The 180,628-nt window shown below is 37.8% G+C and carries 172 protein-coding genes (1 of these 172 running past the window's edge); 59 read left to right on the top strand and 113 right to left on the bottom strand.

The window, feature by feature from the left end:
* Positions 1 to 165: 165 nt before the first annotated feature.
* The gene (locus EHQ31_RS07930) at positions 166 to 1,080 is read right to left on the bottom strand and encodes an alpha/beta hydrolase (protein WP_135574618.1); all 915 of its coding nucleotides are present in this window, start codon (positions 1,078 to 1,080) and stop codon (positions 166 to 168) included.
* 127 nt (positions 1,081 to 1,207) lie between these two features.
* Here EHQ31_RS07930 and EHQ31_RS07925 point away from each other — a divergent pair, with 127 nt between their 5' ends.
* Together EHQ31_RS07925 and EHQ31_RS07920 are read left to right on the top strand one after the other, a co-directional pair.
* Positions 1,208 to 1,825: a CsgG/HfaB family protein gene (locus EHQ31_RS07925; RefSeq protein ID WP_244247312.1), complete on the top strand. Its 618-nt coding sequence runs from the start codon at positions 1,208 to 1,210 to the stop codon at positions 1,823 to 1,825.
* 23 nt (positions 1,826 to 1,848) lie between these two features.
* Positions 1,849 to 2,322: a Dps family protein gene (locus tag EHQ31_RS07920; RefSeq protein ID WP_208652744.1), complete on the top strand. Its 474-nt coding sequence runs from the start codon at positions 1,849 to 1,851 to the stop codon at positions 2,320 to 2,322.
* Positions 2,323 to 2,468: 146 nt separating this feature from the next.
* Here EHQ31_RS07920 and EHQ31_RS07915 read toward each other — a convergent pair whose 3' ends face one another.
* The 14 genes from EHQ31_RS07915 to asd all read right to left on the bottom strand — a co-directional run bounded on the left by EHQ31_RS07915 (position 2,469) and on the right by asd (position 18,436).
* On the bottom strand, positions 2,469 to 3,263 hold the full coding sequence (locus EHQ31_RS07915) for an alpha/beta fold hydrolase (protein ID WP_135574621.1): 795 nt from the start codon (positions 3,261 to 3,263) through the stop codon (positions 2,469 to 2,471).
* 34 nt (positions 3,264 to 3,297) lie between these two features.
* Positions 3,298 to 4,458, bottom strand: a complete 1,161-nt coding sequence (locus EHQ31_RS07910; RefSeq protein ID WP_135574623.1) for an SH3 domain-containing protein — start codon at positions 4,456 to 4,458, stop codon at positions 3,298 to 3,300.
* A gap of 1 nt (position 4,459) precedes the next feature.
* The gene (locus EHQ31_RS07905; protein WP_135574625.1) at positions 4,460 to 5,677 is read right to left on the bottom strand and encodes a pyridoxal phosphate-dependent aminotransferase; all 1,218 of its coding nucleotides are present in this window, start codon (positions 5,675 to 5,677) and stop codon (positions 4,460 to 4,462) included.
* An 8-nt stretch (positions 5,678 to 5,685) separates the two neighbouring features.
* Positions 5,686 to 7,383 (bottom strand): DNA repair helicase XPB, encoded by a 1,698-nt coding sequence (locus EHQ31_RS07900; RefSeq protein WP_135574627.1) that lies wholly within the window; start codon positions 7,381 to 7,383, stop codon positions 5,686 to 5,688.
* Positions 7,384 to 7,716: 333 nt separating this feature from the next.
* Positions 7,717 to 8,688 carry a tRNA dihydrouridine(20/20a) synthase DusA gene (dusA, locus tag EHQ31_RS07895; protein ID WP_135574629.1) on the bottom strand — a complete coding sequence of 324 codons (972 nt, stop codon included), beginning with the start codon at positions 8,686 to 8,688 and terminating at the stop codon, positions 7,717 to 7,719.
* A gap of 9 nt (positions 8,689 to 8,697) precedes the next feature.
* Positions 8,698 to 10,812 (bottom strand): flagellar biosynthesis protein FlhA, encoded by a 2,115-nt coding sequence (locus EHQ31_RS07890; RefSeq protein ID WP_135574631.1) that lies wholly within the window; start codon positions 10,810 to 10,812, stop codon positions 8,698 to 8,700.
* A gap of 4 nt (positions 10,813 to 10,816) precedes the next feature.
* Positions 10,817 to 12,067, bottom strand: coding sequence for an EscU/YscU/HrcU family type III secretion system export apparatus switch protein (locus EHQ31_RS07885; RefSeq protein WP_244247310.1), 1,251 nt, complete (start codon positions 12,065 to 12,067; stop codon positions 10,817 to 10,819).
* Positions 12,064 to 12,846 carry a flagellar biosynthetic protein FliR gene (fliR, locus tag EHQ31_RS07880; protein ID WP_135574633.1) on the bottom strand — a complete coding sequence of 261 codons (783 nt, stop codon included), beginning with the start codon at positions 12,844 to 12,846 and terminating at the stop codon, positions 12,064 to 12,066. The genes EHQ31_RS07885 and fliR overlap by 4 nt, the downstream gene beginning before the upstream one ends.
* 1 nt (position 12,847) lies before the next feature.
* A complete protein-coding gene (gene fliQ, locus EHQ31_RS07875) occupies positions 12,848 to 13,111 on the bottom strand; it encodes a flagellar biosynthesis protein FliQ (RefSeq protein ID WP_002974890.1) in 264 nt (87 codons plus the stop codon).
* Positions 13,108 to 13,917, bottom strand: a complete 810-nt coding sequence (fliP, locus tag EHQ31_RS07870) for a flagellar type III secretion system pore protein FliP (protein WP_135574635.1) — start codon at positions 13,915 to 13,917, stop codon at positions 13,108 to 13,110. Before fliP ends, fliQ begins: the two co-directional genes overlap by 4 nt.
* Complete coding sequence (locus EHQ31_RS07865; RefSeq protein ID WP_135575058.1) at positions 13,914 to 14,657, bottom strand: FliO/MopB family protein; 744 nt, start codon at positions 14,655 to 14,657, stop codon at positions 13,914 to 13,916. The genes fliP and EHQ31_RS07865 overlap by 4 nt, the downstream gene beginning before the upstream one ends.
* Before the next feature lie 41 nt (positions 14,658 to 14,698).
* Positions 14,699 to 15,769 carry a flagellar motor switch protein FliN gene (fliN, locus tag EHQ31_RS07860; protein ID WP_135574637.1) on the bottom strand — a complete coding sequence of 357 codons (1,071 nt, stop codon included), beginning with the start codon at positions 15,767 to 15,769 and terminating at the stop codon, positions 14,699 to 14,701.
* A 94-nt stretch (positions 15,770 to 15,863) separates the two neighbouring features.
* Positions 15,864 to 16,187 (bottom strand): DUF971 domain-containing protein, encoded by a 324-nt coding sequence (locus EHQ31_RS07855; protein ID WP_135574639.1) that lies wholly within the window; start codon positions 16,185 to 16,187, stop codon positions 15,864 to 15,866.
* Positions 16,188 to 16,189: 2 nt separating this feature from the next.
* Positions 16,190 to 18,436 carry an archaetidylserine decarboxylase gene (gene asd / locus EHQ31_RS07850; RefSeq protein ID WP_135574641.1) on the bottom strand — a complete coding sequence of 749 codons (2,247 nt, stop codon included), beginning with the start codon at positions 18,434 to 18,436 and terminating at the stop codon, positions 16,190 to 16,192.
* Between the two features lie 35 nt (positions 18,437 to 18,471).
* Between asd and EHQ31_RS07845 the strand changes: the two genes are divergently transcribed.
* The 4 genes from EHQ31_RS07845 to EHQ31_RS07830 are packed head-to-tail and all read left to right on the top strand — an operon-like array spanning position 18,472 to position 20,342.
* Positions 18,472 to 19,299, top strand: coding sequence for an LIC_11366 family protein (locus EHQ31_RS07845; RefSeq protein ID WP_135574643.1), 828 nt, complete (start codon positions 18,472 to 18,474; stop codon positions 19,297 to 19,299).
* A 39-nt stretch (positions 19,300 to 19,338) separates the two neighbouring features.
* The gene (locus EHQ31_RS07840) at positions 19,339 to 19,578 is read left to right on the top strand and encodes a hypothetical protein (protein WP_135574644.1); all 240 of its coding nucleotides are present in this window, start codon (positions 19,339 to 19,341) and stop codon (positions 19,576 to 19,578) included.
* Positions 19,575 to 19,922 (top strand): arsenate reductase family protein, encoded by a 348-nt coding sequence (locus EHQ31_RS07835; RefSeq protein WP_135574645.1) that lies wholly within the window; start codon positions 19,575 to 19,577, stop codon positions 19,920 to 19,922. The genes EHQ31_RS07840 and EHQ31_RS07835 overlap by 4 nt, the downstream gene beginning before the upstream one ends.
* Positions 19,923 to 20,342 (top strand): SRPBCC family protein, encoded by a 420-nt coding sequence (locus EHQ31_RS07830; RefSeq protein WP_135574646.1) that lies wholly within the window; start codon positions 19,923 to 19,925, stop codon positions 20,340 to 20,342. It abuts the gene before it with no gap.
* A 2-nt stretch (positions 20,343 to 20,344) separates the two neighbouring features.
* Here the strand turns inward: EHQ31_RS07830 and lpxD are convergent, their stop codons facing one another.
* A complete protein-coding gene (gene lpxD, locus EHQ31_RS07825; protein ID WP_135574648.1) occupies positions 20,345 to 21,364 on the bottom strand; it encodes a UDP-3-O-(3-hydroxymyristoyl)glucosamine N-acyltransferase in 1,020 nt (339 codons plus the stop codon).
* A 102-nt stretch (positions 21,365 to 21,466) separates the two neighbouring features.
* Between lpxD and EHQ31_RS07820 the strand changes: the two genes are divergently transcribed.
* Positions 21,467 to 21,943, top strand: a complete 477-nt coding sequence (locus tag EHQ31_RS07820) for an OmpA family protein (protein ID WP_135574650.1) — start codon at positions 21,467 to 21,469, stop codon at positions 21,941 to 21,943.
* On the opposite strand, the gene EHQ31_RS07815 is transcribed toward EHQ31_RS07820, so the two are convergent.
* From EHQ31_RS07815 to EHQ31_RS07795, 5 genes are read right to left on the bottom strand one after another with little or no spacing between them, the layout of a single operon-like run.
* Complete coding sequence (locus EHQ31_RS07815; RefSeq protein WP_135574652.1) at positions 21,940 to 22,536, bottom strand: TIGR04282 family arsenosugar biosynthesis glycosyltransferase; 597 nt, start codon at positions 22,534 to 22,536, stop codon at positions 21,940 to 21,942. The genes EHQ31_RS07820 and EHQ31_RS07815 overlap by 4 nt on opposite strands.
* On the bottom strand, positions 22,496 to 23,779 hold the full coding sequence (locus tag EHQ31_RS07810; protein ID WP_135574654.1) for an MptA/MptB family glycosyltransferase: 1,284 nt from the start codon (positions 23,777 to 23,779) through the stop codon (positions 22,496 to 22,498). Before EHQ31_RS07810 ends, EHQ31_RS07815 begins: the two co-directional genes overlap by 41 nt.
* Entirely contained in the window at positions 23,763 to 24,497 is a 735-nt protein-coding gene (locus EHQ31_RS07805) for a glycosyltransferase family 2 protein (RefSeq protein WP_244247308.1), read from the bottom strand. Before EHQ31_RS07805 ends, EHQ31_RS07810 begins: the two co-directional genes overlap by 17 nt.
* Positions 24,475 to 25,791: a multiheme c-type cytochrome gene (locus tag EHQ31_RS07800; RefSeq protein WP_135574656.1), complete on the bottom strand. Its 1,317-nt coding sequence runs from the start codon at positions 25,789 to 25,791 to the stop codon at positions 24,475 to 24,477. The genes EHQ31_RS07805 and EHQ31_RS07800 overlap by 23 nt, the downstream gene beginning before the upstream one ends.
* Positions 25,788 to 26,705, bottom strand: coding sequence for a sulfurtransferase (locus tag EHQ31_RS07795; protein ID WP_135574658.1), 918 nt, complete (start codon positions 26,703 to 26,705; stop codon positions 25,788 to 25,790). Before EHQ31_RS07795 ends, EHQ31_RS07800 begins: the two co-directional genes overlap by 4 nt.
* 138 nt (positions 26,706 to 26,843) lie before the next feature.
* On the opposite strand from EHQ31_RS07795, the gene EHQ31_RS07790 reads away from it, so the two are divergent.
* The 8 genes from EHQ31_RS07790 to EHQ31_RS07755 all read left to right on the top strand — a co-directional run bounded on the left by EHQ31_RS07790 (position 26,844) and on the right by EHQ31_RS07755 (position 34,933).
* A complete protein-coding gene (locus tag EHQ31_RS07790; RefSeq protein WP_135574661.1) occupies positions 26,844 to 27,320 on the top strand; it encodes a DUF4395 domain-containing protein in 477 nt (158 codons plus the stop codon).
* A gap of 206 nt (positions 27,321 to 27,526) precedes the next feature.
* Positions 27,527 to 28,651: a hypothetical protein gene (locus tag EHQ31_RS07785; RefSeq protein WP_244247307.1), complete on the top strand. Its 1,125-nt coding sequence runs from the start codon at positions 27,527 to 27,529 to the stop codon at positions 28,649 to 28,651.
* Positions 28,635 to 29,246 carry a helix-turn-helix domain-containing protein gene (locus EHQ31_RS07780; RefSeq protein ID WP_135574665.1) on the top strand — a complete coding sequence of 204 codons (612 nt, stop codon included), beginning with the start codon at positions 28,635 to 28,637 and terminating at the stop codon, positions 29,244 to 29,246. Before EHQ31_RS07785 ends, EHQ31_RS07780 begins: the two co-directional genes overlap by 17 nt.
* A 216-nt stretch (positions 29,247 to 29,462) precedes the next feature.
* Positions 29,463 to 30,839 (top strand): rhodanese, encoded by a 1,377-nt coding sequence (locus EHQ31_RS07775; protein WP_135574667.1) that lies wholly within the window; start codon positions 29,463 to 29,465, stop codon positions 30,837 to 30,839.
* A gap of 80 nt (positions 30,840 to 30,919) precedes the next feature.
* Positions 30,920 to 31,279 carry a hypothetical protein gene (locus EHQ31_RS07770; protein WP_135574669.1) on the top strand — a complete coding sequence of 120 codons (360 nt, stop codon included), beginning with the start codon at positions 30,920 to 30,922 and terminating at the stop codon, positions 31,277 to 31,279.
* 3 nt (positions 31,280 to 31,282) lie between these two features.
* On the top strand, positions 31,283 to 32,239 hold the full coding sequence (locus EHQ31_RS07765) for a hypothetical protein (RefSeq protein ID WP_135574671.1): 957 nt from the start codon (positions 31,283 to 31,285) through the stop codon (positions 32,237 to 32,239).
* A 9-nt stretch (positions 32,240 to 32,248) separates the two neighbouring features.
* On the top strand, positions 32,249 to 33,694 hold the full coding sequence (locus EHQ31_RS07760; RefSeq protein ID WP_135574673.1) for a rhodanese-like domain-containing protein: 1,446 nt from the start codon (positions 32,249 to 32,251) through the stop codon (positions 33,692 to 33,694).
* Positions 33,695 to 33,718: 24 nt separating this feature from the next.
* Positions 33,719 to 34,933: a multiheme c-type cytochrome gene (locus EHQ31_RS07755; RefSeq protein ID WP_244247306.1), complete on the top strand. Its 1,215-nt coding sequence runs from the start codon at positions 33,719 to 33,721 to the stop codon at positions 34,931 to 34,933.
* Here EHQ31_RS07755 and EHQ31_RS07750 read toward each other — a convergent pair.
* From EHQ31_RS07750 to EHQ31_RS07700, 11 genes are all read right to left on the bottom strand, one after another.
* Positions 34,893 to 36,065, bottom strand: a complete 1,173-nt coding sequence (locus EHQ31_RS07750; RefSeq protein WP_135574675.1) for a trans-sulfuration enzyme family protein — start codon at positions 36,063 to 36,065, stop codon at positions 34,893 to 34,895. The genes EHQ31_RS07755 and EHQ31_RS07750 overlap by 41 nt on opposite strands.
* Positions 36,066 to 36,161: 96 nt before the next feature.
* On the bottom strand, positions 36,162 to 36,830 hold the full coding sequence (locus EHQ31_RS07745) for an ABC transporter ATP-binding protein (RefSeq protein WP_135574677.1): 669 nt from the start codon (positions 36,828 to 36,830) through the stop codon (positions 36,162 to 36,164).
* Positions 36,831 to 38,084 (bottom strand): ABC transporter permease, encoded by a 1,254-nt coding sequence (locus EHQ31_RS07740; protein ID WP_135574679.1) that lies wholly within the window; start codon positions 38,082 to 38,084, stop codon positions 36,831 to 36,833. It abuts the gene before it with no gap.
* Between the two features lies 1 nt (position 38,085).
* A complete protein-coding gene (locus EHQ31_RS07735) occupies positions 38,086 to 38,856 on the bottom strand; it encodes an efflux RND transporter periplasmic adaptor subunit (protein ID WP_135574681.1) in 771 nt (256 codons plus the stop codon).
* A gap of 55 nt (positions 38,857 to 38,911) precedes the next feature.
* The gene (gene mtaB / locus EHQ31_RS07730; RefSeq protein WP_135574683.1) at positions 38,912 to 40,201 is read right to left on the bottom strand and encodes a tRNA (N(6)-L-threonylcarbamoyladenosine(37)-C(2))-methylthiotransferase MtaB; all 1,290 of its coding nucleotides are present in this window, start codon (positions 40,199 to 40,201) and stop codon (positions 38,912 to 38,914) included.
* Positions 40,198 to 40,977: a tetratricopeptide repeat protein gene (locus tag EHQ31_RS07725; RefSeq protein WP_135574685.1), complete on the bottom strand. Its 780-nt coding sequence runs from the start codon at positions 40,975 to 40,977 to the stop codon at positions 40,198 to 40,200. The genes mtaB and EHQ31_RS07725 overlap by 4 nt, the downstream gene beginning before the upstream one ends.
* Entirely contained in the window at positions 40,974 to 41,408 is a 435-nt protein-coding gene (locus EHQ31_RS07720; protein WP_135574687.1) for a hypothetical protein, read from the bottom strand. Before EHQ31_RS07720 ends, EHQ31_RS07725 begins: the two co-directional genes overlap by 4 nt.
* 26 nt (positions 41,409 to 41,434) lie before the next feature.
* Positions 41,435 to 43,987 carry an ATP-dependent Clp protease ATP-binding subunit gene (locus tag EHQ31_RS07715; protein ID WP_135574689.1) on the bottom strand — a complete coding sequence of 851 codons (2,553 nt, stop codon included), beginning with the start codon at positions 43,985 to 43,987 and terminating at the stop codon, positions 41,435 to 41,437.
* Positions 43,988 to 44,047: 60 nt separating this feature from the next.
* Positions 44,048 to 44,824: an ATP--guanido phosphotransferase gene (locus tag EHQ31_RS07710; protein WP_135574691.1), complete on the bottom strand. Its 777-nt coding sequence runs from the start codon at positions 44,822 to 44,824 to the stop codon at positions 44,048 to 44,050.
* Position 44,825: 1 nt separating this feature from the next.
* Positions 44,826 to 45,521 (bottom strand): ABC transporter ATP-binding protein, encoded by a 696-nt coding sequence (locus EHQ31_RS07705; RefSeq protein ID WP_135574693.1) that lies wholly within the window; start codon positions 45,519 to 45,521, stop codon positions 44,826 to 44,828.
* Positions 45,514 to 46,866, bottom strand: coding sequence for an ABC transporter permease (locus EHQ31_RS07700; protein ID WP_208652743.1), 1,353 nt, complete (start codon positions 46,864 to 46,866; stop codon positions 45,514 to 45,516). Before EHQ31_RS07700 ends, EHQ31_RS07705 begins: the two co-directional genes overlap by 8 nt.
* 60 nt (positions 46,867 to 46,926) lie before the next feature.
* Between EHQ31_RS07700 and EHQ31_RS07695 the strand changes: the two genes are divergently transcribed.
* Both EHQ31_RS07695 and EHQ31_RS07690 read left to right on the top strand, forming a co-directional pair.
* Entirely contained in the window at positions 46,927 to 47,913 is a 987-nt protein-coding gene (locus EHQ31_RS07695) for a hypothetical protein (protein WP_135574695.1), read from the top strand.
* A gap of 5 nt (positions 47,914 to 47,918) precedes the next feature.
* A complete protein-coding gene (locus EHQ31_RS07690; RefSeq protein WP_135574697.1) occupies positions 47,919 to 48,938 on the top strand; it encodes an LIC_10230 family protein in 1,020 nt (339 codons plus the stop codon).
* Between the two features lie 13 nt (positions 48,939 to 48,951).
* Here the strand turns inward: EHQ31_RS07690 and EHQ31_RS07685 are convergent, their stop codons facing one another.
* From EHQ31_RS07685 to acpP, 6 genes are read right to left on the bottom strand one after another with little or no spacing between them, the layout of a single operon-like run.
* Positions 48,952 to 49,692: a toxin-antitoxin system YwqK family antitoxin gene (locus EHQ31_RS07685; protein ID WP_135575062.1), complete on the bottom strand. Its 741-nt coding sequence runs from the start codon at positions 49,690 to 49,692 to the stop codon at positions 48,952 to 48,954.
* Positions 49,667 to 50,563 (bottom strand): mechanosensitive ion channel family protein, encoded by an 897-nt coding sequence (locus EHQ31_RS07680; RefSeq protein WP_135574699.1) that lies wholly within the window; start codon positions 50,561 to 50,563, stop codon positions 49,667 to 49,669. Before EHQ31_RS07680 ends, EHQ31_RS07685 begins: the two co-directional genes overlap by 26 nt.
* 1 nt (position 50,564) lies before the next feature.
* Entirely contained in the window at positions 50,565 to 51,656 is a 1,092-nt protein-coding gene (gene aroB / locus EHQ31_RS07675; RefSeq protein WP_135574701.1) for a 3-dehydroquinate synthase, read from the bottom strand.
* Positions 51,653 to 52,117: an NUDIX domain-containing protein gene (locus EHQ31_RS07670; protein WP_135574702.1), complete on the bottom strand. Its 465-nt coding sequence runs from the start codon at positions 52,115 to 52,117 to the stop codon at positions 51,653 to 51,655. The genes aroB and EHQ31_RS07670 overlap by 4 nt, the downstream gene beginning before the upstream one ends.
* A complete protein-coding gene (gene rnc, locus EHQ31_RS07665) occupies positions 52,114 to 52,842 on the bottom strand; it encodes a ribonuclease III (protein ID WP_135574704.1) in 729 nt (242 codons plus the stop codon). The genes EHQ31_RS07670 and rnc overlap by 4 nt, the downstream gene beginning before the upstream one ends.
* A 53-nt stretch (positions 52,843 to 52,895) precedes the next feature.
* On the bottom strand, positions 52,896 to 53,129 hold the full coding sequence (gene acpP / locus EHQ31_RS07660) for an acyl carrier protein (RefSeq protein ID WP_002974954.1): 234 nt from the start codon (positions 53,127 to 53,129) through the stop codon (positions 52,896 to 52,898).
* Between the two features lie 379 nt (positions 53,130 to 53,508).
* Here acpP and EHQ31_RS07655 point away from each other — a divergent pair, with 379 nt between their 5' ends.
* The 3 genes from EHQ31_RS07655 to EHQ31_RS07645 all read left to right on the top strand — a co-directional run bounded on the left by EHQ31_RS07655 (position 53,509) and on the right by EHQ31_RS07645 (position 58,206).
* Positions 53,509 to 55,065 (top strand): sulfurtransferase, encoded by a 1,557-nt coding sequence (locus EHQ31_RS07655; protein WP_135574706.1) that lies wholly within the window; start codon positions 53,509 to 53,511, stop codon positions 55,063 to 55,065.
* A 110-nt stretch (positions 55,066 to 55,175) separates the two neighbouring features.
* Positions 55,176 to 57,080, top strand: a complete 1,905-nt coding sequence (locus tag EHQ31_RS07650; protein WP_135574708.1) for a DUF1538 domain-containing protein — start codon at positions 55,176 to 55,178, stop codon at positions 57,078 to 57,080.
* A gap of 1 nt (position 57,081) precedes the next feature.
* Positions 57,082 to 58,206 carry a P-II family nitrogen regulator gene (locus EHQ31_RS07645; protein ID WP_135574710.1) on the top strand — a complete coding sequence of 375 codons (1,125 nt, stop codon included), beginning with the start codon at positions 57,082 to 57,084 and terminating at the stop codon, positions 58,204 to 58,206.
* Positions 58,207 to 58,331: 125 nt separating this feature from the next.
* Here EHQ31_RS07645 and fabG read toward each other — a convergent pair whose 3' ends face one another.
* From fabG to cmk, 7 genes are all read right to left on the bottom strand, one after another.
* Positions 58,332 to 59,093: a 3-oxoacyl-ACP reductase FabG gene (gene fabG / locus EHQ31_RS07640; protein WP_002974939.1), complete on the bottom strand. Its 762-nt coding sequence runs from the start codon at positions 59,091 to 59,093 to the stop codon at positions 58,332 to 58,334.
* A gap of 79 nt (positions 59,094 to 59,172) precedes the next feature.
* Positions 59,173 to 60,195: a phosphate acyltransferase PlsX gene (gene plsX / locus EHQ31_RS07635; RefSeq protein WP_135574712.1), complete on the bottom strand. Its 1,023-nt coding sequence runs from the start codon at positions 60,193 to 60,195 to the stop codon at positions 59,173 to 59,175.
* A 5-nt stretch (positions 60,196 to 60,200) separates the two neighbouring features.
* Positions 60,201 to 60,401 (bottom strand): 50S ribosomal protein L32, encoded by a 201-nt coding sequence (gene rpmF / locus EHQ31_RS07630; protein WP_015679024.1) that lies wholly within the window; start codon positions 60,399 to 60,401, stop codon positions 60,201 to 60,203.
* A gap of 67 nt (positions 60,402 to 60,468) precedes the next feature.
* Entirely contained in the window at positions 60,469 to 61,083 is a 615-nt protein-coding gene (gene hisG / locus EHQ31_RS07625; protein ID WP_135574714.1) for an ATP phosphoribosyltransferase, read from the bottom strand.
* 3 nt (positions 61,084 to 61,086) lie between these two features.
* Positions 61,087 to 61,833 carry a tetratricopeptide repeat protein gene (locus EHQ31_RS07620; RefSeq protein ID WP_135574716.1) on the bottom strand — a complete coding sequence of 249 codons (747 nt, stop codon included), beginning with the start codon at positions 61,831 to 61,833 and terminating at the stop codon, positions 61,087 to 61,089.
* A 4-nt stretch (positions 61,834 to 61,837) separates the two neighbouring features.
* A complete protein-coding gene (locus EHQ31_RS07615) occupies positions 61,838 to 63,541 on the bottom strand; it encodes a 30S ribosomal protein S1 (protein ID WP_135574718.1) in 1,704 nt (567 codons plus the stop codon).
* A 24-nt stretch (positions 63,542 to 63,565) separates the two neighbouring features.
* Entirely contained in the window at positions 63,566 to 64,318 is a 753-nt protein-coding gene (gene cmk / locus EHQ31_RS07610) for a (d)CMP kinase (RefSeq protein WP_135574720.1), read from the bottom strand.
* A 144-nt stretch (positions 64,319 to 64,462) separates the two neighbouring features.
* Between cmk and EHQ31_RS07605 the strand changes: the two genes are divergently transcribed.
* Entirely contained in the window at positions 64,463 to 65,995 is a 1,533-nt protein-coding gene (locus EHQ31_RS07605) for a histidine kinase dimerization/phosphoacceptor domain -containing protein (RefSeq protein ID WP_135574722.1), read from the top strand.
* Here the strand turns inward: EHQ31_RS07605 and EHQ31_RS07600 are convergent.
* The 3 genes from EHQ31_RS07600 to EHQ31_RS07590 all read right to left on the bottom strand — a co-directional run bounded on the left by EHQ31_RS07600 (position 65,976) and on the right by EHQ31_RS07590 (position 69,365).
* On the bottom strand, positions 65,976 to 67,574 hold the full coding sequence (locus EHQ31_RS07600; protein WP_135574724.1) for a hypothetical protein: 1,599 nt from the start codon (positions 67,572 to 67,574) through the stop codon (positions 65,976 to 65,978). The two genes, EHQ31_RS07605 and EHQ31_RS07600, sit on opposite strands and share 20 nt — an antisense overlap.
* A gap of 107 nt (positions 67,575 to 67,681) precedes the next feature.
* The gene (locus tag EHQ31_RS07595) at positions 67,682 to 68,107 is read right to left on the bottom strand and encodes a hypothetical protein (RefSeq protein WP_135574726.1); all 426 of its coding nucleotides are present in this window, start codon (positions 68,105 to 68,107) and stop codon (positions 67,682 to 67,684) included.
* A gap of 124 nt (positions 68,108 to 68,231) precedes the next feature.
* Complete coding sequence (locus EHQ31_RS07590) at positions 68,232 to 69,365, bottom strand: helix-turn-helix domain-containing protein (protein ID WP_135574728.1); 1,134 nt, start codon at positions 69,363 to 69,365, stop codon at positions 68,232 to 68,234.
* 256 nt (positions 69,366 to 69,621) lie between these two features.
* On the opposite strand from EHQ31_RS07590, the gene EHQ31_RS07585 reads away from it, so the two are divergent.
* Positions 69,622 to 70,275, top strand: coding sequence for a slr1658 superfamily regulator (locus tag EHQ31_RS07585; RefSeq protein ID WP_135574730.1), 654 nt, complete (start codon positions 69,622 to 69,624; stop codon positions 70,273 to 70,275).
* Between the two features lie 41 nt (positions 70,276 to 70,316).
* Here EHQ31_RS07585 and aroA read toward each other — a convergent pair whose 3' ends face one another.
* Positions 70,317 to 71,603, bottom strand: a complete 1,287-nt coding sequence (aroA, locus tag EHQ31_RS07580) for a 3-phosphoshikimate 1-carboxyvinyltransferase (protein ID WP_135574732.1) — start codon at positions 71,601 to 71,603, stop codon at positions 70,317 to 70,319.
* Positions 71,604 to 71,691: 88 nt separating this feature from the next.
* On the opposite strand from aroA, the gene EHQ31_RS07575 reads away from it, so the two are divergent.
* Together EHQ31_RS07575 and EHQ31_RS07570 are read left to right on the top strand one after the other, a co-directional pair.
* Positions 71,692 to 74,229, top strand: coding sequence for a cyclic nucleotide-binding domain-containing protein (locus EHQ31_RS07575; protein WP_135574734.1), 2,538 nt, complete (start codon positions 71,692 to 71,694; stop codon positions 74,227 to 74,229).
* Positions 74,230 to 74,267: 38 nt separating this feature from the next.
* Complete coding sequence (locus EHQ31_RS07570; RefSeq protein WP_135574736.1) at positions 74,268 to 75,170, top strand: NAD(P)/FAD-dependent oxidoreductase; 903 nt, start codon at positions 74,268 to 74,270, stop codon at positions 75,168 to 75,170.
* Here EHQ31_RS07570 and EHQ31_RS07565 read toward each other — a convergent pair whose 3' ends face one another.
* Positions 75,171 to 75,857, bottom strand: coding sequence for a hypothetical protein (locus EHQ31_RS07565; protein ID WP_135574738.1), 687 nt, complete (start codon positions 75,855 to 75,857; stop codon positions 75,171 to 75,173).
* Positions 75,858 to 75,940: 83 nt separating this feature from the next.
* On the opposite strand from EHQ31_RS07565, the gene EHQ31_RS07560 reads away from it, so the two are divergent.
* On the top strand, positions 75,941 to 76,345 hold the full coding sequence (locus EHQ31_RS07560) for a hypothetical protein (protein ID WP_135574740.1): 405 nt from the start codon (positions 75,941 to 75,943) through the stop codon (positions 76,343 to 76,345).
* Positions 76,346 to 76,350: 5 nt separating this feature from the next.
* Positions 76,351 to 76,842 carry a hypothetical protein gene (locus EHQ31_RS07555; RefSeq protein ID WP_135574743.1) on the top strand — a complete coding sequence of 164 codons (492 nt, stop codon included), beginning with the start codon at positions 76,351 to 76,353 and terminating at the stop codon, positions 76,840 to 76,842.
* On the opposite strand, the gene EHQ31_RS07550 is transcribed toward EHQ31_RS07555, so the two are convergent.
* The 16 genes from EHQ31_RS07550 to EHQ31_RS07475 form a co-directional block, all read right to left on the bottom strand.
* Positions 76,839 to 77,324 (bottom strand): tetratricopeptide repeat protein, encoded by a 486-nt coding sequence (locus EHQ31_RS07550; protein WP_135574745.1) that lies wholly within the window; start codon positions 77,322 to 77,324, stop codon positions 76,839 to 76,841. The genes EHQ31_RS07555 and EHQ31_RS07550 overlap by 4 nt on opposite strands.
* A 62-nt stretch (positions 77,325 to 77,386) precedes the next feature.
* Positions 77,387 to 79,276 carry a 1-deoxy-D-xylulose-5-phosphate synthase gene (gene dxs / locus EHQ31_RS07545; protein ID WP_135574747.1) on the bottom strand — a complete coding sequence of 630 codons (1,890 nt, stop codon included), beginning with the start codon at positions 79,274 to 79,276 and terminating at the stop codon, positions 77,387 to 77,389.
* 7 nt (positions 79,277 to 79,283) lie between these two features.
* Positions 79,284 to 81,611: an adenylate/guanylate cyclase domain-containing protein gene (locus EHQ31_RS07540; protein ID WP_135574749.1), complete on the bottom strand. Its 2,328-nt coding sequence runs from the start codon at positions 81,609 to 81,611 to the stop codon at positions 79,284 to 79,286.
* Between the two features lie 90 nt (positions 81,612 to 81,701).
* Entirely contained in the window at positions 81,702 to 82,502 is an 801-nt protein-coding gene (gene trpA, locus EHQ31_RS07535; protein ID WP_135574751.1) for a tryptophan synthase subunit alpha, read from the bottom strand.
* On the bottom strand, positions 82,503 to 83,690 hold the full coding sequence (gene trpB, locus EHQ31_RS07530; RefSeq protein ID WP_135574753.1) for a tryptophan synthase subunit beta: 1,188 nt from the start codon (positions 83,688 to 83,690) through the stop codon (positions 82,503 to 82,505). It lies immediately after the preceding gene.
* A gap of 193 nt (positions 83,691 to 83,883) precedes the next feature.
* On the bottom strand, positions 83,884 to 85,644 hold the full coding sequence (locus EHQ31_RS07525; RefSeq protein WP_135574756.1) for a proline--tRNA ligase: 1,761 nt from the start codon (positions 85,642 to 85,644) through the stop codon (positions 83,884 to 83,886).
* 44 nt (positions 85,645 to 85,688) lie between these two features.
* Positions 85,689 to 87,395, bottom strand: a complete 1,707-nt coding sequence (locus EHQ31_RS07520) for a site-2 protease family protein (RefSeq protein WP_135574758.1) — start codon at positions 87,393 to 87,395, stop codon at positions 85,689 to 85,691.
* On the bottom strand, positions 87,392 to 88,552 hold the full coding sequence (dxr, locus tag EHQ31_RS07515; protein ID WP_135574760.1) for a 1-deoxy-D-xylulose-5-phosphate reductoisomerase: 1,161 nt from the start codon (positions 88,550 to 88,552) through the stop codon (positions 87,392 to 87,394). The genes EHQ31_RS07520 and dxr overlap by 4 nt, the downstream gene beginning before the upstream one ends.
* 30 nt (positions 88,553 to 88,582) lie before the next feature.
* Positions 88,583 to 89,494, bottom strand: coding sequence for a phosphatidate cytidylyltransferase (locus EHQ31_RS07510; protein ID WP_135574762.1), 912 nt, complete (start codon positions 89,492 to 89,494; stop codon positions 88,583 to 88,585).
* Positions 89,491 to 90,204, bottom strand: coding sequence for an isoprenyl transferase (locus EHQ31_RS07505; RefSeq protein WP_135574764.1), 714 nt, complete (start codon positions 90,202 to 90,204; stop codon positions 89,491 to 89,493). Before EHQ31_RS07505 ends, EHQ31_RS07510 begins: the two co-directional genes overlap by 4 nt.
* 6 nt (positions 90,205 to 90,210) lie before the next feature.
* Entirely contained in the window at positions 90,211 to 90,762 is a 552-nt protein-coding gene (gene frr, locus EHQ31_RS07500) for a ribosome recycling factor (protein ID WP_135574765.1), read from the bottom strand.
* Positions 90,752 to 91,498 (bottom strand): UMP kinase, encoded by a 747-nt coding sequence (pyrH, locus tag EHQ31_RS07495; protein ID WP_135574766.1) that lies wholly within the window; start codon positions 91,496 to 91,498, stop codon positions 90,752 to 90,754. Before pyrH ends, frr begins: the two co-directional genes overlap by 11 nt.
* On the bottom strand, positions 91,488 to 92,084 hold the full coding sequence (gene tsf / locus EHQ31_RS07490; protein ID WP_004787415.1) for a translation elongation factor Ts: 597 nt from the start codon (positions 92,082 to 92,084) through the stop codon (positions 91,488 to 91,490). Before tsf ends, pyrH begins: the two co-directional genes overlap by 11 nt.
* Positions 92,084 to 93,004, bottom strand: coding sequence for a 30S ribosomal protein S2 (rpsB, locus tag EHQ31_RS07485; RefSeq protein WP_135574767.1), 921 nt, complete (start codon positions 93,002 to 93,004; stop codon positions 92,084 to 92,086). The genes tsf and rpsB overlap by 1 nt, the downstream gene beginning before the upstream one ends.
* A 2-nt stretch (positions 93,005 to 93,006) precedes the next feature.
* A complete protein-coding gene (locus EHQ31_RS07480) occupies positions 93,007 to 93,240 on the bottom strand; it encodes a hypothetical protein (RefSeq protein WP_135574768.1) in 234 nt (77 codons plus the stop codon).
* 591 nt (positions 93,241 to 93,831) lie between these two features.
* A complete protein-coding gene (locus tag EHQ31_RS07475) occupies positions 93,832 to 94,431 on the bottom strand; it encodes a TPM domain-containing protein (RefSeq protein WP_135574769.1) in 600 nt (199 codons plus the stop codon).
* A gap of 280 nt (positions 94,432 to 94,711) precedes the next feature.
* Here EHQ31_RS07475 and EHQ31_RS07470 point away from each other — a divergent pair, with 280 nt between their 5' ends.
* The 9 genes from EHQ31_RS07470 (at position 94,712) to EHQ31_RS07430 (ending at position 105,115) form a co-directional block, all read left to right on the top strand.
* Entirely contained in the window at positions 94,712 to 95,194 is a 483-nt protein-coding gene (locus EHQ31_RS07470) for a DUF6790 family protein (protein ID WP_135574770.1), read from the top strand.
* 138 nt (positions 95,195 to 95,332) lie between these two features.
* Entirely contained in the window at positions 95,333 to 95,674 is a 342-nt protein-coding gene (locus EHQ31_RS07465; RefSeq protein WP_135574771.1) for a hypothetical protein, read from the top strand.
* A complete protein-coding gene (locus EHQ31_RS07460; protein ID WP_135574772.1) occupies positions 95,656 to 96,720 on the top strand; it encodes a hypothetical protein in 1,065 nt (354 codons plus the stop codon). The genes EHQ31_RS07465 and EHQ31_RS07460 overlap by 19 nt, the downstream gene beginning before the upstream one ends.
* 212 nt (positions 96,721 to 96,932) lie before the next feature.
* On the top strand, positions 96,933 to 99,119 hold the full coding sequence (locus tag EHQ31_RS07455; protein WP_135574773.1) for a bifunctional alpha,alpha-trehalose-phosphate synthase (UDP-forming)/trehalose-phosphatase: 2,187 nt from the start codon (positions 96,933 to 96,935) through the stop codon (positions 99,117 to 99,119).
* Complete coding sequence (locus tag EHQ31_RS07450) at positions 99,106 to 100,884, top strand: glycoside hydrolase family 15 protein (RefSeq protein WP_135574774.1); 1,779 nt, start codon at positions 99,106 to 99,108, stop codon at positions 100,882 to 100,884. The genes EHQ31_RS07455 and EHQ31_RS07450 overlap by 14 nt, the downstream gene beginning before the upstream one ends.
* Positions 100,885 to 101,040: 156 nt before the next feature.
* The gene (locus EHQ31_RS07445) at positions 101,041 to 102,555 is read left to right on the top strand and encodes an LA_3751/LA_3752 family putative glycosyltransferase (RefSeq protein ID WP_135574775.1); all 1,515 of its coding nucleotides are present in this window, start codon (positions 101,041 to 101,043) and stop codon (positions 102,553 to 102,555) included.
* 272 nt (positions 102,556 to 102,827) lie between these two features.
* Positions 102,828 to 103,667: a hypothetical protein gene (locus tag EHQ31_RS07440; RefSeq protein ID WP_135574776.1), complete on the top strand. Its 840-nt coding sequence runs from the start codon at positions 102,828 to 102,830 to the stop codon at positions 103,665 to 103,667.
* A 133-nt stretch (positions 103,668 to 103,800) separates the two neighbouring features.
* Entirely contained in the window at positions 103,801 to 104,193 is a 393-nt protein-coding gene (locus EHQ31_RS07435; RefSeq protein WP_135574777.1) for a VOC family protein, read from the top strand.
* 100 nt (positions 104,194 to 104,293) lie between these two features.
* Entirely contained in the window at positions 104,294 to 105,115 is an 822-nt protein-coding gene (locus EHQ31_RS07430) for an AraC family transcriptional regulator (protein WP_135574778.1), read from the top strand.
* A gap of 58 nt (positions 105,116 to 105,173) precedes the next feature.
* Here the strand turns inward: EHQ31_RS07430 and EHQ31_RS07425 are convergent, their stop codons facing one another.
* Positions 105,174 to 105,644: a nuclear transport factor 2 family protein gene (locus EHQ31_RS07425; RefSeq protein ID WP_135574779.1), complete on the bottom strand. Its 471-nt coding sequence runs from the start codon at positions 105,642 to 105,644 to the stop codon at positions 105,174 to 105,176.
* Positions 105,645 to 105,762: 118 nt separating this feature from the next.
* Here EHQ31_RS07425 and EHQ31_RS07420 point away from each other — a divergent pair, with 118 nt between their 5' ends.
* The 4 genes from EHQ31_RS07420 (at position 105,763) to EHQ31_RS07405 (ending at position 110,410) form a co-directional block, all read left to right on the top strand.
* Positions 105,763 to 106,347 carry a TetR/AcrR family transcriptional regulator gene (locus EHQ31_RS07420; protein ID WP_244247305.1) on the top strand — a complete coding sequence of 195 codons (585 nt, stop codon included), beginning with the start codon at positions 105,763 to 105,765 and terminating at the stop codon, positions 106,345 to 106,347.
* A gap of 126 nt (positions 106,348 to 106,473) precedes the next feature.
* Positions 106,474 to 107,316 carry an SGNH/GDSL hydrolase family protein gene (locus tag EHQ31_RS07415; protein WP_135574781.1) on the top strand — a complete coding sequence of 281 codons (843 nt, stop codon included), beginning with the start codon at positions 106,474 to 106,476 and terminating at the stop codon, positions 107,314 to 107,316.
* 204 nt (positions 107,317 to 107,520) lie between these two features.
* Positions 107,521 to 109,101 carry a methyl-accepting chemotaxis protein gene (locus EHQ31_RS07410; RefSeq protein ID WP_135574782.1) on the top strand — a complete coding sequence of 527 codons (1,581 nt, stop codon included), beginning with the start codon at positions 107,521 to 107,523 and terminating at the stop codon, positions 109,099 to 109,101.
* A gap of 115 nt (positions 109,102 to 109,216) precedes the next feature.
* The gene (locus tag EHQ31_RS07405) at positions 109,217 to 110,410 is read left to right on the top strand and encodes a diguanylate cyclase (protein ID WP_135574783.1); all 1,194 of its coding nucleotides are present in this window, start codon (positions 109,217 to 109,219) and stop codon (positions 110,408 to 110,410) included.
* Positions 110,411 to 110,420: 10 nt separating this feature from the next.
* Here EHQ31_RS07405 and EHQ31_RS07400 read toward each other — a convergent pair whose 3' ends face one another.
* On the bottom strand, positions 110,421 to 110,774 hold the full coding sequence (locus EHQ31_RS07400) for a rhodanese-like domain-containing protein (RefSeq protein WP_135574784.1): 354 nt from the start codon (positions 110,772 to 110,774) through the stop codon (positions 110,421 to 110,423).
* A 120-nt stretch (positions 110,775 to 110,894) separates the two neighbouring features.
* Here EHQ31_RS07400 and EHQ31_RS07395 point away from each other — a divergent pair, with 120 nt between their 5' ends.
* The 4 genes from EHQ31_RS07395 (at position 110,895) to msrA (ending at position 113,306) form a co-directional block, all read left to right on the top strand.
* Positions 110,895 to 111,608: an MBL fold metallo-hydrolase gene (locus EHQ31_RS07395; RefSeq protein WP_135574785.1), complete on the top strand. Its 714-nt coding sequence runs from the start codon at positions 110,895 to 110,897 to the stop codon at positions 111,606 to 111,608.
* A complete protein-coding gene (locus EHQ31_RS07390; protein ID WP_135574786.1) occupies positions 111,605 to 111,970 on the top strand; it encodes a TSUP family transporter in 366 nt (121 codons plus the stop codon). Before EHQ31_RS07395 ends, EHQ31_RS07390 begins: the two co-directional genes overlap by 4 nt.
* A 253-nt stretch (positions 111,971 to 112,223) precedes the next feature.
* On the top strand, positions 112,224 to 112,550 hold the full coding sequence (locus EHQ31_RS18925) for a hypothetical protein (protein ID WP_244247304.1): 327 nt from the start codon (positions 112,224 to 112,226) through the stop codon (positions 112,548 to 112,550).
* 51 nt (positions 112,551 to 112,601) lie between these two features.
* A complete protein-coding gene (gene msrA, locus EHQ31_RS07380; RefSeq protein WP_135574788.1) occupies positions 112,602 to 113,306 on the top strand; it encodes a peptide-methionine (S)-S-oxide reductase MsrA in 705 nt (234 codons plus the stop codon).
* A gap of 10 nt (positions 113,307 to 113,316) precedes the next feature.
* On the opposite strand, the gene EHQ31_RS07375 is transcribed toward msrA, so the two are convergent.
* Together EHQ31_RS07375 and EHQ31_RS07370 are read right to left on the bottom strand one after the other, a co-directional pair.
* Entirely contained in the window at positions 113,317 to 114,837 is a 1,521-nt protein-coding gene (locus EHQ31_RS07375; RefSeq protein ID WP_135574789.1) for an HDOD domain-containing protein, read from the bottom strand.
* Between the two features lie 197 nt (positions 114,838 to 115,034).
* A complete protein-coding gene (locus tag EHQ31_RS07370; protein WP_135574790.1) occupies positions 115,035 to 115,661 on the bottom strand; it encodes a trimeric intracellular cation channel family protein in 627 nt (208 codons plus the stop codon).
* An 89-nt stretch (positions 115,662 to 115,750) separates the two neighbouring features.
* Between EHQ31_RS07370 and EHQ31_RS07365 the strand changes: the two genes are divergently transcribed.
* Positions 115,751 to 118,831: a hypothetical protein gene (locus EHQ31_RS07365; RefSeq protein ID WP_135574791.1), complete on the top strand. Its 3,081-nt coding sequence runs from the start codon at positions 115,751 to 115,753 to the stop codon at positions 118,829 to 118,831.
* Between the two features lie 68 nt (positions 118,832 to 118,899).
* Here the strand turns inward: EHQ31_RS07365 and EHQ31_RS07360 are convergent, their stop codons facing one another.
* The 17 genes from EHQ31_RS07360 to EHQ31_RS07280 form a co-directional block, all read right to left on the bottom strand.
* Complete coding sequence (locus EHQ31_RS07360; protein WP_135574792.1) at positions 118,900 to 119,940, bottom strand: SMP-30/gluconolactonase/LRE family protein; 1,041 nt, start codon at positions 119,938 to 119,940, stop codon at positions 118,900 to 118,902.
* Positions 119,937 to 120,815, bottom strand: a complete 879-nt coding sequence (locus tag EHQ31_RS07355; RefSeq protein WP_135574793.1) for an acetyltransferase — start codon at positions 120,813 to 120,815, stop codon at positions 119,937 to 119,939. Before EHQ31_RS07355 ends, EHQ31_RS07360 begins: the two co-directional genes overlap by 4 nt.
* A gap of 13 nt (positions 120,816 to 120,828) precedes the next feature.
* Positions 120,829 to 122,061: a PP2C family protein-serine/threonine phosphatase gene (locus tag EHQ31_RS07350; RefSeq protein WP_135574794.1), complete on the bottom strand. Its 1,233-nt coding sequence runs from the start codon at positions 122,059 to 122,061 to the stop codon at positions 120,829 to 120,831.
* Positions 122,062 to 122,071: 10 nt separating this feature from the next.
* Positions 122,072 to 122,437 (bottom strand): cupin domain-containing protein, encoded by a 366-nt coding sequence (locus EHQ31_RS07345; protein WP_135574795.1) that lies wholly within the window; start codon positions 122,435 to 122,437, stop codon positions 122,072 to 122,074.
* 3 nt (positions 122,438 to 122,440) lie between these two features.
* Positions 122,441 to 123,298, bottom strand: a complete 858-nt coding sequence (locus EHQ31_RS07340) for an SDR family oxidoreductase (RefSeq protein WP_135574796.1) — start codon at positions 123,296 to 123,298, stop codon at positions 122,441 to 122,443.
* Complete coding sequence (locus EHQ31_RS07335) at positions 123,295 to 125,076, bottom strand: sensor histidine kinase (protein ID WP_135574797.1); 1,782 nt, start codon at positions 125,074 to 125,076, stop codon at positions 123,295 to 123,297. The genes EHQ31_RS07340 and EHQ31_RS07335 overlap by 4 nt, the downstream gene beginning before the upstream one ends.
* A gap of 1 nt (position 125,077) precedes the next feature.
* Positions 125,078 to 125,446 (bottom strand): bactofilin family protein, encoded by a 369-nt coding sequence (locus tag EHQ31_RS07330; protein WP_002978190.1) that lies wholly within the window; start codon positions 125,444 to 125,446, stop codon positions 125,078 to 125,080.
* 5 nt (positions 125,447 to 125,451) lie between these two features.
* Positions 125,452 to 125,676 carry a hypothetical protein gene (locus tag EHQ31_RS07325; RefSeq protein ID WP_135574798.1) on the bottom strand — a complete coding sequence of 75 codons (225 nt, stop codon included), beginning with the start codon at positions 125,674 to 125,676 and terminating at the stop codon, positions 125,452 to 125,454.
* Positions 125,673 to 126,056, bottom strand: coding sequence for a holo-ACP synthase (gene acpS, locus EHQ31_RS07320; RefSeq protein ID WP_135574799.1), 384 nt, complete (start codon positions 126,054 to 126,056; stop codon positions 125,673 to 125,675). Before acpS ends, EHQ31_RS07325 begins: the two co-directional genes overlap by 4 nt.
* A gap of 8 nt (positions 126,057 to 126,064) precedes the next feature.
* Positions 126,065 to 131,779: a protein kinase domain-containing protein gene (locus EHQ31_RS07315; RefSeq protein ID WP_135574800.1), complete on the bottom strand. Its 5,715-nt coding sequence runs from the start codon at positions 131,777 to 131,779 to the stop codon at positions 126,065 to 126,067.
* Between the two features lie 8 nt (positions 131,780 to 131,787).
* A complete protein-coding gene (locus tag EHQ31_RS07310; RefSeq protein WP_135574801.1) occupies positions 131,788 to 132,552 on the bottom strand; it encodes an SDR family NAD(P)-dependent oxidoreductase in 765 nt (254 codons plus the stop codon).
* On the bottom strand, positions 132,549 to 133,808 hold the full coding sequence (locus tag EHQ31_RS07305) for an AfsA-related hotdog domain-containing protein (protein ID WP_135574802.1): 1,260 nt from the start codon (positions 133,806 to 133,808) through the stop codon (positions 132,549 to 132,551). The genes EHQ31_RS07310 and EHQ31_RS07305 overlap by 4 nt, the downstream gene beginning before the upstream one ends.
* A 103-nt stretch (positions 133,809 to 133,911) precedes the next feature.
* Positions 133,912 to 134,343, bottom strand: coding sequence for a universal stress protein (locus EHQ31_RS07300; RefSeq protein WP_135574803.1), 432 nt, complete (start codon positions 134,341 to 134,343; stop codon positions 133,912 to 133,914).
* 134 nt (positions 134,344 to 134,477) lie between these two features.
* Positions 134,478 to 135,281, bottom strand: coding sequence for an ABC transporter permease (locus EHQ31_RS07295; protein ID WP_135574804.1), 804 nt, complete (start codon positions 135,279 to 135,281; stop codon positions 134,478 to 134,480).
* Positions 135,271 to 136,188, bottom strand: a complete 918-nt coding sequence (locus tag EHQ31_RS07290) for an ABC transporter permease (protein WP_135574805.1) — start codon at positions 136,186 to 136,188, stop codon at positions 135,271 to 135,273. Before EHQ31_RS07290 ends, EHQ31_RS07295 begins: the two co-directional genes overlap by 11 nt.
* Positions 136,189 to 136,198: 10 nt before the next feature.
* Positions 136,199 to 137,224 carry an ABC transporter ATP-binding protein gene (locus EHQ31_RS07285; protein ID WP_135575063.1) on the bottom strand — a complete coding sequence of 342 codons (1,026 nt, stop codon included), beginning with the start codon at positions 137,222 to 137,224 and terminating at the stop codon, positions 136,199 to 136,201.
* 34 nt (positions 137,225 to 137,258) lie between these two features.
* Positions 137,259 to 138,428 (bottom strand): ABC transporter substrate-binding protein, encoded by a 1,170-nt coding sequence (locus EHQ31_RS07280; protein ID WP_135574806.1) that lies wholly within the window; start codon positions 138,426 to 138,428, stop codon positions 137,259 to 137,261.
* Between the two features lie 138 nt (positions 138,429 to 138,566).
* Here EHQ31_RS07280 and EHQ31_RS07275 point away from each other — a divergent pair, with 138 nt between their 5' ends.
* The 4 genes from EHQ31_RS07275 to EHQ31_RS07260 are packed head-to-tail and all read left to right on the top strand — an operon-like array spanning position 138,567 to position 144,112.
* Positions 138,567 to 140,024: an NAD-dependent succinate-semialdehyde dehydrogenase gene (locus EHQ31_RS07275; protein ID WP_135574807.1), complete on the top strand. Its 1,458-nt coding sequence runs from the start codon at positions 138,567 to 138,569 to the stop codon at positions 140,022 to 140,024.
* Positions 140,021 to 141,310 (top strand): 4-aminobutyrate--2-oxoglutarate transaminase, encoded by a 1,290-nt coding sequence (gene gabT, locus EHQ31_RS07270; RefSeq protein WP_135574808.1) that lies wholly within the window; start codon positions 140,021 to 140,023, stop codon positions 141,308 to 141,310. Before EHQ31_RS07275 ends, gabT begins: the two co-directional genes overlap by 4 nt.
* Positions 141,311 to 141,317: 7 nt before the next feature.
* Positions 141,318 to 142,763, top strand: coding sequence for a gamma-aminobutyraldehyde dehydrogenase (locus EHQ31_RS07265; RefSeq protein WP_135574809.1), 1,446 nt, complete (start codon positions 141,318 to 141,320; stop codon positions 142,761 to 142,763).
* A gap of 41 nt (positions 142,764 to 142,804) precedes the next feature.
* Entirely contained in the window at positions 142,805 to 144,112 is a 1,308-nt protein-coding gene (locus EHQ31_RS07260) for a DUF389 domain-containing protein (protein WP_135574810.1), read from the top strand.
* Here the strand turns inward: EHQ31_RS07260 and EHQ31_RS07255 are convergent.
* Complete coding sequence (locus EHQ31_RS07255; protein WP_135574811.1) at positions 144,104 to 144,751, bottom strand: LIC_11490 family protein; 648 nt, start codon at positions 144,749 to 144,751, stop codon at positions 144,104 to 144,106. The two genes, EHQ31_RS07260 and EHQ31_RS07255, sit on opposite strands and share 9 nt — an antisense overlap.
* Positions 144,752 to 144,836: 85 nt before the next feature.
* Here EHQ31_RS07255 and EHQ31_RS07250 point away from each other — a divergent pair, with 85 nt between their 5' ends.
* Together EHQ31_RS07250 and EHQ31_RS07245 are read left to right on the top strand one after the other, a co-directional pair.
* The gene (locus tag EHQ31_RS07250) at positions 144,837 to 146,078 is read left to right on the top strand and encodes a hypothetical protein (RefSeq protein WP_135574812.1); all 1,242 of its coding nucleotides are present in this window, start codon (positions 144,837 to 144,839) and stop codon (positions 146,076 to 146,078) included.
* Positions 146,079 to 146,543 (top strand): chemotaxis protein CheX, encoded by a 465-nt coding sequence (locus EHQ31_RS07245; protein WP_135574813.1) that lies wholly within the window; start codon positions 146,079 to 146,081, stop codon positions 146,541 to 146,543.
* A gap of 10 nt (positions 146,544 to 146,553) precedes the next feature.
* On the opposite strand, the gene EHQ31_RS07240 is transcribed toward EHQ31_RS07245, so the two are convergent.
* Genes EHQ31_RS07240 through EHQ31_RS07230 form a run of 3 tightly spaced genes read right to left on the bottom strand, consistent with a single transcriptional unit; the run spans position 146,554 to position 150,134 of the window.
* Positions 146,554 to 147,528 carry a tetratricopeptide repeat protein gene (locus tag EHQ31_RS07240; RefSeq protein ID WP_420844109.1) on the bottom strand — a complete coding sequence of 325 codons (975 nt, stop codon included), beginning with the start codon at positions 147,526 to 147,528 and terminating at the stop codon, positions 146,554 to 146,556.
* An 11-nt stretch (positions 147,529 to 147,539) separates the two neighbouring features.
* On the bottom strand, positions 147,540 to 148,274 hold the full coding sequence (locus EHQ31_RS07235; RefSeq protein ID WP_135574815.1) for an LIC_11485 family protein: 735 nt from the start codon (positions 148,272 to 148,274) through the stop codon (positions 147,540 to 147,542).
* A gap of 3 nt (positions 148,275 to 148,277) precedes the next feature.
* Positions 148,278 to 150,134 (bottom strand): OmpA family protein, encoded by a 1,857-nt coding sequence (locus EHQ31_RS07230; RefSeq protein ID WP_135574816.1) that lies wholly within the window; start codon positions 150,132 to 150,134, stop codon positions 148,278 to 148,280.
* A 50-nt stretch (positions 150,135 to 150,184) separates the two neighbouring features.
* On the opposite strand from EHQ31_RS07230, the gene EHQ31_RS07225 reads away from it, so the two are divergent.
* On the top strand, positions 150,185 to 151,825 hold the full coding sequence (locus EHQ31_RS07225) for an ATP-binding cassette domain-containing protein (protein WP_135574817.1): 1,641 nt from the start codon (positions 150,185 to 150,187) through the stop codon (positions 151,823 to 151,825).
* A 246-nt stretch (positions 151,826 to 152,071) separates the two neighbouring features.
* Here EHQ31_RS07225 and rdgB read toward each other — a convergent pair whose 3' ends face one another.
* Genes rdgB through ompL47 form a run of 4 tightly spaced genes read right to left on the bottom strand, consistent with a single transcriptional unit; the run spans position 152,072 to position 154,822 of the window.
* Positions 152,072 to 152,668: an RdgB/HAM1 family non-canonical purine NTP pyrophosphatase gene (rdgB, locus tag EHQ31_RS07220; RefSeq protein ID WP_135574819.1), complete on the bottom strand. Its 597-nt coding sequence runs from the start codon at positions 152,666 to 152,668 to the stop codon at positions 152,072 to 152,074.
* Positions 152,665 to 153,015 (bottom strand): STAS domain-containing protein, encoded by a 351-nt coding sequence (locus tag EHQ31_RS07215; protein WP_135574821.1) that lies wholly within the window; start codon positions 153,013 to 153,015, stop codon positions 152,665 to 152,667. The genes rdgB and EHQ31_RS07215 overlap by 4 nt, the downstream gene beginning before the upstream one ends.
* Before the next feature lie 5 nt (positions 153,016 to 153,020).
* Positions 153,021 to 153,698 (bottom strand): ComF family protein, encoded by a 678-nt coding sequence (locus EHQ31_RS07210; RefSeq protein ID WP_135574823.1) that lies wholly within the window; start codon positions 153,696 to 153,698, stop codon positions 153,021 to 153,023.
* Between the two features lie 50 nt (positions 153,699 to 153,748).
* Entirely contained in the window at positions 153,749 to 154,822 is a 1,074-nt protein-coding gene (gene ompL47 / locus EHQ31_RS07205; protein WP_135574825.1) for a multi-beta-barrel domain surface protein OmpL47, read from the bottom strand.
* A 64-nt stretch (positions 154,823 to 154,886) separates the two neighbouring features.
* Between ompL47 and EHQ31_RS07200 the strand changes: the two genes are divergently transcribed.
* Positions 154,887 to 155,528: a flagellar assembly protein FlaA gene (locus EHQ31_RS07200; protein WP_135574827.1), complete on the top strand. Its 642-nt coding sequence runs from the start codon at positions 154,887 to 154,889 to the stop codon at positions 155,526 to 155,528.
* Positions 155,529 to 155,611: 83 nt separating this feature from the next.
* Entirely contained in the window at positions 155,612 to 156,061 is a 450-nt protein-coding gene (locus EHQ31_RS07195; protein WP_231292532.1) for a hypothetical protein, read from the top strand.
* Between the two features lie 91 nt (positions 156,062 to 156,152).
* Here EHQ31_RS07195 and EHQ31_RS07190 read toward each other — a convergent pair whose 3' ends face one another.
* The 5 genes from EHQ31_RS07190 to EHQ31_RS07170 form a co-directional block, all read right to left on the bottom strand.
* A complete protein-coding gene (locus tag EHQ31_RS07190; RefSeq protein WP_135574829.1) occupies positions 156,153 to 157,694 on the bottom strand; it encodes a hypothetical protein in 1,542 nt (513 codons plus the stop codon).
* The gene (lnt, locus tag EHQ31_RS07185) at positions 157,675 to 159,438 is read right to left on the bottom strand and encodes an apolipoprotein N-acyltransferase (protein WP_135574831.1); all 1,764 of its coding nucleotides are present in this window, start codon (positions 159,436 to 159,438) and stop codon (positions 157,675 to 157,677) included. Before lnt ends, EHQ31_RS07190 begins: the two co-directional genes overlap by 20 nt.
* 24 nt (positions 159,439 to 159,462) lie before the next feature.
* On the bottom strand, positions 159,463 to 160,500 hold the full coding sequence (locus EHQ31_RS07180) for a PIN/TRAM domain-containing protein (protein WP_135574833.1): 1,038 nt from the start codon (positions 160,498 to 160,500) through the stop codon (positions 159,463 to 159,465).
* Between the two features lie 39 nt (positions 160,501 to 160,539).
* Positions 160,540 to 161,121: a CarD family transcriptional regulator gene (locus EHQ31_RS07175; RefSeq protein ID WP_135574835.1), complete on the bottom strand. Its 582-nt coding sequence runs from the start codon at positions 161,119 to 161,121 to the stop codon at positions 160,540 to 160,542.
* 83 nt (positions 161,122 to 161,204) lie between these two features.
* Positions 161,205 to 161,810: a hypothetical protein gene (locus tag EHQ31_RS07170; RefSeq protein ID WP_135574837.1), complete on the bottom strand. Its 606-nt coding sequence runs from the start codon at positions 161,808 to 161,810 to the stop codon at positions 161,205 to 161,207.
* Positions 161,811 to 162,050: 240 nt separating this feature from the next.
* Here EHQ31_RS07170 and EHQ31_RS07165 point away from each other — a divergent pair, with 240 nt between their 5' ends.
* On the top strand, positions 162,051 to 162,584 hold the full coding sequence (locus tag EHQ31_RS07165) for a class I SAM-dependent methyltransferase (protein WP_135574839.1): 534 nt from the start codon (positions 162,051 to 162,053) through the stop codon (positions 162,582 to 162,584).
* A gap of 101 nt (positions 162,585 to 162,685) precedes the next feature.
* Here the strand turns inward: EHQ31_RS07165 and EHQ31_RS07160 are convergent, their stop codons facing one another.
* The gene (locus EHQ31_RS07160; protein WP_244247301.1) at positions 162,686 to 163,324 is read right to left on the bottom strand and encodes a LamG domain-containing protein; all 639 of its coding nucleotides are present in this window, start codon (positions 163,322 to 163,324) and stop codon (positions 162,686 to 162,688) included.
* Between the two features lie 362 nt (positions 163,325 to 163,686).
* On the opposite strand from EHQ31_RS07160, the gene EHQ31_RS07155 reads away from it, so the two are divergent.
* A complete protein-coding gene (locus EHQ31_RS07155) occupies positions 163,687 to 165,261 on the top strand; it encodes a 7TM diverse intracellular signaling domain-containing protein (RefSeq protein WP_276403114.1) in 1,575 nt (524 codons plus the stop codon).
* Between the two features lie 4 nt (positions 165,262 to 165,265).
* Here the strand turns inward: EHQ31_RS07155 and EHQ31_RS07150 are convergent, their stop codons facing one another.
* From EHQ31_RS07150 to EHQ31_RS07125, 6 genes are all read right to left on the bottom strand, one after another.
* The gene (locus EHQ31_RS07150; RefSeq protein WP_135574843.1) at positions 165,266 to 167,218 is read right to left on the bottom strand and encodes a PP2C family protein-serine/threonine phosphatase; all 1,953 of its coding nucleotides are present in this window, start codon (positions 167,216 to 167,218) and stop codon (positions 165,266 to 165,268) included.
* Positions 167,219 to 167,286: 68 nt separating this feature from the next.
* Positions 167,287 to 167,883 carry a cytochrome C oxidase subunit IV family protein gene (locus EHQ31_RS07145; protein WP_135574845.1) on the bottom strand — a complete coding sequence of 199 codons (597 nt, stop codon included), beginning with the start codon at positions 167,881 to 167,883 and terminating at the stop codon, positions 167,287 to 167,289.
* Positions 167,884 to 167,896: 13 nt separating this feature from the next.
* Positions 167,897 to 168,670 carry a cytochrome c oxidase subunit 3 family protein gene (locus tag EHQ31_RS07140; protein ID WP_135574847.1) on the bottom strand — a complete coding sequence of 258 codons (774 nt, stop codon included), beginning with the start codon at positions 168,668 to 168,670 and terminating at the stop codon, positions 167,897 to 167,899.
* Positions 168,657 to 170,270 (bottom strand): cytochrome c oxidase subunit I, encoded by a 1,614-nt coding sequence (locus EHQ31_RS07135; protein WP_135574849.1) that lies wholly within the window; start codon positions 170,268 to 170,270, stop codon positions 168,657 to 168,659. The genes EHQ31_RS07140 and EHQ31_RS07135 overlap by 14 nt, the downstream gene beginning before the upstream one ends.
* Before the next feature lie 9 nt (positions 170,271 to 170,279).
* Complete coding sequence (gene coxB / locus EHQ31_RS07130) at positions 170,280 to 171,242, bottom strand: cytochrome c oxidase subunit II (RefSeq protein ID WP_135574851.1); 963 nt, start codon at positions 171,240 to 171,242, stop codon at positions 170,280 to 170,282.
* A complete protein-coding gene (locus tag EHQ31_RS07125; protein ID WP_135574853.1) occupies positions 171,243 to 172,076 on the bottom strand; it encodes an SCO family protein in 834 nt (277 codons plus the stop codon). It lies immediately after the preceding gene.
* Between the two features lie 295 nt (positions 172,077 to 172,371).
* Between EHQ31_RS07125 and EHQ31_RS07120 the strand changes: the two genes are divergently transcribed.
* Genes EHQ31_RS07120 through EHQ31_RS07105 form a run of 4 tightly spaced genes read left to right on the top strand, consistent with a single transcriptional unit; the run spans position 172,372 to position 175,741 of the window.
* Complete coding sequence (locus tag EHQ31_RS07120; RefSeq protein ID WP_135574855.1) at positions 172,372 to 173,253, top strand: COX15/CtaA family protein; 882 nt, start codon at positions 172,372 to 172,374, stop codon at positions 173,251 to 173,253.
* Positions 173,253 to 174,107 carry a heme o synthase gene (locus EHQ31_RS07115; RefSeq protein ID WP_135574857.1) on the top strand — a complete coding sequence of 285 codons (855 nt, stop codon included), beginning with the start codon at positions 173,253 to 173,255 and terminating at the stop codon, positions 174,105 to 174,107. Before EHQ31_RS07120 ends, EHQ31_RS07115 begins: the two co-directional genes overlap by 1 nt.
* Before the next feature lie 45 nt (positions 174,108 to 174,152).
* Positions 174,153 to 174,818 carry a TPM domain-containing protein gene (locus EHQ31_RS07110; protein ID WP_208652741.1) on the top strand — a complete coding sequence of 222 codons (666 nt, stop codon included), beginning with the start codon at positions 174,153 to 174,155 and terminating at the stop codon, positions 174,816 to 174,818.
* A complete protein-coding gene (locus EHQ31_RS07105; RefSeq protein WP_135574861.1) occupies positions 174,818 to 175,741 on the top strand; it encodes a TPM domain-containing protein in 924 nt (307 codons plus the stop codon). Before EHQ31_RS07110 ends, EHQ31_RS07105 begins: the two co-directional genes overlap by 1 nt.
* 72 nt (positions 175,742 to 175,813) lie before the next feature.
* Here EHQ31_RS07105 and EHQ31_RS07100 read toward each other — a convergent pair whose 3' ends face one another.
* The 6 genes from EHQ31_RS07100 to EHQ31_RS07075 form a co-directional block, all read right to left on the bottom strand.
* The gene (locus tag EHQ31_RS07100) at positions 175,814 to 177,892 is read right to left on the bottom strand and encodes a SpoIIE family protein phosphatase (RefSeq protein WP_135574863.1); all 2,079 of its coding nucleotides are present in this window, start codon (positions 177,890 to 177,892) and stop codon (positions 175,814 to 175,816) included.
* A 22-nt stretch (positions 177,893 to 177,914) separates the two neighbouring features.
* Positions 177,915 to 179,195 (bottom strand): citrate/2-methylcitrate synthase, encoded by a 1,281-nt coding sequence (locus EHQ31_RS07095; protein ID WP_135574865.1) that lies wholly within the window; start codon positions 179,193 to 179,195, stop codon positions 177,915 to 177,917.
* Positions 179,196 to 179,251: 56 nt separating this feature from the next.
* Positions 179,252 to 179,602, bottom strand: coding sequence for an STAS domain-containing protein (locus EHQ31_RS07090; protein WP_135575065.1), 351 nt, complete (start codon positions 179,600 to 179,602; stop codon positions 179,252 to 179,254).
* Positions 179,603 to 179,644: 42 nt separating this feature from the next.
* A complete protein-coding gene (locus EHQ31_RS07085; protein WP_135574867.1) occupies positions 179,645 to 179,866 on the bottom strand; it encodes a hypothetical protein in 222 nt (73 codons plus the stop codon).
* Between the two features lie 51 nt (positions 179,867 to 179,917).
* Positions 179,918 to 180,322, bottom strand: coding sequence for a c-type cytochrome (locus EHQ31_RS07080; RefSeq protein WP_002978325.1), 405 nt, complete (start codon positions 180,320 to 180,322; stop codon positions 179,918 to 179,920).
* Between the two features lie 63 nt (positions 180,323 to 180,385).
* Positions 180,386 to 180,628: the 3' end of a TIGR01777 family oxidoreductase gene (locus tag EHQ31_RS07075; RefSeq protein ID WP_135574869.1), read on the bottom strand. Its footprint extends 672 nt past the window's final position; 243 of the gene's 915 nt are visible here — the last part of the coding sequence; its start codon lies off the right edge, out of view; it ends in the stop codon at positions 180,386 to 180,388.

Raw genomic sequence — 180,628 nt, 5'->3', positions numbered from 1 at the left:
CCACCCTACAATCAGGGCGGGGTGATTGTACCCACAAATCAATCAAACAAACACTCTATTCAAAATTCTTTCTTCCAAAACTCTCAAGTTATTTCCCTAATTGATGCAAAAACTTAGGGAACCTATCAATAATTTCTTATAGGGAAAAAACGCAGAAGAAAAGAATCACCTGGGGAAAAAAGTTTTTTCTTTTAAAAATAAATTCACAATCGATTCGTATTCATTATATCGAGTATCTATCGACTTACAATGACGGGCACCCCAATCGGAAATAAAAAGTTGTTTGCGACTCGATTTTAAATTTTGGAAAATCTCTTCCGAATGAGAGACTGGTGTTATTTCATCTTCTTTGGAATGTATGATAAGAACTGGTACTGAAATAGATTTAGCTGCTTTTTTCGGGGACACTTCATCCACAAGAAAATCTGCTCTGAGCTCTGCCACAGAAAGCGCAATGGGAGAAAGAAATAAAACCAAAGGAGAATATAAGTCGACCGCCCGTTTTTCCACAATGGAACGCATATCCATATAAGGAGAATCTGCAATGACAAAGGCAAAATCACTGCGCCCTTCTGCATATTGTAATGCAGTCGCAGCCCCAAAAGAGGCACCAAAAATGCCTATATCTTCTTCCGGTACAGTGCTAATTTCCGAAAAAAACTCAATGGCCCGTTCCAAATCTTGTTTTTCGTAAAATCCGTACGTTCCGTATTCTCCTGCACTTTCTCCGTGGTGGCGTGCATCATAGGTAAACAAACTACATCCTCGTTTCCAAAATAGAGGGGTGTATTTAAGAACTCCATACCGAGTCCTCCCATGACCATGTAGCAAAACCACACCACATTTTTTCTTTTTAGGATTTTTAAAATACCAACCGCGAAGTCGCAAACTTCCGTTTTGGAAACGAACCGATTCAGGTTCAGGAAGCCCAAAATCGGCAAAAGAATTAATCTTTAATTTCGTCTTATCTTCCTGTAAATCGGAGATGGGAAAGGAGATAATAGAAGATGAAAAATAATACCCTGCGCCTAGCAAAAAAAAGGTGAGAGTTATAATCAATATACTAAAAATCTTTTTCATCAAAGGGCCTAGTTGGAAAAATCTAGGAAAGACCACAATAGGAAAAGCGAATTTTCCAAAATGCCAGGTTTTGATGAGAAAAAGAATTGCCGTCTTACGTTCCATCCATCATTTCTTAAGGAAATCTATGAAACTATATATAATGTGTTTTTCCATCCTCCTTACCTTTTCCTTAGTCAACTGTCGCACTATGGATGCTGCCATCCAATATCCAGACACGGGAAAAACTGACCTGGGCATCACTAAGGTTGCTGTTTTACTTTTCGACATTGAGGATGCAAAATGGGGAGACGAATTTACCGACGCAGTATCCTTACAAATTGCCAAACTCCTACCCATTAAAGTCATAGAAAGAGAACAATTGTCGAAAGTTGTAAACGAACAAAGTTTTTCCAAAACAGGGATTATAGATACACAAACAGCCGTTCGCCTAGGAAAAGTTTTAGGGGTAGATGCCCTAATTTTCGGAAGAGGATCAGCTCTCAAAAAATACGATGAAAAAGGAAAACTCATTCCTAACTTAGTGGATACTGTATCTTTAAAAATCGTACATATTGAATCTGGACATGTGATTGTCAATGCACGTAAAAAACCGGGAGCAGACTGGACTTTCGGACGTGTTTTACAATACAGTTTGGGGCTTGGACTGATTTGGAGTCGCGAAGACATTTTACTCATTACAAGCGAATATGATTTTGTAGCAGAAAGTTTAGTAGAACGTATTGTTTCCGAACTAAAAAAATAATTTATCATAAATCAAAAGGACAAATGATGAAAATTAATATTGGAATCCCCGAAGAAGAAAGAAGTGCGATCTCAGAGTCTTTAAAAAAACTCTTGGCAGATACTTACACCCTGTACCAAAAAACCCATAGTTACCATTGGAATGTAACGGGACCCATGTTCCAAACTTTACATATTTTGTTTATGACCCAATACACAGAACTATGGAATGCGATCGATCCAATTGCGGAAAGAATTCGATCACTTGGATACTATGCGCCGATGGGTGGTTGGGAATTTGCAAAATACTCAAGCATCGCAGAGGACAAAGAAGTCCCAAAAGCACAAGAAATGATCAAACATTTAGTTGAAGGAAATGAAGCGGTCATTCGCACTGCACGCGCTGCCTATGCACCTGCTGAAAAAGGAAATGACCAAGCAACCTTAGACCTACTCACTCAGCGTTTAGACATTCATGAAAAAACTGCTTGGATGTTACGATCTTTACTCGAAGATTAATTTTTTTGAAACAGTAGTCAAATTCCGGCTACTGTTTCTATCGTTTCCATCCTTTCGCTTTCCGAAACAAAATATCCAAGTAATCGAATTCATTAAAGATAGAATAAAAAACATCTGACCAATGATTCGTTAAACGAAACATTAAATCAGGAAATCGAAGACAATTCTCGATCTAATAATTCTAAATATTTGGCCTGGTGTGTGAAGTGAATATAATGCCCGCCACCCGCTATTGTGATTTTCTGATTGTTTTTAAAAAATTGGTCCATCACCTGAAAATCACTATCTCTAATATACTCAGAACTTCCACCCAACAAAAACAAAGTTGGAGTCATTGATGTTGTATCAAAAGTAAACACATCTTCAAACACTCGTCGAGCATGGTTAAGGCCATTTACATTCAATTTCCAACCATACTTGCCGTTTTCATTTCGTTCCAAACTCATTTGCAAAAACTGCCTAATAAAGGTATCTGATACATACTTCGCCATTTCAGAATCAATTTCTGTTCGCGAAGAATATCCATCTAAGGCAAAGGACATAGATTGGATTTCATTGTCGTAAGCAAACGGATAAGATCTTGGAGCGATATCTTGGATGATTAGTTTTTTTAGGATTCCAGGATGGGTTAAATCAAAATACATGGCCACTAGTCCACCCATAGAGTGACCCAATAGAACCGGATTTTGGATTTTATGATCAAAAATAAATTCTTCCAAATCTTCTGACATCAATCGGATGGAATGTTCTTCGGCATGGGGAGAGTCCCCGTGATTTCTTTGGTCAACCGCATAAACTGACCCAAAATTTGATAAAAACTTCGCAACCGTCACCCAATTTTTTGAAGATCCGAATAACCCATGTAAGATGATAATATCACCGATTGACTTCCGATTTGGATCAGAATTTTGGAATGGATACAGTTTATGACTTAATTTCAAAGAAACTTCTCCGCTGTATTAAATAAGTTAATTGTTAACGGAAACATTCTTTTTTTAAGATTTGCAAATGAGGTAGGATTTGTTTTTTCTCTCTAGGTCCAATCTCGGAAGCATATCGAATCATCTGATTAATTTCAGACTTAATTCCCTCACTGACTGGCGCAAAACAAGGAATAGAATCTGGGTCCTTTGTCATCGATTGTAAATTGTTTACTAAGTCTTTTGTGTATAAATTAATGTAATTGCCTGTAGGAAACAAATAGATATAACGCAGTTTTCCTTTCCTCATTTCTTCTAAACGACATTTTAAATCTGTCCCGCATTCCAGAACAGGTATACTTTCCGTCGCCAGATAACCGGCATAATCCGAATGTTTTGTTTTTGGGTAAGCTTCTAGTAGTTTCCAAAAATAATTGGAATCCACATAGTATTTTCCATAGGAATAATCGTATAACAATTTTGTCTGATGACGTTTTAAGAATTCAAGAGTTCCAGGATCATTGTCCGGTTTTATCCCCTTTTCATTCATTAAATCTATTGTTTTTTTAAGAAAAAAACCAGCTTTCGCTCGAATGAAGATAAAATCATCTCCTGTAAATTTCCCTGTCGCGGAGATAGAAAAAATAGTATCAGTAATTTCCCCTTTTGCAGCAAAATCTATGTTCTTGGATAAAATCATTCGTTCTGCTTCAAATAATAAAGTGGATAAATATTGTTTAGGTGGAACTGAACGGACTACAGATCGTTTGATAAAACCAGAAAGACCATCTTCTAATTTTACAGGGATCCAATCTTCTTTTGGACTTTCAAGAGATTCCCTGTCAAAGGAAACTGGCTCTCCAAATTTTAGTTTACGCAAAACATCACTTTTTTGATCAGCAAACAAATGTAAGTTGAGACCAATGACTGGAATTACAATTTCTGAATGTAAATCTCGTTTTACTAGTTCAGAGGGTTTTGTTTGTTTTGTTTTTTCCTGGAATGTGGGTTCTGCTAGAATCGAACCTACCAAAAAGAAAAGAAAAACTGAAAAAAAATTCAAAATCTTAATTTGTTTGAGGAAAATAAATTTTGTTCTCAAAAGGGAAAAAGCAGATTTTGAAATATGAAAAATCAAAACCCGTCCTAAAATAAAAAATGAATTAAATAACTCTGTTCCTCTACAATTTTTTTTGAGTAAAGGAACAGAGGCCATTTTACTTTTGTAAGTCCTCTACCATTTGTTTGATGCGAGCCACACCTTTTTCAATATCTTTATCACCTAACGCATAAGACAAACGAATGGCTTTGTCATCTCCGAAGGCAATGCCCGGCACTGCTGCCACATTGTATTTATCAAGGAGCACATCACAAAATAGTTTTGAGTAAGAAGATTCTTTTTTCTCAAGCAACAGTTTTTTGAACCCAGGAGTTTCATACACACCATTGATATAAGGGAACGCATAAAACGCACCTTCTGGCATCCGGCATTCCACACCTGGAATTTCACGTAAAAGTCCAACAATAAGTTTACGACGTTTATCAAAAGCCTTTAACATTTCTGCCACGGGTGTTTGGTCTCCTGTGAGCGCTGCCTCAGCCGCTGCTTGGGAAATGGAAGAAGCATTACTTGTGGATTGGCCTTGCATAGTATCCATGTTTTTTACAATCTCTGGATTCCCTGCTCCGTATCCAATCCTCCAACCAGTCATGGAATATGCTTTGGATACGCCATTAATCACAAAGGTTTTTTCCTTCATCTTTGCTGAAATCATGGCTGGATTTACAAATTCCAATCCATCATAAATGATTTTTTCGTAGATATCATCCGAAACCGTAATGATCTCTTTTGGTTCTAGTACCCTTACGAGTGCTTCCACATCCGAACGAGTGTAAGCTGCTCCTGTAGGGTTAGATGGAGAATTAAAAATAAAAACTTTTGTTTTTGGAGTGATGGCTTTTTCTAATTGGTCTGCTGTGATTTTAAATCCACTAGAAATATCTGTGGATACAATCACAGGAGTTCCTTCTGCCAAACGAACAATATCCGCATAACTGACCCAATACGGTGCAGGGATAATTACTTCGTCACCAGGATTTAAAGTTGCCATAAAAAAATTGTAGAGAACTTGTTTTCCACCTGTTCCCACAATGATTTGGTTCTTTTCGTACTTTAAACCATTTTCGGTTTCAAATTTACGAATGATGGCCTCTTTTAAGGAAACAGTTCCACTCACGGGAGTGTATTTTGTTTTCCCTTGGTCCATTGCTTTTTTAGCAGCTTCTTTGATATGTGTTGGAGTATCAAAGTCAGGTTCCCCTGCTCCAAATCCAACCACATCAAGTCCACTCGCTTTCAACTGATTGGCTTTTGCAGTGATCGCGAGAGTGGGAGAAGGTTCTACGACATCAAGTCGTTTTGCTACAAGTTTCATTTTGTCCTCTATTTAGTGAGTGATTCCTCTGGAACAGTTTCTTTGAACTGATCCAAAGTATAAATTTCATATTCATACCCTTGTTCGGTGAGGAAGAGTTGTCGGTTTTGTCCGAATCTTTCTTCGTTGGTATCACGCGAAATCAACGAGTAAAAAATCGCTGTATTGTCTTGGGATTTTGGACGAAGGATACGCCCCAAACGCTGCGCCTCTTCCTGTCTTGAACCAAACGTTCCTGAAACTTGGATGGCAATGTTGGCATCTGGTAAGTCGATAGAAAAGTTTGCCACCTTAGAAACCACAAGTTGTTTGATTTGTCCCGTACGGAAGGCTTGGTAAAGCTCTTGTCTTTCAGGAAGAGGAGTTTTTCCAGTAATCAAAGGGATTTTGAAAGTATTGGATATCTCTTCTAGTTGATTGATGTATTGTCCAATCACCAAAATGTTGTTAGTGGAGTGTTTTTTCAAGATATAACTAATCGCCCGAAGTTTTTCAGGGTTTTCTGATGCCAAACGGAACTTTTCACGGTCATCCGCCACTGAGTATTTCATACGAAGATCATCTTCCATAGGAACACGAATCTCCACACAATTGGCTTCTGCAATCCAAGACTTGGCTTCCAGTTCTTTCCAAGGTACATCATATTTTTTAGGTCCAATGAGGGAGAACACGTCTTCTTCTAGTCCATCTTCACGAACAAGAGTTGCCGTTAAACCTAACCTACGTTTGGCCTGAAGTTCTGAAGTCATTCGGAAAACAGGAGCAGGAAGTAAGTGAACCTCATCATACACAATGAGTCCCCAGTTGTTGGCACTAAAGATATGAAAGTGAGTAAAGTCCCCACCTTTTTTCTTTCTGTGAGTTAAGATATTATAAGTGGCAATGGTGATGGGTTTAATTTCTTTGAGTTCCCCAGAATACTCTCCAATGTCTGACTCAGGAATATCGGTTTTATCTACAATTTCATTTCTCCACTGGCGAATGGACAAAGTGTTCGTGACTAGAATGAGAGTTTCTGCTCCCACAATTTGCATAACCCCCATACCCACTATGGTTTTTCCCGCACCACAAGGAAGGACCACAACACCAGATCCTCCTTCGTTACGGCCGCCTGCATGAAATGCTTCGACTGAAGCTCTTTGGTAATCACGCATTCCAAACTTAATCCCACCTTTTGTCGTAGGACGTAAGTTAAACGGATATTTATTTCCTTCATCGTAACCCGCAAGGTCTTCCACTGGAAAACCAATTTTGATTAACGCTTGTTTGATGTGGCCACGGTATTCTTTTTTAATTCGAATTTTATCACCTTCCATTCCATCCACAAAGGGTTGAACGGCTCGGTTGTTTGCAATTTCTGTGATGAATCCTTTTTCATTGGAAATAATATATAATTCCCCAGATTCTTCCTTCACTAATTTCACTTTTCCATAACGAGAGATTTGTTCTCTCACTTCGTTCATCACGTTTTTTGGAACAGAATAACGAGCAAACTTAGTTAAACCTTCGATGATCTCTTCTGCAGTCATTTTAATCGAAGCCGCATTCCACAAAGAAAGTGGAGAGATGCGATAGGTATGCATATATTCAGGGCTTTTTTCGAGCTCAGCAAATTTGGCAATGAGGTCCCGACAGGCTTCAAATTCTGGGTTATCCACCTCAAGAAGCATTGTTTTATCACTTTGTACGGTGAGTGGCTTGGTCATGGTATTCCCTCTCAATTTAACCAGGCTGGGAAGAGAAACTGCCCTGTCAACTCATTTGATTTTAATAGATTTTCGATGAGTTTTCACGGCGTTTTTTGGCAAAATTCCAATTTTTCCGAACAAAGTGGATGAGTAGACCGTCTAATCTAGGTTATCCTATACCTTTCTAATTTAAATAATTGGATTGACTTCTTATGGTTTTTTTAGTGCGTTCCCCAATTTGTCCTATAAAACAATTTTGTGTATCAGGGGTCAGGCTCCTCCGGGGTGCGCTTACGCTCCAGTCAGCTTCTCGTCGTTAGACGATTCGCTGACCTTACGCCCTCCAGATCCTTAACGCTTTAAATAATCCTCTAAAATAGATTCATTGGCACTTGTAATATGCATTCGGTCGGTGAGAAATTTCCGAAATTCTCTGGCACCTTTCTCTCCATAATAAAGCCCTAATATATGCCTAAGGATATGATGCGCTTTTCCTTCTTTTTTGAGAACAGAACGAATATAGGGAATGAGCTCACGAAGTATTTCTTCTCTCGAATGAGTTTTTTCCTCGGAGCCATAATACAATGGGTCTACATCATGAAATAAAAATGGATTATCATAGGCAGCCCGCCCAATCATCACTCCATCTACTTTTGTTAGATGGTCAGAAATTTCTGCATGTGTTTTGATTCCCCCATTGATCGTGATGGTTAAACCAGGAAAATCTTTTTTTAATTGGTATACGTCTTGATAACGGAGAGGTGGAACCGTTCTATTTTCCTTGGGAGACAATCCTTCTAAAATCGCAATCCTTGCATGAACGATGATATGATCCACTCCGGCTTCCTTAATTTTAGAAACAAAATGGAATAAATCTTCATAACTTTCTTTTCCATTCACACCAATACGGTGTTTAACGGTGACAGGAACTTTTACTTTAGATTTGCAGGCCGCCACCATCTCCGCCACAAGGTTTGGTTCTTTCATAAGGCAAGCACCAAAACTTCCACTTTGCACCCGATCCGACGGGCAACCTACGTTGAGATTAATTTCGTCATATCCATAATCTTCCCCAATTTTGGCACATTCAGCAAGTGCCAAAGGAGAATCTCCGCCTAATTGTAAGGCAATGGGATGTTCCTCTTTTGAAAAATCGAGATATCGATGGTTGTCTTTTCCACGAAGGATGGCACCTGTTGTCACCATCTCCGTATAGAGTAACGCGTGTTTGGAGATAATCCGCATAAAAAAGCGGAAATGCCTGTCGGTCCAGTCCATCATCGGAGCAACAGAAATGCGGTACGATGGAACTGAACTTGTCAAAAAAATCTCCTATGCTTCTTGTGGGTGTTCCTCTCTGGAAGGAAGGCTTAGAACCGAGGCAATTTCTGTCGGAACCCCTCTATGAATTTCTTCAGAAGCAATTACTGCAAAGTTCCTGGGGGGTAGTTCCTTTGTCAAAAAGAATGCAAAGGCTTGTCTCAAGTACCTAGAAACGACAAAGATGAGGAAACGATTTTCATCCAAAGCCTTTTGTAATTCATTATAAACCGATTCCAAAATCCTCACACGGATGTCATGTGGAAGGATGATGAGTTTACTTCCATCCGTTTCATCTAGTGTGATACTTTTGTTCATACGATCAATAATTCTTGGATCAATGGTGACTACATGTAACTTTCCATCAGGTGAAAGGAAATCATTAATGATTTGGCGTGACAAAGCTTGCCTTACATGTTCAGCCAAATCAAATGGATTGTTTGTGCGTGGCAAATGATTGGCAATAGCATCCATAATTTTTGGAAGGTTCTTAATCGATAAACCTTCTGCCAAAAGATTTTGTAAAGTCTGTTGGATGATCCCAAGTCTTCCTTGTTTGTCATAATCCAATTCACCCACAAGAGTAGGATGAGTTTGACGTAAATGTTCGAGGAGTGCCTTCACTTCTTCTCTTCCAAGAAGTTGTGATGCATAATTGGAAATCAGCTCTTTTAAGTGAGTGATGATGACAGTGGAAGGATCCACCACCGAATAACCTTTATTCTCCACTTCAATTTTATCATTGGGATCAATCCAAGTGGCTTTTAAACCAAACGCAGGTTCGGTGAATGGTTCTCCAATGATGGCATCTAAATTCCGAGCGGTATTGTTCATTGCCATCAAACGATCTGCTTTTACAGCTGACTGTCCAACAACCACTCCATTGATACGAATGCTATAGTTATCGTGAGGAATTTCTAAATTGTCAATGATCCGAATCGCAGGGATCACAAGACCAAAATCAATCGCGAATTTTTTACGTGTGTTGGCAATTTGTTCGAGTAAATGTCCTCCAGAAGAAGAATCAACTAACGGAAGTAAGTCGCGACCCAGCTCCACCTGTATAGCTTCCACAGAAATTTCTTTAATATAGTTTTCTGGTTTTTTCTCTTGGACTTTTTCTTGCGAAACTGTTTCGATTTTTTTAATTTCTTCTTTGGCCACTTGTTCGATGGAATATCCTAAATAACCAATGGCTCCTGCTAAAAAGAGAAGTGAAAAAAATGGAAGTCCAGGGATGAGACTGGCTAAACCAAGAGCTCCTGCCACTACATACAATGTTTTGGCATTCCCAAAAAGTTGGTCTTTGATCTCCACGGTTAGTTTTTTTTCGGAACTAGAACGTGTGACAATGATACCAGTTGCAGTTGTAGAAAGTAGACCTGGAATTTGCGAAACAAGACCATCCCCAATGGTAAACTTTCCATAAGTTTCAATCGATGCTAAAAAAGATTCCCCTCGAATGGTCGAACCAATGAGAATCCCACCAATCAAGTTGATGGCGGTAATGATAAGCCCTGCTCTCACATCCCCTTGTACGAACTTGGAAGCTCCATCCATAGCCCCATAAAAATCTACTTCTCTTTGAACTTTTTTTCTTTTTACCTTAGCTTCTGCTTCGGTAATCGCACCACTATTGAGTTCCATATCGATGGACATTTGTTTTTGCGGTAATCCATCGAGTGTAAATCTTGCGGCCACTTCCGAGATCCTTGTCGCACCTTTGGTGATGACTAACACCTGTACGATGGTTAGGATGATAAAGATGATTAGACCAACTACATACTTCCCAAGTCCCGATTCTCCACCCACCACAAAGGTTCCAAAAGCTTCGATCACACTGGAATTCATCGCTGGGCCTTTCGATAAAATTTGTCTAGTTGTGGATACGTTTAACGCCAACCGAAAGAGAGTGGTGATGAGTAGTAAACTTGGAAATATCGAAAACTCACTCGGTTCTGTGACCGATAAAGCTGTCATAAGTATAAGTAACCCAAGGCCAATACTTACAACAATCAGGATATCCAAAACAAATCCTGGCAGAGGGACTATCAACATCCCAAGGATCATTAAGGTACCGACACCTAAAATAAGATCAGATTGTTTGAGTATATCTCTAAAGTTCATACAGTTATGCCATTCCTACTTTTTTTTTGAACTTCTCAAGGGTGATGAGGATTTGCACTACCGCTTGGAAAAACTCTTGAGGGATTTCTTCTCCCACTTCTACTTGTGCATATAAAAGACGTGCTTGTTTGGGACTTTCAACGATCGGAACATCATTTTCACGAGCTATCCTTCGTATTTCTAGTGCTAGGCGGTTTTCCCCTTTTGCAATCACACGAGGCGCTGAATCCCTTCCCATTTCATAAGAAAGAGCAACTGAATAATGAGTTGGATTAGTGATGACTACATCTGCTTTAGGAACTTCCCGTAACATATTCCCTTGCATCATGTCACGTGCGAGTTGCATCCTACGATTTTTCATCACAGGGTCACCAGAATCTTCTTTCATCTCACGTTTTGCTTCCGAAGGAGTTTGTTTGAGAGATTCTTCAAATTCAGACTTTTGAAAAAAGAAATCAGCAACGGCAATTCCCAAAAGCAAAAGCCCAGCCGCCATCATGATTTTAAATCCTGAATAAGTGATGAGGGAAATTGCTTGCATCATTCCCATATTTCCTGTCAAAAGGACTTTTAGGAAATCACCAGAAATTAAAATGTAACTGATTACACCAATTAACACCACTTTTGCGAGAGATTTCACTAAATTAAATAAAGTTTGGCGGTTTGGCAAAACCCGTTTAAAGTTAGGGGTGATTCGATCCAACCGAAATGACAATGCTCGCGGGGAAAACATAAATCCCACCTGCACCACATTTCCAACGATGGCAAAAACTACAGTGATGGCAAGGACAGGCCAAAGCAGATTAAAAAAATCCCTAGAAACACCAGAAAGAATGACCCGAAACTCTTCTGCACCGAATCGGTCCAGTTTCATTCCCATAGGAAGGTATTTTTTAATAAAAATAGCCGTATTTCGTATAAATGTATCACCCAATATAAAAAGGACCATTGTCCCACCTAATAACACCAAGGTGGATGCAACTTCGTTGGATTTAGGAACATTTCCTTTTTCCTTTTCTTCCCGCCTACGGCGTTCACTCGGCGGCTCTGTTCGACCTTCGTCTGCCGCAGCAAAAAGTTGGAGATCGATTTCATAATAACCGGAGGAAAATATAGCGGGTCCTGGCAAAACTTCCGTTTGCAGAATAGGAAAAAACCCAGATAAAAAAACACGTATCCCACCAAACAATGATTTGATCCAAATTATAATTTCAATGTTGTCCCATCCGAATTCAAATTTTATCCATTCTTTCATAAGTTGGGCCACTCCCGGATGAGTAAACTTGCCTTATCCATAGATATCTGGATTCCCTGAACCATTTGCGTAGCAATAAAAGTGAGAGTGGCAATGAGAGTGAGTGTTCCAATAAAAACTTTCAAAGGGAATGACATGGACATAACATTCATTTGTTGTGCGGCCTTTCCCATTAGTCCTTCCGCAAGGGAAACCAAAAATAGAATCCCCATCACAGGTAGTGCTATTTTAAAGGCGACAACAAACATAGCACCAATGGCCTCTTCCATCAAACGATAAAGACCTGCATTTACTTTTCCCGTAAAAGAGATGATTCGAATTTTTTCAAAGGAATAAGCTAGTGTTTCAATGAGAAACCGGTGTGCCCCAATCACAAGAAAGAGAGCCGTTGCCATTAAGTTTTTCATAGTTCCAATGGCGGGAAGTGAGTTCTGAGTGACAGGATCCAAAATCTCCGTATAACCAAATCCTATTTGGTTATTAAAAAATTCACCCGCCATTTGAAAGGCAGCAAACACAAGTGAAACTAGAAAACCAATAAATACACCTACCAAAATCTCTGTGATAATTAGGATACCGTAGTTGATCATATGCCCAGGAACAGAAGGCATATAGGTCGCCACCACAGGATATACAATGAGGGAAACCATAAAGGAAAAGATCATTCTTAGTGAAAAATTGATTGATTCCGAAGAAAAAAAAGGCGCAACAAGGAATAGTCCGAGCAGGCGAACTAAAACCAAAAGAAATGATTGAAAATGTAAAACGAATGCTTCCATATCATATCTTTTCAATCATAAAAAAAATTTCACGGGTATAGTCTGTCATGACTCGCACCATCCATGCGGAGAAAAAAACAATCACCGCAAAAATAGAAACCAGTTTGGGGACAAAAGCAATAGTAGGTTCTTGGATAGAAGTTGTAGTTTGTAATATTCCAACAATGAGTCCCACCACCAATGCCGTGATCAGAATAGGACTGGAAATTTTTAGTGTTACAATGAACGCTTCTCTAAGTAAGTTTACTACATCAACTTCTGTCATTTATAACTCCTTACTAGTTCCAAAACAAGTAAGTTCCATCCATCGATCAGGATAAAGAGGATGAGTTTCAAAGGAAGTGATATCATTACAGGGGGTAACATCATAAACCCCATTGCAAGAAGGGCTGACGCCACAATGAGATCGATCACGATAAAGGGAATGAAGATATAAATACCAATGATAAATGCTTTTTTGATTTCACTTAACATGAAGGCTGGAACCAAAACATAAGAAGGAACATCCTCAAAGGATTTGACATTTTGTACTTTCCCAATTTTCAAAAACAAAGCAACATCTTTGGTTCCATCTTTTCCAAGTTGCCTAATCATAAATTGACGCAAATGTTTCATGGATCCTTCCATCATCGCCGTTTGGTCAATTTTTCCATTTAGGTACGGTTGGAGGGCTTCATCATTCACCTTACCAATAGTAGGTGCCATGATAAAAAAAGTAACAAAAAGAGCAAGGCCCATCATCACCTGGTTTGGTGGTAAGTTTTGTAAAGAGAGAGCCCTTCTCACAAAATCAAATACAATCACTACTTTTGTAAACGAAGTGACACTCATCACTATCGCTGGTGCCAAGGACAGGATGGTCACAAGAAAAAGGATCATCAGAGACAAACTTGTCTCTTTTGGACCTTTCGCCTCATTTACGTTAAATGATAAATTCGGGATAGGGATCCTTGTCCCCTTATCTTGGGCCAGAAGGCCCGTAAACCCACCAGCGGTGATAAGGAACAATACCCCAATGAGAAAAATAATAGATTTATGTCTCTTTAAGAAGGAAAAAAAACGAGATTTCATGTTTCCCCTCCTTCTAACAATTCACGGTGTTTGCGAAGTCGTTCCAAACCTTCTTTGGCCTTTCTTTGGATCTCAAGAGCCCCGTCGGATTCCAAACTTTCCATTTTGGAAGGATTGATCCGAATTTTCCTTTGTGCTTTCGATTGTAAACTTTCCAGGACCGTTTCCAAAAAATTAGGAACGTAAGGATCTGCTTCCTCTTTCATTTTTTGGATTTGTGATTTTTCATCGGGAGCAGTTACTTCCGTGAGTAAACTGACGGAACCATCAGCAACACCGAGCACAAGTGTACGACCACCTACTTCGATGATCTGAACTGATTGTGTGGCCGAAAGTGGCAAACTGGACAAAACCTTCATAAACCCTTTTACTGGGTACTTTGCTGATTTTGTTTTTTGCATTTGTAAGATGAGAAAATATCCAGCACCAACAAGAATACTTAAAACAATTAAAATCTTCAGTAGTATCCAAGTTGCAGAAGGAGAATCATCAGTATTATCTGCATATCTTTCTTGTATAAGATTTGTTTCTTCCGAAACCTTTGTTTCTGAACCAGGATCCGTTTTACTGGAGTTAGAGGATCCTTCAAACTTTGGACCAGAATTAGGATTACCAACATCAGTAGGTTTGGATTTTGTCTCTCCCAATTCCTGACGAAGGATTTGGTCTAGTTCCTTTGTTTCTGTTGATTGAGAAATTACAGGAGATGTTAATAAAACAAGAAACAAACAAAAGTACATAACTTGCCCCTTTTGTTTTAACATTCTCTTAGTGAATCCAATCATTTTTCGCCTTTGAGTCGATCGGTAGGACTTACGATATCAGTAACGCGAACCCCGAAGTTTTCATCGATAACCACAACTTCACCTTTGGCGATGAGTTTGCCGTTCACAAGTAAATCCACTGGCTCACCAGCTAACTTATCTAGTTCGATGATGGAACCTTCACCCAAACCTAAAATGTCTTTGATGTACATTTTAGTTCTTCCGAGTTCCACAGTGAGTGCCATCTGCACATCCATAAGGAGGTTGAGGTTCGTTTGGCCTGGACCACCACCCGCTGTCGCAAGAGAAGGAAAATTAACACCTTTGATTCCAACAGAAGATTGTCCACCACCCATACCCATGTTAGGTTGCATGTTGACGTTCATTCCACCGGACTGTTGTTGTTGTTTTTGACCACCACCCTTTTGAATATCCAAAATGGAATTGGCCATAGACAATGAGATAACATAATAAACTTTAAAGGAACCAACTCCATCAATATTTAAACTGAGAGAGGTTTTCACCAAATTGTTGTCATCTGGTAGTTGTAAATCACGACCAGAATTCACAAGGGCAATTTCTGGCGGGCTACCTGACATGGTGCCACCAAGTTTCATTCCGATTTGTGCCGTTACCGTCCCCAAAATAGGAGATAACGAATCTTTTAAGGTTTGGAGTTGTGCATTATCAAGTTGACCGGGAGGAGTCATTCCTCCCATCATCACACCTGCAATCTTTGCTGCATTCTCTTGTGCCATAATGAGACAAGCACGTCCCGCCAAACTTCCGCTAATTGTTGAATACAAACTTACGGATTTGGTTCCGAGTTCCTTTTGAATATCGGTAGAGGAGCTCGATTCGGTGGCAGGGTTCATAAAACGAGTGTTTTTTGCCAAGATCGTGCCAAGTGTGTTCCCCGCCACCTGGAATGCAGAGCCGATCACATCAGAAATAATGTCGCGGTCAATTGGAGATAGGTTGTCCGATGACGAACTTGCGGCGCCACTTAAGGAAGAGAGGTCGAATGTATCATCCGCACCTTGTAGTAATGCGTCTATCTCGTCTTGTGAGAGTGAACCTTCACCCATACCCTTATATCTCCGGAAAACTTAGGATAATGAGACATAATATGAATCTTTTTGTCACTCAGTTTTTTCCTGAATTGACAAAAAGTAAGCGAGTTTAGTCGAATGCGCTCGCTATTCCGTCCGAATAGGCTCGGAGATTGTCATAAGAATAAATGCCGGTGTTATGGTAATCACTCCAAACGATGGAAATGGCATACCTACCCACTTTGGTCCAAGAAAGGAGTTTGATGGATTGGATATGACCAGTGGCATCCCCTACTTTTCCGCCATGTCCCCCGCGACAAGTGGCACAGGGGCATTTTTTTCTAAGATCCAAAAGCGAATATTTCGAACCGTGACCATCTTTCCACTCGATATAAAGAGAATCGTCATCGAAAGAAATTTCTTTCGGTATCGTGGCAAACTGTGAATTCGACATTTTTAAGATTTCACCGGTAGTTTCGTTGTTTTAGAACGGAAATTCCCAACGGTAGTCCCGTATTGGATTTTGTCACCGAGAGTTATGTTTGTCAAGTCGATGGTGTCATTTTCGAAAACAAGAATGACAGTAGAACCCATTTCGAAACGTCCTAGTTCAGACCCTTTGTCGATCATGATCGAAACATCTTTGTAGTGATGTTCCTTCGCAAAACGAATCCAGTTGTTTGTGACAATTTTATTGTCGTAAGTCACACGGATCTTTCCTACGTTAGACGCTCCCACCTTAATGACAGCAATTTTACCATATTCGGTTTGTAAGAAGGTGATTAGTCTTTCGTTTTTTGGAAAAAGTCCCCGTATATTGAGAACTGCCAAATCGTTTACCGGAAAAAGTTTTCCCGGTTCGTAGTAGTATCCGAGGATTTGTCCCGCAAATGGACTATGAATGCGGTGGTAATCTTGCGGAGACAAATAAAAGGTAATGTATTTTCCGTTAGTAAAATATGGATAATATTTTTCAGAACCTAACAATTCTTTTACGGAATAATCAATCCCTTTTGCCTGAATGATAGTGGATTGGTTAATATTTCCAAAACTTGTGATTTTAGAATCTGTAGGAGATACAACTGCATTAGGAGCCGAGTCAATGATCCTTGCTTCGGCACGAAGTGCTCTTGTAAAAAACTGATTTAAGGATGCATATTCTTTAATTTCGAGTTCAGCTTCGCTTAAATTGATTTTATATGCCTTAGCAAATGCCTTTAAGATGGGGATCATCATAAACCGTGGCATCTTAAACATAGAAAAATAACCAAAAATTTTGGAGATCAGGTTTTTTGGAAGTAAGGTCAAAAACAAAAGATAAATGTCTTTGAAAATTTCATACCTGGCTCCCGATTCGGAAAGGTATTTTTTGAGTTCAAAATTGGCAGATTTACCAAGTAACATAAGGGAAACAAGGAGTGGAACACTGGTAATCACAGCAGCAATATAACCCCAATGCATCACAAACGTTAGAACATCTACTCCATACTTTACATAAAGATAAGAAAAACCTAAAGTAGATCCAATGAACAACATTCTAAAAAAGTTGGAAAACTTTTCGCCGAATACATAAAATGCATTTTGTTCACCGCTATAAAACCAACCGGCAAGGCTTAAAATTCCAAAACAAACAAAAGAAATAAAAAACAAAATGGCAGATAAAGAATCTTTTTGTTCTAAAATTCTATCAGGAAAAGAAAGAATGGTATCTAAATTGACTGCACCATACGAATACAAAACAAATCCGACAAGGGTAGCCATAATAAAACCTTCAAAAAAGGAAGCTAGCATACTCACTAATCCTTGTTTTGCGGCGTAATCAGTCCGTACCACACCTGCGATGCCAGAAGATTTTCCAACGGCAGTTTCTGTAGATAAAAAGAAAGTACTAAGCGAAACAGATAGGGCACGCAAAATGCCGAACGCACCACCACCTTGTAAGGCTTTGATTGAAAATGCTTCTTTGGTTACGTCCGAAAGGAATCCAAAAAAGGAAGTCATTCCATTTGAAAAAAGTGTTACATATCCAAAAATAAAAAGGAAAATTCCAATAGGAGCAAGAATGGAAGCAGCTCGGCCAACTCGCCTAACACCACCGATCACAATAAATAATAAAATGACTGAAATAGAAATGGGGCCAGAAAGACCCGAAAGACTCAAACCCTCTTTTGTGATATAAGTAAGTCCCACAAAAGGAAAAATCCCTCCAAACAAAAGTACGGTAACCATACTCGCCAAGGAAAATGCCACAGCGAGCCACTTCGCCCTAAGTGCCTTTTCAATAAAATACATAGGACCGGAAAGATAACGACCACTAGGTAGTTGGTTTCGAAACTTTACAGCCAAGGTGGAAGAAACAAACCGAATAGGCATCACAAGAAGGCTCATCACCCAAATCCAAAAAAGAACACCAATTCCACCATAGGCGATGGCAAGGGCTGTCCCTATGACCGATCCGGCCAATAATGAAGAGCCAATTCCAGCAAAGAAAGCTTGCGAATGAACCAACTGGCCCTTGGAACCTTTAAAGTCCATATTTCCGGTAAGGATCTTGAGTGCGAGAAAGAGAAAACGAATTTGTGGAAATCCCAACCGAAAACTCAAATAAATTGAGGCGACAAGGATAAGATAAAAATAAGGGCTGAGAATGTCTGATCCTAAAATCAGATTAAACTTAGATCCGTTTTGAAAGAGTGTTTCCATATTGGTTCTTCCTCACGAAATTGGATGAAATTGTTATGTCAAGATGTATTGTGATCCTTTCGTTTCTGGTTTTTATGATTTCTTCTATTGCCGTTGGCAACTTGGCTTCTGAACCTTCCGGTATGGAAGTCGGATTACGTTACGGTGGTGGCGAAAGAATTCCTGGAAGATTCGATGGAGACCTAAAACAGTTTTCTTCTACGATCAGTCCGTTAACTGCCTCCGATGTAGCCTTAGGTGGCGGCAGATCTACTAATTTATACGAAGGATTTTTTAGATTCCTATTAGACTCAAGATCCCGAATCGGATTTGTGATTGGAAGAAATGACTGGCAGATTCTTCAACTAACTGAAGTTACAAGCGACTATTATTATACAAAACTTAGTTCGGAAATCTATTCCTACCATATTTTGGGAATGTATTACTTTAACATTCCTGTATTTCGCAATTGGGAATGGGAAAGTGGACTCGGTGGCGGATTTACTTCTGCTGACTGGAATGTACGTGGATTTTCGGTTGGAGGTGGTTTACCGCCAGACTCCCAATACTTTAACCAAAGAGGAAGACTACGAGGAAGTGGACTAACCTACAGAGCAGAGACAGCCATCAATCATCGGTTATACGAAAATACTTTTTTTCAAATAGGGTTAGGATACCACTATATAGCAATTGATAAGTTCAGTGGGAATTATAATGGGGAAACTTCCAGTTTCTATATCCGAGCCGACGGTAAGGTAGGAGTATTGGATGATACAAGAGTCATTGATGCCACTGTGAGCACTGCACAAACTTTTCGAAGATTGGATATGAATTCGGGATCATGGGTTCTCTATTTTTCAGTCTTCCAAAGGTTTTTGGATTGACTGTCTCTTAGGAAGAGTATCATTCTTTTAGAAAATTACATGAAATCCTCTAAAATCATTACCATTGGTATTAAAGAATTGGCTCACCAAAAAGTCATCCTTGCCGCTTGGTATAATTTTTTAAAAGAAAACTTCGATGCAAAGAAATTGTCTGCTGAAGAATTCACTTTATACCTACAAGCACATGTGATGTATGATTTGGACAAGGATCAAGTTGAGTTGATGTTGTCTGGAACAGAATCTCTTTTAGAAGATTTCAAAAAGTCTATTTTTGGATGAACCTCCAAATCTTCGGAACCAAAAAATGCAAAGAATCGAAGAAGGCGCAGTTGTTCTTCCAAGAACGTCGCGTACCTTTTCAATTCATTAACCTCCAAGAAAAAGAAATGAGCAAAGGTGAGCTTAGGTCTATTTTAGGAAGTGTTAGTTTGGATGATTTGATTGATACAGAATCTAAAGTCTACGAAGACAAAAATCTAAAGTACATGTTATACGACAAAGAGGAAGCTCTTCTCACAAACCCCCTCTTATTCAAAACACCAATCGTCCGTGATGGAAAACGTGCGACCATTGGATTTGTTCCTGATATTTGGAAACAGTGGATTTCAGAATCCAAAAAATAAATGATACAAACCACCATTGAAACGGTAATCCGAAAACCGGTGCCAGAAGTATTTGCATATATTCGGAATATGGAAAATCAAACTTTGTATAACTCGAGTATCACCGCTTCGGAAGTGGTTCCAGACAACCCTAATCAATTTAAAATCCAAATTGATTTAGGAATTTTTAAACTTACAGAATTTTATACATTAGAAGAAATTCAAGAAAACCACTTGATTGTCGCTAGTTGCCATTCCATTTCTATGTTATTTACTGATCGATATGAATTTAAGGATTCCAATGGGAACTGCCACCTAACTATCACAGATCGGATGGAATTAAAAGGCCTTTTTAAATTGAGTGAAGGCCTTGTGAAAATGAACTTAAAATCTCAAATGATGGAAAACTTAAATTCTTTAAAAAGAATTTTGGAATCTTAAAATTAAGACTCCTGTTTCTTTCGTTTTGAATGCTCTTTAGCTAATTCTGGTAATATTGGAAGCGAACTGTGAATTCTATGCATTTCCAAAGCAGGTCTTGCTGGAATACCAAAATAAGCTGTTTTCTCCTTGGAATCTTCTGTTAATCCAGAAAGCCCCATTAGAATAGATCCTTTTTTCATTGTTAGGTGTTCTGCCACAGCTGATTGACCCGCAAGAAAACAACCATCTTCAATGGTAACGGAACCTGCAAGTACAGTGGCTCCTGCAATATAAACATAATTTCCAACTCGACAATTGTGCCCCACATGGACATGATCATCGAATTTAGTAAAATTTCCAATGGTCGTAGACTCAAGGGCCGCCCTGTCTACCGTACAATGGGCTCCCATTTCCACTTCATCACCAATGATTACATTTCCAATTTGCGGAACCTTATACCTTACACCAGAGTAATCATAAAATCCAAATCCATCGGCACCAATCACTGTGTTTGAGTGGATCAAATTTCGTTTTCCTAACTTACAGTTATAATAAACAACAACTCCAGATTTAAGTACAGTTTCATCACCAATTTCAACATTGGACTCCAATACCACGTTCGGAAAAATCACAGCACGATCACCAATCACAACATTTTCTTGGATCACAGCAAAATCCATAATTGTTACATCTTTCCCAAGTTTGGCTGTAGGATGTATACTTGCTTTTTCTGAAACGTAAGCATTATAACTTGGCTTTTTTTCAAATAATGAAACTACTTGAATGAATTTTACTTTGGAGCCTTCTTCTGGGATAATGATGGCATGGGGAAACTGAGACGCCAACGAATCAATTGTAAGCGCTATTTTGACATCCGATGCTTTCTTATGTTTGGCTAAGTATTTTTTGGAAGCAACATAATATATACTATTAGGATCTACAGGAGTATGGTGCTCCAAATCTTTGATTCCATTGATCTCTAAATCACCAGAGCCGGTGAAACTTGCACCAAGTTGTTCAGCCAAATCTTTTAATTTCATTTATACACCTTACTCTTGAAAAATAATTGGAAGGGACATATTTCAATCATATTTTTAAAATCTATCATGCGGAAACTTTTTAAACCATCCGATGATTAGACTATGTTCTACCTAAATCTGAACAAAGTCCTCCGTTTGCTTTTGTTAACTTACACTGTTCAATATTTTCTATTCACACAAGGACTTGTAGGACAAGAAGGTGTGGTTTTCGAAAATCCTTATAAAAAAACTGAACCTGCTTTCGATGACAAATCCCTAACTTTGTATTTCTCTAAAAAGTCTTCCAAAATTGAAAAGGCCGATTTGATTCGTTTACAAAGTTTTGCGGATTTTCTGAACAAAAACAGAAATTATGAAGTTTATATCCAAGCACATGCCAATGAAGGAAAAAATGCAAAGGAAGACGTATTAGTCAGTGAAAAACGATCATTAGAGGTTGAACGTTTTTTTCTTATTCATTTTGTGGAGCCAAATCAAATTAGAAGATTATTTTACGGAAATTCAAAATTATCCAACAAAACAAAAGAACACCAAACATTGAATCGGCGAGTGGATATTAAAATCCAACAAATTCCTTAAATATCAGATTTCCATATTTTCAAATCATCTATATCATCTATATCAGACAATTCTTCTAAAAGAGTAACTGTTCTTTTGTTTTTCCTTATTGATTCGATGGTCAAAGATAATACATTCTCTGTACTCCAGGGGATGGAATGAAAAACAAACGGAAAAAATTCTTTCATTCCAAGTAAATAATAACCACCATCAAGGGCTGGCCCCAACACAAAATCGAAATAATCTAATTCTGAATAAGCAGCTTCTAGTATATCTTTTGTTAAGTAAGGGCAATCGGTACCTATGATGACTATTTTTTTGGCACCGAGCTTAGATTCATTTTGGAATGCCTTTTCCATTTTGAATCCAAGATCCCCTATTTCTTGTATTTTATTCTCGTATCCAAACTCAAACTCATTTTGGGAATGACACGTTAGTGTATCCCAATATACAACCTTCTCTGCATCAATAACAGAAGTTACTTTTTTTGTGATAGTGAGTAATTCAAAGTATATCTTTAGAGTTTTGTCTTCCCCAATCGTAGTTGCTAACCGGGTTTTAACCTTTCCTAACTTAGGTTGTTTTGCAAAAATAATTAATTTGTTTTTTCCCATAATAACCTAATACCAAAATGGAAATCATCCAGTGAATGTGCACAAAATCATTCCAAACATATAATCCATAAGATAAAAAACTTAAAAAAGAAATATTTGTTACGAACAGTTCCATTTTTTCCTTTCCTACCATTAAAAAAATCCAGGGGATCCAATACCAAGGATGAATGACTGGTGAAAATAAAAGGAATAAAGAATAAATGAAAAGCAAACGATTTTCAAAGTTTAGTTGTGAAACGAAATCCTTTTTAAGACAGAAAATAAAAATGCAACTAAGAATACTGAAAGAAAAAATACCCGAAAGATATTCTACATTAAATGAATATAAAATATAATAGAAAAAAGGTTCAACCATTCCTGCAAAGCGAAAGGAATGAAAAAAAAGCCCAATCCCAGAAGACCCTTGCGAACCTAAATCGGAAAAAACTGTTACTTTCCATAATAAAAGAGAAAGACAAGATACGATAACTAATTTAGGCCAATAACTGCGATTCCATCGAAATCCCAAAATTAAGAGAAAAGTATTGATTTTCAACTGCGTTAAAAAAAAGAATGATAAAATCTTTTGAGTTACTGAACCAGATAGCAAAAGTAATAAGCACCCTGTTACTAATAAAACTTCAGGATGCATTTGCGATATTCCTTCTAAAATCACAATCGGATTTCCAAAATACAACCAATAAGATTTAAAACTTGCTAATGGATATAATTTTCTAATAAGAATCAAATTCACCATATCAACTAACAAAATTAAAATTTGAACCCCTAGAAAACTACTTCCTAAATAAGAACCAACCAAAGTTCCCAACGAAAAAAAATATTGAACTAACAATGGATAAACGGAATAATAATTTGGACTATTCATTTTTGATAAAAGTGTCTCCAATTCTAAAGGAGAACAATGAATGAACTTGATGACTTCTGCGGGAGTATATAAATAAGGAGAAAAACCCTCCAAAAAAATTTTTGCATCAAACAAATATCGATAAATGTCATCACTCCAAACTGCCGGAGAACCAAGAGCCGCTACACGTAAAAAAAAAGCGTAACCGAAATACCAGTAAAAACGATTTTCAAACAACGAAAGGGATGCTGATAAAAAATAAAAATATAATGGCAAAACAGTGGATACAACAAGGATGATGCTAAAATCGTTTCGACTACCCCAATGAGTAGAAACAAATAAAACAAATGGGTATAAAATGCCCAGGAGTAGTTTTGTTAAATTACTTCGAATGGACACGAAATAGAATTAACCGAAAAAAAGTGTATAAAATTTTTATGCCTACTCGGATTGACATGGATAAGGTTCCTGATATTTTCGAAACACCTGCAAACCGTTTTCGATAATTGACTGAAATTTCACGAATGGCAAGTCCAAATTGTAAAGCCTTTACATGCATTTCAATATTCCAACCCCAAGTAGGATCCTCCATCTGCAACCGTAAAATAGAAGAATAACGTATAATTCGGAGTGGCCCCATATCGGTAAATTTACGGCGAAAAAAAATACGAATTAAAAAACAAGTCAAAGCATTCCCAAATATTTGGATCGGAGACAAAGCACCTTTTTCTACCTCACCTAAAGTTCTTGAACCAATCACCAAATCATCATCATTCTCTTGAATGACATGAATTAATTTCTGGATATCGGATGGATCATCAGAACCATCGGCATCACAGAATAAAATATAATCAGGAGATAAACCGGAGTTTTTGATCCAATCTAAAGCCAACAAACAGGCGTTTCCGTAACCAATTTCAGGGCAATTTAGACACAAAAGTCCCATTCGTTTTACAATGTTAGCAGTTTGGTCTTTTGAGGCATTATTAACAATGATAAAATTAGGTTTTTGCAAACCTGATCCAGCTAGAATTCCAGATAACGCACGTTCTATGCCTTCTTCTTCATCACGTGCAGGTATGATACAAAAAACATTATTCACCTTTTCTATTGACATTCCTTTTGAATAATTCTTCTAGCGGAGTGTCTTTCCTAGATTTAGTTTTCAACTGATACTTTGTTTCAATCACTAAAGAACTATGAGGGTATAAATCTTTTATTTTATCTACATTAGCTTTGTACTTCGAAGGAACATATCCGGAAGATTGTATCATAAAATCAGAAGTATTATTTTTCAATCGGACATGAACTGCCTGAAATTGAAACGTTTCAATTGGTAAGTTTGGTAATTCTATTTTCCATTCAAAACTTTTACCATAAGGAATTCGGTTATCACTTACCTTTTTAGCAGCAGGAGACCAAACCCATTCTTGACCAATGGTGGTTTCTTCTTTATAAATAATTTTTCCCAATGGATCGATCCCCACAAGGATCAAACGGTAAAACCTTTCCGGATCTCCTGTAGTGACATGATGCGAAGCATTGGAATTTCTAAGTAAAACTTCAATTCTGTTGTTTTCTACTTTTAAATCAGAAAGAACGATGCCCGGTTTGTAACCCAATCTTATTTGGTCTTGATACAAATCAAAGGTTTTGGGAACACCACCTCCAATGAATCCATGTTTATGGGAGGTCCTTATAGGTTTATTTAGAGAAGGTTTTACGAATGACCGACGAACTTCTGGTTGGTGGCAGGAAGAACAGGATTCATTTGATTTTGTAGCAATTAACTCAGTGCCTGTTTGAAAAGAACAAATTAGCGATTCATTTAAGGAATAGGTTTCGTTATGACAATCGTAACAACGATTTAACAACTGTTTTCTATCAATTTTTACCGGATGAGGAGGAGTCGTTCCACCCGTTCCCCCTATCACAAAACTTTCCTTAAAATTGGAATCTACACGTACGTGACAGGTAGCACATGTGACTCCCTCCGCTTGCATTTCAATATTAAAATTTGGATTAGGAATTTCCACCGGACGAAGATAATCTCCATTTTGTAAGCCGGTGATGATCGTTTCCCTTTGGTTTTGAACGGGGATATGACAATTCAAACAAATCCATTTAGGTGAACTTGGTTTTGCCAATTCTGATTGAAACTGAATGTCGGATAGCGCATTTGCATGTGTCGACCGTTTCCATTCTTCATAAATTTCAGTATGACAACCACCGCAGTTTTTTGCAGTTGGTGCCCCAACACCTTTTAGATTGGGGAGATTTTCAATAGGTTTTGCCCAAATTTTACTAGGGAACACCTGTTCAATGGGAACAATTCTTTGGTTTAAATAAAGATATATACTGGTCCCCAATCCTATGAACAGAAACAAAAAAATGAAAATAGTGCGTTTCAATGATTAGTTTCCAATGGAAGTTTCGGATCGTAGGACCATTCCCACATAGAACCCGCATAATTATAAGCATTATATCCATAAGTACGAAGAATTCCTACAACAAAAGCAGAGCGAACACCTCCAGTACAGTAAGCAACGATTGGTTTATCTTTTTGAATGCCAATTTGTTTCAAATAACGATCAACTTCAGATTTAGATTTTATATTTCCTTTATTATCAAACAACTCTTGATAAAAAAAGGATTTAGCGCCCGGGATATGCCCTCCCCTGGTTTCTCCATATGGAGTTGCTCCAGAAAATTCTCTAGGTTCCCTAGTATCAAGGATTTGGTACTTTTTCGTTTGTAATCCTTGCAAAATATCTTCCTTTAAAACTGCAGAGGATTGAATATTTTTATTTTGAAATTTATATAACTCGGATTCCTTATTTTTTTTACTGTCTGATATTCTCTGAATTTCTTTTTCATAAGCAGGGTATCCCCCTTCAACCCAAAAGGATTGATTAAACCCAGCTTCACGTAAACTCCAAACAATACGACCTTCTTCTCCCCAACCTGCGATTCCATCACCTAACACTAATATGTAATCGCTTTCCTGAATGCCTAAATCATTAATTTTTTTACGTACTAACTTTAATTCCAAAAGTTCTCCCTTGTGTGGTTGATCACTTCGAGATAGGTCTTCCCAAGATATGACCTTAGAACTAGGAACTTTGTTTTTGATGCGATGAAGGTAAGATCTCGTATCAAGGATCGTATATTTAGGAGTTTGGAGAGCCAATTCTGCCGATAAAAACCAAGGGGATTCCCCTTTGCTGGGGGTGGAACCTTGTGGACCTGCGCTCAGTTGGAGCCAATACGCCCATAAAAGAGAAATAACAAATAGATAAATCCCATAACCGCGCCAGATTTTCATAGAGAATCCTCTCATTTTTTACAAACCTTCTCTTTTAAGACGAATTTCCGTCAATAAAATAAACATTTCATCCAAGAAAGCGAATTTTCCTTGCTAATTACGATTCTATTCGTACTTTGGAAGTAAATGGAGGCCATTATGAAAATAGGTTATTATCCAGATGTGGTCAATGAAAATGTCACGAGGATCGTCGCCTCTTCCGTGGTATTTTTTGGCGTTCTTGCCATTTTATTTCCTAATGCTTATGTATTAGGATTCCTTGTGTTTGGATTTGCGTTAAGGCTCAGTTACGGACCTAAGTTTGAACCTTTCGCATTTTTTACATCGCGATACCTCGTACCTTGGCTCGGAATATCTTTTGTTAGCGCTGCAGGACCTCCCAAACGATTTGCGCAATTGATTGGATTCTTATTTAGTGTTAGTGCCATTGTATTCTTTGTGTTAGGACATACTCTTGTTTACCAGATCACACTTGCCACATTAGTCTTTTTTGCATCCTTAGAATCTTTTTTGGGTTGGTGTGCAGGTTGTTTTGCATTTGGTTTGCTAATGAAACTAGGAGTGATTCCAGAAGAAATTTGTGAACGTTGTAACAATCTCAACTTCAATAAATAGATTGTTTTAAGACTTTGCCTCAATGGATTTTATTCATATGTTTTTTAGTGGTTACCATTCTTTTTTTATGGATGGTAACCTTTCCAAAAGATTTCTTTAAAAAATATTACAAACATATTCTTATTCTCGGATTTTTTTTACGGATACTATCTATCTTTCTTCCACCTCTCTGGGAAGACGATTGGTCAAGATATTTATGGGAAGGAATGTTAATTCGAAATGGTATGTCACCGTATGAAATATCACCATTAGATTTTTTTCAAAGTCCAAATTTAACTGGTACAGAAATCGAAATATTATCGCAGATCAACCATCCAGATTGGACAACTATTTATAGTCCTTTTGTTTTATTCTATTTTTCCTTATTTTCATTAGGATTTTCTGGAATTTTATTAAAATTAACCTACCTTGTTCTTGAAACTTTTTGTTTTCTTTATTTTTCGAAAGGTAAGTTCAACAAGTCTCGTTTATCATATTGGATCTTTCCTGTTTTTATTAAAGAAATTTATATAAACTTTCACTTCGAAATATTAATAATTTCATTACTATGGATTTTCTTTAATTTAGTCAGAGAGAAAAAACTGATTGGAGCCAGCTTTGTTTTAGGTTTAGTGATTCATATTAAAATATTTTCCATCATCTTTCTTATCTCTTTATGCCAACCTATAAATTATAAAAAATGGAATTCTAGTTGGGTGAAATGGATGCTTTGCCTTCTATCCGGACTTGGCGGTTATTTAATGTTTTATCTTGTTTATTATTTTATTTTTCCATCTACAATTGACTTTGGAATTTATAATTTATTTAAATTTGGTGGAAATTTCAAATTTAATCAATTTTACGAACCATTGTGGAAGTTATTTGGAATTATTGACTTAAAAACGTTTCCTTTTTTAGTACAACTAACAACCATTAATATATATGTTTGGATTTCACTTGCAAAAAAAAATCGTCACCGAATTTTTCTTTCTCATGCATCAAAATTAGATTTATATTTTTTATACGGATATTTTTTCCTAACCTTATCACCAGTTTATAATCCTTGGTATTTTCTAGTATTGATTCCACTTCTAGTAATTTCGAAATCAGAGAATGTAACACCTTGGGTTCTAATTTCACTACCACAGTTATCCTATTTTACCAAAGCACGTCTGGGTACAACATTTACCTATTTTTATGAAATTCCTGAAACCATCCTCCTTTTGGAGGTTGGTATTTCCTTAATCTGCCTCCTATTGCAGTTCAGACAAATATTCATTTTACTTTACAAAATATCCAATATATCAAACATATCCCCAAAGGGAAGTATTGGGTATGGAAACAGAAATTGAAAGTTTTTCGGTCACAACAGAAAACGAAAGAAATGTAGATGAAGTTTTAACAGTTGTTCTTGGAGAAACCTTAAAAAGAAGACGACTTGAACTCGGATTATCTATGGAAAAGCTCTCGCAAATTTCTACTGTTAGCCGAGGCATGCTTGGTTTAATCGAATCAGGTAAAACTACTCCGAGTATAGGAATTCTCTGGAAGTTATCTAAATCACTGCGAATCCCTATTGGTGAAATGATTCCTGATTTGTTTGCTCAATCCCCTCGTTTTATAGGTGCCAATGAAGGTAAACGTTGGATTTCACCTAAAAATACTGCCGAATCTAGAGTTTTTTATCAGGAGGAAAGAGATAAACTAAGTATTGTAGAATGGAAAATAATTAGTGGTAAAGTTTCACAATTCTCTCATTTACCATCCGCCTTTGATATCAAAATCTATCAAATCATTGGAAACACTAGAATCAAATTAAAAACGAAAGACCTTGTTTTAGGACCAGCAGATAGTGCCTTTTTTCCTATTGCGGAATTAGAATTTGTTGAAAATGATTCTATAGAGGAATCAAAATTCCTTTGGATTTCCTCGAAAAAAACCAGATAGAGGATTTTACGATTTATAGCCTGGTCTTTTTACTTGCAACACAATGGACTGCGCATCCAGGCAATATACTATACGCTATATAAGATTTTAAATTCATTATATTAGATTTCAGGTTTTTAATTTCCCTCCCCTAAATAAGTCTGTCCTTACCATGTTTTTTGTCTCTGGTGCAACCCCTACAGAGAAAGAACGGGAATTCAATCTAAGGATTAAAAAATGAAAACCAATCTATTTTTCAAATTGATTGCGCTGATTACCGCGGGGTTCATCGGAGCCTGCGGTGGCACAAAAAAGAATAAGGATATCGAAAACTTACTGTTAGTTGCACTGGCCCTCTCGCCGGGAATTAAAGTCAATACTGCAGTTGATTTAGCAAAAGAATCGAACGAAAATTACAACCTCAATGAATACGGACTTATTACTCCTTCCACTTTAGGAAAATGGGTGAACAACTGGTCGGGAACAAAACCAGCAGAGATCAACGGAAAACTTGTGATCTTACAAAATGGAGTTAATCCAAGAGGAACAGGAGGAACAGGTACACAGGCAGGAAAAGAATACATCGGCGGAAATGGAAACGATGTGGTTGTGTATTCCTTCAATTTTGCAAGTGGTGCAAACGCCAATGATGGCGGAGACGGTTTTAGTCAAAAAAGAAACAATGGACTAGCGGATACAATATCTATCATTGCAGACGGTGCTCATATTGATAAGATCTTAAATCAATATGGAATTGATCCAGCCAATGACTTAATTGTCTTAGTTTCTACTGCCGATGCAGCAAGTCATGTACAAGGAACATTAAGAGCGTTTTACTCTTTTCGTTATTGGGGATTTGATCATAAAAATCTAGCCTTTCTTAATGGGACACTCCCAAGGCTCATTGACACCGAAGGAAATTTTGTTCCCTTTAGTACTACAACAAATACACCTCCAGGATATAACAATCGCTACAGTGTAAAAAGTTTGAGAGTAGACAATACAATTTTAATGCTTCCATTAGAAGATGTAATTAAAGCGGTAAAAGCACCTAATAATGTAACTATTGCTGGCCTTACTTCTAGTGTCTTTGTTTCTGATGCAAGATCTTCCGCAAGTGCAGCCGAATACAATGGAACCATTAAAAGTACTCAATCAGAAACTTCAGGAAAGTATGTAGGTTTTGAAGGTAGGATTAAAGGTGCCAAAGATGTTCCTTGGACTGGACTTTTGGATACAGAACACAGATTTAAATCAAAAGCAGATTTAAAAGCTTACTTTGACGCAAGAGGTTATCAATCAGGCCAAACAGCGATCCAACTTTGCCGAACAAACAATAGGTCACAGGTAACTGGATTCTCTTATATTGCCATCTTAGGTTACCCTTCAACATACTATGATGGTAGTTGGATTGAATGGGGAAGTTTAACTGGTGCGGGACCTGCTCCTAAGTTACCTTCCGACTCTCCTTTTAGAACTGACGTACCTGAACTTTCTGAAGTGATTACTTACAATGTTGCTGGCGATGTTGATAATAATTTACCAACAAACCTAAATATTTCAGCAACAACGACAAGAAAAATCATTGAAGATGACAAAGCTTACAAACGTTAAAAAGCATCAAACAAAGAGGAATGTAAATCATTCCTCTTTTGCTTTTAATAAATAAAAATCGTAATAACAGGGAAATTTAAATGAAAAATTTAATTATAATATTAATCATTAATCTATTATTAATTACAAATGTTTATGCATCTGGTGGTATTGGAGGTGGGGGAATTGCAAACATACCACAAGGCCAAGACAGGGAAAAATACCACTTAGGGAAAGCAGTTTATAATCAAGATATTACATTAGAAAAGCAAACAAACATTAAGCAACTAGACCAAGAAGAACGATTGGAATACTTGCAAGGGAGTTTACCGAATACAGAAAAAAGAAGAGTTAATCTCCCGGAATTAGCAGGCAAACTCACTGAGGAACAAATACTAGCTCTCGAATACTTTGTTCAAATAAGATTTAACGTAAAACTACCAGAGAAAAAGAAGGAATAAATTATGAAATCTTTCTTAAACTTCTCAAAGTATCTAATTTTTATTTTTATCATTGTTACTCCAAGTATTTATGCACAACAGGCATGGGCACCTTATGAAAGACAACTATGGGTCCGCCCGGTTTTCATACACTCTGAGTATGATGGTGCTTTCCTTGCTGGTCAAAAAGCAAAATACGATGATAACGTCCGTTTGTCGGTTGCAAACCTAGCGTTAGAATACGGGATAACCGATAGGCTTACTGCCGATTTAACCTTTGGATTTGGTAAATTAGGTCGCCATAAAATTTTTAATCGATATTTAGGATTACAACAAACGCCAGAAGTTCCAGATAAATACGGATTTATGGATACAAGGTTTGGAATTCGCTATAAAATTTTAGACGAATTTGATTCAAAATACCGGTGGATGCCAACCATTTCACTCCGTGTTGGTGGAATCAAACGTGGTGATTATGACCGGAATCCACAGTCCCTTGGCGATGGTGCCAGTGGTGGAGAAGTAAATCTTTACTTAGCAAAAGATTTTGGTGTTTGGGGACTTGGATCTTTAGGGGAATTTTCTTATCGAAAAAGAGAGAATCTCGTTCCCGATGATATTCTCTATTACGGAGCAATATACAAACGGTTTTTCGAATCTTTGTTTATAACCGTAGGTATGCGTGGTCAAGTCGGCCAAGGTGGATATGCATATGCAGATCCAAGACAACAACCTCCATTAAACATAGTTCGTTACCCACAACCATCTTTTTATGGAATTAATCCATATGATGTATACGTACAAAATGAACGGCCGGCATGGGGTAGAAAAGAAAGTTTTCATAATGCAGAAGTAGGTTTTAGTTATTCGGATAGTTTCGGAAATTTCTATACCCTCTTCTATTCAGAAACCATTGCAGGATATAACACAGCTAAATTAAAAACAGTAGGATTTGCCGTAACACTTCCTTACAATCTTTGAGGTACCAGAATGAAACTAAAATACTTAACAATTCTTTTTATACTTTTCACTCAAATGATTTGCTGTAAAGGTTTACCGGAATATTTATTCCTTCCGCAGAGCTTAAAAATTGATTTAACGCCATTTTTATTTCGTGTTTACACTCCGGCAGAATTGGCAACTTTATCGAATGCCGATTATAATCTTAATGAAAGTGGGTTAATCACTGCCAGTAAGTTTGCACGGTTCTTATCAAATTGGAATAATAATCGGCCTTCTGGTGTCTCTGGAAACTTGGTTGTCTTTCAAATACAAACCACAGGCGCAAGTGGACGGTATGTTTTTTTTGATGGCAAACAGGCATTCTCCTATCCAGTTTCTAACTTATCGGAATTGCTTACGGATGTCAGAGACGATGGAGTTTTAGGTATTGATGGCGTAGTTCCAAAAGGCAAAAAAATATCCGATTTTTTTTCTATCTACGGCATTGATCCAGCATTAGATTATATTGTCTTTGCTAGTGATACATCCTCTTTGACGAACCTATCATCAGCAACATTCGCATACTACTCTTTGTTATACTGGGGTTTCCCGAAAGAAAGGTTAGCAGTTTTAAATGGTTCGATTGCTGATTTAACAACAGCGGGCAGTTTATTTACAACTCCTTCTTACACTTATGCAAATAGTAATCGTGCAGGAAATATAAAAAATCTTTTTCGTGACCACACAGTTTTACAACTTACGATCGGAGATTTAATACATGCAATCAAAGGCGGAAATACCAATTTTGAAGATGTTGACCCAATCCCAGTGGAAGGTTTTCAAATCATTGATGGCAGACCAAATGCATCTTTTACTGGGACGATCAATTCAACAGCTTCGGGATCCAAGTATACAAACTGTACTACAAAAACAAATTCTACATTTGTTTCAAATACATGCGTTGTTACTTATGAAGGACGAATTAAATCCTCCTCGAATTTAGTTCCGACAGATTTGTATGATGGAACGACTTTCCAGTTTCGATCGTTTAACCAATTGCAAAGTTATTTAAATAACACTGGTTATTCAGCAAATAAACAAATTTATATTTACGGCGAAGATGCAACAAAAGGTTCACTCGTTTGGTTTGTTGTACATCAAATTCTAGGTAAACCAACAAGAATGTATGAAGGTGGGTGGAAACAATTTGGGGCCCTTGGACTAAGATCACCATCATCAGGTTCGAGTCCCAGTGCCATTTCGCAACCTGCTTCCTATTGGCGTACCGATCTTACATCTTTAACAGAAAGTAATAACCCTAACGCAGATGCGAATGTTCCCAATTATCAACTGGATGTTGCTAGACAGTTTGTAAAAAATTCCAATAAAATTAGAGTTGAAGACAAATCATTTTTACGCGGAACCACAGCATCTGGATCGTCAGGTGGCGGCGGAGCTCCTTCCGGTGGAGGAGGAAATGCTTGCGGGGGATGATAATTACTTAATTTGTATTTACGTATGAATTTTCCATCCATTCAACTTACGGTTATCTTAGTTTTTATGACAAACTTCGTAAGTTGTTTGGATTCAAACTTCTTAGACTCACATTGGAAATATCCCATCGAAGTCCAAGGTATACCACCAAAACATTTCACAGTATTAGAAAAAAACCTAGAACCTAATGCTTGTCAGACTTGTCATAACAAGCAGTTTCAAAATTGGAAAGAAAGTTTGCACTCAAAATCTATCAGCAAAGGATTTTTATGGCAGAAGGAAATTTTATCTTCTAAGGAATACCAGTCTTGTTTCCAGTGCCACTCTCCTTTACCAGAAACTAAATCAGAGCTTTCTACAGAATTCGAAACTAAAGAAATTCTTAATTCAAAACACCAAAATTTTCCCAATGGGATTTCAAACCCTTCGATTCTTTGTGCGTCCTGCCACATTCGAAATCAAATACGATTTGGTCCTCCACCAAGAACTAATGCAAAAGAAAAATCATATATAAACAATTTACCACATAACGGGTACATTGCTAAAGAAGAATTTGAATCTTCTGCATTTTGTAAATCTTGTCACGAAAGTAAACCAAATGGAAAGAGACTCAATGGCAAAAAACTAATGGAAGTTTATACGGAATGGGAAAATAGTCCATTTGCGAAACAGGGAATTCAGTGCCAAAACTGTCATATGTCTGAGAGAGAACATTCCTGGAAAGGTATCCACGATAAAACTTTTGTACAAAAATCTTTATTACCTACTTGGAAAATTACAGAAAAAAATGGCACTTTTCATATACAAGCAGAACTTAAATCAATAGGTGTGGGACACCGATTTCCGACTTATATCATCCCGAAAGTTTACTTACGTTTTTACGCAATTCTTAATCATAAATCAAAACCAGTCCTTCTTGAAGAGTCGGTTATTGGTAGAATTGTGAATACGAATTTAACAGAAGAATATTTAGATACAAGAATCAAACCCCAAATGTCGCACCAAGTAAGTATTGGTTACGATCCAAAAGAAAAAAAGGTACTTAAATTTTTATGGGAAATCGAAGTGGATCCTGATGAACAATACGTACGACAATTTGAAGAACAACGATTGGAAAATGATAAGAAACTGAATCCAGAGTCAAAAAAAATGTTACAAGAGTCCCTTCTTGAAAAAAAGAACTCTCGTTATCTATTGTTTACTTTGAATTGGCAAGTGCCTGTTTTACTTCCGCAATGATATCGTCTATATGTTCTAACCCAACCGAAACTCGTATCAGTCCCGGTAAAATTCCCACAGTTAACCTTTCTGCTTCCGAAAGTTTAGAATGAGTGGTAGAAGTAGGATGAGTGACAGTGGTTCGAGTATCACCTAAATTGGCAGTGAGAGAAAACCATTTCAATGAATCCAAAAATTTTCTTGCTCTTTCTACTCCACCTTTGATGACAAAAGATACAATTCCACCTCCAGATTTCATTTGTTTTTTGGCTATCGCATAACCAGGATCATTTGGTAAAAAAGGATATCTAACTAAATCTACATCAGGGGATTGTTCCAAAAATTCAGCCAATTTCATTGCGTTTTCTGAATGTCTATCCATACGTACAGCCAAGGTTTCTAAACTTTTCGATATGATCCAAGCATTCATTGGAGATAAAGATGGTCCCGTATTTCGGGCCATATAACGAATCGGCTGTATGTATTCTTTTTTCCCTAAAATGACACCTGCAATCACACGGCCTTGGCCATCCAAATATTTAGTTGCAGAATGAATCACAACATCGGCTCCGAATTCTGCAGGTCTTTGGATATACGGGGAACAAAAACAATTATCAACTATAAGTATGGCTTTTTTCTTTTTACATAAGGCAGCTACCCATTCTAAATCTACTATATCTAGACCTGGATTCGATGGAGTTTCTATATATACGATTTTGGTATTTTCTTGAAATGCCTCTTCCCATAACTCTGGTTTGTTGATATCAACGTATGTAGTTGTGACTCCAAACCTAGGAAGTATATTCGCAAATATTTGATGTGTGGATCCAAAAATTGCACGAGCTGAAACGATATGATCTCCAGACTGAACAAGTCCAAACACGGAAGTAAAAACAGCAGACATCCCAGAAGCAGTCGCAATTCCATCTTCTGTATGTTCTAAAGAACAAAGTTTATCTATGAGCTCTGTCGTATTGGGATTAGAGAATCTAGTGTATTGGTTGCCCGTAACTTCTTCTGCAAAAAGTGCCCTTGCATGTTCCGCATCATCAAAAACAAAACTTGAAGTTAAAAATAAAGGAGTGGAATGTTCTTTTTCTCCAGTTCGTTTGGTTTGGATGCGGATGGCGTCAGTTTCAAAGTGTTCAAACATATCTTATGCCAAGGTCGGTTAAGAACTCTCGAATTCATTAATTTTTTTGGAAAAAATCTGCTATAAAATCGGTTTTATGATAATATAACAGAATTTTTAGGAAATTTCTGCAATTTTTCCGTCAACCATATGGACCCTACGACTCGCTAAACTCGCATAATCTGGATCATGAGTTACAAAAAGAATGGTAGTTCCATCCTCTTTGTTGATTCGCTTAAAAATCTCCATCACCTTATCGCCGTTAACTGTATCTAAATTGCCAGTCGGTTCGTCGGCAAAAAGAAATTTTGGCTTTTGAACTAAAGCACGCGCAATCGCAACCCTTTGCCCTTCTCCACCAGACATTTGGCTCGGAAACTTATCTTTACAATGTAATACAGAAAAACTTTCCATCAAATGCAAAGCATAGTCTTCAGTGAGTTTATGCGATCCAGTTTTTCTCGCCGGCATAGTTATATTTTCTAGTCCCGTAAGCTCAGGAAGTAAGTAGTGGAATTGAAAGACAAATCCTATCGATTGATTTCGTAAGGCATGAATTTCTTTGCTTCCCATTCCAGAAAGGGAACTTCCATTCAGTTTGACTTCACCACTTGTTGGATTGTCCAAACCACTTACAATATAGAGTAACGTTGATTTACCGGAACCCGACTTTCCAGTGAGGGCAACAAAATCACCAATATCAATATCTAACGAAACATCTTTTAATACTTCTTGCGGTGGTTCTCCGAAGGATTTAAAAATATGTTTGGCATCTATTCCAATCATTTATGTTGCCCCTCGGATAATATCGACAGGTGAAAGACGGCTTGCCATACGTGCAGGTATATAACTCGCAATGGATGCACTGATAACGGCGATACAAAACCCTTTTACATATATCATCCAGTCCCAAGAAATCATCATCGTTTTCATTAAAGCTTTGGAATTTTGTTTTGGATCACCAATGGGAATTCCATCTATATAATAACATCCAAATATTCCCACAACGATTCCAATGACAGCTCCAAGTGTACCTAAAAACAAGCCTTGGAAAATAAAAAGTTGGATTGTATCTTTTTCGTCGAACCCAATGGAACGAAGGATGGCCACTTCCTTTTTCTTTTGGTTCACAACCATATTTAGAATATTATATATTCCGAATGCTACGACAAGAATGATTGTAAAAGTGGTAGAGTTTCTAACAATATCCTGTGTTTTAAAGACTTGAAGAATACTTGCATTTACTTCGTCCCAACTTTCCACTTTATCTTTACTAAAATACCGAAATTCAGCGGCAATTGCAGCAGCAGATCGAATATCATTAATTTTTACAATAATTTGAGAGATTTCTCCACTAGATTTTGTTACACTTTGTACAGTAGACAATGCAGAATATACGGTGACTTCATCAACCAAACGATTTCCAGTACTCAAAATACCAACCACCTTTATAGGGATTAAATCAGAACCTGGAATATATACGGAAATGGTATCACCAATTTTTGCACCAAGTTTATTCAAAACACCTTCACCCATAATGGCAAGCGAAGTCCCTCTAGATAAATCGGAAATTTTTCCTTCTACAATGTAATCACTTATATTAGTTACTTTAGGTTGGATCGTCGGATCAACTCCAACAAACCTAGCTGGAGCCGTTGCTTTCCCATTTACAAAAATAACTTCTTTGGTAAGCTGCGGTGCAAAAGAAATGACTCGGTGATCATTGGATAACTTATCCATCCAACCTAGAACATTCGTTAACCGGGAATTGTCGGTTCTGCCGGAAGGTGGCGACAACCAACGCACTACTTTTCCTTGAAAAAAAACTTCTTCAAATGTTCTTTCCGTTATCAGTTCATCTTTAGGCGAAATTTTGATCTGTCCGTCAGTGTTCACCAATTGGTCAGTTATGACAGCTTGAAAACCCAACATAATTCCCGAGAAAACAATATAACCTGCAGTACCAAGTACGATTCCGATCAATGTAAGAATGGATTGTTGTGGTCTTGAAAGGATCTGTCTTATCGCAAGAAACAACATATCAGTTTTTAACCAATACTTCGTCGCCTTCTTTCAGATCACCTTGGACTAACTCTCCATATTCTGAATTGATGGCTCCAATACGAATTTCAATTTTTTCACGTTTGCCATCACGATACCTAATAATTTTTCCTCGGTCAACGGCAACTAACGGAACTAAGATTACGTTTTCTTTGGAAGAAACTTCGATAGCCACATCGGTAGTCATATCCGGTAAAATTCCTTGCGGAAGTTCATTTGGTTCGATCCTAACCAAAAATTGTCCGTTCGATGGATATATCCGTTCGACCTTTCCTTTATAAACATTTCCTCGTATGGATTCAAAACTAAGTTGAGCAAGTTGACCTGGTTTGACACGTAACGCAGATTCTTGGTCTAAAGAAACGGAAATATAAACTTCTTTTAAATTTTGGATCTCTAAAAGAGGCAGGCCTGGCATTGCTGTTTCATTTTTTGCAACATTTAACTTGGTTAAGGTGCCATTAAATGGAGATCGGAAAGTAATTCCTGAATCGTTTACAAGTAGAGCTTGGTCCTTTGTAACGGTTTGGCCCTCTTCTACAAAAATTTCTCGAACCGAAGCTGCAATTCCAAATTTTAAACTAAAACTTTCGACTGGTTTTACAGTGCCAAGAGCATATACTGCTTCGACCAAAGACCCTCTTTCAATTCCTAATCGGTTAGATTGAGAATTCCGAAAAAACCAAACAGAAGAAAGGATTAGAACGATTACAAAGATAAATCCAGGAATATATAGTTTTTTACGATCCATGTTGACCTAATTGTAACTAATTGATTGTTTTTGGGAATTCTTTTTCTAATAGAAATTATAGGGACAGTCCAAAAACAAACTCACCTTCTTTATCTTTAGCAGGTTTGTACTCTACGCACCTAACATCTACAAATTGTCCAGTTTGTAAGGTATCAAATCGGAAAGAATCAGCAAGTTTACCTTTCAGATAATTATCTGTTACAAACCGTCCATCACTTTCAAGAATGGCCTCATAGGTTTTACCAATGACCGATTCAGAATATTTTTTGTGCAATTCAGAACTGAGAGCCATCAAATTTAATACTCTGCGTTTTTTTTCATCACCTGGAATCGGATCGCCAAAGGATTCAGCAGTTGTGCCCTTTCGAACAGAATAAGGGAATACATGTAATTTTGCAAAACCAAGCTCAATTAACAATTGTTTTGTTTCATTAAATTCAACTTCTGTTTCCGAAGGAAATCCCACAATGACATCAGTTCCAAGAAATAAACCAGGCAGTTTCTCTTTTGCTAGTTCAATCCTTGTTCGAAATGCATCTGGATGATATGTTCGCCGCATATCTTTTAAAATTTTTCGGCTACCACTTTGAATAGGAATATGTAAAAATTTACAAAATCTGGGGTGTTTCATTAAATCCAGTAACCCGGATCCTACATCTGGCGGCTCTATGGAAGAAAGACGAATACGAGAATATTCTAAGATTTTTAAAATATCTTCTAAAAGATTTAAAAAACCTTTTTCACCATTTTCTAATCGATACCATCCTAAATTAACGCCAGTTAACTGAATTTCCCCAACTCCATTGTCTTGAAGGTATCTAACTTGATCTAAAATGTCGTTATAATTTCTACTGACTCCAAGACCACGTGCAGCTGGGATTTTACAATAGGAACATTTTCTGTTACAACCATCTTGTATTTTTAAATACGCTCGAGTATGGCCTTCCGGCAGTACGTCCGAATAGGAAAATCGATCCAGTTCTTTAGTTGGATATACTTCTTTTCCTTCAAAGTCTTCTAAAATTTTATAAGGTAGAGAACTTTTTTCGGTATTACCGAATACACCAAACACACCAGGAATATTAAGTAAAACTTCTTTGTCAGTTTCTGCATAACAACCTGTCACATAAACCTTTGCACCAGGGTTTGTGCGTATGGCATTTCGAATGATGTTCCTGTTTTTTACATCAGCTTTATTAGTAACAGTACAAGTATTCACAACAATGTACTGCGCCTTTTCCTCGGCTTCTGCTAAAGAAAATCCTTTGTCTTTGAGAACTGAATACATACCATCGGTTTCAAAAAAGTTCAACCGACAGCCAAGTGTATGAAACTTTATTTTCACAAATCGCTAAGTGCAACAATCCGTTTTGAATTTTCTTTGATTGTATTACTTTCTCCATTTAAATCAGAAGCTTTTTGGATACATTCCTTTGCCTCCGTCAAATAGGTGTTTGCTTGAGATTTTTTACCCAATTTTTTATTGGTTTTGTATAATGATTCTTGGACGAGAGCCAGGTTATTCCAAATTTCAGCAGAATTTTGGTTTAAAGAAGATGCCCATCTTAAACTAACATCCGCTTTATCATAATTTTTTAAATTATAATAGATTTTTCCCTCTAACTCTAACATTCGGAAGTCATTGGGACTACCTGCTTTTGCTTTTTCAATTTGAGAAAGTGCAGTTTTGGAAGCACCTTTTTCGGATAGTGCCAGTGCATAAAAGTATCTTACTTCAGGATTTTGCGGATACAATGGGATAGTTTTTTCGGCAAGTTCAATGGCCGGTTTCCATTTTTTGTTGCGAGTTAAGATTGCAAGACTTGCTAACAAAAGATCTTCATCGTCAGGTTTACGTTTTCTTGCTTCTAAGATATTTTTATAAGAATTTTCAAAGTCGTTCAACTTATCATAGTTAAATGCAAGTAAAGCATAGAATTCATAGGAAGATTTACCATCAGTAAGTAAACTCTTTACAAGCTCTATTGACTTGTTATAGTTTTTTACTTTGTATTCATCTACAGCTTGAAAGTAAGCCGAACCAACTTGTTCTTTTTCTTGGGAATGGAGGGAGGTTACAAGAAAACAAGTAACGGCTAAAGTATAAATCAAATGTTTCATAAAAGGTCCGACGGAACAGTAATGGAATTCAAATTAACCGAATCAATCCTGGAATGGTAGGGTTCGATGGGGTCCAGGTATAGGAAAACACTGCCCCCCTTGGAAAGCAAGTAATGTTCAATATGTTCTTCCGTGATGATCTCTGCATCTTCTGTATATAAAATAGGATTTTCACCAGGCCCCAAATGAAGATGGAATTCTTGATGGGTGAGAAAATCGGAGAGATTGAGATAACCAGATCCGAAATACAATCCCGATTGGAAGTAGTATTTATAGAAAACTTTCACTTCGGGGAGAATTAAATTGGGGCGAATATAACCAAGTTCAATCCGCTCGATGGTCCCAACGGTTCGAATTTTTCGGAGTTGGAACCAAATCTTGCGGATAAAGAAATAAGAAAACAGGAAGACGAGGGGAATGAGGATAGCCATTTCCGTTCGCCTGCCCGAAAGGCTCTCTAAACGAGAGCCAAATCTTTTTCCTCTGTGCTTGGCGAAGAACCGTCGTCTTTTTTCGGAGCTTCCTTGTAATCAGACCAAGGAGTTTCCGAATACACGAGTTTTCCTTCCACAAAGTCTACCTGAATCTTCGTTGGGTTATCATAAACGCCTTTCAAAGACTGCACAGCCATATAATCTTCCAATTCTCTTTGGAACACACGTCGGAGTGGACGGGCTCCATAGTTTTGGTCGTATCCAATGGTTGCAAAATGTTCTTTGGCAGAAAGAGAAAGATCTACAAGCACCTTCTTTTCAGTCAAACGTTTGTTAAAGTCTTTTAACATGATATCCACAATGCTTACAATCTCTTCTTTTTTGAGAGGAGCAAAGTAAACCACCTCATCCACACGGTTGAGGAATTCTGGGTTAAAATGTTTTTTCAACTGTTCACGAGCTTGTTCTGCTTTGTAAGTTTCTCTTTCTTCTGCGAAGTCTTCAAAACCCAATCGCCCACCTTTCGAAATTTCTTTCGCAGCGATGTTCGAAGTCATGATGATGATGGTATCGCGGAAGTTTACCTTACGACCTTTGGTGTCAGTTAAATTCCCTTCTTCCATAATTTGGAGTAAGATATTAAAAAGGTCATGGTGTGCCTTTTCGATTTCGTCGAGTAAAACCAAACTATATGGCTTTCTTCTCACAAATTCAGTGAGTTGGCCGCCATCATCATATCCTACGTAACCCGGAGGAGCTCCAATCAGACGGGATACTGCATGAGGTTCCATATATTCCGACATATCGATGCGGAGCATATTGTCTTCCGATCCAAACAGTTGTTCTGCGAGAGCTTTTGCAAGTTCTGTTTTTCCTACACCTGTTGGTCCAAGGAAAATAAACGATCCGGTAGGGCGTTTTTCACTTTTGAGACCTGTGCGTGAACGTCTGACAGCACGAGCTACTTTTTCAATGGCATCGGTTTGTCCAACAATACGACCTTTGATGTCTTCTTCCAAATTGAGAAGTTTTGTATTTTCGGACTCTTCCATTTTTTTCAATGGAATTCCTGTCCAAAGACTCACAACAGAAAGTATATCTTCTTCTTCAATAGAAACAGCATAACCTTCCATTCGTTCTTGCCACTGTTTGGTTTTTTCTTCCAATTGGCCTTTTTTACGATTCACTTCATCGCGAACTGCGGCTGCTTTTTCATACTCTTGGCTACGAACCAAATCTTCTTTTTTAACGGAAAGAGCTTTGATTTCTTCTTCAATCTCTTTGATTTCGTTCGGACGTTGGCAATTAGCAAGACGAGCTTTTGCACCAGCCTCATCAATGATATCAATTGCTTTGTCTGGCAAAAAGCGATCGTTGATATAACGGTGAGATAACTTAACCGCTTGTTCAATGGCTTTTTCTGTATAACGAACCTTATGATGAGCTTCATATGCTTTTTTCAAACCATCTAAGATAAGAACTGCATCATCAACGGAAGGTTCAAGAACCTTCACCATTTGAAATCTTCTTTCCAGAGCAGAATCTTTTTCGATGTATTTACGGTATTCGTTATTCGTTGTCGCACCAATACATTGTAATTCCCCACGAGCGAGTGCAGGTTTTAGAATGTTTGCCGCATCCACAGCCCCTTCGGCAGCCCCTGCTCCAATGAGAGTGTGTAACTCATCGATAAAGATGATGATGTTTTGCGAAGTAACGATTTCTTTCATGATTTTTTTCAATCGTTCTTCAAACTCACCTCGGTATTTGGTTCCTGCAATGAGACTTGCCAAATCAAGAGATAACACTCGTTTATCGAAAAGTAAATCGGGAACTAACTTGTCGATCACAGCTTGGGCAAGACCTTCAACGATGGCCGTTTTACCCACACCTGATTCTCCCACAAGAACTGGATTGTTTTTTGTTTTACGAGAGAGGATTTGAATGACTCTTTCGATTTCTTTGGAGCGACCAATCACAGGATCTAGTTTTTTCTCGCGTGCGAGTTGGGTTAGGTCCCGTGCAAACTCATCCAAAATAGGAGTTTTACTTTTTTCCTGTCTTGGTGCTGCAGTTTGTGTTTGGCCTTGTGGACCGGATTGTGTTCCTGTAGTTCCTGCTCCCACCGCACCAGAGGGTGGAGCTCCCAAAAGTCGTAAAATCTCAGATTTAATGACGTTATAATTTACGCTGAACGATGATAACGATCCACCCGCAATATTATTGTTATCGCGAAGTAGTGCCAAAAGAATGTGCTCAGTTCCCACATAGTTATGTTTGAGGCGTTTTGCTTCCTCTTTAGAAACTTCGATCATTTTTTGGTATTTGTCTTGTCCTTGGCTTACATCCAATAACAAGGCACCGGAACCCTCACGAGTTCTCTTTTCGACTTCTTTACGGAGTTCGTTCAAATTGATGTTTAGATTCGTAAGAATCTTAATCGCGACAGAGTCCTCCTCCCGGAGAAGCCCAAGTAGAATGTGTTCAGGACCGATAAAATCGGAACCCAAACGTTTAGCCTCATCTTGGGCGATTTCGTTGATGACTCTCTTTGCTCTTTTGGTGAATTCCAACATGCCGCACCCTGCCTTTGTTAATTAGACGAACGTCCTCGTTCCCATCATGACCGTACCGGTTTAAAGGGAGCCTCGTAAACCAAGAATTTTGTAAAGCTGACGTTTTTGGACCGCACGAGCGTTCTTCCACGAGATTTTTACGACAAGACCCGGGTTTTCTCCGATCTTCCTAAAACTATGATCGGAGGAAGGAGCAAATTCTATACCAAATTCGGTGAGAGTTTGCAAAATTGAAAAAAACCTGGGACTGATTCCCGGATCCAATTCCACAAGGACTGAGTCCCGCCTTCCCAGGCCTAAATTGGTAGGGCAAGAGGAAATAAACCCTATCTTGGGAAATACCGCCCAATTGGTTTTTTGCAGTAAAAAACGAAAGATTTGATTTTTGGTCTTTTTTTCAAGCGGTGATTCTTGGGGGATTCGGTGTGAAACCGAAACCATTTTTTCCCAACGAATATGATCTTCGGAACCTAAATAAAAACCCATTTTTACTTCACAGTTTTCACCCGGGTTTGACTGGTACAATTCGGAAGGATATAGCCAAAAATCCATTCCATTCTCAGCTAACAACTGCTTGGATTTTGTAAATATGGAATCGTAAAATGGAAAAAGATTTGATTTTAGGTTTCTTGTGATGCGAGTTCGAAAAGATAATAAATTGATAAACTTAGAATTTTCTTTTACAAAACTCTCTAAACCTTCCATTACATTTTTGGGGATGATTTTGGGTTTTTGAAGGATAGGATATTTAAAAACTTGTATACAGTGAACACAACCAAATTTGCCGCTTTTACGAAACTGAATTTCTTTGGTTCCGCAAAAACGACAAAAGTTCATTCTAAGTAACGGGAGTTAGCTGTCCCGACACAATTCGATTTCGTTTGTGTGCCATAGAGGCAAGTTCCAAGTCATGAGTGACAAGAATCAAAGAAAATTTAAATTCATTCTGCAGTTCTTTAATGAGATCCATCAAATGACGTGAGTTATCACGATCCAAGTTTCCTGTTGGTTCATCAGCCAAAATAAGTTGTCTTCTACCCACAAGAGCCCTTGCCACACCAACTCTAGCACTTTCTCCCCCAGAAAGTTGCGAGGGAAAACTTTCTGTTCTTTCCCCAAGCCCTACTTTCCTTAAAATTTCAGTAGCTTGTTGTTTAGCCAAACCTGGATTCATTCTTGCAATGAGAAGTGGCATCATTACATTTTCCAAGGCAGTAAAGTCAGGCAACAAAAGATGTTGTTGGAAGATAAAGGAAATTTTTTCTGCACGAAAACTTTCCCTTTGTTTTTCATTTAAGTTTTTTAAGGAAACACCACAAACTTCCACCTCACCGTCGTCAAACGAATCCATAGCACCTAGAATATTCAAAAGTGTAGATTTACCAACACCGGAAGCACCTTCTACAGAAACGATTTCTCCTGGCATCACTTCAAAATCTAAGCCAGAGATGATATGGTATTTTTTGTCCACAACCTGATAGTATTTTTCTAACTTGCGAACCGAAACAGTTGGTTTTACATTCATATTAGTCATTTCGTATTGTATCCACAGGATTTAGATTGGCCGCCATACGTGCCGGAAAATAACCAGCAAGCCCAGAGAGGATGGTTGCTGCCGTTGTGACCATAAAGATAAAGGAAATATCAATATCTACTGGGATATGATCGAAGTAATAAATATCTTTTGGTACAAGTTCCACAGGATCCCAATCTCCAGGATTTAGTAAACCACCGATCCCATTAATGATTTCAGAAATGATATTGATGATGACTTCTAACTTGGTAGCAATAAAGATTCCAGTCATCCCACCTACAAGCGATGACAATATTCCCACGATCATTGCATTCAATGTAAAAATCAAAAGGATATCATTGGAGGCAAGTCCAAGTGCTTTTAAGGTTCCTATGGATCTACGTTTCGCACGAATGAGTGAGTGAACTGTTGCCACCATTCCCAGTGCCGCAAGAACTATGAAAAGAAACACAATGATGGAGATGATTGTTTTTTCAAGTCTAAGTGCCGCTAAAAAGTTTTCCTGTTCTTCGGCAATGGTTCTTACTGACCAGGAAGTTTCATCTTGGATTTTCTGATTCCAATTATCTTCGTTTAACCTGGATAAGATTCTTTGTTTAGTGACTTTTAAATCATCAAGAGAACGAACCTTAATGGCAACTTGATTGACAGCCCCTTTCATTTTAAAAAATTCTTGGGCTTGTGGGAGAGACAAAAATACAAATTTTGAATCGTAATTATAATATCCCGTTTTAAAAAGTCCCACCAAACGAAAAGTTTGTACGTTGACTTGGACCCCACGTTCTACAGTAAACCTTCCACCAGGTACTGCCATCGTAATTTCACGACCCAGTCCATATCCATAAATGGCACTCATTTCCTTTCCTACCACTACCAACTTTTTGGTATTGATGGATTGGATTTCGTCTCGGTCATATTGTAAGATTCTTGGAAAATTTGGTAACCCGTTCTCCACTAATTTTTCAACCGAATCCACGGGGACCGCTCGAATCATAATGGGGTTAAAGTTATTATTACTTTGAATGAGTCCATGACTCGTTATGTTTCCTTCCACAGAAACAAACGATTCAGCCAGTTTCGGATCTGACTTTAGATGAGCGATGACCTTTTCATAATCATAAATGGCCCCTGACCCATAAGAGTTCTCAATTGTAATATGAGGCCCGCCTTGCCAGAGAGATTCTTTTACTTGTTTTTGGAATCCGTTGAAAATGGAGAGGACAACGACAAGAAGCCCCACTCCGACTGCCATAACAATGAACGACAGCCTGGATTTGATAGAGAGGAATCCTAGTACTCTGGACCCTCGGATGTAACGGATTGTGATTAAAGAGACAATTCCCATGATGACCTAATCTTTTTGACAGCTTTCTTCTAAAGATGGATACTGTCAAAAAAGAACCTTATGCCTGAGACACCAAACTATTATTCTGTCAAAGTAAACCTTCGAGACGAAGCCAATATGGTCTATACCATGATTGCTGCTGTCATTGACCCGGTTGAAACCAAATCGGTGAAGTTTGAGGGAGTCTCGTGTACAAGCCCACTATCCCTTTTGCCTGTTCGGTCTACATTCCAGGACTTTTATAACCGTACGCAACGGGTGATCTACAAAGGGGAACAACAGAAAAACATCACCAAATCGCTTCAGGAACTCATAAAAACCAAATTTGGGTCAGAAAGTTTCTTGGAAGAGATTCTTCACTATATGGATCACAACCTAACGGATCGATTGGACTTTGTTTTTAGCGAAATTCACAAAAGGACCTCAGGAAACTCTGAACCAAAAGTGGAAATTCATTTCGAACTCATTGATCCAAGTGAAATTACAAAAACCACGGTGGATGAGGAAGAAATTGCAAAAAAAGAAGCACCTCCTCCAACACCGGTCCCGCAAGCCTCTGGATTTTTGATCCCTGCTGACAAACAAATTGTTCAATTCAAATTCCAACTTTCCCCGGTCAACGGTGTTCCTCTTGTGGAACTCAAAGCAGGAGACAATGTTTACATTCGTTTGGTGCCAGGAGATGGAATCACTGATTCCATTATTAATACTTTGGAACTAAAAGAAGAATCTGGCGCCATTAAACAGATCCCAGCCAAAATCGTAAACATATCGAATAACAAGAATTTTTCGGAAGTAGTCATCAAAATCAACGAACAAATTTATGGTAAAATCATCGAAGAGGAAAACTCTGTAAAAATCAAAACAACCGATAGCCAACAAGGTGCTGCCAACATTATGAATTCTGTTGCTTCACCAACTGTTGCCGTTTCAAAAGCAAAACAAAACCCAACACTTTCTGCAGATGAAAGTTTTCATTTGTGGCCCTATATAATCATGTTAGTTGTTCTTGCCATTGGTATGATGACTATCTTTGTAATTTTATAATCTCTATGGAAAAATTTAAAAAAAACCTCCCAATCGTTACACCTATATTCATTGCACTCATAATCATTCATTCTCTATTTGTTGATTATTCGTTCCAATTTCCTGATTTTATATCTTCTGACGCTTCTGAACAGACAGTCGAGTCAATGAGACCAAAAGTGATTTCTGAAAATGGTGTATTAAATCGAATTTCTTATTTAGAAACATTTTTAGTCGATTTAGAATCTAGAGAACTTCCTGTAGATACAGAACAAGAAGAAACTAAAGACAATATCAAAAGAGTTCTTGTAGGCCAAAAGTTACTGCTTGGATTCTATTTGTTTTATCTGTTATTAACCTTTTCCACAGCAGTTTCATATGGTTTCCGGGTTTGGTTTCATAAATCATTAACTAATGTTTTTTATCCAGTTTCCTTTATTGTTTTAGCTCCAAAAGTTTTTTTCCAACTCAACTTAATGTTACAAAAGGAAGTATTATCTTACTTCTATTTTGCCTTTCTGGTTTTCACTTATATATTGAGCATTATCTCTTACCGTTTGATTCTAAAAAACAAAGAACTGGCTGAAGGATTTCAATCACTACAATTTTCCTCTTCCTTAGAAGAAGAGGGAAGATCACCAAGCAATACAAAAACAGGTTCGATCTTTGCACCCGTGTTTCATGTTGCCATTATCATTTTAATTGGAATTTTGATAGGGAACTTAATTTACATCCCACTATTTCTCTTACAAAAACATTATGTAACTGAATTTAGTTATTTTATTTTCTTTTTGCTCGGGCTGTTATCTTTGTTTTATATCTTCAATTACAAAAAAGTAGGTGGAGAACCAAACAATAACAATTGGAAAGACCTAGCGGTTAGTTTTGCTTATTTACAATTTAGATTTTTAAGGAATAGCTTTTTTGCAGCGTTTAGCACTGTGTTAATTGTCCTGTTTGTAACATTTTTATTTAGTTTGTTACTATTTAATATAGACCTAATTCAAAACCACTTAGGTCTTTTTGGCAAAGCTACAGAATTTTAAAATCTTTGAGTGCCTATTGGCACTCAGGTTCTTTACCTTTTTTCACCAAACACCAAACATCACCATTCGGATAATAAGTTGTGCGTGAAATGAGTTCGCCTGTAGCAGAATAATTTTCCGAAGCTTCTTTGGCTCCTGTAGGATAATAATAAAACCATTCTCCAACTTTCTTATCATTATCATAACTGCCTTTTTCTTCCACTTTGGTATCAGGATAATAACGCACCCAGTCCCCAGTGCGGAGTCCGCCGTCAAAAAACCCTTTTTCGTTCAACCTACCGCTGTGAAAATATCTTTGAAAAGATCCTGTTTCATTTCCAAGTTCCGCCGTTTGGATCCAAAGTTGTTTTTTGCGATTCCCTGCTTTGTAGTTTTGTTCAATATAGAGTTTACCATCGGAAAAATAAAACTTCCATAGGCCATCTCGGTCTCCATTAGAAAATTTTCCTTCCATAATGGTAATTCCCGTCAGGTAGTTTAATTTTTTGCTATAACCGTCTGGTAACCCAAGGGAGTTCACAGGAAACTCAGCAATTAAGTTTCCATTTTCAAACCACTCTCGGTTGATACCATCGCTCGTATAACTATAGTAATTTGTTTTTTTATTATAAACTGCTTCTTTAGGAATTGATTTTGGTTTTGTATTACCACCTTTGCAGGGGCCAAAAACAATTCCGGATAAAAATACTAATAAAAGTAAGGATACAAAGATCCAAATGGAATTATCTTTAATGGGAGTGGATGTAGATGTCATTTTCATTTTTGAACTTTGTAAGAATTTCTTTGGAGATAAGGATTCGATTGAGACGTTTGGACCTAATAGGTGTTAAATATCTTAAACACATTAAAATAGTTCCTTCTGGTTCTAAGGAAGTATACACAATGGGAGTTGTTTTGCCAAGTCTCACAAGATAGTTTTTTGACATCTCGCGAATTTTTGACTCTACCAATTCAGGGGCCAAAACCAATTCTTCATGAAGGATTTGAGAACAAATTTTTTCAGCTTTTTCCCAATTGGAGTTTAATTCCAAATACACCTTAAACTCATCCCAAACAAAATCCATAGTTTCTGAAACGATAAAAAACCGGTGTAGTACAATGTTATAATTAGGGAAATGAATGAGCCTATTTGTGGACTGTTCAAACCTTGGATCTGATGCAATTTCAAGTAATGTGAATTTAAAAAAACCTATATTAACCACATCACCTTTGATGTTGTCGATTTCAATTCGGTCCCCCACCTTAAATCCGTTAGAGCCCATAATCATAAACCAACCCACCATATTGAGCCAAACTTCTTTCAGTGAAATCACAATCCCCGCACCGGCTAGACCAAGGACGGTAGGAAGAAGTGATAAACTGGAAAAAATTAAAGGTAAGTAGGCGATTCCAAAAACCAAAAGGAAACCCATTCGAGCCACTTTCCGGCGATTGTATTCGTGTACGGCATCAGGTGCAGGTTTGATTCTCTCAACGAGAATCATCGTGATCTTATATGAAAATATGGCAAAAACCACCATATAAGCAAAAAGGATCATGGTTTCTGCAACGTCACGATTGGAATTTCGTAACAGAGTTAATGGATTCAAATCCAAATAGAATTCTTTAAGACTTCCTCCGCCCATTCTATAACTTTCCTTTCTGACGTTTTAGAATTTCCAAAATTTTCTTTCGTTCTACAGATACTCCAAATTTTGGTTTCCCGAAATCTTCCAATAGAACAAATTTTAAAGAAGAACCTTCCTTTTTTTTATCATGTTCCATATGTTTTAGAATTTCTTCAGGTTTTTCTTCCAAACGAGTTGGTAACTTCAACCGTTTCATCAAAGCAATTGCTTTTTGGAAATTTGATTCAGAAAAACCGACTAATTCACAAGACAATAGTAAAGCAGTCACAAGCCCAACGGCAACTGCTTCTCCATGTGAATATTTTTTGTATTGGGTTAAGGATTCAATCGCATGTCCCGTTGTATGGCCTAAGTTTAAAACCGCACGTAAACCAGATTCTTTTTCATCTTGTGCAACAATTCCAGATTTAACCCGAACCGACTCTTCGATCGCATAACGAAGGATTGCTGAATTTGCAGAATAATCGACCCGTTCCGATTCAGCTATTTTATTTAAAAATTCACCACCGTCAAGAAACGCGTGTTTTGCGATTTCCGCAAGCCCGCAACTCCATTCCTTTTCTGGTAAAGTAGATAAAGTAAAAAGAGGAGCAAAAACAAATTCTGGTTGGTAAAAGGCACCTACCATGTTTTTTCCTGAATCTACATTGACAGCGACTTTTCCTCCCACAGAGGAATCCACACATGCCAGAAGTGTAGTAGGAACTTGAACAAAACGTACTCCTCTTTGGTAGGTGGCAGCAATAAATCCAGCGAAGTCACCCACCACCCCACCACCGAAGGCGATCACAACCGATTTTCTATCGGCGTCAGTTTCAATGAGTTGGTTGTAAACTTTTTTTACCCGGTCAATGTGTTTGTTCTTTTCGCCCGATTTTAAATAAATAAAAGAAAAAGGAACGTTTAGGGAATTTAGTTCTTTAGTAATATATTTTTCGTAAATCCCAGCAATTTCGCGACTGGTTAGAACATAAATCTTTGAAACTTTGGGAAGGGAATTTAATTTTTCGGACAGACCTTGGAAGTCTTCGTGTAATTCAATTGGGTAACGAAACCCCTGCCCAATAATTTCACATTCAGATAACTTCATGGTTCATTCACCCACGGGCTAGAAATATATCTAGGTTTATTTGTACTTTTAGCTCGGAAGTAATGTTTAATATCAGGGCGAATGTCCATAGACAAAATTTCTTTCGTTGTAAAGTAACCGAATCCAGAAATTGCTTTTTCTTTTGGATTCAAAATAGGTAACAAATCTTTTACCTTGGTTAAAAAAACAATTTGGATCAAGTGGCGTTTTTTATTTGGATCGATAGATTCGTTTAAAAATAAAAAATCCATTTGGCTCACTTCCAGAGACAACTCTTCGTTTAGTTCTCGTTTGAGAGCTTCTTCTCCCGACTCACCAAATTCAATTCCACCTCCAGGCAGAAGCCAATAACCTGATTGTTTTTTTTGCTGTTGTACAAGCAAAATCTTTCCCTTTGGATCTTGGATGAGGGCTGCAACACGAACTCTCATCGATTTGGATTTTAATAAAAAATCGATCATAGTATTTTTAAATAACGTAAGGCTGCCTTTGCAGCCATCTGTTCGGCACGGCGTTTGTTTTTTCCTTCCCCAGTGGTTCGGAAATGATTTTCACAGGCCACAGAGACTAAAAACTCTTTGTCGTGGTCAGGACCCTCTTCTTTCATAACAGAATATTCAGGTAATTTTTTCCATTTCTTTTGGCAAAATTCCTGTAAAATGGTTTTGTAATCTTTTGTCTCTTCGGCATTTTCGACTCCCTTTTCCATCACTTGAAAATGAGGTGTGAGGAACTTTCGGCAACTCACAAGGCCTTGGTCCAAATATAGTGCACCCAGAAAGGCCTCAAAACAATCTGCTTGGAGGTTTGTATTCGATTCGCCTTTTTCTCTTTCCCCTCTTCCGAGTAATAAAAATTCAGGAAACCGGTAAGTCCTAGCTAACTTTGCAATGGCAGGTGCCGAAACCATTTTACTTTTTAATTTGGCTAATTTGCCCTCTTTTCCTTTGGGGAGGGATTGGTATAAAAATTCGGCAGCAAGGATCCCGAGGACAGAGTCTCCTAAAAATTCCAATCTTTCGTTATCAGCAAGATAACGATCAGAGTCCTCATTTGCAAACGATCTATGAACAAATGCTAGGTGGAGGAGGGAAAGGTCCTTAAACTGTGTTTTTGTAAGAGATTGAAGTTCTTTGAGAGAGGAAATTCTTTCGGGGGGAAGTTTGATACGTATCGAGTCAGACAAGGTACAAAGATCCGGGTTCCTCTATTCGGGGAACCCGGTTTTTGGATTGGGAATTACCCCTTAAGTTTATCGATGAATTTAATTACATCGCCTACGGTTTGGATTTTTTCTGCGTCTTCATCAGAAATCTCCACACCAAACTCTTCTTCAAGAGCCATAACTAGTTCAACTGTATCAAGAGAGTCAGCACCAAGATCATTGATGAAGTGAGCTTCAGGTGTAACTTCTGATTCATCAACACCAAGTTGTTCTACGATGATTGACTTAATTTTTTCGAAATCTGCCATTTTATATCCTCCAGGCCACTGTTAATCAGTGGGGCAAGTGTTAAATCGTTTTCCGCTAGGTATATATGTACGCCTAGCGTTTTTTTAAAATGAAATTGTCGGAATTTTTGGCAAGTCTAAATAGATTATTTTCCTCTTGAAACCTTTGACATCATTCTAACATCACCTAACTCAAATTAATCTGATTTGAAATCGTTCGAATTGCTGAGAAATAAGTGGCAAACACACTGGCATCCGGCCAATTTCCAAAATCCTAGTCCTAATTCCAAGGCTTTGATCCATTTTAACAGATTTATATTCTGTTATAACGAATTCACCTTCCCTTTCCCGCTAGGACCTAAGAAATCAACCGCAAGAAAAAAAAATAAAGGAGAACTCCATGATTCAAAAATGGACCCAAACACTGACTGCTTTCCTCCTACTTTCCTTCTCGGTTTCTTGTGTCGAAAAGAAAGAAGACAAAAACACTTTATTGGCTGCTTTACTTTATTTGGCCGCCAACCAAATCAAAGTCAACACGGCATCCGATTTGGTGAACGAATCTGCCGATGATTATAACCAAAACAATTGGGGACTCATCACAGGCTCTACCTTAAACCGATTTGTATCAGATTGGCCAGCAAACAAACCGAATCATATTACGGGAAACCTCATCGTATTACAAACAGATCGAGCGAACAAAGCAAATGGCGGATCTGAGGTTTGGAACCCCTATGTGAAATCTGATGTTTCCAAAGGGGTGTACGTTTATGCTCTCAATGACTACAAACCATCCGGTTTGCCAAGTGGTGGGTTTCGTTTCAATCAAACCAGAGATTCTGGACTATTCTCCAATTCAGTGCGTTACCAAGCAAATGGTGAATTTGTAGATGATTGGCTGAACACTTATGGAATTAATCCTACAAAAGATTTAATCGTATTTGCCGTTGGAACAGGAAACTCTACTAACAATAGTGAAGATGCCATTGCCGATTCGGCACCAGCAGCAGCTTCGGCAGCGGGTGGAGTGCAAGACATCACTCGTGGGGTATATTGGCTAAGGTATTGGGGAGTTGATATAAAACACCTTGCAATCTTAAATGGAAACTTACGAAGTAATTTCTCACAAATTTACCCATCACAAACAAGTTCCTCTAAAAGTACACTTCCCGGAAAAGGAAATTTTACGGTCAAAAGCATTCGAGTGGATAATACCATTATTACCTCTGGTTTAGAGGATATTTATGAGATTGCAAAAAACAATCTGGAAGCACAAATTCCAGGTCTTACCACCAAACAATTTTTAATCGATGCAAGACCAACTGCACAATGGGATGGGTCAGCTGCAGGAAGACTTGATGATGATTCTGGCACTACCACCGCAGGGTCAAATCCAAATGGTAATCGAACAGCAATCACCACATCTTACCTACATTCTGGTGCACCGGATGCTGCAGGAAAGAAATATATCCCTTTTGAGGGACGTATCAAAGGATCTACCACTTTTCCTTGGTTAGCCTTGTTTGAGGGATTCACTGACACGGGAGCTTTATCCACTTCAGCTGCGGATGCTTTTGCTATCGGTTATCGATACAAATCAAAGGCGGCTTTGAAAACGATTTTTGCAAACAAAGGTTATACTACCGGTTCTACCGTTGTCAGCCAATGCCGAACTAATTTTGAAGCACAAGTAAATGGATTTGCTGCGCTGAATATTCTCGGATATCCAAGCACTTATTATGATGGATCTTTAGTGGAATGGACAGCCCTTGTTGCGGGACATGGAACTTCTTCTGTCAACCAAGTCCCAAGTGATTTTAAATGGAGAACAGACACTTCTTCCGTTTCAACAAATCTCTGGTATAACGCCTCAACTATCATTGTTCGTCCCGCTATCAATCTTACAGCAACAACCACAAAAAAATTCATTCAAGAAGATAAGGCTTATAAGTACTAATCTCTTTCCCAGTTTGCACGTTTCGTCTCCTGGCATTCCTTGCCGGGAGACATTCTTTTTGCATTTTAAAATCCCTTTGCAAAATTGTTTTTGTCTGACAGTTTGTAATAATGGCAAGGAATGAAAAAGAAGAATCCATTCATATAGGATTCAAAGAAGCGATTACGCTTATACTTCCCTACTTTCGAAAAAAACTTTGGGAGCAAACCAAAGCCGTCATCTGGATAGTCCTGTATCTTGCACTCTTTCAATTATTTATTTTGCGAATCCCCATCAAAGAGGCAGGTCTCATTACATTAGGCATCTCTGCAGTAATCCTAGGTTTGGCCTTCTTTTTGGAAGGACTGTTTTTGGGCCTCATGCCCTTAGGTGAGGCATTGGGACTTCGCCTTCCACAAAAATTAGGTATCCTAAGTATTATCCTTTTCTCTATATTGATGGGAGTTGGTGCCACATTAGCAGAGCCAGCAATCGCCATCCTTCGCGCCTGTGGGAGTAAGGTCGCTCCTTGGGATGCTCCTTTACTTTATTTTTTATTAAATGAAGGCTCCCACTACCTCTACTTATCTATAGCTATTGGAGTTGGAGTGTCTGTTGTCTTTGGGATGTTAAGATTTTTATTTGGATTTTCTTTAATGCGAATCCTTGTGCCCACCATAGTTATTCTGTTAGGTGTAAGTATTTATGCATACTTTGATGAAAATTTAAAATTTATATCTGGCCTTGCATGGGATTCGGGAGCTGTGACCACAGGACCGGTTACTGTCCCGTTAGTTGTTGCTCTAGGAATTGGAATATCCAAGGTAGCAGAAAAAAATGACCAAAGTAGTGCTTATGGAGTCGTGACCCTTGCTTCTCTTTTCCCCATCCTCTCTGTGTTTTTAGTAGGAATGTATTTTTCTGGAAAACTACCTAAACCCATGTCGGAAGAAGTGTTTTTTAAACAAGGAATCAAATTAGAAGAAGCAAAACTTCTACTTGGAGACTCATATAAAGTCTCTTCTACAAAAGAAGTATTGTTACCTAAAAAAATCAATCCACCTGAATTATTCAAAAAGGCAAAAGAAAATATCTTTGAAGCTTTCGAATTAGCAATCCGAGCCATTTTACCTTTATCGATTTTTTTAATTTTATTTTTAGGATTAATTCTAAAAGAAAAAATATCATACCCCGAAGAAGTATTTTTGGGAATAGGATTTTCTATCATTGGCCTTAGCATTTTTAACTTTGGAATCATCTTCGGATTAAATAAACTCGGTGACCAAGTAGGAGGAAAACTTCCTTCGACGTTTCGTTCCATTGAACTGATCGACTCCACAAAATTTATTCCAAACTTTAACCCGAAATCTGTTTTGAAAGCTGTCAACGAAGACGGAAAAGAAGAAAAGTTCTTTTATCTCAAAGAAAGAAAATCCTATACAAGTATCCCATACCATGAAGAAAACTGGAATCAAAAAAATAAAATTTATGAATATGTTCCGATCCACGGACCTATTTTTGGAAAAGAAGACAATTTATTAGGTTACTTAGTTGTTCTTGTATTTGCTTTCTTTTTGGGATATAGCGCAACACTCGCTGAACCTGCATTATCTGCTTTAGGAAATACAGTAGAAGAAACAACTGTTGGTACATTTCGAAAATCTCTCTTAATCCAATCTGTGGCGGTTGGGGTGGGATTAGGAACTCTCCTTGGTATGTTAAAAATTTTATTAGAAATCCCTTTGGTTTGGATTGTTGTTCCCATTTATCTTTTACTTCTCGTTTTAAATACATTTAGCAAATCTGAATTTATTGATATAGCTTGGGATAGCGCCGGAGTAACCACAGGACCCATTACTGTTCCACTGATCATCGCAATGGGACTTGGAATTGGCAACCAAATGGGCACTGTTGACGGATTTGGGATTTTAGCCGCTGCATCAGCATTTCCCATCTTATCTGTTTTGATTATGGGTATGATTGTTGAGAATTCCCGTAAACTTTCGTTACGTGATTCAGAATTAAAAGAGAAATAGAATGCATTTCAGACAAAAAGCGATTAGAATCACGGCAATCGTACATAGAGATTTAACTGACCTTGTTGTTTCCGCATTAAAACGAAATAACATCCACTATTTCCATATGGAACCAGGAAGGTATCCAGTCCTGGCCAAACGAGGCTGGCTTCTTTTTGATTTTTATCAAAATCATTCTATCATAGATACACCTGTTACCATCTTTGAAGTTTCCTGTGAAGCAGCTGCTGAAAACATTTTACTTTCTCTTTTCCGCGATGCTGCAGAATTAAATATTCCGGGACATGGAAGTGTTTATTCAGAAGCTATTGAATTCCATAGTCCCGTCCCTACGGATTACATTGTCACAACGGAGAAAAAAACAAAAACCATTGGCTTTTCAGGACTCACTGGCATTTTTTGCATTTTACCGCGCGGTTCAGCAGAACCCATTGCTCGTTTGATTCTACAAAATGGCGTGGCAGTACCTACCATAAGTTATGGAACAGGGACGGGTTTACGGGATCAATTAGGTCTTTTAAGAATCACAATTCCTAAAGAAAAAGAAATTTTAAAATTAGTTGTCCACTCATCCGATGCAGAACATGCGATGGACTTTATTATCGAGGTGGGAAGATTGGATTTACCAGGTAGAGGATTTATTTTTGAATTCCCAATTGGTCACGGTTTACTGAATACTAAAGTCAGTTTGGAAGGACCCAAACAAGCAGCTAGTATGGACCAAATCATTTCCGCCTTAGATCAGTTATATGGAAATATGGAATGGCGAAAAAAATCAAATCAATTTAGACAATCGGCACGTCACAGAAATTATTTTGAAGGGGTAAATGTGGTTATCAACTGTAAAGAGGAATCTATTGAATCCACCCTTGCGAATCTGCGAAAAGTAGGAGTTTCTAGTTCCACAATCTCTCTCAATAAATTAGTTCATTCCCAAAATGAAAAAAAAGCATTTACACCTGCAAGAGAAGCAGCCAATATTCTGATCCCGAAGAAAAATTTAACAGAAGTAATCAGCTTATTGGAAGAAACAGGATTTTTCGGAGAAGAAACAGAAGGGATCGCCTACACGATGGAAATTCCAAGAGCTTTCTCTTACCAATCGAAACTTGGCAAAAAAAAATAAAAATCCCCTCATCTCGAAATTCGAAATCAGGGGATTCGTTATCATAATTTGATAGTAATTAAAAACTAAGGCCAGTCTTCAAACTCATCGGAATGAAAACTGACAAAGGTTTTGTGAGCTAAATCTTAGTGTCCGCCACCTGGTAAAAATCCACCACCATTGATATCGAGGATATGTCCTGTGATAAAGGAAGATGCATCAGATGCTAAAAATGCGATTCCGTTTGCGATGTCTTCTGGAAGACCTGCTCGTTTGAGTGGAATTGCTTGTACCATACCGTGTCTGATGTTTTCTGGGATTGCTTCTGTCATTTCTGTTGCAATGAAACCTGGAGCGATTGCGTTACAACGAACCTTTCTAGAAGCCATTTCAAGAGCTACAGCTTTTGTAAAACCAATCACACCAGCTTTGGATGCTGAATAGTTTGTTTGTCCAATGTTTCCGTTTTCACCAGAGATAGAAGAAAGGTTGATGATAGATCCACCATTTTCTTGTTTCATCATGACTTTGATGGCAGCTTGTGTACAAAGATAAGTACCAGTTAGGTTCACTGCAATGACTGCATCCCACTGCTCTTTTTTCATTCTCATAAGGAGTGTATCACGAGTGATCCCTGCATTGTTGACTAGGATATCGACGGTTCCAAATTCTTTTTTTGCTGAATCGATTAATTTTTGTGCATCTTCTTCAACAGAAACGTTTGCTACAACCGCGATTGCTTTGTAACCTTTGGATTTTAATTCTTCTGCTGTTGCATTCGTTGCTTCTGGATTCATATCCGCTACAACGATATTGGCTCCAAGAGAAGCAAGTTTCAAACAAGTTGCTTTTCCTATTCCTCTTGCCCCACCAGTTACGATGGCTGTTTTTCCTGATAAACTAATCATTTGTTTTTTTCCTCTTCTTTTCTAATTCCTAAAAACTTTTTTCTAAACTAAATCTATTCAAATGAATCCGCTGAAGAAATTAAACTGAATCACTAAGTATAGTTTTGTATTCGCCGAGTCTTTCGCGAATCCTTTCGTTGATACCGTGTTTGGCGCATTCTGAAATCACTCTCACTGCATTTTTAACAGCTAATGCATTGGAAGATCCGTGCCCTATCATACAAATCCCTTCCACACCGAGTAGTAGAGCACCGCCGTATTCTGCGTAGTCTAAACGTTTTTTCACAGCGTTAAAAGTTGATTTTAAAAGTAAGGCGCCTGTCTTTGCAAGACTCGATTGCCTTATGGAACTCTTTAGAACATTAAATATAGATTTTGCAAGGCCTTCTGTGGCTTTAAGAACAATGTTCCCAATAAAACCATCACAAACTACAACATCCACTTCACGGCCACCACCGTATAAATCGCGGCCCTCTACGTTTCCTACAAAGTTAAACGGGATTTTTTTTAATAGATCAAAGGTTTTGACAGAAACAGTATTTCCCTTTTTGTCCTCTTCCCCATTGGAGAGGATTCCTACTTTAGGATTTTGAATTCCAAATAGTTCACGGGAATAAATTTCTCCCATTACTGCAAACTGTGCTAAATATTCAGGTTTACAATCTACATTGGCACCCGCATCTAACAAAAGCACAGGTGGTCCTTCTTCTCTTGGAATATGCGCAGCAATTGGAGGCCGCAGAACACCCGGTAGTCGACCAAGATGTAATAATGCGGCGGCCATAGTAGCACCTGTGTTTCCCGGAGAAAACACACCGATACATTCTTTATCTGCCACTAAACGAACTGCTTTGACTACGGAAGAATCCTCCATAGCGCGGACTGCTATCGAAGGAGAATCATTCATACCGATGATCTCAGTAGAATGAATGACACGGACTTTCTCTGTGTCATAATCAAATTTTAACAGGATATCAAGTAACTCTTGTTCGTCGCCGACGAGACAGACAGACAGTCCGAATTCTCGAACTGCCAGTACCGCGCCCTCGACGATACCTTCAGGGCCGTAATCTCCGCTCATCGCGTCCACGGCGACCCACATAACGGTTAGTTATCTTCGGTCGTTTTTTTAACTTTTTGAGCGACTACGAGTTTTCCCTTATAAAAACCGCAATAAGGGCAAACACGGTGGGACAGGACAAATGAACCACAATTGGAACACGGGTTTAAGTTAGGTTTGCCAATCGCGTGATGGGCTCTTTTCGTTCTAACTTTCGATTTTGATTTACGTCTCTTTGGGACTGCCATGGCTATCCTCTATGGAATTATAACTGGTTTTTACTATGTTTTGGAAAACCAATGTGAAAACAATATTTTAATTTTCTAGGCTCTCGATAAGAGACCGTAATTCGGTGTGTTTGTGATAAAAAGAGGAACGATTGCATACAAAACGGGCTGTACTATACAAAATTGACTCAAATTCCTTGAGACCATTGGCTTTTAAGGTCCCACCAGTGGAAACTAAGTCTACAATGCAGTCTGAAAGTCCCACAATGGGAGCAAGTTCAATCGATCCATAGAGTTTGATAATCTCGCAGGAAATCCCTTTGGAAAAAAAATATTCACGGGTAAGGTTCGGGTATTTGGTGGCCACTCGCACTTTGGAGCGTTTTGCAAAGAGATCAAAGTCAGGAAAAGAAGCAAGAGAGAGCCTACAAGCCCCTAATTTCAAATCCACAGGCGCAATGAGATCAAATCCCCCTTCCTTTAGGATGTCCCAACCTACGATTCCGGCATCAGCGGCAGCTTCTTCCACATAAGTGCAAACGTCTTGGGATCTGACAAATAAAAGGCGGAGGCGTTTGTCTTCAGAGACGAAGGTGAGTTCTTTGGAACCCTCGGATGGTAGTGTTTTTAACCATCCTTTGGATAACAAAAGAAGAGCAGTTTCTTCGGCAAGCCTACCTTTCGGGAGAGCCAAAGTTAACATAAATTAATTTTTCCCGAGTTTAAGGAGTAAATAACTAGAGAGGAGTTTTACATCTTCCCCAGACTCCGCTCCGTCAAGTTTGACTGCTTTTTCAAGATACGCTTTGGCAGCCGCCTTATCACTGTTAAGGTAGGACAAACGACCAGCTTGGTAATAAGACCAAGCCTTAAATCCATTAAGTTCTCTCGCAGGTTCGATGACAGCTGCTGCAATCTTATAATTTTCTAAAGACTTCGTGTTGTTTTTTTCTTTTTCACGGTAATTACCCGCAATATAAAAATAGAGAGCTTTGATTTCTTTAGGTGTATCAATTTTTTTTGCAGCATCTTCGAGATATCCAGCAGCTTTGCCAAATTCCCCTTTTTCCGCATAAAGTTTAGAAAGATCCTTCCAAACACGAAGTTCCATTTTACCTGTACTTTGGTTTTGTAAAAAAGTTTCTAAACTTTGGATTTGAACATCAAGACCAGCTTTCGATTTCTGTTGAGTGAGTTTCAAATCCTCAAGCGTTACCGTTTCTTTTTCAAAAAGATAAGCACGGTATTCGAAAAATCCAATCACACAAGCTAACACAACAATGGCGGATGTAAGACCTATAAAAACAGACTTACGATTACGCGCCAAAAAGTGTGTGAACTTTAAAAAAATGAGTTCTGCTTTAGAACCTTCAAAATCAGCGAACTCATCCTTTTGGATGAGTTCTGCTTGTTTTTTATGTTCGATTTGGTTTTTTTTATGAAACTTATCCATGGACCTATCGGTTTTGGTTTAAATTCATAAATGAACCGATGGATTCACGTGAAGGTTGGTTGTCTTCCTTCATGTATTTCGCCATCTCTTCACGTTCTACTGCTTTATCAAAGTCTTTGATAGAGAGAGAAATCTTTTTGTTGTTAGGTTCGATTTTGACAACTACTGTGCGAACGGAATCGCCCACTTTGTAAAGATCTTCTAACTTGATGTTACGACCATCTGGAATTTCAGAGATGTGAACTAGGCCTTCGTAACCTGGTTCTACTTCTACGAAAACACCAAAACTAACAATCGACTTCACACGACCTTCTACAAGTGTACCCGGTGGGTATTTTTTGCGAAGAGCTTCGTATGGATGTTCAGAAAGTTGTTTGAGTCCACAGCTGATTCGTTGTGCATCTAAGTTGACATCTAGGATTTTGTATTGAACCGATTGACCTTTTTTAAGGAGGTTTAATGGATTCTTTTCTTTTTCATCCCAAGTGATGTCAGAGATATGAATGAGTCCTTCGATTCCACTTTCTACTTCAACGAAAGCACCATATTTAGTGATTCCAGTGATTTTACCTTCGAGTACGTTTCCGGCACGAACGTTAGCAGAGAGAGCTTCCCAAGGGTTAGGAAGGAGTTGTTTGAGTCCGAGAGACAATCGTCTAGCTTCGAAATCAATGTCTAAAATTTCTGAGTCAACTTCTTGGCCTTTTTTCAAAACATCTTTTGGATGTGGTGGTTTTTTTGCCCAAGAAAGTTCTGTAGTATGAATGAGGCCTTCGAGACCTTCTTTGAGTTCTACGAAAGCACCGAAGTTGGTAAGAGAAGTTACGATTCCGCGAACCACCATTCCTTTTTCGAGTTCTTTCTTTGCCCAAATCCAAGGATCTTCGTAAAGTTGTTTGATGCCTAAAGAGAGTTTATTATTTTCTTTATCTACTTCCAAAACAACGACTTCTACTTCGGCACCGATGTTGAAGTATTGTTTGAAAGGAGCAAATTTTTTATAAGAAATATCGTTTTGGCGGAGAAGTCCTACCACTTCGTAAACAGAAAGGAAAACACCAAAATTGGCAATTTTCACAACCTTACCGTTCACTTTGTCCCCAACCTTTACTTTGCCGAGGAGTTCTTCCCACTTCTCTCCGTTGATTTCGTCTAGGAGAGTTTTACGAGAAACCACACCGGTTCTTGTTTTTTCATTGAGTTCAATGATTTTGAATGAAAACTCTTTTCCACCTTCAGTGGATTCTTTAAACCTGACACCTACATGAGAGGCAGGAAGGAAAAGTTGAATGCCTTCGCTTTCCACTAGGTATCCTTTGTTTTTCACTTCTCCGACAATTTTACCGGAAAGAGGATAACCGTTTTGGCTTGCATCTTTGATGGTTTCCCAACCAACTCTTTGGTCCGCTTCTTTTTTGGAGAGGACACAGTATCCGTCGACCCGCTTTTTAATGATCGCACTGACTTTCTCACCGCGTTTTGGCGTTTCAGAGAAGTCTTCACGAGAAACACGAGCTTCCAATTTTTCTCCGATATCAAGGAAAACAGTATCACCAATGACATCAACGACAGTCCCTTCGATGAGGGTACCTTTACCTGCGGAGTTTTCTTGTTCTTGTGCTTGTGACTGCGATTCCCACTTCTCTAATAATTCGCCGAAGGAAGAAGTGGTCTCATTTTTGGGGGAGGATGGGTTGGTTGAATTCAATGGTTACTTACCGGGATACAAAACTTAGATTTGCCCAGAGGACGAAACCTTGGACAGGATAGTATTTAGGACAGTTTCCGTGTCGAGGGTGCTCGTGTCAATCAGGATTGCGTCGGAAGCCTGCTTCAGGGGTGCCACAGTACGGGTGGTGTCACTTTCGTCCCGGGCCACAATTTCGTCTTTTATGTGGTTTAGGTCGGCTTTGAAACCCTTTGCAACTAATTCTTCGTATCGGCGTTTGGCCCGCACTTCCACAGAGGCAGTCAGAAAAAATTTAAATTTGGATTTGGGAAATACTTCTGTGCCGATATCACGACCATCCATGACCAATTTATGGTTTTTTGCAAATTCTCGGATATGGCGGTTTAAAATTTCTCGGAAGGCCCTTCGGGGGGCAATGTAACGGATCTTTTTGGTGATCTCCGGATCGCGGATTTCGCGACTTATGTCCCTATCTCCCAGAAACATTAAATTTTCACCTGCCGACGAAAGTTCACAATGTACGGGAATTTTTGCTACTGAATATCCGAATTCTGCTTCGTCTCTATCCAGAAGGCTTGCGTCTGCCAATTTCTCTGTATAAAATGGAAACTTAGACTCATCCTCTTTTGTTTCTAAAAACTTTTCCCATATAGCAAGAGTTAGTGCTCGGTAATAAGCCCCAGAATCTAAGTAGAGATACCCAATTTTTTGGGCGATCATACGAGCAAGTGTACTTTTTCCAGAGCCGGCTGGCCCATCAATGGCAATGACTTTTTCTATATTGGAGAGACTCATAGTTTTAATTTCTAAAACTAGAACAGGATTTGATTTCGTCCAGAGGAATTCTTAAAGAAAAGAAAGACTAACTTGTGGTAAGCGATTTTACCTTGACATGTTTATTTTTCCCACCGAGGATCAGTGACACTTGGTGGCATATCAGTGAAGTTAAGAAATCGCAATCTGGATCCAGAACGAATTGCCGACTTCGAATGTTTCCGGAGCGGAATATTAGAACTCATTGTAAAAAATTCACCTCTTAATGAGGTTCTGAACGAAATTGTCCTTGGGATTGAGACACTGAATCCAACAATGATTTGTACCGTTGTCCTCATTGAGAATTCCAAAATCAAAATTGGAGCTGCCCCTTCTCTTCCTAAAATTTACAACGATGCCATCGAAGGAGTCCAGATTGGACCCGAAACAGGTTCCTGTGGAACAGCAGCATACACTGGCAAACGTGTGATTGTAGAAAATATTGAGACAAGTCCATTATGGAAAAACTACAAGGAAATTGCACTTCGTGTAGGTCTTCTTTCCTGTTGGTCAGAACCAATCAAGTCTCATACCAATGAAATCATTGGAACTTTTGCCATATACCACCATGAAATTGCAAGCCCGAGTGAGTTTGATATCTTTATCATTTCGGAAACAGCAGATTTAGTTAGCATAGCCATAGAAAAATCTATAGTCTCAACGAAACTAACGGAAAGCGAAAGAAGGTTTCGTGATTTTTTTGAAAAGAACTCTTCTGTGATGCTCATCATTGAACCAAATACTGGAGAGATTATCGATGCTAACCAAACAGCCGTTCAATTTTATGGATACCCACATGAAATACTAATTAAGATGAAAATTACAGATATCAATATGCTTCCCGAAGAAGAAGTCAAACAAGAACGGATGCGAGCACTCTCTGAAGAAAGAAGTTATTTTTCCTTTCCTCATAAATTGGCAAACGAAGAAATCAAACAAGTGGAAGTGTATTCCACTCCTATCGAAACAAGTAATAGACATCTATTGTTTTCAATCATCCATGATGTGACAGAAAGAAAAATCGCTGAAGAAAAAGTAAAATCTCTTCTTTCTGAAAAAGAAATGATATTACGAGAAGTACATCATAGGATTAAAAACAATATGACTATTTTGTTCAATCTCTTGGACTTACAGGCGAAAGCACAAGAGAACGAACATATTTCAAACTCTCTTAAAGATGCCACTAGCCGCATCAAAACCATGTCCCTACTCTATGATAAATTGTATTCCGGAAAAGCTGTACACGAATTGCGTTTAGATGAATACCTAATTCCTTTATCTCAAGAAATTATTTCGTTATTTCCTTATCAGGTAAAATTAGAAACAGATGTAATTAGCATACAACTTACTTCCGAACAATTACAGGCAGTTGGTATCATTACAAACGAACTTCTCACAAACAGTCTCAAATATGCAAGAGATCCATCAAAAGAATTGGAAATTCAAATTAAAGTTTGGAAAGAAGAAGATAATTACCATTTATTCATCAAGGATAATGGAAAAGGATTTGATACTCAAATGAGTAATTCAGAAAACCTTGGGTTTGGTTTGACTTTAGTTAATATGTTAACTACACAACTTTCCGGCAAACTTAAATTTCAAGGGAATGCCGGAGCAGAATACAATATAGTATTTCCAATTAATAGGACCCGCCATTAAAAGGCGAAAAACTATAACGAAAACGTTTTTTAGAATTTCCTAAATAAGCAAATTCCATTCGTATATTTTCAATGCGGTTGGTATCGGTAGTACTATCAAAATATAACCTTACTTCTTTCTCCATAGTTTTCCTATAAAAATAGTTTTCCTTTACATATTGATACATCTGAAGATACAAAGTTTGATCCTCTAATGATAACTTTGGGTTTGGTTTTTCTGCACTTTGGCTTGCAAACTTTAATTTTCCATTGATAAACCGTAGGTTTGATTGTAATAGATAATTGATGGGATTTGACTGTTCAATTTGAATTACCAAAGGAATTTTCACCTGATTACAATTCCAATAAAATCTAAGAGTAGGTTCTTCTAATTTGACATCTTTCCAATAGAATTCTAATTCGTTTTTTATACCACAAAACTCACTGGACTTCTCGTCAGAGTTTGGAACTATAACCGATGTTTTGGGAAAATAAGAAAAAACTATTTTTTTTCTACTAAAATTTGAATAAACTCCGTGGGGAATCCAAAGGGAATCCTCAACTTTTTGTACCATATCCGTTGCGACTTGTTCCCCATTTCTTTTTTTTAGTTCTTTATATAATGAAGTCGAAAGAGTATTTATAAATTCAGGAAAAAAACGATCTCCAGCATTTGTTTTTTCTATCGCTTGAAATATAGTAACATCCGCAAGATCTGTCCCTACGATTTGCCTGTATGACCACAACAAAGTAGGAATAAAAGCGAAGTCCTTTTTAAAATCTGATTCTATGGAAGAATCATAAATACCAATTTCCCTGTCCAAACGAAATGTTGAAACTAGGAGTTGGCGTTTAACCGCTTCACATGTTTTATGTGTATATAAGACTGGATGGTCTAAAAAGGAGGCAGCATAATAATCTGATATTCCTTCGGCTAGGGAACGGCCAATGGCATTATTACCTAAATATTTCCCGGTGATTAAATGTGTGTATTCATGATAGATCGCATCTGGACAAGCTGCCGTATCTATTATACGTTCAAAGGCAAATGTGCTGAGTACTGGAATATCCCATTTCGGAGCAAACCACAATTCACTTTGCCAATTACCATTAAATTCTGATGGGGGAATGGTTAATGCCGTATTTTTAAGAGAAACTTTGGAATCAATATATTCTGTAGGCGAATAAGCATAAGGTGCATTAACCCTTACTACAACTCTTGGATAAAATTCAGTAATTTTATCTTTTGATCCAGAGTTGAGTGTTATTGTTTTCCATCTAGCTTCGATTTTTTGAAGTTGGTATCCAAGAGTAAGGTATTTTAGATTTCCTTCTAATTGACTCATTGGCATAGGCGTTTCTTCCAAACCAGAATGGATAGAAAAGTGATCCAATATATAATTTGTTTTTGATTTGAGGTTTAGTTCTTCTATCGATACATTTTTATGAACGAACTGTTTACGCCCATTATCCCAATCCAAAACTTGATTTTCTTTTTTGGTTTCTGAGTATAGGCTTAGGCTGGAAGTGAAAACAAAAACAGAAAACAAAGTGTAGATTTTTATCTTCCAATTACCTGTGCCACATTTCTTATTCTTCATTTTGTTATACTCTATTTATTGGATTTTTTATAAAAGGACCTTGTTTCTTCTCTTTTGATATTAAGAAGAAAACAAAGTCATAAATTTTTTATTGGTTACTGTTAGAACTATAAGCCAAGTCCGACAGAATCATACATTCCGCCAGTAACAACATTACTGAGTCCACCTGCGTGAATGACCAAACCAACAACTGCAACAACTGTCACAGATGCTAAAACATTTTCCAAAACTCGAAAGTTTGTTCCATGTAAATAGTTTCCAGTAGATTGTTTCAATTGAATGGAAGAAGCAATTCTATCTAAGTCTTGGTCGAGTGTTCCTGCGAATTCAGCATTTTTAATTTCTCTGCTGATTCGTGCAAACTCATGCGGAGTAATATGAGCTTTTAAATACGCATGTGCTTCTTTGTTTGTCATTCCATTGTTAACCAATACTTTTGCTGCTTCCTTCACGCTCATTTGGTTAGCTGGTGCTGCAAATGCTGCTTGAGTGGCAAACACGATAGCGAGTAGTAAACTGATTTTCTTTTTCATGGGATTGTCCTTTAAATCAAATTTGTTCTTAGCGGAATTTCTTGGAACTCCCCTCTCAAACTTGAATCCATCCTACTACAAAAAAGAAACCAGATCGTCTGGATCGATCGAATTGGATTGAAAACTACGACCGAATGGATCGAACTGGATGTTTTTTCAGTATTTTTTCTCTATATTCTCTGGGAGTGGTACCTGTTTCTTTTTTGAAAGCTTCGTTGAAGGTAGATTTGGATCCAAATCCCACATCATAGGCAATGGCAAGAAGAGAGCGATCCGGTTCTTTTTCAATTTTTTCCTTAGCTTCATTCACTCGGAAATAATTTGTGTATTGGTAAAAGCTTTGTTTGATTTCCGTATTTAAAAATTCGGAGAGTTGGTGGGAACTTAAATCGATTCTTTCTGCTAATTCACGAAGACTTAGTTTTTCTTCACGGTAGATTTTTTCTTTCTCAAACAAATCTTGCAGTTTGTTTCGGATTTGATTATGATCCAATTTGGATATCTGTGAAATCTTTGCCTTTTTTTCATCTTCGACAATTTTTCGAACTTCCAAAAAGAAATCGGGGTAACTTTGTCTTAGCACATATAAAAAACATAAAAAGATTCCGATGGCAATTCCGGTCAGTTGATGTGCCGTTTGGCCTCCCCTGGCCAAAGTGATGAGTCCGTGAATGGACAATGCCATACAAAATCCAACAATGGTGATTCCTATTCTTAAAGTGTAATTTTTACGAAAGGTACTCCAGCGAATTTGTTTGGATATCCTTCTGAATATTCGGAGCAAACACAAAATATATATCAGGATGGTTGGCAAAACCAACAATAAAGGCCGATTTAAAAAGGGATTTAATCCAAGGGATTGGCTTTCTAAATAACTAGTTTTGTTCCAAAAATTCCAAAAAACAATCAAAACAAATAAAAATACCAATGGCACAATTCGGTAAGAAAAACGTCGAAATGATCGGATTTTACCTTCCATAATCGTAAGAAAGTATTCATCAAGTAGAACACCGAGGCAGGAAACAATCGGCAAATCAGTTAAAAATAATGGGTAAAGCCATTTGATTTTACCGGATGAAATTAAATAAAAGTTAAATAATATGTAACTGGTTCCAAGGAAAATAATTCCTAAAAGAATTTGTTTTCTATTTTTATGATAACTAAAGAATTCTCCGATTGCGTATAAAAACCCAAGTAATGCGGCAAATAGCAGGAAAAAATTTAAGTATTCGTTGTAAAATGGTAAAGGGGAATTCATAGAGTCACCGAATTAAAAACCAAAAGTATGGTTTGATAGTTACAATTAGACGAGAAGTAGAAACGATCAATCATAACTGTATATTGATTCCCAAAGAAATAGAAATATTTTTCCAGATTAATTAACACAAGTTGGTAAAACTTCGAACACATTTTGTCCGATTCGATCGAAACCTATTTTTTTAAAGGTAAGAATGGATCTAATCAGACGACTAAATTTATGATTTAAGATATCCTTAATTCATAAGAGGTGCCCAATGTCTTTTGTTACTTTAACTTCCACAAAACAAACTAATCCTATCAAAGCGGAACATTCCCAAAACTATATTCAAATGAAAAATGAAAAACCAGTTACAACGGAAAACAAAAGTTTACTACTGGAACAAAAGATTTTTTTCCATAGTCAATTATCCATAGCGGTGTCTGCGGCAGATATGAATTTCTATTGGAAAAGATGCGACGTATTATCTAATTTTATATCTCAGTTTTACTTCCACTCTTATGAAGCAAAGAAGTTAGATAAAAATGCGATCTCCACAATTATCAATGAACTTGTGGAAAACGCAGCAAAATATTCTGACAAAGAAAATAGTACTGTTTACATTGAAATCAAAGACCTTGGAACCGATTTACGTTTAGAGGTTAAAAATCATGTGACCCCTTGGATGAAAGCGATCTTTGAAAATAAAATACAAACTATTAAAGACGGAGATATTAACCAGTTATATTTTGATGCTTTAGAATCACGAAACAATGGAAGTGGATCTGAAGGAATGGGTTTACTTATATTATTGAAAGATTACCAATTGAAACTTGCTTATGAATTTAATGAAACAGAAGAACATGGTTTTGATCTGACCATTCGAGTTCACATCCCAGTTGAAAGTAACCAAAAGGATTTGGCATTATAAATCCTTTTGGTTATTCAATAAAGCAAAGAGTTTGGTTTTTGCTAAAAGGTTTTTAAGATATCGAAAAATCCAGGAAAACTGGTGTCTACCCAACTGGTATCGTCGAACTTTAGTTCGACGCCAGTTAGCTTTGAAAGTATGGCAAAACTCATTGCAATCCTGTGGTCCATAAAAGTTTCAATTGCAGCGGGATTGATTTCCTTTACTTCCCCAAATTCGTATCCATCTTTGGATTCATTTACTGTGACTCCAAGTCGCTCTAGATTGGAAACCATCGACAAGATTCGATCAGATTCTTTGGCACGAAGTTCTTCCGCATGAGAGATTCGAAATCCCCCTTCTGAAAATAAACCCGCGATGGTAAGGATAGGAATTTCATCGATGATGGATGGAATTAAATCTTCTGTAATCACAGACCTCTTTAGTTTTGAAGGATAAACGAGTAAATCCCCTATCTCTTCACCGCATTCTTGTCGTTTTGCGGTCACTTCAATTTTGCCACCCATATTTTTTAAAACCGTGATCACTCCGACACGAGAAGGATTGAGACCAATGTTACGAATGAGGAGAGGTTCACTCCCACCCGCACAAAGTCCAAAAACTATATAAAAGGCAGCACTGGAAATATCACCAGGGATCACAAACTTTGTCCCTTCAAAATGATAGGGTGGTTCTACCGTAAAGTGAATCGGAGAATGGTGTTTGATATTTCCGCCGAGAAATCGAATCATATTTTCTGTATGGTCGCGGGAAACTTCTGGTTCTTTATAATCAATCGAAATCTCTGAAGCAAGAGCCGCCAGAACCAATGCACTTTTGATTTGTGCCGAAGCAATGGGGCTTGTGTAAGAATAAGTTTTTAGTTGTTTGCCAGTCACACGAAGAGGAGCCCGATCATTTCCTTCCACGGAGACAATGTCCGCTCCCATTTCGCGCAGTGGATTCATGATCCTTGCCATAGGCCGTTTGCAGAGTGAAGCATCTCCCGTGAGTGTGGCAGAAATCCCAGGAAGTCCAGCAAGGAGTCCCGCTGATAATCGAATCCCAGTACCTGCATTGCCAAAATCTAGAACCTCTACCGGGGATTTTAAGTTTTGTTTCCCTGGGCTTTGTACGGAATAACTTCCTTTCCCAATTGACTCCACCGAAAGCCCTAAATTGGCAAAACAATTTAAGGTATGAAGGGGATCTTCTCCTTCTAAAAAACCATGAATTTCCGATTTTCCTTGGGAGAGTGCACTAAAGAGTACGGACCTATGGGAGATGGACTTATCTCCAGGGACATAAATTTCTTTTTTCGCACTTAATTTGATTTGGGGCTTCAACATGTTGTATTTTTCTAAAAAGTATTTTGCAATTTGGCGCTTCTTTAGTAGGTTTTGACGGAAACCCAAGTTTCGCAAAACGAACAAACAAATGCCTCTAGATACCAGTAAAAATAACCAAAAGATCCCAGTCAATCCAGGTGAAGTCCTTTTCATCGGAGGCAAAGCCTCAACTTCCATGAACATCTTACATGAAGGTTCGGTTCGAGTAGAAACCACACTCGGGGACACAAGTATAGTTCTTTATAGTTTAGAAGGGGCAAACCTAACACCAGGTATCTTTGCTCTTTTAGAAGGAACACCCTACCCTTATACCATTCGTGCCAAAACTTCTTGTGTTGTTTCCACTTATGTGATGAACCAGGCCAATGCGAAAAAAACTCTCATTTCCAAAGTATCTGTGGGAGTGATGGCAGTTCGTACTTTACTCAAAGAAATTGGTGAACTTTATAAACGAGTCCTTTCTATCAAAGGCCTTTCAGCCAAGTTCGAACAGACAATGGACAACTTGGGTGCTGTATATTATATCTTAAATCCATCTATATTTTCTGACGTAAGCCCCGGTGCACTCATTACTCGTGATGAAAACATCATTGACCCTGTGATGAAACTCATCCGAAACAACTTAGCTGGATTCCAAGAACATGGGGGAATTTTACCGGATAAACCCACTGTCCACTTTTTGGAAGAAGATCATGGCGAATTTTTTGAACGTGATTATAGCGAATCTATCGAATGGAACGATGCAGAGTTTCATTTCATTCGAAAAATTCTCTCGGTAAATCCTAAAATTTCACAAGCTTTATTCGAAGCTGACCCAAGTCTTTTACAAAGTGCTGCAGAAAGTTACGTAAAAACCTACCGCGAATTATTCGAAATTTTAAACAAAGAAACAAGCGAACTCTCAGAGATGATGAACACAATGTTTGTAGGAGACAACGCTCTTGTTGAAAAATTCAATTTAACTTTGGATCTTTTTAATACAGGGTATTCAACCATACCATCGACTACATTATTACCAATCACAGAATGGGCTCTAAAAAAATCCAAATCCTTGTTAGATGAATACAAACAGATATTTGGATCCTCGTATGCGTCCCTTGGAAATAACCTAGACAAACTAGAAACCAAACAATCAGAACTAACAAACAAATATGGTCACGAACTTTCAGCACAAAAAAGTAAGGCTGAGGCTGCTTCCCAAGGAAGTGAAACCATCCATGCAGGAATTGATACACAAGCTCTCAAAGTTGAACTTCTTAACTCAGCAAGCCAAATATTAAACTATTCGCAGGCAGACCCAGAAGCGGTAAAAGAATTTTCGACTCTGATGGTAAAACTCAAATCCTTCAAAAACCCATTGGATCCCGAACCAGACAATCGTAAAATCAGAAGGACCATTTCAAAAACGTATTGGGACGTTTATAAAAAATCTTTCTCAAAATGGTTACAAGCAGGGAAACAAGCACCAAAGGCCGTTGAACTTATGTTACGGTATGGTTATTTTGACGAAAGCCTTCTCGATGAAGGTCATATCGTAGAACTTGTTGGAAGGTTGTACCAAGGGGGAGGAAATCCAAGTGCTCCCATCCATTATGGAACTGATTGGTTAGAAAAAATCTATTCCAGAGAAGTGCCTACTTCTGTGGATGAACTTGGACAAACATTTTTCGAAAAACTCAAAATGGATCTCAAAGATTCTGGAATCAAATCAGAAAAAGACATACCTCCTGATTATGATACAGGCGAAGCAAGACTTGGGTCAGAGATCTCTTCTATGTATGAACCAAACGTGCGTTTGACGTCTGGTAATATTGCTAGCCACTTCCCTATCCTTACTAAATACCATATTACAATTCCATTAGAGAAATGTTTTGTATCCAAAGAAGATGTGGAAAAAGCTCTCCAATATATTTTGGGGGTGGATTACACTGCCTTCAACCGGGAAGTGATTTATCGAAACGAAGAAATAGGAATCAAAAACGAATTTGTCCAAAGGTCGATCATACCTGATTTTATCTTAGTTCCTTCCATTGGACCAAAGATTATGATGTGGCAGGATCTTTCCGTTTTCCGAGGAGCTGGTTCCAAAGAATCACGAGGTCGAATTTGTATTCCTCATTTTGTTACGGGAGATTTAAAAACATTTATGTTGGAAGCTATTGCCGCTTTCCGTTGGGAACTTTGTAAAAATATACTTGGTCCTGATTGGAATAACGTAGGGATCCCTTCCATAACGGCAGATTACACAGATTATGTGCAGTTTTATAAAAAGAGTAAAGACCTCTCTCCAGAACTCAAAGAAAAAATTTCTTCTGAATTCAAACGGTTCCGAACCGACAGGGATAAATTTGCTTATGACTATTCCATGTGGATTCGCTATGAAGCCGAAGGTGTGCAGAGGGTCAACCGAGTGGTGCGTTCCATCTTCTATCGCCATATCCCGTTCCACAAAAATATTAGAGAGAAAGTGAGTTCCCAACCTGCATATGCGGAACTTCACAACAGGTTCAAAAACATTCGAACTCGCCAACACAAAGAATTCGAAAACAAATACAAAAAATATATGGATGCCAGCGGGAACCTTCCCAAAGAACTCTATGAGAATTTAACTTTTTACGAAGTTTAATCCTTGCCAATTTCCATAGATGCAACATAATTGCATCTATGGAATCCATTCAAAAAGTCGAAGTAACCATCATTGGGGGAAGTTTTTCTGGACTCTCCGCCGCACTTTCCCTTGCCCGTTCCCTTCGCAAAATCATTGTTATTGATGCAGAAAGGCCGTGTAACAAAACGACACCCGCCTCTCATAACTTTATCACTCACGATGGTGAATCTCCTGGTCTAATTCGTTCAAAAGCTTTAGAAGATTTAAAAGATTATCCAAATTTTAAACTGGAGTTAGGTGAAGTAGTTTCTGTCCAAAAACAAGGTTCGGGATTTTTGGTAAAAGGAAATGGATTTCAAGAAATCCAAACTGATAAAATTATTTTTGCAACTGGACTAAAGGATATTTTACCAGAGATTCCTGGATTTGCCGAGTCATGGGGAAAATCGGTAATCCATTGCCCGTATTGTCATGGTTATGAATTTGTGGGAAACAAAACAGGACTATGGATGAATGAAACAGGTATATATGAACATTCTAAATTTCTAAAACATTGGTCAAAAGAACTGACAGTTTATACGAATGGCCCAATCCAATTTCCAAAAGAAGAACAAGGCCAATTAGAAAAAGAAGGGATTTCGATTGTTACGGAAATTGTAAAGGCACTGGTTCATGTCGAAGGCCAAATTTCTGCCATCCAACTGCAAACTGGACAGGCAATTCCGATCGAAGCACTGTATACAAGATTACCTATGGTACAACATTCTAAGTTACCAGAAGAACTCGGTTGCAAACTACTTCCCAGTGGCCATTTAGAAGTTTCCAATTTTTATGAAACCAATGTCCCTGGTGTGTATGCTGTGGGCGATATGGCTTCCATGTTTCGTTCAGTGGCACATGCGGTCCACTCTGGAAACATTGCAGGCGCCATGCTCAACCGTGCGATGATTTTGTCTTAACTACACTTCTTCTACGAAATAAGGTCTTGTGTATTCTCTGACAATCTCGACTACAAAGCGACCCCAGGATTTGGGGTCTTCTTGGGAAATATTGACCTGTTTGATTTTTGGGAAATAAGCAGTAGGTTTAAAAACCGAATGAGTAAGTTCCAAAGCCCTGAGGTAGTTGTCCAATCGTTTTACTTTTACAAAATTGATGATTTCGTTTTGGATTTTTTCTTTGGGAAGATATCCCACAATGATCATTCGGGGAAATAGGTTTTTTTTCAAAAGACCAATAAAGTCCTCAAAACTATCGACTCGGTCGATAAAACCTTCGTAAGCACCACCACCTAAGTTCATAATTTGTGTCACAATGTCCATCGAGAAGGAAACCCCTTCCATTGTAGACATATCAGAGATAATCACAAGTCCCTCGTCTGGTTGAAAGACTTTGAACATGTCCACACCTTTAAAATGGCGGCGGAGGAGTTTTGCGGCGGAAACATCAATTTCCTGGGCCTTAGCAAGTAGCACCTTCCCTTGGGGGTCAAGGATGGGATCTCGCGTGATGAGGTACCGTTTTTTCACGGCATTTTGGTTCATGACTCGAAAGGCCTTTACTTTTTCCTCGATTTCATCTAAGGTTGAGTAACCAATCTTAAGTACATTTTCCCGTTTGCGTTTCCCGATGTCTGTTTCTTCCATGAAAGCTTGGTGCCTAAATCTTTGTATTGCTTATCCTATGGTAATTCTAGCAATGTATAGCATATTTTTGTCTAAGGAATAGAATGCGGTTCAATTTTTCCCTATTTCCCCTACTCTTATTCGTAATTGGATGTACCACAGTAGATTTTATCCCAGAACCAGACTACAGGCCAAATGATTCCCGTTATAAGGTGAAGTCCTGGGAAGAAGTGGAAATCTTGCGGGAACGACCCAAACGACTCTTTAAAATCGTAGGAGAAGTGGTGGTTCGAAATACAGAAGATCTCACTTGGGAAGATTATGAGCCAAGGGTCAAAAAGGATCTGTTTCGTCGTAAGGTCGACGGAGTATGGATGACAGAAAAAAATCAAAATACAGTCGATTCGGTAACTGTAGAAACAATGGACCAAAAAGGCCGTTCTACAAACTCTTACTTACAAAAATCTAACCTTCCTTTTTGGAAGGGTTACGCCTATAGGTATAAATAAAATATATGCCAAGAATTTTTGATTCTGAAATTTATATTTCTCCAGCCGATGAGTGGATCTTCCGTGGAAACAAAATCGACAAAGAGGAAATTTTACAATACTTTCGCAACAATCTTCATGGTAACGAAAAGGGAGTGTATATTGAAAATCGATTTGGAGAACTCTCGGAACATGGATACGTTCGAATCGATGGATTTCCATGTCATGTTTTGCAAGTAGAATTAACCGATTCCGGTATGGTTTTCCAAACGGATGATGGAAGGAGTTATCCTTTTGGTGAATTTGAAATTTATGAAACCAGTGATGGTGGTCTTTTAGGACTTAGGTCTTTAGAAGAAAAAATCAAATACCGATTTACTTGGAATGCCGCCAGAGAACTTGCCGATCACTTAGAAGAGGAAGATGGAATTACCTATTTAGAATGGAAAGAAGTCAAAATGGAAATTCCAAAATATACGGGAGAAGTTTTGGTTCCTCTCCCGACAGACTATACTTAGTTAGACGGAGCTTCCTCGTCGGATTTTAATTCTCTCCACAGGTCGTTTGCTTCTGAAAAATCTTTTTTTAAGCACAATGCTTTATGAAGGTATTGTAAGGATCTTTCCGGTCTATTCCATAACTTGTACAATGTAGCGAGGTTAAAATAAGAAATATGAGGGGCATCATTACGTTCACAACGAACGGATTTTTTTAACCAATAAACTGCTTCTTTATCGTTCCCCATACGTAACAAAAGAACGCCAATTTCATTACATGGATTGCCGTATTCGTGGTTTAAACTAACAGCTTTGTAATAAGAAGCCAGAGCATCACTCCATTGGCCAAGTGCGTTTTGGACCAAACCTAAATAAAAATAGGCTTCTTCGGATTCTTCCAATTCCAAACTGGAACGAAGGTGGAATTCAGCTCGGTCAAGGTCACCGACTTTGAAATGGTCTTTTGCTAAATCTAAGGAAAGTTGGAAAGAACTAGAAGACAATGAGATCCTCGCGCATTTTCTTTCATTTTCGGATGAGTTAAAAATCTCCTTGAAAACAAATTTTATTTTTTCAAAGACAGAACCAATTCTTCTGAAATCTGAGATGCAGTGAGACGGTAATGGTCCAAAATCTGATTTCTTTCCCCGTGGTGGATAGGTTCTGGTGGCAAAGCAAAGGTTTTTAAGAATTTACCAAGTAAGTCTGATGGAATTTCATTCAATAGAAAACCAGATGCACCTGCATGAATATAACTTTCATCCAAAATCACAAACCTTTTGTTTTTTTGAATTTGTCCGTGAACCAGATCCTTGTCATAAGGACGTAACCAAAAAAGATCCACAACGGAAACCGAGATTCCTTTTTGTTTTAAAATTTCTGCTACTGACTTCGCAATGGGTAACATAAACCCAATGGATAAAATTAGCAATTCTTCTCCCTCTAGAACTAACCGGGCTTTTGCCTTAGTAATCGAAAACGGAGTTTCAAACTTTAACTCACGTAAGTCGCCATTATCTTTAGGGAACCGAATGGCAATGGGATGTTCTGTATAATCCTTCATAAAATGAAGGCTATCGATAATATCTTGCGCCGAACTGGGTACAATGATATCCATATTGGGAAGTCCCGCCAAATACCCAAGATCAGATAGACCTTGGTGGGTTTCGCCGTCTGGACCCACAATCCCTGCCCGATCGATCACAAACCGAACGGGTAAATTCATAAGGGAAACATCTTCCACAAGTTGGTCCATTGCTCGTGTGAGGAAGGTGGAATAAATACACATAAAGGGAATGGCACCACCGCTCGTCATAGCACCTGCAAAAGCAACGGAATGTTGTTCTGCAATTCCTACGTCAAAGGTATGTTCAGGATAAACCTCTTGGTATTCGCGAAGTCCTGATCCTTCTATCATTGCTGGGGTAATGACTGCGATTCGTTTGTCTTTCTCTGTTAAATCGGTAAGTGTTTTTCCAACGATTTTAGAAAGCCCAATTTTATTTGAGTCAGAAGTTGCCATCTTCCCCGACTCTTTGTTAAACGGTGTGACACCGTGGTATTTGATAGGATCAGCTTCGGCTGGTTTATAACCTTTTCCTTTTTGTGTTAGTACATGCAAAAGGATGGGGCCTTGGATTTTGGAAAGGTTTTGTAACATTTGAACCACACGGTTCACGTCATGTCCATCAATGGGTCCAAAATAGGTAAAACCCAAATCTTCAAAAAGGCCACCGGGACGCATCATAAAATGTTTAAAGGATGTTTCCATATTATGGGCAAGCGCCTGTAAGGCGGGACCGATAAGCGGAATCCATTTTAAAAAACTATAAAATGCCGTTTTACCTCTGTTATATACCTGAGAGGAAATGATCCGATTGAGATAATTGGAAATCGAACCTACGTTTTTGGAAATCGACATATAGTTGTCATTCAAAATGACTAACATATTTGGTTTGATATGACCACCGTGGTTCATGGCTTCAAGTGCCATACCTGTAGCGATGGATGCGTCCCCAATCACGGCAGCTACTTTATAATCTTTTCCTAGTAAATCACGGGCACAAGCCTCACCAAGGGCTTGGGAAATGGAAGTTCCTGCATGTCCCGTATTGTACAAATCGTATGCTGATTCTTCTCGTTTGGGAAATCCAGAAAGGCCTTGCCACTTACGAACTGTGGGCAGCTCTTTTTTTCGACCTGTGAGAATTTTATGAGGATAAGTTTGGTGGCCTACGTCCCAGATGATTTTGTCAGTGGGGGTTTGGAAAACATAATGTAAGGCAACGGTGAGCTCCACAACGCCTAGGTTACTGGCGAAGTGCCCTCCCACATCAGAGAGGGTGTCGATGATGTATTCCCGAAGGTCATGGCAAACCTTCGGGAGATCCTCTTCGTTTATCTTTCTAAGATCTTCCGGAAATTGGATTTTGTCGAGATAGGGATATGATGGCATGTAAACTTCATGTTGCCGCCTTTTGGAGAGGCCGCTTCATTTTCTCCATATCTTCTGGGTTTGTGATTCCAAGCAATTCGTAAATCCGAACAGGTTGGGTTTTTCCTTTTACTCGCACTAAATCCAGCTCCCGAGCGACCACTCTGTCTTTCACTTTTTCGTAAGTGTATTCAGAAATGATCACATTTGTGGTGTACATTTTATTGGATCCTTCTAATCGGGATCCAAGGTTGATGGTATCACCCATACAAGTATATTCCATCCTGTGGGATGATCCCATGTTTCCCACAACGGCTGGACCGGAGTTGAGACCACAACCAATATCGATCACGGGAACATTTCGTTCTGCCCATTTTTGTTGTAGGACTTTTAGATAATCTAACTGAGCAAGAGCAGCCACACAAGCATAGTAAGCATGGTCTTCCAAAGGAACTGGTGCTCCCCAAAAAGCCATGATCGCATCACCCATATACTTATCAATGGTTCCTTTGTATTCAATGATGATGTCTGTCATGGCTGACAAATATTCGTTCAGTAATTTCACCAAATCTTCTGGTCCCAACTGTTCTGAGATGGTTGTAAACCCACGAACGTCGGAGAAAAAAATTGTAATTTCTCGTTTGGATCCACCAAGTGCCAAATTGTCTGGGTGTTTGAGGAGTTCATCCACAACATCTTTAGAGACGAATTTGGAGAAAGTTTGACGAATGTATTTTACGTTTTCTTCTTCTGTTAAGATCCTAAATCCAATGATGGCAACAAATACTACAATCTGTTCGATGGTTACTGATGGAAGGACAGTAATGAGGTTGAAGGTTTGGAAAATATAAAGGGCAGCGACTACATAAAGTAATAGCTGAGTTAACATAATCGCAAAACCAATATGTGTTTTTACCCTTGGTTGTAAAAATCCAATCATCACACCAAGACCAACGTAAATTAGGAAAATTCCCCAGTTAGGTACTGTTGATAAAAAGTCTTGGTTTAGGATGGTATTGATTGCATGAGCGTGGTGTTCAATTCCAGACATATCACCAAACGGAGATAAGTGGGAGTCTTTCGAAGCCCCACGACCTGTTGCGTAATACATCGCCACAAGAAAGATTTTATTATTAATTTGGTTGGCTTCGAGAAGTTCCGCATCCCAATCGTTTGTGACTTCGAAAATTTCATTTTGTTTGAAGGAATAACGTCCACCTACGAAGTTGATTTCCATTTGTCCTTCCCAATCAATCGGAATCACAACTTCTCTTTTTTCGTTCGGAACTTGCATCACATCCCTTTCTTCAAACTTACGTTCTTTGATATTGAACTCACGAATGATTTTTTTAGGGATGTTGGACAATTTTACATAATGTCCCATTTTGACTTCCACATCTCTTTGTACATCAATCCCATAGTATTTACATACAATGAGTAAGTCGATAGAAGGGAAATATTCTGTTTCTCTGTCTCTACCAGAATTATAAACTTTCACAACGAGTGGCATCTTTCGATTCAAACCAGATTCGTCTTTTTTTACGTTCGCAAATCCAAGTCCAGCTGACAATTCGCTAATGGGTTCAATGGGAGGTTGTGGAAATTTAACCCAAGAAATCCCTGCATCGTTTTCATCGATTACATTTTTTAACTGAAACTTTCTAAGGATATCAATTCGTTTTTCCAAATTGAGAACTGCTTCTTTTGATTCCGCACTGACTTCCATAGGGTAGTCAAAGAGCACATTCCGGTTCTTTTGAAGAGCCGCTGCCATCTCTTCTGTTTGTCCAGGTTTGTAATCTACGAAGAAAATATCGAACATGAGAATGTTATTCGATTCTTTGAAGGTTTCTATGATGTCAGCGTAATAACTCCAAGGTAAAGGCCAAGTTCCCTGTAATTTTTCTAGTGATTCGGTTGTGATACCAATGATATTGATATCCTTACGAGCCTTAGCTGGTGGTTGGAATTGAATGTATTCGATACGACCTGTGTCACCTTCACTTTCAGTTTTAGTGTTGGAGCCACGTAAAAACTGGAACCTTGTGGAAACAGAGTTTTCTTCCAAATCTTTGAGTGGTTGAAAAGTGTTTACCAAAGTATACATAAAAATGGCGATCACATAGGATAACCAAATAGCGCCTGACTTCTGTTTGTCTTTGGAAACCTTTTCAATGGTTTTATATACAAAATAAGAAGAAGTAAGAAGGGTGAGTAAACCGCCAATGAGGAAGGAAAATTCGTATTCCCACCCTGTCATGACGACAGAAATGATCACACCAAGTGATCCTAGTGCGGCAACGGTAACACTGAGATAGTCCAAAATCGAAAGCGATTTTGATTCTTTGTCGGACATAGAGCCTCTTTATTCGTTTGGGAATTTCCGACCATTTTCCCGGAATTTTTAAAGAGACTCAAATGTTTTTGGAGGATATTGGAAAAAAATTTAGGAAATGGATGCCCTAATCTTAGAAATGTATTCCGCCAAAGCCGAAACCGCTTTTGTACGGTCTGACCCGTTTTCTTCAATGATCCTTTGGATCGCAGAACCAATAATAATCCCGTCCGCATACAGTGAAATTTGGTTGGATTGTTCTGGAGTGGAAATTCCAAATCCAGCACAAATTGGCAATTGGATGGTATCTTTCAAAAACTTAATTCTTTCTTTTAAATCGACCGAAAACTCCCTTCTTTCTCCCGTCACTCCAAAAGAAGTGACGTAGTAAATGAAACCAGAAGATGTTTTGGAAAGTGCTTGGATCCTCTTTTTTTCAGATGCAGGAGTCACTAAGTGAATGAGATCCATCTCCCGAACTTTTAACTCACGAAATAAAATTTCGCTCTCTTCTGTATCAAAAGGTAAATCAGGAATCACAAGTCCGACAATTCCTGATTCCTTGGCATGGTCCAAAAACTTCGAAATCCCACAATGGTAAATGGGGTTGAAGTAAGTGAGATACACAAGAGGAGTCTCAGGTTTGTGGTCATGAATGGCTTTTGTGACTCGGAAGATTTCCTCAAAAGAAAAGGTATTTTTTAAAGAACGAGCCACTGCTCTTTGGATAACGGGTCCATCCGCAACCGGATCAGAAAAAGGAATCCCGAGTTCCAAAATATCAGCACCATTGTCTAAAATGGTTTTTCCAAATTCGATAGAGTCGTTATAATTCGGATCTCCTAAGGTAAAATAAGGAATAAAGGCTGATTTAAAACGATTACTCTCAAATAAAGTTTTTATTTTACTCATTTACTTTCTTTCACCTAATAGCCGCAAAACTTCCGTTACATCTTTATCACCACGACCCGAAAGACAAATGATGAGATCCTTTTTCTTTCCTAGATCCTTTGCCACATCCCGCGCCACATGAAATGCATGAGCCGTCTCGAGCGCAGGAATGATTCCTTCCACGCGGGTGACTTCTAAAAAGGAATCTAATGCTTGTTCGTCTGTTACCATTCGGTAATCCACTCTTCCTATTTGGGACAAGTGTGCGTGTTCTGGTCCAACTCCCGGATAATCAAGTCCTGCTGAAACAGAATGTGCTGGTACAATTTGACCAAACTCATCTTGGATGATTAAGGTTTTTGTACCATGTAAAAATCCAGTTTTCCCATAGGTGAGAGTTGCTGAATGTTCGCCTGGTTTTGGACCAAGTCCACCAGCTTCCGCACCATAAATGGCAACCTGTTTGTCTTTTAGAAAGGCATGGAACATTCCTATGGAATTTGATCCTCCACCCACACAAGCAACGATGGCATTAGGAAGTTTTTTATTTCGTTTTTTAAACTCTGCTCTTGCCTCAGTTCCAATAAAAGATTGGAAGTCACGAACAATGGTTGGGAAAGGATGTGGTCCAATTGCGGATCCTACAATGTAATGAGTTGTGGATACATTAAGGGCCCAGTCCCTCATAGCTTCACTGGTAGCTTCTTTAAGAGTTGCTTCACCCGCAGTGACAGGGAGAATTTTAGCACCTAACATCTCAATCTTTTTAGCATTGAGATTTTGTCTTTCCACATCGACTGCACCCATGTAAACGATGGTTTCCATTCCAAACATTGCACCCACAGTAGCAGTCGCAAGGCCATGTTGTCCTGCTCCCGTTTCAGCAATGATTCTTTTTTTCCCCATAAAACGAGCGATAAGCGCCTGTCCTATGGCATTATTAATTTTATGTGCACCAGTATGATTTAAATCTTCGCGTTTGAGCCAGATACGAGCACCTCCCCAAAGTTTGGTGAGACGTTCTGCATAAGTCAGAGGACTAGGTCTTCCGACGTAGTTCTTTAAATAGTATTCGAGTTCTTTTTTGAACTTTTTACTTTTCTTTAACTTTTGATAGGTGGATTCAAGTTCGTCTAATGCTTCCGTTAGAATCTCCGGAGAGTAACGGCCGCCGAATTCACCAAAATATCCAGGTAGGTTTTTGCCCATATATCCCAAGATAAGGGAATGGGGGAATATGAAAACTGCTTCTTTTGTGGGGGGTGGGGGTTTTTGGGTACAATCTCCCCGCCCTGATTTAAGGGTGGGGAACTAGACCCGCCACCCAATGGCTTCCTTTTATCACATCACCCAAATTCCGACTATCCCTTCCTCTGATTCTAAAGAAAAAATCAAAAGAAGTTCATGTTCCCGCACGTTCTACTTCTACTTGGAGGGCAGTTTGTAATGTTTTGATTTGGTTTTGCAACCTAGCTACCAAGTCTTCATTGGTTGTGAAACTGATGGTTTCTTCGGCCATTGATTTTCGGTCAAGGATCGTGATTTCTCCCTTTTCCAAAAATCCTTTACCTAATGTCAATCGGATGGGAAAACCTATGAGTTCCGAATCTTTGAACTTAAAACCAGGGCCCAGGTCGCGGTCATCCCAAAGCACTTCAATTCCTGCCGCCACAAGTGCTTTGTAGATGGAATCAATTTTTGCAATGTCGTCAGGATTTTTAGCAATACTCACCAAACAGACAGTAAATGGTGCAATGGAGACTGGCCAAAAAATCCCTTTATCGTCATTACATTGTTCGATGACAGTTGCCATACACCGGTTCACACCAATCCCATAACAACCCATTGTCGTAGTGGTGGCTTTCCCCTTATCATTGAGAACTGTAATATCGAAGGCCTTGGAATACTTTTGGCCTAATTTAAAAATATGACCCACTTCAATTCCTTTTTCTGCGGTTAGTCCTGTTCCGCAATTTGGGCAAGGGTCACCTACTTTGGCTTGGGACACATCGATTTTAGTTACTTCCTCTTCTTTAAAAAAGTTAACTAACTTAACTCCTGCTATATGGTAATCCACTTCGTTTGCACCGGATATATATCCAAAATTCCAATCGATCAGTGAATCAACGAAAACTTTGAGTGTCTCTGATTTTGGAAACCCAGGACCAATAAACCCAGGAACTAGACCAAGTTTCTCCATTTCCACAGGACCCATAGGTCTCAGTTCATTACAAGCCAAATGGTTTTTTAATTTGTTTTCGTTGAGTTCGCGGTCTCCTTCTAAAAAGACTAAGACGTAGGTTCCATCTGCCCATAGAGCCACTGCTTTTAATAAATTTTCTTCTTTGGTTTTCAGAAACTCAGCCACTTCGGCAATTGATTTTTTAGAAGGTGTATGGATCTTATCACTTCCAACAAACGCTTGTTTCACTGCCTTTTCATTATGTAGCACAGGAGTTTTTTCAATATTTCCAGAATATTGGCAAGAAGGACAAATCGTAAGTGTTTCTTCTCCAATCGGAGAGACCACCATAAATTCTTCAGAAGCAGAACCACCCATATTTCCTGAATCCGCTTGCACAGGGATTGTAGAAAGTCCCATCCCCGCAAAAATCCTACGGTAAGTTTTACGCATCGTTTGGTAAGTTTTATCTAATGACTCATCATCCAAGTGGAAGGAATAAGCATCCTTCATGGTAAATTCACGAGAACGAATCACTCCAAACCTAGGACGAATTTCATCTCGAAACTTAGTATGGATTTGATAGACATTGATAGGAAGATCTTTGTAAGAACGAACCATTGGTTTCACGAGCACACAAAAAGATTCTTCATGAGTGGGACCAAGACAACTTTCATTGTCATGTCGATCTTTCAAACGAAACATCTCTTTCCCCATTTTATCCCAACGACCAGACTCTTTCCAAATTTCACTAGGTGTTAAAATGGGAAGTTGGAATTCCAAGGCACCAGCTCTGTCCATTTCCGAACGAACAATGCCTTCAATTTTTTTCAAAATTCTGAGCCCAAGTGGCAAATAGGAATACAAACCTGCGGCAGACTTACGAATGAGGCCCGCCCTTGTCATCAGTTTATGAGAGGCAACCACCGCATCTTGCGGATCTTCTTTTGCCGTAGGTATCAAATAGGAACTAGCTTTCATCGATCTTTTCTCTTTTATTTATCTACAATTCAAATTATCAAAAATTAAAAAATACGCATCACATCATTAAACGAAACATAAAGCCCAAGCCCAATGAGAAAGAAAAATCCCAATCGAAATATTGCTTCGATGGCTTTTCTTGGGAGTGGTCTACCAGTAATGGCTTCATACGCATAGAGTACAATATGTCCGCCGTCCGCCATAGGAATGGGTAATAAATTCATAACCATAAGGGCGAGTGAAATTTTCGCAACAAAGTCAAGGTAAGTCACCCAACCATATTCTAGACTAATTCCTGCAATTTGTACAATCCCAATGGGTCCAGAAAGATTTTCTTTTGGCGAAAGTAATCCTGAAAACAACATTCCTATTCCTTTTAAGGTAGTGGATACGTTTTCATAAACTTTATCGGATGCACCAACTAATGATGAGTATACGGTTGATTCTTTCTGTAACTTTTCTGCTTCAAACTTCATAGAAGCACGAAAACCAAGAAGACCTATGGGTTTCAAATTGGCATCGGCAGAATATTTCATATTCCCAATCCAAATATCTTTTCTGCCAGAGGATTGTTTTAAGTATTCGCTGAGTGCCTCTGCTTTTTCAAAGGTTTTGCCTTCAATTTTTATATTCGAAAGTCGATTCTCAATTTCTGCATCGTAACTATCCAAACGGAAATAGGGAATCCCGAGTTCAGGAAACTTTGGATGTCTAATGTCCCAAAACTCAAATACATTGGCACCTAACACGGGGATTTGGATTGTTACAGTTTCTGTAGCCCAAGGAGTGAGGAGTGGATAGGTTTTTCTTTCCACAACTACAGGAATGGTTTTCCCTTGGTGTTTTCCTAGTTCTGTTTGTAACTCAGGGACAGTATGAACATCGACACCTGCCACTTGCAAAATCATATCCCCATCTTTTAGAAAAGATAGAGCACGCCTACGAAGGGATTTTTCGCGTTCTTGGATCTCTCTCAGTTTTAAAAGTTCTTCTGGAATTTCGTCTTTTCGTTCTTCAATTTTTTCCTGAAAGTAAACAGATGATTTATCTTCACGATCGATTACGTTTGCCATAAAATGGCTGAGTTGTTCCCCATAGGTAAAAGTGGCCACCACTCGTCTTTCTCCAAATGGCATCACTCCAATAGTAGGATGTCCACCGGCAGAATATAAATTAGGTACAATTTGTACGGTCTTTACTTCTTCTTCGCGTTTATAAGTAACTTCAATTGGATCACCCGTAGTCAAACTTACATTGGTAAAAATATCTTCAAAACTTTCTGTTTTTTTCCCATTGATGGAAACTATTTGATCCCCAGTGCGAAGACCAGCGGTGTAAGCAGGGCTCGAAACCTTGTTTGCATCTTCGATAAAAATTCGATTGGAAGAAGGACTATCTCCTGATAATTCCAATATAAATAACAAAACAAAACCTAACACTAGATTAGCGAAAGGACCACCTAGAACAGGAATCATCCTGCGAAGTGGTGGAGTCGAAAGTAAATCCCCTTGTCGTGGTTTTTTATTTTTAGAATAATCATCCCCACGAAAAAGTACATACCCTCCAATCGGAATGGCCGTGATTTGGTAGATGGTTTTCCCAATTCTTTTTTTCCAAATCCCTTTTCCATAACCTAACGAAAATATCCGAGCTTCCACTCCGACTAACTTTCCACATAAGAGGTGCCCCAACTCATGGATAAAAATAGAAACCGCTAACATGAATACGGCCCCGAATATCATTATGATCATATAGTCACTCCCCCTCTCATAAATTCATTTTGTATATAATTGCGAGATTCTCTATCTTTTTCTAAATACCCTTCCAAATCATCAGGAAAGGAATTGGGAATTTTATTTAAGGCCGATTCGATTAACTTTGGAATGGCGGTAAAAGAAATTTTTTCTTCTAAAAATAATGCAACTGCTTCTTCATTAGCTGCGTTAAATACACAAGGAGCCGTACCGCCCGCCCTGCCCGCTTGGAATGCTAAACGAAGACCCGGATAACGACTGATATCAGGTGGAAAAAATTCCAAGGTTTTCCAAGTCGCTGGTTTCCTTTCCATTAACATCTTTGGTGTTGGTGTTGGATAAAACAAGGAATGGGCAATGGGATAAATCATATCGGGGTGGCTTGTGTATTGTAAACAAGCACCGTCCATCGTTTCAATGATCCCGTGAGTCAGAGATTGTGGATGAATCACCACTTCAATTTCGTCATAGGAAAATCCAAATAAATAATGAGCTTCGATGACTTCGAGGCCCTTGTTGATAAGTCCTGCTGAATCCACAGTGATTTTTGGCCCCATCGACCAAGTGGGATGATTTAATGCCTGTTTTACGGATACATGTTCCAATTCTTCGATAGGAAGGGTGCGAAAACTTCCTCCCGATGCCGTGAGTGTGATGGCTCGAATATTAGATCTCTTTTCTCTTTCTATCAATTGAAAGAGTGCATTGTGTTCGGAATCCACAGGAACCATCAAGGTATTGTGTTTTGCCACCAAACGATTGATCAGTGGCCCAAAAGTAACTAGTGTTTCCTTATTGGCAATGGCAATTTTTTTTCCCGCTTCAATGGCGGCAATGGTAGGTTTTACCCCTCTTGCACCCACAACAGCAGTCACAACTACTGAAACAGATGGCAAGCGAACCAAATCAGATAATGAATCTTCCCCGTAGAGAATAGTCGTGGATTTGTATTTGGATCCGAGGCTACCTTTTAACTTTGCATCGGTGATAGAAATCACTTCTGGAGAAAATTCGTCCATCAGTGATTTTGCCAAATCTAAATTGGAATGAACCGAAAAACTACGTAAAGAAAAGGAATCTCTAAATTGGCGGAGTACCTTCGCTGTCGAAGAGCCAACAGAACCAGAAATTCCTAATACGGATACTCCAACCATCTAACTCTTAGACCGATCCAGATCTGAGAATCAGACCGCGTAACCGAGAATTCCCTTAAATAGGAAATAATAATAAATCACAGGAACTGTAAATAAAAGTGCATCGGCCAAATCCAAAACCCCGCCGTGACCAGGAATCAAACTTCCGGAATCTTTGATTTTGGCATCTCGTTTCATTGCAGACTCAGCCAAATCACCCATCACGGAAATGATAGAAACGACAAAGGCAACAATAATGGATTCAATCACTCCAATCGGTAACTTCACGCCACTAAAATGTTCCCAAGTAAAATTGAGAATTTGGACACCGAGTACAGCAGTGATATTTCCTGTGACATAGCCTTCCCAAGTTTTTTTAGGAGAGATCTTGAGGCCCGCAGGATGTTTTCCAAACCAACGACCGCCAAAATAAGCACCGGCATCACTCATAAAAGTAATCACAGATACAAGAAAGATATAATAAGCACCAAAAGGAAAAGCAAGTAAGAGTAAAAAATGCCCGATGGGAATTGCTAAATAGATTGGCCCAAGAATGGTGGCACTTGCAGAAAACAAAGCACCATCTAACGGGCGTTTTAGAATTTGCAAAATCCAAACAGTGAGAGATAGAGCTATGAGTAAAAACGGAATCGGATGGAATCCTTCTCGAAGGATCTTAGACAATTCTAAAACAAAAGCAGGAGGAGTGACTTGAAACTGAAGGCCTAAAAACTGAATGTAGTATACAGTAAAAATCAAAAGGGAAAAGATAAGGCCAGTTCCAAAAAAAGGTTTGGAATCTTCTCTTCTGCAAAATGCATACAATTCTTTTAAACCCAAGTAGATGGTAATACAACCAAAGGCATAAAATTCCAAATAGTAAAAGGAACTATGGAAAATCATAAACACATATACAAAAGTGAGTACGATTGCAGATAGAATACGGAGTGTTGTCTCACTCATAACAAACCACCAAATTTACGTTTTCGGGAATCAAAAAAAAGAAGGGCTTCCTCCAAAGAGGTTCTTCCAAAGTCCGGCCAAAGTGTATTTGTAAAATACATTTCAGCATAAGCACTCTGCCACAAAAGAAAATTGGATATCCTTTGTTCTCCCGCAGTTCTGATCAATAAATCTACCGGCGGCAAAGGGAATGTATACAAATATTTTTCAAATTCTTTGGGACCAATCGGTTTGTCCAAAGTCTCTTTTTTGGACTTACGCACAGCCATGATCCTTGAAAAATTGCTGAGGATTTCTTCATGGCCACCATAGTTCAAACAAAAGTTGGCAGTCAGTTTTTTGTTCTTTTTTGTGACTGCCATTGCATGATCTATCTTTGATAAAACTGTTTTGGAAAGTTTGTTCCTTGCCCCACTGTGGTGGATGCGAATTCCTTTTTGATGGATAGTATCGAGGCGAGTTTCAATAAACTCAACTAACAAACCAAAGATGGCCTGGATTTCCGTGATGGGGCGTTTCCAATTTTCTGTAGAAAATGCATAAAGGGAAACTGCGGGGATTTTGTATTCCAAGGCCACATCCAAAAGGCGATCAATTGCGTTTGCCCCTTCTCTATGGCCTTCGGTTCTTTTTTTCCCTTGGCTTTCGGCCCACCTTCCATTTCCGTCCATAATGACAGCAATGTGAGCAGGGATTGAATTCAACTTCATAGGAAATTAAAGAGTGGTGATCTCTTTTTCTTTTTCCTTTTCTAAATCTCCCAATTTAGCAATATAAGAATCCGTAATTTTTTGGATTTTATCTTGGTGGCCTTTGAGTTCATCTTGGGACATTTCTGCCTGGTGTTTTTTTAATTCATCATTGGCATCACGGCGAATATTACGAATGGCAACTTTTTTTTCTTCGGCCTTTTGTTTGACCACTTTTGCCAATTCTTTTCGTCTTTCCCCTGTTAGCTCCGGAATATTAATACGAATGCTTGTTCCATCATTGTTAGGTGTGAGCCCAAGACTTGCAGCAAAAATTGCTTTTTCAATGTCTTTCAACATTCCTTTTTCAAAAGGAGTGATGAGAATCATACGAGGTTCTGGACAAGCAATTTTACCCAACTGGTTTAAAGGAGTGAGTGTCCCGTAATAGTCCACTCTTACATCTTCGACCATCATCGGACTTGCTTTTCCCGTACGAATTGTACCGAAGTCTTTTTTCAAAGCTTCAACAGTTTTGTCCATTTTGGACTGCATAGATTTTATAATTTCATCTACCATCTAAAATCACTTCCTCTGAATTGGAGATCAGCGTACCAATTGGCTCTCCATCGATTAATTTTCTTAAATTTCCTGCTTTAAAAATATCAAACACGATGATGGGCATATTATTGTCCATACAGAGACTAAGGGCAGTTGAATCCATTACCTTTAATCGGTGTTTGATGGATTCCATAAAAGATACTTCTAAGTAACGTTTTGCACTTGGATCTTTTTTTGGATCTGCAGTGTACACTCCGTCCACTTTTGTGGCTTTCAGGATGACTTCACATCCCACTTCTACCGCACGAAGGGAAGCAGTAGTGTCCGTTGTAAAATACGGATTCCCTGTCCCACCGGCAAATATAATCACACGATTTTTTTCTAAATGGCGAACGGCACGTCTACGGATATAAGGTTCTGCCACCGATTTCATTTCAATCGCGGATAGAACTCGAGTAAACATCCCTTGTTTTTCGCAAGCATCTTGTAAGGCGAGACCATTCATGATGGTACCAAGCATACCCATATAATCGGCAGTGGCACGGTCCATTCCAGACTTTGCTAAGGTTTCGCCGCGGATCATATTTCCACCGCCCACAACCACAGCAACTTCCAGACCTAAGTCATGAACTTCTTTGATTTGTCCGGCAAGTGAGAATGTTTTGTTGGTATCAATACCAAGTTCACCCTCACCGGCGAGTGCCTCGCCGGAGATTTTAATTAGGATACGTTTGAAACGAGGACTAGTTCCCACCTACTTGGAACCTCGAGAACCTACCAACAGTAATGTTCTCTCCAAACTTCGCAATGGCTTCTTGAAGAAGGTCATTGATGGTTTTGGAGTTGTCGCGAATCGATTTTTGGTGGATGAGACAAATCTCTTCGAAGTATTTTTTCATTTTACCAGGAAGGATTTTTTCGATTTGGTCTGCTTTTTTGCCTTCTTTTTCAAGAAGTGCTTTTTGCACACTCATCTCATTGTCAATTTCTGACTGAGGAATGGATTCCTCGTTCACATAAAGTGGGTTCATCGCAGTGATTTGCAAAGCAATCTCTTTTCCAAGAGCTTCAAACGCTTCATTGTTTGCCACGAAGTCAGTTTCACAATTGAGTTCTACAAGAACTCCTGTTTTTCCTGTTCCGTGAATGTAAGCGATGACTTTACCTTCACCAGTTTCGCGACCAGCACGTTTCGCTGCTTTCGCTAAACCTTTTTCTCGGAGATATGTAACTGCTTTTTCAATATCGCCACCCTTTTCTTCGAGGGCTTTTTTGCAGTCCATCATCCCCGCGCCAGTACGTTCGCGGAGATCTTTAATTTGTTCGGAGCTAACTGCCATTACTCTTTACCTTCTGCATCTGGTTTCACTTCTGCCGGAGCCTCAGTTGTTGCTGTGGCTGCCGCAGCTTCTGCTGCTTTTTTAGCAGCTTCCGCATCCACAGGGATGTCTTTTGCCACTGGAGGAAGTTCATCGTCCATAATGAATTTTCCAGACTCATCATACTCACCTTGGTATTCAAGAGCAAGTTGTTCTGCGTCCATATCTTCAGCAAAATTAGTTTGGATGACTTCTCCACCTGTTCCTTCGAGTACCGCATTTGCCATAGTATCGAGGAATAAAGAAATCGCACGGATCGCATCATCGTTACCTGGAATTGGGTAATCGATTGGCTCTGGATCACAGTTAGTATCAATCACAGCAAACACTTTCAAACCAAGTTTTTTTGCTTCACTGACTGCAATTTCTTCTTTTTTAGGATCGATTACAAAAAGAATTTCTGGCACAACTGCCATATCTTTAATTCCACCAAGTGTTTGGCGGAGTTTCTCTAACTCACGTTTCAGTGAAAGAGCTTCTTTTTTAGTTCTAGCTTCTTGTTCGAAGGAATTGTTCTCTTCCATTTGCTCTAGTCTTTTCAAACGAGCAATTGACTTTTTCACTGTGTTCCAGTTAGTAAGAAGACCACCTAACCAACGGTTAGAAACATAATACATGTTACATGCTTGTGCTGCTCTTTCGATAGCGCCACGAGCTTGTTTTTTAGTTCCCACAAAAAGAACTTTCTTACCTTGACCGGTAAGTTTTTTCAAAGCATCATAAGCTTCTTTTGTTTTTTGAACTGTTTTTTGAAGGTCAATGATGTGAATTCCATTACGAGCCGTATAAACATAAGGACTCATTTTTGGATTCCAACGACGTGTTTGGTGACCGAAGTGTACGCCTGCTTCTAGCAGACTCTTCATTGAAATTACTGACATAGTTACCCCTTTTTTAGTGCGAGATATCCAGACGCTACAAGACCAACGATACTTGCAGGGGTTAGCTGGAACTCGACTTTAATTATGTAAAGCTCAAGTGATACTGGTGATTCAAACAAATACCGAGAGAGGTAGTTCGTACCAAGAAGTCGGTCAAGGACCACTCCTGCCACAGCTCCCGCCATCAGTCCCAAAAAAAGCACGAGAAGTAAGTTCCCGATTTGGGTTTTGTTCATCCAAAAGCACCTTTATCAAGCTTCCCTGTCAGAATTTGGAATTTAGGCAGATTGTCAAGGGGAAAGGAATCGAAGGGTTTGGAAAAGGATTTCCCCATCGGAATTCCAAGGATGGTTTTTCGGGAATGACCAACATACTTAGGAAAATTCCTTTTTTATGGGGGCGCCTCCGGTCTTAACGAAAGGAAAGGAATCCATCCAAAAATGGACCGGGCCTCATCCGGGGTCCGCTTACGCTCCCGTCTTCCGGGCCTTTCGGCCCTACAGACCAAGCCCTACTGGTCCCTGGCGCAAGGAGATGAATTCATTCGAATCCTTTGGATTTACTCAAATTTGAATTTCCTAAAAGCTGGGTCTGTATTGCTCGATTTACAAAGATGATCGTAAAGAAAATCAAACCTTTCTATTTAATATTTAACAATTGATATGTTTCAGGATCCAAACTGACTAACCTTACCAACATTGTGGCCCTTTTACTCTTTTCTAATTTTCTCATATTCTTTAGATACTGATTTTCAAAAACCAAAACGTTTCTGTTTTTCACTTTCACTTTTGCAAAAAAATCTGTCCTAAAGTTGATAGAAAAAGGTTCTAAGGTTTTTTTTTTTTTGAAATATATTCACCTTGGAATTCGAATACTTTGTTTAAATCATTAGATGAAATTCTTTCGATATTATTTCTTTCGATAGTCCAAGAAACAGAATTTGCTTTATCAAACAGTCTTTCGATGGCAATATTGATTGCATTTTCAAGTTCAGCCTGACGCAAATAAACTACCATTTCTTTGATAATGTGCGCAGCTATATCGTCGGGAACAACCAACTCAATTCCTGTTCCAGTGGTGATTCGAAGTTTCCGATCCTCCGTTGCCAGTAAAACTAAAATCCCATTATTCAAATCCCCACCAATCTTATATTGGTCAAAGGCCGCCACTGAAAAATCTTCGATGGTATGAGGAACTGTGGAATGAACCACCAAAACTCTTATGTCAATATTTAAGTTTTGTTTTAAATTTTTCAAATATTCATTTTTATCTTTGATATAACTTGGATCTAAAGTAGATGTCTTATCTGAAAAAAATATAGTGTCGCCTTCTACTGTCTTTTTTTCGCAAAAAACAAAAACGATAACACAAAAAACATAAATAATAAATTTGATTTTTTGACCCATATCTGCTACTTCATAATGCATTGAATTGTCGCGCTCTTACTTTCCCACCAAATGGCGTTTCCATAAGTAAAGAATGTGAAGGCGAACTGAATAAAACTACATTGAGCAGAATTTAATTTGATCATACATTTCAAAAGCCCTACATTTCAATATGATTGAAGTAAAAAAATGGTAAAAACAGATTCATAGCTCTCTTCATCAAAGATCATTAATTGCTAACATCATTTTCTATTTTACACCTAACCAAGGCAATATAAAATCTAACTTAGTTTGCAAAATCTGTCACCACAGTAGGAGATTTATGGGATACGTAATTTATATAGCAGTGGTTATGTTCCTCGCACCACTTTGTTGTGTTCTAGGAGAAATTTATTTTCGTTCTGGAGTATCAAAAACTTTCGATATCACCTGGAAATGGCTAATTTTCTGGGCCATTGGAATCAGACTTTTCAGTGCAGGAATCAGCCAAGTATCAAATCCAACGTTTACAGCCGGAATTTTACAATTACCTGAATCGGCTCATATCATTATCAGAGAGCTTGGATTTGCAAATTTACTGATGGGAGGGCTCGCCGTTCTGTCGTTAGTTTTTCCTTCCTTGCGAATCGCAGCAACAATGGGAGGACTTTATTTAGGAGCCGCCGGAATCCTCCATATCATTCGTGGACTGGATCATGTAAATTTTAAGGAAGCCACTGCTTTGATCTCTGATATATGGGCATTTATCATTGTATTAGGTTTTTACTTGTATAATTTCATTCCTTACCTTAGAGAAAAAACTTAGATTAAGTGCTGATATACAAAACAAAAATCAAACTCTGTAATAGCAGAACAAAACAATTGTTATTTTTTAATGGAACTGAATCAATACAATAAAAAAGGATTGATTCAGTCAGAAAGTAAACATAGATTCAGATATAAAATGAAATGGAATACCATCTTATTTCTGTTATGCTTTCATAACTGCATATTCGGCCCTAGTTTTCATGGATTCGGGAATATAAGTTCTGCAGGTCACCGAAACCGAGTCTACTATGATGAAAAAACAGGAAACTTTGAAACGATTGCCAATTTCAGAGGGAACATTGTCAAACTAGGTACAGTTGTTCCAGAACAAACAAAAAATTTAGATCCCAAACTAAAGAAAAAAAGAATCTGCGAAACAACAGATACAGATTTAGTTAAAATTTTTGATTTAATTGATGAGAATACAATTGTATCAGTTTACGAATCTTCTGGATTTATATGCATCGAATATTATTAATCCTGTTTATTTGTTTTTCTGTCGGCTGTACAAACCACAGATCCTATAGGCAAATCACTTTTGAGAAAAAAGATTACCATACAAACAAACGCCTACCATTCATTGGAACTACTTGTTCCCCTGGACTCCTTTTCCCAAACGACCAGCTTAATCATTACTCACTGATCCAAATTTGGGAAGATGGAGAATTTAGAATTTCCAACTTATCGAGAGAACCATTTGATGCAATTGAAGATTTAAGAATTTACCATTCACCTGACTACATCTGGATGTTTTTATTTATACCATTTTTTAGCAAGTATGATTGTAACCAATACCACATCACAGGATATCTTCTCTATCTTGATGAAACATCAAAACAAAAGTTAAATACCAAAATCCAAATAGAGAAAACAAAAAAGATACCAGACCTTCCAATGATGGTAGTTAGAGAATACCTTTTGATGGATTCAGACACTCTTTCACAAAAAAAAGATAAACAAAGAGAAATAGAAAGTTTGACCAAAGCAAAAAATCGCAGAGAAACTTTTCAACTTCCTAAAATTTGGGATCCAAAACCCAAATCAGAAATTGTTAATTTGACTAACGAAAAACTGATCGATTACTGTTTAGAATTTCCTTATGAATGTGTGACAGATTCCAATTACTTGGTCGAAATTCGAAATAGAAACCAAAAGAGTCTAAAAGAGAATCCTAACACTTCCAATTTTTCCCCTTCTCTTTCATCTAAAATACAAAACACCTCCAATCAAATTTATTTCGGATGTTACTGTCGAAAAAATCCAGACCTATCCATTTACAGTAATTGTCCCATTGATCAATTTGGTTTGGATTCAATTTGTAAAAATAAAAACGATTGTTTAGAAAAAACAGGTGATGAAAATAAACAACTTTGTCACAAAAAGTTCAAAGAAGATTTATCCAATCTTATGAAAATAAAAGAGTCAAAAGACACAATCCACAAAGAAAAAGATAATTTCGACAGAATGATTTTTTATACAAAAAAATTATGGGCCCTTGAGATTTTAAAGGAACTAAACGAATGAACGTAAAAGAACACTATGCAAATCATTTGGGTAATTTTTTATATATGGATGATTGGAGATTAAAAAAATGAACATTTGAACTACAAAACAGTCTAAATAGTTTATACAACTCGATTCAACAATACAACATTAATATATAATAACATACCAACTGTTGTAACTTTTTCATATAAATCCCTTGCAATGATCTTTCTATATGTTTTCATAGTAGCATGAGACTGATCCTTGTATCAAACAGGTTGCCAGTCCAGTGGGATGGTACTCCCAATGTGGGTGGTCTTGCAACCGGACTTTCCAGCTTTCTTTCACACTGGAAATCATTAGGGAATGAAGTGGTTTGGGTGGGCTGGCCAGGAAAGTCCATTCCCGAAAAAGAACAAAAGTCATACGCTAAAAAAATGAGGGAAGAACATGGGACCATTCCTGTTTTCTTAAAACAAAAATTAGCTGACTCTTTTTACAATGGATTTTGTAACAAAACTCTTTGGCCCCTATTTCATTATTTTACAGCTCATTGCGAATATTCAGACACTACCTTCGATTCATACGAAGAAGCAAACATTGAATTTGCAAAAACTGTAGAAGCTATTTACGAACCTGGGGACTGGGTATGGGTTCATGATTATCATTTATTTTTACTTCCAGGAATATTAAGAAATTTATTCCCAAACATAACACTTTCTTTTTTCCTACACATCCCCTTCCCAACATTTGAAATTTTTCGATTGTTGCCAGAACGGTTTCGGACAAAAATTCTTACTGGAGTTTTAGGTGCCGATCTCATCGGATTTCATACCCAAAGTTATACCCAATATTTTCTTAGATCTTTATTAAGATGTTTGGGAATAGAAAATGAACGTGGAATCATTTATTACAAAAATCACCTAACAAAAACTGGTGCCTACCCAATGGGCATCAACGTTGAAAACTTTATCAAATATTCAAATTCAAAAGAATGTGATACCATCGCAAATGAAATCAACAAAAACCATAAAAATCTGAAACAAATCCTATCAGTCGATCGACTCGATTATACAAAAGGAGTATTACAAAGATTAAACGCATTTGAACTTTTTTTAAAAAAGAATCCTAACTGGCTAAAAAAATGTAAATTTGTTCTAGTTTTAGTACCTTCGAGAACGGACGTTTCCTCATACCAATCGATGAAAAAAGCCATCGACGAAAAGGTAGGAGCCATCAATGGATCCTTTGGCACATTAGATTGGACTCCCATTTTATACCAATACAAAGGTTTCCCTTTCGAAGAATTAGTCCCTTTATACAAAAACACACATGTTATGTTAGTTACTCCTTTCCGCGATGGAATGAATCTAGTCGCCAAAGAATTTTTGGTTTCGCAAAACGGTGGTATGTTGGTTCTAAGTGAGATGGCCGGGGCTTCCGCTGAACTTCCAGAAGCAATCTTAGTAAATCCCAATGACCTTAACGGAATGGCAAATGCAATTCGAGAAGCCATTGAAATGGAAGAAAAAGAAATCCACCTACGAAACCAAATTATGATCAATCGTTTATCTGAAAATTCAGTAATGGAATGGGCGAAAAAGATTTTTACTGATACCGAAGAACACGCAAAGAAAAATTTAACCTTCCAGACAAAATCAATTTCACCATCTTCGCACCTTCTTCTACCAATCAACAATCATCCAATTTTTATTATATTTGATTACGATGGGACCCTTGTTCCTTTCGAATCCCTACCACACTTAGCCGTTCCTAAAAAAGAATTATTGGAATCTCTCGAAACTTTACTAAAAATACCGACCATCTCGCTTGCCATCATCAGCGGAAGAGATAGAAAATTTTTAGAAACACATTTCCAAAGCCTGCCAATTCACCTAGTAGCAGAACATGGAGCATGGCATAGGGCACCTTATGGAGAAAAGTGGAATTCTCTTTTTACTTCCAATTTAGATTGGAAAGAACAAATCAAAAGCCATTTAGATGAATTTACAAAAAGAGTTCCTGGATCCTTCACTGAAGAAAAGGAATTCTCTCTTGTATGGCATTTCCGAAATGCAGATCCCGATATAGGTTTAAATGCAGCAAGAGAAATGTTAGATGAGTTATCTCAAATATCTTCCAATACGGGTTTCTTTGTCCAAAGAGGTAACAAAATCATTGAGGTCCGTGAATACGGAACTGGCAAAGGAAAAGCCGCAAAACAAATCTTACCAAATGCAGAGTTAAACGTTTTTGTTTTTGGTGATGACACAACCGATGAAGATATGTTCCGCGAGTTACCCGACTCAGCAATTTCGGTGAAAATTGGAAAATCAGAAACCATTGCCAAATACAGATTCAATCAACCATCAGAAGTTCAGATCTGGATTCACAATTTAATTTCTCACTTAACAAGGAATACGAATGAAAAATCATAAATACAATTCTGGAATTATCGGTAACGGAAGTTATATCGCTCATATTAACACAAAAGCGGAAATAGTTTGGCTCTGCTGGCCGAACTTTGATAGTTCTCCCATATTTGGTTCCTTATTGGACAAAAATTGCGGATATTTTTCGATACTTCCTGATTCGAATATCATTTCTACCTCACAAGTTTATTTGGAAAATACGAATATTTTAAGAACCGAAATTGTCACAGAAACTGGATCGTTTGCCGTCCTCGACTTTGCGCCTAGATATTATCAAAATGGCATCCTTCACAGCAAAAGAAATTTATACAGAAAAATCATTCCGCTTACGGGCGATGTAAAAGTAAAATTCCAATTAAACTTAACATACAGCTATGGGAAAGAAAATTTAAAACCAAGAGTTAATTCGGAGGGAATCTTATACCAAACAAATGATTTTCAAGTACATCTCACATCCAATGTATCTCTCAATCAAATTTTAAAAGAAAACTATTTTTTATTAAACCAAAACATCTACTTAGCATTATTTGAATCAATTCCCACAGATATTTTGTTAGGTGATTTTATTGAATCAGAATTCAATAAAACAAAATACTACTGGCAAAATTGGGTAAAACATTGTTCCATTCCTATTTTTGCACAAAAACAACAAATTCGTTCAGCTCTTTGTTTAAAACTTCATCAATTCCAAGAAACGGGAGCGATCATTGCCTCCTCCACTACCAGTTTACCGGAAGCACCCTTTGCTGGCCGAAATTGGGATTACCGTTTTTGTTGGTTACGTGATGGATTTTATACATTATTAGCTCTCACTAACTTAGGTCAGTTTGAAGAATTAGAAATGTATTCTCAATACATTAGCAATTTAACACCTACAGCGGAAGGAAGATACCAACCACTATACAGTATTTTTGGAGAAAACCTATTAGAAGAACAAATTTTAGAATTGGAAGGTTATTTGGGAAATAAACCAGTAAGAATTGGAAATTCGGCTTATACACATAAACAAAATGATGCCTATGGTCAAATTTTATTGTCACTCTTACCTTTATACATAGACGAGCGTATTCCAGAAAAAAATAGATTTCATAATTTAGGATTAGTAAAAAATATTTTAGAGCAAATTGAATTAACAATGGAGGAACCTGACGCAGGACTTTGGGAATTTCGAAATTTTTCGCAAAAACATTGTTATACGTATTTATTTCATTGGATTGGAGCAAAAGCCGCTAAAGAAATCTCTTTAAAATCAGGGAGACCTGATCTAATTGAAAAATCTGAAATCCTATTGGAACAGGCTGCGACAAATATAGAAAAATGTTACGACAAAGAACTCGGTTGTTACACGCAAGCCCAAGGGAGAAAAGATTTAGATGCCAGTTTATTACAACTCATAACCCTCGGATATTTAGATCCAAAATCAGAAAAGGCAAAATCTCATATCGCAGCCATTGAAAAAACCTTAAAAACTGAAAACGGTTTTATGTACAGATACCTTCACCAAGATGACTTTGGCAAACCAGAAACAACATTTTTAGTTTGTACTTTTTGGTATATAGAAGCTCTAGCATGTATGAGCAGACTAGAGGAAGCTATACAACTTTTTGATTTTGTTTGTGAACATGCAAATCATGTTGGGCTCTTTAGTGAAGATATTGAATCAAAATCGGGAAACCAATGGGGAAATTTCCCCCAGACCTATAGCCATGTAGGATTAGTGAACGCAGCAAGGAAAATTTCACAGAAAAAATCTGAAACTTTGTTTTGGTAATCAATCTTTGACTTCCTATCTATTTTCGGAATAAATGGATATCGCAAAATGGACAATTGTTTCAACAAAGCTTAACTTTCTAACAAGAAATCCCTTTTTCATCCTGAGTCTTTTTTTCTATTTGCCAACCTAACAAACACTCGAAATAAAAGTAAAATGCTAAAAAGACCTGGAAATACGTTTATCGTCACAATAGCAATTTCTTTACTATTACTTCTCATCCAATTTTTGATCCGAGTCGATAGTTATTTTCTTTCGGATCCTTTGGTAAAAATGATCCAAACCATATCTCTTTGGAAACAAGGATGGGCAACCGAAAGCATTCTTTATCCCGCAAAAGAAATGGACCCGGATTTTCTTTTAAGTCCACTCAACGAAGGATTCGTTTTTTTAAATAATAATAGGTTGATTGGGCAATATCCGATCGCACTTACCTTCCTCTATTCCTTGTTTGGATTTTTACCTTTTTCCATTCTACCCTATTTCAATATTATATTCTTGTTCATTTTTTTAAGACTACTTGTAAAAAATTCAATTCAAATTCCGACCCTCATTCTTGTATCCCTAGGAACAGTCGTTTTTCCCCTGTTAATCGACTTTTCCGAAAATGGTCCATTTATCCTACTTACAGGTTATGGATATATTTTTTTAATGAAGGCATTTTTAACTGATAAAAAACAAGATTGGATATTAGGAAATTTATTTTTAGGAATTTCTTTATGGTTTCGACTAGAAGGTGTCTTATTTTTTATATCGATACAAATTTCAATTGGTTTCATTCAAGTTTTTATAAAAAAAGAATCGATTTTACAAAACCTAAACCCAGTTCGGTTTCTATTATTTGCAGTTATCTTATCTTTATTCCTGCTTTGGAACACATATAGTTATTCACATCCATTAGGTACAAGACATCTTACAAATTTTGGGAACTTTGATAGAACCATTTTTGATCAAATAAAAATTTTCCTATCAATGGTTTTTACCTATCCTAGACCTAATGGTTGGTCATTAGGTTTTTTTCTACAAAGCCCTATTTTTATTTATAGTATCCTAAAACTTAGTAAAGTTCAAATAATAAAAGACAAAACTCTTTTGTTCCACCTTCTTATCGTTATATTTTACTTTCTCATTGCCGGACTAACATCACCTAACGATGGAATCACGCTAACAGGAAGGTATTTAGTAGTTACCATATTTCCGCTTACCTTTATTCTCAACGACCAAATGAATGAGTTAAAGAAAAACAAATGGATTCTGTATCCAATTTATACATGGATGTTTTTATTTTCCTTTCTGGTCATTGCGATTTTTTATTTTTCAAGTATTGAACTTAAAAAGTTACGTACAGAATTAAAAACTTTCAACTCAAGTTTATTTGTTACAACAAACGAGTTACTTTCAGGTGGATTTGGATTAGAACTCATCGATAAAAAAGTAATTTGTATTCGGAGAGATGATTTATTAGATTATTTTTCCACAAACCTTAACAAAACATCTCCCAAAGAATTTACGATTTTAACCATTGGAAAAGAAACCAACACCAATAAAGAGGAAAGAAATCGATTTGCCTCCTTAATCGTTAGTTCAGAACAATTAGGATACAATTGTTCCAAAGAAGAACATACTGCACGAATTTTAGGAAGAACCTGTATTAGAACCAACCAGAAGTGATACTATATAAACTCATTCCTCACAAGTTTGAGTTTTTTCATTAAAAATAGGATTCTTTTTCTTAAACTTCGTAGGTTGTGATCGATTTTTTTTAGAAAACTTTCCGAAAGTAAAATCTTCTTTTGGATAATTCCAAACTCAACTTTAGATTCCCATAAAGATTGATCATTGCGGCAACCTGTAAATAAATGAAAATATACAAAACTAAAACAAATAAAATTGCAAAAAATTGAATTGAAATCATTTGTTTGATTCTATATTTTCGGTGCACCATGCAGAACTTTCTACTCAGTTTACTCCCTTGGACAAAAAGGGAATGGTCAGATTTTTTGGCAGACTTATCTCCCCTACTTGGTTTATTTATTTTTGCCTCCGAACCTAGAAACATTATGATCGCTCTTTATCCTGAACTGTATTTTGTTTTTGGGTATGGAATGCTTAGGTTGATCACTACGGCATTGTACGCGGCAATCCAACAAAGTAAAGAAATGGGTTTGCAAGATTTGAACATCCCAGAACCAATCATTGGAAAAATATTTTATTTTATCTTTGTACCATTCTTTGCTGCGATCCTAATCAGTGCATTGATCTGCATTATAATGTTACTAGTTGGTTTTAATTTTTTCTTCTATATGATGATTGAATTATTTCTCAGTGTAGCAACGACAGGTGGATTAGAAGTTAACTTTATTTTTTTAAACATCTACAATTCTCTCGAACCAAAAGAACAATATTATATTTTGGGAATCTTTTTATTTACTCTCTATCGATATCTGCCAAAAGTTTTTGAATTTTTCAAAACTAAACCATATAAAAATTATAAAGACTCTTGGGCTTGGATTGCTTTAGGTACTCCGGAAATTCCTAAACACAATCAATTCCAACGAATGACAAATGCCTTTAGAACTATGGTTGGTAAAGAAAACAATCCATCCGATATTTGGGAATATACTCCTGCATTTTACATTGGATTTTTATTTTTTTACTTTGGTGTTCTTATTTTAATGATCAAATTTCCACTTTTTGGCCCCATCATCACACTTGTGATCAAAGCCTTTGTAGAAATGTATTTTTTTCGACTCCACAAAGAAGCGCAAGGGATCGCAGCGTAAATCCTTTGCTAAGCAAAGATTGGAGCGTAGAGCCCGGTCGCACTGGTGCGATGCGCCCTAAAAAAATAGCAAAAACGGACAGATAAACCCACCCTATCGCCTTTATACTTTAGTTAATACTAAAGGAGAAAACATGGCATTCCAACAAATTCAAACGGGTATAATTACTGAAAAAATTAATGAAACAAAAACTTTTTATGAAAAATGGTTAGGGTTACAAATAAAATTCGAATCCGATTGGATTGTATTGTTATCTTTACCTAACAAACCAGAAGTAGAGTTAGCAATTATGAAACCTAACCAAAAGCAGGTGAGAAAATCATATTTCCAAAATTCTTATCAAGGAAAAGGAGTTTGGTTTATTTTCGAATCGACAGATGTAAAAAGGGAATTTGAAACCATGAAACAAAACAAGGCACCAATCGATCTTCCACTGACTACAGAGGAATGGGGAGATATTCATTTTACTTTAGTGGATCCCAATGGAATTGGAATTGATATTGTGCAGGAACGAAGTTCACCTTAAAATAGAGAAGACAAATTTAGGAACCTTTCTTACCTTTCTTTTATTTAGAAAGGTTCCCCACTTGCCGAAGAAACCCAACCTCTATCCTGTTTGGAACAAAATGGAAAGCCAACTCGAGGATACAATTGGTCTAAACCAAATTGCTTTTTTTACAGGTTATAGCGATTGGCATTTCCATCGTTTGTTTAAATCCATACAAGGTGAAAATGTAAAACAATACATACGCAGATTACGGTTGGAAAAAGCTGCTTATGAATTGAAAATAACTAATTTTCCCATTTTAGAAATTGCCATCGAGGCCGGTTTTTCCTCTCACGAATCTTTTTCAAAGGCCTTCAAACGTGTGATTGGTTCCACACCTTCCGAGTTTCGCAATCAATTCCAAAAGAAAAAAAATTCTTCCAATAAAAACTACCAAAAGATTCCCGAGGGAATCAGCAAATTTGGATTTCAAATCAAAACTATTGAAGCATTTAACATTGTTTATGTGCGTCATATAGGAAGTTATGAAGAACTACCAGGGCCACTTCCAAAAAGTAAAGAAGTAATATCCATTCAATCTTTAATGAAACATTGGGATTTATTAAATTCGAATCATAAATGGATTGGAATTAGCCAAGATGATCCAGACATTTCACCCCAAGGAAAAATTCGATTTGATATTGGAATCACAGTCGGTTCTTTACGTAAACCACTTCCTGAAGGATTCGGAATCCAAACGATACCTCAAGGAAAGTATTTACAAATTCGCTACCAAGGTTGTTATCAAAACTTACCCCAAATTTACCATTGGATATTGAATGAGTATGTGAAAACTACACCTTTAGTATTAAAAAACCAACCACCTTGGGAATGTTATTTGAACCCACTAGAAATTCGAGAAAATAAACGCATTACAGATATCTACATTCCCATTCGCTAATGGATTCGGAAGTTCCCAAAGTTGGTTAAAACCAATAGTTTACCAAAAGAAGAGTTTTCTATTTTTTAGATGCTGCCACAAAAGATGCACTATCCTCATAAAAATGGTAAGAAAGTATTTTACCATCTTTGATTTGTGCTTTCAGGGCCCATTCACTTTCAAAGGGTTTGCCTGTTTGTTTCAAAATATGCAAAAAACTTCCACTCGCGAACACCCATTCCTTTTTACCTACGATTTGGTCTACTTGGAATTTTTTGGTGTCTAATTGACTTCCCATGTTTTTCAAAAATTCCTCTGCTCCCGTTATCCCTGTATAGGTTCCATATAACTGGTTTTCAGATCGATTTTCATTGCGAACGGCTGTAATCGTAGTTTGAGGGTGGAATAAGTTTAATACACCTGCAGCATTTCCTTTCCCAAATTCATTAAAAAAAGTTTCCAAAACTTTTTCACCAGAAGGAGAGGCGGATTTTGCAAAAAATCCCACGCTTCCAAACAACAAAGTAACTAACACTAAAATCGGTTTCATGTAATTCTCCTTTAATATCGATACCAATAGTATCGATATTCGATACCATCCGTATCGAAATAAAGTTGACAGTCAAGGTTTTTTTGAATTATTTTGATGAATGGCTATAAAAAAGAAAATGGCACAAAAATCGGCAGGTCGTCCCAGGTCAGAAGATTTAGAACCTTTGGTCTTAAAAACTACTTATGAAATGTTAGCTAAAAGAGGTTACCACGGTTTTTCTATTGATGATATCGTATTAGAAACGGGAGTCGCCAAAACCACAATTTACAGACGTTGGCCAAACAAAGCACATTTAGCGATGAGCACGGTGACTCATTTGATCTCACCTTATTTGGAATTTCCAAAAGATGTTCCTTTCGAAAAAGCCCTACTCGACCAAATGGAGGCTCTCTCCGGTGTGTTCACAGGAAAATTTGGAAGGGTAATATCTTCTTTAATTGGCGCAGGGCAACAAGATTCGGAACTAGCAGATTCCATTTTGGCAAACTATTTACTTCCGAGAAGAGATGCTGCTAAACAATTTTTTTTTCACGCAATGGAAACAAAACAAATAAAACCACTTACTGATACGGAAGTGAATACATGTATGGATATTTTATATGGAACTTTATACTTTCGATTGTTACTCAAACATGAAAAACCGCAATTTTTAGATCTTAGGCCTTGGTTAGAAAGGTTTTTAAAAACTTTGAAGAAATAAAAAACAAAGTTTTCAGTTGGTCAGTGAAAAAATTTGAAGCAAGTATTCTCTGGAATTACGAGTTTTTTTATTTTAGAATTTAAATTTTGCTTTTTCCATTTTTGATCCTTGGTATGTTCATTGGACATGAAACACTTATCAAAACTATGGGTCTTAATTTTTTTTGTATTTGAGTCCTGCGTCATTTTCCAAGCCACTCGAGTGCCATCGAACAACCTAAAGGCGACAATCACTAAAACCTCTGCCAAAACCCCGAAAATTGTTTTTTTGGGAGACAGCATCACTCATGGTCGGGTTAGTTATGATTATGTAGACTCTATCGCCAAACACCCATCCCTAAACAATACTTTAGTTATCAATGAAGGCATTAACGGCCGCCTGACTTTGCAAATAATAGAACAATTAAATGATCTAAAAGAACTTAATCCCGATATTGTATTCCTCCTTATAGGCACGAATGATTTAATGGCATCACTATCTGCAGATGAATACAAACGTTATGAAAGTCTTTGGAATTTAAAGGAACCTGTTACGGAAGAAAGTTTTAGTAATCACTTAAGAACTATCATTAAGACAATAAAAACAGATACAAAAGCAAAAATAATCGTTTTTTCTCTGCCAGTATTAGGTGAAGACCCAAACTCCATCCCATTTCAAAAATCCAAAAGGTTTGCAGAACTCACCAAAAACATTGTGAACCAAGAAAAAGCAATTTACAAACCATTACATGAAACTCTTTCCAAAGGTTTTGAGGAAACAAAACTCAAAGATCGAAAACCATACATCCAAAGTACTTGGGGAATGTATTGGGCAATTTTAAAATACTACTCAACCACTGCTTCTTGGAATGACATAGGTGACTCCAATGGATATTATTATCTAACCGATGCGATTCACTTAAACGAACGTGGAGGAAAAATATTAGAAGGTATGGCTTTGGAAGAAATTATTTCTAAAGAACCTAGATAGATTCAAATTGATACTCAATCTCTTTGTAATGGAAACGGACAATTCGCTTTAAAACGAAGCAATCATTATAGGTATCTACAGATCCAATAGAAATATAGATTTTTAATCGTCAGAGAAGGTATACATTACGTAACAGTATAACTGACAGGTAGTCGATTAGAACATCGGATCGGAAAAATGGTTACCTTATGAGGAGACTAGGAAATGTCCGCAGAAACAAACGAAATTTATCAATTTGAAAGAAACCTATTTCGAAAAGGAATATCACTCATTGTGTACACAAAGTACGGACTGAGTGCTGTATTCCTTTTAGGAGTCGCCGCCAATTATGCCACAAAAAGTTTTATTCCTAACTTCATTGGTTCACTTGTTTTTTTGTTAAATGGAATCATTCCTGGACTCTATTTAAGAAAGGGAAAGGAAATTACCAAAACTTGGGCAAATACTATAATTTTTATCGATTTATTGATTATCGTAAGTTTTTTCTATCTAGATATCTATAACAACTCTACGAAGGGAGACGCTAGTAATACATTAAGCACTGGAATTTTCTATATTATCTTTGTATTTATTGCAATTTATTCTAGTTTTCTATTTGAAACAAAATTGGTTTTATCAGTGGGACTAATTGCCACCTGTCTGTATTTAGGTGGTATTTTTTTATCACTAAAACTTGGTTCAGTAACTGTACCGAAGCCCTATCCAGATATGTTAAGAGCAAATCATATCATAGTTACCACAGAAGTACAAAAGGTCATATTTTACTTCGGAGTCATTTTTAGTTTACGTTATGTAGTTGCGTTAATGAGAGAGATGCAAAACGACTTAAAAACAAAATTAAGGGAAACTCTAGAAAAACAAAATTTTATCACTAACAAATCGGTCCAATTGGAAAAATCAGCAAACACATTGGCAACTTCCGTAGAAACTTTACAATCCATGTCAGATGAACTTCATAACCAATCACAAAACCAAGCAGCCTCTGTGGAAGAAATTTCCGCTTCCGTAGAAGAACTTTCGTCTTCTGCTATCAGTTCTGCAAATTTGGTGGAAGACCAAGTCGCAAGAGTGAAAATTGTGGACCATAATTTTTTGTCTCTCCAAAATATCAGTGTTAATGTAAAAACAAAAACCACTCAAATTGCAAAAGATGTAAGTTTATCTGCGGATTTTAGTAAAAAAGTAAAAACATCTTCTGAAGAATTGAATAGTATTTATTCGGAACTCAACCAGGCCTTTTCCAAAGTAGAAGAAATCAATCAAATGATGTCTGAAATTGCAGATCAAACCAACTTACTTGCGTTAAATGCATCGATCGAAGCAGCTAGAGCAGGTGAACATGGCCGTGGATTTGCGGTAGTCGCTCAAGAGGTAGCAAAACTTGCAGAACGATCCCAATCCAATGCAGGCACCATAGCAAAAATTGTAAAGGATGCAGGTCTTAAAATCAATGAAGGCACCCGGTATTCGAAAGAAGTAAAATCTCAAGTAGAAAGCCAAAACCAAGAATTAATCCGCATAGAAGGAGAAATTTTGGGTTTAGAAGGTCATGTCACAGACCAAGAAAATTTAAATGCTAAACTCAGAGTCACCTTTTCTGAATTACATGTTTTATCAGAACAAATTGGTGTGATCGCGCAGGAACAAATGTCAGGTAGTAAGGAAATCACTCGTGCCATCACGACTATCGATGAAACAACTCAAAAACTTGCAGATTCTGTCCAACTCCTTTACGAAGAAATTAACGCCATCCACACGCAAGCCAAACATCTAACGACGAACTAAGGGATTTCCCTTTGACTGAAACCAAACTTTGAAATAAAAACCTGTCTTTACAAGAGACAGGTTTTCTAGAATTTTGGGAAATCGTGGGAAATAAATTGATCAATTCGAGCTCGTCATGTTGAAATCCATTCAATCTATGCGTCCTGGCGAAAGAATCGAAGATACCATTATGAGGATTTTAGAGGAAAATCCAAATCAGACAGAAGTTCTATTTCAAAAGATAAAAAATAATCCAATCTATACCCTTTCGGATGGTCAAATTTATTCTGCGATCTTAAAAGTCCTGACTTCCATTGAAATTCCAGAAACAGAATCAGAATTTGTTTGGACACAAGTCCTGGAAAACAAAACCAAACTTTCCCATTGTATGAAACGAGATGTAGGATTTAGTGTAGCTTTAGTGGATTACTTCACCAATATCAATCCGAAAATAAAAAACCCAAAAATCATTGAGATCAAACTTTTTTCTGAAACCGAAAAACTAATATTAGTTGATGAACTTACAAAATTATACAATCGCAGGCATTTCGAAAAAGCACTTGTTCGTGAATTCAGACAATCAACACGATATAACCAAAATCTCTCTCTTCTGATTATAGACATTGACGACTTCAAAAAAATCAATGATACTTATGGCCATACAACTGGCGATGAAATTCTCATCCAAGTCGCTAAACAAATTACATCTTGTTTACGCATGGAAGACACAGCCTGTAGGATTGGTGGGGAAGAATTTGCTATCATTTTTCCACAGACTAACGAAGAACAAGCAATGATAGCTTCAGAAAAACTTTTAGAAGCGTGTCGAACCATCATGCTCAGTGAAAAATCAGTTACACTCAGTGGCGGTGTTGTTTCTTATCCAGAAAAAGTAAAAACCTGCGAAGAAATGTATGACCTTGCTGACCGTGCATTATACACTGCAAAATTTTCAGGTAAAAACCAAATTGTTGCTTATAGTAATGAAAAACGTGGCAGCCTACGTTTTGATGCCAATTTAGAACTGCTTTTTATTCTACCAGATAAAACTCTCAAAACCATTTCGAAAAACATTTCCATTACTGGCATTGCCTTCGATACAGAAGATGACATTACATTAAACGAATCTATAGATGTAAAACTTCGCGAATCAGAATCTCACCAAGAGATCAGTGCAAAAATTAAAGTAGTCAGAAAAGAAGAAATTGGTCAGCACAAATACCATATGGGTGCAGAATTTTTAGAACTTTCGAACGAAGACCAATCGAAACTATCTGATCTTTATTCATTACACCGGTATAAATCAAAACTTTCTACCAGTGTAATGTAATCATTTTTTGTTAGTTGCCTTGGGGCATATCACCAAGTCCACCTGCATTGATCACTGAAGAATAACCACTCGTTTGTAAAATTTGTTTTGCTCTCTCACTTCGAGCACCTGACCGACAATAAACTACGATCTTAGCATGTTTATCCTTTAATAAATCCAAATTGGCTGGCAGTACATCCACTGGTATATTTTTAGCACCGGCAAAATGACCCTCTGCATATTCCGATTTAGTTCGAACATCAATGACAATTGCTCCTTCCTTTATCCATTGCATTACCATATCTCTGTCTCCTTTTGATTGGATTTTTTTTACGAAAATAAAGAGGAACCCAACTACGATTCCGAAAACCAGGAAAGATTTCATACTTTCTCCTTTTTCTCTATTTTTTTGTTGCCAGATTTTTCGTCAACCCAAGTATATACCATAGGGGGTATGGTATTTTGATTCATTCCAAATCCCCAAAAAAACAGGAGTTGTTGTTTTATGATTAAAGATCCAAAGGACAAAATTGAAATTCGTCCACTCTATGACTTAGAATCTGGCACCTGGACCTATCTTTTGTTGGACTTAGAATCCAAAAAATCCATTTTAATAGATCCTGTATTAGAGCGATTAGATAGAGATTTAAATTACATACGAGAACTTGGATATACTCTTTCCATAACGGTTGATACACATATGCATGCAGACCATATAACATCTGCAGGTGAACTTAGAGAAAAAACACAATGTGAATCCTATGCCTCAGAATTTTCGGGTGCAAATTGTGCTTCTAAGTTTCTAAAAGATGGTGACGTATTTACTGTTGGAAATTTAAAATTTCAAACGATACATACTCCAGGCCATACACCTTGCTCCATTTCACTATTTTTAAACGATAAATATCTATTCACTGGAGATGCATTATTTGTTCGAGGATGTGGCCGTACCGATTTTCAAGGTGGAAGTGCCGAAGTCTTGTATCAATCCATTACTGAAAAACTTTTTACATTGCCCGATGATACAATTATATTACCAGGACATGACTACAAAGGATTTTTAACTAGTACGATCGGTGAGGAGAAAAAATGGAATCCTCGGATTGCCGGGAAATCTCTTTTTGAATTTAAAGAGATTATGGACAATTTAAACTTACCTGAACCAAAAAAAATTCATGAAGCAGTGCCTGCAAACCGCGCCTGCGGGAAGGTGTTATGAGTATTGGTATCCTTTTTTTATTGTTAGGTGTAGGTGCAGGAATTCTTGGTGGATTAGTTGGCATTGGAGGGGGGATTCTACTTGTCCCCGCCCTCGTATATTTTTTTGATTTTAACCAAAAATTAGCGCAAGGTACTACTTTGGCTGCTATGGTTCCACCAATTGGAATCGTTGCAGCTTATATCTATTATACGAGAGGAGAAACTAATGTTTTTGCAGCTGCCTTTATAAGTGCCGGGTTTATCTTAGGGAGTATATTTGGCGCTGGTGCCGCATCAAAGATTGACACTACCATTTTGTCTCGTTTTTTTGGGATCTTTACAGTGATAGTTGGCTTAAAAATGGTTTTTTTTCCAAAATAAAATAATTAAATTTTTCCTTGCAGGAACTTCTGATTAAATTTTCCATTTCCACGTGTTCGGTTTTTATCTCACATTCTTTTGGATATTAATACATTTTTTTTCTACCGAATTTTCTTGGCCAGCTAGTATCATTGCACCACTCCAATTTCTTTTTTGGTGGAACCTGGTCTTTTCTTCTATTTGGATAGTTTTAATTTTTATTGTCGTTTTTGGCTTATTAGGTATTTTACTTCGAATTCCTGTAGTCGGAATTTTGTTACAAGGTATTAGGAACCAAGTTTCGGAAATTGGTTGGTACAAGTTTCTTCTTAACAGAACTACTGTTTGGTTAGTAAGCCAAACCTTAATTCTCTCAGGTTCCTATATTTTTGGTTATAGTAACCAAACAGAAACTTGGGTATATACTACTTCCCTTTCAGCAGTCATTTTGGGATATTTCATTAAACAAAACTTTCACAAACCAATGGCAAATTTTTCAAGTTCCCGAAGTTTTTTTATCTACCGAAAGGGAGAAACCGATAGAGATTACGGCTCCCCTACCGAAAATTTTCCCAATGAAAAAGACGTAACACCTCCTTAAATCTTGAATCGTTAACATTTTTATGACAGTTACCATTCCCAAAACAATCTAATGGACATGGTATCTGAATCAAAAAAACAAAGATTTTTTTCTCCTATTGTGCGTTTGGTGGCGATTGTATTGATCACAACCTTCTTTTTAGGACAATGTAGCCTTTTTTCAGACAAAGAAACTAAAGTCCAAAAAATCTCCCTACAACCAGAACCAGGACAAAAAATAGCAGCATTTGCAGAAGGATGTTTTTGGTGTTCTGAACATATCTTTGAATCAGTACCAGGTGTGATCGATGTTATTTCAGGTTACGCGGGAGGACATACCCAAAACCCTAATTATGAATTGGTAAATACTGAAACAACAGGTCATGCGGAAACGGTTCTCGTTTATTATGATCCAACTAAGATTGATTATATGGAATTATGTAGGATTTTTTTTCTCTCCCATGATCCAACAACTATTAACAAACAAGGTCCCGATGAAGGATCTTCCTATCGATCGATACTTTTTTATTCTTCTGACGAAGAGCTAAAGATGGCAAAAAAAATTCAAAATGAAATAGTTGAAAGACAGATTTGGAAAAATCCGATAGTGACAGAAATTAAAGAGTTAAAAGAATTTTACAAAGCAGAAGATTATCATCAAAATTTTATACAAAATCATCCAGACCAGTCATACGTGAAGGCAGTGTCTATTCCGAGATACCAAGAATTCAAAACACGATATGATTCATATGTTCAATCTAAAAGGAAAACGAATTAAATTTAATATTCTAGTAAGTTAAAAACTGTTCTCTGATTTTTGTACGAAACGAATCAAATTCCGATTTTGTTTGGAATTTACATACTTTTAGGATTTCCGCAGAAATTTCCGATGATTTTGCTTCTTTTGCATTAATTGAAATCATCATATCACTTAGATAAATAGGGTATACTATATCCGCATATACATCATCGACAAGAAGAGGTCTATGATGAAATTCCATAGCTTTAGTGTATAAAATGGGGAAATTCCATTTTTCTCCAACCATAGCACCTAACTTTGAATGAGTGATTCCTATGGCAGACTCTTCCAAGCTAATAGTGGATGCAATTTCCCTAGAATTTGAATAAGTTTTAATTTTTGTCATATGATTTTGGTCAAAAGATAAAAGCAGAATTTCTCCAATATCATGTAATAAAGATGCGGCAATTAAATTACTCAAGTCTGTTTTGTTCATACCCATCTTTTGTCCAATGGCTTTACAATAAAATGCAGACTCATTTGATTTTTCCCAAATAGCGGTAAAAGCAGGAAATTTATCTTCTAACATTTGTTTTGTTCCAAGACTGTATAACAATGTTTGTAATTCTTTTAGACCAATGAGTTGGATCGCCCGATCCAAACTTTCAACTCTTCCTCCGCGTCTGAAGGCAGCAGAATTGGAAAGTTTGAGAATATTCGCTGATAAAGCAATATCTCTTTTGATCATTTCAGCTATGGTTCCAATACTTGAGTTTGGTTTATCAATCGCATCTTGGATGTCTTTGATTGCTTTTGGAAATGTAGGTAAATTGTCAATTTGTGATACAATATGGTCAATTTTTTCTAACTGTTGGTTTTCTTTGGAGACCTTAGACGGAATATCAATCATAAAGACAGTTTTGTTTTCACCGGATTCAAATTTAAATGCAGAATCTCCTAAACCATCGTTACGTAACATCATTAAAGTCATGATAAGACCAAGACCTGCACCTTCTTGTTCACTTGACATATCAACAAATGCATCTGCCAAATCATTGTATGTTTTTGCTTTATCGATTCTTTCTTTGATTCTAGCTGATTCAGCCGCAGTGAGTTGGACATTATTCATAATTCGAATTCGCATCAAACTTTTATTATGAATAAAAGAAACAAATACCCCGAAGTTGTTTCTTTGAAGTGAATCTTCGATTAATTCACGGTTTTCTAGATATGTTTTTTTGAATTCAGCAATACCTGCTTGGTATTCAGCTTCATCTTCTATATTACTAGCTCTATTTTTAAAAAAAACTCGTTTTGCATTTGCTTTGACTGCATTTGTTACAGTTTCTTTTACTGCCGCAAGAACTGAATCTCTAACAATGATTAGATCAAGTTGTAATAAAAATCGATCTAAAACTTGATATAAGGTATTTTCTACCTCATCAGTTATCTGAAAAAATTTAAAATGGAAAGGTGAATTTTCGGATATAGGATGATTAATATCATCAATATTAGTATGTAGACCTAACTCTTGTTTGTATTCTAATGTGACAGCCTTGGGACTTGCCATATAACCTCAAGTAACGAACCAGTGTCTACGGGGAAACCCCAATCTATATTTTTTGTGAAGACACTTCTATTCCATCACATGTAAAGATTTTACTAGTGCAAGCGTTTAACAATAAAATTGCGAAACATAGAAATCCTGCGACAAGTACCTAACCAAAAATGATTTTAATCCTTTATTTTACTACGTTTGTGTACTAATTATTCAAAAAGTTTAATCTTAGGCAGACCCAAATTATATCGAACCGCCACAACACGAATTCCGACAACTATACTTGCGGAAATGACTAGATTCCAATTAGCATTTACGTTCCATATATTTAGCAAAATATACAAAACAGATCCCGCCAAACAAGCAGTAGCATAAATTTCCTTTCTAAATATAAAGGGAACTTCATTCATGAGTGTGTCACGAATGACTCCACCAAAAATCGCAGAGATCATACCAAGGAGGGCAGAAGCAAAAAAGTTTACTCCATGATCTAACGCAATCCTTGTACCAAGCACTGTATAAATTCCGATTCCTAATGTATCAAAAAGAAATAATTCATCCTTTAATTTTGTGAGTATCCCTGGTAAAAGTATCACAAGTAAAAACCCTATAAATATGGCCCAAAGAATATTTTCATCTCTTACCCAAGAGACAGGATAATTTCCAAGTGTAATGTCTCTTAAAGTCCCTCCACCAATGGCTGTGATAAAACCTGTAAAGAAAACACTAAATAAATCGTGATGGTGGTCTTTATGTTCCAAAGCAGAAAGAGCACCGGATATCGTAAATACCATGATGCCGGCAAGACCGATGTAATAAGAAAAACTAAAATCCACGGATTTTCCCCTACTTTTATTTTTTTAGACGTAAATAAAATGACAATCTTTTGGCCTTTCAGTTGTTGTATTGAATAGAGAGATAAAGTATGTTTGGAAAATTTTTAAGGAATTCAATTTTAATCCCCACATTTTTATTCCAGGCTTGTATTCCCAGTCTTTCTAAAAGTTTTTTACAATCAGTCACAGACTTTCTTCAATTCAATAGTTTAACAAATTCTGGTCCATCAGGACCATTCAAAATTTCTTTTACTGTCTCTGGTCTTCTTGGCACAGGACTGGTCGTAAATCTAAATTCAGGAACCGAATCCCTCACTATAAATGCAGATGGGAAATATGATTTTTCTACGGTTCTTAGTACAGGAAATAACTTTAACGTTTCCATCCAAACACAACCCACTCTCCCCACTCAAACATGTTCTGTCAGTGGAGGAACAGGTGTTGTCGGACATGGAAACATCGACTCTATCATAGTAAATTGTGATCCTTTGCGTTATACACTTTCAGGTACAATCACTGGCCTTTCTGGAATCACAGGGCTAATTCTTACCAACTCATTTGATGGTGCCACATTGAGTGTGGCCGTTGCTTCCGGAACCTTTGCTTTTACACAAACCTATTTGGATGGAACATCTTACAACGTATCTGTGACAACCCAACCTAACCATCCTGTGCAAAACTGTGTGACCACCAATGGTGTTGGCGTAATCGCCGGTGCAGATATAACTAATATCAATATTGTTTGTACTTCGACTGCATTTCCAATTGAAGTGAATGTTGTGGGTTTGTCTTCAGGAACATTAGCGATACGAAATAATAATTCAGAACTCCTAACTATAACATCCAATGGAACCCATATGTTTCCTACAGATGTTGTAATCAATAATACTTATAACTTACAAGTTGCTTCTCAACCCACAAACCACCAATGTGTGCTTTCTAGTTCTACGGGAGTTGTTACCACATCCATCACAGTTACAGCAAATTGTTTTAGTATGTTAAATGTTAACCCTTCATTAGGTGGTATTTTACAACCAACGGAAAGTATTCGTTTGCAATTTTCTGCTGCCATCAATGTTGGAAGTTGTACAGGTTCTTCAGGGCTCAACACTAACTTAGGGATTCCTGTGCTTTTTGCACTGTCCACAACTAGCATCACAGATGATACACTCACAGTTTCCCCTGCACCCACAGATTCCTGGGTATATGGTAATAGCACTCTTACATTAAATTGTATAAGTAACAGCGGACAACCTTTATCCACCACTGTCAATATTCCCTATTTGGTTCCGTCAACCATTCGTTATGTGTCTCAAATTAGTGGGAATGATTTCTTTGATGGTCTAACAACTTCCACACCCAAACGTAATATCCAAGAAGCAATCAATGATTTAGTAGGTTGCCCTACTTTTGATTGTGCTGTTCTTGTAGAAGGTGGGTGGTACGATTCGACTGTAATTGGTGATAAAATTCAGCTTACTAATGGTGTTTCACTTTACGGAGGTTATGTAGCTGGATCTAATTTTGGAACTTGGGATCCAGACTCACATAGTTCTCAAATTTTAATGATCGCAACACCTGCAAGTTGTAGTACTTCAACTCAAGTGGCTCCTTGCGCTGCATTAGTAGGCGATGTTACTATTGTTAATGATACAACCGTTTCTGGATTTTTCATTAAATCAGGACCCAATACAGCTCCTTATATGGCAGGAGTGTTATTAGATTCCACTGCAAAGGTGAGACTTATTAATAATGCAATTGATGCTGGAACGGGAATCAGCGGCTCTTATGGTGTTAGTTCCATCAACAGCAATCCTCTACTGGTTAAAAATTTAGTTGATGGAGGAAAATGTACTTTGGCTAGCTGTGAATCCATCGGATTGTATATGACTTCCTCTTTTCCCATTTCCCCGATTCTCCTACTCAATGCTATTTCGGGAGGAGATTCGACTCTTGGCGGTGTGAAATCAAAAGGAGTGCAATATGTTGGGCCCTCCACCATCACGGTATCCAATATTACTGGAAACATCATACTCAGTAAAGATCTGAGTTTAACATCCACAACTGATAGTATTGCATTTGAAGTCAATTCAGGTGCAAGTGCCGGTTCTAATGGAACACTAGCGGGAAATATTTTAAAGTCTGGTGCTGGAAATAATTCTATTGGAATTCGCATCCAAGTAAACTCCGCTATTGAGATTGGTTCCACCACACAAGGGAATATCATCACTACAACCAATGGAGTTGCTGGATCCTATGGATTGTACCTTACAGGTGGACATGTAATTCGAAAAAATGTAATCAATGTTGGAAATGCTGTCAATACAACAGGTTCAGCGGCGGCGGCTGGCGTTTATATTAGTAGCGGGGGGACTTCTATTTTAGAAAATAATACCATAGAAGGAGCGAATGCTACTTCAACAGCATCCGCAAACGCTTATGGTATTAAAGTCAATAGTATTAGCGCTACATCTCGGATCAGAGGCAATTATATTAGGACCGGAACAGCCACAGGTACGACTACATCGACCTCTATTGCTGGTATCAATTTGGATACTCCTTCCAATGCACTAGTCGCTAACAATTGGATACAAAATGGAACAAGTAGCCAACTTGCATATGGTATTGAATTAGTTTCCATGTTTTCTGGTTTAAGGATTTATCATAACACGATAAGCAGTGGAACCACGGCTATAGCGGGAAAGGAAGCACCTATATTTATCAAAGCTTTATCGAGCGCTGCAGATATTCAAAATAATGTTTTGTTATTAGTCGATAATTCAGCGGGAAATGCATGTATCTTAAATTCTGGATCAGGTCTTCAAACTGCGATCAAATACAATGTTTTTTATAACTGTGCAACATTTGTTTTTCAGAATAGCATGAACTATACAGATCTTTGTGGGGGAGGAATCCCATCTACTGCTGTATGTGTCTCACCTCTCGGTGTTTTAGGAAATTTTGGAAATAATTTAAACTTAAATCCGAATTTTGTTTCCAACTTTGGTACCACAGCAAATTACACACCAACATCTACTACATCATGTTTGATTACAAAATCGACAAACAGTATTTTAGCAGATAGTTTTAATGGTAACGGAACAAGGCCTGGTGCTGATGGTGCCGTGAGTCTTGGTGCAATCGAATACGAATTAGTTTGCACACCTTAACAAATGTTAACACTAAGTTAAGGTAATTAGTTTTATTTTTCTTTTTAGACTACCAATGATCAAATATTCTAAGGTAAAACGTAAATTCCTACGCGGTCATTGTAGAGACTACCAATATACAATTGTCTTTTCTTTTCAATCACACTAGTAACTTCTTTTAGGTGTTCTCCACCTGGATCTTGTAAGGTCATAATTACTTTACCATTCCCGTCCATCTTGAGTGCATAACCATAAGGTTCTGCCTTTGGCCAAAGGAATTTTGGAAGAAAAGAAATCATCTTTTTTACAACTGGGGATGGATGCATATGATCCATTCTGTCATTTCTAACAGTAAACAATGCCACCCAAAATTCTCCATTTTCGTTTCTAGTGATATTATCAGGGAAACCTGGTAGGTTTTCAATTACGGTTTCTTTAGTTCCTTTTTTAGAACCTTTTAACCAAAGTTTAGTGACCTTATAACGATATGTTTCATTCACAAGGAGAAAATCTTCGTTCTTAGACAAAGCAATACCATTGGCAAAATACAATCCATCGGCAAGAAGTTCCGTCTCTTTCGTTTTTGGATCATAAACGAATACTCGTCCATAAGGTTTTGCTTCCAAGAGATCATATAAGTATTCTTTTTGTTCATAAATCGATGCATCGGAAAAATATATTTTTCCATCCTGAGCAATATCAACATCATCAGTAAACCGAAAAGGGACTCCCTTATATTCAGAAACAAGAACTGTTAGTTTTCCAGTTTTATCTAATGATAATAGTCCACAGTATGCATCCGCGATAATTAGATTCCCTAATTTATCAAACTGGATTCCTAAAGGTCGACCACCTGTTTTTGCGATAGTCTTTATTTCACCTTTTAAAGTGATCCGTATAATACGACCTTCTTTATCTCCACCATAAATATTTCCATCAGCATCTACATCTAAAGACTCCAATCCTTTTACTTTGCCAATCGCAAGTAAAATTGACTTTTGTAATTCTGTGTTAGGTGCAAATATTCCAACTGGTTCAGGTTTAATCGGTGGCTCATAGGCAACGGGTTCGAAGGTTCTACATGAAAATAATAAAGCTACCAGTAATATATTGATTCCTAGATATTTCATTTTGAGTGTTTCTCCTTCTCAATCAAACCATCTTTTAAAGCCCATCGTTCGTCGACCCATCGTTTCATTTTTTTAGACATAGGTGCAAATTGTTCGTTCTCTTCAATTGGCACTTGCGATACGGGAACCACATCCACGAATACTTTTAGTTTACGAATTTTTCCACGCATCAAATCTAAAAAACTTGGGTTTTCTGTAGGATATACAATCGTTAAATCAATAAATGCATCAATCGAATTTTTGAGTGCTGTAGAAACAACGGAAATCCCTCCGCTATGAGGACGTAGTAAATGTTGGTATGGATTTTTCTTTAGTAACTTTTGCACTCTTTCGGGAGTTCGTCTGTGACCTTCAAGAAAATTCAAAATGGAAAAAGGCATTCCCGCAAACTTTTCACAAACTTTCTTTACATTTTCTAAATCTTGGTTTGCCAGTTCTGGATTTTTTTTCAGTTGTTCCCTGCTACTTCTTTTTACAAAAGGAAAGTCCAAAGCAAGCCAAGCATGTCCCAAAATTGGAACATATTTCAATGAATCTTTAATAAAAAATCGAATCAGAGGAATTTTACGATTTAGGACAGATTGTATGATATAAATATCAGACCATGATTGGTGGTTACAAATAATCATGTAATGACCATCTGCTTTTAAATCTTTAAAGGAATCTCCAACCACTTCAAACTGAACACCATATAACATTCGGGAAATGCGATAATTGTTTTCGATCCACATCTCTCCTACCTTTAAAAGTAACTTGTCGCCTAACCTTCGCAAGGAACCAGTGGTCACCAACTTCCAGATGTATAGTGGATACATTGTTGGAATAATTGAAATTAAATTCAAAAGGAAGAAAAAATAAGCAATAATTAAACCCAAGTGAAACTCCTAATTAATACGTAGTTCCGATTCCAAGAATCGTCACATCATCCATCATCGAGGCATCACCCCTAAACGAATGAAAATCATCCATTAACAAATTAATTGTATCTGTTAGATTTAAATCCAAACTCTTAGCAGATTCAAAACTGGAAAGCAATTTGGTTTCCCCGAGGAGAATTCCCTCCTTGTTTTCTTGCTCCAAATATCCATCAGAGATCATAAACAGACGGTCACCCAGTCCAAACGGTATTGAATGGTTTGAATATTCTACATCTTTTTCCAAGCCCAACATGACCCCAGACTCAGCCAGCGGAATAATCCTATCTCTTGTTACTACATAAGGTTCGTTATGACCAGCCGAGGAATAAGTTAGTTGGTTTTCTTCCAAATTTAAATCCACAACAACAGCAGTAAACTGGTTAGATTTTTTCCCATATCGATCACTAAAAATTTGATTGAGTGCAAATAGAACATCGGCAGGATTCGTAACACTGTGTTTGATATGATCGTATTCTGCTTTAATGGCCATTGTGATTAATGCCGCTTGCACTCCGTGACCAATCGCATCTGCTAAAAATAAACGTATTTTTGATTTTTCTAAACGAATGACATCGAATATATCACCACCGACTTCTGCCATAGGCTCAAATCGTGATCCAAAATCTAAATGGGCAACATACTTTAAACCGAGTGGTAATATATTTCTTTGAATGGTTTTTGCTGTTTCTAAATCTTCTTGTATAATTCTTAAAGATTGAGTTAACTTTGCCGTTCTTTCTTTTACCATCTCTTCCAAAGTTTCATTTTGGAGACGAAGTTCTCTGTTTTTTTCAATCAGTACTTGGTTTTCTCTTTGTTCTGCATTCCGAATTCTCGCAGTTAACAATTTCAGAAGTGTTAGGGTCAGATCTGGACTAGTCTGTAACAAACGATGAAAATCTTCACGAGTTAATACGAAGAGTGTAGAATCTTCCTTTGCAGAAATATTAACGGTTCTAGGAGCAGAATCAATAAGTGCTATTTCTCCGAAATAATCTCCAGAGACTAGATCTCCAATAATTAAAACTTCTTGTTTACTCTCATCTAAATATTTCCAAACTTCAACCGTTCCGGATTCGATAAAGTAAAAAGAATCGCCTAACGAATATTGCTCGATGATATGAGAGCCTTTTGGGAAAAAGGCAGATTTCATTTCTTTTTTTAGAAAACTTAAATCTGCTGTTGGTTTCTCCTCGGTTCCCATTTCTCTTACCTTAGGTTTCAGGTTCCCGATTGACCAAATCCAATGAAAATGCCGGTTTACAAACAGACCAATATTCAGCATCTTCGGAAAACGGGTTTGAATATCTAACTTTAGTTCCTTTTTCTACGAGAATAGATTCTCCTGCAGAAAGAATGATAACTTTTCCATCTACTTCGATTTGTTTTTTACCACGAACCATAAGAGTCCATTCATCAAAGTTAGGTGACTGAAATGGTTCGCCCCAACCTGCTGGTGCTACCATGTGAGCGACAGAAAGATCAGAACTGCCAGTCGAAGGAATTCCGAAATGTTCTGCGATTGTTTTCCCACCCGGAACAGGAATATGGATCGGATTTGTTTGGTGCTTAAAACCCATATTCTAAAATCCAGGGAATTTGAAATTATACTTACTTTTAAGAAGGTCTTCTGTATAAGTCCATAATTTTCTTCTGGCTGTTAGATCGTAAGAAGGTTCCGAACTTTTTTCCATTTTCTTTTTCACAAAATATTTTCCTGAAACGGAACTTACTGATGGATCTGTAACAAGAAAAATAGAAGTTTCGGCACCTTTGTCTTCAGAGATTGCAAAAATATTTTGGGCAAAAGTCAGAAGAATCTTCGCCAAACCTTCATTATTTTGTCCAAACTTTGTTTTTACGAATCCAGGATGTAAACAGTTTACAGTGATTTTTGTTTGATTCAATCGTTCCGCAAGTTCATAGGTAAAATAAATATTCATAAGTTTTGATCTTTGGTACTGTTTCCAGCCGGAATATTCTTTTTCACCTAACAAATTATCAAAGTCCAAAGAAACTCCCATATGTGCCCTGGATGCAACGTTAACAATTCGAGATTCTCCTGCTTTTTTTAAAGAAGGAAGTAATCCAAGAGATAGAACAAAATAATTCAAATGGTTTAACGCAAATGTCGACTCAAGTCCTTCTTTCGTAAGCGAATATTGATCAAAGTAAGCACCTGCGTTATTGAGCAAAACATCAATTTTTGGATGATTCTTGCGAATGGTTTCTGACAATAAGAATGTTTCTTTTGCAGAAGATAAGTCGGCTACATAGGAATGTACAGTCGCGCCTGTTACTTGCAAAGAGTAAACCAACGCTGCAAGTTTATCTGAATTGCGTCCAACTAATATTAGTTCGTTTTGATTTTTGGCGAAAGAATGAGCACAGACTCTTCCTATTCCATCTGTTGCACCTGTAATGACAATAGTCTTTTTCATGAAATAATCTCCTCTTTCATCTTTTTGGGAATGGTAAAAACAAACCTGGAACCAGATACTCCATCACTATCAGCAAAGAGAATTCCTCCGTTTACCGAAACAAATTCATGGCAAAGTAAAAGTCCAATCCCATTGCCGGTCTCCCCACCAGTACCAGTAGATTTAATAACCTCTCCGACTTTGAATAGTTTGTTTAAAATTGATTTCGACATACCAACACCTGAGTCTATAACGGATACTTGCCATGTTTCGCCAATATCAACTGCATTGATTAAAATTTTCCCATTACTATGGCTAAACTTTAAGGCATTAGAAACCAAGTTTCGAATGACTGTAATAATCATTCTATCATCGCAAAATACTATTGCATGAGAAGGAATAACCACTTCAAATGTAATCCCTTTGTTTGAAGCACTTAATACAAATAGTTCTAAACATTCTCTAACAATGTTATCCAACCTGTAATAATGAGGACGGTATTCCTCTTGTCCTCGTTGCAACTTAGACCATTCCAAAAGGTTTTCTAACAATGAAAAAACCGATTCTGTTGCGTCTACTAAGGATTGGGTCATTCCAGCAAGAGCATCTTCTTTCTTTTTCATGTCCTCATTTAGTACTTTGAGTAACATTTTAATTCCAGCGAGTGGCCCTCGTAGATCATGAGAAATAATAGATAAAAATCGATCCTTAGTTCCATTTGCAACTAAAAGTTCACGATTGACATTAGCCATTTGTTTTTCTAAATTTCTCTGCTCAGTTGTATCTCGAAACACAAGGACCATCCCAATTTTTTTCCGATTGGCATCTCGGATTTGTTTGGCGGTAATTTCCCAATACTTATCTTCTTTTTCCCAAATCCATTTTGTGAGTGTACGTTTCTCGGATAAATGGTCGAGTTTAGATATAATTCCTGGAGAGGATGCAAAAAAATATTTATAGGAAAGTAAACTTACATTCTTTGTGGCAGTACAGAACAAATGTTCTGCAGCAATATTCCAGTCCACGACTCGATTATTAAAATCAAGAATCACCACGGCTTCGTCTAACTCATCTACAATTTCGCCGCGTACCAAAGGGACTAAGTCGAACATACGATAGTATCCAATGGCGAAAAAAATAAGAATGACTTGCATTGTGCTCATGACAGCAGTCAAGTTTAATCCTGGCAATGGACGTACACCTAACTTATGCAAAATGGCAGTAATCCAAATAAACAGATAAGAAACTAATATCAAAAGAAATCTTCGTCTTTCCGTAGTTTTAGATACAAAGATTCCCTTAATTAATAAATATGCTACAAAGGAAGACCAAAAAAATGATAGGAAGTATGATACAAAAAAACCTCCTGTATTGGTCACTTGTATCCATTGAATGTGCTCATCGATAGTAATTAAATAAGTATCCAACGTAAGAGTTTTAAAAATAGGATCCAGAACACAAACCGCTATAGTCAGTAATGGTTGGACCGTAAGTAAAACCCAAAATCTTCTGGTTAACAGGTGTTTGTTTTGAGTAAATTCTAAAGATACAAGCACCATCCCCATATTGGCGATGGCAACTCCTATATACAATAATGCCACAAAAGTCCTGTGCAAATTCGGACTTATATACGCAAAATCTATCCCATAAAATCCGGTCCACATCATGGAACCGATAACTAATACTAATAAATATTTAACAATGTCTAGGCGGAAGGATTTAAGAATGAATAGCCCCAATGCGAGATTGAAGCCAAAAGCTAGAAAAAGAAGTAAACTATAGGGATGAAATTGCCACAAACTAAGTCTCTTCGCTGCTTAGCATTTCACAATTTCCATCAAAAACAACACCATCTGCAATTTGAAGTTTTGCAGTGCGAATGTTTCCTTGTACTTTGCCAGTGGATAACATTTCTAATCTTTGTGTTGCTGTAACATTTCCAATGATGGTACCACCAACAACAACTGTGCCGGCTTTGATATTTGCTTTTACACGTGCTCCCTCACTGATGACAAGATAACCATCAGAGATGATTTCACCGGTAAAATCACCGGAAATTTGTAAGGGTTTTTTAAAAGCTAAAGTTCCGCTAAATGCTGTTTCTTTTCCGAGAATAGTAGCAATAACTCCGTGTTCGGTGATGGTTGGTTGCATTTCTTTTTTTGACATAGTTCCTATTTTGTTTTCATATTATATACCCCGTCCCAATCTTCTGGTGGGGGATCTGCGATATAATCATCACATCTTTCAATGTATAATTTTGTGGGGCCGTCTTCTGGGAGAATAGCTAATCCTTTTTTGAACTCTTCTTTCGCTTCCGCGAACTTTCTCGATTTATATAACGAGAGAGCGTGGTTGTAGTGAACCAATACAGCTTTCATTTTATCACTAGCGATCATAGGGGCTCCTTATAGAAAATGACAACGGCAGTTGCGTAATGGTCAGCATGGCTGATGGATACGGAACTCTTAGTAAATCCTTTCTCTCGGAAAAACTTCTCAGTTTTCCCACGGATGACTAGCGTTTTTTTACCAAAATTTGTGCCTGCCAGTTCAATCTCGCGCATATCGGCCACTTCCCCTGAATTGAGATTTAGGGCCTTAATAACGGCTTCTTTGCAGGCAAATCGACCAGCGAGAAAAGGAACGGGATCCTTGTGTTTGTGGCAATATTCTACTTCTTCATCAGTAAAAACCCGTTTAAGAAAACGGTCCCCATGTTTTTCCAAGAGTTCACGGATTCGATGGTTTTCTACGATGTCGTTCCCGACAGATAACATAAGATGATTTATTTTCGCCGAAGATCCAAGAGTCGAGCAAATAAAATATTGTTTTCTTTATGGTATGGGCGCCTGAGTTTCACTCTCTCAGAATAATCGAAAGCTGCCGAAAAATCTCCGTTTTTAAAAAGTGACTCTGCAATGTAATAAAGCGTTAGGCTGTCTGATGGATTTTTTTGAATATAATTTACTGCAAATTCCAAGGGGAAAGCTGACATTCTATGCTCTGCGTATAAATAAATTTTTTGCACTGAAAGTGGGGCATCATGGATGGATTCAAAATGGTTGGAAATAAGACGTTCTACTTCGTTCCATTTTTTTTGTTTGTATAAAATAAGAGCTCTCAGGTAAACAAAATGCTTAGGATGGCCTACCGCTACTTGGACAGGTGATCCTTCGCCAGTATATTCGACTCGAATCAAAGACAAATCATCGATTAAATCACCATGACTTTTGATCGCATCGCGAATCGATTCTAAATCACCATGACCTTCCAAAGTTGTTTTTAAAAATAATTCATCATCTTCGTTGACTTCCATCTCTGCTTCAGAGCCAATCAGAATATCATCACGCCCATCAGATCCGATTAATAAAATATCACCTTTTTCCAATTGAAACGTGTTTATCTGAAGTGCTTTTTTTGAAGCCAAAAGTCCTAACTTCGCACAAACATAATTATGCGGTAAAAAGAAGGTTCGATGTTTTCGGTATATCACTGGCCTTGGATGTTCAGCATTTAAAAAATAAAAAAATCCAGTTTCATCATCAATTAAACAGAGAAACATAGAGATAAGCATAGAACCGTCAAAGGTTACTAAGGTATTATGTAATTCTGTATAAGCATTACTAACCCACTTTTCGGGAGTAATATCTCTTACTTCCTCGGACTGTCCGTTTCTTTTGATGATCGCTTCAAAAACAGAACCAATGACCAATGCACCGCTTGCTCCTTGCATAGACTTACCCATTGCATCACCATTCAGAACTACAATATACTTTTTATTCTGTAATAAGATGGAGGAGGAGACGCATAAGTCCCCACCAATTTCAGAACTCCATTGTTTATAAGAAAACTTTTTCTTTTGTTCCGTAAGGAACTGAATTTTCATATTTGAGGAGCTGGCTAGGTTTTGCGTTAAAGGTTCAATCAACAAGGAAGCCAAAAAATAGTCCCCATCTTGTTGTTCTTTTAACCCTTGAACTTCTGTTAGTGCAAAATTTAATTCTTTAGTCCTTTCATCTACTTTCTGTTCCAAGTTGGTATAAAGTAATGAATTTTCAATTGATACGGCAATTTGTGAAGATAGGATTTTTAAAATTTCTACTCTACCTGGTGTAAATGCGTCTGTTGTTAAGTTATTCTCCAGATATACAATCCCAACGACAGTTCCATGACTCAAAATTGGATAACAAAGAAGAGATTTAGGTAAAGTTGATTTTACATAAGGATCATTTTTAAAATCACCTTCCCTTGCGGCATCCCCACAAATCACAACAAGCCCAGTTCTCACCACATAACCAATAATTTGCGATGGGATTTTGTTTTGATTCACATAAGCCACAGGCTCGAGAAAATCAATCGCAAACGGAGATTCAGAATAAACTGACACTGATTCCTTCTCAACCTCAGACTCCGCTAAAACCTGCCAACCTGACTCTGCTTTGAGAATAAAGTAACCTCTTTCTGCACCAGCATTTTCGACAAGAATTTTCATCATTTTTTCTAAAAGACGATTGAGTTGAATTTCACCCGAAATTGTTTGCGAAGCTTTAATAACGGTATTGATATCTAAACTTGAACCGACATCGCCAAAAATATCTTTAGTAGTGCTAAATAAAGATAGACTATCAGTTGAATCGGTTCGGAAATTTCTTCCAATATATTTCTTTAAAGAAATATGATTAACTTCCAATTGTTTTACCTTGGAAAGAAAACCATACTTTCCATATCGATAATGCGCTTCCACCAAATGTAAGTTACTGTATTGCTCAAACCCTGTTTCTTTCCACATTCGGACCAAAAACTCATTCGCGATGGCCTCTTCGAGAATATTACTAGACTCACGCGCCAAAGAAATGGCTGCTTTACAAGCGATCACTGCATGAGTCTTTTGATTGGCTAAGTATAATATGAGAGCAGAGATGATATGGTGTTTATGTCCAAAGTTTTCCGGAGAACTTTTCGCCCAAACCTTCATTCTCTTTTCAAATCCATTTAATCTTTTTTTAAGAGCCGCTTTTGTAGTACTTTTTGGAATTTGATTATCTACAATTAAAGCAAATGTTACAAGAGCACCAAGGAAAACATGTTCTGGAACAAACATCATTCCAAACATTGCGCCTTCTAGTGAATCTAATTTTGTAGAAAACTCATATGCTCTTTCTTTATCACCAAGAAAATATTCAATTCGTAATTTACATAGATAGTAATCAAACAAGGCATTAGCATTACCGGAAGATAACCATTCAGAAACCGTTTCGTTTTCCGAAAAGTATCGACCTTCCAAATTCATTGGATCAGGCGATTCACCTCTCATGTTTTCAACTAATTGTAAGTTAAGGCGATGTACTTGATATGCGTGGTTTTGACGTAGACTTAATAATGCGGAATCATAACGAAGTTGGCTTTTATATAAATCTTCTAAATTTTCACGAAACAACAAACCTTGAAAATGAATATTATTAAGGGAATAGGATGAATATTGTAAATCGCCAGTTTCCATCCCAGACAAAAAACTATCCCAAAATATAGAACGACTTTCTCTTGCATGATTTTTCCAAGGAGATATCATACAAGCAAACATAAATAATGTTCTACATCGAAATGCTTTTGCATCTAAAGTATCGAGCAAACGAACACCTAACTGACCAAACTTTAAACCATCTTCATAATTTCCTAATCCCGAGCCTTGGATGATACCCATTGCACAAAACCCAAAGGCACTAATTTCACATAAGCCATATTTTAAAGTATGATTTACTAACTTTAAAACTATCACAGGGAATAAATTTGGTTCCGCCAAAAAAGCAGGAGCAATACATGCATTTAAGAGACGCATGATTGCGAGATATTTAGGATCATTCGAAATTGGTAATTCTTCTAAACTATCAATTGACCTATGTCCCAACTTAAATTTGAACTTAAGAATTTCAGGTAACGGAGAAAGAGAACCAGCTTTATTTGGCAATCGCACCCCAACTAGTTTTAACGCTTGTTTTAGCGTTTCCAATACTTCCTTCATCTTGTTTTGCGTTACAAGCATCGAAGACTGCAATTCATAAACCAAAATTTTATCTAAATCATTTCGGGCAAAACTAAGTATATAGTTAAAACTCTTCTCCGCCGCCTCAAAATTCTTCGAAAGATAAGCAGACCTTGCATAAGCTAAATGAAGTCTTAATGTATTTTCGTAATCCAAATTCCATTCAACATCCTTCATCAAACCTGCCATTCGATCAAAGAAAGTAAATGCAGCTTCATAAGCAGATGAATTAAGAGCTTTAAAACCTGCTTTTTCATTTAGAATTCTTAATTCAGAAAATTCCTCTTCTGTATTCATTTGGGAGGAACCCAAATTTAATTGGTTTACGATTGTAAATAGGTGATCCTCAAGTTTATACTTATATAATATAGAAAGATAAGTTTTCCCAATTTTATAGTGAAGTTTTGCTTTTTCTTCTGGCGATATAATCTTATAAATTGCCTCACGAATTTTATCATGAGTAAAATTCGCATCCTCCATTCCAAGAATCAAAAATTCTTCATTGGCTAAGGCAACTAAATCCATAGAAGCTTTGTGGAATGGCCTTTCAGCAATGGTCGCGTAAATATCATGTCGAAACCAGTTTCCGATGCAAGCAGTTAACTTCAGAGCTTCAATCAATTCGGCAGATTGCAAATTAATTTTATCTATAATCAAATCGATGACATTATCTGAAATATTAACGGAATCAATTTTATCTTTATCCCAAGACCAATGGTCATCAGTAAAATAAATGTATGACCTTTCGTAGAGATTTTTAAACATCTCATTTACATGAAATGGATTTCCTTTCGTTTTTTTCCAAATTACTTCTGCAATTGGTCTTATTTCAGATTCAGGAACAACAAGAGTATCAGAAACAAGCTCAGCTACATCACGTTCCCTAAGTGGCTCCAATCGGATTTCAGTAATTGAAACTTTATTTTCACGTAATTCATCTAGTAGTCTATAAAAAGGATCAGTAGGTAATACTTCATTATCTCGATAAGATAAAATAATAAAAAAATGCGAAATTTCAGGATCAGTTAATACTTCCTTCAAAAGAAGTATACTCGATGAATCTGCCCATTGCATATCATCTAAAAACAAAACAACAGGACGTTCTTTAGTACAGATGGTTCTAAGAAATTTTCTAAATACTATGTGAAAACGATTTTCCGTTTCAAAACTATCCAACTCAGGAGGCATAGGCTGTTCACCTAACAGCTGCAACAATTCTGGGACTACATCGATAATTAATTTTGCATTAGAACCAAGAGCATGGGATAAAATTTTCTTCCACTCTTTTACCGAAGACTCACTTTCGGATAATAATTGCCTAACAAGCCCCTGTAATGCTAAGTTTATAGCGCGATAAGGAATTGACTTTTTATATAAATCAAATTTTCCCGAAGTAAAGTAAGCTTTTTCTCTTGTAACGGGTTTCTGAATTTCATTAATGAGAGCTGACTTTCCAATCCCAGAACGACCAGAAATCAGAAAAATTTCAATCAGACCTTCTGCTGCATCTAAAAATTTTTCTTCAAATATTTTGAGTTGGGATTCTCTTCCATATAGTTTTTTGGGAATTTGAAACCTAGATGATTTATCATTTTTAGCTAGCTCCATTTGGAACTGATCCAATGAATCACGTCCACTTTCTAATAAGACCGATTGAATCGCAGATAAATCGGATAATAAACCTGTTGCTGTTTGATAACGATCTTCTGGATTTTTTTCCAAAAGTTTCATAATCAAGTCTGAAACAATCTTTGGTGCCCCACTTCTTTCTCTAGGAGAAAGAGGTGTTTTTGCAAGGTGTGCATGAACCATTTCCAAACTATCAGTGTATAAAAACGGCAAATCTCCTGTAATTAACTGGTATAAGGTGACACCAAAAGAATAAAAATCGGTTCGATAATCAACTGTACGATTCATTCTGCCGGTTTGTTCAGGGGAGATGTGCGCAAGTGTGCCAGTAAGATTCTGGTTCATCGGAAGATAAAAACTTCGATGAGTGAGAAGTGTTGCCGATCCAAAATCAATTATTTTAAGAGAACCCGTATCTGGATTATAAATAATATTTTGAGCTTTGATATCATTGTGGACAACTTTTGCCTTATGAATATCGATAAGCGCTTTACATACCTCAATAGCAATATTCAAAAAAGTTGCTATGTTGCTATATTTACCACTTAACTGTAATTTGGCGAGGTCGGTAAAACCAACATTTGGAAATACGATCGCAACTGTATTTTGATAAGACTCTAATTCTACAGGCCGTAAAGTATATTGGGAATCAATAGAACGTAATATTTCAAATTCGTTTTTAAAACGGGTGATCTCCTGGTTATCTGGATAATCACGGTTGAGTAACTTGATTACGACTTGTTCACCAGAAGGGGATTCCCCAGTGTATACAGAACTTCTTTTTCCTAAATGAAGTTCCTTGATTGCTTTATATTTACCTACAGTGAACACAAATTTTCCTATTTAGCTGTTTTTCCGCCGTCAACAGGAATCACTGCACCTGTAATAAAAGAAGCACCATCAGATGAAAGCCAAATACAAGTTTTTGATACTTCTTCAGGTGTTGCCATCCTACCTAAAGCATAGGATTTCATTCTTTCTTTTTTTACTTCTTCTGGATTGGGGACATTCGCATAAAACACATCATCCATTTCAGTTTGTATCCCTCCAGGACATAAGGCCACGACCCTAATTCCATAAGAACCATATTCTAAGGCTGCTGATTTAGTAAGTCCAATGATTCCATGTTTTGTCATGGAATAAGGACCAGCTTTTTCTTTTCCTCTAAGCCCTAATGCTGAAGAAACATTAATTATGACTCCACCCTTCCCTTGGCTAAGGAATTGTTTTAATTCAAATTGCATAGAAAGAAAAGTCCCTTTTAAATTTACATCCATTACAGAATCAAATATATCTAATGGATAATCTGCCGTCGCTTTCAAAACTCCAGAAATTCCTGCATTATTTACCGCAACATCTATGGATCCATATTTAACAACGATTGATTCAATAAAATTACGAACTGCTTCCGATTGTGTGACATCACAACGAACAAACATTCCAGTGCCACCTTGTTTTTCAAGGAGAGCCAAAGTTTCTTCCCCTTCCTGCTTCCGTCTTCCGCAAAACCCAACCACATAACCAGCGTTCGCAAACTCTAATACGATAGATCTTCCAAGACCAGAAGTTCCACCAGTTACTATTGCTACTTTTTTTTCACTCATTGGATTTCCCTTTCTTCGATCAAACGTCCATAACGATTGATCGCTTCCTTTACATTTGCTTGGTCGAGTTCAGAAATGGATTCAATACGAAAACCAGCAAAAAAGGTGTCTTCATTATTATCGTCTTCTTTGACCCATAATAAAATACAAGTTCCATGAACAAAACCGACAATATCAAAATGCATAAAAAATTCGAGTTGCCCACTATTGGCGAGTTCTCCCGGAAGTATCCCAGAACAGCGCACCATAAACCCTGAACTGGAGATATTTTCAATGGTAGAAACTATATTTCTTCCATTTTCTCGTATTGAAATATTATTTTTGAACTGATCCATCACTCGAAACCTTGGATCAATTTCGTAAACTTCTTCCTGTGTACTTTTTAAGCGTTTGTAAACCTTTAATGGCAAAATACTCGCTGCCATTTCAATTCTTGTGATTTCTTGATTCTCTTGGTAAGCAGTTATTTCCAATTTTGAGTAATTCCAATAACCAAATTTACTTAGTTTAGTTTCTTTGGCAATGGCTCTTAACTTGATTGGCATATTCATTTTTGCATACTGCAAAAATTCTGAATTAAGATATAACAACAAAAAGGTGACATCTTCAAAAGGAACTTTCCCAAACATGTGGTTACAAGCAATCCCGAACTGTCTAGCAGCTTCCACAATTTGCATTCCAGAAATATGTTTTAAATTGGGTGGTGAAAAAAATTTATGACCCGGTGGAACATAAAGATTAGCAAAAAAAGTATCTTTTTTCGGTATCTCAGTGATTGACTCAAAGATTGCAGATATCTTTGATTTCTCGACATTCCCCACATAATAATCTCGTCTTTTGACTATTTGAAGGATGCGAATTTCATCCGATTCTGTTACTTTATCTTTTAGAACATATTGTTGTAATTCAGTATCAAACTGATAAAAATTACTGATAAATTCTTTTTGAATATCATCAATCCCAGATTCTTTTACAATGCGTTCCGCAGAGTCTTTACGAATACGATAGGGAATTGTTTTTAGTTGGTAATAATTTCCACTCGAATCCTCTCTTTTTACATAATACTGAAGAAGAAAATCAATATCCTCGTTAGAAAGATTGGGAAACACATGATCTTCCATTATAGAAGATGTAACCATCCGAGGGAGTGCTCTTCGAATGTTGGAAACAAAACTATCGTCTTGGAAATATGTTCTTGTATATCGTTTGTCTAGAGGTAAAACTGCGGGAAGTTCTTCTTTTTCAAAAACCATCATAAGTATCAACCGGGAATCTACATTTAGGATTAGTCCGTAGATTCCACCAGGACACAATTCAGTGCAACTAAATTAACAACGAGATGGCAAATTTATGCTAATATCACCTAACTACAGTTACTGAACATGGTGCATAGTGTACAACTCGATCAGAGACACTACCCATAATAAATCTTCCTAGGATTCCATGACCTCTACTTCCAATCACAATCAAATCAGCCTTTTCCTTTTCAGCCAATTTGCATATTTCCTCAGCAGGATATCCTTCTAAAACAACTCGTTCCCATTTCACAGAAGTTTCATCTAAGATGGGGTGTATCTTTTCAAAGCGTTGTTCCGAGATCCACTTCACGCGATCCTTTCCCGCAGGAGCCGCATCATAATAACCAGGCAACGGACCGAAATCCTCAACTACTTCTACGACGTAACATTTTGCATTACTTGCCTTTGCAATTGCCAAACCAAATTCTAACGCTCTGGCAGAACTAGGTGAACCATCAATAGGGATGATCAGCTTTTGAATCAATTTTTCCATTACAGAAGTCTAGCATCTTCCCGGATTTGGGAAAGTGAAATTCCTTTGACATTTGTCAAAATTTTCAAAGATAAAACAGTTCCCAAATGGAAAATACCAATTTAGGTTACGAATTTGACGTCAACTTGGTGGGATTATTTTTTCCCACCTTCATCTTCCTTCGTTAAATAGTAAGCAACAAGAATTGGGATTGTTGTCACTAAAATGACAAATACAGCAACAACATTTGTAACAGGCCTTTGTCTCGGGCGTATAAATTCAGTTAACATCCAAATAGGAACTGTGGATTGTTGCCCTGCAGTAAACGTAGTCACAATCACTTCATCAAAGGATAAAGCAAAAGACAACATTCCACCAGCTAACAATGCAGTGGCGATATTTGGCAATATTACAAATCGAAATGTTTGCCAAGGATTAGCACCTAAATCCATTGAAGCTTCCACCATTGAATGAGAACTTCGCCTGAGTCTGGCAAGTACATTGTTATAAACCGTCACAATACAAAAAGTGGCATGCGCGATCACAATGGTCCAAGTACTAAAAGGAATTCCAAAAAGAGACATGGCTGACCTAAGTGAAATACCAGTGACAATTCCAGGAAGAGCAATTGGTAAAATCACAAGAAAGGAAATCACCTCTCTCCCAAAAAATTTGCTACGATAGACGGCAAGACATGCCAAGGTTCCAAGGATGATTGCTAAAATTGTGGAAATTGTTGCAACTTGCGAAGAGAGGATGATGGCTTCCCAAATATCATTTCTATCCCAAGCCACACCAAACCACTTGAATGTGAAACCTGGTAACGGGAATTGAAAAGTTTTTTCATCTGTAGAGAATGCATACATGATGATAATAAAAATGGGAATATGGATAAATAGAAAACCAAGAATGGTTGCCAGTTTTAATCCAATAGTTCCGAAATTCCATTTAGAGGGCATCGAAAGCTCCTAATCGTTTGGCAATCATAAGATATACCATCATGATAATGATCGGTATCATTGAAAATGCTGCGGCCAAAGGAATGTTACCCGCAGTTCCTTGGTGAGTATAAACAGCCATTCCTATAAAGTAACTAGAGTTTCCGATAATGGTGGGAATGATATAATCACCTAATGTAAGCGAGAAGGTAAAAATAGAACCTGCGACCACACCAGGAAAAGCTAAGGGGAGCACCACTTTCCGAAACGTTTGTGCCGGTCCCCCACCTAAATCCGAAGAAGCTTCAAGTAAAGATTTTGGAATCCTCTCCAAAGATGCTTGGATCGGAAGGATCATATAAGGTAACCAAATATAAACAAAAACAAGGAACATCCCAATGTAAGAAAAAGACAATGAAGTCCCACCAATCACCGGGATAGAAAGAATAACATCGAGTAGATGCAAAAGTCCGAGTTCCTGCAAACACCAGGTGAGGATTCCTTCTTTTGCCATAATCAGTTTCCAGGAATAAACTTTCACAAGATAACTCGACCAAAGAGGTAACATCACACCCAAATACAAAACAGGTTTTAATTTAGGACCTGCATACATTGCCATATAATAAGCAATTGGGAAAGCAATGATCGCACTTACAACAGTCACAGTAAATGCCATTGTTGTTGTACGAATGATGATATCCCAATTCGTACTTTGGCGAAACAAATCATAATAAGATTCTAAAGTAAATTCTCGTTTAATGACTCCCGAAAAAGAATCAATGGAGAAAAAACTTTGGATGAGTAAGGTAAATAGAGATCCTAAATACACAACTCCGAGCCAAATAAGAAGTGGTGCCAGTAATAAAAAAATCGCAAGGCCTTTACGATAAAATAGAAATGTAAAAAACTTATCTAGAGCGTTTGTCATTTACAAATCCTCAAAGTAAATGCATATCGGAATCTTTCCAACCCACAAGCACTTCCGAACCAACAGCAATGTTTTCTGCTGAGATTTTTAAGTTTTGTGTGGAGGCAATGATACGGGATCCATTTGGTGTTTCAAAATGCATTTTTGAAGTAGCACCAGAATACACTTGGCTTTTTAAGATGGCTTTAAAGGTTCTATATCCTGAGGAATGGTTATCTTCCTTGGCATTGGCAAATACATGGACTCGTTCCGGACGAATCATTCCTTTTCCATTTTGGCCGGTGAGTCGTTTCGTTTCTTCTAAAGAAAGAATATTGGATGTTCCTACAAAGTTTGCTACAAACTCTGTTTTGGGACGATCGTATAATTCTTCTGGTGTGGCAATTTGCTCCACCTTTCCTTTATTAAAGACAGCAATCCGATCGGACATAGACAATGCTTCTTCTTGGTCGTGAGTGACAAAGATAAAAGTAATCCCTACTTCTTTTTGGATGGCTTTTAACTCTAGTTGCATCTCTTCTCTAAGTTTGAGATCTAATGCTCCGAGTGGTTCATCGAGAAGTAATACTCCAGGACGATTGATGAGGGCACGCGCCAGGGCAATCCTTTGTCTTTGTCCTCCCGATAATTCGGAAGGTTTACGATTTCCCACATCGGGTAACCTGACCATAGAAAGCATTTCAGAAACTCTTTGGTTTATTTCTTTTGCGGGTGTGTTTTTTATTTTTAATCCATACCCAACATTTTCCGCAACAGTCATGTGTGGGAATAAAGCATAATCTTGAAATACTGTGTTCACATTTCTTTTGTAAGGTGGGATGCCGGTCACATCGACACCTTCCAAAAGAACCCTTCCAGAGCTAGTATCTTGGAATCCTGCCACCATACGGAGACAAGTTGTTTTTCCCGACCCGGAAGGGCCTAACATCGAAAAGAATTCACCTTTTTTAATTCCAAAGGAGACATCATCTACCGCAATAAATTGATCGAATTTCCTTGTTACATTTTGAAATTCTACATCGAAAACTTGGTCCATTCCTTCTCCTTTAGAACTCATGTGATGTTAGGATTTATTTACTTCCAATGATGGAAATATAATCTTCAGCCCATTTTTTATAAGGCACACATTTTCTTCCACCGGAACAATCTTCTTTTGGTGTTCTCCAGAAAGAGATTTTTTCAAAGTTGTTGAATCCGTTTACGGCACAACCTGTGTCTCCAAGGAGAGCATTCCCTTTACAAGCAGAAGGAACGGAAGGAACTGATCCAAACCAAGAAGCAAGGTCACCTTGTACTTTTGGAGAAAGTGAATGTTCTAACCATTTGTAAGCACAGTTTACGTGTTTTGAATCTTTATGAAGCATAGTGCTGTCTGCCCAACCAGTGGCTCCTTCTTGTGGAACTACAGAAGCTACAGGTTGTTTTTCACTCACAAGAAGATTTACTTGGAATGGCCATGTAGAAGAGGCAACAAGTCCTTCTTTTTTAAAGTCATCCACTTGCACCATAGCATCATGCCAATACTTTGGAACGAGTTGTCTTTGTTTTTTTAATAGTTCAATGACAGCGTTGTATTGTTTTTCATCCAACTCATAAGGATCTTGGATTCCCAGTTCTGGTTTAGCTTGTTTTAAATACAAAGCAGCATCCGCAATATAGATTGGACCATCAAACGCTTGTACACGACCTTTGTTTGATTTTCCATCAGGAAGAACTTGTTCTTCGAAAACAACATTCCAACTAGTTGGCGCTTTTTTAAAAACTTTAGTGTTGTACATAAGAACGTTTGGACCCCATTGGTAAGGAACACCGAAATGTTTTCCTTCCACAGTATGCCAAGGAGCATTTTGCAAACGAGAATCTACATTTTTCCAACTAGGAATAAGATCCGTATTGATTTCTTGAACCTTTCCACCCGCAACCAAACGAAGTGATGCATCACCAGATGCAGTGACAAGATCAAATCCACCTTCGTTCATGAGAGCTACCATCTCATCAGATGTAGCAGCAGTTTTTACATTTACCTTACAGCCAGAACTTTTTTCAAATTCAGTGACCCAGTCATATCCTTTGTCTGTTTCACCACGTTCAATGTACCCCGGCCAAGCAACGATGGAAACTTCTCCTTCGCCTTGTCCGATTTCGGAAACCTTAGTTTCTTTTTTGCCGCAGGCAACCGCAAATGCGATTGAAAGGACTGCAACAGAAAATATCACTCGTTTGTATGAATCGAATTTCATAAACCTATGTGCTCCTGGTTTTACTTATGTCAGGGATTAGATACCAAAAATCCAAAATTAAGCAACCACTTCCTAGGTTTTCAAAAAAAAGGTAGGAATTTTTAGGAGCTGGGATTTCGATGAAAGCACAGGTTTGGTATGAAATACATCAAAGACAAAGACCTTTTCCGACAAGAAAACTTCATAGGCGGGATCTGGTGCCCTGCAGAAAACAAAAAAGAAATTTTAGTACATAACCCCGCAAGCGGTGAAGTGATAGGGAACATTCCTCATTCCCAAGAAAAAGATACAGAGAACGCGATTCGTTCTGCCAAAGAAGCACTTAAAGATTGGAAAACCCGGCCCGCAAAAGAAAGAGCAGGAATTTTACGCAAATGGTTCCAACTTTTGATGGACAACCAAGAAGATCTTGCCCTCATCATGACACAAGAACAAGGGAAGCCACTAACAGAAGCTAGGGGAGAAATTGCTTATGCGGCATCTTATATTGAATGGTTCGGTGAAGAAGCAAAACGCTCGTACGGTGACATCATTCCATCTCACAGAAAAGATACAAGGATTCTTGTTTTAAAGGAACCGATTGGAGTGGTGGGAACCATTACTCCTTGGAATTTTCCAGCAGCCATGCTTGCCAGAAAAGTCGCACCGGCATTGGCCGCAGGTTGTACTGTTGTTTCTAAACCAGCCGAACTCACACCCTATTCTGCGCTAGCAATGGCAGTTCTTGCCGAAAGAGCAGGATTACCTAAAGGCGTATGGAACGTGTTAGTTGGTGATCCAATTGCCATTGGAAAAACCATTTTAGAAAGTAAAGAGGTTCGCAAACTCAGTTTTACTGGTTCTACAAAAACGGGGATTTATTTAATGGAAAAATCTGCCGCTACCTTAAAAAAACTTTCCCTCGAATTGGGTGGTAATGCTCCCTTTATTGTTTTTGAAGATGCAGACTTGGATGAAGCAGTGAAAGGTGCTATGTTATCCAAATATAGAAACACAGGACAAACTTGTGTTTGTGTAAATCGTTTCCTGGTTCAATCTTCTGTAGCCGAAACTTTTGCTAAAAAACTTGCTGAGAAAGCTAAGGAACTTGTGGTTGCGAATGGAATGGAACCAAATGCACAACAAGGCCCACTCATCAACGATGCGGCTGTAGAAAAAGTAAAATCCCATATAACTGATGCCATTTCAAAAGGCGCAAAAGTTTTAACAGGTGGGAAAGAACACAGTCTCGGTGGGAATTTTTTTGAACCTACTGTGCTTTATCCGGTAAATTCCTCTATGGTTGTGACAAAAGAAGAAACCTTTGGCCCAGTTTCTTGTATCCAAACCTTCCAAACTGAAGAAGAAGCCATCCAATTAGCAAATGACACTGACTTTGGTCTCGCTTCCTATTTGTATACAAAGGATATGGCACGCATTTTTAGAGTCGCCGAACAACTAGAATACGGAATGGTGGGAATTAACGAAGGGTTAATTTCTTCAGAACAAGTTCCTTTTGGCGGAGTCAAATTTTCAGGAATGGGACGCGAAGGTTCTAAATACGGACTCGATGATTATACAGTAACCAAATATCTCTGCCTCGGAGGAATCATATGACGGGCAATCAAAAACAAACCAACCAAACTCTATGGGAAAGAAGACTCGCAAACGTTCCGAGAGGTGTTACAACCGCCTATCCAGTGTTTGCCGAAAAAGCAAAAAATGCAGAAATTTGGGATGTCGAAGGAAAAAGGTTCATTGACTTTGGGGGTGGAATTGGAGTCCAAAACACAGGCCACTGCCATCCAAAGGTCCTTGCTGCTATCCACAAACAAGTGGACCAAGTGCTTCACACCGCTTTCCAAATCATGCCTTACGAACCTTATATCGTTCTCGCTGAAAAACTCAATGCCAAAGCGCCCATTGAGGGAAGTGCCAAAACCATTCTTTTTTCTTCTGGAGCTGAGGCTTTAGAAAATGCAGTGAAAATTGCAAGAGCAGCCACTGGACGACCTGGAATCATTAGTTTTCTCGGCGGGTTTCATGGAAGAACCATGATGGCCCTTGCCCTGACAGGGAAAGTGGTTCCTTACAAAAAAGGTTTTGGACCTTTTGCAAGCGATGTGTATCACATTCCTTTTCCTATGGAATACCACGGTGTCACAGAAGATGATTCTATCAAAGCACTAAACAATTTGTTTAAAGCAGACATTGATCCAACTCGTGTGGCCGCCATCGTCATTGAACCCGTGCAAGGTGAAGGTGGATTTTATATTGCTTCTCCGAGTTTCTTAAAAAAACTGAGGGCCATTTGTGATGAACATGGAATCCTTCTCATCGCTGATGAAGTTCAATCGGGGTTTGCTAGAACAGGAAAACTTTTTGCGATCGAACATTCCGGTATCAAACCAGATCTCATCACTACTGCAAAATCACTGGCAGCGGGGATGCCACTTTCTGCAGTGATCGGTAAAACTTCGATTATGGATGCTGTGGAACCTGGTGGACTTGGCGGGACTTATGCGGGAAACCCGGTGGCTTGTGCCGCTGGAATTGCTGTAATGGATCTGATCGAAGAAGAAGGAATTTTAGAGAAGTCAGTCAAACTCGGGAAACTATTAGTCGCTGAACTAAATGAAATCAAAAAATCCTATCCTCATATTGGCGAAATACGCGGGTTAGGTGCAATGGTTGCATTCGAACTGGTAGAAAACGGAGATGCAGGCAAACCTTCTGCCGATTTGGCAAAAAAATTAACGGCAAAAGCTTTAGAACATGGACTTGTTTTACTCTCGTGTGGTGTGTATGGAAACGTCATCAGAATTCTTGTACCGATCACCGCAGAAGAATCTGTGGTCAAAGAAGGTTTAAGTATCATAACAAAATCACTAAAGGAAATCTAAAACTTACATGAAAGAATATAAACTTTGGATTGATGGGAAATGGACAAACACAAATGGCGGAAAACTTATGGACATCGAAGATCCAGCCACAGGCAAAAAAATTGCCAAAGTAATTGATGCGAGTGTGGCCGATGTTGACAAGGCGGCCAAAGCCGCTCACAAAGCTTTTTATGATGGAAGATGGTCTGGGCTCACCCCAGGAGAACGCTCCAAAGCCATTTGGAAACTTGCCGATCTTTTAGAAGAAAAAACCAAAGAGTTTGCAAAAGCGGAATCTCTCAATGCAGGAAAACCTTATAAAAATCTGAGTTTGGCGGGAGACATACCGTTTGCCGTAGATAACATTCGTTTTTTTGCAACAGCGGCTCGCGATGTTCATGGAAGTCGTGCCAATGAATACCAACCAGGATACACTTCTATCCTGCGCCGGGAACCCGTTGGTGTGGTGGGACAAATTGCTCCTTGGAACTACCCGCTCCTTATGGCTGTTTGGAAATTTGGACCCGCACTTGCCGCAGGTTGTACCATCATTTTAAAACCAGCACCAGGAACACCGATCACCTCTCTTATGTTAGCCGAGCTAACTAAAAAAGCAGGAATCCCTGATGGAGTCATCAATATTGTCACGGGTGGAAATGCCACAGGCCAAGCCATTGTTGACCACCCACTTGTCAGAATGGTTTCTCTCACTGGTTCCACTGGAACCGGAAAAAACATTATGAAGTCGGCTTCCGATTCCTTAAAACGAGTGCATTTAGAACTCGGAGGAAAAGCTCCACTTCTTGTTTTTGATGATGTCGATATCAATCTATTTGCCGCCAAAGCAGCGTTTGGTGCCACTTGCAATTCAGGCCAAGACTGCACTGCCGCTACACGGATTCTAGTTCCCAAATCCTTACAGAAAAAAATCACTGATGCCGTTGTCGATGCGATGAAAGCGGTAAACGTAGGTGATCCTTTTAATGACAAAACGGAAATGGGCCCACTTATCTCTGCCATCCACCGCGAACGAGTTCTCGGATTTATGGACAGAGCAAAAAAACAAGGGGCAAAAATTCTGACTGGTGGAACTATACCCAAAGGATTAGACAATGGATACTTTTTTGCACCCACTGTCATCACTGATGTCAAACAAAACTTCGATGTAGTACAAAACGAAATCTTTGGCCCAGTTCTTACCATACAAACTTATGAAAATGAAGAAGAAGGAATCAAATTGGCAAACGATGTCAATTACGGATTAGCTTCTTCCATTTGGACAAAAGATGTAGCACGCGCTATGCGAGTTGCCAAACGATTGGAATTTGGTACTGTCTGGGTAAATGATCACCTTCCACTGGCTTCAGAAACACCTCATGGAGGTTTCAAACAATCAGGATTTGGAAAAGATCTCTCTATCGAATCAGTTGGCGATTATTTAATCACTAAACATGTGATGGTAGGAGGAGTTTAATTTCTCTATCCAAGTAGGAACAGTCGGATGTCTAAGGGGCTATGGCATCCGAAAAAAATCCGATTGTTTCCTTTTTTGAATGGTTGGCACCCAGGTTTCATCTCTTAGATGATTTGGACAAACCAGGCACTATCGAATCAGTCCAAAAAGGTGCAGAACTGAAAGGTTCAAACCTTTGGACGTTAATCTTTGCCATTTTTATTGCAAGTATCGGTCTTAACGTCAATTCCACAGCTGTGATCATTGGGGCAATGCTTGTATCCCCACTAATGGGACCAATCGTTGGAATTGGCTTTGCGGCTGCCACAAACGACTTTGACAATTTAAAAAAATTCCTTCGCACACTCTCGGTGGCAACGATGGTAAGTATTGCAACTTCCTTTATTTACTTTTCCCTATCACCAATTAACGAAGCACAGTCGGAACTTCTCGCAAGAACCTCTCCCACAATTTATGATGCTCTTATTGCCATATTTGGTGGTGCTACAGGAATCATTGCCAATACGAGAAAAGAAAAAGGTACTGCTATTGCTGGAGTTGCCATTGCCACTGCCCTTATGCCTCCTCTCTGCACCGCAGGGTACGGATTGTCACAAGGGAACTGGACCTACTTTTTTGGAGCAACATATCTTTTTTTAATCAATTCTATATTTATCGCCATCACTACTTTTATTTTTGTTCGTTATATGGAATTTCCAAAGGTTAGTTGGGGACTATACAAGGAGAAAGAACGAAAAGTTAAAATTTATCTGGGATTGTTTACGTTAATTCTAATACTTCCATCCATCTTTACTGCATACCAAATTGTTAGGTCATCCTATTTTAAAGGGAAGGCTAATGAGTTCATTCGTAACGAAATTTTATTAGAAAACCGTCGTATTTTGGAAAAAGAAATTAATTACCAAAAAATACCAACAATTGAGCTAACCATCATTGGTCCCAAAATCGACGAAAACAAAGAAAAAGAGCTACAATCTAGATTGAAATATTATAATATAGAAAATACAAAACTCATATTACACCAAGATCTTTCCTCATCCAATATAGATAATTTAAAATACGAAATTCTTTCCGAAATCTACAAATCCAATACAAACTACACTCAAAACAACACAGAGATGATTGCAAAAGAGATCCAAGTATTTTTCCCAAATCTTATTTCGGCAAGTTTTACAAAAACAAAAAAGTTTGATATGAACCAGAACATTTATGTGGATACAAATATCTTTGATTCTGAATGGACAAAACTCCCATCAGAAAATGACAAAAGGAAATTAGAACTTTATATCCAAGTCCGTACGGGAGAGAAACAAATCGAATTGATTACAAGAGAAATGCGTTTAAACTAAGGCGGCTTGTTTTAAAAAATCTTTAAAGGTATCGATGTCTTTTGTAAAAAACACAGGTTTCGGTGCCTTTATATCTTTCAATAGAAACACTATCCCTTGGTTGTGAAGAACCACTTGGTCCAATTCATCGGGAGTGTAGGTATAAGTTACATTTCCTGAATGAAACAAAAATTTTCCATTCTCTTCGCGTAAACTTCCAGATCCAATTCGTTTGAAGTTTTTTAGGCCATCTTCCATAGAATCAATGTCTGATGATTCTTCACCAAAGGTAAGTTTACCGGAATAATCCAAAAACAAAGTGCCTTCGATTTGAAACCTACTTTCTTTGGGTGCAGGAGGTTCTTCTTCTAAATTTCCATCTTCTGTTGGCAACAATACTTCCGATTTTTGAACCACGGATGGTGTCACTTCCTCTGGTAATGAATAGGAAATATGGCGGTCATCGGATATGGCTCGTTCCTTTCGGATTCTTTCATCCAATTGCGGCGAAACGGACGGGCTTTGTGGCATTCGGTAAGCGCCAGGACTTTGCGGTTTTCTCTGCGGGTAGGGAACCGGTTTCGATTTTTGCGGGGAAAGGGCTACGTATAAAAAACATAGGACACCCACAAGAATCATAGCAAAGGCTGCAAACAACATACTACCTATATTATCTTGCCAAACGGCGATTCCCTTGATTACATTTTTTCTTTACAAGGGTTTCGGAAACGGAAACGCTTCCTTTATGTTCGAAGATGAACCCTCTACCCTCAAAGAAAAAATCTATCGTGTGATTATTGCCCTCTTTTTATTTATTTTGGTAGGAACCCTTATCATTACCTTTTTGCCTGGGGATGCAGAACAAAGCCTTGTGGGCGCCATAACAGGCCAAAATTCAACAAAAGCAGGTACCATTGCGGGAAGAAGCATCCCGGTGGACTACTTCAATGCAGCCAAACGTGATTGTTACTACCGATACCAACAGTATGGTCGGGAAACGGCACAAAATCCTGAGTTACTCAATTCATGTGCTTATTCCACAGTTAGGGAAATCTACATAGCAAACGATATTGCGGCAGCCGTTGGTTTCCAAGTTTCGGAAATTAGCATCAAACGCGAGATGTCTAGGCAAGCAAGGGAAGTTCATAAAGAATCAGTTTCCCAAGCAGGGTATGGTGAAGAAGATTCTCGTTCTTTAACAGAAATTTACCAACAAATTTATCGATCGGCACCTATGAACTACCGTATCGATTCTGCCACTGGATACGCTTTATACCCTAACTTTTTAGACCAACCTCTCACTCCTTCGGAAAATGAGGCAGAGTTAGAAGATGAAGCCAAAAGAGCAAAAATTTCTTTCCGCATCGTAGCTGTATCCGAGGTCAATTTACTCAATGCAGTAGAAGCAAAAATCAATATTTCTGATGCAGAACTTATGAAAGAGTATGAGAAAGAAAAAAAAGAAGGCGCTCTCGCAAAGGATCCTTCTGGAAACGTTGTTAGCTTCGAATCAAGAAAACCACTTTTACTTTCCAAACTAAAATTTGATCGCAAAAGAAAGGAAGTTGAAGCTTGGAAAGGTCGAATAGCCATCAAAGTTTCCGAGCCCAATGCCTTGGAAGCTATTGCCCAGGAGACTCTCCAACCCATAGAGACCGTATCGAATGTTTCCTTATCTGATTTAAAACTTGTTACTTCCAATCGTGGCAATAGCTACCGTTTGGCGAACTCTGCCAAATTTTGGGAAACTCTGGCCAATGATCCGTTTAGCAAAAAAACGGTAGTCGGCCCCTTCTCTGACAACGATAAACAGGTTTATGTGGAATTTGGGGCTTTAACCTACGGACAAACCACAGCCAAAAAACCGGCGGACCAAGCTACAGATTTTTTGAAACAAAGGCAACTTCTTAGCTTTTTTCTTGAAATAAACCAGTCCTTAGCAGCAGAATACAACGTAGAGAAAAAAGGCCTTCTCTCTTTAGAATAAATGCAAATTAAAGCCGACTTCATAAACCCTTTCCTGGAAGCAGCCACCATCGTTTTTCGCGATGTGTTACAACAGGATCTCATCCGAGGAAAAATCGGAATCAAGGATTCCCCTGCACCTAGCCATGAAATTGCGATCATTATCGGTGTGGTGGGATCTTTTAGCGGCGAAGTGGTTTATAGTATGAACCTCGATGCTGCTTACAAAGTTTCAAGAAAACTTGTACCTGGCCTTTCCGATGAAGACGTAAAAAATGAATACAAAGACATACTTGGTGAGATTGCCAACATGACTACTGGTAATGCTATGAACATTTTTACATCTGCTGGTCAATCTGTAGAAATTACTACACCTAACATCCAAGAGACGAATAGTACTTCGGTTCGGTTTAACAAAAAACCAACGCTTTCTATCAACTTATACTCTAAGTTTGGACGAATTGAAGTAAATGTGGCAATCGCATAATCGCTAATTCTTAAATCGAAGAACCTAAAACCCGCATTCTTTCGCGGGTTTCTTTTTTAAAATCATATCCTGGAACCAATGTTTTTCCCTCTGTTCCATTCATATAGAGTTGGTAGTATTTTAATGACCGTTCCAAATCCCTTTCTTCCCAACTGCTCTCATAAATTTTTCCTAAATAATAATGAGAGGGAAGATACTCTGCCGATTCTTTAAAATTTTTGATGATACTTACCAATTGATGTGCAGCAGAACGAAATTCCTTTTTACGAATGAGAAGGATCGCCATCGCATAATGCGATCTAGGTGTAAGGTCAGGATGTTTAGGAAAATCAGTCACAAGTTTTAAATATTCTTTATATGCCTTTTCTTCTGCATCTGGGTTTCCAATTCGATCCAATGAACGTGCCAATTCAAATTGTGTTTTAATTTTGAGATCAGGATCTTCTTGTTTTTCAACAAGGTTAATTGAATCTTTTTCTTTTCCATCTAACCCAAATAAATTCGTGTTTTCCACACGAGATAGTTTTGCTGCATCACCTTCCTTTCCATATGAATCAGCAAACTCGGATTCGGCGGACTTCTTTTGACCTCTGGTTAAATAGGCTTTTCCTTTTTGAAAAGAAGCCTGCGAAGGATCGACAACTTCCTTCTTTTTTTTCTTTTTATCGGTTGGTTTTGCTTTAGTTATAACAGTTGCTTGGTTTTCTTGCGTTGCGGTCTTGGAAGGTAATGATTCTGCACTATTGTTTTGATTGGAAAGATTGTTTATAGATTTAGACTGAGTTCCCTGTGCCGGGTTCATCATTGATGTTGTGTTCAGAGAATTCTTTGTTTGACTTTCCTTTGTTTCATTACCTCCGTCTTTGGTCCATGTTTCTGGAAACGGTAAAAACAATTCTGCTGATTCAGCAGAAAGTCCGGAAACCAAATTTAAGAAAACAAAACAAAGGAATAAGGAAGGCAATAATACATACTTAGAATTCAAAAACAAATCCTTCATCGTAAATTTTTTGGAATTCGTTCTAAACTTCTAGGTTTCCCAAGACCTTCGTTAAATTCAGGTGGTTTGGGTAATTTTAAAGTTTCCAAATTTTTCTCTTCGTTTTTTGCCTTCACTTTCTTTTCCAATTCGGAAACTCTGTCTAACATCCTTTGCATACGAAGGTCTGATTCAGAATCGGAATCAGAACCCGATTTTGTATCTTCTTTTGGAACAGCTGGTTGGATATCAATGGGTGCTGGAATCAAACCATCACCTGACGGAGTGTAAATGGGTGGAACCGAAGTATCTTCTGTTTTTCTATTTCTAAAGTCGTATTCTTTACCTAAAAAATCTTGTTCTTCAGGAATTGTATCGTGTGTATATCCATTGGATTCCCTTTCACTGATAAAATCAAATTGCATCCTACGATTGGATTCGTATTTTAAATCTTCAGGATCGGACATACGAACATCTTTTCTTTTTCGATTGTAGTCTCTTTCAATCTCAGTTAAAAACAAACTTCTAGTATCTTGGGCCAGTTGCATCCCTTGCGGTTTAGCATTTTCCCAACCGTTGGTCCAACCTACATAAATGGCCATGATGAGAAAAAATACAAATAACGAAATGGCTATTTTTTTGAGTAGGTCTTGGACTTGGGATGGGATTTTGTCCACGAGTCCATCGACAGCACCCATCATTTTTTGGGTGTCTACATTGACTTTGGGTATGTTTATATTTTTAATATCCACTGGTTACTCTTCCGAAATTTTAAAGACTACCCTTCGGTTGGTCCCACGACCCTCTTCGGTCTGATTGTCAGCAATTGGTGTCGAAGGACCAAATCCCACCACAGCAATACGTGTTTCTTCTATTTTATGTTTAGACTTTAAATAATTAGCAACTGAATTTGCTCTTTCCAGAGACAACTTTTGGTTGGCAGTTTTGGTTCCCACATTGTCTGTGTGACCCTCAATGAGGATCTTCAAATTCGCCGATTTTCGTAAAATTCCTGCCAATCTGTCTAGTTCCGGCTCGGATTCTTTGGTAAGTTCAGCGGATCGAAAAGCAAAGAACAAATTGTTCATCACAATTTGGTTTCCTTTTTTTAACTTAGGAAGGACAAGAAGAACCGTTTTTTCTTTGTCCTCTTTCTCTTTTCCCACCAAATTAAGGTTTTGTGAAACTGGAAGGTAACCTTCTTTCTCTCCATAAAACCCATAGTTCTCCTCATACGGCAGAATGATGCTAAACTCACCTGTATTTGGATCACTCACAGTGGAACCTATGGATTTTTTTCTGGTTAAAGATTCATACTGCACAAAGGCAGAAAGTGGCTTCCCTTCTTCATCCACCACTTTTCCTTTGATCACCACCACAGGATCAGGTTGGAAATGATTGGGAATGGCCGCCATGTACAATTCACCTTCTCTAGATACATATGCCCAATTCCCCACGGCAGGGATGCTGAAAAAGTTAACACCTCTTAGGTTAGCGGACAATTCTTGTGGCTCAGACCAAGCTGTCAAAGAATCATTCAATCTTCTGGTGATAAATATAGAAATCCCTTCCTTTCTTCCGGAAGAAGAGAAATATAATGTTTTGTCATCGGGAGCAAGGAAAGGTGCCATTTCTTCTTCCACGGTGTTTAAAGTGTTTCCTAAGTTAATTCCTTCTTCAAAAACACCAGATTCATTTTGTAAACTAACATATAAATCTAACTTACCAAAATTTTTTTTCTGTTGAGCCGAATAAAGTAAAGTACGTCCACTTGTGGCCAATGCAGATCCACCAAACACTTGTTGATTGGGATTGTCTGCTTTTCTGTACCAATTATAAAAACTAGGGAAGTTTATTGGAGTTGGCATAGACCAACCTGATTCTGTTTTATGTGTTTTGTATAAAGGGGCTCGGTTTTGGATTTTTTCTGTCCGCTCTTTGAATTCTGATTCTAACTTTGTCAAAACGAGATGAAACTCTTTAGGGTTTTGAGCTTCCCTAGAGGCAATTTGAGATTTATACATCATCTCTCGTTTTAAGTTGTCCAACATCTCCTCTTCACCAAAATTACCAAATACAAATAGTTCATTCCCACCAGGGAGAGCCGAAATGACAGCAGATGGAAATTTATTGTTCAATGGAGTGGGAAGCTGTTCTCCTTGCATCCAAAACCCATATTGGTCTCGTTTGGCGGCCCAAATTTTTTGGGTGGATCTACCGCCTTCACGAACAAGAGCGGTCCAAAATAAAATTTTTCCATCCGGTGTACACTGCGGATTAAAAGAAAAAAGTCCACCTGTCACATACCGTGGGATTTTTTTTAAGGTCCAGTCTGGTGTTTTGCCAGATTCGAAGGGTTCCATCTCATATCGTATGGGATTACAAGTTTCTGCTTGCACATCGCATAACATCCGTATCTTTTTCCCGGCTAAGTATGCTAATTCCTCTTGTAAAACACCACTACTAATTCGGAAAACCTGTTTGTCTGTTCGGAGGAGGTGGCCAGTATTTAAAAGATCCCCCTCCAAAACCTGGATTCCATTTTTTACACTTTGTGAGCTAGTGAGCCCGTTCCCGAAAAAGAGGAGAATGATGATGAGAATCCGTGCCATACCATACGAAATGTCGGTTGAAACCTCCGATTCCCTTAGAAAATTGACTTATGATCCAAGCTAGCGGCATTACAGTCTCCTTCGGGAAAAAACCTCTTTTCGAAAACGTCTCCATTAAATTCAAACCGGAATGCCGTTACGGTCTGATTGGGGCCAACGGGTCCGGAAAATCGACCTTTATGAAGGTTTTAGCCGGTATTTTACAGCCCACTGCCGGTTCTGTGGTAGTGGACAAGGATATGAAGGTCGGATACCTCAAACAGGACCACTACGAATACGAAGACGAGACGGTTCTTGGTACAGTTCTACGGGGAAATCCTGAACTTTGGAATGTGATGACCGAACGCGATGCCATCTACGCGAAAGAAGATATGACCGACGAAGATGGAATGCGTATCTCTGAAATTGAAGAAATTTTTGCCGATATGGGTGGGTACGAGGCCGAATCCGTGGCGGGAGAACTTCTGGAAGGATTAGGAATCCCTACCTCAGCGCACAATCGTCCTTTAAACTTTCTCACTGGTGGATTCAAACTCCGAGTCCTTCTTGCCCAAGTATTATTTTTAAAACCAGACGTTCTCCTTCTGGATGAACCTACCAACCACTTAGATATCAAAACCATTCACTGGTTAGAAGAACTTCTAATAAACTATGAAGGTGTGGTCATCGTGATTTCCCACGACCGTCACTTTATCAACTCCGTAGCCACTCATATTGCTGATTTAGATTATAACACCATCCGAGTATTCCCTGGAAATTATGACGACTTCATGATTGCAGCAGAACAGTCTCGTGAACAACTCATGAGCGATAGTAAACGTGCAAAAGAAAAAATTGCCGACTTACAAGAGTTTGTTTCTAGATTTTCTGCCAATGCTAGTAAATCAAAACAAGCCACATCTCGTCAAAAGATGATCGAAAAAATCAAAGCAGATATGGTAGATGTAAAACCTTCTTCTAGGGTAGCACCATACATTCGTTTCAAAGCCAAACGTACGCTTGGAAAAGATGTATTCGAAGCCATGAATATTTCCAAAGCTTACGATGGGAAAGCTGTCATCAAAGAATTTAGTACATCAATCACCAAAGGGGAAAAAGTGGGGATCGTTGGGACAAACGGTGTTGGTAAAACTACCCTTCTCAAAATGTTATTAAAAAAATTAGAACCAGATTCTGGTCAGGTAAAATGGGGAGATTCCGTAGAAACTTCCTTTTTCCCACAAGACCACCGTGAGGCGATGGAACCAGATGCGGACACTCTCGTGGAATGGTTATTACGTAACGCTCCACAAGGAACGGAAGTACAAGAAATCCGTGCGATCCTCGGACGTATGTTATTTTCTGGAGATATGGCAAACAAGTCTACAACGGTGCTTTCTGGAGGTGAAAAATCACGAATGATCATAGGTAAAATGATCCTTGCTTGTGACAATGTGATTGCTCTTGACGAACCCACAAACCACTTGGACTTAGAAACCATTGAAGCTTTAAACTACGCCTTATCCTTGTTTGAAGGCACAGTCATTCTTGTTTCTCACGATAGGGAATTTATCTCTTCACTTTGCACAAGAATTATCGAAGTAACTCCAGAAGGAATCAAAGATTTCAAAGGAAATTACGAAGAATTTTTGGAACGGGAAGGAAACGATTTCTACAAACGACTTACTGGCGGTGCGATTCTCGCGACTTAAAATTGATTTTGCAGGGAAAGATGGATCAATTGGAACTCTTTCCCTGTCATTAATACCTTAACAAAACTAAATTTTCCCATACTAATTTATATTCCAAAACTTCCATAACCAAATCCATACCTATGGTTGTGTCTTGTTGATCATGGAGTTCCATCCAGTCCCAATGATTGCGAAACTAAAGAAGAAAAAAGAAAATAAAAATCTCACTACGCAGAGACATTGATTAAATAAAAAATCTAACCTTTGTTACTTTAGATGAGAAAGCCAATCCAGAAAAAGTTTCATTGCTTTTTTTCTGTGAGAGACCTTATTTTTTTCAGATTCTGGAACTTGGGAAAACCGTTTCCCGAAAGGAGGATAAATGAATATGGGATCATAGCCAAATCCATAATGACCTTCATCATCATAATCACTGGCAATAATTCCTTCCACTCGGCCATCAAAGGAAACTTCATTTTTTCCATCCACATAACTTACTACACAACTATAATAAGCCTCCCGGTTTGGATTTTCACCTAACTTTTGCAATAGGAAGAGAGCCCGTTCTTTGTCAGTAAGTCCTGGACCTCCGTAACGTGCCGAATACACCCCTGGTTCCCCACCAAGTGCAGGGACAGAAATTCCAGAGTCATCAGCAAACGAAGGAATGTTGGTTAATCGAAAGAGTTCTTTTGATTTAATGAATGAATTTCCAGTGAATGAGTTTTCCGTTTCATCTGGTGCAAAGGATATTCCTAAATCTTTAGGAAGTATGACATCGTAACCGTAAGGAGAAAGCAACATTTGCATTTCCTTCCATTTGTGTAAACTGCCGGAAGCAAATGCTAACGTTTTCTTTGTCAGAGTGAGTCTTCCTCGTCCAACTGAAATCCTTCCATAGCAGAAGACAAATCAGGGAAAATTTCGAAAACCTTATCGAGCATTGTGATTTCAAAAAGTTGAATCAAGTCTTCATCTACAACGATGACTTTAATATCACCATTCATTGGCTTTAACTTACGTTTGGTGGCAACAAAAATCCCTAGCGCAGTTGAACAAATATGATGAACTTTTGTAAGGTCCAGAATGATTTTTTTAACAGAACTTTGAGTGAGCTTTGAAAGTTCTTTTTCAATCTCATCAGAATCCACTTTGAGGATGGCCCCAGAAAACTTAATAATCCTTATGTCATCCTTGACTTGAACATCCATTCGATTCAATCACCCCCGCTTAACAGTAAAACAATACAGGTCACCTTTCTTGCACCAGCCATTTTATACAGCCTAGCAATTTCATTTACAGTGGCACCTGTCGTAAATATATCATCTACAATGAGAATATGAAGTCCCTGAATGATTCTATCACTTTTTGTGAATTCGAATGCCTTTTTTGCATGAAAAAATCGCTTTTCGTAACCTTGTGATGACTGTTTGTCCACTGAAACCTTACGTAAACTAGTATCTTCCCTGATTTTCCATATATTTTTAGCTTTTGAAAGCAGGGCATAGGAGGAATGGTAAGGCCTTGGACCAGTTTTTAGCGAAGAAGGCACCAATGCGATGAGATCGGGTGGATCTTCCTTAAAACAAAAAGAATACTTTTTCAGCCCTAAACAAAAGAACTTGGCGAGAGATCGTTCATTTTCGAACTTCAATGACTGAAAAAGACCCTTTTCAAAATTTCCCCGCTTTTGCAAATAGAAGACCTGATCGTAAAAAACAAATCGATCTAACGGAATTTTAACATGGTTGGTATTTGGATTTTGTTTTTGCGGGATGTAATTTTCTTTTGTGCAGACCTTACAAACACCCAACAATTCTGAAAAGGAATCTCCCTTTCCACAACTGGCACAAAACTTAGGAAAGATAAAGGATAAAAAGCGAACCCCTTTCATAATGAAAGGGGTTTCTACCGCCGACTAGCGGTTCACATTTTTTAGTCGAATTATTTAGCAGGAGTTGTTGCTTGCGGAGCTTCTACTTTTGTTTCTTCAGCTGACTTTTGGATAGTAGAAGTAGGAGGAGTTAAATCTACAGTGAGTTTTACTTCCACTACATCGGATTGGTTTCCAACATTATCAACTGCCATCGCTTTGATCACGTGATCTCCTTGTGTTTCAATTGCAATTGCTTCCACATAAGGTTTGTATTCTTCTTCATCAATTTTCACCAAAACTTTTTTGATGCCTGATTCTTTATCAGTAGCGTTGACATAGAAAACATTTCCCTTTCTTTGAAAGTTTTTTCCATTGATATCAACAAGTGGAAAAGAAGGAACGATTTCAACTGTTGGTTTTACATCATCTACATTAATGATAAGAGAAGATTCAGGAGATGAATTTCCAGATTTATCAGTAGCGGAATACTTAACTACATTGGCTCCACCGTTCTCTAACTTAATTGGATCCGCATAAACTTTCGCTGCTTCTTGGTTGATGTTAAATTGAATTTTTTCAACACCAGTTTGTAGGTCTTCTGCAACTAGAGTATAAGTATTGTTTTTCGATGCGAAAGGAACGCCATCTAAAACGAAAAATTGCTCTTGGGGAACTAAATTCACTCTTGGCGCAGTGTTATCCACATGAACCACTAGAATTTTTGGAGTTTCAGCGTTTCCTACTTTATCCACAGATCGATAGTAGATTTCAGTAAGACCTTCTTCAGCAATACGAATTGGCTGAGTGTATTTTCTGTATTCACCATTTTTAGGTTTCCACTCAATAAAATCGATTGTAGTCGATTCATCTTTTGCATCTAATGAAAACGAAGTTTTGCTTGTAATAAAAAGTGCAGAAGCGTCAGAAGTAGAAGCTCCTGATTCTTTTTTGTCACCCAAGATGTCTTTTACAGTTGTCTCAACTTTATCAACACCATCTTTGGCTTGAGTAGAAGTGGTTTCCGTATTTTTGATTGCCTGGTCTTTTGTGGAAGTAGTGGCTTTTGGTGCAGCAACTTGTGCTGTGATTTGGCCTGCGAAAGTAATTGTCAGTATGGCCAAAAGGTATTTGTGCGCCTGCATTTGTATAAGTCTCCTTTTTACAGATAAAACATATATATCCCCCTTCTAAGGAATTATTGTCAACATGATTGCACTCAGAAACTTACGGAATCTCACACTTTTTCTTTTCTTCTTTGAAATCGTTCCGATTTGGGGCGAGAGTGGGATTTGGCGTGAGATTCTACTCGAAAACTTTGAATTAACTAATTACAATCAAGGAAATTTGCGTACTAAATTAGAAAAAGGTACAAAACTTCCTGAAATCTCGCTTTCTACCAATTTTACAGCACCCATTCCAGGCTCCAAACAAGCACTTGTCTTACGAATCCCAAAAGATGCCAATTTTCCATTTTCATTATACTTTCCAAAACCAATTGAGGTAAATGCCTTCATCAAAGAAATCACTATACCCATTTATTCTTCGCTGTCCAATGGGAACCTAACACTGATCATAGAATCGCAGGATGCAGAAGTAAGACAACTGAACCTCACTTCACTCAATTATCGAGGATGGAAATCGATAACTGTTTCTATTTCCAAAAATTTTGATCAAAATGATCGAGTTTTTCTTCAAAAAAGTTCTATCAGAATTCTAGGATTTTTTTATCTTCCCTATGAAAACAATGACCCGAACCAAGAGGTCCTCATTGCCATCGATGATATAACTGCCATTGTGCGAGATAAATACAGGCCCCTTCGTAATAAAGAAATCCTACTTGAGGATTGAATTTTCAGACCTAGGTATCGATCCTTCTCTAAAAAAAACTCTTTTCTTCATAACCTCATGACCGAACCTGATCCTAAATGGAAATGGAACTGTCCCTAGAACAATACGAAACCCTGCTCAAGTTGGTCTATATGGGCGACTGGGTCATTTCTACCTTACAAGCTAAGGACCGTTCCGAAGATGAACCTGATACGGATTCTCGTTTTGCCGATGTGGTTCGTCATGTATTTGCACAGGCTGACCATGCGGGTCTTGGTAACATTGTGCAAATTGATCAGAACAATGGAGAACCTTATTTAACGCGTGAATTTGAGGAAGAAAGTGGCCTCGTTGATATTTTAGAAGACTACGAGGACGAAGTATTCTGGCAAGCTCTCATCGAAAGACTCGCTCACAGAGATTTTTTACGCCATTACGGCGAAACAGCCATTTCCCAAATGGCAATCGAAGAACGTATTGAAAAAGAAACACCCTTTCATGACAAATGGGCCCAGGAGTTTCACGAAAATGGACTCGAAAATTTAAAAATCTAAACCTTCCTTATTAGCAAAATCCAATTTGTTTGAAGATTTACAAAAAAGCAACTAACATCTGTCACACAAGGATTTGTTTTTTGTTTTTGTTTTAATTTCTACGATTTTCTTGTTTGAATTTAGGCCAAAGTAATTTATCTTCTCTTTCTTTTTTTCGATTCATCGATTCGGTGAGTCTTGAGCGTAAAACAAATTCAATTTGGTCTTTTGATTGTAATGGCAAACGATCAGCATCCGAAACGTTCCCAAGATCTCTTAATAAAAGTTGGATGGATTCATACGCTTTTTCATTAAGAAAATCTCCGTTAGATGGTAAGTTGGAAATTCGGTTCCAAGTTTTGATGGCTTCTGATTGAAGTTTTGAATCCTTTCGATGATTCCCAGCTTCCCAAAGTATCCTTCCTTTTTCAAAGTATCCATCTTTGATCCTATAACCTTTCGGTGTTTTTGAAATCATAGTGTCGATGATATCGATACGTTTTTTAGTATATGCTTCTTCTACATCTTTAATGGTGAATATTTTTTTATCTCGTAAAAGTTTCCTATACTTTTCCTCGACTCTTCTCAAAGTTTCATATCGCAAAGTTTGTTTTTGTTCTGGAGTTGCTAGTTTTAAATATTCCTTTGCTTGAAAGTATTGTTCCAGTGCCCGGCTTTGAATTTCATATATATTTTCAATGGTAAATAAAATTTCGGTGCCCGTATTTGTTCCCATATTACTGGAAAGAGCTGCCATCATTTGTCTAAGGAAGTCTTCTTTGTTTAGATTTTCTTGAAAGTAATCAATAGCAAAATAACTTGGATCTCCACTAAATGGATAAGCTAATCTTTGTAAGTTTTCATAATATAAATCTCTAACAAAATAACTAAGATCTCCTTTATCTGGATCATAACCCATAAACCGTGAGATAAACTCGTCCAATTGTTTTTCTTTCTTTTGTTTGAGCGATTTGTCTAAATAACGTGTTCGGTCATCTTTATGCATAGTTAAAGGAGACTTAGGCTGTGCCTCACCTTCTTTTGAAATCCTCATTGTAATTGGTGGGGATGATTCATCTCCTTTCCGAAACTCTTCAATGATACGGTTTCGTTCCTTGTGGACAAACAAATTATCGTCAGCGTTTTCTATATCCACTCGGAAGGGATCACGAATACCTTTTATAGTAGGAAGTACATCCTTAATGATAATATCTTCGTAATCACGATTACGTTTAATGTAAGAGTCAGCAACTCCAGAGTTTTCATTAATTAAATCATAATCATTTTTGTATTGTTTGCGTAAGGAAGATGTACCTTCTAAATCCTTTACGAGTTCTTCCCACTGACTGCCTTTATACTTTCCTTTGGAAAATCCGTTTCCATCGCCATCTTCACCCTCTTCTCCTTCACCTGGATCTTCGGAAGTTTCTGCATTCCCAGTTTCCCCACCGATTTTCCCAAAATTCATCTGAAAAGTGAGTTCTTTTTCTTCTTCCTCCGCATATATCCAAGCAGGGCCACAGAGTGTTTTTTTGTAAGGAGAGTCCGAGTTATTAAAAGAATATATAACTAATGTTATATGGGAAAAAATAGAAATATAGAGAGCAATATAAAATCTACTTTCAAAGAGGACTTTAAGAATTCCTTTTCGCATAAAAGAAAAAAACCAAACCTACAATTCCCATATACATATAGGAAAGTAAGTTACCATATAACCTGTAAAAAGTCATTTCCCCAGGAATTATTTGCACTTTTTTGCGAATCACTGCTGTTGTTTCAATCGGTGTAAAGTCGTTGTCAATGTTGCGACCAAGATGATCTGTAAATACCGAAGTTCCAGAATTCGTAGACCTAACAATCCATTTGCGAAATTCGATTGCTCTAAGTCGTCCCAAAGTATGATGTTGGTAAGACTCTACGGAGTTCCCATACCACTTATCATTGGTAACATTGACAATAAAATCAGGATCTCCCTCAAATTTTCTCACGAACTCAGAGATAATCACTTCATAACAAATCAATGGTAAAAAACTACCAATTTGTTTTTCTTCCACCTTCTCTTTGGAATAGTATTCTCGAACACCTGCTGGCCCCATCGTCATTGTATCTTCGAAGTGAAGGTCTTTTGATTGTAAAGAGGCAGTCTTTCTTGGTTCATAATAGGGTATTAAATTAAGATTGGTTCCAGGCGCAAACTGTCCGGTTTGGCCTGACAAAGCATACATCCATTCAAAGGGCATGTATTCGCCGAAGATCAGTAAAAAAACTTTTTGGTAACTATTTCTTCTTTCTCCATTCGGATTCATAATCACGGAAGAATTATACATTCGAATATCTCTTCTGGAAATACGGCCGGCTGAGGCAGTAGGTATTAAATCTGCATCCAATTCATTATAAAAAACGTTGGTTCCATGACGTAAACTAATGATAGCCATCAAAGACTCAAATTGGTGCCAATAAATACGACTAAACCTAGTTACTTCTGTATCGTGAGTTGTAAAAAAAGGTACACCAGATTCCGGTAACACGACGAGATCAGCAGGATTTTCTTTTAACTCCCTCTCAGTCATTGCATCGATACGAGCCATAAGATTGCGAATCTCTTCCGCTGGATTACGTCCATCTCGAAATTCTAAAGGTGCATTCGGTTGTACGATTAATACATCACGTTCGGCAATCGGTTTTACATTCGACCATTTTTGAAATAAGTAATACCCATTTCCAAAAAACAAAACAAGAACCAATACTAAACTAAAACCACCTAACAAAAACTGTTTTTGGAAAGTTTTGTGTTTAGAGAGAAAACTTGTAAGTAATCGAAATAATGTTTTTGGTTTTCTAAAAGAAAACATATAATAAGAAACAAAAAATAAAAATGCGGAAAGCCCATAGGAGCTCACATACTCTGCGTTTTGTGCTAAAATTTGATTTTCAGCTACAACGTTTCCAAAATACCAAGGGAATACTTGCGGAGTAAAAAATTCCGCAAACAAAATGGAAACGGAAGCAATGATAGGGAAAAATCTTCCTACTCTTTTTGCTAAAAAAGAAAATAATAAAAGAAAAACGGGGAATTTAAAATTAAGTAAAATCGCAGAACCAATGAAAATGGGAACGGCTAAATACCAATCAAAACCACCGAATACAGTGGTCATATGGTAAATCCAATGGAAGGAAACAAAATAAAAAAGAATAGAAAAACCAAACCCGTGATAGATGAGTTTTTTCCATTCCCCCCGGTTTCGCTTTTCGACGAAAAAAAGGCCAAAGGGAGCCAACCAAACAAACAATGGAAGATTTAAAGGAGCAAATGAAAGGAAGGAAAAAACAGCAGTGACTGTATAACAAATAACGGATATGAACCCTTCTCGTGAAATTAAAAAACGTGCCAGTTTCATACCCGTTAGACTACTAAAATTAAATTACGATTTGTTGTAGTTATTGTTACCGTTTTGCACTTTCGTAAAAATCATTTTACCAGCAGCTGTTTGGATGATACTTGTGACAACCACTCGCACATCTTTTCCAACTAAGTGACCACCATTTTCAATCACAACCATAGTTCCATCTTCTAGATAACCAATTCCTTGGTTTTCGTCTTTTCCTTCTTTGATGACGGAAATTTGGAATTCCTCACCAGGAAGAACTACTGGTTTTAATGCATTCGCAAGGTTATTTAAGTTAAGAACACGAACGCCTTGTAACTCTGCCACTTTGTTAAGGTTAAAGTCGTTAGTCACAACGGCCCCACCTGTATCGCGTGCTAGTTTTACAAGTTTTGCATCTACTTCGCGAGTATCAGAATAATCCGTATAAGTGATCTTAACTTCGATAGAACCTTTTCTTTGGAGTTTATTCAACATCTCAAGACCACGGCGACCGCGAGCTCTTTTGATCGGATCAGAAGAATCTGAAATCAGTTGGATTTCTCTTAACACAAAGTTAGGTAAAATGAGTGGGCCATCTAAGAAGTGGGTGTCAGCAATATCCAAAATCCGACCATCGATCACAACCGAAGTATCTAAAATTTTATCTCTAATTTGGGAATTGGCAGTATCTAAACCTGGAATTTGAAAGCTAGATCCCGCGGCACCACTTCCACCACCAAAAATTGCCAGTCCTGGTTTTTTTGCAAATGCCACTCCCGTTTTGATCCCAGTGAGGAACAAAAGAACAGCCACAAAGATAGCAATGGATTTATATCCGTAATCATTGAGAAGGCTAACAGGAAAAGCAGCAATAGACAATCCGAGAAGAGCCCCGATACTAGCACAAAGTACAACGTCTGCTTTGATTTCAGGGAATAGCTTTCTTTCACCTAACACGAGGAATAGGGAATAAAGAAATATGATTCCAGCAAGCGTCCCCGCCAAAACGAGGTTTTGCGATTCCGAATATAAGAAGAAAAACGATACCGAAGAGACGAGAATCGTCCCGAGGGCTGAAAGTAAGTGTTTCATAACTCAATCCTTGTAAAAGAGTTGAGCAAAAACGGAAGTTTATTCTAAATCTAGATCATCATCCAATTCTTTTGGAGGTGGTGGTGGTGTAATGCCTTGCACTGAAGCTGCTAGCACATCGGAAACAATGTTCCCTGCTTCTTCTTGGGGTACACCCTTACTCAATGCAATTTCCATCTTTACTAAATTATAGGCGCTCTCATAGAGCTTTCTTTCCATAATGGAAAGTTCTTTGCCATAGGCACGTCTGTAAAGATTACGGCAAACATCAGCCACTTCAAAAATGGAACCAGATTTGATCTTGTTCATATTGTTCTGGTAACGGACCTTCCAGTCCTCTTCCGTGTCGACCTCATCCTTTTTTAGGAGAGTGAGAACTTTTTTGATCTCTTTTTTATCAATGATCGACCGGATACCCACATCCATTGCTCGATCCACAGGAATAGAAACCTTCATTTTGGAACCTTGAATTTCCAAACTGTAACAGTCTTTTTTCTTTCCCAGAATCAGCTTTTTCGCAACTTCTGTGACTTCACCTACTCCATGGATCGGGTATACAACGTAGTCCCCAACCTTGAATTTAGGCTCTTTAGTTTTTTCGTTTAGTTTTTTTGTAGCCAAGTAAGTATAATAACTTCCGTAAATACTCTTGCCAATACTATACCTGAAAATTGACGAATGTCAAGGAAGTTGGCAAAAATAGTTCAGAATCGAATGGTTTTTACTTGGGCTTCGGTCAGAACAGGCAGTTTCGATTTTACTGCTTCGAGTGTTTCTTTGGCATCATCCAAGCGATAGAAATATCCAGCAAAAAGTTTCCCCGTAGAGGTACGAAAAATTCTTCCTCGTAAGGAAGGGTTGGTTTCAATCAATTGTTTCCCCACTGCCACTGCTTCTTCCGGTGTGAAATCCCCAATTTGGACCATATAATTGATCTGGTCATTTTTGGGTGGAAACTTCAAAGCCTGTGGAAAAGGTGATTCCGTAGAAGTGCCTGAACTCTGGTTCGAATCTTGTGTCAATCCATCCTCTCGGGACTCCGAAAGTTTGGCGGTTGGTAATTTCTGACTGCCCACATTGGAGAAAGAAGTTTCGGCATTTTCCTTAAATTTAGTCTCTTTTTGTCCCAGTTGGATTCCCACTACCATCCCGGAAGTAAAAAGTAAAATTCCTCCGACAAGCAGGATAAAGGCCGACTTTGGCTTTTGTGTGTTCCCTAAATATGAATTTGTTTGCGGAGAATAGGATGGAACCTCGCCTTCGAAAGGCCGGCCGGATCTAAGCTTTCTGGAATAATCTATATTTTGCATGGGTGTTCCGGTATCTCTATTACTCTAATTGTCGGATCACGGTTCGAAAAAATAGAATGGTTTTTTATTGAAAACAAAATGAATCATAACTCACCTAGATCGTAGTTGAATCCACTAGTCTTATTTTAAAAATGATATTAACAAATCGTGAATTGCCCTCTTTGTGAATCTGAATCCAATCCTTTTTTTACCAATCGTTTTCGCTCTTATCATAGATGCCGAAATTGCCTTTCTGTCTTTATGGATTCGAAGTTTTGGCCAAATCCGGAAGAAGAAAAAACTAGATATTTAGAACACAATAACGATGTAAACGATATCCGTTACCAAAATTTTTTAAAACCCATTGTGAATCAGGTAATCACAAACCAAAAAACAACAGACAAAGGTTTAGATTATGGTGCGGGTCCAGGTCCTGTGGTTCAATACCTCTTAGAAAAAGCAGGATTCAAAATCAAACTTTACGATCCTTTTTTCCATAACTACACAGATAATTTAAATCAAACTTATGATTATATTATCCTTACAGAGGTAGTGGAACATTTCCATTCCCCGAAAGATGAGTTTTTTAAATTAACAAAATTACTCAATGAAACCGGAAGTTTATATATACTTACACATCCTTATGATGATTCTATCAATTTTGAAAAATGGTATTATAAAAACGACCAAACACATACCTTCTTTTATACAAAAGAATCCTTTGTATGGATTAAAAACCATTTCGGTTTCAAAAATTTAGAAATTCAGGATCGAATCATTATATTTAAAAAATGATATATACGGATCAACATACCAATCATCGACAGAATTCACACACTCAAACGGTTTCCATCAAGATTCATTAATAAAACAAATGAGTTCAAATCAATCAAACACTAAGGGAGGCTCATCAAAGTGGAAATATCGCTCTCATTCAATTGGCGTCCTTTAAAAAACCAAATATCATCCAACATTCCTACATAAAATTGAGATGGATACGCATATCCGATATTAAGTGGTGTTCCATTATGCCATTGGTTTGGCGAAGTACCTGTGGTACACCCAGCATAAGCACCAAAGTTAGAAGTATTACCTGTAATCACACCATTGACCCAAATAGTTCCTTGGCGAGTGGATCCATTATGAACATAGGCAATGTGAGTCCAAACATTAGCAGGGACAACAGAAGAGGAAGTCACCATTAGACCATCCGTGTTACCACCACTAGCGATCCAAAAAGAAAGAAACTCTGGATACCCTGAAACATTCAGAGTCATTGTGATTCCAGGATTGTAGCTTGGTGCTGCTTGGTATCCTAAAATTCTATTATTGGAAGTTAGATTTGTATTGATCCAAAATGTGATGGCAAAATCTTCATGACAAAGGGGAACAAAGTCACTGGCAAACAATTGATTTGTACCATTAAAGGACGCACTACCATTTGTTAGGTTAGAGTGACCTACAGCATAAGAGGGACCAGAAGTCACAGGCCAAACCCCACCAGGGAAATAACCATGCTGTGCGTTTCCGCTCATATCATTGGAGTTTCCATCGAGTGGATACCATGCGAAAAGTCCCGAAACCAGTGAGGCCGGAATTTGGTAACTACGTTCCTTACTTGCGTTCTTAAGGGTACAACTTCCTTCCAACAAACATTGTAAAATTTTAGTTTCCCTATAAGAACTGCTTTCATAGTCCCCTGTATTATTAAAAGAAATTGGCTGACAAAAGAAAGTAAGGCAGAAAAAAAATGCCAAAACGAGGAACCGTTCGGTGATTTGGAAATTATGATTCACCATAAATCCAAAGCATATCTGAAATCAGGGAATCGTCGTCCGAAGATATATTTTTGGACACTTTTTCCACTTGCCCAATTGGTCCGTTCTACTGAAAACTTATGGTGATGTGGCTGAAGTCCTGTTTTCTAATTTATATTAGTTTATTTTTCTGTAATTGCTCCTATTTTTACGAAAACAACATTACAAACAAATTCGAATATTTTGAGGATGTGACCCATAATGTAGAAATTACCAATATAGAATCGGTACCTGAATGGAATCCATTCAGAGTGAACACAATGAATTTTCAATACACAAAAAGTGTCATTTGGCTTAGGGCGAAAACTTCCAATGAAACGTTTAAACCCGGGAGCATACTTTCTTTTGAGTGGCGTGTTCTAGATAACATAAAACTGTACTTTCCAAATTCTAATCATTCCTATACAGAATTCAAAACAGGAGACAGTTATCCGAAGGTAAGCTGGGCTGTACCAGAAGGTTTGAACCCCGGTTTTCGAATCCCCTTCCATTCCGCTGAAAAATATTTCTACATCCGATTGCAATCGAGTTCCTTAATTTCATTTCCAATATTATTACTGAATGAAAAAGAATTTCAAAATAAAACCATATTAGAAACATCCATCAATTGGTCTTTAATTTGTATTTGCGCTATCATGTTTATCATTAGTTTGTTTTATGCACTCGCATTCCGAATGTATGCTTTTTTATATTACTCTATCTATGTCATTACACATACACTTTGGTATAACACACAATATGGAAATTCCTTCCACAGTTTTTGGCCTTATGCTACGTGGTGGCAGAGTAAAGCAATTTTATTCTTTTTATCAATTGGTGTAGCTACTTCTTTTCAGTTCACGCGACTATTCCTACAAACAAAAATCAAAACTCCAATTGCTGATAGAATATTGTTCCTTTTTGCATTGCTTGGTTGTTTTTTGGCTGTAGCAATTTTGTTTTCGGATGAATATGCTCTTTTATTTAAGGTGATACAATTAACCTATATTGTTTCTATTCCGTTTATACTCCTAACTGGTATTCGAGTATATATTTTAGGGGATAAAAAAATTGTATTCTTTTTATTGAGTTGGGGCTTATACTTTGTATTCGGATACATATCTATTTTCTACTATTTAGGAATTTCAAAATATTCCTTACTAGCAGCTTACGGTCCCGTATTTGCTTTCCCGATAGATTTTTTCTTTTTGTTATTCAATTTATTCCAAAAATACCAAGATCTAACATTAAGTCGAAATAATATTTCAGAACGAATGTTCAAACTCGAGTCACAATTAAGTAACAGGTATACCAAATCTAAATTAGAAAATATCGATTATAATCATTATATTCAAAAGTTAGAATTATGGATGAAAGAGTCAAAACCGTATCTCGATGAAATGATGGATTTAGAAAAAACGGCGAAAGCAATTGGACTAAATGTCCAACAAACTTCGGAATTGATCAATGCAAAATTAGGGCAAAGTTTTCGATCCTATGTCAACTCATATCGAATCGATGAAGCAAAACGTTTATTAAAATACAATCCAGAACTAACCATTTTGTCCATTGCATTTACAACTGGATTTGGATCGAAGTCTAGTTTCAACTCAGAGTTCAAAAAAACTTTAGGGATAACTCCATTGGAATTTAGAAAGAAAATTCAATTGGATTAATGCGTTAAGTTTTTTCTTTTAATTCAATCAACTTGGCATTATTGGGTTCCAAAACTTCGATTTGTTTGAGTAAGTATACGAACCTATCTTTGTCTCCACTCAACCGACAAACGTCCGCTAAATGAATTAAGTTTCCAATATTTGATGGCTGTCTTAACCGCACCCTTTCACTCAACTCTTGTGATTCTTCTAAAAATGATTTCGACTTATAAATTGAATACAATCGTTTGTATAAAACAGAGGTATGAAACATCCATCTTGTGTCGGAAGGAAAACTTTCCAAAGCCAAACTTGCATATTCCATTGCTTTCAGTAATACACCTTCTTTTTCATACAACCTTGTGATATATTTTAATTCCTTAATAGAAATTTCTAAGGCTGAATTATAAGACAACAACACATCCAATGCTTTACTATATTCTTTTATTTTGATAAGTTTCTTAGCTTCTTTCCAGTATATTCCAGGTTTGGAAAACGATCCCAATTTATATTCCAATGAAATCAAACTCAAATCATCAGAGAACTTCCCTTTTGTTTTCAAAACGGAGATAACGTTTTTCAAATCTCCACTGGATTCTTCAAGGCAATTTAAAATTAAATTTTGATCCTCGTTAATTTCGCGATATCTCCCTGATTCAGATATTACAAGATCATCCTTTCCATCTGAACCACAGATAATTTTATCTCCTTTTTGCATTTGAAATACGGAAATAAATCGATTGGTTGGGACTTCCATTACACCTAATTTATAATAATGAATTTCATCTTCTATAAACTTTGCTTTTCCATCCCGATATAAAATGACCCAAGGATGTTCTAAATTAATAAAATATAAAGTCCCCGTTGATTCTTCGAGGAGCCCAATCACGGCAGAAACCAACATGGCTCCATCAAAAGTTTCAAAGATTTTTTGAAGGTCTAAATAACAATCGTGTAACCATCTTTCCGGAGATCTGTTCGAAGAAGTTGGGTCCATCCTGGAACGTATGATAATGGAGTTATAAACTGCCCCAAGGACAATGGCACCACCTGCACCCTGGATTGATTTACCCATTGCATCCCCATTGATAAAGGCTTTGTATCGTTTTCCCTGCAAAATTAAATTATAAACAGAAACATAATCACCACCTAACTGGTATTCTTTGTTTCTGAATTTGAATTTTTTATATTGATTGACTATGGTTTCAATATTTAACGCATTCCCATCGGTTTCATGCCCCAACAAAGGTTCCAACAGCAAAGATGTTAAAAAATAATCTCCATCTTGTTGGGACTTTAAGGTTTGAATTTCATCAACAGTTTTAGTAACTTCTTCATTTTTATTAATTATTAGTTTGTGGTTCAAAAAAGAATGGAATCGATATCTTTCCATGATAAGACCACTAAAAATTCCAAGAACATAACTAATTGATAAGTTCTGCATTGAATAACTAGCCGCAGCCGGCGTGAGGTCAGGTTTATATACGATTACAGATACAAAAAATATCAAAATAGAGATAGGATAGTAGATAAACAAAGTTTTTCTTGGGAGTGGCAAAAAGGGCAGGATCATCACAAGCATCTGGTATCCAGAAACATAAGGTGCATCGTCTGCTATCCGACCGGTGTAGTAAGCTGCTGTAAATAAAAGATAAGCGTAGGTTAGGTAAGCCCAAGTAAGACCTTCCCAATTAGAAAACTTGTTTTTCAAATGATTGTATATTATAAAAACAATATATGAAAAACAAAAGAGGCTATATCCAATTCGGAAATAGAAAAGTTCGGGGAATTCAGGATGGAGTTTGGCATCCGTATCAAATGCAAATCCTAACATCCCAAAAACGCCAATGATACTTCCGGGTATTTGAATGATTCGAGTGTGTCTGTCTAATTCCTTAACATAATCATCGTTATAGATTTTCCTCTCAGGAATTAGATCTAAAAATTGAGAGAGAATCGTTTTTAGGTAGTGATACACGATTCTTCATTAGACGAAAAAGCCCGCGCGAGGACGGGCTTCTTTCAAATCGTTTTGTTAATTTTTTTCTAGAAGAAAGGTTTTGCTGGGAACTCTGTAGACGGAGCAATTCGAGAAATAATGTCTCCGAAAGAGAAGGCAAACAACAAAGCCAAGAAGGCAAAAGCAGAAAGAAAAATAACACGGTTCAGCATATTATCATACTTTAAATGCATGAAGTAAGCCAAAACGAAGAAAGCCTTACAGGTCGCCACAGCCATAGCAACGATCATGTTCCACTTTCCTAAATCATACTGCGCTACCCAAACGGTAACAAAAGTTCCAAAGAATAGAGCCAAAAGAACATAAACATATGTTTTAATGGAAATCACATGGTGGTCATGTTCTTCTTCCTCTTCTCCATCTTCTACCCACATGGATGCTGAAGCATGGTCTTCTTTGTGATCTTCATCACCTAAAACAAATTTTAGCAATTTACTATCTTTGTTTTCTTCTGTAAATTTTGCGAAACGGTCTGTTTGAAAAAACTGACCGAACCAGTTTACGATAAATCCTAAAATGGTAGCCGTTGCAATCCCAGGTGCAAAAATTCCAAATCCAAGAATTGGAGTGAAAACTGCAACGAGAGCAATGAAGTAAAGTCCGTAATTGATTACGTATTCCATTCTATTATACCTTTTATCCTACCAAATAAAGAAGTGGGAAGAGGTAAATCCATACCAAGTCCACAACGTGCCAGAAAAGACCCACACCTTCAACAGGAGTGTAGTATTCAGGACCAACCTTTCTTCTTAGTGTTTTGATAAAAACCCAAAAGATAAGGAAGGCTCCAGCTACCACGTGAACCCCGTGAAGACCAGTCATGACAAAATAAAAACCGTAGAACATTTCCCATTTTGGCTGAGAGATCACTGCTTTCAATCGAGTGACTTCTTCTGCACTTACATGGTTCTTTTCTAATTCTGCAGGGTTTTTGAGAAGTGCGGAAATTTTAGATTCGCACTCTGCTCTTTTTCCACCAGCAGCACAAGAAGGATCCACAAGGGAGAACTTTCCAGGAACTGTTCCTACATGGAACTTGTGGCTGTATTCAAAGTATTTAATTACCATGAAGGCACCAGCACAAGCAATCGTAAGAGCGAGCATGATCGCAGCAATCTTATGCAAACCACGTTGCACGTAGTTAATGGCTGCAGCCATTGTAAAAGAACTAATGAGAAGGACAACTGTGTTCACAGCGCCCATTTTCCAATCCAAAGTTTCCGAACCATTTTTGAAAACAGTTGGGTAAAGAGAATGATAAATAAGGTAACCTACGAATAGGCCACCAAACATTAGAATCTCAGTGCAAAGGAATAACCAAATTCCTTGTTTGGAAGAGGCATACTGGTGGTCTGCACTCTTAAAATGGTGTTGGTGGTGAAATTCACTTGAAGAACTAACGGAAGTCATATGGCCCTGCAGTTACTGTTGGAGTAGTTGTAAAGTTTTCGTGTGGAGGAGGAGAAGACGTTTGCCATTCGAGTGTTTTTGCACCCCAAGGATTGTCAGAAGCTTTTTCCCCTTTCAAAATTCCATGAATGATTGTGATAAGACCCACTAAGAATCCAAGGCCGATGAGCCAAGAACCCACTGTAGAGATTTGGTTGAGGTTTGTGTATTCAGGAAGATAGTCAAAGTAACGTCTAGGCATTCCCATTGCACCAAGCACAAATTGTGGGAAAAAAGTTACATTGAATCCAGTGAAAATAAGAACCCAAGAAATTCGACCACCTAGGTCGGAAGTCATTTTTCCAAACATCTTAGGGAACCAATAGAAAATTCCACCCATCAGTGCCATAAGAGTTCCCCCTACCATTACGTAGTGGAAGTGAGCCACCACAAAGTACGTGTCATGGAAGTGAACGTCCATACCAGTTGATGCAAGGAATACCCCTGTTAAACCACCAATCGTGAATAAGAACATAAAACCAAGAGCGAAGAGCATAGGCGCTTCGAAGGTAACTGTTCCGCGATACATAGTGGAGATCCAGTTGAAAAGTTTAATGGCTGTTGGGACTCCAACAAACATAGTGATGATGGAGAATACAAGTCCTGCTAAAGTGGATTGTCCAGAAACAAACATATGGTGTCCCCAAACAAGGAAGGATACTGCCGCAATCGCTACGGATGAATAAGCGATCGCACGGTAACCGAAAATTGTTTTTTTGGAGAACGCAGTGATGAGTTCAGAAATCACTCCCATCGCAGGAAGGATCATGATGTAAACCGCAGGGTGAGAGTAAAACCAGAAGAAGTGTTGGAAAAGAACTGGGTCTCCACCGAGGTCTGGATCAAAGATTCCCACACCAAGAGTTTTCTCTGCCCCAATGAGGAGTAGAGTGATCGCAAGGATTGGTGTTGCCAGGATTTGAATGATGGAAGTGGAATACAAAGCCCAAATCATCAGTGGGATTCGGTCCATTGTCATTCCTGGTGCTCTTAGTTTATGAGTGGTTACAATAAAGTTTAGTCCCGTTAAGATGGAAGAAAAACCCATTGTGAATGCACCCAAAACTAACAAAATCACTCCGTTAGAAGTTTTTGCAGTCGAGTAAGGAGTATAGAAAGTCCAACCTGTATCCACTTGGTTAAAAATCATAGAGGAAGCAGCGATGGCAGCTCCTGCGATGAAGATGTAATAAGAGGCAAGGTTCAGTCTTGGGAAAGCTACGTCTTTCGCACCCAATTGGATGGGCAGTACAAAGTTTCCAAGGAAAGCTGGAATTCCAGGAATGATCACCATAAATACCATGATGGCCCCGTGGAAGGTCATGAATTTATTGTAAGTATCTGGTTCCAAAAGTGGCGTAGCGCCAAATTTTGCTAAATGCAAACGAATTCCCAAAGCAAAGAAACCACCGATCAAGAAAAGGGTGGAAACTGTAGCAAAATACATAAGACCAATTCGTTTGTGGTCTAGAGTGGTCATCCAAGACCAGATTCCAGATCCGTGGTTCAGATAATTATGGTCTGTGTGACCATGTTCGGTTTTTGTCTGTGCTGAACTCATCTCTCTTCCTTATTTAATGGATTTGATATATTCAATTAAGTTGGCAACGTCTTCATCAGAGAGTTGGCCTTGGAACACTGGCATCGCAGGTGGATAACCTTCTACGATTTTCGCAGAAGAAACTAAGATGGATTCGCGTAAGTAGTTTTCATCTGCTTTGGTTTGGCTACCATCAGCAAATTTTCTACCAGAACCAAAAAGTCCCTTCATTGTAGGTCCCACAATTCTAGATCCGTCGATCGAGTGGCAAGAAGCACAAGCTTTTTGAGCAAATAATGTCTTTCCAAGATCTGCAGGACTATCAGCACCTTTTTTCTCAGCATGGTACCAAGCGGCATATTCCTCAGAAGGAATGGCTTTGATTTTGATCATCATACCAGAGTGTTTCGTTCCGCAATACTCAGTACAGAATACTATGTATTCACCTGGTTGTTTTGGTTCGAACCAAAGTTGTGTGAGTTTCCCTGGAACCGCATCTTGTTTGGTTCGGAAGGCAGGAACAAAGAAACTATGGATTACATCTTTAGAAGTTAGGACGAGTTTTGTAGCTTTTCCGGCAGGAACGATCATAGGATCGTTTGCAGAACTATAAAATTCTTTTCCGTTTGCATAACGATAAGTCCAAGCCCACTGCTCCGCAGTGACATGAATTTCAGCCGCAATGTCTTCTGGAGGGGTCCTAAGTTTTTCAAAAATGACCATACCCCAGTAGAAAATCCCCATCATGATAATGAGAGGAATGAACGACCAAAGAAATTCTGCAAAATTATTGTGAGTAATGTATGCGGATTTCTGGTCTAAACTTGTACGTTTGAACTTGATGAGGAACCATGTCATTCCACCAACTAAGATGACAAACGAAACAAGGCTTGCTATGATCAGAAACGCATAGAGAAGATCGACTTCTTTTGCGATTTCAGTTGCCTGGATAGGCATGAACGAGGTCGCTGGAATGAGACTGCTCCAAGACATCTATGTGACTCCTTGACGGTTGTTATTTGTTATTTTTCGCCAGTTTATGTATAAAAACGCACCGAGAAGGAGTAAGGTGACCGCCCCCCCGAATTGCATCATCCTGTATGCGTATATCGTATATTTATTTTTTCTCGGATCAAATTGAAAGCAAAATAAAGCAAACTTGTCCACAAAACTCCCAATCTTACCAGAAGATGCCTCGAGGAAGGCAAATTTTAAATCTCTAGGCTCAAGCTGGATCCCTTGAAAGATGCGTGACACCTTTCCCTCCGGAGTCAAAACGTAAACCCCACTGGCGTGGATGTATTGTTTTGCTTCTGCATCCCAAGCATACCGAAAGTCCAATTGTTTGGTTAAAGCATCAATGGATTCCTGTGTACCCGTGAGGAGGTGGAGTCCAAATTCAGCACCTTCCCTACCATATTCCTTCAAATAAGCCCCTTTTTTAGGAAAAGCAACCGACTCATTTTCTTTCGGATCAATGGATACTGCAATGTATTGGTATTCTTTACCGAGGGACCAATCGAGTGCTTTTAACCCTTGGAACACACCGTTGAGATGAAAATTACAAAGAGTAGGACATTTGAAGTAAACGGGAGATAGGAGGATTGGTTTCCCTTTCGATAAAAAATCGGAAAACTTAACAGTTTTTCCGGATTCATCGCGAAATGGAATGTCGAGATTGAGCGACTTCCCCGTGACATCAGAAAATCCAATATTTTCTAATTCTTTCGGAAGTTTATTTTCCCGAGTCAAGTTGGAATGCGGATCATACGCAGACACGCTGGTTCCAATTAACAGAAAAAGAAAAAAGAAGAATCGAATGTTCACGAAGGTTTGGTGGTTACCCTATTTGGACTGAACGCTTTTTGATTCCATTCCTGGGTTATCCGGAGTACCCGGGTGAACAAAGGAAATATAAGCGAAAAAAAGAATGTTGAGTACGAGTGTGACAAGGAAAGTCCAATAGCCACCCTTATTGTAAAGGTCTGTGTTTTGCATAATTTTACCTGATATAGTCTATACGAAAAACTGCTCTTTTTATCCAACAATTTTTAAAAGATGCAAGATTAATTTTATTTTCCCTAAACTCAGATCACAAAACCTGGAGGAAACAGATAGACGTATGACACTCAAACGTTTTTACACCATACTTTCCGCAATGATCCTTATCAATCTCCTTTACGGTCCACTCGTAAGAGCAACCGATTCGGGACTCGCATGTCCTGATTGGCCATTGTGCCACGGGAAATTTGTGCCAGAGTTTACATTCCAGATCTTTATGGAAGTGGGTCACCGTTATTACTCAGGAATTTTAGGAATTCTTGTGGGAATTGGTTTTGTTTGGATTTTACGAAATGAAGAAACTCGAAAAAACCTGGGTATCCCTGCAACACTCTCCCTATTATTTCTTATTTCCCAAGTGATACTCGGTGGTTTGACTGTTACCAAACTCCTCCACCCAACAACTGTTAATCTGCATTTACTCAATGCTGTTTTATTATTATCAAGCTGTTTGACTGTCCGATTACTGATCGCAGAAGGTAATACTACCACATTCCAATGGAATCGGCCCGGTAAATATTTTTTCCTTTTTGTACTTAGCGTTGTTTTATACCAACTTTTTCTTGGCGGGAAGGTGAGTTCTCACTATGCAGGACTTGTTTGTTCCGACTTCCCTACTTGTAATGGGGAGTGGTTTCCAAAAATGATAGGACCCATCCGATTTCAAATGGAACATAGATTGTTTGGATATATAGCTGCTTTGTCTGTACTTTCTTTGTCAGCCTATGGAATTCTTTACTTAAAAGATAATCTTGTCAAAAAATCTTTAAAAATTGCAGCTTATTTGATTTCTTTTCAAATTTTTCTGGGTGCAATGAACGTATTGTACCAATTACCCAAGATTATCACCGGATTACACACGTTAAATGGTGTTCTTGTGTTTATGTTTTGTTTTATAGCAGCCTTTTATCATTTTAGGTCTTCTGAAACAGGAGCCCAATAATGTTCCGATTATGGAACCAACTGACAAAACCTAGAGTCACTGTACTCGTACTTGCTACCGTTCTTCCAGGAATGTATCTAGGAACTTCAGGTTATCCTTCTCTTTGGGAAATCTTTATCACACTCCTTGGAACTTATTTAATGAGTTCTGCCTCTTTTATTCTCAATCAGTACATTGAAAGAGAAAGAGATGCGGTAATGTACAGAACCAAACAAAGACCAATCCCTTCTGGAGAAATTACACCAATTTTTGCTCTCTTTCTTGGAGTCATTGTCGCCATTTTGGCATTTGGAATTTTAACATATTTCATAAATCTACTAACAGCCGTTTGTGCACTTTCTGCTTTGCTTTTATATGTATTTTTATATACTATTTGGTTAAAGCCCAGGACAGAACAAAACATTGTAATTGGTGGGATTTCTGGATGTATTGGCCCTTTGATTGGATATGCGGCAATGGCAAATACCCTACCCGTGCCCGCTTGGATTTTATTTTTAATGATTTTTCTTTGGACACCTGCACACTTCTGGGCACTGGCTATCTTCTTAAAAGATGATTATGAGTTCGCAGGAATTCCCATGATGCCTGTTGTATCAGGAATTCAGAAAACCGTAAACCAGATCTTTCTTTATGCCATTGCCTATTCGTTATCTGTCATTGGATTTTATTTTGCCGATGCAAGGATGGGGTTTTTATTTTTAGGTTCTGCGATTTTTCTGACTATACTGATTTTAGTTTTCGCATATCGACTGAAACTTTCGGGAGACAAACTCCTTGCAAAACGTTTTTTCTTTTTTAGTATCCTACATTTATTTTTGGTCAGTTTGATCATCGTCATCGATTCTAAAATCTAGTTTTTTTAGTTGATTTGGGCAAGGATTCCTGTTTTTCTTCTGCCCATGAGTATACTAACACGTTATTTCTCAAAATCTGACTTAGATGAGATCAAATCTGCAGTTGGTGAAGCAGAATCAAAAACTTCGGCAGAAATTGTTCCTTATTTTGCAGAATCGTCTCACCATTATAAAGAATGGGCATGGCTTGGTGCCTTTCTTATGGGAGGAGTTACAGGCGTTACATTTTATACTGCACAAAAATTCTACAGCCTTGTATGGAGCGGTGAATCTTTTTTTGCCGTTTTATCTGTTTGGATTGGCGCCCTTCTCGGATTATCCATCACAATACTCTTTCCTAAACTCAGAATCAATTTAGTTTCAAAGACCGCCAAACAATACTTTGTTGATCTCAGAGCAAAAGAAGCCTTTTTGGATGAAGAAGTGTTTCTTACAAAAAACAGAACGGGTATTTTAATCTATATTTCTTTGTTTGAACATATTGTAAGAATTTTACCCGACAAAGAAATCGCAAGGATTGTGCCTAAGTCAGAATGGAACGAAGCAGTAAGACTTATCATTGAAGGAATGAAATCAAACAAAAAAAAAGAAGGTATCGTTTCAAGTATTCTATTCTGCGGACAACTTCTCAAAAAATACAATATTCAAATCGAAAAAGATGATAAAAACGAAATCTCTAACGAAATCCGTGATGGTGGGAAATTGATGTAATGAAATTCAACTTAATATTCATAAATTCAAAAATTATACCTAGGTTAGGACGAAAAAACATTGGTTGTTTTCTTTCTATTTTAATCGTTACATTCACAGAAATTTTTTCTTATCCAGTTCCAAAATTAGAAAGAAGAGTGATGGACCACGCTGGAATTTTATCCGAAGCAACCGTTAATCAAATTGAAACAAATCTGAAACAATTCGAAGTCGAAACTTCTAACCAAATTGCTGTATACACTACCGCGAGCTTACAAGATGAACCCATTGATGATGTAGCTATTCAAATTTTTGATGAATGGAAGTTGGGACAAAAATCCAAAAAAAATGGAGTTTTGCTAATTGTAGCACCTAACGAAAGAAAGATGAAAATATTAGTGGGTCGTGGACTTGAAGGTTCGCTTACTGACATTCAAGCTAAACATATCATTCGTGATGAACTTAAACCACGTTTTATTGACAAAGATATGGATGGTGGTGTCACTGCAGGCGTGAATGCGATTATGGCTGCAATTCGAGGGGAATATTCCCCTTCAGAAGATGATGTGGCTACAACCGGCAACAGTTCCGACGAGGAAGTGTTTTCTTCTGGCCTTGTGGGAGGGATCTTTACTTTGATTTCCTTAATTGTTCCTTCGATTGGAGGGATAATGTTTACTGTCATAGGCCTTTTAGTTTTATTTCCCTTTTTAACCTTTCTATTTGGAAGTACCTTTGGCTTAATCGTTGCCGTACTTTTATTTATACTAGTTATGTTTTTAAAACGTAAATTAGGAATCGGTAATGGTGGTGGTTCTGATGGAGGATATTTTGGCGGTGGAGGTTGGTCAAGTGGAGGGGATTCCTGGTCGTCAGGCGGATCCGACAGTTGGTCTGGAGGTGGCGGGGATTCTGCTGGTGGTGGAGCTTCTGGAGATTGGTAGTTTATAAAATCTAAATATAAATACGAATCAATTTCTAATTGTTCCTAAAAGTCACCTAACATTGAAACAAATTTAGGTGACTTCGATAAAGATGAGAGTGGAATCATCTTTCCATTGAGATTTTTCCATTCTTTGGAATAACATGTTTTGAATCGATGGAAGAACTTCTGAAAATGGCAAGGACACCGTTTTTTGGATGATCTCTAACAAATCTCCCCAAGCCTGTGTGCCATCAGATTCGTTTAACTCCTCAAACAATCCATCTGTAAATAAAAAGATACGATCACATGATTCAACCTTCGATTCAGTAATTCCGTACCTGTAGTGTTCCAATATTCCAATGATTGGCCCCGTATTTTCCAACATTGCCGTAACACCATTTTTTTTCATATGGATTTGGTTTTGGACTCCGCCTCCCGCATAACGCAGGATCTTCTGGTGAAAATCAAAATCCATCACAATCGCAGGGAAATAAATTTGAAGGTCAGCATTTTTATCATAAAAATGTTGGTTCATATAAAACAACAAATCGTTTGGCCGCATAGCAACCGCAGACACACGTTCAAATTCAGATTGGATCATCATTGAATAAAGAGCCGCTTGTAAACCATGACCTGTCGCATCACCTAAAAAGAAACGGTAATAAAAATCCTGAATGCGTTTTACAAAATATATATCTCCACCCACTTCAGCAATCGGTTTGTATAATATATCTACTTTGATATATGGGTCTAAATCGGGAAGTTTAGTAACACTCTGAATGATTGACTTTGCCAGTCTCATATCTTTCCCAATTTGATCTAATTTCCCTTGGAGTTCTTCGGTTTTGTCTTTGACTCGAGTTTCTAATCTTTCGTTTAACTCTGTTAGTTGATTTTGAACACTTTGTAATGTATGATTTTTTTCTGAAAGTTCACCTGCCAAGTTTTCTGCGTCCACAAAACCTTTTGAAAAATTTCTCGCGATATATACAGACTGCACAAAGAACATAGTAAAGATTCCAAAATGGATCAAAAGTGGTCCATGAAAGATAAGGTTATTTACCAAAATATCATTTGTAAAACTTGAAATAAAAACGACAAAGCTAATCAAAAAGATAAACGAACCTGGAGAAGAATCACGAATGGCTCTGATAATTACAAAAAATGTATAAAAAGCACCTAACAAGGTAAATACCTGAAAAGGAACCATCAGATACGTATAAAAGGAAGATCTCGTCAAGAGGACAATAAAACAAAATGCAAAACCTGAATATTTAAGTAATTCATAAACGCTGCGCGAAAAATAGGGTTTAAAGAGTAAATAAACATAACGGGCAAAAATAGGTGTAATCAAAAAGAAACTCAAGTAACTTAATTTCAAATGGATTTCCCAAGAAATGTTTGGATACAGATGAACAACATATTTGTTCCCAGTAATGAACACACGTAAGGCGACAAGAATACAAGTAAGAGCAAACCAATACGTGAAAGGATCTTTTTTTCTGTTCCAAAACAAAAACAAATGATAAATTCCCATAAACAAAATGCTACCCACAAGTAACATATCGCGTAGAATTTCAAACTCGAATTGATAGTGTATATCAGATGTCCTTCCCAAAACCAATATTTGCGCAGGCCCGCCCTTTCTGTGATGGTAATTGGAAATTTGTAATAAAATAGAAGTTTGATTCTCTTTGGGGAAAAAATCGACAATGAGTGGTCGGTATTCCGGTTTCCCAGTTTGGTAAGAAGTAGTAACAACTCCATTGGATGATAATTTCACACCATCAACAAACAGATTATAGGCGGTCTCCATCTCAGGCACTTTTAAGGATAAGGGAACTCCTTTTAGTCCATGTTGGACTTTCATGCTGAATGTTGCATATCCATCTCCAGCCAGAAATCCCCTTTTCCAAAAAGAGTCGGACCAAACTCCAGGAACCTCAAAAAAATGGGGTTCCCTATTTGTTTTTAAAATCTCTAACTCTAAAGGAGAAATAAGAAGACCTGGATAATATTCCCACTCACCCTTAAGTTCAACGGTTTTTGCCGGAGAACTTAGATAAGATTCAGCGGAAAGAACCCCCTTCTCCACTTTGGGTGGTGCCTCTTTCGGAATACACGAAACAAACACCAAACACCAAAAAAGTCCGAACCACCGGAAATTCATCAGATTTGGCAGTTTAAAAAACCTAAAGGCGGTTCTGAACAGGGATATACTTTCTTTGGTTTTCACCCACATATATCTGTTTTGGACGAACTTTTGAGAAGTCTCCCTTCATCCTTTGTTCTCTCCAATGCGCAAGCCAACCTGGAAGTCTACCGATAACCTGCATCACAGAGAACATATTCTTTGGGATTCCCAATGTGTGAAATACGAGTCCAGAGTAGTATTCTAAATTAGGATACAAAAGATTCTCCATAAAGTAGGAATCGTTCCAAACCACTTCGTCTATTTGAAGAGCCACATCTTCCACAGCTGACAACTTTCTACCTTTGTAGAATTCACGGATGATTTCACGGGCAACCATCGCACGAGGACTCACTACATCATAAGCCTTTTGACCAAAACCATTGGTTTGAATATTCAAACCACCTCGTTTGAATCTTTCAAAATAATCCTTCACAGGAGTTTTTGTTTTGATGATGTCTTCGATAAGTCCAATGGCTGCGGTAGGTCGTCCCCCTTCGCGTGCTCCCCATTGTGCCATGATTCCTGCAGAAATTGAGGCAAATAAATTGGCTTGTGTGGAACCTACCACTTGAACGGCGGTGTTGGATACATTCTGTTCGTGGTCTGCATGTAAAATCCACATTTGATTTAAAATGCGGTCAAACTCTTCTGGTACGGTATAATTGTCCGCAGGCATTTTATGCATCATATAAAGAAAGTTTGTGCAGTATGGATTTTTATCCAAAGGGTATACGAAAGGATGGCCGACAGCATGTTTATAAGTGAAAGCTGCAATGGTACGAATTTTTGCAAGTAACCTTGCGATCAAATCCACACCCATATCTAACTTTTCTTCATATTCTTCTAAATAATAACTAGAAAGTGAAGTGACCATTACAGATAAAACTGCTAATGGATTGGCAACACCAGGAAATCCGTCAAAAAGATTTAACATATCTTCGTGGATCATAGAGTGTTTAGAAAGACGACCCGAAAAGTCATTTAACTCTTGTTTAGTGGGAAGGTTACCATAAATTAATAAAAACGAAGTTTCCACAAATGTGGATTGGTATGCGAGTTCTTTTAGGTCATAACCGCGATAGGTTAGTTCCCCTTTTTCGGGATCACGTCTTGATACTTTAGACAATCCAAGAGCTGTATTAAACAAACCAGGATCAACAGTAACCAGGCCCGTTTTTCTATAAAAATCGGTTAGGTCGATTCCCTCTTTTCCATCGGTACCAACAATGACCGGTAATTTATATGTTTTGCCCTTGACGTGGATTTCCACTTCACTCATGAAAAGACCTCTCTCCCTCCTATCTTACGGAAGGGAAGTTTGGAATCTAGAATAATTTAGACTTGGGTGAGTGCAGAATTTAGAGAATCGTGAATGAGGACAAAATCAGTCAGACCAACAATATCCATCACTTTTCTAAAGTGTGTGTTGAGTCCTGCAAATTCAATTTTTCCTTGGTTCTCAGATGATTTTGTGATCAGACTGATGAGAGTGGCAATTCCTGCAGAGTTGATATAAGATGTTTCCGAAAAGTTCAAAATGACCCGATTTCGTTTATCCGCGGGGATGGATTCGTAAGATTCCACAATCTCTTCTTCGGCTTCGGATGTGATTTCGCCAGATATATGAATTACAGGTAAATTTCCCCCGTTTTCAAATCCTAACCGAATCTTAAACTCTTCCATCATTAGCTTCCAGGGAAATCCACCGAGAACGCGGGTCAACAAAAATTAGGATTTCGATTTTCTTTCTTCTTTCGTCATACGTCCGAAGGGTTGTTTGCACTTTCGACAAACAAAGTATATATCGGTTGGTGTAGCTGATATCCCGACAAGACCCATTGCTATCATTCCCCATTTGGAATACTTTACAACTTTACGTGCATTTTCATCGTCACGAGTGGTTCCACAATCACAGGTGGGTCGATCGGCTTTTTTAATGATTTGGTTCATAAAGACAAGTGTTCGGCTCCGACCCGTAGGCGGAACCGAAAAAGACAAAGATTAATTTTTAGAAAGGTGTTCTACGTATTTTGCAAGGATGCGAATATTATCATCACCCAAATGTCCGTAAGCAACCATTGGAGATCCTTTGATTCCTTCTTTCAAAGTTTTAGTCACAGCAGCAGCAGTGTTTCCATTTTTCCATTCAGAAGCTGGGGATTTGTAGTTTCTTGGTTTTGGATTGAGGGCAGCAGCAGCAGCTCCGTCACCAGCACCTTTTTCACCGTGGCAAGAAGAGCAGTTTTGAAGGTAAAGTTCTTCCCCTTTAGCAAGATCAGGATCTGCACTGGCGCTAGATTCAACAGCAGCAGGTGTTTCTTCTTTTGGTTTGGAATCGCCACAAGCTACCATCACGAATGCGAAGGAGAGTGCGAAGAGAGAGACTAAGACTTTTTTTGAGTTCATTTCTTACTCCAAGATAAGGTTGGCTCCAGTCTCTCACCCTTCTTATCTTTTGAAAAGAAGAAATCACTGTTTTTCTAAAAGATTTGAGAGTGCCTTTTCTAAATTTTGAAACTGAAACTCATAACCGGCCGTAAGCAAACGTTCGGGAAGCACATATTGTCCCTTAGTCACCACAACAGCTCCTTCTCCATAGAGCGCCTGTATGGCGAAGGAAGGAACTTTGAATAAATTGGGTCGGTGCAAGGTTTTTGCAAGAGCTCTAGAAAACTCATAGTTACTAACAGGCTGAGGAGATACTAAATTATA

The organism is Leptospira montravelensis (assembly GCF_004770045.1).
Taxonomy (GTDB): Bacteria; Spirochaetota; Leptospiria; order Leptospirales; family Leptospiraceae; genus Leptospira_A; species Leptospira_A montravelensis.
This window is presented reverse-complemented; position numbering and strand designations above follow the sequence as displayed.

Bases quoted from the DNA above. Each gene is read 5' to 3' on its own strand.
- EHQ31_RS07925 (WP_244247312.1), top strand. From the start codon at position 1,208: ATGAAACTATATATAATGTGTTTTTCCATCCTCCTTACCTTTTCCTTA.
- EHQ31_RS07840 (WP_135574644.1), top strand. From the start codon at position 19,339: ATGAAATCCTCTAAAATCATTACCATTGGTATTAAAGAATTGGCTCAC.
- EHQ31_RS07885 (WP_244247310.1), bottom strand. From the start codon at position 12,067: ATGAAAGAATGGATAAAATTTGAATTCGGATGGGACAACATTGAAATT.
- EHQ31_RS07350 (WP_135574794.1), bottom strand. From the start codon at position 122,061: ATGGGAACCGAGGAGAAACCAACAGCAGATTTAAGTTTTCTAAAAAAA.
- gabT (WP_135574808.1), top strand. From the start codon at position 140,021: ATGACGGGCAATCAAAAACAAACCAACCAAACTCTATGGGAAAGAAGA.
- EHQ31_RS07155 (WP_276403114.1), top strand. From the start codon at position 163,687: ATGGTGATGTGGCTGAAGTCCTGTTTTCTAATTTATATTAGTTTATTT.
- EHQ31_RS07735 (WP_135574681.1), bottom strand. From the start codon at position 38,856: ATGGATCGTAAAAAACTATATATTCCTGGATTTATCTTTGTAATCGTT.
- EHQ31_RS07845 (WP_135574643.1), top strand. From the start codon at position 18,472: ATGTCAAGATGTATTGTGATCCTTTCGTTTCTGGTTTTTATGATTTCT.
- EHQ31_RS07830 (WP_135574646.1), top strand. From the start codon at position 19,923: ATGATACAAACCACCATTGAAACGGTAATCCGAAAACCGGTGCCAGAA.
- EHQ31_RS07300 (WP_135574803.1), bottom strand. From the start codon at position 134,343: ATGGAAAAATTGATTCAAAAGCTGATCATCCCTATTGATGGTTCACCT.
- fliN (WP_135574637.1), bottom strand. From the start codon at position 15,769: ATGGGTGAAGGTTCACTCTCACAAGACGAGATAGACGCATTACTACAA.
- EHQ31_RS07930 (WP_135574618.1), bottom strand. From the start codon at position 1,080: ATGAAAAAGATTTTTAGTATATTGATTATAACTCTCACCTTTTTTTTG.
- EHQ31_RS07305 (WP_135574802.1), bottom strand. From the start codon at position 133,808: ATGATGGTTTTTGAAAAAGAAGAACTTCCCGCAGTTTTACCTCTAGAC.
- EHQ31_RS07590 (WP_135574728.1), bottom strand. From the start codon at position 69,365: ATGAATTCCCCTTTACCATTTTACAACGAATACTTAAATTTTTTCCTG.
- EHQ31_RS07265 (WP_135574809.1), top strand. From the start codon at position 141,318: ATGAAAGAATATAAACTTTGGATTGATGGGAAATGGACAAACACAAAT.
- EHQ31_RS07285 (WP_135575063.1), bottom strand. From the start codon at position 137,224: ATGGACCAAGTTTTCGATGTAGAATTTCAAAATGTAACAAGGAAATTC.
- EHQ31_RS07700 (WP_208652743.1), bottom strand. From the start codon at position 46,866: ATGGGAATTGTCTCTTTAATCACAATCCGTTACATCCGAGGGTCCAGA.
- EHQ31_RS07430 (WP_135574778.1), top strand. From the start codon at position 104,294: ATGGAAAGCCAACTCGAGGATACAATTGGTCTAAACCAAATTGCTTTT.
- EHQ31_RS07325 (WP_135574798.1), bottom strand. From the start codon at position 125,676: ATGATCGCTAGTGATAAAATGAAAGCTGTATTGGTTCACTACAACCAC.
- EHQ31_RS07795 (WP_135574658.1), bottom strand. From the start codon at position 26,705: ATGAAAATCTGGCGCGGTTATGGGATTTATCTATTTGTTATTTCTCTT.
- EHQ31_RS07400 (WP_135574784.1), bottom strand. From the start codon at position 110,774: ATGAAATCTTTCCTGGTTTTCGGAATCGTAGTTGGGTTCCTCTTTATT.
- EHQ31_RS07110 (WP_208652741.1), top strand. From the start codon at position 174,153: ATGAGTATACTAACACGTTATTTCTCAAAATCTGACTTAGATGAGATC.
- lpxD (WP_135574648.1), bottom strand. From the start codon at position 21,364: ATGAAATTAAAAGATTTGGCTGAACAACTTGGTGCAAGTTTCACCGGC.
- EHQ31_RS07425 (WP_135574779.1), bottom strand. From the start codon at position 105,644: ATGAAACCGATTTTAGTGTTAGTTACTTTGTTGTTTGGAAGCGTGGGA.
- EHQ31_RS07920 (WP_208652744.1), top strand. From the start codon at position 1,849: ATGATGAAAATTAATATTGGAATCCCCGAAGAAGAAAGAAGTGCGATC.
- EHQ31_RS07455 (WP_135574773.1), top strand. From the start codon at position 96,933: ATGAGACTGATCCTTGTATCAAACAGGTTGCCAGTCCAGTGGGATGGT.
- hisG (WP_135574714.1), bottom strand. From the start codon at position 61,083: ATGTTAACTTTGGCTCTCCCGAAAGGTAGGCTTGCCGAAGAAACTGCT.
- EHQ31_RS07215 (WP_135574821.1), bottom strand. From the start codon at position 153,015: ATGGATGTTCAAGTCAAGGATGACATAAGGATTATTAAGTTTTCTGGG.
- EHQ31_RS07275 (WP_135574807.1), top strand. From the start codon at position 138,567: ATGAAATACATCAAAGACAAAGACCTTTTCCGACAAGAAAACTTCATA.
- EHQ31_RS07775 (WP_135574667.1), top strand. From the start codon at position 29,463: ATGAAAACCAATCTATTTTTCAAATTGATTGCGCTGATTACCGCGGGG.
- EHQ31_RS07170 (WP_135574837.1), bottom strand. From the start codon at position 161,810: ATGCAAAATATAGATTATTCCAGAAAGCTTAGATCCGGCCGGCCTTTC.
- EHQ31_RS07105 (WP_135574861.1), top strand. From the start codon at position 174,818: ATGAAATTCAACTTAATATTCATAAATTCAAAAATTATACCTAGGTTA.
- EHQ31_RS07655 (WP_135574706.1), top strand. From the start codon at position 53,509: ATGATTCAAAAATGGACCCAAACACTGACTGCTTTCCTCCTACTTTCC.
- EHQ31_RS07785 (WP_244247307.1), top strand. From the start codon at position 27,527: ATGTTAATTCGAAATGGTATGTCACCGTATGAAATATCACCATTAGAT.
- EHQ31_RS07115 (WP_135574857.1), top strand. From the start codon at position 173,253: ATGTTCCGATTATGGAACCAACTGACAAAACCTAGAGTCACTGTACTC.
- EHQ31_RS07725 (WP_135574685.1), bottom strand. From the start codon at position 40,977: ATGAAACATTTGATTTATACTTTAGCCGTTACTTGTTTTCTTGTAACC.
- trpB (WP_135574753.1), bottom strand. From the start codon at position 83,690: ATGGGCAAAAACCTACCTGGATATTTTGGTGAATTCGGCGGCCGTTAC.
- EHQ31_RS07740 (WP_135574679.1), bottom strand. From the start codon at position 38,084: ATGTTGTTTCTTGCGATAAGACAGATCCTTTCAAGACCACAACAATCC.
- EHQ31_RS07140 (WP_135574847.1), bottom strand. From the start codon at position 168,670: ATGACTTCCGTTAGTTCTTCAAGTGAATTTCACCACCAACACCATTTT.
- aroA (WP_135574732.1), bottom strand. From the start codon at position 71,603: ATGTTGAAGCCCCAAATCAAATTAAGTGCGAAAAAAGAAATTTATGTC.
- EHQ31_RS07680 (WP_135574699.1), bottom strand. From the start codon at position 50,563: ATGGGCGGAGGAAGTCTTAAAGAATTCTATTTGGATTTGAATCCATTA.
- EHQ31_RS07620 (WP_135574716.1), bottom strand. From the start codon at position 61,833: ATGGATAAGTTTCATAAAAAAAACCAAATCGAACATAAAAAACAAGCA.
- EHQ31_RS07345 (WP_135574795.1), bottom strand. From the start codon at position 122,437: ATGGGTTTTAAGCACCAAACAAATCCGATCCATATTCCTGTTCCGGGT.
- EHQ31_RS07470 (WP_135574770.1), top strand. From the start codon at position 94,712: ATGGGATACGTAATTTATATAGCAGTGGTTATGTTCCTCGCACCACTT.
- EHQ31_RS07360 (WP_135574792.1), bottom strand. From the start codon at position 119,940: ATGAAATATCTAGGAATCAATATATTACTGGTAGCTTTATTATTTTCA.
- EHQ31_RS07705 (WP_135574693.1), bottom strand. From the start codon at position 45,521: ATGACTAATATGAATGTAAAACCAACTGTTTCGGTTCGCAAGTTAGAA.
- EHQ31_RS07405 (WP_135574783.1), top strand. From the start codon at position 109,217: ATGTTGAAATCCATTCAATCTATGCGTCCTGGCGAAAGAATCGAAGAT.
- EHQ31_RS07670 (WP_135574702.1), bottom strand. From the start codon at position 52,117: ATGATCGATTTTTTATTAAAATCCAAATCGATGAGAGTTCGTGTTGCA.
- EHQ31_RS07645 (WP_135574710.1), top strand. From the start codon at position 57,082: ATGCATTTCAGACAAAAAGCGATTAGAATCACGGCAATCGTACATAGA.
- EHQ31_RS07595 (WP_135574726.1), bottom strand. From the start codon at position 68,107: ATGAAAAAGAAAATCAGTTTACTACTCGCTATCGTGTTTGCCACTCAA.
- EHQ31_RS07410 (WP_135574782.1), top strand. From the start codon at position 107,521: ATGTCCGCAGAAACAAACGAAATTTATCAATTTGAAAGAAACCTATTT.
- EHQ31_RS07120 (WP_135574855.1), top strand. From the start codon at position 172,372: ATGACACTCAAACGTTTTTACACCATACTTTCCGCAATGATCCTTATC.
- EHQ31_RS07290 (WP_135574805.1), bottom strand. From the start codon at position 136,188: ATGACAAACGCTCTAGATAAGTTTTTTACATTTCTATTTTATCGTAAA.
- EHQ31_RS07755 (WP_244247306.1), top strand. From the start codon at position 33,719: ATGAATTTTCCATCCATTCAACTTACGGTTATCTTAGTTTTTATGACA.
- EHQ31_RS07100 (WP_135574863.1), bottom strand. From the start codon at position 177,892: ATGAATTTCCGGTGGTTCGGACTTTTTTGGTGTTTGGTGTTTGTTTCG.
- coxB (WP_135574851.1), bottom strand. From the start codon at position 171,242: ATGTCTTGGAGCAGTCTCATTCCAGCGACCTCGTTCATGCCTATCCAG.
- EHQ31_RS07650 (WP_135574708.1), top strand. From the start codon at position 55,176: ATGGCAAGGAATGAAAAAGAAGAATCCATTCATATAGGATTCAAAGAA.
- EHQ31_RS07365 (WP_135574791.1), top strand. From the start codon at position 115,751: ATGTTTGGAAAATTTTTAAGGAATTCAATTTTAATCCCCACATTTTTA.
- EHQ31_RS07565 (WP_135574738.1), bottom strand. From the start codon at position 75,857: ATGGAAGAAACAGACATCGGGAAACGCAAACGGGAAAATGTACTTAAG.
- EHQ31_RS07435 (WP_135574777.1), top strand. From the start codon at position 103,801: ATGGCATTCCAACAAATTCAAACGGGTATAATTACTGAAAAAATTAAT.
- rpmF (WP_015679024.1), bottom strand. From the start codon at position 60,401: ATGGCAGTCCCAAAGAGACGTAAATCAAAATCGAAAGTTAGAACGAAA.
- msrA (WP_135574788.1), top strand. From the start codon at position 112,602: ATGGACATGGTATCTGAATCAAAAAAACAAAGATTTTTTTCTCCTATT.
- EHQ31_RS07525 (WP_135574756.1), bottom strand. From the start codon at position 85,644: ATGAAAGCTAGTTCCTATTTGATACCTACGGCAAAAGAAGATCCGCAA.
- frr (WP_135574765.1), bottom strand. From the start codon at position 90,762: ATGGTAGATGAAATTATAAAATCTATGCAGTCCAAAATGGACAAAACT.
- EHQ31_RS07445 (WP_135574775.1), top strand. From the start codon at position 101,041: ATGCTAAAAAGACCTGGAAATACGTTTATCGTCACAATAGCAATTTCT.
- EHQ31_RS07820 (WP_135574650.1), top strand. From the start codon at position 21,467: ATGTTCTACCTAAATCTGAACAAAGTCCTCCGTTTGCTTTTGTTAACT.
- EHQ31_RS07585 (WP_135574730.1), top strand. From the start codon at position 69,622: ATGTCTTTTGTTACTTTAACTTCCACAAAACAAACTAATCCTATCAAA.
- EHQ31_RS07805 (WP_244247308.1), bottom strand. From the start codon at position 24,497: ATGTCAATAGAAAAGGTGAATAATGTTTTTTGTATCATACCTGCACGT.
- EHQ31_RS07440 (WP_135574776.1), top strand. From the start codon at position 102,828: ATGCAGAACTTTCTACTCAGTTTACTCCCTTGGACAAAAAGGGAATGG.
- EHQ31_RS07520 (WP_135574758.1), bottom strand. From the start codon at position 87,395: ATGATCATAATGATATTCGGGGCCGTATTCATGTTAGCGGTTTCTATT.
- EHQ31_RS07710 (WP_135574691.1), bottom strand. From the start codon at position 44,824: ATGAACTTTTGTCGTTTTTGCGGAACCAAAGAAATTCAGTTTCGTAAA.
- EHQ31_RS07465 (WP_135574771.1), top strand. From the start codon at position 95,333: ATGAAATGGAATACCATCTTATTTCTGTTATGCTTTCATAACTGCATA.
- acpS (WP_135574799.1), bottom strand. From the start codon at position 126,056: ATGTTATCTGTCGGGAACGACATCGTAGAAAACCATCGAATCCGTGAA.
- EHQ31_RS07310 (WP_135574801.1), bottom strand. From the start codon at position 132,552: ATGAGTGAAAAAAAAGTAGCAATAGTAACTGGTGGAACTTCTGGTCTT.
- fliR (WP_135574633.1), bottom strand. From the start codon at position 12,846: ATGGAAGCATTCGTTTTACATTTTCAATCATTTCTTTTGGTTTTAGTT.
- dxr (WP_135574760.1), bottom strand. From the start codon at position 88,552: ATGGTTGGAGTATCCGTATTAGGAATTTCTGGTTCTGTTGGCTCTTCG.
- EHQ31_RS07760 (WP_135574673.1), top strand. From the start codon at position 32,249: ATGAAACTAAAATACTTAACAATTCTTTTTATACTTTTCACTCAAATG.
- EHQ31_RS07340 (WP_135574796.1), bottom strand. From the start codon at position 123,298: ATGAAAAAGACTATTGTCATTACAGGTGCAACAGATGGAATAGGAAGA.
- EHQ31_RS07180 (WP_135574833.1), bottom strand. From the start codon at position 160,500: ATGAAACACTTACTTTCAGCCCTCGGGACGATTCTCGTCTCTTCGGTA.
- EHQ31_RS07715 (WP_135574689.1), bottom strand. From the start codon at position 43,987: ATGTTGGAATTCACCAAAAGAGCAAAGAGAGTCATCAACGAAATCGCC.
- EHQ31_RS07245 (WP_135574813.1), top strand. From the start codon at position 146,079: ATGCAAATTAAAGCCGACTTCATAAACCCTTTCCTGGAAGCAGCCACC.
- EHQ31_RS07780 (WP_135574665.1), top strand. From the start codon at position 28,635: ATGGAAACAGAAATTGAAAGTTTTTCGGTCACAACAGAAAACGAAAGA.
- EHQ31_RS07815 (WP_135574652.1), bottom strand. From the start codon at position 22,536: ATGGGAAAAAACAAATTAATTATTTTTGCAAAACAACCTAAGTTAGGA.
- EHQ31_RS07720 (WP_135574687.1), bottom strand. From the start codon at position 41,408: ATGGCTATCCTCATTCCCCTCGTCTTCCTGTTTTCTTATTTCTTTATC.
- EHQ31_RS07770 (WP_135574669.1), top strand. From the start codon at position 30,920: ATGAAAAATTTAATTATAATATTAATCATTAATCTATTATTAATTACA.
- EHQ31_RS07910 (WP_135574623.1), bottom strand. From the start codon at position 4,458: ATGGCCTCTGTTCCTTTACTCAAAAAAAATTGTAGAGGAACAGAGTTA.
- EHQ31_RS07375 (WP_135574789.1), bottom strand. From the start codon at position 114,837: ATGGCAAGTCCCAAGGCTGTCACATTAGAATACAAACAAGAGTTAGGT.
- EHQ31_RS07555 (WP_135574743.1), top strand. From the start codon at position 76,351: ATGCCAAGAATTTTTGATTCTGAAATTTATATTTCTCCAGCCGATGAG.
- EHQ31_RS07690 (WP_135574697.1), top strand. From the start codon at position 47,919: ATGGAAAAATTTAAAAAAAACCTCCCAATCGTTACACCTATATTCATT.
- EHQ31_RS07080 (WP_002978325.1), bottom strand. From the start codon at position 180,322: ATGAACTCAAAAAAAGTCTTAGTCTCTCTCTTCGCACTCTCCTTCGCA.
- EHQ31_RS07900 (WP_135574627.1), bottom strand. From the start codon at position 7,383: ATGACCAAGCCACTCACCGTACAAAGTGATAAAACAATGCTTCTTGAG.
- EHQ31_RS07085 (WP_135574867.1), bottom strand. From the start codon at position 179,866: ATGAACCAAATCATTAAAAAAGCCGATCGACCCACCTGTGATTGTGGA.
- ompL47 (WP_135574825.1), bottom strand. From the start codon at position 154,822: ATGCAGGCGCACAAATACCTTTTGGCCATACTGACAATTACTTTCGCA.
- EHQ31_RS07570 (WP_135574736.1), top strand. From the start codon at position 74,268: ATGGAATCCATTCAAAAAGTCGAAGTAACCATCATTGGGGGAAGTTTT.
- EHQ31_RS07420 (WP_244247305.1), top strand. From the start codon at position 105,763: ATGGCACAAAAATCGGCAGGTCGTCCCAGGTCAGAAGATTTAGAACCT.
- EHQ31_RS07210 (WP_135574823.1), bottom strand. From the start codon at position 153,698: ATGAAAGGGGTTCGCTTTTTATCCTTTATCTTTCCTAAGTTTTGTGCC.
- trpA (WP_135574751.1), bottom strand. From the start codon at position 82,502: ATGAGTAAAATAAAAACTTTATTTGAGAGTAATCGTTTTAAATCAGCC.
- EHQ31_RS07510 (WP_135574762.1), bottom strand. From the start codon at position 89,494: ATGAGTGAGACAACACTCCGTATTCTATCTGCAATCGTACTCACTTTT.
- EHQ31_RS07540 (WP_135574749.1), bottom strand. From the start codon at position 81,611: ATGTCCGACAAAGAATCAAAATCGCTTTCGATTTTGGACTATCTCAGT.
- dxs (WP_135574747.1), bottom strand. From the start codon at position 79,276: ATGCCATCATATCCCTATCTCGACAAAATCCAATTTCCGGAAGATCTT.
- EHQ31_RS07560 (WP_135574740.1), top strand. From the start codon at position 75,941: ATGCGGTTCAATTTTTCCCTATTTCCCCTACTCTTATTCGTAATTGGA.
- EHQ31_RS07280 (WP_135574806.1), bottom strand. From the start codon at position 138,428: ATGAAATTCGATTCATACAAACGAGTGATATTTTCTGTTGCAGTCCTT.
- EHQ31_RS07475 (WP_135574769.1), bottom strand. From the start codon at position 94,431: ATGCATTATGAAGTAGCAGATATGGGTCAAAAAATCAAATTTATTATT.
- EHQ31_RS07195 (WP_231292532.1), top strand. From the start codon at position 155,612: ATGGAACTGTCCCTAGAACAATACGAAACCCTGCTCAAGTTGGTCTAT.
- EHQ31_RS07835 (WP_135574645.1), top strand. From the start codon at position 19,575: ATGAACCTCCAAATCTTCGGAACCAAAAAATGCAAAGAATCGAAGAAG.
- EHQ31_RS07255 (WP_135574811.1), bottom strand. From the start codon at position 144,751: ATGTTGTTTGCAGCCTTTGCTATGATTCTTGTGGGTGTCCTATGTTTT.
- EHQ31_RS07090 (WP_135575065.1), bottom strand. From the start codon at position 179,602: ATGATGGAAGAGTTTAAGATTCGGTTAGGATTTGAAAACGGGGGAAAT.
- EHQ31_RS07160 (WP_244247301.1), bottom strand. From the start codon at position 163,324: ATGAGCGGAAACGCACAGCATGGTTATTTCCCTGGTGGGGTTTGGCCT.
- asd (WP_135574641.1), bottom strand. From the start codon at position 18,436: ATGGAAACACTCTTTCAAAACGGATCTAAGTTTAATCTGATTTTAGGA.
- EHQ31_RS07200 (WP_135574827.1), top strand. From the start codon at position 154,887: ATGATTGCACTCAGAAACTTACGGAATCTCACACTTTTTCTTTTCTTC.
- fliQ (WP_002974890.1), bottom strand. From the start codon at position 13,111: ATGACAGAAGTTGATGTAGTAAACTTACTTAGAGAAGCGTTCATTGTA.
- EHQ31_RS07225 (WP_135574817.1), top strand. From the start codon at position 150,185: ATGATCCAAGCTAGCGGCATTACAGTCTCCTTCGGGAAAAAACCTCTT.
- EHQ31_RS07250 (WP_135574812.1), top strand. From the start codon at position 144,837: ATGTTCGAAGATGAACCCTCTACCCTCAAAGAAAAAATCTATCGTGTG.
- tsf (WP_004787415.1), bottom strand. From the start codon at position 92,084: ATGGCAGTTAGCTCCGAACAAATTAAAGATCTCCGCGAACGTACTGGC.
- EHQ31_RS07190 (WP_135574829.1), bottom strand. From the start codon at position 157,694: ATGCGAAAAGGAATTCTTAAAGTCCTCTTTGAAAGTAGATTTTATATT.
- EHQ31_RS07095 (WP_135574865.1), bottom strand. From the start codon at position 179,195: ATGAGTGAAGTGGAAATCCACGTCAAGGGCAAAACATATAAATTACCG.
- EHQ31_RS07905 (WP_135574625.1), bottom strand. From the start codon at position 5,677: ATGAAACTTGTAGCAAAACGACTTGATGTCGTAGAACCTTCTCCCACT.
- fabG (WP_002974939.1), bottom strand. From the start codon at position 59,093: ATGATTAGTTTATCAGGAAAAACAGCCATCGTAACTGGTGGGGCAAGA.
- EHQ31_RS07745 (WP_135574677.1), bottom strand. From the start codon at position 36,830: ATGATTGGAATAGATGCCAAACATATTTTTAAATCCTTCGGAGAACCA.
- rpsB (WP_135574767.1), bottom strand. From the start codon at position 93,004: ATGTCAGTAATTTCAATGAAGAGTCTGCTAGAAGCAGGCGTACACTTC.
- EHQ31_RS07685 (WP_135575062.1), bottom strand. From the start codon at position 49,692: ATGACATCTACATCCACTCCCATTAAAGATAATTCCATTTGGATCTTT.
- EHQ31_RS07450 (WP_135574774.1), top strand. From the start codon at position 99,106: ATGAAAAATCATAAATACAATTCTGGAATTATCGGTAACGGAAGTTAT.
- fliP (WP_135574635.1), bottom strand. From the start codon at position 13,917: ATGAAATCTCGTTTTTTTTCCTTCTTAAAGAGACATAAATCTATTATT.
- EHQ31_RS07600 (WP_135574724.1), bottom strand. From the start codon at position 67,574: ATGAAGAATAAGAAATGTGGCACAGGTAATTGGAAGATAAAAATCTAC.
- EHQ31_RS07765 (WP_135574671.1), top strand. From the start codon at position 31,283: ATGAAATCTTTCTTAAACTTCTCAAAGTATCTAATTTTTATTTTTATC.
- EHQ31_RS07330 (WP_002978190.1), bottom strand. From the start codon at position 125,446: ATGTCAAAAAAAGAAATGCAACCAACCATCACCGAACACGGAGTTATT.
- EHQ31_RS07790 (WP_135574661.1), top strand. From the start codon at position 26,844: ATGAAAATAGGTTATTATCCAGATGTGGTCAATGAAAATGTCACGAGG.
- EHQ31_RS07260 (WP_135574810.1), top strand. From the start codon at position 142,805: ATGGCATCCGAAAAAAATCCGATTGTTTCCTTTTTTGAATGGTTGGCA.
- acpP (WP_002974954.1), bottom strand. From the start codon at position 53,129: ATGGCAGATTTCGAAAAAATTAAGTCAATCATCGTAGAACAACTTGGT.
- lnt (WP_135574831.1), bottom strand. From the start codon at position 159,438: ATGAAACTGGCACGTTTTTTAATTTCACGAGAAGGGTTCATATCCGTT.
- EHQ31_RS07695 (WP_135574695.1), top strand. From the start codon at position 46,927: ATGCCTGAGACACCAAACTATTATTCTGTCAAAGTAAACCTTCGAGAC.
- EHQ31_RS07505 (WP_135574764.1), bottom strand. From the start codon at position 90,204: ATGAAGTTGAATTCAATCCCTGCTCACATTGCTGTCATTATGGACGGA.
- EHQ31_RS07165 (WP_135574839.1), top strand. From the start codon at position 162,051: ATGGATTCGAAGTTTTGGCCAAATCCGGAAGAAGAAAAAACTAGATAT.
- EHQ31_RS07395 (WP_135574785.1), top strand. From the start codon at position 110,895: ATGATTAAAGATCCAAAGGACAAAATTGAAATTCGTCCACTCTATGAC.
- EHQ31_RS07890 (WP_135574631.1), bottom strand. From the start codon at position 10,812: ATGAACTTTAGAGATATACTCAAACAATCTGATCTTATTTTAGGTGTC.
- EHQ31_RS07295 (WP_135574804.1), bottom strand. From the start codon at position 135,281: ATGCCCTCTAAATGGAATTTCGGAACTATTGGATTAAAACTGGCAACC.
- EHQ31_RS07865 (WP_135575058.1), bottom strand. From the start codon at position 14,657: ATGTACTTTTGTTTGTTTCTTGTTTTATTAACATCTCCTGTAATTTCT.
- EHQ31_RS07145 (WP_135574845.1), bottom strand. From the start codon at position 167,883: ATGGAATACGTAATCAATTACGGACTTTACTTCATTGCTCTCGTTGCA.
- EHQ31_RS07230 (WP_135574816.1), bottom strand. From the start codon at position 150,134: ATGGCACGGATTCTCATCATCATTCTCCTCTTTTTCGGGAACGGGCTC.
- plsX (WP_135574712.1), bottom strand. From the start codon at position 60,195: ATGTGGGTCGCCGTGGACGCGATGAGCGGAGATTACGGCCCTGAAGGT.
- EHQ31_RS07855 (WP_135574639.1), bottom strand. From the start codon at position 16,187: ATGTCGAATTCACAGTTTGCCACGATACCGAAAGAAATTTCTTTCGAT.
- EHQ31_RS07135 (WP_135574849.1), bottom strand. From the start codon at position 170,270: ATGAGTTCAGCACAGACAAAAACCGAACATGGTCACACAGACCATAAT.
- EHQ31_RS07750 (WP_135574675.1), bottom strand. From the start codon at position 36,065: ATGTTTGAACACTTTGAAACTGACGCCATCCGCATCCAAACCAAACGA.
- EHQ31_RS07460 (WP_135574772.1), top strand. From the start codon at position 95,656: ATGCATCGAATATTATTAATCCTGTTTATTTGTTTTTCTGTCGGCTGT.
- EHQ31_RS07390 (WP_135574786.1), top strand. From the start codon at position 111,605: ATGAGTATTGGTATCCTTTTTTTATTGTTAGGTGTAGGTGCAGGAATT.
- aroB (WP_135574701.1), bottom strand. From the start codon at position 51,656: ATGAAGTTATCTGAATGTGAAATTATTGGGCAGGGGTTTCGTTACCCA.
- EHQ31_RS07415 (WP_135574781.1), top strand. From the start codon at position 106,474: ATGAAACACTTATCAAAACTATGGGTCTTAATTTTTTTTGTATTTGAG.
- EHQ31_RS07575 (WP_135574734.1), top strand. From the start codon at position 71,692: ATGCCTCTAGATACCAGTAAAAATAACCAAAAGATCCCAGTCAATCCA.
- EHQ31_RS07480 (WP_135574768.1), bottom strand. From the start codon at position 93,240: ATGAACAAAACCCAAATCGGGAACTTACTTCTCGTGCTTTTTTTGGGA.
- cmk (WP_135574720.1), bottom strand. From the start codon at position 64,318: ATGAGTCTCTCCAATATAGAAAAAGTCATTGCCATTGATGGGCCAGCC.